The organism is Bradyrhizobium sp. AZCC 2230, from assembly GCF_036924495.1.
Classification (GTDB): Bacteria; Pseudomonadota; Alphaproteobacteria; order Rhizobiales; family Xanthobacteraceae; genus Bradyrhizobium; species Bradyrhizobium rifense.
In genome coordinates this window covers 8,325,717-8,556,402 of record NZ_JAZHRS010000001.1, presented here as the reverse complement: position 1 = coordinate 8,556,402, position 230,686 = coordinate 8,325,717, and the positions used below count along the sequence as shown (strand labels likewise).

General features: G+C 63.9%; 204 protein-coding genes, 1 tRNA gene, 4 pseudogenes and 1 riboswitch (2 of these 210 only partly in view). Of the genes and pseudogenes, 100 read left to right on the top strand and 109 right to left on the bottom strand.

What is annotated here, in order from left to right:
- The 4 genes from V1280_RS40750 to V1280_RS40735 all read right to left on the bottom strand — a co-directional run.
- Positions 1-1,149, bottom strand: the 5' portion of a protein-coding gene (locus V1280_RS40750) for a TRAP transporter large permease (protein ID WP_334536376.1). It extends 192 nt beyond the left edge of the window; only the first 1,149 of its 1,341 coding nucleotides appear in the window; it begins with the start codon at positions 1,147-1,149; the stop codon falls past the left edge of the window.
- A complete protein-coding gene (locus V1280_RS40745) occupies positions 1,146-1,721 on the bottom strand; it encodes a TRAP transporter small permease (RefSeq protein ID WP_334536375.1) in 576 nt (191 codons plus the stop codon). Before V1280_RS40745 ends, V1280_RS40750 begins: the two co-directional genes overlap by 4 nt.
- A 169-nt stretch (positions 1,722-1,890) precedes the next feature.
- A complete protein-coding gene (locus V1280_RS40740; protein ID WP_334536374.1) occupies positions 1,891-2,898 on the bottom strand; it encodes a TRAP transporter substrate-binding protein in 1,008 nt (335 codons plus the stop codon).
- 62 nt (positions 2,899-2,960) lie between these two features.
- On the bottom strand, positions 2,961-4,679 hold the full coding sequence (locus tag V1280_RS40735) for an IlvD/Edd family dehydratase (protein WP_334538542.1): 1,719 nt from the start codon (positions 4,677-4,679) through the stop codon (positions 2,961-2,963).
- Between the two features lie 172 nt (positions 4,680-4,851).
- On the opposite strand from V1280_RS40735, the gene V1280_RS40730 reads away from it, so the two are divergent.
- Positions 4,852-5,529 (top strand): GntR family transcriptional regulator, encoded by a 678-nt coding sequence (locus V1280_RS40730; RefSeq protein WP_334536373.1) that lies wholly within the window; start codon positions 4,852-4,854, stop codon positions 5,527-5,529.
- 19 nt (positions 5,530-5,548) lie between these two features.
- On the opposite strand, the gene V1280_RS40725 is transcribed toward V1280_RS40730, so the two are convergent.
- Together V1280_RS40725 and V1280_RS40720 are read right to left on the bottom strand one after the other, a co-directional pair.
- Complete coding sequence (locus tag V1280_RS40725; protein ID WP_334536371.1) at positions 5,549-5,962, bottom strand: hypothetical protein; 414 nt, start codon at positions 5,960-5,962, stop codon at positions 5,549-5,551.
- A 150-nt stretch (positions 5,963-6,112) separates the two neighbouring features.
- Entirely contained in the window at positions 6,113-6,937 is an 825-nt protein-coding gene (locus V1280_RS40720) for an NAD-dependent epimerase/dehydratase family protein (RefSeq protein WP_334536369.1), read from the bottom strand.
- Between the two features lie 89 nt (positions 6,938-7,026).
- On the opposite strand from V1280_RS40720, the gene V1280_RS40715 reads away from it, so the two are divergent.
- Complete coding sequence (locus V1280_RS40715; protein WP_334536367.1) at positions 7,027-8,004, top strand: SMP-30/gluconolactonase/LRE family protein; 978 nt, start codon at positions 7,027-7,029, stop codon at positions 8,002-8,004.
- A gap of 271 nt (positions 8,005-8,275) precedes the next feature.
- On the opposite strand, the gene V1280_RS40710 is transcribed toward V1280_RS40715, so the two are convergent.
- Positions 8,276-9,706, bottom strand: coding sequence for an aldehyde dehydrogenase family protein (locus tag V1280_RS40710; protein ID WP_148774545.1), 1,431 nt, complete (start codon positions 9,704-9,706; stop codon positions 8,276-8,278).
- Between the two features lie 279 nt (positions 9,707-9,985).
- Positions 9,986-12,349: a transketolase gene (locus tag V1280_RS40705; RefSeq protein WP_334536364.1), complete on the bottom strand. Its 2,364-nt coding sequence runs from the start codon at positions 12,347-12,349 to the stop codon at positions 9,986-9,988.
- A gap of 135 nt (positions 12,350-12,484) precedes the next feature.
- Here V1280_RS40705 and V1280_RS40700 point away from each other — a divergent pair, with 135 nt between their 5' ends.
- From V1280_RS40700 to V1280_RS40690, 3 genes are all read left to right on the top strand, one after another.
- Positions 12,485-12,946, top strand: a complete 462-nt coding sequence (locus V1280_RS40700) for an Lrp/AsnC family transcriptional regulator (protein ID WP_045010019.1) — start codon at positions 12,485-12,487, stop codon at positions 12,944-12,946.
- A gap of 108 nt (positions 12,947-13,054) precedes the next feature.
- Positions 13,055-13,975: a polyphosphate kinase 2 gene (ppk2, locus tag V1280_RS40695; protein WP_334536359.1), complete on the top strand. Its 921-nt coding sequence runs from the start codon at positions 13,055-13,057 to the stop codon at positions 13,973-13,975.
- A gap of 51 nt (positions 13,976-14,026) precedes the next feature.
- A complete protein-coding gene (locus tag V1280_RS40690) occupies positions 14,027-15,454 on the top strand; it encodes a TAXI family TRAP transporter solute-binding subunit (protein ID WP_334536358.1) in 1,428 nt (475 codons plus the stop codon).
- Here the strand turns inward: V1280_RS40690 and V1280_RS40685 are convergent.
- The 13 genes from V1280_RS40685 to V1280_RS40625 all read right to left on the bottom strand — a co-directional run bounded on the left by V1280_RS40685 (position 15,432) and on the right by V1280_RS40625 (position 30,968).
- Entirely contained in the window at positions 15,432-16,511 is a 1,080-nt protein-coding gene (locus tag V1280_RS40685) for a zinc-binding dehydrogenase (RefSeq protein ID WP_334536357.1), read from the bottom strand. The genes V1280_RS40690 and V1280_RS40685 overlap by 23 nt on opposite strands.
- Positions 16,512-16,571: 60 nt before the next feature.
- Positions 16,572-17,513, bottom strand: a complete 942-nt coding sequence (locus V1280_RS40680) for a DMT family transporter (RefSeq protein ID WP_334538541.1) — start codon at positions 17,511-17,513, stop codon at positions 16,572-16,574.
- 188 nt (positions 17,514-17,701) lie between these two features.
- Positions 17,702-18,541 carry an aldo/keto reductase gene (locus V1280_RS40675; protein WP_334536355.1) on the bottom strand — a complete coding sequence of 280 codons (840 nt, stop codon included), beginning with the start codon at positions 18,539-18,541 and terminating at the stop codon, positions 17,702-17,704.
- A gap of 19 nt (positions 18,542-18,560) precedes the next feature.
- Positions 18,561-19,457 (bottom strand): SMP-30/gluconolactonase/LRE family protein, encoded by an 897-nt coding sequence (locus V1280_RS40670; protein ID WP_334536353.1) that lies wholly within the window; start codon positions 19,455-19,457, stop codon positions 18,561-18,563.
- A 217-nt stretch (positions 19,458-19,674) separates the two neighbouring features.
- Positions 19,675-22,380 carry a molybdopterin-dependent oxidoreductase gene (locus V1280_RS40665; protein ID WP_334536351.1) on the bottom strand — a complete coding sequence of 902 codons (2,706 nt, stop codon included), beginning with the start codon at positions 22,378-22,380 and terminating at the stop codon, positions 19,675-19,677.
- 15 nt (positions 22,381-22,395) lie between these two features.
- Positions 22,396-23,613, bottom strand: a complete 1,218-nt coding sequence (locus V1280_RS40660) for an NAD(P)/FAD-dependent oxidoreductase (RefSeq protein ID WP_334536349.1) — start codon at positions 23,611-23,613, stop codon at positions 22,396-22,398.
- A gap of 10 nt (positions 23,614-23,623) precedes the next feature.
- Positions 23,624-24,052, bottom strand: coding sequence for a globin family protein (locus V1280_RS40655; protein WP_148774535.1), 429 nt, complete (start codon positions 24,050-24,052; stop codon positions 23,624-23,626).
- Between the two features lie 121 nt (positions 24,053-24,173).
- Positions 24,174-25,565, bottom strand: a complete 1,392-nt coding sequence (locus V1280_RS40650) for an MFS transporter (RefSeq protein WP_334536347.1) — start codon at positions 25,563-25,565, stop codon at positions 24,174-24,176.
- 337 nt (positions 25,566-25,902) lie between these two features.
- Positions 25,903-26,697 carry an ABC transporter ATP-binding protein gene (locus V1280_RS40645; protein WP_334536345.1) on the bottom strand — a complete coding sequence of 265 codons (795 nt, stop codon included), beginning with the start codon at positions 26,695-26,697 and terminating at the stop codon, positions 25,903-25,905.
- A 13-nt stretch (positions 26,698-26,710) separates the two neighbouring features.
- Positions 26,711-27,607, bottom strand: coding sequence for a nitrate ABC transporter permease (gene ntrB, locus V1280_RS40640; RefSeq protein ID WP_334536343.1), 897 nt, complete (start codon positions 27,605-27,607; stop codon positions 26,711-26,713).
- Between the two features lie 57 nt (positions 27,608-27,664).
- On the bottom strand, positions 27,665-28,975 hold the full coding sequence (locus V1280_RS40635) for a CmpA/NrtA family ABC transporter substrate-binding protein (RefSeq protein WP_334536341.1): 1,311 nt from the start codon (positions 28,973-28,975) through the stop codon (positions 27,665-27,667).
- A 372-nt stretch (positions 28,976-29,347) separates the two neighbouring features.
- Positions 29,348-30,016, bottom strand: a complete 669-nt coding sequence (locus V1280_RS40630) for an NAD(P)-dependent oxidoreductase (RefSeq protein WP_334538539.1) — start codon at positions 30,014-30,016, stop codon at positions 29,348-29,350.
- A gap of 67 nt (positions 30,017-30,083) precedes the next feature.
- Positions 30,084-30,968, bottom strand: coding sequence for an NmrA/HSCARG family protein (locus tag V1280_RS40625; RefSeq protein ID WP_334536339.1), 885 nt, complete (start codon positions 30,966-30,968; stop codon positions 30,084-30,086).
- A gap of 103 nt (positions 30,969-31,071) precedes the next feature.
- Between V1280_RS40625 and V1280_RS40620 the strand changes: the two genes are divergently transcribed.
- Positions 31,072-31,965 (top strand): LysR family transcriptional regulator, encoded by an 894-nt coding sequence (locus tag V1280_RS40620; RefSeq protein WP_334538538.1) that lies wholly within the window; start codon positions 31,072-31,074, stop codon positions 31,963-31,965.
- Between the two features lie 24 nt (positions 31,966-31,989).
- Here V1280_RS40620 and V1280_RS40615 read toward each other — a convergent pair whose 3' ends face one another.
- On the bottom strand, positions 31,990-32,907 hold the full coding sequence (locus V1280_RS40615; protein WP_334536337.1) for a dioxygenase family protein: 918 nt from the start codon (positions 32,905-32,907) through the stop codon (positions 31,990-31,992).
- Positions 32,908-33,079: 172 nt separating this feature from the next.
- Here V1280_RS40615 and V1280_RS40610 point away from each other — a divergent pair, with 172 nt between their 5' ends.
- Positions 33,080-34,354 (top strand): serine hydrolase domain-containing protein, encoded by a 1,275-nt coding sequence (locus V1280_RS40610; RefSeq protein ID WP_334536335.1) that lies wholly within the window; start codon positions 33,080-33,082, stop codon positions 34,352-34,354.
- A 153-nt stretch (positions 34,355-34,507) separates the two neighbouring features.
- On the opposite strand, the gene V1280_RS40605 is transcribed toward V1280_RS40610, so the two are convergent.
- Positions 34,508-34,741 carry a hypothetical protein gene (locus V1280_RS40605; RefSeq protein WP_334536333.1) on the bottom strand — a complete coding sequence of 78 codons (234 nt, stop codon included), beginning with the start codon at positions 34,739-34,741 and terminating at the stop codon, positions 34,508-34,510.
- Positions 34,742-34,880: 139 nt separating this feature from the next.
- Between V1280_RS40605 and V1280_RS40600 the strand changes: the two genes are divergently transcribed.
- Both V1280_RS40600 and V1280_RS40595 read left to right on the top strand, forming a co-directional pair.
- Positions 34,881-35,225, top strand: a complete 345-nt coding sequence (locus V1280_RS40600) for a DUF1236 domain-containing protein (RefSeq protein WP_334536332.1) — start codon at positions 34,881-34,883, stop codon at positions 35,223-35,225.
- A gap of 288 nt (positions 35,226-35,513) precedes the next feature.
- Positions 35,514-37,022, top strand: coding sequence for a sensor histidine kinase (locus V1280_RS40595; RefSeq protein ID WP_334536330.1), 1,509 nt, complete (start codon positions 35,514-35,516; stop codon positions 37,020-37,022).
- 92 nt (positions 37,023-37,114) lie between these two features.
- Here V1280_RS40595 and V1280_RS40590 read toward each other — a convergent pair whose 3' ends face one another.
- From V1280_RS40590 to V1280_RS40575, 4 genes are all read right to left on the bottom strand, one after another.
- Complete coding sequence (locus tag V1280_RS40590; RefSeq protein WP_334536328.1) at positions 37,115-37,504, bottom strand: ester cyclase; 390 nt, start codon at positions 37,502-37,504, stop codon at positions 37,115-37,117.
- 110 nt (positions 37,505-37,614) lie between these two features.
- The gene (locus V1280_RS40585; RefSeq protein ID WP_334536326.1) at positions 37,615-38,349 is read right to left on the bottom strand and encodes a hypothetical protein; all 735 of its coding nucleotides are present in this window, start codon (positions 38,347-38,349) and stop codon (positions 37,615-37,617) included.
- Positions 38,337-38,675, bottom strand: a complete 339-nt coding sequence (locus tag V1280_RS40580; protein WP_334536324.1) for a PadR family transcriptional regulator — start codon at positions 38,673-38,675, stop codon at positions 38,337-38,339. The genes V1280_RS40585 and V1280_RS40580 overlap by 13 nt, the downstream gene beginning before the upstream one ends.
- 26 nt (positions 38,676-38,701) lie before the next feature.
- Entirely contained in the window at positions 38,702-39,013 is a 312-nt protein-coding gene (locus V1280_RS40575) for a DoxX family protein (protein WP_334536322.1), read from the bottom strand.
- A 331-nt stretch (positions 39,014-39,344) separates the two neighbouring features.
- Here V1280_RS40575 and V1280_RS40570 point away from each other — a divergent pair, with 331 nt between their 5' ends.
- Entirely contained in the window at positions 39,345-40,334 is a 990-nt protein-coding gene (locus V1280_RS40570) for an amidohydrolase family protein (RefSeq protein WP_334536320.1), read from the top strand.
- 9 nt (positions 40,335-40,343) lie between these two features.
- On the opposite strand, the gene V1280_RS40565 is transcribed toward V1280_RS40570, so the two are convergent.
- Positions 40,344-41,075 carry a cytochrome c biogenesis CcdA family protein gene (locus V1280_RS40565; protein ID WP_334536318.1) on the bottom strand — a complete coding sequence of 244 codons (732 nt, stop codon included), beginning with the start codon at positions 41,073-41,075 and terminating at the stop codon, positions 40,344-40,346.
- A 208-nt stretch (positions 41,076-41,283) separates the two neighbouring features.
- Complete coding sequence (locus tag V1280_RS40560; RefSeq protein ID WP_027528892.1) at positions 41,284-41,550, bottom strand: hypothetical protein; 267 nt, start codon at positions 41,548-41,550, stop codon at positions 41,284-41,286.
- Between the two features lie 459 nt (positions 41,551-42,009).
- Here V1280_RS40560 and V1280_RS40555 point away from each other — a divergent pair, with 459 nt between their 5' ends.
- From V1280_RS40555 to V1280_RS40540, 4 genes are all read left to right on the top strand, one after another.
- A complete protein-coding gene (locus V1280_RS40555; RefSeq protein WP_334536314.1) occupies positions 42,010-43,059 on the top strand; it encodes a LysR family transcriptional regulator in 1,050 nt (349 codons plus the stop codon).
- A 29-nt stretch (positions 43,060-43,088) separates the two neighbouring features.
- Positions 43,089-43,460 carry a helix-turn-helix domain-containing protein gene (locus tag V1280_RS40550; RefSeq protein WP_014497036.1) on the top strand — a complete coding sequence of 124 codons (372 nt, stop codon included), beginning with the start codon at positions 43,089-43,091 and terminating at the stop codon, positions 43,458-43,460.
- 380 nt (positions 43,461-43,840) lie between these two features.
- A complete protein-coding gene (locus V1280_RS40545; RefSeq protein WP_334536312.1) occupies positions 43,841-45,190 on the top strand; it encodes a L,D-transpeptidase family protein in 1,350 nt (449 codons plus the stop codon).
- Between the two features lie 108 nt (positions 45,191-45,298).
- The gene (locus tag V1280_RS40540) at positions 45,299-46,114 is read left to right on the top strand and encodes an enoyl-CoA hydratase (RefSeq protein ID WP_334536310.1); all 816 of its coding nucleotides are present in this window, start codon (positions 45,299-45,301) and stop codon (positions 46,112-46,114) included.
- A 215-nt stretch (positions 46,115-46,329) separates the two neighbouring features.
- On the opposite strand, the gene V1280_RS40535 is transcribed toward V1280_RS40540, so the two are convergent.
- The 10 genes from V1280_RS40535 to V1280_RS40490 all read right to left on the bottom strand — a co-directional run bounded on the left by V1280_RS40535 (position 46,330) and on the right by V1280_RS40490 (position 57,983).
- The gene (locus V1280_RS40535) at positions 46,330-48,210 is read right to left on the bottom strand and encodes a peroxidase family protein (protein ID WP_334536308.1); all 1,881 of its coding nucleotides are present in this window, start codon (positions 48,208-48,210) and stop codon (positions 46,330-46,332) included.
- Positions 48,211-48,532: 322 nt separating this feature from the next.
- Positions 48,533-48,931: an ASCH domain-containing protein gene (locus tag V1280_RS40530; RefSeq protein ID WP_334536306.1), complete on the bottom strand. Its 399-nt coding sequence runs from the start codon at positions 48,929-48,931 to the stop codon at positions 48,533-48,535.
- Between the two features lie 47 nt (positions 48,932-48,978).
- Complete coding sequence (locus tag V1280_RS40525; protein WP_334536304.1) at positions 48,979-50,058, bottom strand: isocitrate/isopropylmalate dehydrogenase family protein; 1,080 nt, start codon at positions 50,056-50,058, stop codon at positions 48,979-48,981.
- A gap of 136 nt (positions 50,059-50,194) precedes the next feature.
- Entirely contained in the window at positions 50,195-51,262 is a 1,068-nt protein-coding gene (locus V1280_RS40520) for an alcohol dehydrogenase (RefSeq protein WP_334536302.1), read from the bottom strand.
- A gap of 82 nt (positions 51,263-51,344) precedes the next feature.
- Positions 51,345-52,316 carry an ABC transporter ATP-binding protein gene (locus V1280_RS40515; protein ID WP_334536301.1) on the bottom strand — a complete coding sequence of 324 codons (972 nt, stop codon included), beginning with the start codon at positions 52,314-52,316 and terminating at the stop codon, positions 51,345-51,347.
- Entirely contained in the window at positions 52,313-53,305 is a 993-nt protein-coding gene (locus tag V1280_RS40510) for an ABC transporter ATP-binding protein (RefSeq protein ID WP_334536298.1), read from the bottom strand. Before V1280_RS40510 ends, V1280_RS40515 begins: the two co-directional genes overlap by 4 nt.
- Positions 53,302-54,171: an ABC transporter permease gene (locus V1280_RS40505; RefSeq protein WP_334536297.1), complete on the bottom strand. Its 870-nt coding sequence runs from the start codon at positions 54,169-54,171 to the stop codon at positions 53,302-53,304. The genes V1280_RS40510 and V1280_RS40505 overlap by 4 nt, the downstream gene beginning before the upstream one ends.
- On the bottom strand, positions 54,158-55,108 hold the full coding sequence (locus V1280_RS40500) for an ABC transporter permease (RefSeq protein WP_334536295.1): 951 nt from the start codon (positions 55,106-55,108) through the stop codon (positions 54,158-54,160). The genes V1280_RS40505 and V1280_RS40500 overlap by 14 nt, the downstream gene beginning before the upstream one ends.
- Before the next feature lie 7 nt (positions 55,109-55,115).
- Positions 55,116-56,660, bottom strand: a complete 1,545-nt coding sequence (locus tag V1280_RS40495) for an ABC transporter substrate-binding protein (protein ID WP_334536293.1) — start codon at positions 56,658-56,660, stop codon at positions 55,116-55,118.
- 126 nt (positions 56,661-56,786) lie between these two features.
- Entirely contained in the window at positions 56,787-57,983 is a 1,197-nt protein-coding gene (locus V1280_RS40490) for a CaiB/BaiF CoA transferase family protein (RefSeq protein ID WP_334536291.1), read from the bottom strand.
- Between the two features lie 191 nt (positions 57,984-58,174).
- Here V1280_RS40490 and glgA point away from each other — a divergent pair, with 191 nt between their 5' ends.
- Positions 58,175-59,590 carry a glycogen synthase GlgA gene (gene glgA / locus V1280_RS40485; RefSeq protein ID WP_334536289.1) on the top strand — a complete coding sequence of 472 codons (1,416 nt, stop codon included), beginning with the start codon at positions 58,175-58,177 and terminating at the stop codon, positions 59,588-59,590.
- 6 nt (positions 59,591-59,596) lie between these two features.
- Here glgA and V1280_RS40480 read toward each other — a convergent pair whose 3' ends face one another.
- From V1280_RS40480 to V1280_RS40450, 7 genes are all read right to left on the bottom strand, one after another.
- Positions 59,597-60,544 (bottom strand): oxygenase MpaB family protein, encoded by a 948-nt coding sequence (locus V1280_RS40480; RefSeq protein WP_334536287.1) that lies wholly within the window; start codon positions 60,542-60,544, stop codon positions 59,597-59,599.
- Positions 60,545-60,629: 85 nt separating this feature from the next.
- Positions 60,630-61,772 (bottom strand): patatin-like phospholipase family protein, encoded by a 1,143-nt coding sequence (locus V1280_RS40475; protein ID WP_334536285.1) that lies wholly within the window; start codon positions 61,770-61,772, stop codon positions 60,630-60,632.
- Between the two features lie 293 nt (positions 61,773-62,065).
- Positions 62,066-62,320, bottom strand: a complete 255-nt coding sequence (locus tag V1280_RS40470; protein WP_334536283.1) for a hypothetical protein — start codon at positions 62,318-62,320, stop codon at positions 62,066-62,068.
- 137 nt (positions 62,321-62,457) lie between these two features.
- Positions 62,458-63,747 (bottom strand): MFS transporter, encoded by a 1,290-nt coding sequence (locus tag V1280_RS40465; RefSeq protein WP_334536281.1) that lies wholly within the window; start codon positions 63,745-63,747, stop codon positions 62,458-62,460.
- A gap of 23 nt (positions 63,748-63,770) precedes the next feature.
- On the bottom strand, positions 63,771-64,292 hold the full coding sequence (locus V1280_RS40460) for a PRC-barrel domain-containing protein (RefSeq protein WP_334536279.1): 522 nt from the start codon (positions 64,290-64,292) through the stop codon (positions 63,771-63,773).
- Positions 64,293-64,314: 22 nt separating this feature from the next.
- A complete protein-coding gene (locus tag V1280_RS40455) occupies positions 64,315-66,519 on the bottom strand; it encodes an amylo-alpha-1,6-glucosidase (RefSeq protein WP_334536278.1) in 2,205 nt (734 codons plus the stop codon).
- 57 nt (positions 66,520-66,576) lie between these two features.
- Positions 66,577-68,340 carry an ABC transporter ATP-binding protein gene (locus tag V1280_RS40450; RefSeq protein WP_334536276.1) on the bottom strand — a complete coding sequence of 588 codons (1,764 nt, stop codon included), beginning with the start codon at positions 68,338-68,340 and terminating at the stop codon, positions 66,577-66,579.
- A 275-nt stretch (positions 68,341-68,615) separates the two neighbouring features.
- On the opposite strand from V1280_RS40450, the gene V1280_RS40445 reads away from it, so the two are divergent.
- Entirely contained in the window at positions 68,616-69,686 is a 1,071-nt protein-coding gene (locus V1280_RS40445; RefSeq protein ID WP_334536274.1) for a glycosyltransferase family 4 protein, read from the top strand.
- A gap of 152 nt (positions 69,687-69,838) precedes the next feature.
- Here V1280_RS40445 and V1280_RS40440 read toward each other — a convergent pair whose 3' ends face one another.
- The 5 genes and pseudogenes from V1280_RS40440 to V1280_RS40420 form a co-directional block, all read right to left on the bottom strand.
- Positions 69,839-71,767, bottom strand: a complete 1,929-nt coding sequence (locus V1280_RS40440; protein ID WP_334536272.1) for an alkyl/aryl-sulfatase — start codon at positions 71,765-71,767, stop codon at positions 69,839-69,841.
- Positions 71,768-71,983: 216 nt separating this feature from the next.
- Positions 71,984-73,267 carry a TRAP transporter large permease gene (locus V1280_RS40435; RefSeq protein WP_334538537.1) on the bottom strand — a complete coding sequence of 428 codons (1,284 nt, stop codon included), beginning with the start codon at positions 73,265-73,267 and terminating at the stop codon, positions 71,984-71,986.
- Between the two features lie 234 nt (positions 73,268-73,501).
- Positions 73,502-73,852 (bottom strand): annotated as a pseudogene (locus V1280_RS40430) (TRAP transporter small permease); the annotation flags it as partial.
- A 260-nt stretch (positions 73,853-74,112) separates the two neighbouring features.
- Positions 74,113-75,114 (bottom strand): DctP family TRAP transporter solute-binding subunit, encoded by a 1,002-nt coding sequence (locus tag V1280_RS40425; protein WP_334536270.1) that lies wholly within the window; start codon positions 75,112-75,114, stop codon positions 74,113-74,115.
- Between the two features lie 231 nt (positions 75,115-75,345).
- Positions 75,346-76,116, bottom strand: coding sequence for a methyltransferase domain-containing protein (locus V1280_RS40420; RefSeq protein ID WP_334536268.1), 771 nt, complete (start codon positions 76,114-76,116; stop codon positions 75,346-75,348).
- A gap of 155 nt (positions 76,117-76,271) precedes the next feature.
- Here V1280_RS40420 and V1280_RS40415 point away from each other — a divergent pair, with 155 nt between their 5' ends.
- Together V1280_RS40415 and arr are read left to right on the top strand one after the other, a co-directional pair.
- On the top strand, positions 76,272-77,015 hold the full coding sequence (locus V1280_RS40415; protein ID WP_334538536.1) for an SDR family NAD(P)-dependent oxidoreductase: 744 nt from the start codon (positions 76,272-76,274) through the stop codon (positions 77,013-77,015).
- A 135-nt stretch (positions 77,016-77,150) separates the two neighbouring features.
- Positions 77,151-77,567: an NAD(+)--rifampin ADP-ribosyltransferase gene (gene arr / locus V1280_RS40410; protein WP_334536266.1), complete on the top strand. Its 417-nt coding sequence runs from the start codon at positions 77,151-77,153 to the stop codon at positions 77,565-77,567.
- Between the two features lie 124 nt (positions 77,568-77,691).
- Here the strand turns inward: arr and V1280_RS40405 are convergent, their stop codons facing one another.
- From V1280_RS40405 to V1280_RS40395, 3 genes are all read right to left on the bottom strand, one after another.
- Positions 77,692-78,441, bottom strand: coding sequence for a hypothetical protein (locus tag V1280_RS40405; RefSeq protein ID WP_334536265.1), 750 nt, complete (start codon positions 78,439-78,441; stop codon positions 77,692-77,694).
- A gap of 361 nt (positions 78,442-78,802) precedes the next feature.
- Positions 78,803-79,057, bottom strand: a complete 255-nt coding sequence (locus tag V1280_RS40400; protein WP_334536263.1) for a hypothetical protein — start codon at positions 79,055-79,057, stop codon at positions 78,803-78,805.
- A 159-nt stretch (positions 79,058-79,216) separates the two neighbouring features.
- On the bottom strand, positions 79,217-80,146 hold the full coding sequence (locus V1280_RS40395) for a helix-turn-helix transcriptional regulator (RefSeq protein WP_334538535.1): 930 nt from the start codon (positions 80,144-80,146) through the stop codon (positions 79,217-79,219).
- Positions 80,147-80,648: 502 nt separating this feature from the next.
- On the opposite strand from V1280_RS40395, the gene V1280_RS40390 reads away from it, so the two are divergent.
- The 8 genes from V1280_RS40390 to V1280_RS40350 all read left to right on the top strand — a co-directional run bounded on the left by V1280_RS40390 (position 80,649) and on the right by V1280_RS40350 (position 88,788).
- Entirely contained in the window at positions 80,649-81,599 is a 951-nt protein-coding gene (locus V1280_RS40390) for a helix-turn-helix domain-containing protein (RefSeq protein WP_334536261.1), read from the top strand.
- A gap of 98 nt (positions 81,600-81,697) precedes the next feature.
- Positions 81,698-82,687, top strand: a complete 990-nt coding sequence (locus tag V1280_RS40385; protein WP_334536259.1) for an alpha/beta fold hydrolase — start codon at positions 81,698-81,700, stop codon at positions 82,685-82,687.
- 43 nt (positions 82,688-82,730) lie between these two features.
- Entirely contained in the window at positions 82,731-83,951 is a 1,221-nt protein-coding gene (locus tag V1280_RS40380) for an NAD(P)/FAD-dependent oxidoreductase (protein ID WP_334536257.1), read from the top strand.
- Between the two features lie 37 nt (positions 83,952-83,988).
- On the top strand, positions 83,989-84,900 hold the full coding sequence (locus tag V1280_RS40375) for an MBL fold metallo-hydrolase (protein ID WP_334536256.1): 912 nt from the start codon (positions 83,989-83,991) through the stop codon (positions 84,898-84,900).
- A 501-nt stretch (positions 84,901-85,401) separates the two neighbouring features.
- Positions 85,402-86,286 (top strand): helix-turn-helix domain-containing protein, encoded by an 885-nt coding sequence (locus tag V1280_RS40370; RefSeq protein ID WP_334536255.1) that lies wholly within the window; start codon positions 85,402-85,404, stop codon positions 86,284-86,286.
- Between the two features lie 131 nt (positions 86,287-86,417).
- Positions 86,418-86,852, top strand: a complete 435-nt coding sequence (locus V1280_RS40365; protein WP_334536252.1) for a winged helix-turn-helix domain-containing protein — start codon at positions 86,418-86,420, stop codon at positions 86,850-86,852.
- 246 nt (positions 86,853-87,098) lie between these two features.
- Positions 87,099-87,428, top strand: coding sequence for an alpha/beta fold hydrolase (locus V1280_RS40360; RefSeq protein ID WP_442895194.1), 330 nt, complete (start codon positions 87,099-87,101; stop codon positions 87,426-87,428).
- A 508-nt stretch (positions 87,429-87,936) separates the two neighbouring features.
- On the top strand, positions 87,937-88,788 hold the full coding sequence (locus V1280_RS40350) for an SMP-30/gluconolactonase/LRE family protein (protein WP_334536250.1): 852 nt from the start codon (positions 87,937-87,939) through the stop codon (positions 88,786-88,788).
- A gap of 218 nt (positions 88,789-89,006) precedes the next feature.
- Here the strand turns inward: V1280_RS40350 and V1280_RS40345 are convergent, their stop codons facing one another.
- From V1280_RS40345 to V1280_RS40335, 3 genes are all read right to left on the bottom strand, one after another.
- A complete protein-coding gene (locus V1280_RS40345) occupies positions 89,007-89,435 on the bottom strand; it encodes a hypothetical protein (RefSeq protein WP_334536248.1) in 429 nt (142 codons plus the stop codon).
- Between the two features lie 80 nt (positions 89,436-89,515).
- Positions 89,516-90,847 (bottom strand): amidohydrolase, encoded by a 1,332-nt coding sequence (locus tag V1280_RS40340; protein ID WP_334536247.1) that lies wholly within the window; start codon positions 90,845-90,847, stop codon positions 89,516-89,518.
- 225 nt (positions 90,848-91,072) lie between these two features.
- The gene (locus tag V1280_RS40335) at positions 91,073-92,134 is read right to left on the bottom strand and encodes an isocitrate/isopropylmalate dehydrogenase family protein (protein WP_334536246.1); all 1,062 of its coding nucleotides are present in this window, start codon (positions 92,132-92,134) and stop codon (positions 91,073-91,075) included.
- A gap of 171 nt (positions 92,135-92,305) precedes the next feature.
- Between V1280_RS40335 and V1280_RS40330 the strand changes: the two genes are divergently transcribed.
- On the top strand, positions 92,306-93,694 hold the full coding sequence (locus V1280_RS40330) for an MFS transporter (protein ID WP_334536245.1): 1,389 nt from the start codon (positions 92,306-92,308) through the stop codon (positions 93,692-93,694).
- Between the two features lie 7 nt (positions 93,695-93,701).
- Here the strand turns inward: V1280_RS40330 and V1280_RS40325 are convergent, their stop codons facing one another.
- Together V1280_RS40325 and V1280_RS40320 are read right to left on the bottom strand one after the other, a co-directional pair.
- Positions 93,702-95,894, bottom strand: a complete 2,193-nt coding sequence (locus tag V1280_RS40325; RefSeq protein ID WP_334536243.1) for a hypothetical protein — start codon at positions 95,892-95,894, stop codon at positions 93,702-93,704.
- Between the two features lie 181 nt (positions 95,895-96,075).
- Entirely contained in the window at positions 96,076-97,695 is a 1,620-nt protein-coding gene (locus V1280_RS40320) for a B12-binding domain-containing radical SAM protein (protein ID WP_334536241.1), read from the bottom strand.
- 315 nt (positions 97,696-98,010) lie between these two features.
- On the opposite strand from V1280_RS40320, the gene V1280_RS40315 reads away from it, so the two are divergent.
- The 10 genes from V1280_RS40315 (at position 98,011) to V1280_RS40270 (ending at position 107,339) form a co-directional block, all read left to right on the top strand.
- Positions 98,011-98,460 carry a (2Fe-2S)-binding protein gene (locus V1280_RS40315; protein WP_334536239.1) on the top strand — a complete coding sequence of 150 codons (450 nt, stop codon included), beginning with the start codon at positions 98,011-98,013 and terminating at the stop codon, positions 98,458-98,460.
- An 11-nt stretch (positions 98,461-98,471) separates the two neighbouring features.
- Positions 98,472-100,658, top strand: a complete 2,187-nt coding sequence (locus tag V1280_RS40310) for a xanthine dehydrogenase family protein molybdopterin-binding subunit (RefSeq protein ID WP_334536238.1) — start codon at positions 98,472-98,474, stop codon at positions 100,656-100,658.
- A gap of 44 nt (positions 100,659-100,702) precedes the next feature.
- Positions 100,703-101,986 carry an NAD(P)/FAD-dependent oxidoreductase gene (locus V1280_RS40305; protein ID WP_334536236.1) on the top strand — a complete coding sequence of 428 codons (1,284 nt, stop codon included), beginning with the start codon at positions 100,703-100,705 and terminating at the stop codon, positions 101,984-101,986.
- A gap of 192 nt (positions 101,987-102,178) precedes the next feature.
- A complete protein-coding gene (gene soxX / locus V1280_RS40300; RefSeq protein WP_334538534.1) occupies positions 102,179-102,622 on the top strand; it encodes a sulfur oxidation c-type cytochrome SoxX in 444 nt (147 codons plus the stop codon).
- A gap of 8 nt (positions 102,623-102,630) precedes the next feature.
- A complete protein-coding gene (locus tag V1280_RS40295) occupies positions 102,631-103,089 on the top strand; it encodes a SoxY-related AACIE arm protein (RefSeq protein ID WP_334536234.1) in 459 nt (152 codons plus the stop codon).
- The gene (gene soxZ, locus V1280_RS40290) at positions 103,089-103,406 is read left to right on the top strand and encodes a thiosulfate oxidation carrier complex protein SoxZ (protein ID WP_334536232.1); all 318 of its coding nucleotides are present in this window, start codon (positions 103,089-103,091) and stop codon (positions 103,404-103,406) included. Before V1280_RS40295 ends, soxZ begins: the two co-directional genes overlap by 1 nt.
- Positions 103,403-104,182: a sulfur oxidation c-type cytochrome SoxA gene (gene soxA / locus V1280_RS40285; RefSeq protein WP_334536230.1), complete on the top strand. Its 780-nt coding sequence runs from the start codon at positions 103,403-103,405 to the stop codon at positions 104,180-104,182. Before soxZ ends, soxA begins: the two co-directional genes overlap by 4 nt.
- A gap of 78 nt (positions 104,183-104,260) precedes the next feature.
- Complete coding sequence (locus V1280_RS40280) at positions 104,261-105,583, top strand: ABC transporter substrate-binding protein (RefSeq protein WP_334536229.1); 1,323 nt, start codon at positions 104,261-104,263, stop codon at positions 105,581-105,583.
- Complete coding sequence (locus tag V1280_RS40275; RefSeq protein WP_334536227.1) at positions 105,580-106,518, top strand: carbohydrate ABC transporter permease; 939 nt, start codon at positions 105,580-105,582, stop codon at positions 106,516-106,518. The genes V1280_RS40280 and V1280_RS40275 overlap by 4 nt, the downstream gene beginning before the upstream one ends.
- Entirely contained in the window at positions 106,515-107,339 is an 825-nt protein-coding gene (locus V1280_RS40270; RefSeq protein ID WP_334536225.1) for a carbohydrate ABC transporter permease, read from the top strand. Before V1280_RS40275 ends, V1280_RS40270 begins: the two co-directional genes overlap by 4 nt.
- Before the next feature lie 72 nt (positions 107,340-107,411).
- Here V1280_RS40270 and V1280_RS40265 read toward each other — a convergent pair.
- Both V1280_RS40265 and V1280_RS40260 read right to left on the bottom strand, forming a co-directional pair.
- Positions 107,412-107,744, bottom strand: a pseudogene (locus tag V1280_RS40265) (zinc-binding dehydrogenase); the annotation flags it as partial.
- A 91-nt stretch (positions 107,745-107,835) separates the two neighbouring features.
- The gene (locus tag V1280_RS40260) at positions 107,836-108,768 is read right to left on the bottom strand and encodes an oxidoreductase (protein ID WP_442895193.1); all 933 of its coding nucleotides are present in this window, start codon (positions 108,766-108,768) and stop codon (positions 107,836-107,838) included.
- 36 nt (positions 108,769-108,804) lie between these two features.
- Between V1280_RS40260 and V1280_RS40255 the strand changes: the two genes are divergently transcribed.
- Both V1280_RS40255 and V1280_RS40250 read left to right on the top strand, forming a co-directional pair.
- The gene (locus V1280_RS40255) at positions 108,805-109,356 is read left to right on the top strand and encodes a TetR/AcrR family transcriptional regulator (protein WP_334536223.1); all 552 of its coding nucleotides are present in this window, start codon (positions 108,805-108,807) and stop codon (positions 109,354-109,356) included.
- A 142-nt stretch (positions 109,357-109,498) separates the two neighbouring features.
- Complete coding sequence (locus V1280_RS40250; RefSeq protein WP_334536222.1) at positions 109,499-111,430, top strand: S9 family peptidase; 1,932 nt, start codon at positions 109,499-109,501, stop codon at positions 111,428-111,430.
- A 55-nt stretch (positions 111,431-111,485) separates the two neighbouring features.
- On the opposite strand, the gene V1280_RS40245 is transcribed toward V1280_RS40250, so the two are convergent.
- The 3 genes from V1280_RS40245 to V1280_RS40235 all read right to left on the bottom strand — a co-directional run bounded on the left by V1280_RS40245 (position 111,486) and on the right by V1280_RS40235 (position 115,119).
- Complete coding sequence (locus tag V1280_RS40245; protein WP_334536221.1) at positions 111,486-113,126, bottom strand: regulator; 1,641 nt, start codon at positions 113,124-113,126, stop codon at positions 111,486-111,488.
- A gap of 10 nt (positions 113,127-113,136) precedes the next feature.
- Positions 113,137-113,835, bottom strand: coding sequence for a cysteine hydrolase family protein (locus tag V1280_RS40240; protein WP_334536220.1), 699 nt, complete (start codon positions 113,833-113,835; stop codon positions 113,137-113,139).
- Positions 113,836-114,165: 330 nt separating this feature from the next.
- Positions 114,166-115,119 carry a hypothetical protein gene (locus V1280_RS40235; RefSeq protein WP_334536219.1) on the bottom strand — a complete coding sequence of 318 codons (954 nt, stop codon included), beginning with the start codon at positions 115,117-115,119 and terminating at the stop codon, positions 114,166-114,168.
- A 162-nt stretch (positions 115,120-115,281) separates the two neighbouring features.
- Between V1280_RS40235 and V1280_RS40230 the strand changes: the two genes are divergently transcribed.
- Positions 115,282-118,758 carry an indolepyruvate ferredoxin oxidoreductase family protein gene (locus V1280_RS40230; protein WP_334536217.1) on the top strand — a complete coding sequence of 1,159 codons (3,477 nt, stop codon included), beginning with the start codon at positions 115,282-115,284 and terminating at the stop codon, positions 118,756-118,758.
- Between the two features lie 142 nt (positions 118,759-118,900).
- On the opposite strand, the gene V1280_RS40225 is transcribed toward V1280_RS40230, so the two are convergent.
- From V1280_RS40225 to V1280_RS40210, 4 genes are all read right to left on the bottom strand, one after another.
- A complete protein-coding gene (locus V1280_RS40225) occupies positions 118,901-120,631 on the bottom strand; it encodes an FAD-dependent oxidoreductase (RefSeq protein WP_334536215.1) in 1,731 nt (576 codons plus the stop codon).
- A gap of 58 nt (positions 120,632-120,689) precedes the next feature.
- On the bottom strand, positions 120,690-121,709 hold the full coding sequence (locus V1280_RS40220) for a S1C family serine protease (protein ID WP_334536213.1): 1,020 nt from the start codon (positions 121,707-121,709) through the stop codon (positions 120,690-120,692).
- A gap of 105 nt (positions 121,710-121,814) precedes the next feature.
- Complete coding sequence (locus V1280_RS40215; RefSeq protein ID WP_334536212.1) at positions 121,815-122,264, bottom strand: hypothetical protein; 450 nt, start codon at positions 122,262-122,264, stop codon at positions 121,815-121,817.
- Between the two features lie 7 nt (positions 122,265-122,271).
- On the bottom strand, positions 122,272-123,870 hold the full coding sequence (locus V1280_RS40210) for a GMC family oxidoreductase (RefSeq protein WP_334536211.1): 1,599 nt from the start codon (positions 123,868-123,870) through the stop codon (positions 122,272-122,274).
- A 200-nt stretch (positions 123,871-124,070) separates the two neighbouring features.
- Between V1280_RS40210 and V1280_RS40205 the strand changes: the two genes are divergently transcribed.
- Positions 124,071-124,859 carry a thermonuclease family protein gene (locus tag V1280_RS40205; RefSeq protein WP_334536209.1) on the top strand — a complete coding sequence of 263 codons (789 nt, stop codon included), beginning with the start codon at positions 124,071-124,073 and terminating at the stop codon, positions 124,857-124,859.
- Between the two features lie 215 nt (positions 124,860-125,074).
- Here the strand turns inward: V1280_RS40205 and cyoD are convergent, their stop codons facing one another.
- The 4 genes from cyoD to V1280_RS40185 are packed head-to-tail and all read right to left on the bottom strand — an operon-like array spanning position 125,075 to position 128,925.
- Entirely contained in the window at positions 125,075-125,464 is a 390-nt protein-coding gene (gene cyoD, locus V1280_RS40200) for a cytochrome o ubiquinol oxidase subunit IV (protein WP_334536207.1), read from the bottom strand.
- Positions 125,461-126,102: a cytochrome (ubi)quinol oxidase subunit III gene (locus V1280_RS40195; protein ID WP_334536205.1), complete on the bottom strand. Its 642-nt coding sequence runs from the start codon at positions 126,100-126,102 to the stop codon at positions 125,461-125,463. The genes cyoD and V1280_RS40195 overlap by 4 nt, the downstream gene beginning before the upstream one ends.
- Positions 126,102-128,102 (bottom strand): cytochrome o ubiquinol oxidase subunit I, encoded by a 2,001-nt coding sequence (gene cyoB / locus V1280_RS40190; RefSeq protein WP_334536203.1) that lies wholly within the window; start codon positions 128,100-128,102, stop codon positions 126,102-126,104. The genes V1280_RS40195 and cyoB overlap by 1 nt, the downstream gene beginning before the upstream one ends.
- Positions 128,092-128,925 carry a cytochrome ubiquinol oxidase subunit II gene (locus tag V1280_RS40185; RefSeq protein WP_334536202.1) on the bottom strand — a complete coding sequence of 278 codons (834 nt, stop codon included), beginning with the start codon at positions 128,923-128,925 and terminating at the stop codon, positions 128,092-128,094. Before V1280_RS40185 ends, cyoB begins: the two co-directional genes overlap by 11 nt.
- A 233-nt stretch (positions 128,926-129,158) precedes the next feature.
- On the opposite strand from V1280_RS40185, the gene V1280_RS40180 reads away from it, so the two are divergent.
- Genes V1280_RS40180 through V1280_RS40170 form a run of 3 tightly spaced genes read left to right on the top strand, consistent with a single transcriptional unit; the run spans position 129,159 to position 131,342 of the window.
- Entirely contained in the window at positions 129,159-129,971 is an 813-nt protein-coding gene (locus V1280_RS40180; RefSeq protein WP_334536200.1) for an SDR family NAD(P)-dependent oxidoreductase, read from the top strand.
- A 14-nt stretch (positions 129,972-129,985) separates the two neighbouring features.
- The gene (locus tag V1280_RS40175) at positions 129,986-130,540 is read left to right on the top strand and encodes a carboxymuconolactone decarboxylase family protein (RefSeq protein WP_334536199.1); all 555 of its coding nucleotides are present in this window, start codon (positions 129,986-129,988) and stop codon (positions 130,538-130,540) included.
- Between the two features lies 1 nt (position 130,541).
- Positions 130,542-131,342 (top strand): SDR family NAD(P)-dependent oxidoreductase, encoded by an 801-nt coding sequence (locus tag V1280_RS40170; RefSeq protein ID WP_334536197.1) that lies wholly within the window; start codon positions 130,542-130,544, stop codon positions 131,340-131,342.
- 181 nt (positions 131,343-131,523) lie between these two features.
- Here V1280_RS40170 and V1280_RS40165 read toward each other — a convergent pair whose 3' ends face one another.
- Positions 131,524-132,825, bottom strand: a complete 1,302-nt coding sequence (locus V1280_RS40165) for a PQQ-dependent sugar dehydrogenase (protein WP_442895267.1) — start codon at positions 132,823-132,825, stop codon at positions 131,524-131,526.
- Between the two features lie 205 nt (positions 132,826-133,030).
- On the opposite strand from V1280_RS40165, the pseudogene V1280_RS40160 reads away from it, so the two are divergent.
- The 4 genes and pseudogenes from V1280_RS40160 (at position 133,031) to V1280_RS40145 (ending at position 136,753) form a co-directional block, all read left to right on the top strand.
- Positions 133,031-134,225, top strand: a pseudogene (locus V1280_RS40160) (urate hydroxylase PuuD).
- Positions 134,226-134,372: 147 nt separating this feature from the next.
- Positions 134,373-135,230: a VOC family protein gene (locus V1280_RS40155; RefSeq protein ID WP_334536194.1), complete on the top strand. Its 858-nt coding sequence runs from the start codon at positions 134,373-134,375 to the stop codon at positions 135,228-135,230.
- A gap of 78 nt (positions 135,231-135,308) precedes the next feature.
- Entirely contained in the window at positions 135,309-135,584 is a 276-nt protein-coding gene (locus V1280_RS40150; protein WP_148773643.1) for a hypothetical protein, read from the top strand.
- A gap of 212 nt (positions 135,585-135,796) precedes the next feature.
- The gene (locus V1280_RS40145) at positions 135,797-136,753 is read left to right on the top strand and encodes a lytic transglycosylase domain-containing protein (protein WP_334536191.1); all 957 of its coding nucleotides are present in this window, start codon (positions 135,797-135,799) and stop codon (positions 136,751-136,753) included.
- Position 136,754: 1 nt separating this feature from the next.
- Here V1280_RS40145 and V1280_RS40140 read toward each other — a convergent pair whose 3' ends face one another.
- The 3 genes from V1280_RS40140 to V1280_RS40130 are packed head-to-tail and all read right to left on the bottom strand — an operon-like array spanning position 136,755 to position 139,698.
- Positions 136,755-137,138, bottom strand: coding sequence for a cupin domain-containing protein (locus tag V1280_RS40140; RefSeq protein ID WP_334536189.1), 384 nt, complete (start codon positions 137,136-137,138; stop codon positions 136,755-136,757).
- Positions 137,139-137,149: 11 nt separating this feature from the next.
- Positions 137,150-137,854, bottom strand: a complete 705-nt coding sequence (locus V1280_RS40135; protein ID WP_334536188.1) for an SDR family oxidoreductase — start codon at positions 137,852-137,854, stop codon at positions 137,150-137,152.
- Positions 137,855-137,898: 44 nt separating this feature from the next.
- Positions 137,899-139,698, bottom strand: a complete 1,800-nt coding sequence (locus V1280_RS40130) for a thiamine pyrophosphate-binding protein (RefSeq protein WP_334536186.1) — start codon at positions 139,696-139,698, stop codon at positions 137,899-137,901.
- A gap of 229 nt (positions 139,699-139,927) precedes the next feature.
- Between V1280_RS40130 and V1280_RS40125 the strand changes: the two genes are divergently transcribed.
- The 4 genes from V1280_RS40125 to V1280_RS40110 all read left to right on the top strand — a co-directional run bounded on the left by V1280_RS40125 (position 139,928) and on the right by V1280_RS40110 (position 145,721).
- Positions 139,928-140,839: an IclR family transcriptional regulator gene (locus V1280_RS40125; protein WP_334536184.1), complete on the top strand. Its 912-nt coding sequence runs from the start codon at positions 139,928-139,930 to the stop codon at positions 140,837-140,839.
- A 142-nt stretch (positions 140,840-140,981) separates the two neighbouring features.
- A complete protein-coding gene (locus V1280_RS40120; protein WP_334536182.1) occupies positions 140,982-142,226 on the top strand; it encodes an ABC transporter substrate-binding protein in 1,245 nt (414 codons plus the stop codon).
- A gap of 82 nt (positions 142,227-142,308) precedes the next feature.
- The gene (locus V1280_RS40115; RefSeq protein ID WP_334536180.1) at positions 142,309-143,184 is read left to right on the top strand and encodes a branched-chain amino acid ABC transporter permease; all 876 of its coding nucleotides are present in this window, start codon (positions 142,309-142,311) and stop codon (positions 143,182-143,184) included.
- Positions 143,181-145,721, top strand: a complete 2,541-nt coding sequence (locus V1280_RS40110; protein ID WP_334536178.1) for a branched-chain amino acid ABC transporter ATP-binding protein/permease — start codon at positions 143,181-143,183, stop codon at positions 145,719-145,721. The genes V1280_RS40115 and V1280_RS40110 overlap by 4 nt, the downstream gene beginning before the upstream one ends.
- Before the next feature lie 165 nt (positions 145,722-145,886).
- On the opposite strand, the gene V1280_RS40105 is transcribed toward V1280_RS40110, so the two are convergent.
- Entirely contained in the window at positions 145,887-146,870 is a 984-nt protein-coding gene (locus V1280_RS40105) for a Bug family tripartite tricarboxylate transporter substrate binding protein (RefSeq protein ID WP_334536174.1), read from the bottom strand.
- A gap of 438 nt (positions 146,871-147,308) precedes the next feature.
- Between V1280_RS40105 and V1280_RS40100 the strand changes: the two genes are divergently transcribed.
- From V1280_RS40100 to V1280_RS40085, 4 genes are all read left to right on the top strand, one after another.
- Entirely contained in the window at positions 147,309-147,905 is a 597-nt protein-coding gene (locus V1280_RS40100; RefSeq protein ID WP_334536173.1) for a hypothetical protein, read from the top strand.
- Positions 147,902-148,264 (top strand): HGGxSTG domain-containing protein, encoded by a 363-nt coding sequence (locus V1280_RS40095; protein WP_334536171.1) that lies wholly within the window; start codon positions 147,902-147,904, stop codon positions 148,262-148,264. The genes V1280_RS40100 and V1280_RS40095 overlap by 4 nt, the downstream gene beginning before the upstream one ends.
- Positions 148,265-148,273: 9 nt before the next feature.
- A complete protein-coding gene (locus V1280_RS40090) occupies positions 148,274-148,630 on the top strand; it encodes a response regulator (protein WP_334536170.1) in 357 nt (118 codons plus the stop codon).
- Between the two features lie 84 nt (positions 148,631-148,714).
- Positions 148,715-148,903, top strand: a complete 189-nt coding sequence (locus tag V1280_RS40085) for a hypothetical protein (protein WP_334536169.1) — start codon at positions 148,715-148,717, stop codon at positions 148,901-148,903.
- 300 nt (positions 148,904-149,203) lie between these two features.
- Here the strand turns inward: V1280_RS40085 and V1280_RS40080 are convergent, their stop codons facing one another.
- Positions 149,204-149,839 carry a hypothetical protein gene (locus V1280_RS40080; protein ID WP_334536168.1) on the bottom strand — a complete coding sequence of 212 codons (636 nt, stop codon included), beginning with the start codon at positions 149,837-149,839 and terminating at the stop codon, positions 149,204-149,206.
- Between the two features lie 434 nt (positions 149,840-150,273).
- Positions 150,274-151,374, bottom strand: a complete 1,101-nt coding sequence (locus V1280_RS40075; protein WP_334536167.1) for a transglycosylase — start codon at positions 151,372-151,374, stop codon at positions 150,274-150,276.
- A gap of 584 nt (positions 151,375-151,958) precedes the next feature.
- On the opposite strand from V1280_RS40075, the gene V1280_RS40070 reads away from it, so the two are divergent.
- On the top strand, positions 151,959-153,131 hold the full coding sequence (locus V1280_RS40070; protein WP_334536166.1) for a L,D-transpeptidase: 1,173 nt from the start codon (positions 151,959-151,961) through the stop codon (positions 153,129-153,131).
- Positions 153,132-153,485: 354 nt separating this feature from the next.
- Here V1280_RS40070 and V1280_RS40065 read toward each other — a convergent pair whose 3' ends face one another.
- Both V1280_RS40065 and V1280_RS40060 read right to left on the bottom strand, forming a co-directional pair.
- Positions 153,486-156,668, bottom strand: a complete 3,183-nt coding sequence (locus V1280_RS40065; protein WP_334536165.1) for an efflux RND transporter permease subunit — start codon at positions 156,666-156,668, stop codon at positions 153,486-153,488.
- Position 156,669: 1 nt separating this feature from the next.
- On the bottom strand, positions 156,670-157,911 hold the full coding sequence (locus V1280_RS40060) for an efflux RND transporter periplasmic adaptor subunit (protein ID WP_334536164.1): 1,242 nt from the start codon (positions 157,909-157,911) through the stop codon (positions 156,670-156,672).
- 55 nt (positions 157,912-157,966) lie between these two features.
- Here V1280_RS40060 and V1280_RS40055 point away from each other — a divergent pair, with 55 nt between their 5' ends.
- From V1280_RS40055 to V1280_RS40020, 8 genes are all read left to right on the top strand, one after another.
- Positions 157,967-158,284 carry a hypothetical protein gene (locus V1280_RS40055; RefSeq protein ID WP_334536163.1) on the top strand — a complete coding sequence of 106 codons (318 nt, stop codon included), beginning with the start codon at positions 157,967-157,969 and terminating at the stop codon, positions 158,282-158,284.
- Positions 158,285-158,382: 98 nt separating this feature from the next.
- Positions 158,383-158,565: a hypothetical protein gene (locus V1280_RS40050; protein ID WP_334536162.1), complete on the top strand. Its 183-nt coding sequence runs from the start codon at positions 158,383-158,385 to the stop codon at positions 158,563-158,565.
- 136 nt (positions 158,566-158,701) lie between these two features.
- Entirely contained in the window at positions 158,702-159,949 is a 1,248-nt protein-coding gene (locus V1280_RS40045) for an MFS transporter (protein WP_334536160.1), read from the top strand.
- Between the two features lie 34 nt (positions 159,950-159,983).
- The gene (locus V1280_RS40040; RefSeq protein ID WP_334536159.1) at positions 159,984-161,189 is read left to right on the top strand and encodes a M20/M25/M40 family metallo-hydrolase; all 1,206 of its coding nucleotides are present in this window, start codon (positions 159,984-159,986) and stop codon (positions 161,187-161,189) included.
- A gap of 178 nt (positions 161,190-161,367) precedes the next feature.
- A complete protein-coding gene (locus V1280_RS40035; RefSeq protein WP_334536157.1) occupies positions 161,368-162,453 on the top strand; it encodes a mandelate racemase/muconate lactonizing enzyme family protein in 1,086 nt (361 codons plus the stop codon).
- 227 nt (positions 162,454-162,680) lie between these two features.
- Positions 162,681-163,829, top strand: coding sequence for an amidohydrolase (locus V1280_RS40030; protein WP_334536156.1), 1,149 nt, complete (start codon positions 162,681-162,683; stop codon positions 163,827-163,829).
- 64 nt (positions 163,830-163,893) lie between these two features.
- A complete protein-coding gene (locus V1280_RS40025) occupies positions 163,894-165,051 on the top strand; it encodes a caspase family protein (protein ID WP_334536153.1) in 1,158 nt (385 codons plus the stop codon).
- On the top strand, positions 164,976-165,317 hold the full coding sequence (locus V1280_RS40020) for an SDR family oxidoreductase (RefSeq protein WP_334538530.1): 342 nt from the start codon (positions 164,976-164,978) through the stop codon (positions 165,315-165,317). The genes V1280_RS40025 and V1280_RS40020 overlap by 76 nt, the downstream gene beginning before the upstream one ends.
- Before the next feature lie 237 nt (positions 165,318-165,554).
- On the opposite strand, the gene V1280_RS40015 is transcribed toward V1280_RS40020, so the two are convergent.
- A complete protein-coding gene (locus tag V1280_RS40015; protein ID WP_334536151.1) occupies positions 165,555-168,662 on the bottom strand; it encodes a DEAD/DEAH box helicase in 3,108 nt (1,035 codons plus the stop codon).
- On the opposite strand from V1280_RS40015, the gene V1280_RS40010 reads away from it, so the two are divergent.
- Positions 168,661-168,828 (top strand): hypothetical protein, encoded by a 168-nt coding sequence (locus V1280_RS40010; RefSeq protein WP_334536149.1) that lies wholly within the window; start codon positions 168,661-168,663, stop codon positions 168,826-168,828. The two genes, V1280_RS40015 and V1280_RS40010, sit on opposite strands and share 2 nt — an antisense overlap.
- Positions 168,829-169,059: 231 nt before the next feature.
- Here the strand turns inward: V1280_RS40010 and V1280_RS40005 are convergent, their stop codons facing one another.
- Positions 169,060-170,247: a CaiB/BaiF CoA transferase family protein gene (locus tag V1280_RS40005; RefSeq protein WP_334536147.1), complete on the bottom strand. Its 1,188-nt coding sequence runs from the start codon at positions 170,245-170,247 to the stop codon at positions 169,060-169,062.
- Positions 170,248-170,434: 187 nt separating this feature from the next.
- Here V1280_RS40005 and V1280_RS40000 point away from each other — a divergent pair, with 187 nt between their 5' ends.
- Positions 170,435-171,322, top strand: coding sequence for a VOC family protein (locus V1280_RS40000; RefSeq protein ID WP_334536145.1), 888 nt, complete (start codon positions 170,435-170,437; stop codon positions 171,320-171,322).
- Between the two features lie 16 nt (positions 171,323-171,338).
- On the opposite strand, the gene V1280_RS39995 is transcribed toward V1280_RS40000, so the two are convergent.
- From V1280_RS39995 to V1280_RS39985, 3 genes are all read right to left on the bottom strand, one after another.
- Positions 171,339-172,379 (bottom strand): ABC transporter permease, encoded by a 1,041-nt coding sequence (locus V1280_RS39995; RefSeq protein ID WP_334536143.1) that lies wholly within the window; start codon positions 172,377-172,379, stop codon positions 171,339-171,341.
- Positions 172,376-173,902: a sugar ABC transporter ATP-binding protein gene (locus tag V1280_RS39990; RefSeq protein WP_334536141.1), complete on the bottom strand. Its 1,527-nt coding sequence runs from the start codon at positions 173,900-173,902 to the stop codon at positions 172,376-172,378. The genes V1280_RS39995 and V1280_RS39990 overlap by 4 nt, the downstream gene beginning before the upstream one ends.
- Before the next feature lie 61 nt (positions 173,903-173,963).
- Entirely contained in the window at positions 173,964-174,929 is a 966-nt protein-coding gene (locus V1280_RS39985; RefSeq protein ID WP_334536139.1) for a sugar-binding protein, read from the bottom strand.
- A gap of 257 nt (positions 174,930-175,186) precedes the next feature.
- Between V1280_RS39985 and V1280_RS39980 the strand changes: the two genes are divergently transcribed.
- The 9 genes and pseudogenes from V1280_RS39980 to V1280_RS39945 all read left to right on the top strand — a co-directional run bounded on the left by V1280_RS39980 (position 175,187) and on the right by V1280_RS39945 (position 184,951).
- Entirely contained in the window at positions 175,187-176,455 is a 1,269-nt protein-coding gene (locus V1280_RS39980; protein ID WP_334536137.1) for an ROK family protein, read from the top strand.
- Positions 176,456-176,538: 83 nt separating this feature from the next.
- Positions 176,539-177,717 (top strand): pyridoxal-phosphate-dependent aminotransferase family protein, encoded by a 1,179-nt coding sequence (locus tag V1280_RS39975; RefSeq protein ID WP_334536135.1) that lies wholly within the window; start codon positions 176,539-176,541, stop codon positions 177,715-177,717.
- A gap of 29 nt (positions 177,718-177,746) precedes the next feature.
- Complete coding sequence (locus tag V1280_RS39970; RefSeq protein ID WP_334536133.1) at positions 177,747-178,754, top strand: extracellular solute-binding protein; 1,008 nt, start codon at positions 177,747-177,749, stop codon at positions 178,752-178,754.
- A 4-nt stretch (positions 178,755-178,758) separates the two neighbouring features.
- Positions 178,759-179,182, top strand: a pseudogene (locus V1280_RS46960) (ABC transporter ATP-binding protein); the annotation flags it as partial.
- 497 nt (positions 179,183-179,679) lie between these two features.
- The gene (locus tag V1280_RS46955; protein ID WP_442895266.1) at positions 179,680-179,823 is read left to right on the top strand and encodes a hypothetical protein; all 144 of its coding nucleotides are present in this window, start codon (positions 179,680-179,682) and stop codon (positions 179,821-179,823) included.
- Positions 179,824-179,858: 35 nt separating this feature from the next.
- Positions 179,859-181,457, top strand: coding sequence for an ABC transporter permease (locus tag V1280_RS39960; protein WP_442895192.1), 1,599 nt, complete (start codon positions 179,859-179,861; stop codon positions 181,455-181,457).
- 17 nt (positions 181,458-181,474) lie between these two features.
- Positions 181,475-182,530, top strand: coding sequence for a threonine aldolase family protein (locus V1280_RS39955; protein ID WP_334536130.1), 1,056 nt, complete (start codon positions 181,475-181,477; stop codon positions 182,528-182,530).
- A gap of 72 nt (positions 182,531-182,602) precedes the next feature.
- Complete coding sequence (gene dinB, locus V1280_RS39950; protein WP_334536129.1) at positions 182,603-183,703, top strand: DNA polymerase IV; 1,101 nt, start codon at positions 182,603-182,605, stop codon at positions 183,701-183,703.
- Between the two features lie 255 nt (positions 183,704-183,958).
- A complete protein-coding gene (locus tag V1280_RS39945) occupies positions 183,959-184,951 on the top strand; it encodes an alpha/beta hydrolase (RefSeq protein WP_442895265.1) in 993 nt (330 codons plus the stop codon).
- A 63-nt stretch (positions 184,952-185,014) separates the two neighbouring features.
- Here V1280_RS39945 and V1280_RS39940 read toward each other — a convergent pair whose 3' ends face one another.
- Positions 185,015-185,476 carry a hypothetical protein gene (locus V1280_RS39940; RefSeq protein ID WP_334536127.1) on the bottom strand — a complete coding sequence of 154 codons (462 nt, stop codon included), beginning with the start codon at positions 185,474-185,476 and terminating at the stop codon, positions 185,015-185,017.
- Positions 185,477-185,754: 278 nt separating this feature from the next.
- Here V1280_RS39940 and V1280_RS39935 point away from each other — a divergent pair, with 278 nt between their 5' ends.
- Positions 185,755-186,711 carry a hypothetical protein gene (locus V1280_RS39935; protein ID WP_334536126.1) on the top strand — a complete coding sequence of 319 codons (957 nt, stop codon included), beginning with the start codon at positions 185,755-185,757 and terminating at the stop codon, positions 186,709-186,711.
- A 27-nt stretch (positions 186,712-186,738) separates the two neighbouring features.
- Here the strand turns inward: V1280_RS39935 and V1280_RS39930 are convergent.
- Positions 186,739-186,813: transfer RNA gene (locus V1280_RS39930), tRNA-Gln, on the bottom strand.
- A gap of 252 nt (positions 186,814-187,065) precedes the next feature.
- Here V1280_RS39930 and V1280_RS39925 point away from each other — a divergent pair.
- Complete coding sequence (locus V1280_RS39925; RefSeq protein WP_334536124.1) at positions 187,066-188,844, top strand: acyl-CoA dehydrogenase; 1,779 nt, start codon at positions 187,066-187,068, stop codon at positions 188,842-188,844.
- A gap of 150 nt (positions 188,845-188,994) precedes the next feature.
- Here the strand turns inward: V1280_RS39925 and V1280_RS39920 are convergent, their stop codons facing one another.
- Positions 188,995-190,224 (bottom strand): MFS transporter, encoded by a 1,230-nt coding sequence (locus V1280_RS39920; protein WP_334536122.1) that lies wholly within the window; start codon positions 190,222-190,224, stop codon positions 188,995-188,997.
- Between the two features lie 297 nt (positions 190,225-190,521).
- On the opposite strand from V1280_RS39920, the gene V1280_RS39915 reads away from it, so the two are divergent.
- From V1280_RS39915 to V1280_RS39875, 9 genes are all read left to right on the top strand, one after another.
- On the top strand, positions 190,522-191,280 hold the full coding sequence (locus V1280_RS39915) for an enoyl-CoA hydratase-related protein (RefSeq protein WP_334536121.1): 759 nt from the start codon (positions 190,522-190,524) through the stop codon (positions 191,278-191,280).
- Positions 191,281-191,437: 157 nt separating this feature from the next.
- Positions 191,438-193,096: a bifunctional metallophosphatase/5'-nucleotidase gene (locus tag V1280_RS39910; RefSeq protein ID WP_334536119.1), complete on the top strand. Its 1,659-nt coding sequence runs from the start codon at positions 191,438-191,440 to the stop codon at positions 193,094-193,096.
- 135 nt (positions 193,097-193,231) lie between these two features.
- On the top strand, positions 193,232-194,161 hold the full coding sequence (locus V1280_RS39905) for a histone deacetylase family protein (protein ID WP_334536118.1): 930 nt from the start codon (positions 193,232-193,234) through the stop codon (positions 194,159-194,161).
- A gap of 75 nt (positions 194,162-194,236) precedes the next feature.
- Entirely contained in the window at positions 194,237-194,488 is a 252-nt protein-coding gene (locus V1280_RS39900; protein ID WP_008132970.1) for an exodeoxyribonuclease VII small subunit, read from the top strand.
- Positions 194,489-195,080: 592 nt separating this feature from the next.
- Positions 195,081-197,009 (top strand): 1-deoxy-D-xylulose-5-phosphate synthase, encoded by a 1,929-nt coding sequence (gene dxs, locus V1280_RS39895; RefSeq protein ID WP_334536117.1) that lies wholly within the window; start codon positions 195,081-195,083, stop codon positions 197,007-197,009.
- A 185-nt stretch (positions 197,010-197,194) separates the two neighbouring features.
- Positions 197,195-197,749, top strand: a complete 555-nt coding sequence (locus tag V1280_RS39890; RefSeq protein WP_334536116.1) for a nucleoside 2-deoxyribosyltransferase — start codon at positions 197,195-197,197, stop codon at positions 197,747-197,749.
- Between the two features lie 25 nt (positions 197,750-197,774).
- Positions 197,775-198,509, top strand: a complete 735-nt coding sequence (locus tag V1280_RS39885) for a TlyA family RNA methyltransferase (RefSeq protein WP_334536115.1) — start codon at positions 197,775-197,777, stop codon at positions 198,507-198,509.
- On the top strand, positions 198,502-199,746 hold the full coding sequence (locus V1280_RS39880; RefSeq protein ID WP_334536113.1) for a class I SAM-dependent RNA methyltransferase: 1,245 nt from the start codon (positions 198,502-198,504) through the stop codon (positions 199,744-199,746). Before V1280_RS39885 ends, V1280_RS39880 begins: the two co-directional genes overlap by 8 nt.
- 122 nt (positions 199,747-199,868) lie before the next feature.
- Positions 199,869-201,086, top strand: a complete 1,218-nt coding sequence (locus V1280_RS39875) for a hypothetical protein (RefSeq protein WP_334536111.1) — start codon at positions 199,869-199,871, stop codon at positions 201,084-201,086.
- A 27-nt stretch (positions 201,087-201,113) separates the two neighbouring features.
- Here V1280_RS39875 and V1280_RS39870 read toward each other — a convergent pair whose 3' ends face one another.
- On the bottom strand, positions 201,114-201,704 hold the full coding sequence (locus V1280_RS39870; protein ID WP_334536109.1) for a hypothetical protein: 591 nt from the start codon (positions 201,702-201,704) through the stop codon (positions 201,114-201,116).
- Positions 201,705-201,958: 254 nt separating this feature from the next.
- On the opposite strand from V1280_RS39870, the gene V1280_RS39865 reads away from it, so the two are divergent.
- The gene (locus V1280_RS39865; RefSeq protein WP_334536108.1) at positions 201,959-203,017 is read left to right on the top strand and encodes a class I SAM-dependent methyltransferase; all 1,059 of its coding nucleotides are present in this window, start codon (positions 201,959-201,961) and stop codon (positions 203,015-203,017) included.
- Between the two features lie 28 nt (positions 203,018-203,045).
- Here the strand turns inward: V1280_RS39865 and V1280_RS39860 are convergent, their stop codons facing one another.
- The 3 genes from V1280_RS39860 to V1280_RS39850 all read right to left on the bottom strand — a co-directional run bounded on the left by V1280_RS39860 (position 203,046) and on the right by V1280_RS39850 (position 205,393).
- Complete coding sequence (locus tag V1280_RS39860; protein WP_334536107.1) at positions 203,046-203,429, bottom strand: bleomycin resistance protein; 384 nt, start codon at positions 203,427-203,429, stop codon at positions 203,046-203,048.
- 323 nt (positions 203,430-203,752) lie between these two features.
- A complete protein-coding gene (locus tag V1280_RS39855) occupies positions 203,753-204,388 on the bottom strand; it encodes a hypothetical protein (RefSeq protein ID WP_148777710.1) in 636 nt (211 codons plus the stop codon).
- A 126-nt stretch (positions 204,389-204,514) separates the two neighbouring features.
- Entirely contained in the window at positions 204,515-205,393 is an 879-nt protein-coding gene (locus tag V1280_RS39850; protein ID WP_148777711.1) for a DUF1194 domain-containing protein, read from the bottom strand.
- 238 nt (positions 205,394-205,631) lie between these two features.
- Positions 205,632-205,710: riboswitch (Fluoride riboswitch) on the top strand.
- Positions 205,711-205,797: 87 nt separating this feature from the next.
- Between V1280_RS39850 and V1280_RS39845 the strand changes: the two genes are divergently transcribed.
- The 5 genes from V1280_RS39845 to clpS are packed head-to-tail and all read left to right on the top strand — an operon-like array spanning position 205,798 to position 208,543.
- Positions 205,798-207,006, top strand: coding sequence for an MFS transporter (locus tag V1280_RS39845; protein ID WP_334536105.1), 1,209 nt, complete (start codon positions 205,798-205,800; stop codon positions 207,004-207,006).
- Positions 207,007-207,025: 19 nt separating this feature from the next.
- Positions 207,026-207,415, top strand: coding sequence for a fluoride efflux transporter CrcB (gene crcB, locus V1280_RS39840; RefSeq protein WP_442895191.1), 390 nt, complete (start codon positions 207,026-207,028; stop codon positions 207,413-207,415).
- Between the two features lie 6 nt (positions 207,416-207,421).
- Positions 207,422-207,850 carry a fluoride efflux transporter CrcB gene (gene crcB / locus V1280_RS39835; RefSeq protein ID WP_334536101.1) on the top strand — a complete coding sequence of 143 codons (429 nt, stop codon included), beginning with the start codon at positions 207,422-207,424 and terminating at the stop codon, positions 207,848-207,850.
- Positions 207,851-207,852: 2 nt separating this feature from the next.
- A complete protein-coding gene (locus tag V1280_RS39830) occupies positions 207,853-208,194 on the top strand; it encodes a DUF190 domain-containing protein (RefSeq protein ID WP_334536099.1) in 342 nt (113 codons plus the stop codon).
- 43 nt (positions 208,195-208,237) lie between these two features.
- Positions 208,238-208,543, top strand: coding sequence for an ATP-dependent Clp protease adapter ClpS (clpS, locus tag V1280_RS39825; protein WP_334536097.1), 306 nt, complete (start codon positions 208,238-208,240; stop codon positions 208,541-208,543).
- Between the two features lie 16 nt (positions 208,544-208,559).
- On the opposite strand, the gene V1280_RS39820 is transcribed toward clpS, so the two are convergent.
- From V1280_RS39820 to fabI, 5 genes are all read right to left on the bottom strand, one after another.
- Positions 208,560-209,054, bottom strand: coding sequence for a GNAT family N-acetyltransferase (locus V1280_RS39820; RefSeq protein ID WP_334536096.1), 495 nt, complete (start codon positions 209,052-209,054; stop codon positions 208,560-208,562).
- Positions 209,055-209,070: 16 nt separating this feature from the next.
- Entirely contained in the window at positions 209,071-210,261 is a 1,191-nt protein-coding gene (locus tag V1280_RS39815) for an adenylate/guanylate cyclase domain-containing protein (protein ID WP_334538526.1), read from the bottom strand.
- An 83-nt stretch (positions 210,262-210,344) separates the two neighbouring features.
- Positions 210,345-211,433, bottom strand: a complete 1,089-nt coding sequence (gene aroC / locus V1280_RS39810; RefSeq protein WP_334536095.1) for a chorismate synthase — start codon at positions 211,431-211,433, stop codon at positions 210,345-210,347.
- Positions 211,434-211,521: 88 nt separating this feature from the next.
- Positions 211,522-212,121 (bottom strand): histidine phosphatase family protein, encoded by a 600-nt coding sequence (locus tag V1280_RS39805; RefSeq protein ID WP_334536094.1) that lies wholly within the window; start codon positions 212,119-212,121, stop codon positions 211,522-211,524.
- A 93-nt stretch (positions 212,122-212,214) separates the two neighbouring features.
- Positions 212,215-213,036 carry an enoyl-ACP reductase FabI gene (fabI, locus tag V1280_RS39800; RefSeq protein WP_334536092.1) on the bottom strand — a complete coding sequence of 274 codons (822 nt, stop codon included), beginning with the start codon at positions 213,034-213,036 and terminating at the stop codon, positions 212,215-212,217.
- Between the two features lie 170 nt (positions 213,037-213,206).
- On the opposite strand from fabI, the gene V1280_RS39795 reads away from it, so the two are divergent.
- Positions 213,207-213,695 (top strand): RNA polymerase sigma factor, encoded by a 489-nt coding sequence (locus V1280_RS39795; protein WP_027529035.1) that lies wholly within the window; start codon positions 213,207-213,209, stop codon positions 213,693-213,695.
- Between the two features lie 106 nt (positions 213,696-213,801).
- Positions 213,802-214,575 (top strand): anti-sigma factor family protein, encoded by a 774-nt coding sequence (locus V1280_RS39790; RefSeq protein ID WP_334536091.1) that lies wholly within the window; start codon positions 213,802-213,804, stop codon positions 214,573-214,575.
- A gap of 410 nt (positions 214,576-214,985) precedes the next feature.
- Here V1280_RS39790 and V1280_RS39785 read toward each other — a convergent pair whose 3' ends face one another.
- Entirely contained in the window at positions 214,986-215,951 is a 966-nt protein-coding gene (locus V1280_RS39785; protein WP_334536089.1) for a J domain-containing protein, read from the bottom strand.
- Positions 215,952-216,110: 159 nt separating this feature from the next.
- Positions 216,111-216,518 carry an RT0821/Lpp0805 family surface protein gene (locus V1280_RS39780; RefSeq protein ID WP_187437473.1) on the bottom strand — a complete coding sequence of 136 codons (408 nt, stop codon included), beginning with the start codon at positions 216,516-216,518 and terminating at the stop codon, positions 216,111-216,113.
- A 113-nt stretch (positions 216,519-216,631) separates the two neighbouring features.
- On the opposite strand from V1280_RS39780, the gene pdxH reads away from it, so the two are divergent.
- Together pdxH and V1280_RS39770 are read left to right on the top strand one after the other, a co-directional pair.
- The gene (gene pdxH / locus V1280_RS39775; RefSeq protein WP_008141501.1) at positions 216,632-217,273 is read left to right on the top strand and encodes a pyridoxamine 5'-phosphate oxidase; all 642 of its coding nucleotides are present in this window, start codon (positions 216,632-216,634) and stop codon (positions 217,271-217,273) included.
- A 26-nt stretch (positions 217,274-217,299) separates the two neighbouring features.
- Positions 217,300-218,052: an SDR family NAD(P)-dependent oxidoreductase gene (locus V1280_RS39770; protein WP_334536086.1), complete on the top strand. Its 753-nt coding sequence runs from the start codon at positions 217,300-217,302 to the stop codon at positions 218,050-218,052.
- Between the two features lie 54 nt (positions 218,053-218,106).
- Here V1280_RS39770 and V1280_RS39765 read toward each other — a convergent pair whose 3' ends face one another.
- From V1280_RS39765 to V1280_RS39755, 3 genes are all read right to left on the bottom strand, one after another.
- On the bottom strand, positions 218,107-218,736 hold the full coding sequence (locus V1280_RS39765; protein ID WP_334536084.1) for a Uma2 family endonuclease: 630 nt from the start codon (positions 218,734-218,736) through the stop codon (positions 218,107-218,109).
- A gap of 200 nt (positions 218,737-218,936) precedes the next feature.
- The gene (locus V1280_RS39760; RefSeq protein WP_334536083.1) at positions 218,937-219,173 is read right to left on the bottom strand and encodes a hypothetical protein; all 237 of its coding nucleotides are present in this window, start codon (positions 219,171-219,173) and stop codon (positions 218,937-218,939) included.
- 186 nt (positions 219,174-219,359) lie between these two features.
- Positions 219,360-220,337 (bottom strand): magnesium transporter CorA family protein, encoded by a 978-nt coding sequence (locus tag V1280_RS39755; protein WP_334536082.1) that lies wholly within the window; start codon positions 220,335-220,337, stop codon positions 219,360-219,362.
- 337 nt (positions 220,338-220,674) lie between these two features.
- On the opposite strand from V1280_RS39755, the gene V1280_RS39750 reads away from it, so the two are divergent.
- Complete coding sequence (locus tag V1280_RS39750; protein WP_148777735.1) at positions 220,675-221,355, top strand: L,D-transpeptidase; 681 nt, start codon at positions 220,675-220,677, stop codon at positions 221,353-221,355.
- 42 nt (positions 221,356-221,397) lie between these two features.
- On the opposite strand, the gene V1280_RS39745 is transcribed toward V1280_RS39750, so the two are convergent.
- Positions 221,398-222,495, bottom strand: coding sequence for an extensin family protein (locus V1280_RS39745; RefSeq protein WP_334536081.1), 1,098 nt, complete (start codon positions 222,493-222,495; stop codon positions 221,398-221,400).
- 65 nt (positions 222,496-222,560) lie between these two features.
- On the opposite strand from V1280_RS39745, the gene V1280_RS39740 reads away from it, so the two are divergent.
- On the top strand, positions 222,561-224,189 hold the full coding sequence (locus tag V1280_RS39740; RefSeq protein WP_334536080.1) for a fatty-acid--CoA ligase: 1,629 nt from the start codon (positions 222,561-222,563) through the stop codon (positions 224,187-224,189).
- A 63-nt stretch (positions 224,190-224,252) separates the two neighbouring features.
- Here the strand turns inward: V1280_RS39740 and V1280_RS39735 are convergent, their stop codons facing one another.
- Entirely contained in the window at positions 224,253-225,461 is a 1,209-nt protein-coding gene (locus V1280_RS39735; protein ID WP_334536079.1) for a hypothetical protein, read from the bottom strand.
- Between the two features lie 193 nt (positions 225,462-225,654).
- On the opposite strand from V1280_RS39735, the gene V1280_RS39730 reads away from it, so the two are divergent.
- Positions 225,655-226,509 carry a DUF1499 domain-containing protein gene (locus V1280_RS39730; RefSeq protein WP_334536078.1) on the top strand — a complete coding sequence of 285 codons (855 nt, stop codon included), beginning with the start codon at positions 225,655-225,657 and terminating at the stop codon, positions 226,507-226,509.
- A gap of 7 nt (positions 226,510-226,516) precedes the next feature.
- Here V1280_RS39730 and V1280_RS39725 read toward each other — a convergent pair whose 3' ends face one another.
- The 4 genes from V1280_RS39725 to V1280_RS39710 form a co-directional block, all read right to left on the bottom strand.
- The gene (locus tag V1280_RS39725; RefSeq protein ID WP_334536076.1) at positions 226,517-227,440 is read right to left on the bottom strand and encodes an MBL fold metallo-hydrolase; all 924 of its coding nucleotides are present in this window, start codon (positions 227,438-227,440) and stop codon (positions 226,517-226,519) included.
- A gap of 70 nt (positions 227,441-227,510) precedes the next feature.
- Positions 227,511-228,725 (bottom strand): acyl-CoA dehydrogenase, encoded by a 1,215-nt coding sequence (locus V1280_RS39720; RefSeq protein ID WP_334536074.1) that lies wholly within the window; start codon positions 228,723-228,725, stop codon positions 227,511-227,513.
- 140 nt (positions 228,726-228,865) lie between these two features.
- Entirely contained in the window at positions 228,866-229,942 is a 1,077-nt protein-coding gene (ribB, locus tag V1280_RS39715) for a 3,4-dihydroxy-2-butanone-4-phosphate synthase (RefSeq protein WP_334536072.1), read from the bottom strand.
- A 184-nt stretch (positions 229,943-230,126) separates the two neighbouring features.
- Positions 230,127-230,686, bottom strand: the 3' portion of a protein-coding gene (locus V1280_RS39710) for a cation:proton antiporter (protein WP_334536070.1). 1,171 nt of this gene lie beyond the right edge of the window; only the last 560 of its 1,731 coding nucleotides appear in the window; its start codon lies beyond the right edge, outside the window; it ends in the stop codon at positions 230,127-230,129.

Genomic DNA, 230,686 nt, shown 5'->3' with positions numbered 1-230,686 from the left:
CGCCATCAGCAACACCAGCCCGTAAGGCGGCGTGATCAGGCCGAAGGCGAGTGTCGCGATCAGCACCACGCCCATATGAACGCCGTTGATGTCGCCGGCTTCCGTCAGCGTGTTGACCAGCGGCATGAAGATGATGATGGTCGGCACCGGCTCGATGAAATCGCCGACCACAGTGAACAGCAGCACCATCAGCAACATGATCAGATGCGGATCGTTGCCCGCGATCGAGGTGATCATGTCGGCGATGTAGCTGGCGCCGCGCAAATAGGCGAGCATCCAGCCGAAAGCGTTGGCGGCGCCGATGGTGATCAGCGGCAGAGAGAAGATCAGCCCGGCGAGGCAGAAATCGTACGGGATCTTTCGGAAATGCCCGCGGTTGAGCGCGGGGATCACGACCAGGATGATCCAGGCCACGGCGACGACGCCGGCTTCCGTCGGCGTGAACCAGCCGGTCAAAATGCCGCCGAGCAGGATCACCGGGATCATCAGCGGCAGCGCCGCGTCACCAGCCGCGAACACGATCTGCCGCAGCGGCGCGCGCGGCTTGCGCAAGCCCGAGGGGCCGAAGAAATAGCAATAGATCATCAGGCCGAAGCCGATCATCAGTCCCGGCACCACGCCCGCCATGAACAGGCCGGCGATCGAGACGTTGCCGACGGCACCGTAGACCACGGCGGTGATGCTCGGCGGCACCAGCGCCGCAATGGTCGAGGCCGACGCAATGATCGCCGCGATGAACGCAGGCTCGTAGCCCTCGCGCTTCATCGGTCCGCCCAGTGCGCGGCTCATCACCGCGACGTCGGCCGTGGTCGAGCCCGACATTTCCGAGAAGAACATGCTGAAGACGACGACGACCTGCGACAGCCCGCCTCTGATATGCCCGACCAGCGACACCGAGAGATTTGCTATTCGCACCACCACATTGGCCGAGCTCATGAGCTCGCCGACTAAGAGAAAGAACGGGATCGCCAGCAGCGCCTCGGAATCGACGCCGTCAAAGATCTTCTGGATGATCGCGGCGAGCGAGACGTCGGACAGGACCGCGCCGACGAACACGCCGGCCATCAACGAGAACGGCACGGGCACGCCGAGATAGCCGAACGACAGGAAGCAGATCGACATCAACGCCAGGACAATGGGTGCGCTCACGGCTGCGCCCTCATTTGCGCTTCGGTGACGGGCGCGGCATCCTCGTCCAGCGGCTCCGGATGGTCAAAACCGTTGCGCAGGCCGTTGACCAGCTGCTCGATGGTGAACAGGCCGACCAGGATGCCGGACACAGGAATAATCGCGTAAAGCGAGGCGATCGGCGTGCCCGACGGCAGGCGGAAGCTGCCGAAGCCGCGCAGATAGTTCTGGTAGCCGTACCAGATCAGGCAGAAGGCGACGCCGAGGACGATGAGGCGGATGATGATTTCGACGATAATCCTGGGCACGCCATGCATCGCCTCCGAGATCGCGGTCAGATAGAGATGATCGTTGCGCCGCGTCGCAACCGCAGTCCCGATGAAGATCGCATAGATGAACAACGTCGAGGTGACTTCCTGCAGCCATAGCCAGGGATGGCCGATGGTGCGGGTGACGATGTCGGCGGTCACCGACAGCGAGAAGCCGAAGCACAGCACGCCGCAGAGGATCATCAGCGCGAGCTCGAGCCAGTCGAGCCAGCGCCATTTCAGGTGGCGTTGGCGTTGCAACACGAGCTTGTCGGCGATGGCCATTGTTGCTCCCGGCTGCGGATTGGCTACACCTCTCCCGCTTGCGGGAGAGGTCGGCGCGGAGCGCCGGGTGAGGGTTCTCTCCTCATTGGGAATCTCTCGGGCGAGACACCCTCTCCCCGACCCTCTCCCGCAAGCGGGAGAGGGAGCGCACCGTCTTCCGGACAGCGACCTAGTTGATCGACCGGATCAGGTTCTTGATCTTCTCGGCGTGCGGGCCGAGCTCCTTGGCGAGCTTGTCGAGATAGGGGTCGGCGATCGCCGTAAAGCTCTTCTTGTCGACGTTATCGACAACCTTGACGCCCATCTTCTTGAGCTTTTCGGCCGCGCTGCGCTCGAGATCGAACGCCTTGGCCGGCTCCTTCGAGCTGATCTCGTTGGCTGCCGTCTGCACCCACTGCTTCTGCTCCGCCGAGAGGCTCTGCCAGAGCTTGTCGGAGATGTACACCAGCGCATTGTTGGCTTCGTGCTCGGTAATGTTCAGCACCGGCGCCACCTCGTAATGCTTGTTGACGAGATAGACGTTGATGCTGTTCTCGGCGACGTCGACCACGCCGGTTTGCAAGCTGGTGTAAACGCTGCCGAACGGCATGTGCACGGTTTGGGCGCCATAGGCCGGGAACATGGCATCCTCGGTCGCGGTCGCCTGCACGCGGATCTTCAGCCCCTTGATGTCGCCGACATTGTGGATCTCCTTCTTGGAGTACATGTGGCGCACGCCCTGCGAGCCGGTCGCGATGACATGCAGGCCCTGCGTGGTCTCGTCGATCAGCGTCTTGAGCGCTTCGAACACGCGGGGGTCGGCAAGCCCCTTGACCACGTGGTTCTCGTCGCGGAACAAATAGTGCAGCGACATCACGCCCGCCTGCGGCGAGATCGTCGCTGTGTTGGCCGAGGAGATGATCGCGAACTCGATGTCGCCCGCTTTCACGAGCTGAAGAACCTGCGGCTCCTGGCCCAGCTGCGCGCCCGGATACTGGTCGATGATCATGGTGCCTTTGCTCAATTCCTTGAGCTTGTCGGCAAAGAGGTCGCCGGCGATCGAGTAGCCGGTGTTGCGGGGCTGGTCATAGGCGAAGCGATAATGCTTCACCTCCTGTGCCCCGGCGCCCGTGACGAACAGCATGGCGGCCGCAGCCACCAAGCCGCGTAAGAATCCTGGCATGGATCGTACCATCATCGTCTCCCCCTGTTTTTATCGCCCGCCGCTTTTAGCGGTCTGGGCGCTCGTTCGAGTGGTTGTCAGCCCGTTTCAGTCTTTGGTCCAGTCCTCTGCATAAAGTCGAAGTCGCAGCCCTCGTCGGCCTGCAAGATGGTCTTGTCGAACAGCCAGGCGTAGCCACGCTTGACTTCGACCGGCGCCGTGGCCGGCTTCAGCGCAGCGCGCCGACGCTCCAGCTCGGCGGCATCGACCAGCAGCTCGATGCTGCGCTTGGCCACATCGAGGCTGATCTTGTCGCCGTTCTTCACCAGCGCTAACGGTCCGCCGACGGCGGATTCCGGCGTGATGTGCAGCACGATGGTGCCGAACGCGGTTCCGCTCATGCGCGCATCGGAAATGCGCACCATGTCCTTGGTGCCGCCGCGTGCGAGCTTTTTCGGGATCGGCAGATAGCCCGCCTCGGGCATGCCAGGCGCGCCCTTCGGGCCGGCATTGCGCAGCACCAGCACGTCGTCGGCAGTGACGTCGAGATCGGGATCGTCAACCCGCAAGGTCATGTCCTCGACGGATTCGAACACCACCGCGCGCCCGGTATGCTGCAACAGCTTCGGGCTCGCCGCCGATTGCTTGATCACAGCACCGCGCGGCGCGAGATTGCCGCGCAGGACGGCGAGGCCGCCTTCCTTCTTGATCGGATTGTCGCGCGAGCGGATCGCGTCCTGGCCGGGCACGTCCTCGGCATTGGCAACGACGTCACGCAGGCTCTCACCCGAGATCGTCTTCGCGTCGAGATCGACGAGATCGCCGAGCTGTGCCAGCAGTTTCGGCACGCCGCCGGCGTGATGGAAATGCTCCATGTAGTGCTCGCCGGACGGCTTGAGATCGACCAGCACCGGCACCTCGCGGCCGATCTGGTCGAACGCTTCGAGATCGAGCCGGTGCGGCGAGCGATGCGCCATCGCGGTCAGATGGATCAGGCCGTTGGTCGAGCCGCCGATCGCCTGCAACACGACCTGCGCGTTCTTGAAGGAGGCCGACGTCAGGAGCTCGCTCGGCTTCGGGCCCTTGGTCTTGGCCATTTCGGCCGCAACCCGGCCGCTCGCCTCGGCCAGACGGAAACGCTCGGCATGCGGCGCTGGGATCGTCGCACTCATCGGCAGCGACAGGCCCATGGCTTCGATCATGCAGGCCATCGTGGAAGCCGTGCCCATCACCATGCAGGTGCCGACCGACGGCGCGAGGCGGCCGTTGACGGCTTCGATCTCGACATCGTCAATCTCACCGGCGCGATACTTGCCCCAGAGGCGGCGGCAATCGGTGCAGGCGCCCAGCACCTCGCCCTTGTGATGGCCGACCACCATGGGACCGACGGGAATGACGACGGTCGGCAGGTCGGCGCTGATCGCCGCCATCACCTGCGCCGGAAGCGTCTTGTCGCAGCCGCCGATCACGATCACCGAATCCATCGGTTGGGCCCGGATCATCTCCTCGGTGTCCATCGCCATCAGATTGCGCAGATACATCGAGGTCGGATGCGCAAAGCTCTCGGCGATCGAGATGGTCGGAAACACGAACGGCATCGCGCCCGACAGCATCACGCCGCGCTTGGCGGCCTCGATGATCTGCGGGACGTTGCCGTGGCAGGGATTGTAGTCGCTATAGGTGTTGGTGATGCCGACGATCGGACGCTCGAGCGCGTCGTCGGAATAGCCCATGGCCTTGATGAACGCCTTGCGCAGGAACAGCGAGAAGCCGGCATCGCCATAGCTCGTCAGACCCTTGCGCAAACCACTCGTCATCATGCCACTCCTTCGCTGCCATTGTGGTACAGCCTGCCCCCCGATTGTCAATAAGATAGGGCCGGATCGCCGCGCTTTCTGGCCTCAGACGCGCCATCGGACACAAATTATTGACAATCCGGGCTCGCCCTGCTCCACAAGGCGGACCGGCGAGGCGCCGGAGGCTGAGGGCATGTCCGACATTCGCACCGCAGATGCCATGGCTATCAGGCGCGACGATCCGGACGACGTCGTCGCGCGGCTGGAAGAAGACATCATCTTCGGCCGCCTCGCACCGGGCGCGCGCCTGACCGAGGACGCGCTAATGTCGGCTTACGGCACCTCCAGACACTTCGTGCGCCAAGCGCTGGTGGACGCCGAGCGCCGCGGCATCGTCCGCCGCGAAAAAAATGTCGGCGCCACCGTGCGGTTCTATTCCGCCGAGGAGGTCCGGCAGATCTACGAAGTCAGGGAGATGCTGACGCGGCAGGCCGCGCTGATGATCCCCCTGCCCGCGCCGCAAGGCCTGATCGACGAGCTGACCGCCTTGCAACGCGACTATTGCGCGAAGGCCGACATCCGCGACCTGCGCGGCATCCACGAGGCCAACGACGCCTTCCACGTCGCGCTGTTCGCAGCCTGCGGCAATCCTTATCTGGTGCGCTCGCTGCAGGACTATATGAGCCTGACGCTGCCGATGCGCGCGAAAAACCTCGCCGACCGCGATGGCCTGGCGCAATCGCGCCGCCAGCACGAGCTGATGATCGAGCTGTTGAAAGGCCGCGATAGCTGGGCGCTGGCACAGCTGTGCGTGGATCACATGCAGTTCAGCAAGGCGGATTATCTGGCAAGGATTGCGGGGGAGGGCTAGCGCTAGGCCATACTTACGTTCAGTACCGCCTCAACAGACCGCGATCCACGCCGGCATCGCCGTAGTCCGCGCAAGCCCCTTTCGGATCTTTGATCAAATCCGCCAGGACGCGCTTGATCGCCTTGCTGGCCGCCTCGAACACCTCGGGACGAAACTTGCCGGGATCGTAGCTCTCGCCGTCGTGAGCCTTTATCGCCGCGGAATAGGCATCGATCATGGCCATCGCCGCATTCGTGCTGCCGAGAAGCCGGGCGCCGAGTTGAACGCCGCCCGCGCCATCGACCTCGTAGCCGACGCATCGCTGTTCGAGCACCGCGGACGCTGTGACGAGCTGGTCGAGGAACGTCGCTTCGGCATCGCTGAGCGCTGCCGCCCGCGTCGGTCCTGATGCGATCGTCGCAAGCATCGCGACGACTGACAATTTGATTTTCATTGTCTTGGCTCTCGCCGCCGCCCTGAGCTGTGATCAGTGCGACGTTACCGAATTCCGATCGCACCGATCGAAAGCCAGACGACGGGAGCAACGTTGATCCAAGTCAATGAGCCGTCATGGCCGGGACCAGCCCGGCCACGACGTCAAGCGCTACCGCTTATTCCAATCGATAATCCGGCTTTCATCGCCGTCGAACTCGTTGCTGCAGAACGTGCCGCCCTGAAAATAATCGCCGACCGAATCCGGCTTCAGCTTGGCCTGCTCGGCCATGGCGTGCTCGCGGAAATCCTCGGAGCGGCCGGTGGGGCGATAGCCGAATTCGTAGGCACGACTGTTGTCCCACCAGGCGCGATCGTTCAGGGAGGCGCCGTAGAAAACCTCGAAATGGATGTCGGGATGCTCAAGTCCGATCTGGCAGAGCTGCACCAAATCTTCCGGCTTCAGCCAGATCGACATCCGGCGCTGGTCGAGCGGCATGTCGCCGAAATTGCCGATGCGCAGGCACGTCACCTTCAGCCCGTGCTTGTCGGCATAGAGCGCGCCGACCGCCTCGCCGAACACCTTGCTGACGCCGTAGCGCCCGTCCGGGCGCGGGGTGACGTCGGTGCCGATCCTGTGGTGGCGCGGATAGAAGCCGACGGCGTGGTTCGAGGATGCGAACACCACGCGCTTGACGCCCTTGCGATACGCGGCCTCGAACAGATTGTAGCCGCCGATGATGTTGGCCTGAAGGATCTGGTCCCACGTGCCTTCGACCGAATAGCCGCCGAAATGGATGATGCCGTCGACACCTTCGCAGATCGCCTCGCACTGCGCGAGATCAGCGAGGTCCGCCGCCTTGAACTGCTCGTTCGCGCCGAGATCGGCCGGCGGCTTGATGTCGGAGAGCAGGAGGTCAGGATAGATCGGCGGCAGCAGCTTTCGCAGGCTCGTGCCGATTCCGCCCGCAGCTCCCGTCATCAAAATACGCGGCATGTCTTCCCTCGCCGTTGGTGACCAATTTGCGGTCACGTGTCTCTAATGATAGCAGGAATGTCCAGAGGGAACGAAACGAGAGAACCGACATGAATGAGGCATCGTCCCACACGCAGGAGCGGCCAGGCTGGCAGCCGGCGACCTGTTACCCCGATCCCGCGATAAAAGCACTGGACCCCCGCTTCGAAAAATACTGGTTGAAATTGTCGGCGGTGGAGCGGCTGGCAACCGGCCTGCGCTGGGCCGAAGGGCCGGTGTGGTTCGGCGACGGGCGGTATCTCTTGTGCAGCGACATCCCGAACCAGCGCATCATCAAATGGGAGGAAGAGACCGGCGCGGTGTCGGTTTTCCGAAAGCCCTCCAATTTCGCCAATGGCAACACCAGGGATCGCCAGGGCCGGCTGGTCACCTGCGAGCACGGCGGCCGTCGCGTGACCCGCACCGAATATGACGGCGAGATCACGGTCCTGATGGATTCCTTCGACGGCAAGCGGCTCAACTCGCCGAACGACATCGTGGTGAAGTCCGACGGCTCGATCTGGTTCACCGATCCGACCTTCGGCCTGCTCGGCAATTACGAGGGCTACAAGGCAGACCCGGAGATCGACCCGAACGTCTATCGGCTCGATCCCGCGACGCGCAAGGCGACTGTCGTCGCCGAGGGCGTGCTTGGGCCGAACGGGCTGTGCTTCTCGCCGGATGAGAAGATTCTCTATGTGGTGGAATCGCGCGGCGTGCCGAACCGCAAGATCCTCGCCTATGACGTCTCGGCAGATGGCACCGCGATCTCCAACAAGCGCGTGCACATCGACGCCGGTCCGGGCACGCCGGACGGCATGCGCTGCGACATCGACGGCAATCTCTGGTGCGGCTGGGGCATGGGCGATCCCGAGCTCGACGGCGTCGTGGTGTTTGCGCCCGACGGCGTCATGATCGGCCGCATCGCACTGCCCGAACGCTGCGCCAATCTCTGCTTCGGCGGCGTCAAGCGCAACCGCCTGTTCATGGCGGCAAGCCAGTCGATCTACGCGCTGTATGTGAACACGCAGGGCGCGGTGGGCGGATAGTCGCTCCGCGCGCGATGGTCTCGTAGGGTGGGCAAAGGAGCGTAAGCGACGTGCCCACCATCACGCCGTCGCGGTCGCGAAGACGTGGGCACGCTTCGCTTTGCCCACCCTACGGCACCGTCTTCCGTCATTGCGAGGAGCGAAGCGACGAAGCAATCCAGGCTGTCTCCGCGGTGGGATTCTGGATTGCTTCGCTTCGCTCGCAATGACGGAAAGAAAAACGCCGGAGCGGTTGCCCGCTCCGGCGTCATTCTGTTCAGGCGCTAAAAACTTACGCCGCGTTGAAGCCCGCAACCGCCTTCACTTCGAGGAAGTCCTCGAGGCCGTACTTGCCCCACTCGCGGCCGTTGCCCGACTGCTTGTAGCCGCCGAACGGCGCGGTGCGGTCGTTGGGCACGCCCTGGAGATTGACGTTGCCGGCGCGGATCTGGCGACCGACGCGCTTGGCGTCCTCGACCGAAGCGCCGGAGACATAGCCAGCCAGGCCGTACGGCGTGTCGTTGGCGATGTGCACGGCCTCGGCTTCGTCCTTGGCGCCGAGGATGGTCAGCACCGGTCCGAAGATTTCCTCACGGGCGATCGTCATCTCGGGGGTGACGTCGGCGAAGATGGTCGGGCGGACATAGAAGCCCTTGTTGACGCCTTCGGGCAGGCCCGGGCCGCCGGCGACGAGCGTTGCGCCCTCGTCGATGCCCTTCTTGATCAGCGCCTGGATCTTGTCCCACTGGCCGCGGTTGACGACCGGGCCGATGGTGGTGCCTTCGGCGCGCGGATCGCCCGCCTTGGTCTTGTCGGCGACAGCCTTCGCGATCGCGGCGACTTCCTTCATCTTCGACAGCGGCACGATCATGCGCGAGGGCGCGTTGCAGGACTGGCCGGAGTTGTTGAACATGTGCATCACGCCGCCGGTTACCGCCTTCGTGAGGTCGGCGCCTTCGAGGATGACGTTCGGCGACTTGCCGCCGAGCTCCTGGCTGACGCGCTTCACGGTCGGCGCCGCACGCTTGGCGACGTCGATGCCGGCGCGGGTCGAGCCGGTGAAGGAGATCATGTCGATGTCGGGGTGCTCGCTCATGGCGGCGCCGACCTCGGGGCCGAGGCCGTTGACGAGGTTGAACACGCCCTTCGGCACGCCGGCTTCATGGAGGATTTCCGCGAAGATCAGCGCCGAGGTCGGCGTGAACTCCGACGGCTTCAGGATCATGGTGCAACCGGCGGCGAGCGCGGGCGCGACCTTGCAGGCGATCTGATTGAGCGGCCAGTTCCAGGGCGTGATCATGCCGACCACACCGACCGGCTCGCGCAGCACCATGGCGGTGCCGATCGGCTCCTCGAAATGATAGTTCTTGAGCACGTCGAGCGTGGTCATGAGATGGCCGAGGCCGGCGCCGGCCTGGAGCTTTTCAGCCATCGGCAGCGGCGCGCCCATTTCGTCGGACACGGCAGCGCCGATTTCCTTGAGGCGGCCCTTGTAGACTTCGATGACTTTGGTGAGCAGCGCGACGCGCTCGTCACGGCTGGTCTGGGAGAACGTTGCAAAGGCGCGCTTGGCGGCGGCGACAGCCTTGTCCACGTCAGCCTTCGAGCCGAGCGCAATCTCGTACATCGCCTCTTCCGTCGCCGGATTGACGACCGGGGTGGACTTCTTGACGGCGGGATCGACCCAGGCGCCGTCGATGTAGAATTGCATGCGATTGACCATCGTTAACCTCTTCTTGGGGGCTTGGGGGGCGTTTCGGCAGGCATCCTTGCACGAAAGCGCCGGCAATTGAACCCGCCATATGCGGGGCCAGCGTTGCGGCGGACGGAGGTTATATGAGCCGATGGCGGGAACGAGGCAAGGTCTTGAATGTCGTCCTGGCGAAAGCCAGGACCCATTACCACCGAGCTGAGTTGTTTTACGCCAGCGTCCACCACCTGCGACCTACAATCACGCCCGCGGAGTATGGGTCCTGGCTTTCGCCAGGACGACGATGGAGAACTACACCGCCATCTTGCGATGAAGCACGGGCGCGCCGGTGGTGAGGCTTTCCGCCGCATCGATGATGGCATTCGCATCGATGCCATAGTGCCGATAGAGGTCAGCGATGGTGCCGGTCTGGCCGAACTGCTCGACGCCGAGCGCCTCGACGCGATGGCCGCGGACGCTGCCGAGCCAGCCGAGTGAGGCCGGATGGCCGTCGATCACTGTCACGATGCCACAGTCGCGGGTGAGCCCCGCCAGCAGCTTTTCGATGTGGCTGAGATGCTGCACGCCACGCCGGTCGCGCCGCAATTTTCGCGCGGCAGTCCAGCCCGCATGCAGGCGATCCGCCGAGGTGATCGCCAGCAATCCGATGTCGCGGCGGCTCTCCCCGATGAAACCGGTCGCCTCGATCGCTTCGGGCGCGACCGCGCCGGTATAGGCAATCACGAGTTCGGCATTGGGCCCAGGCTTGCGCAGCCAATAGGCGCCGTCGGTGATGCCCTGCTGCAGTTCCGGCGTCATGATCCGCTGCGCCTGCTCGATCGAGCGCGTCGACAGCCGCAAATAGACCGAGCCCCCCTCGCCGGGATCGCGCTGCATGTGCTCAAAACCCCAGCCCATGATCACGGCGAGCTCGTCGACAAAGGCCGGCTCGAACGAGGCGAGCCCGTCCTGCGCCATACCGATCAGCGGCGTCGCGATCGACTGGTGCGCGCCGCCCTCCGGCGCGAGCGTGATGCCGGATGGCGTCGCAGCCACCATGAAGCGCGCATCCTGGTAGCAGGCGTAATTCAGCGCATCGAGGCCACGCTCGATGAAGGGATCGTAGAGCGTGCCGACCGGCAGCAGCCGCGCGCCGTTGATCTGGTGCGACAGACCGAGCGCCGAGAGCATGATGAACAGGTTCATCTCGGCGATGCCAAGCTCGAGATGCTGGCCCTTGGGCGAGAAGTCCCAGTTGAAGGTGGATGGGATTTTCTCGCTACGGAATAAATCCGCCTTCTCACCGCGCGCGAACAGGCCGCGCCGGTTCACCCACGGGCCGAGGTTGGTCGAGACGGTGACATCGGGCGAGGTCGTGACGATCCGTTGTGCCAGTTCGCTGTCGCCGCGCGCGATCTCGTTCAGCACGAGGCCAAAGCCCTGTTGCGTCGACATCTGCGGCGACGGCCTGAAGGCGAGTTGCTGCGGCACCTCGACGACCGGCGCGGTGAGCCGGCGGCCGTCCTTGTTGAACGGCACGCGCGCGAGGAAGGTGTCGAGCTCGGCGGCACTTTGCGTGAGGCCTTCGTACTTGTCCCATTCGTGGCCGGGACGGATGTTCTGGCTCTCGCGATATTTCTCCATCTGCGCGACCGTCATCAGGCCGGCATGGTTGTCCTTGTGGCCCTGGAACGGCAGGCCGACGCCCTTGATGGTGTAGGCGATGAAGCAGACCGGGCGATCATGGTCGATCGATTCGAACGCCTCCAGCATGCTCGCCATGTCGTGGCCGCCGAGATTCGACATCAGCGCCAGCAACTCCTCGTCGGTGCGCTTGTCGATCAGCTTCGTGATCGGCCCCTGGTCGCCGATCTCGTCGTGCAAATGCTTGCGGAAGGCCACGCCACCCTGGAAACACAGCGCCGCATAGAGCGCGTTCGGGCAATTGTCGATCCAGCGCTTCAGCGCCTCGCCGCCGGGCTCGGCAAAAGCCTCGCGCATCAGGCGGCCGTATTTCACGATCACCACGTCCCAGCCAAAATTGCGGAACATGGTCTCGAACTTTTCCCAGAGACCTTCACGCACGACGGCGTCGAGTGACTGGCGGTTATAGTCGACCACCCACCAGGTGTTGCGCAGGCCGTGCTTCCAGCCTTCGGCCAAGGCTTCGAAGATGTTGCCCTCGTCCATCTCGGCGTCGCCGACGAGCGCGATCATCCGCCCTTCGCGGCGATCCTTCATCCAGCCATGCGCCTTGACGTAATCCTGCACCAGCGAGGCAAACAGCGTCTGCGCGACGCCGAGACCGACCGAGCCGGTCGAGAAATCGACGTCGTCGACGTCCTTGGTGCGCGAGGGATAGGACTGCGCGCCCTTGAAGCCGCGGAAATTCTCCAGCTTCTCGCGGCTCTGCCGGCCGAACAGATACTGGATGGCGTGGAACACCGGGCTCGCATGCGGCTTCACCGCGACGCGGTCCTCAGGCCGCAACACGCTGAAATACAGCGCCGACATGATGGTCGCGAGCGAGGCGGACGAGGCCTGGTGTCCTCCGACCTTCAGTCCATCCGTGTTCGAGCGAACATGGTTGGCGTGGTGGATGGTCCATGACGACAGCCACAGCGCCTTGCGGGCGAGCGCGGTCAATGTGTCGAGACGGGCGGAATCAACGGGCATGGCAATGCTCCCGGAAAACAGGTCAAGCGATGATACGCCTGCGGGCGGCGCCAGATTTCTCAATTTTTCGCGCCATACCGCCGAATATTGGGATATTTTACCAATGAAATCCGACCAAACACAGGTTCCATCCCAATGCCTGAGCTCGACGCCATCGACCGCAAGATCCTCAGCTCTCTCCAGAACGACAGCCGGCTGACCATGCAGGAGCTCGCCGACAAGGTCGGGCTCTCGGTCTCGCCCTGCCATCGCAGGGTCAAGCTGCTGGAAGAACGCGGCGTCATCTCACGCTATATCGCAACCGTGGACCAGAAAGCGCTGGGGCTGCATGTCAGCGTGTTCATCTCGATCAAGCTGGCGCGGCAGAAGGAGGAGGATCTGAATCGCTTCGCCCGCGCCATCTCGAAATGGGACGAGGTGCTGGAATGTTATCTGATGACCGGCAACCGCGACTACCTCCTGCGCGTGGTGGCAGCCGACCTCGCCTCCTACGAGACATTCCTGAAGACCAAGCTGACCCGGCTCGACGGCATCGCATCGATCGAGTCGAGCTTTGCGCTGAGCCAGGTCAAATATTCGATCGCGCTGCCGGTCTGACGGCCCTGCGGGCCATTTCGGAACCGGCCGGCCGCCGGTGTCCACATGGACGCAATAAACCCCGTCGATGGTCGTGGGTGACAGGCACCTGAGCCGAGAGAAGGACCCATGACCGCATCCGACCGCACCGCCCAGACCGCCAAGCGCGAGCGCATCATCCAGGAGATGGCCGACGATCTCGACGAGGAGCTGGAGATGGAGCTGGATGATGCCCGTCTCGACGAGCTCCTGGACGAGACCGACGCGATCCACCCAACGGTTGACCGAAGGCTCTATTTCCGGGAGCTGCTCCGGCTCCAGGGCGAGCTGGTCAAGCTGCAGGACTGGGTGCAGGGCGAGAAGAAGAAGGTCGTCGTGCTGTTCGAAGGCCGCGACTCCGCCGGCAAGGGCGGCGTCATCAAGCGCATCACCCAACGCCTCAATCCCCGCATCTGCCGCGTCGCAGCGCTTCCGGCGCCGAGCGAGCGCGAGCGCACGCAATGGTATTTCCAGCGCTACGTCTCACATCTGCCCGCGGGCGGCGAAATGGTCCTGTTCGACCGCAGCTGGTACAATCGCGCCGGCGTCGAGCGCGTGATGGGCTTCTGCACCGACGAGCAGTATCAGGAGTTTTTTCAGTCGGTGCCGGAATTCGAGCGGATGCTGATCCGCTCGGGAACCATTCTGATCAAGTACTGGTTCTCCATCACCGACGACGAGCAGCAGTTCCGCTTCACCATGCGCATCAAGGATCCGCTCAAGCAGTGGAAGCTGAGCCCGATGGACGTCGAGGCACGCAGCCGCTGGGAAGCCTACACCAAGGCCAAGGAGACCATGCTGGAGCACACGCATCTGCCGGACTCACCGTGGTGGATCGTCGACGCCGTCGACAAGAAACGCGCGCGGCTCAACTGCATCGCGCATCTTCTGAGCCAGATCCCCTACCAGGAGGTCGGCCGCGCGCCCGTGGTGCTGCCGCCGCGCGTGCGCAATCCCGACTATCACCGCGGCCCGATCCCGACGGAGATGTACGTGCCTTCGAAATACTGACGGCACCCGCCGCGTTGAGCGGCGGGCGAGCTTGCCGATGAGAAAAGCGAGATGCCCGTGCCGAGCGATCTGAGCGTAACGAGGAGCGTCCCCTCCCGCCGCCGCTATCGCTTTGGCCCCTGGCTTGCGCTGGCGAGCCTCTTGTCGCTTCTGACGGTCGCGCTCGCACTTGCCTATTGGCTCTGGCAGCCGGCGACGCTGCGCATCGCCGTTGGACCTGCCGGCAGCGACGACCAGGCGCTGGTGTTGGCCATCGCCAAGGCGATCGAGGCGAAAAGCGGCACCGTGCGGCTGACGCCGATCGAGACAGACGGCACGCTGCAAAGCCTCAATCTGCTCGGCGGCGGCAAGGCCGACCTCGCGGTCGCGCGCGGCGACCTCCCCATGCCCTCCGACGCGAATTCCGTTGCGATCCTGCGCCGGAACTTTGTGGTGCTGTGGGCGCCGACGGGGCGCAAGGGCGCGGCCAAGTCGAAGGTCACGGACATCGCTTCGCTCAGCGGCCGCCGCATCGGCATCGTCGGCCTCGGCGATGCCAATCCCAATCTGCTGCGCGTCATCCTGGCCGAGTCCGGCGTCAATCCGCAGAAAGTGACGACCACCCAGGTCGGCACGGACCGCATCTCCGAGATGACCCAGGACACCACGCTCGATGCCTTCATGATGGTGGGCGCGCTCGACGACAAGGTCATCGCCGAGACGATTGCCGCCACCACGCGCCTGCGTGGCGATCCGAAGTTCCTCCCGGTCGACGTCTCCGAGGCCATTGCCGAGCGGCACCCGCTCTATGAGTCCGAGGAAATCCCGGCCGGCGCATTTGCGGCGACACCGCAGCGGCCCGACGACAAGATCGAGACCATCGCCGTCAATCATCTCATCGTGGCGCCAAGTTCGCTGTCTGAAGACGCGGTGGCTGCCTTCACCCGCGAGCTGTTTACGATCAAGCCGTCGCTGGTCAAGGAGTTGCCCGGCGCCAGCCACATCCAGAAACCCGACACCGACAAGGATGCCGCGCTGCCGGCACATGCGGGAGCCGCCGCCTATATCGACGGCAACGAACGCAGTTTCATGGACAGGTACAGCGACTACATCTGGGGCGTGGTTCTGCTGCTCTCCGGCCTCGGCTCGGTTGCCGCATGGCTGCGGCATTATCTGCGGCGCGAGGAGCGCAGCGAGAACGCACTGCATCGCGACCGCCTGCTGACCGCGATCACGAGTGTGCGCGAAGCGACGTCAGTGGACGATCTCGCGGCGATGCAAAGCGCGGCCGACGACATCCTGCGTGAGACACTGGCCTGTCACGAAGACGGGGCCATCGAGGACGGCGATCTCGCCGCCTTCGGCCTCGTGCTGGCGCAATTCCATCAGGCGATCGTCGACCGCCGGGCCGTGATCGCCCAGATGGGCCATGCCGATGTCGCGCAAAAATCCGATGGCGCCGTACTTCAGCCGTTCGCTATTTCCACGGCCGCACGATGATCTTGGTGTGCCCCTCGGGATTGGCGAGATCGGCAAACGCCTTGGCGACACCGTCGATGCCCACTTCCGCCGTCACCATGGCGGCTGCATCCACCTGCCCTTCGGCGATCAGACGGAGCGATGCCGAAAACTCCTCCGGCGTGTAGCCGAGCACGTACTGGACGTTGAGCTCCTTCATGATGCCGAGCATGGGTTCGCTTTTGTCGCTCTCCATGCAGACGCCGACCACGACGATCTTGGCATCGCGCGGCGCGCCCTCGAACACCTGCTGCAGCAGGCCGGGCACGCCGACGCACTCGAAGATGACCGCGGGCTTCAGCGCCGGCAACATGGCCTGGAGCGGCGGTCGCGCCGCCTTCTCCGCCTCCGACATCTGCGCGTGCTCGGCCCAGGTCGCATAGGGTTGCGATATACGGGGATCGACGATGATGTCGGCGCCAAGCTGAGCTGCGAGCGCGCGGCGCGCCGGCGAATAGTCGGCGGCAACGATTGGATGCAGGCCCTTGATCTTGAGTGCGGCGATCACCGCGAGCCCGACCGGACCGCAGCCGATCACGAGCGGCACCTCGCCGCCGCTGATGTTCGCTTTCGCCACCGCGTGAACACCGACCGCGAGCGGCTCGGTCAGTGCGGCATGTTCCGGCGCAAGGCCGTTCGGCACCTCCAGCAGCAGCGGCTCGCTGAGCAGCATCTGCTCTGCATAGCCGCCGATAAAGTCGTTGGAATAGCCGATGCCCTTGATGCCCTCCGGCGTCAGCAGCGCGGGCAGCGAGCACACATGCGTGCCCGGCTTGAGCTTGCGCGTCGTGCCGGAGCCATAGTCGACGATCTCGCAACAGAACTCGTGGCCGAACACGACGTCGCGCGACAGATCCATCGGTGGTCGCCCGGTCTTCTTCGCCATCTCCACCATTCGTGGCGCGTGCTGGCGCGCGTGCAGGTCGGAGCCGCAAATGCCGCAGGCGAGCGTCTTGACCAGCACCTGGCCGGGGCCCGGCTTCGGCTCGGCCATCCGGTCGACGACAATCTCACCGTTCCTGAAAATTGCAGCGCGCATTCGGCTCCTCCCATATCGTTGGAGCCGTTGATGGCATGAACAGGGACGCCTGGACTTGCGTCAGGGGTTCGGAGAACGCTCTTCCAGCACCAGCAGCTGGGCGCGGCGGATGCGCTCGCGATGGGCAATGTAGAGACCGCTGGCGACGATGAAGGCCGCGCCCGTGACAGTCCAGACATCCGGCAGCTCGCCGAACAGGAAGAAGCCCAGAATGCTAACCCACAGCAACTGCGTGTAGGAGAACGGCGCCAGCACCGAGGCGTCGCCGTAGCGATAGGCGAGCACGACGATCCACTGGCCGATCGTGGAGGCGAGACCGATCAGAATACCGAGCCCGATGCCTGTCCAGGTCGGCGTGACCCAGACGAACGGCACCATCACGCTCAGGATCGCAACGCCGGTGAGCGCCGAGTACGCCATCGTGGTGACGACGGCTTCCCGCCCGCTCATCATGCGCGTCATGATCAGCGCGGCAGCCCAGCAGAACGCCGAAACGATCGGGAAGAAGGCAGCGACGTGGAAAGCACTCGAGCCCGGCCGCAGAATGATCATCACGCCCATCAGTCCGATCGCCGTCGCGATCCAGCGGCGCATGCCGACCTTCTCGCTGAGAAAGATGATCGAGAGCGCGGTGACGAACAGCGGCGAGACGAAGCCAGTGGCGGAGGCTTCCGCGATGGGGAGGAAGCGCAAGCCGGTGATGAAGAACAGCGAGGAGCCGAGCAGTGCGACGCCGCGTATCAATTGCAGCCCGAGACGCTCGGTACGCATGGCATGCAGCGGCGAGCCCGGCAGCATCACCGGCGCGAACATCAGCGCGAAAGTAACGAAGCGGATCCAGGTGATCTCGATCGACGGCAGGCTGGTCGAGAGATATTTCGCGGTGACGTCGGAGCAGCCGAGAAACACCGTCGACAGCAGGACCAGCGCGATGCCCTTGAAGGGATGATCAACGCGCGCAGGCGCGCGGCGAGCCTGCTGCTTCTTCTCCGGCAAGGGCATGGAAATACTGTCGAGCCTTGCGGCTGCGGCGGGCGGCGGTGTCACGGCTAAAACCTGGGAAAACGACGATTCGGGAGCGGTCGTAAAAAACGACAAATGCGCCGCTTTCACAACTTCCGAAAACAGGATGCCGATATGCGCTCAGGTCCGCGCGCGTCAATACTCCATTAATAATAGGCCTTTGTGCACTACAGCATGGGCAGGCCGCGCGGCTTCGGACCGCGCGGAAACGCCGCATCCAGCGCCGAAATCTCGTCCTTCGTCAGCACGAGATCGCCGGCGGCCGCATTTTCGCCGGCATGTTCCGCGGACGATGCCTTCGGGATCGCGAACACCGTAGTTGCACGGGTGAGAAAGCTCAGCGCGACCTGACGCGGTGTCGCGCGACGGGCCTCCGCAATGCGCGCAAGCACGGCGCCGCCTTTGCTGCGCTCGTCAGGGAAATCATCGTGACCGAACGGTGAATAGGCGACGACGGCGACGCCGTGCTTCTCGCACCAGGGGATGACGGCGTGCTCGATCGCACGTTCCTTCAGATGATAGAGCACCTGATTGCAGGCGATCTTGCCTTCGCCGGAGACATCGAGGATTTCGTCGAGATCGTCGGCGTCGAAATTGGAAACGCCCCAGGATTTGATCTTGCCGGCTTTCACCAGTTCCTCGAACGCAGCGACGGTGTCTTCAAGGTCATACGATCCGCGCCAGTGCAGCAGATAGCAATCGAGACGATCCGTCTTCAGCCGCTTCAGAGAGCGCTCGCAAGCGGTGACGGTGCCGCGGCGCGAGGCATTGCTCGGCAGCACCTTTGAGACCAGGAACACCTCTTCGCGACGGCCGGCGATCGCATCGGCAATGACGAGCTCGGCATCGCCATACATCTCGGCGGTGTCGATATGGGTCATGCCAAGATCGAGCCCGCGCTGCAGCGCCGCGATCGCACGCTTGCGATCGCCATGGTCGAGATACCAGGTGCCCTGCCCGATCACGGAGACATTGGCGCCGGTCTTGCCGAAGGGCTTTGTGTTCATGTTCGTTCCTTCCAATGCTCTACAGACCACTGATGTCCGCAACCAGCACGCTGCCGGTCGCTGACTCCGTGATATAGAGCCGATCCTTCTTCGCGCCACCGATGGCGACATTGGTGCAGTTCGGCCCCGCGCAGGACTTGATCCGCGCGATCAATTCACCATTCGGTGCGAACACGAAAACATGACCGAGCGAGGCGTGGCCGACGAACAGGCGGCCGCTCGCATCCATGGTCATGCCATCGGGGCCTGATGTGCCGAACAGCGAGCAGAAGCGGCCGACCTTCGACACGCTGCCATCCTTCATGAACGGCAGGCGCCATACCGCGTTGTCGCGCGTCATGGCGACGAACAGCACGGTCTCGGTCGGATCAAGCACCAGCCCGTTCGGGCTGATGCCGGTGTCAACAAGACAATCGAGCCGGCCGTTCGGCGCCAGCTTATAGACACGGCCGCTTGTGTCATGCAGGCCGGTCTGACCCTGGTCGGTGAAATAGATGTCGCCATTGGAGGCGAGATGCAGATCGTTGCAGCCGCGGAACGATTCCGAATTGCGCGCGGTGAGGACGGGCTTGATGCGGCCGGCCTTGGCGTCGAGCTCCATGATGCCGTGCATGTAATCGGCCACCAGGATGCGGCCGTCAGCCGCGATCTTCAGCCCGTTCGGCCAGCCCTCATATTCGACGACGAGCGACCACGTCCCATCCGGTGCGATGCGGAAGATGCGACCAAAGGGAATGTCGACGACGTAGAGATTGCCGTCCCTGTCGAACGACGGGCCTTCGATGAAGCTATCGGTCGGCACGCCCGGCCGATTGGCGTCAGCCCAATCCGTCCGCACGCCCTTGCGGCGGAAATTGTCGGGCATGGCGGAAAAGACCTTGGTTTCGATCAGGCGCGGCGGCGTTTCCAGGTACATTTTGGTTTTTATGATTGTTGAGGGGGGAGCGCGGCAATATAGGGCACAATCGCGAGTGCGTCGATTGGGGCAGCGGCATGGCTGTGTTGGGGGAAATGGGCATTCCGCCTCAACAAGCACCGTCATTGCGAGCGTAGCGAAGCAATCCAGACTGTCACCGCGGCGGGACTCCGGATTGCTTCGCTGCGCTCGCAATGGCGACGGAGAGAGTAGTGCCCTAGCCCGCCGCGCCCGCGAGCTTGGCCTGCTTCGCCGGTGCGATCTCCGTCGTCGCAATCAGCCGCTTCAGTTCGGGGATGCAGGAACCGCAATTGGTGCCGGCCTTGAGCTTGACGCCGATCTCGGCGGCGGTGCGGGCGCCGCTTGCGATGGTGTCGCAGATGGTGCCGCGGCCGACGCCGAAGCAGGCGCAGACGATCGGGCCGGTCGAGGTGGCGCCTTCGCTGGACTTGCCCGATAGCAGCATGCGGCGCTGATCGTCGGTGACGCGATCGGCCGCGAATACGCTCTTCACCACCTCCCAATCGCCGGCATCGTGGGCGGGGCCGACGAACAGGCAGGTCTCGATGCGATCGCCCGTGAACGAGGCTGCGCGATAAACGCCGCCGCCGAAATCGCGGTAGTCGGCGACGTCTTCGCCGGCGACGCCGTCGAGCCAGGCCGGCCAGCGCGACAGATCAGCATTGTCGGCGAAGAGATAGCCGAAGCCGCCTGTGACCGTGACGCGGGTCCACAGCAGGTTCGGCGGGAGGTGAAGCTGTTTTCGCGACAGCGCAAAGCCGCGGAAGACGTACTCATAGGGCGCGATCGCAGCCGGCGTCGCCTTCGACTCCGGCTGTCCGGAGAACGGATCGGTGAACGGCGCGGCCAGCGCACCAACGCGGCCGTGCGAACCGTTCATCGCACTCCAGTGGATGGGCGCGAACAGCATGCCGCGCTGCTGCCGATCACTGACGACGGCCTTCAAAATGCACTGACCGTAGTCGGTGGTGATGCGGGCAAAGCCGTCATGGGCGATGCTGTATTTGTTGGCATCGTCGGGATGGATCTCGACGAACGGCTCGGGCAGATGCGCGCCGAGCCGCTTGCTCAGCCCCGTGCGCGTCATGGTGTGCCACTGGTCGCGGATGCGGCCGGTGTTGAGCCGCAGGGGTCGCGACGGACTGGTCTCGCCGCGCAGCGCCGGCACCTCCGGCGCGACGAAACGGCCCTTGCCGTCATTGGTGAAGAAGCCACCTTTCGCGAAGAAGCGCTCGCCCGGCGCTTCGCCCTCGCGCGCAGGCCATTGCACGGGCTTCAAGGCGTCGAAGTCCTCGTCGGACAGCGACGTCAGCGCGCCGATGTCGAAATCGCGGCTGCCATTGTTCTCGAACGCCGAGAGCGCGGCGTGTTCGCGGAAGATATCGGCCGCGGATTTGTAATTAAAACTGTCGCCGAAGCCGAGGCGTTTTGCGGTCTCGCTGAGGATCCACCAATCGGGGCGCGCCTCGCCGGGTGCGGGGAGGAACGAACGCTGGCGCGAGATGCGGCGTTCGGAATTGGTCACCGTGCCCGACTTCTCGCCCCAGGCCAGCGCAGGCAGCAGCACATGCGGCCCCGCCTCGACCGTGTCGTTGGAGAGCACATTTTCGGACACCACGAACAGCTCGAGCTTCTTCAGCGCCTCGCGCACGAAATCCGCATCGGGCAGCGAGACCGCGGGATTGGTGCCCATCACCCAGAGCGCCTTGACCTCGCCGCGGTTGATCGCCTCAAACAGCTGCACCGCCTTCAGCCCTTCGTGGGTGGCGATGCGCGGCGCCTTCCAGAACCGCCGCACACGGTCGATGTCGGGCGGCGTGAAGTTCATGTGCGCGGCAAGCTGATTGGCGAGCCCGCCGACCTCGCGGCCGCCCATCGCGTTGGGCTGGCCGGTGAGCGAGAACGGCGAGGCACCGAGTTTGCCGATACGGCCCGTGGCGAGATGACAGTTCAGGATCGCATTGACCTTGTCGGTGCCCTGCGCCGACTGGTTGACACCTTGCGAGTAGAGCGTGACGACCCGCTCGGTCTCGCGGAACATCCTGAAGAAAGCGGCAACGTCCAGCTCGGTCAGACCCGTCGCAAGCGCAGTCGCGGTGACACTGCCGGCGATGTTGCGCGCGCGCGCCAGCGCATCGTCGAAACCCGACGTGTTCTGCGTGATGTAGTCCTGGTCCAGCGCACCGCTGTCGACGAGGTGAACGAACAAGCCCGAGAACAACGCGGTATCGGTGCCGGGCTTGAGGCCGAGGAACAGATCGACATCGCTCGCGGTGTCGGTCCGGCGCGGATCGATCACGATCATCCGCGCGCCGCGCTCCTGCCGGTTCTTCACCATGCGCTGGAACAGCACCGGGTGGCACCAGGCCGCATTGGAGCCGACGAAGACCAGCAGATCGGCCTGGTCGAGATCCTCGTAGCAGCCCGGCACGGTGTCGGCACCGAAGGCGCGCCGGTGGCCGGCGACCGATGACGACATGCAGAGCCGCGAATTGGTATCGACATTCGCCGTGCCGACGAAGCCCTTCATCAGCTTGTTGGCGACGTAATAGTCCTCGGTGAGCAGCTGGCCGGACAGATAGAACGCGACCGTGTCCGCTCCATCGCGCGCAATGATGTGTTTCATGCGGTGAGCGACGTGGTCGAGCGCATCGCTCCAGGCCACGCGTTCCAGCACGCCCTTGCAGCGGATCATCGGGTAGAGCAGCCGGCTCTCGAGCCCGACCGTCTCGCCGAGCGCAGAGCCCTTCGAGCACAGGCGGCCGAAATTCGCGGGATGATCGGGATCACCCGCAATCGCAGCGCCACCCGTGCCGTCAGGCGTTGCGAGCACGCCGCAGCCGACGCCGCAATAGGGACAGGTCGTTTTGGTGGCGCGGAGGTTTGGGTCGATCGCCGTCATATCAAGCAGCCTCCTTCACGCCGCCTTGGACGGACGCGCGAGCGCGCGGCCGAACATCATGTCGGCGCGGATCCCTGCGATCTTCTCGCGGGTGCGGATCAACTCGAGATACCAGAGTGCATCGACGGTATCACCGATCAGCACGGCGCCAGTGAGCCGGCCGTCGGCAACCACGAGCTTTTTGTAGGTACCCCGCGTCCGGTCGGTGAGCACCAGGCTTTCGCTGCCCTCCCCGCCCATGAAGTCGCCGGCGGAGAACACGCTGACGCCGGACACTTTCAGATTGGTCGAGACCACGCTGCCCTGATAGGCGGCGGGACGGCCGCCGAGATGCCGCGCCAGCACCCGCGCCTGCTCGTAGGCCGGCTCGACCAGTCCGTAACAGGTGCCGCGATGCTCGGCGCACTCACCGAGCGCGTAGATGTCCGGAGACGCCGTCTGCATCTCGTCGTTGACGACGATGCCGCGGTTGACCGCGATGCCGGCGTCCCTGGCCAGCGCAACGTTGGGCCTGATGCCGGCGGCGAAGATCACGGCGTCCGCCTCGATGCGGCTGCCGGCAGCGAGCTCGACGGCTTCGACGTGACGCTCGCCGTGGATGCAGGCGGTCGAGGCATTGAGCAGGATGCGAATGCCCTTGCGCTCCACGAGTGTCTTGAGCAGATCGGCGGCCGGACCATCGAGTTGACGCTCCATCAGCCGGTCCATCAGATGCAGCAGCGTCACGGGCGCGCCGGCTTTCGCCAGGCCGTAGGCTGCCTCAAGTCCGAGCAGGCCGCCGCCGACCACGACGACGCGCTTCTTTGCGGCCGCCAGCGTCAGCAGCAGGTCGACATCGCGCGTGTCGCGAAACGTGTGCACGCCGGCGAGATCAGCACCCGGCACGTTGAGCCGCAGCGGCGTCGAACCGGTGGCGAGCACCAGCTTGGAATATTCCATGCTCTCTTCGCCCGCGATCTTGAGCTCGCGGCGGCCGGTGTCGATCTCGGTGACGCGATAGCCGTAGCGCACGGTGACGCCGCGATGACGCCACCAGTCCGCCGGGCGGAGCTCGATCTCGTGCGAGCCGGTCTCGCCGGCCAGCACGGAGGAGAGCAGCACGCGATTGTAAGCGAGCCGCGGCTCATCGCCGATGACGGCAACCGCGTAGCGGCCGAGCGCAGTCTTGGCGAGTTCATCGACCAGACGCGCAGCCGCCATACCGTTACCGACGATGACCAGTGGCTCACTCACAAGGCATCTCCTATTCGGCGGCCTGCGACTGTGCGCCGTAGGCCTCGGAAATCATGTAGCCGGACAGCACGCCATAAGCGTCGGTCCAGGCGGTTGCGAGTTCAGGCGTCCAGGCTTCGCCGAGCCCCTTCTCCAGGGTCCACAGCAAGGTCGCGCCGACCACGGGATAGTGCTCGGCCTTGGCGCCGTAGGCGACGTGGCGCTTCGCGAGCGCCGAGGCCGCGGGAAGAATTGTCTCGAGATTCGACAGGCCACTGACGACAGCGGCGAGCATGCCCATCAGCTTCTTGCGCTGCTCGGTCATGTCTTCGGGAAACATCGCGCGCACGGACGGCGCCACCTCGAACAAGCGGTCGTAGAACAGCACGGCGGCTGCTTCTGAAATCGGTGCGACCTTGGAAAAGCTTTGCTGGACAAGGGTGATCTGTTCGGGCGTCATGATGTTCTCCTGCCTGTTTCGGTTTGCCTTGGTCCGCGCCGTTGCGAACAAGGTTCATGGGTCAAACGTCATCAGCGAGACTTCTCCCCCGTACGGGGAGAAGCGAGTTTCGTACCAAGTGTCACACCCGCGCCTCAGCAAGGCCTGGCGCGCCTTCAGCCTGCGGACTGCGACGCAGGTAGAACCACCAGGTCAGAGCGAGGCAGGAGGCGTAGAAGCCGAGATAGATCGCGAGCGCGAGCTGCGGGCCGCCCGTCATCGCGATCGACTTGCCGAAGCCGCTCGGGATCAGATAGCCGCCGACCGCACCGACCGCGCCGATGAAGCCGACCGCTGCACCGCTCTCGATGCTTGCGGTCTTCAACGCGACTGCGCGCTCCGAGTCGCCCTTGCCGCGCACCTTGAACAGGTTCTGCTCGCGGAAGATCGAGGGGATCATGCGATAGGTCGAGCCATTGCCGATGCCTGTCGTGACGAACAGGATCAGGAACATCGACAGGAAGCCGGTGAAGTCCTTGTGCCCGACGAAATAGAGCACGCCGATCGTCGCAGCAGCCATCGCCATGAAATTCCAGAAGGTGAGGACCGAGCCGCCGATCTTGTCGGCGAGCAGGCCGCCAAGCGGTCGCGACAACGAGCCGACCAGAGGCCCGAGGAACGCGATTCCGATCGTCACCGTCGGAAACTGAGTCTTGATCAGCAGCGGAAACGCGGCAGAGTAGCCGATGAAGGATCCGAACGTGCCGATATAGAGATAGGCCATGATCCAGGTGTGCTTGCGCTTGACCACAGCGAGCTGGTTCTTGATCGACGACTTGGCCGAGGTGAGGTTGTTCATGAAGAACACTGCGCCGAACACCGCGATCGCGATCGGCAGCACCCACATCAGGCCGGCGTTCTGGAGGAAGACACCGTCGACGGGCGTGGCCTGGAACAGATTGATGACCGCGAGCGTCATCAGGATCGGCGTCAGCAGCTGCACGCTGGAGACGCCGATATTGCCCCCGGCGGCGTTGAGGCCGAGCGCCCAGCCCTTCATCCGGTCGGGGAAGAAGAAGGAGATGTTGGTCATGCTGGAGGCGAAATTGCCGCCGCCGAGACCGGCGGTGGAGGCCACCAGCAGCATCAGCCAGAACGGCGTATCGGGCTGGCTCACGAAATAGGCGAGCGACAGCGTCGGGATGAACAGCACGGCTGCGCTGAAAATGGTCCAGTTGCGGCCGCCGAAGGTCGTAACCGCGAACGTGTAGGGAAAGCGCATCAATGCGCCGATCAACCCCGGCACCGCGATGAGCTGAAACAGCTCGTCGGTGGAGTAGTGGAATCCAGCCTGCGGCAGCTTGGTGGTGACGATGCTCCAGATCAGCCAGACCGAGAAGCCGATATGCTCGGCAACGATCGACCAGATCAGGTTACGCCGGGCGATGGTCTTACCGCCCGCATTCCAGAACGCCTCGTCTTCGGGGCGCCAGTCAGAAATCCAAGTGTGACTTGGGGTGGGACTCTCGGTCATTGCATATCCCTTCTAGGCTCACCGCTGCGTCGTTGCAGGCCCTGCCTCCGGCCACGGAGGCGCGCTCCGAGGCCAGGCCCCGGTGGCGAGTTCACGATGCTGATTGATGATGTTGAGGGACGTCGTCGTTGGCGTCGAACAAGGTAATTCAACTTCCGTGCCAACTGCGCGCGATCGGGAAATACAGGGAATTCAGCAGCTTATTCGAATTGACCGAAATATTTGCAGGCTGATTTCGCACGCAAATTTTGCGATTCGCTCAATCCCTGTGCGACGCACAAGGATTGAGCTTGATGATTCAAAATTAGGCGCAACGTTTTCACACGTTAACGATGCGTTACGCGGCCTCGACGAAGCGATGGCGTTCGTAAAGGAATTCGAGCACGCGCTGCCGGCACTTCAGATACGTCGTGTTGGTCGCGAGTTCGAGCCGCTTGCGCGGCCGTGCGAGCGGCACATCCAGCACCTCGCCGATGCGCGCGGAGGGCCCGTTCGTCATCATCACGATGCGGTCGGACAGCAGCACGGCCTCGTCGACGTCGTGGGTGATCATCAGAATGGTGTTGCCGAGCTTCTGATGCAGCGCCATCACCGAATCCTGCAGATGGGCGCGGGTCAGCGCGTCGAGCGCGCCGAAGGGCTCGTCGAGCAGAAGCACTTTCGGCTCCATTGCGAGCGCGCGGGCAATGCCGACGCGCTGCTTCATGCCGCCCGAGATTTCGGACGGGCGCTTGTCGCGGGCATGGGCCATCTGCACGAGGTTGAGATTGTGCATCACCCAGGCGTCGCGCTCGGCCCTCGTCTTGGTCCTGGCAAAAACCTTGTCGACGCCAAGCTTGACGTTCTCGTACACGGTCAACCACGGCAGCAGGCTGTGGTTCTGGAACACCACCGCGCGATCGGGCCCCGGCGAATTCACCTCGCGGTTCTCCAGCAAGACGCCGCCGGTGGTGGCGGTGGTGAGCCCGGCGATGATGTTGAGCAGGGTCGACTTGCCGCAGCCGGAGTGACCGATGATCGAGACGTATTCGCCCTTTTCGATGGTCAGGTTGATGTCCTTGAGCACCTCCGTGGTGGCGGCGCCGCGGGTAAAGATCTTGTCGATGTGGTCGAGCTTCAGATAGGCGGTCATGTGTGCTCTCCTCTCAGCCCTGCGCCGTGCCGCGGGTGACGATCTTGCCGAGGCCCGCGATCACGCGGTCGAGCACGAAGCCGACGATGCCGACATAGAACAGCGCCAGAATGATCTCGCTGATATGCGAGGAATTCCAGGCGTCCCAGATGAAGAAGCCGATGCCGACACCGCCGATCAGCATTTCAGCCGCGATGATGGCGAGCCAGGACAGACCGATGCCGATGCGCAAACCCGTGAAGATGTAGGGTGCCGCCGCCGGGATCATGATCTTGGCGAAGAACTCGAGTGGATTGAGCTGCACCACCGCAGCGACATTGCGATAGTCCTGCGGGATGTTGCGGATACCGACCGCAGTGTTGATGATGATCGGCCAGATCGAGGTGATGAAGATGACGAAGATCGCCGACGGCTGGCCGTCGCGGAACGCGGCAAGCGACAGCGGCAGCCAGGCCAGCGGCGGAATGGTGCGCAAGACCTGAAACAGCGGATCGAGCCCGCGCATCGCCCAGACCGACTGACCGACCAGCACGCCGAGCGCGATGCCGGCGATCGCGGAGAGCGAATAGCCGAGCGCAACGCGCTGGAGGCTGGCGGAGAGATGCCAGAACAGGCCCTTGTCGATGCCGCCATGGTCGAAGAACGGATCGAAGATCAGCTCCTTGGTGTCCTTGAACACCTTTGACGGCGGCGGCAGCGCGGAGCCTGCGCGGCGGCAGACCAGCTCCCACACCAGCAACAGAAGCGCGATCACGACGAGCGGCGGGATGACCCGCACAGCCGTCTCCCGCGCGATGCGTGCGAATGTTTCCGCGCGCGGCGGCCGCTTCGGCGTCATCGCGACGACCGGCGCGGCAATGGAAGCGGGCGCCGCAGTCTCGACCTCAATCTTCGTGGCAGGCATGTTCATCGAAAACCCTCTCCGGCTTCAAAGGATGCGGCCGCCCTGGGGCGGCCGCAGGCTCCATCAGACTTCGACGCGCTTGATCGCGAGCGACTTCAGATAGGCAGCCGGATTTTCGGGATCGAACACCTTGCCGTCGAAGAAGGTCTCCCTGCCGCGCGAGGTGGAGGTCGGGATGTCGGCGCTTGCAACGCCGAGCGTCTTGGCCGCATCCTTCCAGAGGTCTTCGCGGTTGACCTTGGCGATCAGCGCCTTGGTATCAAAGCCGGGCTCGTATTTGCCCCAGCGGATATCCTCGGTGAGGAACCAGAGATCGTGGCTCTGGAAAGGATAGGAGGCCTGGTCCTTCCAGAAGCGCATCTGCTGCGGCGAGTTGTCGACGACGCGGCCGGTGCCGTAGTCGAACTTGCCCTTCATGCGGTCGGTGATGTCGTCGACCGGGCAGTTGATCCACTGGCGCTTGGCGCAGATCACCGCAGCTTCCTCGCGGTTCTCGGCCTTCTCGGCCCATTGCTGGGCTTCCATCACCGCCATCAGCAGCGCCTTCGCCGCCTTCGGATATTTGTCGACCCAGGCCGCACGCATGCCGAACGACTTTTCGGGATGCTTGTCCCAGAGCTCGCCGGTGGTGATCGCGGTGTAGCCGATCTCCTGGTGGATGAGCTGCAGGTTCCAGGGCTCGCAGACGCAGAAGCAGTCCATGGTGCCAACCTTCATATTGGCGACCATCTGCGGCGGCGGCACCACGATAGTTTCGATATCCTTGTCCGGATCGATGCCGCCTGCGGCGAGCCAGTAGCGAATCCACAGATCATGGGTGCCGCCGGGGAAGGTCATCGCCGCTTTCACGGCCTTGCCGCCGGCCTTCTTCTTCTCCAGCGCAGCCTTGAACGGTGCGGTGTCGATGCCGACCTTGACGTCGGCATATTCCTTGGAGACCGAGATGCACTGACCGTTCAGGTTCAGACGCGCCAGGATGTACATCGGCGTCGGCTGGTTGTTCTGCGTCACCTTGCCGGAGGAGATCAGATACGGCATCGGGGTCAGGATATGCGCGCCGTCGATGCCGTTGCCTTCCGAGCCGAGCACGAGGTTATCGCGCGTGGTGCCCCAGGAGGCCTGCTTCTGCACCTCGACATCGGGCATGCCGTATTTAGCGAAGATGCCCTTCTCCTTGGCCACGAACAGCGGGGTCGCATCGGTCAGCGCGATGAAGCCGAGCTTGGCGCCCTTGACCTCGGGGCCTGCATCCTGCGCGAAGGCGCCGGCGGGGAAATTCAGCTTGGCGGCGGCGAGGAGAGCGGCGGTCGAGCCGGTCGCCTTCAACAATTGACGGCGGCTCAGGCCCGAGAGCTGGCGGGTGCGCTTGGTCATAGGCGGTGTCGTCCTTTGCATCGTTGCAGAATTGTTGGCGTCAGAGCGCGCGAGCAGCCCGTCCGTCCGTCGCGCCGGCTTTGGCGCATGCGGACGCGCGACGGGGAGACCCCCGTCTGGTGGCGTCAGCAAATCGGATGAGAAGTCTCGCGGGACGGCATCAATGGCGTCGACTGGAACAATTCAAGCTTCGTGCCAAGCCAAATGACCTGAAAAATCTTTTGAAATTAATAAGTTAGGCCGTCTGCGCCGGGTTGTCGCAGCCCCGGCGCGCACGCCAAATTTGCGATTCGCCTAGATTTTGTGCGCCGCACATAAACTAGGCAAGCGCTATTCACACCATGAGAAACGGATTCTGTCACCCGCGCGGCCTCACCATGAGATCAACGGCGAACGGTGCAGCCACGCATCGTCACACAGCTGGTCCAGGACAAACCGCGCGACGTCTTCTCGCGCGATGCTTCCACCATGGAAGCCGGAGAGATCCGTGACGGCCCGGATCGTGCCGCGGCCCCGCTTGTCATTCAGGACGGCGGGGCGAACCAGAACCCAATCGAGGCCGCTGCCGCTGACAATCGCTTCCTGCCGATCCTTGTCGGCATAGACGTTGCGCAGGAGAAGCGGGAACAACAGGTTGTTGAACAGAAAGCCGCCGTGCCCGGCACTATCACCGGCGCCCATGCCCGTGATGCAAACCAGACGAGAGACTCGCTCGGCCTTCATTGCGTTCACGAGCGCGCGCGTGGCCGTCGACAGAAGCGTCACCTCGCGGAACGGGCTTGCAGCGGTGCCGAGTGCGCTGACGACGGCGTCCCGGCCTTGGAGCGCTTGACGCAACGCGGTTTCGTCACGAGCGTCTCCGGCGACGAACTTCGCCCCCTTCAGATCACGCGCCTTCTCGGCAGAACGCGCCAGCACGGTAACGTCGTAACCCCGCGCCACCGCCTGGCTGACGATCAGGCGGCCGGTGCCGCCAGTCGCTCCAAGGACGAGTATTTTCGGCTGGGCGGTCTGTATCGTGTCGGTTTTGGAAATTTGCATGGAAGCGACCTCGGAAAGCGGGACGCCTCCCAAGAGGCTGTCCCGTGATTGATGTTCGTGGTGATGATCAGTGCCGTCCTGCTGCGGCCGAGGCTGCGATCTCGGAGGCAAAATCGCGATAGGAGCGCAGAGGACGGCCGAGGAGCGCGGTCAGACGCGCGGCGTCGTCAGCCTCGGGGATCATTCCATCGGTGAGAAAGCGCTCGCTCATCAGCCGCATGTCGAAAGCCATCCAGCCCGGCATGAACTGCTTGAGGTTCTGCTCGAACGCGCCGGTGTCATCGCCGCCATAGGCGATCGTGCGACCCAGCACCTCCGACCAGATGGCAGCGATATCCATGCCGGTCAGGGTGTCCGGACCGACGAGATTGATCCGGCTAACCGGGGATGGCCCCGCGGCCTGCTCGCGGCGGATCAGCTCGATGGCAGCGATCTCGCCGATGTCGCGCGCGTCGATCATGGCGAGCCCCTTGCTGCCGATCGGCATCGGATAGACACCGTGTCCGAGCACGACGTCCTTGATCGTGAGATCGTTGTTCATGAAGTAGGCCGGCCGCAGGATGGTGGCGTTCAAGCCCATCTGCTCGATCATCCGCTCGACGCCGAACTTGCCCGCGAAGTGCGGCACGTTCACGTAGAGATCGCTGTGGATCACCGACAGGTAGACGATCCGCTCAACGCCCGCCTCGCGGGCCAGATTGAGCGCGATCAGCGCCTGGGTAAACTCATCGGGCACCACGGCATTGAGCAGGAACACGGTCGAAACGCCCGAGAGTGCGCTGCGAAGGGAATCGACGTCGAGCAGGTCGCCCCGCACGACGGTGACGCCCGACGGCAGGTTGGCTTTCGCAGGATCGCGGACGATGGCGCGGACATCGGCTCCGCGCTTGGCGAGTTGTTCGACGACTTGGCGGCCGACATTGCCGGTCGCGCCGGTTACGAGGATGGTCATGAGGATCACTCCGGGTTGGGTCAAAAGACACCCCGGAAGTTAGTGATCCACATTCGAACCGATAGACGGTATATTTGGACAGACCGTCTCACGGGTGGAACACATGGATCTCCTTGCTCTCGCTGACTTCAATCTCGTCGCCCGGCACGGAGGGTTCGGACGAGCCGCCCGTGCCGCAGGACGTCCGAAAGCGACCCTGTCCCGCCGGGTCGCAGAACTGGAGAGCAGTCTCGACCTGCGCCTTTTCGAGCGCGGAGCGCGTGTACTGAAGCTCACACAGGAAGGACGCGCGCTCTACGAACGGACTGGCACGCTCCTGACCGAACTCGACGAGACTGCCGCCGCGATCGCTTCCGGTAGCGACAGGCCGCAAGGCAGGTTGCGGATTAGCGCGCCCCTTCTGTTCTCGCAGACGGCCATGGGGAAGCTCGCGGCCGGGTTCGCGCTCAGATATCCGGAGGTTCGGCTCGAGGTCACGACGGAAGATCGGACCGTCGACATGGTGGAGGAAGGTTATGACTTGGTCATTCGGGTCAATCCGGATCCGGACGAAAGTCTTGTCGGACGAATCTTTCTGCGCGACCGGCTGGTGGTCGTGGCGAGCCCGGACCTGAGACGACCGACGGACGACCTGGCTGTTCCGGCGGTCGTGCGCGGAGCGGGTGAGCAAACCACGTCTTGGGACGTAACGATGTCAGCGGGAAGATCGCGCATCGCGGTTGATCCAGTGCTTCGACTGTCGTCGCTCATCATGGTCCGTGATGCGGTCCGAGCAGGCGTCGGCGCCGGACGCCTTCCGGTGTCACTGGTCAGTCACGATCTTGCCGCCGGCACGCTGGTGCATTGGGGGGATGTCGACGGACCAGACATCGCGCTTTGGACGCTCTATCCATCGCGACGGTTGCTAAGTGCGCGCGTGTCCGCCTTCCTCGACTTTTTGAAGGAAGCCTTTCCGATGGGGACGCCCGAGGAGCTTGCGGCCCATATCGGGAATTGAGAAATGGCGCGCCCAGCAGGGCTGTCAGGCCGGCTCCGCCGCCTTCGTCCCCAGCGGCTTGGGCGCGATGCCGCCGCCGGGCTTGAGGTGGAATTCATAGGTCATCAGGTGCCATTGCCCGTTCGCCTTGGCGCCGTCGGGCATCTCAAGGTCGTTGCGCGGTTCGACCTTGGCGACGAGGTCGTCCTTGACCCCGAACACCACGTCGGAATCGAGGTATTTGTCGCCGTCCATGAAGACGTGGGTGATCAGCGGCTCGTAGCCCTTTGCGTTGACCAGGAAGTGCACATGCGCCGGGCGCATCGGGTGGCGCTTGGTCTGCACGATCATCTCGCCGACCGGCCCGTCGGTCGGGATCGGATAGCTGCACGGCAGAATGGTGCGGAAGAAGAATTTGCCGTCGCTGTCCGTAATAAAGCGCGCCCGCGCCGAGGCGCCGACCTCATCATAATTCGCCTTCTGTGAATCATAGAAGCCGTCATCGTCGGCATGCCAGACGTCGACGGGGACATTCGCCAGCGGCTTGCCCTTGAGATCGGTGACGCGGCTCTGCACGAACATGCGCTCGCCGGTGAGATTGTTCGGCGAGATATCGGTGCCGTGGGCGGTGATCTTGTGCTCGCCGACATAGAACGGGCCGAGCACCGTGGTCTGGGTCGCACCATCGCGGTCGCGGTGGTTGACAGCATCGACCAGCATGGAGACGCCGAGCACGTCGGAGAGCAGGATGAACTCCTGGCGGGTGTCGGTGCATTTCTGGCCGGTGCGGGTCAGGAAATCGATGGCGTATTCCCATTCCTCGAAGGTGAGACCGGTCTTGCTCACGTAATCGTGCAGCGACTTCACCAATTCCTGGAGCAGGAATTTCGCACGCGTATCGGGCGTGTTGTCGAAGCTTTTGACGACGGCTTCGGTGAGTTCGGTCTCGTTGAACTGGGTCATGGTGCGTTTGCCCTGAGTTTTCTCGTTGGCCCCATCGGATCTTGGGGGCTCCCTGGAGGCGTTCCAGACTGGAGCCTACACCAGTAGGCCTGCCCGCGTTAAGCGCGACGCGCTTGGAATGAGGCCGTCATTTCGGCTATCAACTTGTCGAGAAAACTGCCCGGAGGAACCGATGCTCGCCCCTACCCCCGCCTCGCCCGAATCCGTGGGCATGTCCAAGACCGCGCTCGACCGCGTCGATGCCCATTTGAAGAACCGCTACATCGATGCCGGCCGTTTCCCGGGTACGCATCTCCTCGTCTACCGCCGCGGCAAGATCGCCCACAGCTCGATGCAGGGCCTTGCCGATGTCGAGCGCAAGGTGCCGGTCAAGGACGACACCATCTACCGCATCTATTCCATGACCAAGCCGCTCACCACCGTCGCTTTCATGATGCTGGTCGAGCAAGGCCTGGTCGCGATCGACGAGCCTGTCGCCAAGTACATTCCGGAATGGAAGGATCTCGGCGTGTTCGTCGCCGGTACCTCGCCTGCGTTTCTGACGAGGCCGCCGACGCGGCCGATGCAGATCGTCGACCTCTTGCGCCACACCTCGGGGCTCACTTACGGCTTCCAGCAGCGCTCCAATGTCGATGCTGCCTATCGCGCCGAGAAGATCGGCGAGGTCGAGAAAGCCGGCACGCTGCAGACCATGATCGAGAGCCTTGCCAAAATCCCGCTCGAATTCTCGCCGGGCGAAGCCTGGAACTACTCGGTGTCGACCGACGTGCTCGGCTATCTCGTCGGCAAGATTTCCGGCATGCCGTTCGAGCAGTTCCTGAAAACGCGGATTCTCGATCCGCTCGGCATGACCGACACCGACTTCCACGTGCCGGCCTCCAAGGCGCACCGTTTCGCCGCCTGCTATAGCGCCGATCCCAGTGGTGGCTTCACGTTCCATGCCGGCCAGCGCCGCGAGGGCCTGACGCTCCAGGACGATCCGGCCAAGAGCTCGTTCCTGTCGGTGCCCTCCTTCATCTCCGGCGGCGGCGGGCTCTGCTCGACGATGGCCGATTATCTCACCTTCTGCCGCGCACTGCTCAACGGCGGCGAGCTCGGCGGCGTCAGACTGATCGGACCGAAGACACTGGCGCTGATGACGAGCAACCACATTCCCGGTGGCCGCACGCTGCCCGAGGTGTCGCGCTCGATGTTCGCGGAGGCCGCCTACAACGGCATCGGCTTCGGCCTCGGCTTCGCCGTGACCATGCGCCCGTCCGAAACCCTGATCGCCGGCAGCCCCGGCGAATACAATTGGGGCGGCGCGGCCACGACCTCGTTCTGGATCGATCCCGCCGAGGAGTTGATCGCAATCTTCATGACGCAGGTGGTGCCGTCGAGCGCCTACCCGATCCGGCGCGAGCTGCGCAGCATGGTCTACGCCGCGATCGCCGAGAGCAATCTCTGACGTTCCCGACATTTGTTGCAACGGGCTTCGCGATCGATTGCGGAGCCCGTTGCTATTTTGCCTAGTGGAAGTGGCCAATCAAATAGATGCCGCCGCCGACAACGAGCACGGCCGGCACGGCCCACAAAATCAGAACTGGCATTGTCATCCTCCTCAGTTTGACGTGCAGACCTTGACGGTCTTCATGCCGCTCTCAGCCTCGGTGCGCGATTTGTAGATCGTGCCCGAGGGACTGACGACCGTCATGGACGTGTCCATCGGCTTCTTGTCGACGATGGTGCACTTCTTGGTCTTGACGTCCTGGACGACGTAGAACTCGTCGGCTGCAAACGCCGGCAAGGAAAACGCAGCAATTATCAGTGCTGCGGTTGCGATCCTCAGCTTCATTCTCTCCTCCTCCAATTTCCGGGCGTTCCGGGCCCGGTCAATCAATCAACGGGAAAAAATAGCAACTTGTTCCTATCCGCCGGGAACGTCACCCGCAGTGAGATGTTGGTGCGGCGCTTATTGCCAAGAGGAGGACACAATGAAGAAGCTATTCCTGCTTTCCGCAGCAGTGGTGATGATCTCGACCGGCGCGTTCGCCCAATCGACTGTGGTGACCACGACCGGAACCGGTCACGCCGCCGCGGTTCAGATCGAGCCGCAATACCGGACGCGGATCAAATCCTACGTCACCGAGCATCATCTGCGGCCGGTGGTGACAAAAGAGAGGATCATCGTCGGCACGACGGTTCCCAGCGACGTCGAGCTCGAGGCGGTCCCGGCCGATTGGGGTCCGTCGCTCACGCAATATCGCTACGTCTACTCCGGCGAACGCGTAATGCTCGTGGACCCCGGCACGCGCACGGTCGTGCAGGAAATCGATTGAGGCAAGACGGACGGGCGGCCGCCTCGGAGGCGGTCGCCCTCTCGGAGTTGATCACATGACGTCGCATCGAGAAGCCCGGATCACCGGCCTCAGCCTGGCGGCCGTGTACGCCGTGTGCCTGCTGCTCACCGCCATCAGCATGAGCTGAAGCGCCGGCGACTGCGCCGCAATAATTCTGTTCTCGTCTGCTAGACGGATACGAAAATCATGGCGCAGCGCAAGTCCTGTCCGTATGGTCTGACAAAATCATAATCCGGCGCCGCAGCCGCTGGAACCGGGACGCCCGTGTTGTCAAAGCTCACCCTGCCGGTCCGGCTCGCTCTCCTGGTCGCGGGAACGACGCTGCCTATGATCGTGTTCGCGGTCGGCATCGCCTTCTACAATTACAAGCAGGACCGCAACGACGCGACCCGGCGCGTACTGGAGAACGTGCGCAGCATGCGCCTGGTGCTGGACTCCGAGGTGCAGCGGATGACCGGCAGTCTGCAGGTGCTTGCGCTGACGAACTCGCTGCGAAACGACGACTTCCCGAATTTTCGCCGCATCGCGCTCGGCTTTCTTGATCAATACGGCAAGGGCGGCCTGGTGCTGATCTCCGACCGCAAGGGCAAGGTTCTGTTCTCCTCTGCGACGGAAGATACGGCGAGCCTGCCGCCGCGCAGCAATCTGACAATCGTGGAGAAGTTGTTTGCGACCAAGTCGCCGCAATTTTCCGATCTGTTCAACGGCGCCTACAACCATCGGCCGGTTCTCACCGTCGAGGTTCCGGTGCTCCGCAACGGCGAAGTGATCTACGATCTCTGCTTCAGCCCGCCCGTTGGAATCTTTCAGAATCTCGTCGAGAAGCAGCGGCCCGACCAGGAGTGGACGGTATCCCTGCTCGACGCCAAGGGCACCGTGTTCGCGCGCGTGCCGAACCCCGGCGAAACATTCGGCAAGCGCGCTTCACCTTCGCTCTATGAGGAGATGTTCCGCGTGCCCGAGGCGGCCCTCTCATCGATCTCGCTCGACGGCGTGCCGCTCGCTTCAGCCTACACGAGATCGCAGCTGACGGGGTGGACCGTTGCCGCCGGCGTTCCGGAAAGCTCGCTGATCGCGCCGCTCTGGCGCAACATCGCGATCACCAGCCTGATCGGCGGCGTGTTGCTGCTGATCGGCCTGACCTTTGCCGTCAGGATGGCGACCACGATTGCGCGCGGCGACATGCTGCACAATCTGCTGATCGAGGAGCTCAACCATCGCGTCAAGAACACGCTGGCGCTGATGCAGGCCATCGCGGTGCAGACGTTTCGCAGCGCCAGCAGCGACGAGCGGGCGAAATTCGAGGGCCGTCTCGGTGCGCTCGCCGAAGCACATAATCTCCTCAGCCAGGAGAAGTGGCAGGGCTCGGAGCTGAAGGACGTGGTGACGCGCGTACTCCAGCCCTTCCTGCTTTCCGGTCCCGAACGCATCCGCATGGCCGGCCCCGCCGTGCCGCTGTCGCCGCGGCTTGCCGTCGTGCTCTCAATGATCGTGCACGAGATCGCGACCAACGCCGCGAAATACGGCGCACTATCCAACGAGACCGGCCGGGTGACCCTGGACTGGGAGATTATGGAAGATACGCCCAAGCAGCGGCTCCGGCTGATCTGGACCGAGACTGGCGGGCCGCCGGTGACGGCGCCGGTGCAGCGCGGCTTCGGCTCGCGCCTGATCGAGCGCAGCGCACGCGACCAGCTCGGCGGCGAGGCAACGGTCGACTTCCTGCCGCGCGGCGTCGTTTGCACGGTGATTTGCGCGCTGGATGAGGAGCGGTGAACGCAGGATATCGGCGATGAAGACCGCCAGACTCCTATCTGGTGTCACGCACTACACAGAGCGCTACGGGTGATTTCGAATTCCAGGGAGTTTCATTTCCCGGCCAGCTGTTTCTCCATGCCGGCAAGGTCAACAAGATCCCAATGCTCGGCGAATTTTTCGCCCTCGACACGCCAGATGTCGATGGTCACAAAGGTAATCTTTCTGCCGGTTGGTGCAAATCCCCGTACGGTCTGCGTATGCGTCGCTGCATAGAGACATCGGGCGACAACTTTGTTCGCGTCAATGATACGGTCCTCGACCTGCATGTGGAGATCCGGCCAAGCCGCATGCAGACGTTGTGCGTTTTCGATCTGTGCGGAAAGTCCCGATGGGCTGCGGCCCGAATGCTGGATGTACCCGTCGGCAAAGATGCCCGGAAAAGCGGAGACGTCGAGCGAATTGATGGCTGCGACGTAACGATCAAGTATCGCAGCATTCACGGAGGAGGTCCGGGACGGGGGACACGAGTCTGCCGCGCGCAATGCGCTCGGCAGTGCGATTGCAACCGAAGTACCAAGCGTTGCAAAGGTGAGCAGGGTTCGCCGATTCGTCATGGAGCCTCACTTGCGAGAGAATTCTGAACGTTGAACAATCGCGCGGACGACGCGAGGCGATGCATTGTGACGCGTATTCGCACGACAAGGACGGCGGCCAAAGCGGCCTCAAGTCCGATCGTGAGGAACGGAAAGATAATTGAGGCGGACCATCCCGCAGGGAATGGCCTGAGCGCGGTCAGGATGGTGTCCGATGTCACGGTGACGACGACGGCTGCAGCCGCTGCCGCACACAGGAACAGCGATTTCTGCAGTCGATTTCGCCAAGTCGTGTTGGCCGCGTCCGGCGCGCGCGCGACACTGACATAGGCCCATGCGCAGACGGCTATCAGCAACGCAGACCAGAAAGACCACCGATCGATCGACGAAATGATCGCGCGGATGTTGTCGAGATGCGGATCGCCGCTGACGATCTGTTGGCTCGCACCATACCACGCGATGCGGCTCTTCATTGCGACCAGCACGCCCACCGCGATCAGGGGGACCGCCGCCCCGACGTTTCTCGCCTGCTTCACAAGCGAGGGAACGGCGTATTGCGCGGCAATATCCCGTTCCGTGCCAAAGCGGCCGATCGCTCGGCGCTCCGCCTCAATCGTTGCTCCCATCGGATCGGACGCGACCGCTTCGTGAAGATGATCCTCAGCTTCCTTCCGCATTCGCCGTGCCAGTGCGGGATCAAAAGATAACTCTCGCGTCAGCGTGTCGAGATAATCGGAAATCAGGTCGGACATGGCTGAGCCTCGCCGAGAAAAGTGCCGATCGCGCTGGAAAATTGCCGCCATAGCGCACGCCGATTGGCGAGATCGACGGAGCCGCGACCAGTTACCGAATAGACACGCCGTCGCCGCCCTGCCGGCGAGGTTTCCCAGCGGCTCTTCAGTAGTTTCATCTCTTCAAGGCGATGCAGCACTGGATACACCGTCCCCTCGGGCAGGTCGAAAGCGCCGCTGCTTCGCGCTCGAATCCGTTCGATGACCGCATATCCATGAGCAGAGCCCGCTTCGAGCGCAGCGAGCACAATCATGTCGAGATGGCCTTTGAGAATTTCGCCTTCCATACCTAGCATCAGTAAGCCTAGCTATACTAGGTGTCAATGGCTCCGGTGCTCCCGACGACTTTCCACGGTGATTTGTTCGCGGCCCAGAAATTGTGGAACATCAGCGTGGCCGCGATGGTGAACGGGATCAGGATCACGGCCACCGGCCCCACGAACAGGCCGAGTGGCAGCGCCGTGCCGCATCCGAGTTCAACCGTCAGTGCGCCTGCGGCGAGCAATGCGCCAAATCCGTCGACCCCACCGGGCAGCTGGCTCGCCGTCGCGGTGAATGCCATCACCTTTCCGACGCCGCTGTAGAGAAACAGCGGCGCGATCGCGACACGCGCGAACAGAAGCACCCAGCTATCGAGCGGCGCCCTAGCGGCGAGCCGTTTTCACATAAAGTTGCTGGCATGACGCGATGGGCTTGGTGCAGACGTCGCTCAACGGCGATAAAACGGCGCAATCCAATCCCCGACGATCACGACAGGTCGTCTATCCAGACAGACGATTGCAGATGGGCGAAGTCCCCATTGCCCATGCATGGGTCCTTGCTTTGTCGGATCGTCATCGGAGAATCGCAAGATGAACACGAGGGATCAAAAATCGCCAGGGCATGGCCGCAGCTGCACCTGTTGCGATCCGAAATGGTCGCGACGCGGGCTTCTCGCAGGATTAGGTGCACTTGGCGTGGCCTCGACCCTCCCGTCGGTTGCGGCACTCGGACAAACCAAGCCAACGCTGATCGATACCCATCTGCATTTCTATCCGCCCGAATATCAAAAGCTCTGGCTCGGCTACGAAGACGCGCGCAAGCAGCCACACTTCCCCGGTCAGGTCGCATGGACCCGCGAGAATCTGGTGGAGGATATGGACAGCAACGGGGTTCGTACCGGCATCCTGTCGGTCGCCTCGACCCCCGGCGTGTGGTTCGACCTTGGCGCGGCGGAAGCCGGCCGGCTCGCGCGGAGCTGCAACGACTATGCGGCGGAGATGATGCGCGACCACCCGGGCCGCTTCGGCCTGTTCGCGACCTTGTCGATGCTGCACATCGACGCCACGCTCAAGGAGATCGAATACGCGCTCGACACGCTGAAGGCGGACGGGATTGGATTGCAGACGAGCTACGGCGACAAATGGCTCGGCAATGCGGCCTACAGGCCGGTGCTCGAGGAGTTCAACCGCCGCAAGGCGGTCGTCTATGTCCATCCGCTGGTCGCGAGCTGCTGCAGTGCTCTCGGCGTCGGCACGTTTCCGGCGGTGATCGAAGTCCCGCACGACACCACGCGCACGGTGACGAGCTTGCTGCTCAGCGGCTCATTCGCCCGCTATCGCGACATCAAATGGCTGTTCTCGCACGCCGGCGGCACGATCCCGATGATGGCCGGGCGTATCAATTCGTTTTACGGGGCGCGGCCCGACCTGAAGGAATTTGCGCCGGAGGGGATCGAGGGCGAGCTGCGCCGGCTTCATTACGACACCGCGAATGCGACGTTCGCGCCGTCCATGGCAGCGCTGCTCAAGCTCGTGCCGGCCTCGCAGATCACCTACGGCACCGACTATCCCTATTTCGGCTTTGGCCAGTTTGCGCAATTGCAGAAGCTTGGCCTCTCGGCAGAGGATCTCGATGCCATCGGCCATGAGAATGCAATGCGCCTCATTCCGAGGTTGCGTGCTTAGCCGTCCGCGCTAGCCGATCGTCTGCAGCGCCGGAAACGTCTCCAGCAGCCAGATGCTCACATTGGAGACCGCGCCGGTGAGGAAGCCGATGCCGGTGATCACCATCAGCACGCCCATGGCACGCTCGACATTGACGAGCTGGCCCTTCATGCGCGCGAACAGTTTTGAGAATTGCTCGATCATCAGGGCCGCGATCAGGAAGGGAATGCCGAGGCCGGCGGAATAGACCGCGAGCAACCCCGCCCCCTTCGTCACCGTCGCTTCCGCCGCGGCGATCGACAGGATTGCTGCGAGGATCGGGCCGATGCACGGCGTCCAGCCGAACGCGAAGGCGAGGCCCATCACATAGGCGCCCCAGAGGCCGACGGGTTTTGGCGCGGTCAGCCGTCCCTCGCGCATCAACAGGCCGATCCGCGTCAGCCCGAGGAAGTGGAGGCCCATGATGATGATGACGATGCCGGCAAGGATCGACAGCTCCGCCGACCAGGCGCGGATCAGCCCGCCGACCAGCGAGGCGCTGGCGCCGAGCGCCACGAACACCGTGGAGAAGCCGAGCACAAACAGCAGCGCCGCCATCATGATCGCGCGCTTGGAGGCCGACGCCGTCTCGTCGTTCTCGACATGCTCGATCGTGGCGCCGGTGAGATAGATCAGATAGGGCGGAACCAGTGGCAGGACGCACGGCGAGAGGAAGCTGACGAGGCCGGCAATCAGCGCCGCCGTAATCGAGACATTTTGCATGATGCAGTCGGAGCCATCCCGGGCCCTCAGGCAGCGCGCCGGGAATGCGCGCATGGCCGGAGCCGAACCGGCTCTGGTGTAGCGGATGCCGGGGAATGCGCAACAGAGGCGCGATCAAACCAAGGCTCCTCCCGATGCCGTCTGCGATCACAGATGCGGCATCGGGACGCGCACAAATCTCGCCAAAAAGCGAGATTCGGCGGCGAGGCTACTTCACCACGCGGAGCAGCGGACGCCGGGGCTGGTCCTGCGTCTGCTTGGAGGGGGGCAGCGGTTCGCTGGCAGCGCTCCGCAGCATTTCGTCGCACAGCGCCTTGAGGTCGGCACTGTCAATTCCTTTGAGCTTCATCCTGACATCGAGGATGACGATCGAGAGCAGCTCAGCCGACTCACGGCTGTTGCTCTCGTTGAGAACCTTGCGGCACTCCTCGAGCGTCTCGAGCACCGACTGCAACTGTTCGTCTGAATGCGACACGGCGTTCTTTCCGTTAATTCGGGCTGCGAGACGTGCTTGAAACGATCCCCTGGGCCCCCAAAGAGAGCCAAGGATAGCATGAGGAGTCCGTGCCCTCGAACATGATTTCAATGTGTTTCTGCGTCGAAATCGCAATTCCAGACGGCATGGCCGAGCGGCGCAGGTCGGAACGATCAAAGCTGAAACGCTTGGATCCCCGCGATCGAGCGCGCACGGCATTTCGCACGTCACCCTCCGGTCCACTTAGACCTGGCAATCCCGCAGCCACTTCAAGGCTCGCAACGGAACGCACGACTTACCCCTCTTCCGGGCAATAACTTGCCCGATTCCCAATCCCAAGCACACTAAAATACCACTTCGGGCGCGGTAAGTATGGCGTTCAAAACCCACCGTTCCCCAACCCGTCGTGGTTGTGGTTTGCGCTAGATTCTGCCAGTTTAGCGACCCGAAGGGACTTGTATGCACTCCTTGGCGGAAAGGGGCGTTCCATTGGAGGAACGCCTAAAGACAAATATCAGCGGCCTCTCCGATTGGGATGCGGCCCGCATTTTCTTGGAAGTCGTTCGATGCGGCAGTTTCCGTTCGGCGGCTGAACGCTTGTCGCTGTCGATCAACGCCGTCCGCCGCCGGATCGACGATTTCGAGCGCCAGACCGGCACGACTCTTTTCACACGCGACGTCCACGGCACCCATCTCACCGATGAAGGCGCGCTGGTGGTCTCCGCTGTCGAGCGCATGGAGGCGGCCGCCTTCGACGTGTTGCGCACCAGCGATTCGACTGCCAACGCCCTCACCGGCGAGGTCCGCGTCGCCGTCACCGAGGGATTGGGCACGTTCTGGCTCGCCCCGCGGCTGGTGGAATTCCAGCAGGCCTATCCCAATGTCCTGGTCGATTTGCATTGCGCGATGCGCTCGGCCGACGTCTCCCGCCACGAGGCCGACGTCGCCATCCATCTGTCGCGGCCGTCGGCGCTCGACGTCAAGCTGGTGCGGCTCGGCCGCATGCATTTGATGTTCTGGGCTTCGGAAAAATACCTTGAGAAACACGGCACGCCGCGCTCGGCCCTCGAATTGATCAAGCACCGCCTGGTGCTGCAATTCGCCGACCAGCTCGCCGCCAAGGAAACCTTTGAGAGCTTCTTCCCGGGCGTTCCGGAACGTGACCTTCTGGTCATGAAGACCAATGTCTCAAGCGCCAACTACTGGGCTGTCGCGAATGGAGCCGGAATCGGCGTATTCCCGAGCTATGCCATTGCGCTTGGCGGGAAGTTGATTCCACTGGAGGTCGAGTTGAACCGACCGCTGGATATCTGGTTGTCCTACCACCCTGGTAGCGGCCGGATTCCCCGCGTGCGGCACATGATTGACTGGCTGATTGAAGCTTTCAATCCAGCTCGCTTCCCGTGGTTTAAGGAGGAATTCGTGCATCCGCATGAATTCAAGGACTCGTATATGGGCGAACCCCTGACCCAGCTCTTCGGGGGATTTTCAACCGAAGAACAAAGGTGAAAACTAAAATGAAAGCAGCGGCGAAGAGAATGAAGCAACGCAGTGCCGGCAAGCCGGACATTGAGTTGGGCAAGCGGATTCGTTTGCGGCGCGTCGAGATGAAGATCTCGCAGGCTGAGCTCGGTGAAAAGCTCGGCGTGAGCTTCCAGCAGGTCCAGAAATACGAGAAGGGCGTCAATCGCGTCGGCGCGGCTCGGCTTCAGCAGATCGCCACCGCCCTCGATGTGCCCGTGACCTTCTTCTATGACGGCGACAACAAGGCCCGCGAAGTCGAAAGCCTCCTGTTCCTGGACTCGGCTTTCAGCCTCCGCCTGCTGCGCGCCTACAGCAAGATCAAGGATCAGACGGTGCAGCGTCAGCTCGTCTCGCTGATGGAATCGATCGCGGCGAACGAAGCCTGATCGGTCGACGGTCCGGCCTTCACGGCCAATGTTCAATCCGCCGCGTCGCGGGGGCGCGGCTGGATTGGGCGAGGCCTGATTGGCAGGATGAATCCTGATTGGAAGGATAGAGGCGTGCGCGCCTTACGCGCGCGGCCTTGGATTTTTGGGGCGGCATGGCCGCCCCTTTTTTTGGCATTCGTCGCAGTTTACGCGAACCCGTCCCAACCTTGTTGCGACCCAATCGAGAGCCTCCGCGTTGGACGCACGGGGGCCTCGATGCGCCGTGCTTAATGGGACCGCAACCCTGATGCCTTAGCTTCTCGCCGATTTCGCGAATCGGCGCACGCAGCATGGCGGCCGGGAATTGCCGCCTCGTCCTCTTGGGGAAAACCAGACAGATGTCGAAACGCCAAGCCGTGATCATTGCCATGGGCCTTCTCGCCAGCGCTTCCGCGCTCGCGCAGACCGAGACCACGGGCCAAGCCACGCCCAAGGCCGCCACCTTACCCGGCACAGTCCCGACAGCCGCCGACCCGGCTCACGCCGCCGCCCCCAAAGCCGCCACCGCGGCACCGGCTTCGACCGCCGAGGGCCGCTCGGCCACAGCGCTCGCGCTGACGCATGAGCCGACCTATGACGAGGGCACCGCCCAGCGCATCAAGGACGCGGCACTGAGCTACTCCGATCTTGCGGTGCGCGGCGGCTGGCCGGCGATTCCCGCGGACGCCAAGTTCGCGCTCGGCGTGCAGGGCGCCAATGACGACCTCCTCCGCAAGCGGTTGATCCTTTCCGGCGACCTCGCTGCCGACAAGGCGAGCGGCGCTTTCGACCAGGATCTCGCGGACGGCGTGAAGCGCTTCCAGGCCCGGCACGGTCTTGCGCCGACGGGCACGATGACGCCGCGCACGCTCGCGGCCATGAATGTCACGGTGCAAAAGCGCATCCGCCAGCTGGAGGCGTCGCTCGAGCGGCTCGAGAACACCAATTTCAGCTTCGGCCCGCGCTACGTCGTGGTCAACATCCCCGCCGCCTTCGCCGAGGCGGTCGAGAACGACGTCGTGGTGCGGCGCTATCGCGTCATCGTCGGCAAGACCGAAAAGCCGTCGCCGACGCTGACGGCCCAGATCACCGGCGTGGTGCTGAACCCGACCTGGACCGTGCCGTCCTCGATCGCCAAGACCGAGATCTCCGCGCATATGCGCAAGGACCCAACCTATCTGTCGCGCATGCACATGGAGGTGCTCGACGGCCACGACAATCCGATCGATCCGCATTCGGTCGACTGGTCGGGCACGCATACGCCGAACTTCACCGTGCGCCAGCAGAACGGCACCTTCAACGCGCTCGGCGCGGTGAAGATCGACATGCCGAACTCCTATTCGGTCTACATGCACGACACCAACCAGCGCAATCTGTTCAGCGACGATTACCGCTTCGATTCCCACGGCTGCTCCCGCGTCGACAATGTGCGCGATCTCGCCGCCTGGTTGCTCAAGGATCAGCCGAAATGGACCCGCGCCGCGATCGACACCGAGATCGCCACCGGGCAGCATCAGGAGGTCGCGATGGCGAAGAAGGTGCCGGTGGCCTGGATCTACCTCACGGCCTGGATGACCAAGGACCAGACCATCCAGTTCCGCAGCGACGTCTATAACCAGGACGAGCAGTTGCTGGAGGCCACCGCCGAAGAGGCCGCGTTCTTCAGCAATGCCGGCAACCATCCGCTGACCGCGCATATGGCGCAGTAGGCATGCAATCGCGGCACGGGCGGATGCAAAGCCCCTCGCCTCGCCGCGGTTGACCCGGGCCTTGGCCCGACCGCACATTGCGCCTCGCCACATACAAGCGAGCGCACGATGTCCGATCTCTCCCATGAAGCTCTCTACGCCGACGGCAAGATCATCACACAGGTCACCGACGGCGTCGGCGTGATCACCTTCAACAATCCCGACAAGCGCAACGCGATGTCGCTGGAGATGTGGGAGGGATTTGGCGAGGCGCTGACGAGCTTGCGCGACGACGAGACGGTGCGCGTCGTGATCATGCGCGGCGCTGGCGGCAAGGCGTTCGTCTCCGGCGCCGACATCAGCCAGTTCGAAAAAACCCGCCACAACGCAGCGGCCTCCGAGGAATACGGCAAGCGCAGCGCCGCCCAGCGCGCGCTGCTCGCCGACTACCCGAAGCCGACGATTGCCTGCATCCAGGGCTTTTGCCTCGGCGGCGGCATGCAGGTCGCGATGCTCGCCGACATCCGCATCGCTGCGCATGACAGCCAGTTCGGCATTCCCGCGGCGAAGCTCGGCATCGCCTACGGCTATGACGGCTTGAAGCACCTGGTGTCGCTGGTCGGACCATCCTGGGCGCGGCTCTTGATGTACACGGGCATGCGCATCGATTCCGCCGAGGCGCTGCGTATCGGCCTCGTCGAGCGCGTGATCCCCGACGACCAACTCTGGGGCGAGACCATGGCCATCGCCGCGACGATCTCGCAGAACGCGCCGCTCGCGATCAAGGCCGCCAAGATCACCATCGCTGAGGTCCTGAAGGACGAGAGCGCACGCGACATGACCGCGATCAAGGCGATCGGCAATGCCTGCATGGACTCTGCGGATTTCCGCGAGGGCCGGCAGGCCTTCATGGAAAAGCGCAGGCCACAGTTTCAGGGGAAGTAGCCTCGGCGCCGGACGCGCCGGCAATAATCTCGAAAACAACCCCATGCACAGTAGAAATTGCTCGGCAATTTGGCCCGGGCTGGGAGCCATGCGAGAGCGAGGTTTGACACGTCGGGCCAAACGCCAGCCGATTCCAACCTGGCGCCGACTGCGATATTGTGTGACTTTTGTTCCGCTGCCGCGCCGCTCGCTTTGAGCGACGCGGCAGTTTGGACTCAGGCCCAATCGTGATGGTGCAATTCGTTGGGGTTCACGCCGAACAGGTCGATAGTTTCGTTGCGGAGATGCAAAAGGGTTCCGCCGTGATGATCGGAGGATACTCTGACGGCAGAGAAGCCATCGTTCGGCGGCAGTTGCAACTTATCGACCTTGGGATCGTAGTCGGTGATGACCGCCGTGTTGTGTTGTCCCGTGAGGTTGCCAAGATCGAACATAAACGTGTCAGCGCCGGCGCCGCCGGTCATCGTCATGTGACCACTTGCCGCCACCAAGGTGTCGTCCAGGCTTCCGCCGGTCAGCGTGTCCTTGCCTGGAGATCCCACCACCAGCTGAGCCTGACCGCTCACTGCGTTCGCCCCGGTCGGATCTACCCCACCAAGCGTGCCGGAATGTCGCTCGGTTGATACGAACGCATCCGCCTGCATGGCGGTCGTACCTGTCGTATCGCGTTCGATAATGTCCGAGAGTGTAGTCGACTTGATCTCATTCAGGGTTTGCCGATCGAACCCCTGGTTCTCGAAATACAGCCGATCCCCATCGCGCAATGCCGTAAACTGGTCAGCGATGATCCTGCCAAAGGTCTGACCGATGGCCGCTCCCGCCGTATGATCCTCCGCCAGCCCCCCCGTCCACAGGTCTACGGCATCGACCGTGCCATAAGCTTGCTTCAACGCCGAAGCCGTGGTCGAATCCGAAGTGATCTGGTCGAAGCTCTTGTAGGGAGCAAGTCCCAACGCCTCCCGCGTCTGGTTCAGCGTCCCGAGACCCAGATCGTGCGCGCGTTGGATGTTGGTAGCGGCCAGATCGATCGCATCCGGAGGATCACTCAGGAAACTTCGGAGCTCCTCAACGATATGAGTATCGAGCGGTTGCGCGGTATCGCTGGCAAGATGCCGCAACAGTCCATCGGCACCGCCATTGGCAGTGAACGCCGCCGGCGCTTCGAAGAAGGTGTCCGCCAGCGATTGTTCGGCTGTGGTCGCGCCCAGATTGCTTATGCCATTGATGTCGGCCGACACGATGGAGTGACCGAAACGATAGGCCGCTCCTTCAAATTCCTCGGTGATGCCGGCGTTAACGTTCGGATCATAGCCGTGATAGGCCGGAATCGCATCTGTTCCCAGCAAATGCGGCAGGAACTCTTTATAGGTGATGTTGACCATTTCCGCGGTCGTGATCGCCCTGGCCATGTCGTACAATTGGTCGCCGCTCCAGCGCGGATGCTCCTGCTGCAATTGATCGACCTGGTAATTGTGTTCGCGGACAAACAAGGTCTGCAGCGCCGTCAGATCGGGATTTTCCTGCGCCCGCACATCCCCCGCCGCAAAGGCGGGTCCCTGCGCGGTCATAACGATTGGCAGATTGTCCCCGGCCGACACCTTCATGTGACCATCCGCGGTGCGCAGGCTGGCCGCGGTGACGGGATCGGAAGCATACACCTGGGAACCATCGAGCCAACCGGTCACTGTGTTGATTGCAGTTGCGGGATGCCCGGGCACGCCGGTCGCCCGATCGATTGCCACCCGCGTCACGGGAATCACGGTGCCTTGAGGCAGCGTGTCGCCCGCCGGAACGGGAATTGAAATATCCGCCATGTTCACCCCACTCTTTTCCAGATCGAGGTCATGATCCACAAACTGACCCCATGCATACATCATCCCGGACAGCGCTACGCCGTTGACCTCAAGATGGGTGTCCGGACCGTTCGCCACCACGATGTTGCTGATCTCGCGTGGGTTGGGACCAGGCTGCATGGCGTCAAAGCCATCGGCGAAATTCGCCGGCCCCACGCGTGCAAAGTCTGTGTTGGCCTGATTGAGGGCCGGGTCCGCAAGGTTGTTGTCTGAACCGTCGATGGTGCGGAAATGGAGCGCCATGGTTTCCCTCCGTACAGAGTAGACCCAGCTCCTGCTTCATTGACTGCTCTTGAAACGGCGCTTTAATGATTCATTGTGACGCTCGTGCGGTCGTTGAGCGACGACGTGGAAGCATTTTTGGGGTCGCTGAAACGAGCGGAACCGAAACGATGGGCAGACACCGAGTTTCAGGGAAAGTGACGCTCCCTCGTCATTGCGAGGAGCGCAGTGACGAAGCAATCCAGAGTCTTTCCGCCGCGGCAGTCTGGATTGCTTCGCTGCGCTCGCAATGACGATGTGGAGAGACCGAGTGCGCTTGGAGCTCTCGGCTCGTCGCGGGCGATCAATCGCCAAAAACCTCGATCAGGCAAAAGCGCTCGCACATGAGCATCATGTCTTCGCTGAACCGCCCGAGCCGGCCGAAATAGGTGCGATGGGCGTTGCGCCAATAGGCGAGGCTTCGATCGCCCTCGCCCTCATCGTAAGCAAAGGCGGCATCGACTTCGTTGTAGCGCCGGTAGGTGATCTCGGTGGTTTCGATGACGCAGCGAGGCTCTCCCCGTCCATCGAGCACGACCCAGCGCTCTCCTGGTGTCGATGTGTTGGGTTCGTCTTCCGTGCTGCAGGTCGCGGTCTTGACGCCCTTGACGACGAGTTCGAGCAGTTCGTCGGCAAGCGCCGGACTGTCGCCGAAAGCAAACGTCCGGAGATCTTGATATCGTTCGGGCACTGGCTTGTTCATGGTCGTCCGAGCCCTTCAGAGACGACGTCTTGCGGCGCGATCCACTCCTACAGCGCCGCAAGCACCGCCTTGGTAATATCCGCCGTGCCGTTGCTGCCGCCAAACTCCATCGGCTTGAGGCCGCCGGCATAGACCTGATCGACCGCGCGCTCGATCTGCTCGCCGGCTTCCGCCGCGCCCTCGACCCCGTGCTTGTCGGCGAGCCAGTCCAGCATCATCGCCGCCGACAGGATCATGCCAGTGGGATTGGCCTTGCCCTGTCCCATGATATCAGGCGCGGTGCCGTGGCACGGCTGGAACACGGCGTATTTGTCGCCGATGTCGGCCGACGGCGCCATGCCGAGGCCGCCGATCAGGCTCGCGGTGATATCGGACACGATGTCGCCGAACATGTTCTCCATCACCATCACGTCGAAATCCCAGGGGCGCTTGACCAGCATCGCCGAGCAGGCGTCGACATAGAGGCGATCGGTCTTCACCTCGGGATGCTTCTTCGCGATCTCGTCAAAAATGCCGCGGAAGAACGCAAAGGCCTTGAACACATTCGCCTTGTCGACACAGGCCAGGCTGCCCTGCTTGCCGCGCGCCTTGCGACGCTCCGCGAGGCGGAACGAGAAGTCGAACAGGCGCTCGGATGTCCTGCGCGTGATCACCATGGTCTCGCGCGCATCGTCATGGGTGACCACGCCCTTGCCCATCGAGGCGAACAGGCCTTCGGTGGACTCACGGATCACGACCAGATCGATGCCTCGCTTGTCAGCGCCGACAATCGGGCTCGGCACGCCCGGAATGAGGCGCGCCGGGCGCACGCCCGCATAGAGATCGAAGATGAAGCGCAGCTCGATCTGCGGCGCGATCTCGGTATTGTCGGGGTAACGCGCCGACGGCAGGCCGCAGGCGCCGAGCAGAATTGCGTCGGCTTCCTCGCATAATTTGATTGTGGACTCCGGCATCGACTCGCCGGTGGCGAGATAGTTTTTGGCGCCGGCCGGCGCCTCGGTGAAGCGGAAGCGCAAGTCCGATTTCGCCTCGATCTTGCGCAGCACCTCGATGGCCGGCGCCATGACTTCGGGGCCGATGCCGTCACCGGCGAGCACGGCGATGTGGAAGGCGTTGTTTGCGGACATTTAAGAGGCCTCAAGGAAGGGAACCAACCAAGTCGTCATTGCGAGGAGCGAAGCGACGAAGCAATCCAGAGCTGCATCTGCGGAAAGACTCTGGATTGCTTCGCTGCGCTCGCAATGACGGAGGAGAGAGCAATGACTACGGCGTCAACACCGTACGCCCGACCACCGCGCCCTGTTGCAATTGCACCAGCGCGTCGTTGGCCTTGTTGAGCGGCGCCTTTGTCACCGGGATCGGTGGGATGTTCCTGGCGCGGACGAGATCGAGCAGCTCCTGCGTCTCGCGCAGGTTTCCGACATAGCTGCCCTGGATCGTCACCGCCTTGATCGGGATCAGCGGCAAGGCCCAGGTCGCGCCGCCGCCGAACAGGCCGACGATGACGAGCTTGCCGCCCTTGGTCAGGCAGTCGAAACCAAGCTGCGTCGTCGCGGCATTGCCGACGAGGTCGATCACGGCGCGGATCGGCCCGCCGGCTTTCTTCGCCAGTTGCTCCAGCGCGTCCGGCGCCTTGGGATCGATGGTGGCAAGCGCGCCGGCCTTCTCTGCCGCCTCGCGCTTCCTGGCGTCGATGTCGACCATGATCGCGCCTCTGCCGCCCATCGCTTTCAAGAGCGACAGCGCCATCAAGCCGAGGCCACCGGCGCCGAACATCACGATCGGCGTATCAGAATGCTGCTCGACCTTCTTCAGCGCGCTGTAGGTGGTGACGCCCGAGCAGGCGTAGGGCGCGGCCGACGCCGGGTCGAGCCCTCTGAGGTCGAGCAGATAGCGCGGATGCGGCACCAGCATGTGATCGGAATAGCCGCCGTCGCAATAGACGCCGAGCGAGCGCGGCGTCAGGCACATGTTCTCGTCACCGGCGAGGCACGTGGCGCATTTGCCGCAGCCGATCCACGGATAGACCAGGCTGACATCACCAAGCTTGAGGCCGCCCTGGTCGGTCGGCTTCACGTCGGGTCCGAACGCCAGCACTTCACCGACGGTTTCGTGGCCCATGGTCAGCGGCAGATTGATGCCGCGGTCTTTCAGCGACAGCGGCTTGCGGCCATGGCCGAGATCGTAGCCGCCTTCCCAGATGTGGAGATCGCTGTGGCAGACGCCGGCGGCCTTGACCTTGATGAGCACCTGCGTGCCTGATGGTTGCGGCGTTGCCTCGTCGAACTCCTGCAGCGGCGCCTTGAAATCAGCGACCTTGAAACTCTTCATGGCGTCCTCCCGGCATACGTCTCTCGTCGCGCCACCATGCCACGGGCGGCGGGGCGAGACAAACCCGCACAGCCGTCTTAGTTCAGGCCAGCGGATGGTGGCAAGCCACGAACTGCCCGGGCACGACCTCGCGCAACTCCGGCATCTCCGCGCTGCATCGCTGATCGGCGCGCGGGCAGCGGGTGCGGAAGCGGCAACCGGATGGCGGCGCAATCGGCGATGGCGGCTCGCCGATCGCCACGCACTCGACGGGCCGCACATCCGGATCGGGAACCGGGATCGCCTCCAGCAGCAGCCCGGTATAGGGATGCGCAGGTCTTGCGAACAATTGCTCCGATGGCCCGACCTCGCAGAGCCGGCCGAGATACATCACCGCGACGCGGTCGCTGACGGCTTTGACCACGGCAAGGTCGTGCGCAATGAACAGCAGCGTCAAACCGAACCGCGTCTTCATCTCCTCGAGCAGATTGAGGATCTGCGCGCGGATGGAGACGTCGAGCGCTGAGACCGGCTCGTCGCAGACGATGAACTCGGGGTTGAGCACCAGCGACCGCGCGATGCAGATCCGCTGGCACTGGCCGCCGGAGAATTCGTGCGGCAGCCGGCCCGCCACGAGATCGGGATCGAGCCCGACCGCAGACAGCACCTCGTGAACACGCCGCTTGCGCTCGGCGGCGTCCTTGACACCGGCGATGATCAGCGGCTCGGCGACGATGTCACCGATGCGCCGGCGCGGATTGAGCGAGGCGATCGGGTCCTGAAAGATCAGCTGCACGCGGCGGCGCATTTTTCGCAGCGTCTCGCCCTCCATCGCGGTGAGGTCTTCGCCGTCGAACAGCACGCGGCCACTCCTGGCGCGGCGCAATTGCAGGACCGCGCGCCCCAGCGTCGACTTGCCGCAGCCGGACTCGCCGACCAGCCCCAGCGTCTCGCCGCGCGCGACGTGGAGGCTGACGCCGGAGACGGCGTGGACCGTCTTGTTGCCGAGCCCATATTCGACGACGAGATTGTCGACGTTCAGGAGCGGCTCATCGCGCACGGCGAGCTGCATCATACGCCAATCCCTTCCGCCATCTGGATCGGGTGGAAGCAGGCATAGAGATGCTCCGGCGTCTCGGCAGCCTTCAACTCGGGTTTGGCTTCATAACAGCGTCCGGCGGCATAGCGGCAACGCGGCTCGAAGGAGCAGCCCCTGAGTGGCCGCGTCGGATCGGGCGGTCGACCTGAGATGGCAGGCAGCGGCGTGTGCGGCGCGGTCTCCAGCTTCGGGATCGCCGCCAGCAGCGCCTCGGTGTAGGGCATGTGCATGCGTTTGAAGAGCGCCTGCGTTGGCGCGCGTTCCACCACCCTGCCCGCATACATCACCGCGACCTCGTCGGCGCGGCCGGCGACGACGCCGAGATCGTGGGTGATGATGATCATCGCCATGTGGCGGCGGCGTTGCTCGCGCGCCAGCAGATCGAGGATCTGGGCCTGGATGGTAACGTCGAGCGCCGTGGTCGGCTCGTCCGCGATCAGGAGTTTCGGCTCGCAGGACAGCGCGATCGCAATCGCGATGCGCTGGCGCATGCCGCCGGAGCACTGATGCGGATATTGCGCGAGCCGCTGCTCCGGCGCGGGAATGCCGACGGCCGCGAGCAACTCGATGCTGCGCTTCCGCGCGGCCGGCGCGTCGAGCTCGAGATGCTCCTGGATCGTCTCCATCAACTGCGTGCCGATGGTGAGCACCGGATTGAGCGAGGTCATGGGATCCTGGAACACCACCGCGAGGTCGCGCGCACGCAGCCGCCGCAGGCTTTCAGGCGCGAGCCGGATCAGGTCCTGGCCGTCGAACATCACGCGTCCGGTAAGCTTCGCCTTCTTCGGCAGCAGCTGAAGGATCGCGCGCGACAGCATGGTCTTGCCGCAGCCGGATTCGCCGACGATGCCGAGCGTACGCCCCGCCTCCAGCGACAGATTGACATGATCCACGGCGCGCAAATTGCCACGCGGGGTCGGCAGCTCGACCGCGACATCCTCGATGGTCAAAAGCGGCGTGCTCACAGTGCCCCCTGACGCGGGTCGGTCAGAGCCCGCATGGTGTCGCCGACGAGGTTGAACGCCAGCACGGTCAGGAACAATCCCACCGCCGGCAGGAACGCCAGCCGTGGCGCGACGTCGAGGCTGTCACGGCCTTCGCCGATCATGCTGCCCCAGCTCGCCATCGGCGGCGGCACGCCGAGCCCGAGGAACGACAGCGCGCCTTCGACCACGATGGTGACGGCGACGCCGAGCAGGAAGAACGCCAGCAGCGGCAGGATCACATTCGGCAGCAGCTCGCGCAGCAGGATGCGCGCATGACTGGCGCCGAGCGCCTCGGCCGCGATCACGAATTCGCGCCGCGCCAGTGTCAGCGTCGCCGCACGCGCCACCCGCATGAAGGCGGGAATGCCGAGCACGCCGAGGATGATGGTGAGATTGGGAATGGACTGCCCGAGATAGGCGGTCACTGCGAGCGCGAAGACCAGTGGCGGAAAGGCCAGCAGCACATCCATGCTGCCGACCACCAGCGTCTCGAACCGGCCGCGGAAATAGCCGGCGAGCAGGCCCAGCGCGCCGCCGAGCGTCAGGCCGATCATCGGCGCGATCAATCCGACCGTCAGCGAGACGCGCGCGCCAAAGATCAGCCGGGCGAACTCGTCACGGCCGAGTCCGTCGGTGCCGAGCCAATGCTCGCTCGAAAAGGCGGCGCGGCGCTCCAACATGTCCATATCGGTCGGGTTCTGCAGCGGCAGTACCGGTGCGAGGATCGCGAGCGCAAGAACGACAGCGAGCCAGAGGCTCGCGATCCAGAACAGCAGCCCGAGCTTGCGCTGGCGCCGGACCGGCGCCGATGCCTCTTCCTGCATCGTGAGCTCAAGCGTGCCCATGGCGAATCCTCGGATCGAGCACGGCATAGAGCATGTCGACGATGAAGTTGACGATGACGAAGCCGCAGGCGACCAGCAGCACCACGCCCTGGAGAATGACGAGGTCGCGGGTGTAGATCGCGCCGACCAGAAGCCGGCCGATGCCCGGCAGTGCGAAGATCGATTCCACGATCAGCGTACCGCCGAGCAGGCGGCCGATATTGATGCCTGTGACCGTCACCAGCGTCAGCGACGAGGGTTTCAGCGCATGCACGAACAGGATGCGCGAGGGCTTCAGACCCTTGGCCTTGGCGAGTGCGATGTAGTCTTCCTGCAAGGTCGCGATCATGTCGGAGCGCAGCACGCGCATGATGCCCGGCCATTCCGCCAGTGCCAGCGTCAGCGCCGGCAGCACGAAGAAGCGCAAGTTTGCGAGCGGCTCCTCGGTGAACGGCACATAGCCGGTCGCGGGTAGCCAGTGCAGCTCGACCGCGAACAGATAGATCAGCAGGATCGCCAGCAGAAAGGACGGCATCGACAGCATCGCAAACGCGCTGCCGGTCATGAAGCGGTCGAATGCACTGCCGGCGCGCGCGGCGCAGGCGATCGCGAGGGGAACGCCGATCAAAAGGCCGATGAACTCGGCCATCAGCATCAGTTCGAGCGAGACCGGTATGCGCTCGCTGACCGCCTGCAGCACGGTCTGCCCGGTGCGGAACGAGCGGCCGAGATCGCCCTGCAGGACGTGGCCGAGCCAGCTCAAATATCGCCACCACAGCGGCTGGTCGAGCCCCATGTCGCGCCGCAGTGCGGCGACATTCTCCGGCGTCGCCTGATCGCCGAGGATGACATAGGCGAGATCACCCGGCAGCAGCGAGGCGATCAGGAAGGTCAGCAGCGAGACGGCCAGCAACACCGGCAGGATGGCCAGCAGCCGCCGCACGACGAAGTTCAGCATCGCGCGGTCATTCCAGCCAGGTGGTCGAAACGTCGATCACGCCGTTGTAGATTTTTGGAAAACCCTTCAGCCTGGCGCTGGACAGCGCATAATAAGTGTTCTGGAAGGTCCAGAACCAGATCGCCTCCTTGTTGATCAGGCGGCTGATGGCGCAATAGTCCTCGGTGCGCGCCGCGGGATCTGCCGTGACGCGGGAATGGTCCAGCAACCGGTCCAGCTCCGGATCGGCGAAGTTGGAGAGCGCGAGCGGGCTGCCACTGCGGAAGTTCGCATACATCTGCGGATCGGGATCGGCGAGATCGACGATGCGCCACGGCACCATCTGGAATTGACGCATGAAGGCGCGCGGCGGGATGGTAGCCTGATCGACCTGCTCGATTTCCATATTGGCACCGACGCGCTTCCAGAATTGCTGGAGCACCTGGCCGATCATGCGGCCGCGCGGCGTCGCGGTCACCAGCGTCTTGAACTCGACCGGCTTGCCGTAATCCCTGAGCAGCGCCTTGGCCTTCTCGACGTCGAACGGCAGCGCGCCGTCGTCCTTGCACTTGACCCAGGAGCCGTCGCCGTAGGGGTTGCTCGCGGGCCGACTCAGGCCGTTGCTGATCGCCTGCGACATCTTGGGACGGTCGATCGCCATCACCAGCGCCTGCCGCACGCGGACGTCGTCGAACGGCGCGACCTTGGTATTGAAAGCGTAGACCGCGGCGCCCGAGCCCTTGTAGGTGTGCACGGTGAGCTTGGAGTCCTTCTGCGCTCTCATGATGTTGTCGGCGTCGTTCTCGTCGTCCCAGATGATGTCGGCCTCGCCCGATTGCAGCGAGGCGAAGCGCGACTGCGCGTCGGGCAGCGGCTTCAGGATGATGCGGTCGAGATAGGGACGGCCCTTGTCCCAATAGTCCGGGTTCTTCTCCAGCACCATGCGGTCGCCGGCGGTCCATGATTTCAGGATGTAGGGACCGGTGCCAACCGGATTGCGATTGTAGTCGTCACCCTTGGTCTTCCACGCCGTCGGCGAATGAATGACGTTGTTGGAGCTCTGGATGGTGTTCGTCGCCGGCAGGTTCACCGATGGATCAGTCAGATTATAGACGACGGTGTATTCGTCCGGCGCCAGCACTTCCTTGACGTTGGTGATGTAGAAGGCGCAGCGGCACTTGTTGGCGGGGTCCTTCTGGCGGTCGAAATTCTCCTTGAAGGCCTGCGCGTTGAACGGCGTGCCGTCGTGGAATTTCACGCCCTGGCGCAGCTTGAAGGTCCAACTCTTGTAGTCGTCGGAATGAGTCCATGACACCGCGAGCTTCGGCGCGGCCTCGCCCTTGTCGTCGAGCGTGGTCAGCGTGTCGAAAATCGCGGCGGCGGCGGTGTTGGTCGAGGTGTCGTAGACGCCGACCTTGAGCGGATCGAAGCCGGGAATGTCCAGCTCCTGGCCGACGGTTATGCTGCCGCCGGCCTTCTGCGCCAGCGACGGCTCAGCCAGTGGAAGGAGCGCAAATGCCGCAACAAGGAAAATCGGCGTGCGCTTGCACGCCGCGGCAGCAATGTTCGTCATGGTTCCTCCCGGGATCCTCGTCCGATGTTTCGGATCGCTGATGACTCGGGCAAGCTTGGCGGTAAATGCTCGCCACGGCAAGAGGAACACAGGGGGTTCGATCCGCATGCGCGCGGCGCGATGCGCTCAGCTGGTCGCTTCTGTTTTGCCTGACGGAATTGGCGCATCATCGCCGAGGCCGATTTCGTCGCGCAGCGCATCCGTGTGTTCGCCAAGCGCGGCCATCGTCTTGCCCGGCGTCGTGTCGGCGCCCGTCATCCGGAACGGCAGATTGAGCACCTGGAATGCGCCGCCGCCGTCTTCCACCGACGAGAGCGCCTGCCGGTGCGCGAGTTGCGGATCGGCAAGAGCCTCCTTGATGGTGCGATAGGCCGAGGCCGGCACGCCGGCAGCGCTTAAATCCACAAGACATGCGTCGGTCGTGAGCGGCTTCGACCAGGCCTCGACGCCGTCCATCATGTCGGCCCAGTGCTCGCGCCGCGGAGCGTAGGAGGCGAAGCGCGGATCGGAGATCCATTCGGGCCGGCCGATCACACCCATCAGGGCCTGGAACGTCTTCTCGCTGGCGACCGTGATCATGACATAGCCGTTGGCGGTCTCGGTCGGCCCGAACATCGGGCGTGGCGGCGGCTTCACCGCGAATTGCGAGCTCTGCAGCTCGATCACCGTCAAGGTCAGCATCGACTCCAGCATGGAGACGTCGATGTGCTGGCCGAGCCCGCTCACCGTGCGCTGATAGAGCGCGGAGGCGATCGCGCCGAAGCCATAGGTGCCGGTGACGACATCGGCATGGTAGATGCCGCAATAGTCCGGACGATTGCGACCGGGCTGGTAGGCGAGATGCGCCATGTCGTAGCCGGAGGCGGCATGAATCACCGGCGCGTAGGCCGGCAGCTCGGCCGAGGGACCGCTCTGGCCATAGCCCGAGATCGAGCAGTAGATCAGCCTGGGATTGACCGGGCGGAGACTGTCATAGTCGAGCCGCAGCCGGCGCATCACGCCCGGACGAAAGTTCTCGACCAGGATGTCTGATGTCGCGACCAGCCGGCGGACCGCCTCCCTGCCGTCTTCCGACTTGAGATCGAACACGACGCTCTTCTTGCCGACATTGAGCTGGCCGAACACGGTGCTGCAGCCCTTGCGCAGCGGCGGCCGCGTCCGCATCGTCTCGCCGCCGTCGGTCTCGATCTTGATGACTTCGGCGCCCATGTCGGCCAGCATCCGCGCGCAATGGGGACCGGCAATCGTGGTCGAAAAATCCAGGACCCGCAGGCCCGCGAAGGCCTTTGTCGTCGCGGCTTCGTGCTTATCTGCTAGCTGCATTCTTGCTGCGCCCCGGGTCGCTCAGGAACTATCGATGTTCCCTATCGTTGTTGCGCCGACCCTAGAGGGCGGCGGCTGAGTAGGAAAGTCTTTACCGAACGAACGTGTCTCGTGGACAGGCTGAGTTTTCCAGGGGCAACTGGACCCGATCTTGCATAGCAGCAATCGGGATCGGAAGAGGGCAATCGTTCTTGAGGGTCTTATTCGTTACCACAGAGATGGACGACTTTGTCCGCGTCGGCGGACTTGGTGCCGTTTCCGCTGCCCTCCCCCGCGCGCTCCGCCCCTTCGCCGATATCCGGATCATGCTGCCCGGCTATCGCGACATCATCGAGCAACTGACCCATATTCAGATCGTAGGGCGCTGCCCGGCCTTCGCGGAGATGCCGGCCTGCTCGCTCGGCCGGGCTGCCACCAAGGACGGCCTGCCGGTCTATGTGCTGTTGTGCTCACAGCTCTACGATCGTCCCGGCAATCCCTATGGCGATGAGTCCGGACGCGACTGGCCGGACAACGACATCCGCTTCGCGCGCTTTGCTTCGGCTGCCGCTGAGCTTGCCATGGGCAAGCTGGACAAGAATTGGGCAGCAGACCTGGTCCATGCCAATGACTGGCAAGCCTCGCTCGTGCCGGCCTATCTCGCCTGGCGCGGCGCCAAGCTGCCGTCGATCCTGACCATCCACAACCTCGCCTATCAGGGTCTCTTCCCGAAGGAGTCGCTGCGGCGGATCGGCGTCCCCGAAAGCTCCTTCCACATCGACGGCGTCGAGTTCTACGACCAGCTCTCCTTCCTCAAGGCGGGCCTCGTCTATGCCTCGCACCTCACCACCGTCAGCGGCACTTACGCGCGCGAGATCACGACGGAGGAATTCGGCTGCGGCCTCGAAGGCCTGCTGCGCGTCCGCTCCGATGCGTCCGAGCTCACCGGCATCCTCAACGGCATCGACGAGAGCTGGGACCCGCGCTCCTGCGCCCAGCTCGCGCAGCAATTCGGCGCCGGCGACTGGGTCGGCAAGAAGGCCAATGCGGATTACGTGCGCAAGCAGTTCGGCCTCGCGGTCTCGCGCGGGCCGATATTCGCGATCGTCGCACGCCTCGTGCACCAGAAGGGCATCGACCTCGTGCTCTCGGCCGCCGACGAGATCATCGATGCCGGCGGGCAGATCGTGGTCACCGGCTCCGGCGAGCCCGCGCTCGAGCAGGCGCTGATCGACGCCCATCGCCGCCGCCCCGACGCCATCGGCGTCACCATCGGCTTCAACGACGCCCAGGCGCGCCGCATTTTTGCCGGCAGCGATTTCACCCTGATGCCGTCGCGCTTCGAGCCGTGCGGCTTGAGCCAGATGTACGCCCAGCGCTTCGGCTCGCTGCCGATCGGCCACCAGACCGGCGGCCTTGCCGAGACCATTACCGACGGCGAGACCGGCTTCCTGTTCTCGAGACCCTCGCACGAGTCTTTCTTGGGCGGCGTCCGCCGCGCCTTCGGAGCGTTCATGGCCCAGGACCAGCTCGACACCATGCGCCGCAGCGCCATGGGGCGGTCGTTCTCCTGGAGCATCTCGGCGGGAAGTTACAGCGCGCTGTATCGGAAGCTGGCGGCGGTGTGAGGCCAGCTACTTCCCGCGCACGTCCATCTGCGGCCGGCCGATCCAGGCTCGGTTGAGGCAGCGGGTCATCCAGTCGGGCTGCGGTTCGCCGCGCAGCCGGGCCTGCGCTTCCTGATAGGGACCGACGTAGCGCAGCCGATCCGGCAGTTTCGGATAGACCCGCCGTATCCATCTCAACGCATTGTCCGCAGCTCTCTTGTCGCGCTCATCAAGCTCAAACCCGAAGCCCGCGCGCAAACGCTCCGGCAGCAGGCTCGCCGTGAGCGCGCGATACCAGCGCGGCGGCCGCAGCCACGGACGCGCGCCGCCAAAGATCTGCGCGGCGATCTCGCGTGCCGCTGGGCTCACGGTCAGCGTGTCCGACTGCGCCATCGCTGCGGTATAGGCCGCAAAGCCGGACCAGTCGGCCGGCAGATCATCGCCCGTCAGTCCGAACAGCGCGCCAAAGGTCCGGCTCTCGGTCCAGTAGCGCTCGCGCTCGTCGACCGAGAGCGGCGGCAGGACCAGATCGTGCGCCATCAACGCGGTCTCGGCCAGCGTCGCGTGGACCCAGCGCAGCGACGGGATGTCGTTGGCGGAGTAGCGCGAGCCGGCCGCGAAGGGACCGACCGTCTCGGGCATCTCGCCGACGATCATGCTGTGGCGCCGGTGCAGTTGCCGCGACGACAGCATGGCGCGGTCGAGCGAGCCGAACACCATGGCAAAGACGATGTCGAAGGTGCGGTGGAAACGGCCGATCGGATCCGCAAAGGTTTTGGAATGCTCGGCGATGGCGGCAGCGACCCAGGGATGCGCGAGTTGCAGCAGCAGCGCCCGGCCGGCACCGAGAAAGATGACGGCCTCGCGGTCGATCCGCCAGGTCACAGAGGACGGACCGAACACACCGGGCACCGGTCCGGCCGCATTGACGCGGACGTGATCGAGAGCCAATTCCAGATCGTTCCCGTTCACCACTTGCAGGGCCTCATCGATTACGGACCGGCGCCGACGATCCACAGGGCCTGTGGCAATTCCATGAAGCGAACGGCCGCTTGTCGCGCTATTCCGCGGCCAGCGGCATCTTGTCGATATGCTCGTGCAGCACCACGCCCGATAACGGATCGAATTCGCCGATCCACGGCTTGCGCGCCAGCACCGACCTTGTATGGGCGTAACCGGCGTCCCAGCGCTGCATGATGCCGGACGGGCTGAAGTCGATGTCCTTGGTATGGGTCTCGCGATCGAGCCGCGGCGCCAGCAACCGCACCACATGCATGCGCGTCGAACAGCCGTAGCCGATCAGATCTCTCACCGCGGGATCATCACGCTCGCTCTCGGGCAATCGTGCCGCAAGCTGGTTGATGACGTGGCGCAGCCGATGGGCCTGCTGCTGGCGCTCGATCTGGCTCGCGATCCGGCTGGAATACTGCACGTCCTTGTGCCGGTTCATGACCTCCGCCATCGTCGTCGGCTCGGCGCCGACGGGATTCCACAGATGCACGGAGAAGATCAGCGAATTCTTGCGCGGATTATCATCGAACACGGCTTCCGTCGGCGTGTTCGACAGGATGCCGCCGTCCCAATAGAGCTCACCGTCGATACGCACCGCCGGGAAGGCCGGCGGCAGCGCACCCGAGGCCATGACGTGCTTCACCGTCAGCTCGCCGTCGCGGCTGTCGAAATAGCGCATCTGGCTGGTACCGACATGGGCCGCACCGACCGTGAGGCGCGGCGAGCCGCAATTGGCGAGGCCGAAATCGACGAGCTCGCGCAGCGTGCCCTCCAGCGGCGCGGTCAAATAATAGCCGGCGCGATCGGCGCCGAGCGGATAGGACTCGCCAGCATGCGCCGCCAGATTGGGCTTGAAGAAGCCTGGAATGCCGCCTGCGACAGTCGACCAATAGGCCAGCTTGTCGTCGAAGCCGGGGACGCCGGTCCGCAGAGGCCAGACCGGAGCCTGCTCCATCCGCTTCCAGAATTGCTTCAGGCGCGCGAGCCGGTTCTCCGGCGCGTTGCCGGCGATCAGGCTCGCATTGATGGCCCCGATCGAGGTGCCGATAACCCAGTCGGGCTCGATGCCCGCCTCGTGCAGGGCCTGGTAGACGCCCGCCTGATAGGAGCCGAGCGCACCGCCGCCTTGCAGCACCAGCACGACCTGTCCCGGCAGGTCCTCGGGCCCGCACACCTCGGCATTTTCCCGCATGTTTGTCGCACTCCTGCTCCAGAGAGCTTACCCCTCTCTTCTTCGCACATCCTCAGACATTGTTACGCCCGGTGGCTGCCGACCGTCCAGCGACCATAATCCGGATGGGGGCGTAGCGATGGGCGGCGTGACCCTTGCCGCGGCCTGGCGCTTGGCTGCCTCCCGCGGCGGCCAGGCGATCGCGCTCCAGGCGGCCGCGCCGCCGCGTCTGGACGAAAGCCTGACCAAATGCATTCGCCGCGCCATCCAGAACAGGCGCGGCGGCCAGGCGTGGACTTGCCGAAGTCGGCGCGTCAGAACGCGCTCCGGTACTGCGCGATTTCACTGCGGGTGCCGTAGATCCACATCGGCTCGCCGCATTCACTTGGGCCGTGATCCGTCATGCATGCAGCGCTCCATGGCGGAGCTGCGATCTGGCGGCCCTCGATCGCATAGGAATGCGATCGACCGGCCACGTTGTTGACGCGAGGCCGCGCTGTCGCTGACGTGGCCACCGACGGCACGAGCAACAGTACGACCAGAAGAGATGGGATCAATTTCGTCATCATCGAGGGTCTCCGTATGATTATCGTCGCGCGTGAACGCTTCCGATAACCAGACTTGTGTTGGAGACCCGATATTTCCCAAACACCGATTAGTGAGAACTACTCCGCCGCGGCCCCGCCTGCACAATCTCGACGCCTGATCACAGGGTGGTGCGCCGGGTCTCCGGCATCACGAACAGGATCAGCAACAGCCCAGTCGCAGCAATGCTTGCCAGCCCGAAGAACGCGGTGGCGTTGCCGAACATGTCGCTGACATAACCGCCAAGCGCGGTGCTGAGGGACGCCCCGATGCCGCTCGCGGTGCCGACGATGCCCTGCGCCAGATTGAAGTGTCCGCTGCCGAAGGCGACGTCGGCCACGATCAGCGGGATCATCACCGCGAACACCGCCGCCGTAAAGCCGTCGAACACCTGCACCAGCACCAGCAGATAGGGATCGCGCACCGTCGCGAACAGCAGGCCGCGGATCGTCAGCGCGCCAAACCCGACCAGCAGCAGCGGCCGCCGGCCCCAAAGCTGCGCCTTGCGTCCGACCGTTGGCGACAGCAACGCGACGATCGCTTGCGGCACGACGATGCAGAAGGCAACGAGCACCGTCGCCCACTGGCTCGATCGCGCCGTCACGGCGCTTGCCATCAGCGGCATCATCGCGGCGTTGGCGAGCTGCAACAGCAACACGCTCAGCGCAAAGACGATCAGCGGTTTCTGCCGGATCAGGTGCCAGATATTGGAGTCGCCGCGATCTTCCGCCTCGCGCGGCATCTCGCCGTGGCAGCGCGCGATATCGACCTCCTCCTCGCGGATGCGCGACAGCGCGATCAGGGTCGGGATCGCGAGCAGGAAGGTGACCAGGAATACCGAGCGGCTGGAGAGCAGATAGCCGGCGGTCCCCATCACCGCCGCGGCAACACCGTTGCCGAGCGAGGCAAAGCGGGCGTTGCGGCCGAGCCGCTCGCCGATCTTGAGTGGACCAACCAGACCAAGGCTGATCGCGGCGATCGCCGGACCCAGCACGCAGCTCGCCGCCGCATGCAAAGTGGCCGCGGCGATCACGACGGGGAAGATCGGCATCGCCGCATAGGCGAGCGCGCAGCAGCCGATGGTCACGATCGCAAGCGCTGCGACCAGCCGCTCGGATTTCGCCGCGTCGATGATGGCGCCGCCCGGCATCTGGCCGATCAGCGCGACGATGCCGCCGATCGACAGCACGAGGCCGATCTCGACTTGCGTCCATTTCTGCGTCGTGAGGTAAACCGCGATGAAGGGGCCGAAGCCGGTCTGCACGTCGGCGAGGAAGAAGATGAACCAGTCGAGGCCGCGCAGGCTCCGGCGCGACGGCGCCGGAATGCCCGCAGGCGGAGGTGCGGCGACGTTGTCGTGTTCAACGCGTCCCTCGCGATCTGCAAGCTTCGGCTTCCTCGACAACAGCACAGGCAGTCAGCCCTCCCCCCTCCTCATTGGATGGCTTGCAGCGGTTGAAGACTGCCGGACGCGCCAAGCACGACCATCGGCGTGTCTTCCTTGTATTCCGGCGCGGCCGCGACCTGCGCCTTGGTCAATTCCAGCGTGATGCTATCCTTCTTGTTGGTGATCTTGCCGAAACGAAGCGCGTTCCAATCCACCACGATCCTGCGGCTGCCGACGCCGAGGAAGCCGCCGAAATCGATCACGGCGGCGCGCACGCGACCGGTGAGATCGACGATGACGTCGACGATATGGCCCATGTCCTCGTCCGCCGCGCTGCGCACGTCACGGCCGAGCACGCCATGGGCATCGCTGGCGCCGATGATGGTCACCGACGGCGGTGGCGCGGCATCCTTCGGTGTGACAGGCACGACAGAGGCCGGCGGCTGCACCGTCGGCGGTGCGTTCGCCTCGGTGGCGGCTGCGGGAGGTTCTTCCGCGGCACGCGATACGGCAACCGTCAGTCCCGCGACGATCGCGACGCTTAAGGCCAACCATCCGGCGCTACGCATGAACCCTCCTAGCCGCAGCTCCCTAGCGCGCCAGCACGATCGACACCTGTATTTGCCCGCGCGTGCGCAACACCTCCAGCGCCACGTCGTGGCCGTGGCGGCTGACGCGCAGATCGACGCTGGACTCGCCCAGCCGCAGATCGCGCAGGATGACCTCGTTCAAAAACGTCGGCAGTTGCGGATTGCGCAGGCGGATCTCGCAGCGCGCGACGTCGAACTCAATGCCGAGCGCCGCCTCCAGCAGCGTAAAGGGCGTCGCGCTGGCCCAGGCCTGCGGCGCGCAGGCGACGGGATAGAGCGTCGGGCCACGCCGCTTCTCGCGGCGGAAGCCGCAGAACAGCTCCGGCAGCCGGCGCAAATCCATATAGGTCGCGGCATCGAACAAGCCCTTGAACACATGCGCGACCGAGTGCTTGAGCCCGTAATGCGCGAGCCCGAGCGCGATCAGCGCGTTGTCGTGCGGCCAGATCGAGCCGTCGTGATACGACATCGGGTTGTAGCGCGCCTCGCCGCGCGCGACGGTGCGGATGCCCCAGCCCGAGAAGAAGTGCGGTCCCATCAGATCGGCGGCGACGCGACGGGCGCGGTCCTCGCGGATCATGCCGCTGAACAGCACCTGCCCGGCATTCGAGGTGCGCACCTCGCACCGCCGCTTCTTGCCGTCGAGCGCAAGCGCGTAGGTGCCGAGCTCCTCGCACCAGAACGCCTCCTCAAAACGCTCGGCGAGCGTCCTGGCCTCCGCCTCGAGCCTCTTGGCGACGTCGGGCTTGCCGAGCCGCAGCGCGCATCGCGCGGCGAGCTGTTTTGCTGCGTAGACATAGCCCTGGACCTCGGCGAGTGCGATGTTGCCCTCCGCGAGCTTGCCGTCGGCATGGAAGATCGCGTCGAAAGAGTCCTTCCAGCCCTGGTTGGCGAGCCCCTTTTCGGTGGCGCGCTGGTATTCGACAAAGCCGTCCTGGTCGGGGTCGCCGGGACCGTCGATCCAGGCAAGCCCGGCCTCGATCGCCGGCCACAGCTCGACCAGCGTCTTCTCGTCGCCGGTGCGCTCGACATAGCGCCCCGCGAGCAGGACGAACAAGGCGGTGGAATCCACGCTGCCGTAATATTGCGAGAACGGCACCTCGCGCAGCGCCGCCATCTCGCCACCGCGCATCTCGTGCAGGATCTTTCCCGGCGCAGCATCGGCGAGCGGATCGACCGCCTTGGCCTGGAAATGCGCAAGCCGACGCAGCACGCCCTTCGCCACGCGCGGATCGACCCACAGCATCTGCAGCGCCGTGATCAGGCCGTCGCGGCCGAACGTCGTCGAGTACCAGGGAATGCCGGCATAGGGATAGCGCCCCTGCGGCGTCTCCGTCATCAGCATGTTGAGGTCGGCCATGGCCTGGCACAGCACCTCGTTGAAAATGTTGTTGGAGGTCTCGATGCTGGCCGCGCCGTTCGTCGACTGCCGCATCTCGCGGCGATGGGCGAGCAGGCCCCTGAAGAAGCGCGCCGGCTTCTCCGCGATCGGCCGGTTGCAGGACACGGCCACGAACAGCGATTTGGCCTCGTGCGGGTCCAGTTCGAGCTGCCAGGTCGCGGCATTGACCGAGAGCCGCGTCGGACGCGGATCGAAATGCAATCCGGTGGTCCGCTCGGCATCGTCGAGGCCACGATACTCGAACAGGACGTCGCTCGGCCCGAGCAGCCTGCTGGTGCCGGTGCCGCGGCGCGGACGCCGCTCGCCGCGCACTTCGAACAGATCGGCAAAATCGTTATCGAACAGCAGCGTCAGCTCGAAAGTGGCGCGTTGCTCTCCGTGGTTCTGCAGCCCGATGCGCTGATACGCCGTACCGCGCCACAGGAAGATCGTGCGCACGATGTGCAGCAGGTCCTTTTGCAGGACAATGCGGCCCTGGCGATAGATGTCTGGATTGGTCAGGTCGACCGTCAATCCCGAATTGTCGTCGCGCAGGTTCGAGCCGAGCAGCAACGGCTGGAGATCGTCGAGCACAAGCTCCAGCCGCGCCAGATAGCGCGTGTCATGGTTGAACAGGCCATCCGGCCCGCCGGCCGACGCGCCGATGTCGCCATGACTGTCCAGCACGATGAAAGTGTCATCGTGCTTGAGCGAGCGACGGGGCCGGGCGGCGGGCCCCGTCATCGGAATGTAGAACGCCTGCTCCGCGACGGTCTCGACCGTCTGCGTTACCGAAATGACCTTGGTTGCGGCTTCGGCTGCCATGAGCTGCTCCCCTGCGGCTGGTTTTCGAACGCGACCAACGCAACGCAACTGTTGGATTTACGCGGCGAACTTCGCGAGCCGGCTCATTTCCTGCGTCACTAGCTCACGGTACGGACCGTGGCCCTGCATCAGGCGATCGGGCGCGCCGTCCTCGATGATCTTGCCATGCTTGAGCACGATCACCCGGTCGAAATTGCGCAGTGTCGCGAGACGATGCGCGATCGCGATCACGGTGCGGCCGCGCATCAACCGCGCCAGCGCCTCGCGGATTGCCTCCTCGGACTCGCTGTCGAGCGCCGCGGTGGCCTCGTCCAGCAGCAGGATCGGCGCGTCCTTGACGAAGGCGCGCGCGATCGCGATGCGCTGGCGCTGGCCCCCGGACATTTTCACGCCGCGGTCGCCGACCATGGTGTCGAGACCGTCCGGCAGGCTGTCGATGAAATCGCAGCGCGCCGCGATCGCTGCGCGCAGCACCTCGTCGTCGGTCGCATTGGGACGGCCATAACGGATGTTCTCGCGAATCGAACGATGGAACAGAGAGATATCCTGCGGCACCACCGAGATCGCCTCGCGCAGGCTCTGCTGCGTCACCATGGCAATATCCTGCCCATCGACGGTCACACTGCCCTCGTCGACATCGTAGAAGCGTTGCAGCAGCGTGAACAGGGTCGATTTGCCGCCGCCGGACTGGCCGACCAGACCAACGCGCTGGCCGGGCTGCAGCCGCAGGCTGAAGCGCTCAAAGATCTTCTCACCGCCGGGATAGCCGAAGGTGACGTTGTTGTATGCGATCGCGGCACCGCTCTTGACCAGCGGCTCGGCCTCGGGGTGATCGCGCAGCTCGTGCGGCACCAGCAGCGTCGCGATCGCCTCGGTCAGGCGCGCGACATGCTGGGTGACGTCGACAAGCGCCACCGCAAGGTCGCGGGTCGCGCTCAGGATGGAGATGCCGAGTGTACAAACAAGCACGACGTCGCCGGTGGTCGCCTCGCCCTGTTGCCAGAGTGTGACGGCCCAGGCCATCAGCGCGACGGTCAAGAGCACGGTCACGGCTGCGTGGAACAACCGCAGCTTCTCCAGATAGCGCAGGCTGCGCCCGCGTGCATTGACTTCCCGGTTCACCGTGGCATCGAACCGCTCATGCTCGTGGCCAATGCCGCAGAAGGCGCGGACCAGCGGCATGTTGCTGATGACGTCGATCATCTCGCCGTCGACGGCGGCGGCCTTGTCGGCAAAGTCGTCATGCAGCGGTTTGCCGGCCGCAGCGAGACGGAACATTGCGGCCACCATACCGCCCGCAATCACGGTCAGGCCGAGCGCCATATAGGGGCTCACGGTTCCAATCAGCGCGATCGCCGCAATTGTGGCGATGCACGGCGGCAACACATTCCAGACGAACATGTTCTCGACGGTGAACACCGCATTGGATGTGGCCGTAATGCGACTGGTCAGCATGCCGGGCATCCGGTCCGAGAAGTAGCTCGGCGCATGTCCGGTCAGATGACGAAATATGTCACGGCGCAAATCGCCGGTGACGCGAACGAAGGTGAAGCTCGCGGTCCAGCTCGCGATCCGCCACAGAAAGTTGTCGGCGGCGATCAGCGACATGAGCAGAATGAATGCCAGCCATACGCTGCCGCCATGAGAGGTTCCCGCGGACAAGGCGTCGACAAGCGATTTAACGCCGTACTGTGTGCCTACCGAGCAGGCAACCGCTGCAACCACAGCGCCCAGGATCACCAGATGGGACGCCAAACGATGCCGCAGATAGCGCAAGACAAAGGCAAATGGCCTGCGCGCATATCCAGAAAGTTGATCCATTTCGCTGCGACCCCGTTATCATTTTGAATTTTTGTTACTGGTCGATTGAACATCGACCGCTTCGCCTCGGTTCCCGGGCAAAGCCATCACGACATGCGGATGCGGACGATGTGAGATGAGGTGATGGCATCATCGCGGCCGAGCGTGCTGTGTGTCGAAGAAGTAACGTTCGTGGAAGGAACTTCGCAAATGCGAGAACGTTCCCTCCGCGGCGTTGCCGGTGCCGAACTCGGTAGGGGCTTTCATTGCAATGATCACTCAGAGGAGAAGGTGAGATGCGCATCGCGCAGGTAGCTCCGTTGACGGAGGCTGTTCCACCCAAGCTGTATGGCGGCACCGAGCGGGTGGTGCACTGGTTGACGGAAGAGTTGGTTGCCCTTGGTCACGACGTGACGCTATTCGCCAGCGGCGACTCGCAGACATCGGCGAAGCTGGACGCATTATGGCCGCGGGCGCTTCGCCTCGACGGTTCCGTGCGCGATCCCAACGCGCTGCACATGGTGCTCCTGGAGCGCGTGCGGCAAAAATGTGACGACGAGGAGTTCGACTTCCTCCATTTCCATCTCGACTATTATCCGTGGTCGCTGTTCCACCGGCAGCCGACGCCGTTCCTCACCACGCTGCATGGCAGGCTTGATCTGCCGGAGCATCAACCGGTCTTCAACACCTTCTCCAACATGCCGGTCATCTCGATCTCGAACGCACAACGGCGGCCGGTGCCGCAGGCGAACTGGGTGACGACGATCCATCACGGCCTGCCGGAGAACCTGCTGACGCCGAAGCCGGCGAAGCAGGAGTATCTCGCCGTGCTCGGCCGCATCGCGCCCGAGAAAGGTGTCGATCGCGCCATCAAGGTCGCGATGCATTGCGGCATCCCGCTGAAGATCGCGGCCAAGGTCGATCGCGCCGACCAGGATTATTACGACGAGCTGATCAAGCCGATGATCGTGAACAACCCGCTGGTGGATTTCATCGGCGAGATCAGCGATCACGAGAAGTCCGATTTCCTCAGCGGCGCGCTCGGCCTGCTGTTGCCGATCGACTGGCCGGAACCGTTCGGCCTCGTGATGATCGAAGCCATGGCCTGTGGCACGCCGGTCGTTGCCTTCAACCGCGGCTCGGTGCCGGAGATCATCGACGAGGGCCTCACCGGCTTCGTGGTCGAGGACATCCTCAGCGCCGCCGGCGTCGTCAACCGCCTCGCCCAGCTCGACCGCACCGCCATCCGCAAGCAGTTCGAGAAGCGCTTTACGGCGCGGCGCATGGCGCTGGACTATCTCGCCGCGTATCGCAGCCTGACCGAGGCCACCGCGCCGCGGATCAAACTGGTGAGCAGCGCGGAGTAGGACCACTCTCTTGTCCCGGACGCGCTGCAACGCCCTTAGCGTTGCGGCGCAGAGCCGGGACCCATGCGGCAAGGCACACTTTCGGAAACATGGGCCCCGGCTCTGCAACGCACCGCTGAAGAAGCGCTGCGCTGCGTCCGGGGCAAGAGTCCTTACACCACCACCGTCCGCTTCGGCTCCACGATCTCGAACATCCGCGGGAATTCGTCCATAAGGCCCATCAACTCGGCGAGCCGCATCGGATTGCCTGATAGCTTGACCTTCCCGGCAGCGACCGCTTCCGGAAACTTGGTCAGCTTCGCGATCACCTCATCCAGCGTCGCGCGCGCCAGCGTGAAGCTGGCATCGGCATTCTCGGCCTGCACGCCTTCGGAATAAGTCAGCGCGCAGTTCTCCAGATTGAGCACAAAGGTCTCCCCGGTATCCGAAAAATTCCAGTTCAGCACGATGTGCTTGCCTTCCGCCTTCGGGCCGTTGAGGCGGATGCCGAGCACGTCCCAGAGCTGTGAGGTGCGCAGCGCCGCAAGCGTCTCGCGCGGCATCGGTGGACGCGGCGGCGTCTTCGGCATGCCCTGGCGCAATTCCTGCGCACCGAACAGATAGGCGTTGCGCCAGGTCGAGCTCTCGGCGGCATAGCCGAGCTGCTCCAGTGTATCGGCCAGCAATGCGCGCGCCGCTGCATGATCAGGCTCGGCGAAGACGAGATGGCCGAGCGCCTGCGCCACGAAGCGGAATTCGCCCTTGTCAAAATCGGCACGCGCCCGCGACAGGATTGCGTCCGCACCGCCCATATACTCGACGTACTTCCTCCCAGACTCCACCGGCGGCAGCGGGTCGAGATTGACCGGGTTGGCGTCGTACCAGCCGAGATATTTTTGGTAGATCGCCTTCACGTTGTGGCGGATATGGCCGTAGTAACCGCGGCCGTGCCAGGCGCCTTCGAGGCTCTTCGGCAGCTGGATCGTCTCGGCGATCTCGGCTGCGTTCAGGCAGTGGTTCATCAGTCGGATGGTCTGGTCATGCGCGAACTTGTAGAGGTCGCGCTGCTCGCGGATCATGGTGTCGATGCGCTCGCGGCCCCACACCGGCCAGTGATGCTGGCCGCACATCGCCTCGGCCTTGCCGCCCCACAGATGCAGCGCCTCGTTGAGGTACTTCGACCAGGCCAGCGCATCGCGCACATCGGCGCCGCGGAACGGCAGCAGATTGTGGAAATTATGCGTGCAGTTCTCGGCGAGGTTCAAGAGCTTGTAGCGCGGCAGGAAAAAATGCATCTCCGCCGGAGCTTCGCTGTTCGGCGCCATCTGGAATTCGAATTCGACGCCGTCGATGACGCGCTTGTCGCCGGTCGCCATGATCAGGTCGGTCGGCCGCAGCAGTGCCACCGCGCCCGCCGCCATGGTCTTGCCGAGACCGCAATCGACCTGCCCGCGCACGCCCTTGGCGAGGAATGGCCCGAACTGGTATTGCGCCCGGCGCAGCATCGCCGGGCCCGCAATGATGTTCTCGGAGACGGCGTGCTCCATGAACAGATTTGGCGCGATGATCGGCACCCGGCCGGTCGCGAGCGCATCCTCCTCCAGCACGCCGCGCGCACCGCCCCAATGATCAGTATGGGTGTGGGTGAAGATCACAGCCGCAACCGGCTTCTGGCCGCGATGCTCAAAATAGAGATCAAGGGCGGCGCGGGCGCCCTCGATTGAGGTCAGGGTGTCCACGACGATGACGCCGCTGTCGCCCTCGATCAGCGTCATGTTGGCGATGTCGAGCCCGCGCACCTGGTAGACGCCAGGCACGACCTCGAACAGGCCGTGCTGCATGTTGAGCCGCGACTGCCGCCACAGGCTCGGATTGACCGTCGGTGGCGCCTTCTCGTCGGACAGGAAACCATAAGGCTCGAGGGTCCAGACCGTCCGTCCCTGCGGATTCGCAATCTTCGCGTGCTCGATGGTGCCGAGAAAGCCGCGCGCAGCGTCGTCGAAATCCCGCGTGTCGGAAAACGGCAACGCGTTCAGCATCGCCGTCTGCTGCGCAATCACGGACGGCGTTGCGTCCTTTGGCTCACTGCTGAGTTCGGTCATGTTGTATCCTCCCGGCCTGATGCGCGGCATCTAACCGCATCTCGCGGTCGATTGCCATCGCTGGTGGCAACAGGGAAGTAGGCGCCTCTTCTTCCCTTCTCCCCTTGTGGGAGAAGGTGGCGCGAAGCGCCGGATGAGGGGTATCTCTCCGCGAATTCAATGAGAGTTGGACGCGCGGAGAGAACCCCTCACCCGTCTCGCCGCTCCGCGGTGCCCTCAATGCATCCCCAGCACCCGCGGCAGCCACAGCGTCAGATCGGGCCAATAGGTCACGATGACGAGGAAGCCGAGCATGGTGAGGAGCCACGGCATCACCGCGCCCGCGAGATCGGTGATGCGCATTCGCGCTATCATCGATGCGACGTAGAGGTTCAGGCCGACAGGCGGATGGCAGAGACCGACCTCCATGTTGACGTCCATGACGATGCCGAAATGCACGAGGTCGATGCCGAGCTTCTTGGCCGCCGGCGCCAGGATCGGTGCCATGATCAGGATGATCGAGTTCGGCTCCATGAAGTTGCCGGCGAGCAGCAACAGCACGTTGACGACCAGCAGGAAGCCGACCCATCCGAGGTTTTGTGCCGCGATCCAGTCGGCCAGGGTCGCCGGCAGGTTCTCGTTGGCGAGCACGAAGGAGAACAGCACCGCGTTGGTGACGATGTAGAGCAGCATCGCGCTGGTGTTGGCGGCGCGCAGCAGCACGCGCGGCACGTCCTTCAGGCCGATCGCCTTGTAGACGAATACCGCAATGACGAAGGAGTAGACCGCGGCCATCGCGGCGGCTTCCGTGGCGGTGAACAGGCCGCTATAGATGCCGCCGATGATGATGACGACCAGCATCAGGCCCCAGATGCTCTCGCGGAAGGCGTGGACGGTCTCGCCCCAGCTCGCCTTGGCCATTCGCGGATAGTCGCGTTTGCGTGCGAGCCACCAGGTGACGATGCAGAGCATGGTGGTCAGCAGCATGCCGGGCAACAGGCCCGCGACGAACAGCGCGCCGATCGAGGTGTTGGTCGAGACCGCATAGACGATCTTCGGGATCGACGGCAGCATCAGGATGCCGAGCGAGCCGGCCACCGTGATGATGCCGGCGCCGAAGCGCATGGGATAGCCGTGGCGAACCATCTCGGGCAGTACGATGGCGCCGATCGCGGCCACCGTCGCCACGCTCGAGCCGCACACCAGCGCGAACATCGCGCAGGCGACGATGCCGGCAAGACCAAGGCCGCCGTGCCAGTGCCCGATCAGCGAGGTCGCGAAATTGATCATGCGCCGCGCGACGCCGCCATGGGTGAGGAAATTGCCGGCGAGGATGAAGAACGGGATCGCCATGATCTCGAAACCCTCGATGCCCGTGAAGAGCTTCATCGAGACCGCTTCGATCGGCACCGTCGTCAGCGTGAACAGGAACGTCATCACGGTGAGGCCGAGCGCGATCGAGACCGGAATGCCGGTCAGCATCAGCGCGATCAGCAGCGTGAACACGGTGAAGGCGCGCAGCCAATGCGGCAGCACGATCACGCCAAACTTCTCGGCGAGGCACATCGCAAAGATCAAAATCGGCGCCATGATCAGGATCACGCCGAGCGGCGAGACTTTTCGCGAGGCAGCCTTCGTTGCAGCTCCGGCGGGCTGCGGATGCAGCGCCGGCGAACCGTCGGCCTCGACGCCCTCGACATGGCTCTCGTCATGATGCGGCAGATCGCCGGTCCAGTAATAGGACCAGCAGACCTGGAGGAAGCGGAAGCACATCAGGCCCGAGCCGAGCGGGATCGCCAGATAGACGAACCACATCGGCGCTTCCAGATCGTTGGACTGCTGGCCGGTCTTGAACATCTCCGAAACAAAGGACGCGCCGAAGGCGGCGATCATGCCGGTGAACAGCGCACCGCAGAGCAGCGAGAACAAAATGACATGCTTGCGCGAATGTTCGGGCAGGCGATTGACCAGCAGATCGACGCCGACATGGATGCCGGTGCGCACGCCATAGGCCGCGCCGAACTTCGCCATCCAGATGAACATGTAGATGCAGAGTTCCTGCGCCCAGGACAGATCCAGCTCGGACAGGAAGGTGAACACCGACATCGCCAGCGACGCCAGCCAGGTCATGCCGTGCGCGGCGGCCCATCGCGAGAACACGATCGATTCGCCCGCGCCGTAGCGGTGCACGACGGCAATGAAGATCAGCCCGGTTGCAGCCGCAATGAGCGTCGCGATCAACCATTCTTCGAGATGGTTGAGCCCCTGGTTCAGCACGCGAAGCAAATCAAAGCCCCCCTGTCGATACGAAACGGTCGGGAGTGCGCACACTCCCGACCGTTGGTATTATTCTGCCGGAAAACGCGTCAGTTCATCTTGACGTCGAGTTCCTTGGCGACGAGATCGAGCACTTCCTGCCCGACCCGGCCCTTGGCCCATGCATAAGTCGGCCGCATCGCTTCCTGCCACGCCTTGCGGTCGGCGTCAGTCAGATAATGCAGCTGGGTCTTGCCCGCCTTCTTGATCTCGGCCAGCGCGTCCTCGTTTTCCTGGTGCGCGATCTGGTTGGTGTATTCGGTCGCGTCCGCCATCGCCTTCTCGAGCTGGGTGCGGATATCAGGCGGCAGGCCGGACCAGAACTTTGAGTTCACGATGACGGCGTATTGCAGATGGGCGTGATAGGACACGGTGATGTCCTTCTGCACCTCGTAGAACTTCTGCGTCAGATAGTTGGACGCCGTGTTCTCGCAGCCGTCGACCACGCCGGTCTGCAGCGCCTGGTAGACTTCCGAGAACGCCATGATCTGCGGGATCGCGCCGAGGATGCGGAAATACTGGTCGGCGATCTTCGATCCGGAGATGCGGAATTTCAGGCCCTTGAAATCCTCCGGCTTCGTCAGCGGACGGCTCGACGACACCATGTGGAAGCCGTTGTCCCAATAGGCGAGCCCGCTGATGCCCTTGGCTTCCAGCTTCTGGAACAGCCATTTGCCGACCGTGCCCTTCATCGCGCTGGAATAGGTCGCGTCGTCCATGAACAGCCAGGGTAGGTCGAGCGCCTCGAATTCCTTGATGCCGAGCGGCGCGAATTTCGCGGTCGAGGGCGCGAGCATCTGCACCGAGCCGAGCTGCAGCGCCTCGATCTCCTCCTTGTCCTTGTAGAGCGAGGAGTTCGGATAGACTTCGATCTTGACCTTGCCGTCGGTGTACTTCTCGGCGAGCTCCTTGAACTTCAGCGCGCCCTTGCCCTTCGGCGTGTCGTTGGCGACGACGTGGCTGAACTTGATGACGATCGGGCTCTGGGCTTGGGCAACCGCAGGGGCCAAAGCGAACGCGGCTGCAGCGACCGCAAAGAGCAGTTTGCGCATGAAGGACCTCCCCAACAACCTCGGAAACCGGGTGCTTTTTTGTTTTACGGTTTCAGTAGTGGCAGCAATCCGTACCCCGAACAACTAGACCTAAGCCCAATTTGCCGCAGCGAAGCTATGCCGCAGGGAAGCTATCTAGAGGCAAGCTATCTTGATGGCGGTCGCATGCGCAACCCGGCGCCCGCGCCCACCCTGGGAGCGAGCGCTTATGTCGCATCGCCGAGAGGCGCATTAACCCTTGCGCTGGGCGACCATGAACAGCCGCCGGAACGGAAACAGCGTCTGCCCCGCGGCGTTCTTCGGATAGGCCTTCGCGACCCGCATCCCATAGGCCGCTTCGAACGCGGCCTTCTCGTCGCCCTCGATCACGTCGAGATAGCGCGTCAGCCAGGTCCCCTTGGTCCATTCCTTCACGGGATTGTCACCCTCGAGCACCTGGAGATATTCGGTCTCCCAGATGTCGATGTTTTGCGACAGCGGCGCGAGCACGTCGTGATAGAAGGCCGGCCCCTCGACCGGCGGCGGCGTCACGAGGTGCTCGACCTTGGACCGCCAGGGCCCGTTCAGCGCGGTCTCGCCGATCAGCACATGGGATGGCGCCAGGAAGTTGCGCGGCATCTGCACGGCCAGCATGCCGCCGGGCGCGACCTTCTCCATCACCGAGGGAAAGAGTGCCGCATGATTGGGCAGCCAGTGCAGTGCGGCATTGGAATAGACCACGTCATATCGCTTGCCGGGGCGCCAATGGCCGAGGTCCTCATGCGACCATTCCACGTCAGGCGCGGCTTTGCGCCCGGCGGCAACCATCTCGGCCGAGCCCTCGACGCCGGTCACAGCAGCAGACGGCCAGCGTTCCTTGATCAGTTTTGTCACATTGCCTGCGCCGGCGCCAAGATCGGCGACCGTGCGCGGGCCGATGTCGGGAATCCGCATCAAGAGGTCGACCGCGGGCCGAAGCCGGTGGCCGGAGAATTTCAGATATTGCTGCGGATCCCATACCATCGTTGAAGCCTTTTCTTTTTCGTATTTCCTTCGCTGTCGCCCTTGGTTACCACCGCTCGTCCCGGTCGGGCAAATCGCCGCACCCGGGACAGGGCAGGAAACGAACGGCAAACGAACACCAAAAACCAAAGAAGCAATCAAGAGAGCGTGTGACCATGGACCTCGGGCTGAAATCGAAAACCGCTGTCGTCACCGGAGCAAGCGTCGGCATCGGCCGTGCCATCGCCAAGGGCCTGGCGGCCGAAGGCGTGCGCGTCGTCGGCGTGGCGCGCCGCAGCGACCTGCTTGCAGAACTTGTGACGGAGGTCGGCGGCGGGCTGGTCACGCCATTCGAACAGGACGTGATGGCCAGGGACGCAGCCGAGAAGATCGCGGCGTTTGCGCTGAAGGAGCTCGGCCATGTCGACATCCTCATCAACAATGCCGGCGGCAGCCGTCCCCTCCCGGTCGATGCGCCCGACAGCAAATGGGACGAGGCGATCGCGCTGAATTTCACCAGCTACCGCCGCATCGCGCATGCGCTGCTGCCGCAGATGATCGAACGCAAATGGGGCCGCATCGTCAACATCACCGGCAAGTCCGAGCCGGAAGGCCTCAACGCCGCCTTCGCGGCAAAGGCCGCCGTGCACGCCTGGGCCAAGGGCCTGTCGCGCGAGATCGGCGAGCACGGCATCACCATCAACTGCATCCCGCCCGGCCGCATCATGAGCGAGCAGATCCGCCGCAACTATCCGCCGGATTATCGCGAGCGTTTTGCCGAGGAAGAGATTCCTGTCGGCTATTGGGGCGAGCCGGAAGACCTCGCGGCGCTCGCGGTGTTTCTGGCCTCACCGGTGGCGCGTTACATCACGGGAACCGTGATCCCGGTGGATGGCGGATTGAGACGGTATCAGTTCTGACATTTCGTCATTGCGAGCGCAGCGAAGCAATCCAGAGTCTTTCCGCAAAGACAGTCTGGATTGCTTCGCTGCGCTCGCAATGACGGCGTGCCTATGCGACATCCTCGCCGCTGCTAACGATTCCAGGATCGTCTCATGTCATCTGCCGCAACCATTTTCGCGCAATCGTTCTTCCACGGCACACGCGTCGATCTGAAACCTGGTGATCTCATCGTCGTCGGCCATCGATCCAACTTCACCGACGTCAAGCCGCTGTCCTGGGTCTATTTCGCGGCCACGCTGGATGCAGCGATCTGGGGTGCGGAGCTTGCCGCAGGCACCGCGCGAGGGCGCATTTACGTCGTGGAGCCGACCGGCCCGATCATGGACGATCCAAACGTGACGGATAAGAAGTTTCCCGGCAACCCGACATTGTCCTATCGCTCCCGCGATCCGCTGCGCGTGATTGCCGAGGTGACACAATGGCAGGGTCACACGACTGAACGGCTACAGCAGATGAGGGACAATATTACTCGCCTGAAGGCGGAGGGTGGCAACAACATCATCGACTAGGTCGGGGAACTCGTAGGATGGGTAGAGCGCAGCGAAACCCATCGACAGCGTCCAAGGCCAAAGATGATGGGTTTCGCAAGTGCTCTACCCATCCTACGCGCCACTACTCTGCCCTTGGCGCGCTTCACGGTGGCGGGTGTGCGGTCGCCGTATCGAGCCAGCTGGGTCCGCGATCGTTTGGTCGCGCGAAAACAAAACGTGACGTCACCGGTATTTCAGCGTCGTCCCTGCCGTCCTGTCCGATCAGGATCAATCCGGCTCCGCCATTTGCCACGTTAAGAACGATAGGCGCATGGCTCCACGTCCTGATTGGCTCCATTGCAACGACGAGAAATTCACCCATCGGCTGATCAAGATATTGAAGGCGCAATTGCGGACCGACCTCCGCTGGCGCCAGCTCAAAGCCGAGTTGCCGGGCCCGTGTATAAACGGCAGCCAGAGTCACGGTGTCGGTCTCGAAACCAAGCTCGACCGCCGACACCGCAACAAGCTCCACGTTGGTCCTGCTTGAACTGACCGTGAAGGCCGGTCGAGCGAGAACTTCCGAGGCCAGCCCGCCGATATTGCAGCCCGCGGCATCCAATGCGCTGCGCAGCGCAAGAGGATCCGGGAAGGTGCCGACTGCGATCGTCCGCCACGTTGAGACATCGCGGACCGACCGGATAAGTTTTGGCGTCCGATGGACTGGAGCAATTTTGCCCAGCTTCAGTTGATTTTGAAGGACCTCGCGAGCCGAGCACTGTCCCCACGCCTCGGGCGTGAACGCGAGCAAGGAAGTGGCACAGAGCATGGCGACAATCCAGCAACGACTATCCGATCCGCTCGGATGACCATTGGCTATCGCGCAATCTGCTTGGCTTGTCGGAATCGACATGTTCAAAATCGATTTGTTGCAAAGTTCGGCGGAAAGTACCCGCCTCCGAGTCAATGGGAAGAACGGAGGCCAATGTGTAAAAAAACATTGCCCGGCCGACCTGAAAAAGGGGTCCGGAGGCGGGGCGCTAATCGCTCAAGTATTTCCAATTTCAAATTGAACGGACGGCGGTCCGTAAGCCCGATCGCCCGCCCCATCAAACCCAAATGGAATGACGCGATTGAAGTCTAGTACCACGCGTTGGCTAATTCAATCTTCCATTAAGCGGTAAAAGCGACCGTGGCCAGCTCCGCCCGCCGGTATTGTGCTCCGGCCGGGACATAGCGGATGAAGCGATCACCATCGCCCGTTGGCTCCATGCTCAGGCCGGATGACGTGCGATCATCTTGTAATCCCCCGGCACGCACTTGTAGCGTTGAATACGCCAGGCCTCGGAATGATAGATTGGATGTTCCTCCTTCCACTTGGCGAGGCCCGCTTGACCATTGATCAGACAGCTTTGGAAGGTCAGAGCGCTGTCCAGCGCAGAGTTGGTGATGATCTCGTCGACGCAATCGGTGGAAGCAAGTCCGGTGCTAGCAAGTCGGCAAAGCACAGCGATCATGGTAACAAACATGAGCCCCCGCAGAATCAATGCTGAAATAAACAAAAGCCCTTCGCCAATACCGGAAGGGCCGCGGCCGAAAATAGGACATCTGCGGCGGGCATGCAACGAGAGAAGGGCGCCGGGGGGTGAGACGATATCAGTTCTAGGGCGTGGCCGAACAGAGCACGTCTACAAATCGCGGCTTGCCGTTCCCAGCGCATCGCGCCGCCACGCACCCGGGCTGATGCCGGCGAGCTCGGAGAAGACCCGCGTGAAGTGGCTCTGGTTGGCAAAGCCGGACGAAATCGCAACCTCGGACAGCGACAGCCCCCGCGCGCTCATCAAGCGCTTGGCGGTTCTCACGCGATGATGCAGAAGCCAGCGATAGGGCGGCAGGCCGGTCGAAGCGCGAAACGCACGCGAGAAATGGCTGACCGACAGTCCGAGTTCGGCCGCGATGGCCTGCGACGGCAGCTTGCCGCCGAGATCCGACTCGAGCTTGTCGCAGGCGCGCGCCAGCTGCCATGGCGCAAGCGCACCGCGGCTGATCTCGGCCTTGTGCCGGAAGCCTCCATAGGCCTGCGCGACGTGGGCGGTGAGCCCCAGCATCATGTGATCGATGAAGAGCTGGTTGGCCTCCGTCGGCCGGCGCAGCCCCTCGCGCAAGGAGGCGCCGATATGGCGGACGATGGCATCATCGTGCCCGACAAGGCCGCAATCCAGCGCATCGATGCGTCGCGCTCCCGATTGATCGGCGAGACCGTCGAGGGCCGAACGCGGCACGTAGAAATGGAGTGAGTGAAGCGGCTTGTCGATCACGTAGCGCGGGTCGGCCTTGAGATCGTAGATGTAGGTCGTACCGGCGTGAACATCCGCCTTCTTGATGTGGCGGCCCTGCTCCCAGAGCTCGCACTCCGGATAGTCGCGCAGCTTCAGGCTGACGAGATAGGCATCTTCCGCGGCGAACGAGCCGGAAAGACCCTGCACAGGATTGTCGTTGCGTGTTTCGGTGACTGCGATCTCGGTGCTGCGCAACGAACGGGTCATCAACATGGGCGGCGCCTCCTCGAGGCGGAGGAATTCTCCGAGCCGTTCACCGTAAGCGCCTGTCCGGGCCATCATTTGTCTCTTCTGTGAAGGTTCGCGCGCAGGCCACAGCACCCTGCCATTTCCAGCACGCTATATCGGCTATCCCCCATTGCTGTCCACGACCGCCGACGTCGCACCCCGACACGCCCTGCCCGCTCGCCCCAGCGCGACCGGTATCAAAATTTGTCAATCATTTCAGAACGATCCGGTTCGCGCCCGGACGACTTGAGGATGTCGTCGATGGAACCGCTGAGATCACGACTTTTCACAAACGCACGCAAGCCGCGCGCCTGAAGCGTCCGCGGAGCAGGATCAGGCAACGCAGGGCCGCATCAGGAAAGACGCGGAGTTTCGCGCCGCCTAGAACCCGCAAATCAACGGTGCCGGAGCTTGCGACGCACCGCCTTCGACCCCCGGTCCATCCGTTGATCAAGGATCACCAGACATACCGTTCGGCCCCGCAATGCGGCGGCCGACACCATGATCACGACGTCGCGCATCCAGCGACGCGCCCCCACACGAGTGAAAGACCATGAGCAGGGTCAGCTTGCGCGAATCTTCGAGTGAAACCCCCGCCGTGTCTCAGGCGCGGCGCGACGTCGCGCCGGCCGGCGACCGGCCCGCTGCCGATGTCGAGATGGCCCGCGTGCTCGGGACTGTACCGTTTCGCATGGCGTTGGACGCGTCCGGCGCCGGGATCGCGCACTGGAAGCACGATCCGTTGCACGACGTCGTCGAGCCGATGAGCCACCACGTCGTCATGGCTTACAACGGCTCGGTCCAGCGCATGGAGCGGCGGTCCGGACGATCTGTCGCGATCGGGACGTTTCGTCCCGGCGTCGTGATCATCATTCCGGAGGGATCGAGCTCGCGGTGGGACATTCCAAAACCCGTCGACGTCGTTCAGCTCTATCTTCCACAGACAACGCTGAAGCGTGTTGCGGACGAGGCCGAAGCCGGACCGCTGGCCGATCTTCTGGAGCGAACCGCGCATCCGGATCCCGTGACGTCCCGCCTGCTCCTGAGTGCGGCGGATGTCCTGGAAGGCAACGAGGCGCTGGACACGATGTTCAGGCAGCAACTCATGGATTTGCTGGCGACGCGCCTTCTCGCTGCGCACAGCGGCTCGTCGAACATGGTCGCGCCGGCCAGGGGTGGCTTGGCGCCGAGGACGTTGCTTCGCGCGATCGAGCGCCTGCGTTCGGACAGCGATGACGACGTCTCGCTCGCGGCTCTCGCTGCCGAGGCCGGCCTGTCGCGCTTTCACTTCTGCCGCGCATTCAAGGACAGCACGGGGCTTTCCCCTCATGCCTGGCTGCGCCAGCACCGGCTGGAGCAGGCTATGAACATGCTGCGCGACACCGACGCGTCCGTCGTCTCGGTCGCGGCCACGCTCGGCTACTCCTCGCAGACCGCCTTTGCCGCCGCGTTTCGAAAGTTGACCGGGGAATCGCCGAGCGATTGGCGACGGCGCGCGCGTTAGCAGCAATCGCGCTGCAATCGCGTCAATCGCGCTGGGGCATCGGCACATGCCGTTCGCTAGGAATCATGGTGCCCCAACCCCTGAAACGGAAACGACAAATGCCCTTGATCAATTCTGTCAGCCGGCTCGCGACCACCTCGCGGCGAAAAATTCTCGCAACAACGCTCATGTACGCGGCTTCGGTGACTGTCCGCTCCACCTCGGCGGCCGGCGGCGACATCAGAATCGCGGCTCTCTCGACCGGGAAGAATGACGTTACGACCTCCGTCACCACCAGCGACGGCGTGAATATCTTCTACAAGGATTGGGGGCCGAGATCGGCGCAGCCGATCGTCTTCCATCACGGCTGGCCGCTCAGCGCCGACGACTGGGATGCCCAGATGCTCTACTTCCTCGGCAAGGGCTTTCGCGTCATCGCGCATGATCGCCGCGGCCATGGCCGATCGAGCCAGGTCAGCGACGGACACGACATGGATCATTATGCGGCCGACGTCGCAGCCCTCGCCGAGCATCTCGATCTCCGCAACGCCATTCACATCGGCCATTCCACAGGCGGCGGCGAGGCAACGCGCTACGTCGCGCGTCACGGCCGGGATCGCGTGGCCAGGCTGGTGCTGATCGGCGCCGTGCCGCCTTTGATGCTGAAGACCGAGTCCAATCCCGGCGGATTGCCTCTTGAAGTCTTCGATGGCCTGCGCCGACAGCTCGCCGCCAACAGGTCGCAGTTCTATCTCGAATTCGCGAGCGGCCCTTTCTACGGCTACAACCGTCCGGGCGCAGAGCCTTCGCAGGCCGCGATCTGGAACTGGTGGCGTCAAGGCATGATGGGCAGCAGCAAGGCCCATTACGACGGCATCAAGGCGTTCTCCGAGACCGACTTCACCGAAGATCTGAAAGCCGTCACCGTGCCGACGCTGGTCCTGCACGGCAGCGACGACCAGATCGTCCCCGTTGCCGATTCGGCGCCGCTGTCGGCCCGCCTTCTGAAGCACAGCACCCTGAAGATCTACGACCTGCTGCCGCACGGCGTCTGCACGACACATCCCGACATCGTCAACGCCGACCTGCTCAAATTCGTGACGGCATAACCCGCACTTTCATCGCAATCAGTTCGACCAAGGAACAATCGACATGCGCATCGTCATCATTGGCGCCGGCTTCGCCGGCATGTATGCCGCCCTGTCCGCGGCCCGCCTGCGCGACATCCAGGGTGTCTCGCCCGAAACGCTCGAGATCGCGCTCGTTTCGCCCGAGCCGACGCTGGTGGTTCGCCCGCGGCTCTACGAGCCGAAACCCGAAACCCTGACGGCACCGTTGCAGCACGTGCTGAAGGCGATCGACGTCGTTTATGTCCAGGGCAGCGCCGAGGCGATCGATACCAAGTCGAAAGTCGTCGAGATCGCTGCTGCCCAAGTCGCTGCCGCATCAGGCACCAGGACGAAGCTGTCCTATGATCGGCTGGTCGTCGCCACCGGCAGCCGCTTGTTCCGTCCCAACGTTCCGGGCCTTGCCGAGCACGGCTTCAGCGTGGACCAACTCCATGACGCCATCGCGCTCGATCGCCACCTGCATAGTCTGTCGAGCCGCCCGGCCTCGCAGGCGCGCAATACCGTTGTCGTCGCAGGCGGCGGATTCACCGGGATCGAGGCCGCAACCGAGGTGCCATCGCGCCTGCGCGCGATTCTCGGCAAGGACGCCCCGTTGCGCGTGATCATTGTCGACCGCAACGAGGCGATCGCGCCCGACATGGGCGCAGGCCCCCGCCCCATCATCCAGGAGGCGCTGCGCAAGCTCGGCGTCGAGACCAGGCTCGGTGTCGGCGTCGCCTCGCTCGACAAGTCCGGCGCCACGCTCTCCAGCGGCGAGCATATCGCATGCGAAACCGTGATCTGGGCCGCCGGCATGCGCGCTGCTCCGCTGACGGCGCAGATCCCCGCCGAGCGCGACCAATTCGGCCGGCTGCTGGTCGACCGTGATCTTCGCGTGCCGAAGGTCGATGGCGTCTTCGCCACTGGCGATGCGGCTCGGGCCGCGTGTGACGACAACGGCAATTACGCGCTGATGTCGTGTCAGCATGCGACCCGGATGGGCGCCTTCGCCGGCAACAACGCCGCCGCCGAGCTGCTGGGCGTTTCGACCAGGCCTTATCACCAGAAGGCCTACGTCACCTGCCTCGACCTCGGCGAAGCCGGCGCGGTGTTCACCCGCGGCTGGGAGCGCATGGTCGAGATGGTCGGCGACGTCGCCAAGAAGACCAAGCAGGAAATCAACACCGTCTGGATCTATCCGCCCAATGCCGAGCGCGCCGCAGCCCTCGCCTCGGCCGATCCGGAGCGCGTCACTGCTCTCTAAGCACCTTACTACTCGCGACCTTCAACAGGAGACCAACATGAACTTGCACAATGCTTCGATGACGTCGAAACCCGAAGAGCTCGTCCCGTCGCGTTACGCGGTGCGTATCGGCGAGATCGACGTGCTGGTGGTCAGCGACGGCGTGCTGCCGCTGCCGACCACCATGCTCGCGCACAACGCCGCCCCGGCCGATCGGGCCGCCTGGCTGAACGAGATGTTCCTGCCGCCGGACGCTTTCGACTGGGCGCTGAATGCGGTGGTGGTGCGCAGCGGCGACAAGACCATCCTCATCGACGCCGGACTGGGGTCCGACCCGGAATTGCACTTGCCGCGGGCCGGGCAGTTGATCAAGCGACTGGAGGCCGCCGGGATCGACCTTGCGTCCGTGACCGATCTGGTGCTGACCCACATGCACATGGACCACGTCGGCGGGCTGCTCGTCGACGGCGTGAAGGAGCGGCTGCGCAAGGACCTGCGCATCCACGTGGCGGCCGCCGAGCTCAAGTTCTGGGAGGCGCCCGATTTCACCCACACCAACATGCCGCAGGGATTCCCGGATGCGCTTCGCGCCGCCGCCAGGCGGTTCGCGAAGGAGTATGGCAGTCAGATACGGCCGTTCGACGAGGAGCACGAGGTTGCGCCGGGTGTCGTTGTCCGTCGCACCGGCGGTCACACCCCCGGACACAGCGTGGTTCGCGTGGCGTCAGGCGGCGATGCGCTGACATTCGCCGGCGACGCCGTGTTTGCCGTCGGGTTTGAACAGCCCGAGTGGTACAACGGCTTCGAGCACGATCCCGAGGCGGCGGCCCGCGTTCGGATCCGTCTCTTGCGCGAGCTCGCCGAGACCGGTGAGCTGCTGGTGGCCACGCATATGCCGTTCCCATCCGTCGGCCATGTCGCGGTCGCCGGCGATGCCTTCCGTTGGGTGCCGGTGTTCTGGGACTACTGATCGCTAACTGTGCGAGATCGAACTAGGGCGTGCGCTCACGGGAGACGTGGGCGCGCGTTCCCTCAATTTAGCAGTTCGATTCACGGGAGCCGGGCCAGCGCAACGCTTCTGGCTCGGCCCCGGTTCGGCGCTGACGGGCAGGAGCGGACATCAACCAGCCGACAATTCTGGATGAATCCGTCGAAAATGACCCTTGTTGGACCTCCATGGCGACATCTTGTTTGCAGGTATGGCGGTTACGGCCATAGCTTATCGGTGCCAATCTGGCGATGGCCACCGCGTGATAGGCGCCTATCAAGGCTGGGCTTGGCGGCACCCGCCTCGGGAGATCATACCTTGACAAGTTGAGTTTCTGATCTGAGTATATGCCCAGTACGCGGGCATATACTCGCGGGTACGAACTGGTTGGAAGTTGGCTCATAGACATCCACGTTTGTAGCGGCTCCTCGAACCGACGGCGCCGAGTTACCCGTTAGGGAGCGCTGGTCGCGGAGGAACAGCGTGCAAAAAGCGCAAGATCAGCGATACGACTTGCTGCAGTCGTCGTCGGAGTTGGGTTGGTCGAATCTTTTTGCCGAGGTCCGTTGTTATGGTGGCGGAGAGGGGGTGCACCCCGCTGCCCCGGAGACCATAATCTCAATTGCGCTCGATGGATCGGAAGGCAGCTCAGCCTGCAGAATGGGCGGAAGCTGGCGGACTTCGGAGCACATACCGGGCTTCATCTGGGTCAAACCAAAAGGCGGCAAGTATGATGAGGGCTACATCATTACTGCCAAGACGATACGGATCTTGAACTTACAGTTGACCGCCAGCGTCTTTACGCAACTGGGCGATTACTACGGTCTTCCTGCAGCGCTCGCTCGGTCTGTTCGCTACTTGCACGGCGCGCAGGACGAAGTCATCAATCAGATTGGCTTGTCGGTGCTATCTGAAATGATGGCCCCTACCGCTGCTGGACGCATGTTCGTGGAAACGGCCTCTCAGCTACTTGCTGCAAGATTGCTACACGCGCATTGCGATGCTGGTTCCGTCCGCTTGCCGATTGAACGACGTCACCGGCTCGATGAGCGACGCGTGAGGCGTGTTCGCGAGTATGTCGAGGAGCATCTTGCTGACGATATTGCGGTTGTCGATCTCGCCAGCGTCGCGTGTCTCAGCACCTTTTACTTCACGCGCGCGTTTTCTGCCGCAGTAGGCATGCCTCCGCATCGCTACGTCAGCCAAAGGCGGCTGGAGCGGGCAAAGACAATGATTGCGGCAGGGGTCACATCGATTGAAGAAATGGCCTTCATGTGCGGATTTTCCTCGCAATCGAGCTTTACTCGTGCATTTCGGCGGGCCACGGGTTTGACCCCCGCGATGTATCGCCGCGAGTTCGGTTCGTAGCTGTAAACCCCACCCAGAGGGTTGAGCAAAAACGGTCTAAACAACAGCAAGCACGGTGCTTACGGCGCAATTACTTGACACTAAAGTGCGCTGTAGAGAATGCAAAATTGCGATGCCGGGTTGCTCGAGCCATGGTGCATAGAACGCTGAGATTTGGTCCGTTTGCGCTTTCGGGTAGCAAGAGGCTGCTATGGTGTAACGGTGTCACGCTTCCTCTTGGCAGTCGGGCGTTCGATATTTTGGTCTATCTCGCCGAACGTCCAGGCGAGGTCATCGGAAAGAACGAGCTCATTAATCATGTCTGGTCGAACGTCACCGTCGAGGAGGGCAGCCTCCGGGTCCACGTGGCCGCCATCCGCAAGGCGCTCAGGGATGGCCAGTTCGGCAACAGATATATCGCCAACGTAAAAGGACGAGGCTACTCGTTCGTAGGATCGGTCGTTCGTCTCGAAGACAGCACGGAACACGTCAGCGACTGGCACATGAAAGCCGGACTGCGCTACGAACCTGTTTCGCTGAACGCCCATCGACGGTCGTCGAAGCTTCGGAGCGTGCGTTTGCGCTGAACCCGCCATCAGCATCAGGTCGCCTTCTGGCCCATCGCGACATTTGCTGCGATCGCACAAAGGCGGTCGGTGTCGGGGCGAACCGGACATCGACGAAGGTTGATGAATGCGCGCTCCGACTGCGCTGGGCTCACCTTCGATCCGTCAGGCGACGCGCCGTCGGCGAGCGTCAGAATATCTCACAGGTAATATCAGGTCAGGACGCAGCCCGCGCGATCAGGACCTTCAACCACGACAGCCCGTAGGATGGGTCCGGCGGATTTCGACGTGCTGGTGCACGCGTTCAGGGCACACGGCTTCCGTCCATCCTGCGCCTGGTACCTGAACGACGACGCCAACATCGCCTATGCTCGCAAGGCCCCCAGCGGCGGCCACCTGTCGCAGCCGGTGCTGTTCGTCAACGGCGACTTCGATCAGATCTGCAGCGTCACCGGAAATCGCCAGGGTGACCCGATGCGCGCGGCCTGCCCAGACCTCACCGTGACGAGTCTGCCCGCCGGGCATTGGCTGCCGCTGGAACGAAAGGCAGAACTCATCGAGGCCATCCGGACCTGGCTCCGGAGCAAAAAGCTTTGATGGCGGCAGCGGGAAATTGAAATCCCTCATGCGGAGCGGTTTCCCCTACGCTGGCTCCGCCGCTCCACCGCGTGTAACCGACGTATTGCATCTCGTGGTGACAGAAGCAGGACGAGCATGATGGTGGCCACGCACATGCCGTTCCCGTCCGTCGGCCATGTCGCGGTCGCCGGCGATGCCTTCCGTTGGGTGCCGGTGTTCTGGGACTGCTGATCGCACTTGAGCGAAATCGAACTGGGGCGCGGGCTCATGGGAAAGGTGTGCCCGCGCTCCCTCAATTTAGGAGTTTGATTCACGCGAGCCCGGCCGGCCGCAACGCTTCTGGCTCGGCCCTTGTTCGGCACTGACGGGTAGAAGCGGACATCAACCAGCCGACAATCCCGGATGAATCCGTCGAAAATGATCCAGTGCGGACAAAGCAAGTCCGATGACCCTTGAAGTCGTCGGTTGAGATGTTCTATCGTGACAACTTATTAGAGAGAATATCGACAGGCGGATTTTGCACGACATGAAGCAAGCCGAACTGAGAACCGTCCTCGATGGAGGACGCTACTATGAAGGACCGCGCTGGCACGCCGGCCGGCTCTGGTTCGTCGATTGCATGGCGCGAACGCTCTTAAGCATAGACCCATCGGGCGGCCTCCAGGAGCATGTGCGCTTAACGGACGATACTCCATGTGGCCTCGGCGTTTTACCAGATGGGACGATTGTCGTGCTGACGATGTTCCGCAAACGGCTTCTCGCTTTCGCTAATGAACGGCTTTCGCTTTATGCCGACCTTTCCCGGATCGCCGCCGGCACGATCGACGATATGATCATTGATGGGCTGGGACGCGCTTACGTCGGGGACCTCGGCTTCAATTTGCCACCGCCGCCGGATCGTGACGCAGACGGTCGCATTATTCTCGTCATGCCGGACGGTGAAATGCGTGTTGTGGCCGAGGGACTGCGCTTTCCCAACGGCATCGCAGTCTCGGCCGATCACCAGAGACTCGTCGTGGCCGAGATGGATGGCGGAGGTCTTGCTGAGTACGAAATCGCCAGTGATAGCGGCTTGCATCTCTATCGCAAGATCGAATGCGCGAAGCAACCAGATGGCATTTGCCTAGACCGCGAGGGCGCTGTTTGGATAGCATCCTACGGCGAAGGCGTTTTCACTCGGATCGATCGCAATGGACGGGAGCAACAGCGGATAAACGTTCCCGGTCGCCGCGGCATTGCCTGCGCGCTCGGCGGCTTCGACCGTAGAACGCTGTTCTGTATTAGTGCGGCGACATCTCCCGAGGAGCAGATGCAAGGTAAATCGTCTGCGCGCATCGACCTTCTTGATGTGGAAATACCTGGCGCGGGCTACCCGTAGAGACAATAGAGACGAATGAACTTAGGCTGATGGCCTAGTTCTGCTCATGGCCCATCGCGACATTTGCTGCGATTGCACAAAGGCGGTCGGTATCGGGACGAACCGGACATCGGCGACGGTTTATGAATGCGCGCTCCAAATGCTCTGCACTCACCTTCAATCCAGTCAGACGATGCGCTCTCGCCGCAGCGACAGACTATCTCACAGGTAATATCAGGTCAGGAAGCAGCCCGCGCGACCAGGACTTTCAACCACGACAGACGCTTGATCCTCTGAATCTGGCTTCGCGTCAGGCCGGTATCGAGCTTGGGTGAGTGTTCGCCTCCGGAAACGATCACCGTCAGTTCCCCGAGCAGATTGGTCTTAACCGTGGCCTTCCGGTATTTGACGTCGACATCTTCGTCCACCGCGCCGAGATCGAACCCATTACACTCGATCTTCTTCACATGCATCGTATGAGGCGTTTTCCACCATTTGTCGGGTTCGGTTGCGACGCTTGGCTGCGCGGAGAGCGAATAGTCGTAGTTGCAGAAGATGCCGTCGGCGGGGCCGATCGTTCTGGCATAGTCCCGATCCTGTGCCTGAACTGAAGCGACCGGCAACGCAGCCAGAGCACATCCGAGCAGTGCAATCCGTGAAAGCATCATCCAGTCCTCCCCGTTGGCGCGGATATTCTATCTGTTATTGAGGCGGTATAGCAGCGGCCTTGAAAGGCGTTGGTGTGTCGTTACGGCCCCTTGGACCTCTGGTCGAACGCGCTGAGCACGGCGAGCGTCATCGCGGTGACGCCGGTCTGGATGGTCGGCTTCGGCACCGGTGCAAACAGCGGGGAATGGTTGCCGGGAAGCGGCGTTCCGCTCTTGTTGGCTGCCGCCCACGCATCCCGGTCATACACGCCGATATTGAACATCATCAACGGCACGCCGGACCCGCCGAATTCGGAGAAATCCTCGCTCGTGGTGTTCGCCGGCGACAGGCTCGCCTTCGCGCCAAACGCCGGCTTCAGCGCCTTCTCGGCGGTCGCGACCAAAGCGGGATCGTTGATGACCGCCTTGATGCCCTCGGTCATGATGATATCCGGTGCCGGCGCGTTGGCCATGGCGGCGACAGCCTTGGCGGTCCGTTCGATTCCATCGACCATTCTGGCGCGCACCTCCGGCTTGAAGGTTCTGATGGTGCCGCGCAACACTGCCTCGTCGGGAATGATGTTGCCCGCGGTACCGGCATGGAACGAGCCGATGGAGATGATGCCGACTTCGGCGGGGTCCTTTTCACGGCTGATGACGCTCTGCACGTCGACCACAAAACGCGACGCCATCATCACGGGATCGATGGTCGCCTGCGGCACCGCGCCATGGCCGCCGCGCCCCTTGAACCTGATGAAAAGGTCATCGGCACTGGAGGAGCCGGCCCCGACCCGGTACCGGACATAGCCATAGGGAAACGGCCCGTCATGCAGGGCGAAGCCGGCATCCGGCTTGGGAAAGCGGATGAACAGGCCGTCGCTCAGCATGGCCATCGCACCGGCGCCCACTTCCTCGGCGGGCTGCGCGATGAACATCAGCGTGCCCTTCCATTGGTCTTTCAGCCCGACCAGCGTCTTCGCCGTCCCGATCCAGCTCGCCATGTGGATGTCGTGGCCGCAACTGTGGGCGACAAAGGTTTCGCGTCCCTGCCAATTGGTCTTGTCGTGGCTTGCATAGGGCAGGCCGGTCTTCTCCTCCATCGGCAACGCGTCGAGCTCGGTGCGGACCATGATGGTCGGACCGTCCCCGTTCCTGTAGAGCGCAACCAGCCCGGTCCTGCCGACCTTCTCCGTCACCTCAAAACCGATGGCGCGCATTTCGCCCGCGAGCTTCGCGGCGGTCTTCTCCTCCTGGAAGGCGAGCTCGGGATGGGCGTGAATGTCCTTGTAGAGCGCATCGAGCTTTGGATAGTCGCGCTCGAAGGACGCCTCGATCGATTGCTTCAGGCTCGCGACGTCGAGCTCGGCATGCGCCGGTAGCGCGAGCATGCCGAGCAAGACGAACGCGACGAGCAAGGGCTTTGCAAACTGCATGGGTCCGACCTCCCTGCGTTTTTCCGCTTGCCCCGGACTGATCGCTGCCATGATGTCATCGTGCCGGTGTTTTGCCCGACGTGTCAACTTTTCCGGAGTGCCAGAGGTCGCGGCGGAGCCGGCTGAAAAACCCCTTGTCGTTCAAGAGGCTTTCTACTGTGCATGGGGTTGTTTTCGAGCTGTTTGGTTCGGGCCCGAAAGAAAAGCAGAAAAATCAGCCGCAGCTCACTCCGCCTGCAGGATCTCCGCAATCGCAGCGCCCGCTGCGATGGTGCCGAGCTTGCCGCCGACGTCGCGCGTCGCCCTGCCCTCACGAAGCGCCTTCGCCACCGCCGCCTCGATCGCACGTGCGGCTTCCTCGTAACGGACCGCGCCGCTTCTCTCGCCGTGCCAGCCGAGCAGCAGCGCGCTCGAGAGGATCAGCGAGACCGGGTTGGCGACGTCCTGCCCTGCGATGTCGGGCGCCGAGCCGTGCGCGGCCTGCGCCATGGCGTAACGGTCGCCGACATTGAGCGAGCCGCCGAGGCCGAGGCTGCCGGAAAGCTCCGCGGTGAGATCGGACAGGATGTCGCCGAACATGTTGGTGGCGACGACGACGTCGAAGCGGTCGGGGTTGCGCACCACATGGGCCATCATGGCATCGACCAGGATGTCGTCGACAGCGAGACCCGGATAGCTCTTCGCGGCCTCGCGGCAGATGTCGAGAAACATCCCGTCGCCGATCTTGAGCACATTGGCCTTGTGCACGATGGTGAGATGCTTGCGTCGTTTCATCGCCAGATGACAGGCGGCGTGCGCGATGCGTTCACAACAGAGCCGCGTGATCCGCCGCAGCGAGATCACGACGTCAGGCGTGACCAGCAGCTCGCCATTGCCCTGCTCCATGTTGCGGTCGGCGTAAAACCCTTCCGTGTTCTCGCGCACCACGACGAGGTCGAAATCGCCGAGCCGGCCCGGCCGTCCTGCATAGGTACGGGCGGGCCTGATGTTGGCGTAGAGGTCGAGGTTCTTGCGGAAGTGGCGCGACGGATTGATCTCGCCATGCGCCTCGTCCTTGAAGTCGAAGGTCGCGGTCGGCCCCAGGATCAGGCCGTCGGCGGCGCGGACGGTGTCGAGCAGCTCGGCGCGCACCGTGGTGCCGAACTGTTTCAGGCTCGCATGGCCAACCGCATGCTCCTCCAGCCGCAGATTGAGCTGGAAGCGCTCGGACGCCGCGCGCAGCACGCCCGTTGCAGCAGTCGTGATCTCAGGTCCGATGCCGTCCCCCGGCAGAACGACGATTTGCATGGTGATCCCCTTCCGAGAGCGGCAGCTGGCGCGATCATACGCCAGCGCGCAGGCTCATCGCCTGACCTTCGCGCATACAATGCATGCAAGCATATGCCTGTGGAAGCGCCGTGGGGCGTAGTACATGCCGAAAGACCATTCGAGCCCCGCTGTCGGAGAACGCGCAAGGCAATGACAATCACGTTACCTGCCGCTGCGCGCGAGCCCGATCATCCCGTTGCCGATGGCCTGCCGGCCGAGCAGCGCCGCTGGGCGATTGCCGCGATCTTCACCGCGCTGGCGATGGCCTCGCTCGACACCGCGATCGCCAACATCGCGCTGCCCGCCATTGCCGCCGATCTGCATGTCAGCCCGGAGCAGTCGGTCTGGGTGGTCAACGTCTACCAGATCGCGCTGGTGGCGACGCTGCTGCCGCTCGGCGCGCTGGGCGAGATCGTCGGGCACCAGCGCATCTATCTCGGCGGCCTCGTGCTGTTCACCATCGCCTCGCTGTTCTGCGCGGTCGCCTGGTCGCTGGACAGTCTGCTGGTCGCGCGCACGCTGCAAGGCCTGGGTGCCAGCGGTATCATGAGCGTCAACACCGCGCTGGTACGCTTCGTCTATCCCGGCCGGATGCTGGGCCGCGGCTTCGGCCACAACGCGCTGGTGGTCGCCACCGCCTTCACGTTCGGCCCCTCGATCGCCTCCGCCATCCTCGCGGTCGGTCCGTGGCCGTGGCTGTTCGCCGTCAACATCCCGTTCGGCCTCGTCGCAACCGGCATCGGCTTTGCGATGCTGCCGAAGACGCCGCGCGCCGATCACGGCTTTGATTTCCCTGGCGCGCTTCTCGCGGCCGCCTGCCTCGGCCTGTTCATCACCGGCATCGGCAGCGCCGCACATAATCTGTCGCCTGTCATCGTCGCCGTCGAACTGGTCACGGCGTTCGCGCTCGGCTTCATCCTGACGCGCCGTCACGCCGACCATCCCGCGCCGATGCTGCCGATCGACCTGTTCAGCCGGCCGATGTTCGCGCTGTCGGCGGCAACGGCCGTCTGCTCCTTCGCGGTGCAGGGCCTCGCCTTCGTCTCGCTGCCGTTCTATTTCGAGGACGTGCTCGGCCGCTCGCAGGTCGAGACCGGTTTCTTCATGACGCCGTGGCCGCTGGTGGTCGGCATCATGGCGCCGATCGCCGGCCGCCTCTCCGATCGCCATCCGGTCGGCCTGTTGGGCGGCATCGGCCTCATCCTGCTCGGCCTCGGCATGGCGCTGCTCGCGCTGCTTCCGGCGAACCCAGGCATTCCCGACATCGTCTGGCGGATCATGATCTGCGGCATGGGGTTCGGCTTCTTCCAGGCGCCGAACATGAAGGCGATCATGTCGAGCGCGCCGCCACACCGCGGCGGCAGCGCATCAGGCATCGTCGCCACCGCGCGTTTGACGGGGCAGACGACCGGCGCGGCGCTTGCCGCGGCGTGCTTTGCGCTCGCCGGTCACAACGGCGCGACCGTCGCGCTGGCGTTGGGTGCAGGCTTTGCCGCACTTGGCAGCGTGATGAGCTTTTTGCGGCTGGCGGTGAAGTAGGCCGGCTCTATTGCGCCTTCTGGGTGATCGGCCGGCTCACGATCGCTGCCGTATCGAGCGGCTCGCATGTGATCGTCCGTTTCAGCTTTGGTGGACCGTCCCAACCAGCGGCGTCTTTCACGGGCGTGAACGTAGCGCCCTGCGGCGCCAGGATGATCGGCTCCGACTTCAGGCAGGCATCGGGAAACGCGATGCCGTGTCCGGCGCCTTTCGAGAAATGCCCGACCAGCATCTGCGACGCTTGCATCCGCGCCGCCGGCGAGGCCCGCATCGAACGATCTGGATCGAAGGCGCGATAGCATGGCCAGTCGGTATGACCGGCTGCGAACTCATAGGTGATCCTGCAAACCGCGCCGGCTGATTTCAAGAACGGCGCATCCGAAGGCGCCGCCGCGTCACGCTCGAACACCAGCGTCTGCAATGTCAGTACTTCCGTCGTCGCCCCCGGCGAGGCGGGCTTGTCGGGATCGGTCGCGATTTCGCCGCGCGAGAACACCAGCTTCGTCCTGGGTTGAGCGTCCCTGGTCTCCAGCACCATCAAGGGTCTTGCGGCCCAGGAGCGATCCAGCTCCACATCGCCGCCGCCCATTGTCAACCGCACGCTGCCGATGGCGGGGTTGTCCTTGGCGAAATCGATCATGCGCAGGCGCACGGTCTCTTTCGATGCCTCCAGGCTGAGGAAGCGCAGATCGTCGACCTTGCGCGTGATCGGCATCATCGGGTCGAAGCGATCGTCGATATTGAACCGGACAATCTTCTTCAGGCTGGCCGCGGCGGGTCCCTTGGGCGTGGCCGGCGGCGCGACGTCGATCACGAGCAGCGCACCACCCGGTGAATAGGTATCGCCGAAGGCGCGCTGCCAGATTGCCGTCAGCGCCGAATTTGTCCGCTGATCGACGTCCCGCGCGAAGACGATCTGCTGCCCGGGACGAATGACCGGAAAATCCTGGAACGCGCCAAGCGCTGCGCCCTTGGTGACGGCCTCTCCAGTGAAGTTGATGCATCTGGACCGGTCGTCATTGCCGGACTGATCGACCGCCCGGGATGCCGAGCGCGAGCAGAAGCTGAGATCGTTGTCGACCGTCTTCTGCGGACTGATGGCCGTCGCGTAGATGGGCTCAGGCGCACCTGGAATTTCCATCGGCAGTGGAGAGGTCGCGAACATGTCGACCTCCACCATTGTCAGCAACGACTCGGCGTCCTTTGAGCACAGGTCCCGCTTCGGCAAGGTATTGGTGAGAATCCGCGCGGCGTCGGCACCAACGATGCAGGACATGGTGTCCTGCGGATTGTTCCGGCTCATCCAGATCAGATGATCCTTGCCTTTGCTGTCGACCAGCAAATGCGGCGCCGCATGATGGCGGCGCGGCGGCAGCCATATCGGAACAGTTTCCGACAGCATCGGCTCGCGCTTGAGCAGTGCCTCCGGCAGCTTGGTCACGCCCACCGATTGCAGTTCGGCGTCGATCTCGTTCGGATCCTGGGTGTACTCGAACACAGGCAGCTTTCCGCACGTCATGCAGGTGACGGCGATGTCCGATCGCACGTTCTCGAAGGACAGGATGACCTGATCCGGATCGCTGCGATATTTGGCGGGATCGACGGCCTTGAACGGGTGATCCACCACGCGGCTGGCCTGGAAGCCGTCAGAGCGGAACGGATCGGATTCGAACTCGAAATAGGTCGATCGATCCCAGCCGCGAAAGGCGTTGTATCCGCCCATGCTGACGCCGGCGAGGACCATCTTCGAATCGGTCTGGCAACGCGTCGCGCTGCCGGTCCCGCTGCCGTTGCGAATATAGGTGCACAGCCGGAACGCCGCATTTTGCAGGATGCGATCACAATCGTTCTGGTTATAGCCGTAGGTCGCGAGGCCGTGGCGGTAGCAGAGGTCGTGGAAGACGCAGGCCTGCCGGAAGCGCTGCAGGACGAGGTGGCGCCTGCCCTTGTCGTCCCTGCTATCGAAGAAGATGTTGGTCAGCGCGGGAAGACTGCAGTTCAGTCCCTCGCCGCTGCCGCCGATCGTGCTGACGACCTCCGGACCGGATTCGAACGAGGTGACGGTGGCCGGCATCTCTCCATCGGTGATGTCGTCGACATTCTTGTAGAGGGAGTCGGCGACGAACGAGGGCAGATAATTCAGGATCAGAAAGATCGCGGCAATCGCCGCGACAGACCAGCCGATCAGCTTCCTGGACATGCCGCACTCCGCTAAAGCTATTCCTGTCGCAATGCCGGTCTTGCTGACCGATAGGCTCGGAAATTCGCGAGGATCGCCGCAATCGATGGCGCCCCGGTGTTAACCTGACGACGATCGCCCCCAGGTTGTCGCGCTGTCAAGCGAGGGGCCCACAACCGCGGCCGGGAATTTCGGCGGGATGTCAGGTCAGATTTCGCGCTACGGTCGCGCCGTCAGCGACGACCGGTACCGGCATTTGCTCATCCAGCGCGGCGAGGCGCGCGTCGATGGCGTCGATGACCTTGCGCGAGAACGGTCCGAGATGCGCATAGGCCGCGATCATCTGCACCGCGATCCGCGCCGAGGAGGTGTCGCGCTTGGCGCAATTCATGAAGGTCTGCCACAGCGGTCCGCGGGCCTCGGGGATCGCCGTGACCACGCGGTGCACGGTCTCCATCGCCCCGACCCGCGCGCGGATGTCGCCCTCGGCGAGCTCGTGGCGCTGTCTCGACCGGTCGAGCAGCGTCATCAACTTGTCGACACGACCCGCATAGGCGGCCGGGCTGTAGACGCGCTCCAGCACCGTCTTGTAGTCCATCAGGATATCGCGCAGCGGGCGCACCGGGTCGAAATTGATGCCGCCGGTGCACTGGTCGCCGCCTGTCGTGGATGCCAGATCATGGTCCGCGTGCAACCGGCCCTCCTTCGCAAGCCGGCGCGTGAGCTGCGTGTTCGGCAACGCGTAGAGCAGACCAACCATGGCGACGGGAATCGCGGCCTCCTCGATGAAATCGATCATCGCCTCCGCCATCGAGACTTTCTCCGTGTCGAAGCCGACGATGAAGCCCGCGGTGACGAGCATGCCGGCGCCGTAGATCTTGTGGATGCTCTCGGCGATGTTGCGCCGCGTGTTCTGCTTCTTGCGCATCGCAACCAGCGTCGCAGGATCCGGGCTTTCGATGCCGACGAAGATGCCGAAGAAATTGGCCTCCCCCATCAGCTCCAGCAGCTCCGGATCGTCGGCCAGATTGACCGAGGCCTCGGTCGACAATTCGAAGGGATAGCCATGCGCGCGCTGCCATTCCGCGAGCTGCGGCAGGAACAGCCTGAGCGACTTCTTGTTGCCGATGAAATTGTCATCGACGAAGTCGAGATGGCCGCGATAGCCCATCTGGTAGAGCCGATCGAGCTCGACCAGCATCTGCTCATTCGTCTTGGTGCGCGGCACGCGGCCATAGAGCTCGATGATGTCGCAGAACTCGCAGGTGAACGGACAGCCGCGCGAATACTGCACGCCGAGATAGAGGTAGTCCTCGAACTTGAGCAGGTCGAAGCGCGGCACGGGCGTTCTGGTGACGTCGGCCTGGAATTTAGGCGCCGTGAAGACGCCGGCCCGCGCGCCGCTATCCCAGGCCGCGATGAACTCGTCGATCACGCCTTCGGCTTCGCCGAGCACCCGAAAGTCCGCATTTGCGTAAACGTGCGGGCTAGATGTCGGATCGGGTCCGCCGACCACCACCGGCTTGCCCGATGCGCGGCACCTGTCGATCAGATGCAGCGTATCGGCCTGCTGCGGCAGCATGCCCCCGGTGAAGACCACGTCGGCCCAGGCGAGATCGTCGTCCCCGAAGGTTTGCGTGTTGCAGTCGATGAGCCGCACCGTCCAGCTCGCCGGCAACATCGCCGCAACGGTGATCAGGCCGAGGGGGGCAGCCGGCCGCCGGACGCCCATCAGCTTGCAGGACTCGCCAAAACTCCAGAAGGACTCCGCCGTAAACAGCGGATAGAGCATGAGCACGTTGCAGGGGCTCGGCACCTTCATGGAACTCCTTTTGCGTCGCCTCAGTGTAGCAAAGCGCCGTCGTCTTGCATCTCGGCAAATAGGACATACTGTCGCTCACCCATCGGGCCCCGACGTCGCCTGAGGCCGTGTTCCTGGCGTTCAGGGAGATGGCGTGAATTGGGCATCGAGATGGTTTTCTCAGCGAGCGCACAACACCGACCGCTCCATAATCTTCCCGCGACCACCGAAATCTTCCATGGCTACCCCTCAGACTCTTGATTTGAACAGTTCCAATTTGCCGGACACATTGCGCCCCTGAGTCCATCGGTGGATGGGCCAATCAGGGGACTTGCGATGGCAAACCTAACAATTAACGGAAAAACCTTCACGCTCGACGTCGAGCCGGACACGCCGCTGCTCTGGGCGATCCGCGAGAATGCCGGCCTCACCGGCACCAAATACGGCTGCGGCATTGCACAATGCGGCGCCTGCACCGTCCATATGGACGGTGTCGCCACCCGCTCCTGCGGGATCTCGGTCGCCGAGGCCGAGGGCAAAAAGATCACCACGATCGAGGGCCTCGCCTCCGGCAGCACGCTGCACAAGGTGCAGCAGGCCTGGATTGCCAAGGACGTCCCGCAATGCGGCTATTGCCAGAGCGGCATGATTATGGCCGTGGCGGCACTGCTGAGCGAGAAGCCGAAGCCGACCGATGCCGACATCGACGAGGCCATCACCAATATCTGCCGCTGCGGCACCTTCCAGCAGGTGCGCGAAGCGATCCACACGATCGCAAGCGCCTGAGGAGCCGACACATGAACAAGCACGTTTCTCCCAAAATGAACCGCCGCGCCTTCGTCATCGGCACCGCTGCTGTCGGCACGGGCCTCGCCATCGGCCTCGACCTCCCCTTCGGCGGCCCCGCCGTGGTCCGCGCGGCCGACGGCTCGCCCGAGGTCAATGCCTGGGTCGTGATCCGGCCCGACGACACCGTGGTGATCCGCATCGCCCGCTCCGAGATGGGCCAGGGCTCGCTCACCGGCCTCGCCCAGCTCGTCGCCGAGGAGCTCGAATGCGACTGGTCGAAGGTGACGACCGAATACCCGACCCCCGGCCAGAGTGTCGCCCGCAAGCGCGTCTGGGGCGATTTCTCGACCGGCGGCAGCCGCGGCATCCGCGGCTCGCAGGATTATGTCCGCAAGGGTGGCGCGACCGCGCGCGTGATGCTGATCGAGGCCGCCGCCAATGAATGGAAAGTGCCGGCGTCCGAATGCACCGTGGCTAGGGGCGTCATCACCCACAAGGCTTCGGGTAAGACGACGACCTACGGCAAGGTCGCCGAGGCCGCGGCAAAGCTGACGCCGCCAATCGACGTCAAGCTCAAGGATCCCAAGGACTGGACGATCGTAGGCAAGGGCCTGCTGCGGCTCGACACCGCCGACAAGACCACCGGCACAATGGTCTATGGCATCGACATCAAGCTGCCGGGCATGCTGAACGCCGCGATCAAGGATTGCCCTGTGTTCGGCGGCAAGGTGAAGAGTTTTGACGAAGCCAAGATCACCGGCATGAAAGGCGTCAAGAAGATCGTCAAGGTCAGCGACAGCGCAGTCGCGGTGGTTGCCGACACCTGGTGGCACGCCAAGACCGCGCTGGAAGCGCTGCCGATCGTCTGGGACGAAGGCGACAACGCAAAGGTCTCGAGCGAGACGATTGCGAAGTGGCTGGCCGAGGGTCTCGACGACGCGCAGCCGGCCTATGTCGGCAACAGGAATGGTGACGTGAGGGCGGCGATTGCCGGCGCCGCCAAGAAAGTCGAGGCCGTCTACAACTATCCCTACCAGAACCACGCCACGATGGAGCCGATGAACGCCACCGCGCTCTACACCGCGGACAAATGCGAGGTCTGGTGCGGCACGCAGAATGGCGAGGCGGCCTTCGCGGCGGTGCTGGAGGCCTCGGGCCTGCCGGCGGAGAAGTGCGACGTGCACAAGGTGATGCTCGGCGGCGGCTTCGGCCGGCGCGGCATGACGGACTATGTCCGCCAGGCCGTCGCGATCGCCAAGCAGATGCCGGGCACGCCGATCAAGCTGTTGTGGTCGCGCGAAGAGGACATGACGCATGGCAGGTATCACCCGATCACCCAGTGCAAGCTGACCGGCGCGTTCGATGCCGACAACAATCTGGTCGCGCTGCACTACCGCCTGTCCGGGCAGTCGATCCTGTTCTCGGTGCGCCCCGACGCGCTGCAGAACGGCATGGATCCGGCGGCATTCCAGGGCGTCGCCCAATCCGGCGAAGCCGCGCTCGGCTATTCGGTGCCCAACCTCCTGGTCGAGCATTCGATGCGCAACCCGCACGTTCCGCCCGGCTTCTGGCGCGGCGTGAACGTCAATCACAACGCGATCTACATGGAATGCTTCATGGACGAGCTCGCCCATGCCGCAGGCCAGGACCCGCTCGAATTCCGCCGCAAGCTGTTGGGCAAGAACCCCAAGCATCTGGCGGTGCTCAATGCGGTGGCCGAGAAGATCGGCTGGACCACGCCGGCGCCGCAAGGCGTCTATCGCGGCATTGCGCAGGTGATGGGCTATGGCAGCTATGTCGCCGGCGCCGCCGAAATCTCGGTGACCGACGGCAGCAAGATCAAGGTGCTTCGCATCGTCGCCTCCACCGACCCCGGCTACGTCGTCAATCCGGCACAGGTGGAGCGGCAGATCGCGGGCTCCTTCGTCTATGGCCTCTCGGCGCTGTTCTACGGCGGCTGCACCGTCAAGGACGGCCGCATCGAGCAAACCAACTTCGACACCTTCAACTCGATGCGCATCAACGAGATGCCGAAAGTTGAGTCGGTGATGGTGCCGAGCGGCGGGTTCTGGGGCGGTGTCGGCGAGCCGACCATCGGTGTTGCGGCGCCTGCGGTGCTGAACGCCTATTTCGCAGCGACGGGCAAGCGCATCCGCTCGGTGCCGCTGCGCGACCAGAACATCAGCTTCGCGTAAGAAAAGCCGCGGCGGTCATAACGGCCGCCGCGGCACTTGCCTGGATGATCCGCATGACCACGCGACCGATGACACGGCGAACTGCCGTGCTCGGCATCACCGCCGCGACCGCGACATTGGCGCGGCCATCGGTCTTGCGTGCGCAATCGACAGGCCGCGTCGTCGTGGTCGGTGGCGGCTTCGGCGGCGCGGCCTGCGCCCGCGCGCTCAAGCGCGCGCAAGGAGACTTGCAGGTCATCCTGATCGAACCCAATGCGGTCTTCACCTCATGCCCCTTCAGCAACGAGGTGATCGCGGGCCTGCGCGACATCGAAGCGCAGCAGTTTGATTACGACAAGCTGGCTGCCGAGGGCGTCACCGTGATCGGCCAGACGGTGACCACCATCGAGCCGCAGCTGCGTAGCGTCATGACGGCCGATGGCGTCGCCCTGCCCTATGACCGCCTCGTGCTCTCGCCCGGCATCGATTTCCATTTCGAGGCGCTGCCCGGCTATGACGAGGCCGCATCGGAAAAGATGCCGCACGCCTGGAAGGCCGGCGCGCAGACGCTGCTGCTGCGCAGGCAGTTGGAGGCGATGGACGACGGCGGCACGGTCGCCATCGCGATTCCTGCCAATCCCTCGCGCTGTCCGCCGGCTCCTTACGAGCGCGCCAGCCTGATCGCGCATTATTTGAAGACCAGGAAGCCGCACTCGAAAGTGCTGATCCTCGATGCCAAGGACAATTTCTCGCAGCAGCGGCTGTTCGAGAAGGCCTGGAAGGAGCTCTACGGCGACATGATCGAGCGCATCGGCCTGTCGCAAGGCGGCCGCGTCACCTCGGTCGATCCCGCGACCAAAACCATCGTCACCGAGTTCGGCAACTACACGCCCGATGTCGCCAACGTCATCCCGCCGCAGCGCGCGGGGCGCATTGCCGAGATCGCCGGCGCAACTGACGCCACCGGCTGGTGTCCGATCGATCCTGTCACCTTCGAGTCGAAGCTCGTCAAAAACGTCCACGTCATCGGCGACGCCTGCCTCGGCGGCGGCATTCCCAAATCGGCATCGGCCGCAAGCGCACAAGGCAAGGCCTGCGCTGCAGCCATCGTCAACCTGCTCGCCGGCCGCGCGCCGGAGGCGCCACGACTGACCGGCGTCTGCTACAACACCGTCGCGCCCGGCTACGGCTTCTCGCTCGCCGGCAATTACCAGCCGAGAGGCGACATCTTTGCCGAGGTCGAGGGCGGCGCGACGAGCCCGGTCGATGCACCGCGCGAACTGCGCGCCCGCGAGGCGGCTGAGGCCGAGCGCTGGTTTCAAACCATCACGGCGGACACCTTTGGCTAGGTCATGATCAAACCAAGCCGCCGCCAAACTCACGGTGCGCCCCCTCCCCCGCTTGCGGGGGAGGGTTGGGGAGAGGGTGTCTCCGCACGCGAGAACCCCCAAGAGGAAAGAGCCCTCACCCGCCGCTGCGCGACGACCTCTCCCGCAAGCGGGAGAGGTAAGAGGAGCCCGCGGCTCGATCTCTCGTCTCACATTCAATCGATTGTCGCTGCGGCGATCACCATCAGCGTTGCACTTGCCTCCAATGCGCGCGCCGAGGGACTCGCGCCTTACAAAATTGTCGGCGACGGCATCGCGAAATCGCTGACGGACGTGCCCGGCGATGCCGCGCGCGGGCGCGCGCTGGTGCTGGCGCGCACGACGACCTGTATCCTCTGCCATTCCGGCCCCTTCCCGGAAACGCGGTTCCAGGGCGACCTCGCGCCTGATCTCACCGGCGCGGGGAACCGCTGGACGGTGAGCCAGTTGCGGCTTCGGATGGTCGACGCCGCGCGCTTCAACCCGGACACCATCATGCCGTCCTATTATCGCAATGACGGTCTTGTGCGCGTCGGGCGCAGTTTTGCCGGCAAGCCTATATTGTCGGCCGCCGAGATCGAGGACATCGTCGCCTATCTTGCAACACTTCGGGACTAGGACTGGTCATGCCAACGACGCGACGACAATTCTTGAGCCTGGCTGGCGCTGTCACGGTCATCCCGATCGTTACACTACGGCCGCTCGAAGCAACGCCGGCCATGCTCAACACCGCGATCCGCAACGTTGTCGGCGAAGCGCCAATTCGCGCCGGCAAGGTCAAGCTCGACATCCCGCCGCTGGTCGAGAACGGCAACACGGTGCCGATGACGGTGAGCGTCGCGAGCCCGATGACGGTGGACGACTACGTCAAGAGCATCCACGTCTTCAACGAGAAGAACCCGCAGCCGAACATCGGTAATTTCTATCTGAACCCGTCTTCCGGCCGTGCCCAGATCTCGACGCGGATCCGGCTCGCCGACACCCAGAAGGTGGTCGCGATCGCCCGCCTCTCCGACGACAGCTTCTGGCAGGTCGCAGCCGATATTGTCGTGACGCTGGCTGCCTGCACCGAGGAGGTGAACTGATGGCCGCGCTCATCAATGTTCCCGCGAAGGCCAAACGCGGCGATATCATCGAGATCCGCACGCTGACCTCGCACATCATGGAAACCGGCTTTCGCCGCACCATGGACGGTGCGCTGGTGCCGCGCGACATCATCACGAGCTTCACCTGCCGCTACAACGGCGCCGAGATCTTCCGCGCCGATCTGTTTCCGGCCATCGCCGCCAATCCGTATTTGTCCTTCTTCACGGTCGCCAAGGAGAGCGGCAAGTTCGAATTCGAATGGATTGGCGACAATGGCTATTCGTCCACCGCATCGGCATCGATCACGGTCGAATGATTTTTTCGCGCGCGATAGTGCTGGCGGCGCTTGTCGCCACGGCCCCTGCCCTGCTCGCCGGTGAAATCCCGCCCGATGCGCGCCGCTCCGGCTATTCCTTCATGGGCCCCGATACGCGCGCCATGCAGGATGACGACACCTCCAATCCGGGCATGCTGTTCGTGCTCGACGGCGAGGCGCTGTGGACGAAGAAAGCGGGCAGCGCGGACAAGGCATGCGCGGACTGCCATGGCGATGCGCAAAGCAGCATGAAGGGCGTCGCGGCCCGCTATCCCGCCTTCGACAAGGCGCTGGCGCGCGCCGTCACGCTCGACCAGCGCATCAACCTCTGCCGCGCCAATCATCAGCAGGCGGAACCGCTGCCCTACGAGAGCCGCGACATCCTGGCGCTGTCTGCCTTCGTTGCCCACCAATCGCGCGGCGTCGCAATCACCGCCGGCGACGATCCACAACTCAAACCCTTCGTCGAGCAAGGCCGCAATCTCTTCATGCAGCGCGAGGGTCAGCTCGACCTGGCCTGCACCAATTGCCACGACGACAACTTTGAGAAGCGCCTCGCGGGCTCGCCGATCACGCAGGCGCAGCCGACAGGCTATCCGCTCTATCGGCTGGAATGGCAGACGCTGGGATCGCTGGAGCGGCGGTTGCGCAGCTGCATGACCGGCGTCCGCGCCCAGGCCTATGATTACGGCACACCCGAGCTGGTCGCGCTCGAGCTCTATCTGATGGCGCGCGCACGCGGTATGCCGATGGAAACGCCAGCGGTGCGACCGTAACGCCCAAATTAGGGCTAGGCAGGCGTGGAGCGGTCGCTAGTATCCCCCCAAAGAATTGAATCATAGGGAGGAACTAAAGTGGCTGACCATAAGATCTCGCGCCGCACGCTGTTGACGGGCACCGCTGCAGCCGGCGCGCTCAGCCTGACCGGGCTTCCGGCGCGCGCCGAGGTAAATTGGAAGAAATACGCAGGCACCAAGCTGGAGGTGATTCTCGCGAAAGGCCCGCGCGGCGATAATCTGCAAAAATACGTCAAGGAATTCACCGAGCTCACCGGTATCCAGGTCGAGTCCGAGCAGATTCCCGAGCAGCAGCAGCGACAGAAATGCGTCATCGAGCTCACCTCGGGCCGCCCGAGCTTCGACGTCGTCCATATCAGCTATCACGTGCAGAAGCGGCAGTTCGAGAAAGCCGGCTGGCTTGCCGACATGACGCCCTTCATGAAGGATCCGACGCTGACCGCGCCCGACCTCGTCGAGAGCGATTTCTCGGCCGCCGGCCTGCAATACGCCAAGAACGACAAGGGCCAGATGCTGTCGCTGCCCTGGTCGGTCGATTATTTCATCCTCTACTACAACAAGGAGCTGTTTCAGAAGAAGGGTGTTGCCGTCCCCAAGACGCTCGACGAAATGGTCGCGGCCGCGGAGAAGCTCACCGATCCCAAGGAGGGCACTTTCGGCTTCGTTGGGCGCGGCTTGCGCAACGCCAACATGACGTTGTGGACCAACTTCTTCCTCAACTATGGCGGTGAATTCCTCGACGCCAAGGGCAACATCCTGACCGACGGTCCGGAGGCCATCGAGGCGACCAAGCTCTACCAGACGCTGCTGACGAAAGTCGCTCCGCCCGGCGTCGCCGGCTTCAACTGGATGGAGTCGATGGCCTCGTTCACGCAAGGACGTTCGGCGATGTGGATCGACGGTGTCGGCTGGGCGCCGCCGCTGGAGGATCCGGCTGCCTCGCGCGTCGTCGGCAAAGTTGGCTACACCGTGGTGCCTGCCGGACCGAAGGGGCAGTATTCGGCCACCTATGGCGACGGCATCGGCATCGCCGCGGCGAGCAAGAACAAGGAAGCCGCCTATCTGCTCTGCCAGTGGATCGTCTCGAAGCAGCAGGGCGCGCGGCTGTTGCAGGCCGGCGGCGGTGTGCCGTTCCGCAGCTCGATCCTGAATGACCCCGAAGTCCAGAAGGGCGTGAAGACCAAGGAGTGGCTGCAGTCGGTGATCGATTCCGGCAAGATCAGCAAGCTTGGCCTGCCCGTTGTGATCCCGGTCGCCGAATTCCGCGACATCGTCGGCGCGGCGATCACAGCAACCCTGTCCGGCGCCGACCCCGCAACTGAACTGAAGAAGGCCAACGACCAGTACCGGCCGATCCTGGAGCGTAGCGAAAAGGCGTGAGTACGTTGATACAATCGACTCCGGCCGCGGCAAAGTCTGATGCCGCGCCGGAGAAGGAATTGCGACCACCGTCCTACTGGCCGTTCGTGGTGCCGGCGCTGGTTGTCGTGCTCGCAATCATCATCTTCCCGTGGGTGTTCACGATCTGGATGAGCCTGAACGAATGGAAGGTCGGTTCGGCGACCACCTTCGTCGGGTTCTCCAACTATCTGCGGCTGACCAGCGATCCCCGCTTTATCGAGGCGATCGGACATACGCTGGTCTACACCGTGCTGTCGGTGCTGCTGCCGCTCGTGTTCGGCACGTTCGCGGCCGTGGTGTTTCACCAGAAGTTCGCCGGCCGCGGTTTCCTGCGCGGCGTCTTCATCATGCCGATGATGGCCACGCCCGTGGCGATCGCGCTGGTCTGGACCATGATGTTCCACCCGCAGCTCGGCGTGCTCAACTATTTGCTCTCGCTGGTCGGGATCCCTCCGCAGCTCTGGGTATTTCACCCGGCAACAGTGATCCCTTCGCTGGTGCTGGTCGAGACCTGGCAATGGACGCCGCTGGTCATGCTGATCGTGCTCGGCGGCCTCGCCGCGATCCCGACCGAACCTTACGAGAGCGCGCAGATCGACGGCGCCAGCCTGTGGCAGGTGTTCCGCTTCATCACCCTGCCGCTGATCATGCCGTTCCTGTTCATCGCCGGCATGATCCGCATGATCGACGCGGTGAAGAGTTTTGACATCATCTTCGCAATCACGCAGGGCGGACCCGGCTCGGCGTCGGAGACGATCAACCTCTATCTCTACAGCGTCGCGTTCATCTATTACGACCTCGGCTACGGCTCGGCGATCGCGGTCGTATTCTTCCTGCTCATTGTCCTGCTTGCGGCGGTGATGCTCTACGCCCGCCAGCGCATGCTGTGGACCGAGATCGCGAGCGACACATGAGCCCGAAGCAGATCATCGGCAGGATCGGCCTGTGGTTCGCGGTGCTCGTCATCGTGTCGCCGGCGATCCTGTTCTTCCTCTGGATGCTGTCGCTATCACTCAAATTCGAGATCGATAATGCCTCCTACCCGCCGGTGTTCATCCCCGAGCATGTCGCCTGGAAGAACTATGCCGACGTGCTCGCCTCCAACCGCTTCCTGACCTATTTCGTCAACAGCCTGATCGTGACCGGCAGCGCGACTGTGCTCGCGCTCGTCATCGGCGTCCCCGCCGGCTACGGCATCGCGCGCATGGCTGCGCACAAATCCGCGATCGTGATCCTGATCGCCCGTATCACGCCCGGCCTGTCCTACTTGATCCCGCTGTTCCTGCTGTTCCAGTGGCTCGGCTTGCTCGGCACGCTGGTGCCGCAGATCATCATTCACCTGGTGGTGACGGTACCGATCGTGATCTGGATCATGATCGGCTATTTCGAGACCACGCCGATGGAGCTGGAGGAAGCAGCTCTCATCGACGGCGCCACGCGCTGGCAGGTGTTCCGCCACGTCGCGCTGCCGATTGCCAAGCCCGGCATCGCGGTCGCCTTCATTCTCGCAGTGATCTTCTCCTGGAACAATTTTGTGTTCGGCATCGTGCTGGCCGGGCGCGAGACCCGCACCCTGCCCGTCGCCGTCTACAACATGATCTCGTTCGATCAGCTGAGTTGGGGACCGCTCGCCGCCGCCGCACTGATCGTCACGCTTCCGGTGCTGCTGCTCACGGTGTTCGCCCAGCGGCAGATCGTGGCAGGGCTCACGGCGGGCGCCGTCAAGGGCGGGTGATCGCTCCTCGCCCCTCTATAAGACGGCGCCACGCAGTCACAACAGCTCGGGCGACAGGACGCTGACGGGTCCTCAACGGATCTGGACGACGACCTTCCCCTTGGCTCGCCCCGTCTCGAGACATGCGAGCGCCTCTCTTGCCTGCTCGAACGGAAAGACCTTGTCGATCACCGGCCGGATGTGCCCGGCACCGAGCAACTCGCCGAGCTCCGCGAGTTGGGCTCCGTCCGGGTGTACGAACAGGAACGAATACGCGGCGCGGATTGCCTGGGCACGCCGAATGATCTTGCGGCTCAGCAACCCGAACAGAAACACCATGAAGACATTCATGCCGCGAGCACGGGCGAATGCAGCGTCAGGTGGCCCGACGAGAGAGACGATTGCGCTCCCAGGCTTCAATATCCGAAGCGACGAAGACGAGTGCTCTCATGTTTGCATATGTCGGGTTTTCGGGTCGTCGCTATGAGCAGGAGGCGCTTGCACCGACCGCATGCGGTCAGAAGGCACGCGCGGTGCGGGGCGGTTGCGATGCGGTTGCCACATCGAGTCGGAGGTCCTTTCGGATCCCGGCATCGACCAAACCAGCCGGCGCAAATCTGCGAAGCAACCGCAGGCGGTTCGCGAGCTTGCCGGCCGCGTACCGGACTTTCGGATGTGCAACGCTCGCCGCTTTCAGAACCGTGTCGGCCACGACGCCGGGGTCCTCAGCCGTTGTCATAACCTCGTTCACCCGTTTGGTGACGTGCGCACGAGCCTCGCGATATACGTCGAGCTTGGCATCCGGCTCCATGAAGTTCGCGTCGAATGGTGTCTTCGTGTACGCAGGCTCGATGACCGAGACCCGGATGCCCCGCGTGCGCAGTTCATGGTCGAGCGATTCCGAATAGCCTTCCACAGCGTGCTTGGTGGCGGCATAGAGCGCGCCGTACGGCATCGGCAGAAAGCCGAGCACGGAACCGATGTTGATGATGCGACCATTCCCCTGGCGTCGCATGTGAGGCACGACGGCACGCGTCATCCGGACCAGTCCGAAAAAGTTCGTTTCGAAAATCGATCGGGCCTGTTCGATCGAGCTCTCTTCCGCGCCCGCCGGGGCGACGCCAAAACCGGCATTGTTCACGAGCAGATCGATGCGACCCTCGCGCCGCATCACTTCGCTGACGGCGGCTTCGACGGATTCATCGCTGGTCACGTCGAGGGCAATCATCTCGTACGACCGCTTACCCTGCGCTCCTCGTCTGCTGGTGCCGTACACCTTGTAGCCGGCTTGCGCGAGCCGCTCCGCCGTGGCTTCGCCGATGCCTGATGAGGCGCCGGTAACGAGTGCGATCTTCGTGTCGGTCGTATTCACGAGCTTCTCCTGTGAGGGTGCCAGCCCCGAATATTTTTGATTACGATCGTAATCATTGATATACATGACGATCGTCATTATAATTGTCAAGTACCGGGATCGAGGATCAGCGAAATGCGCGTTTCAAAGGAACAAGCAGCTAAAAATCGCGAGCGGATTCTCGAGGCCGCCTCCCGCCTGATGCGAGAGCGCGGTATTTCAGGCATGGGCGTTGACGCCCTGGCCGACGCTGCCGGAATGACCCATGGCAGCCTGTACAGTCAGTTCGGCTCGAAAGACCGCCTCGTCGAAGAAGCTGTGGCCTACGCCATCGTCGCCAAAGGGCGCGAAGTGCCTGACGGATTTGCGCTGGCCGACTATTTTTCCGAATACCTCTCGGCGAGGCACCGCGACGAACCGGGAAGCGGTTGCCCTTTCGCGGCCCTATCTTGCGAGATGCCGCGCCAAAGCGGCGGCGTGAGAGAAAGCTTCACGGCCGGAGTGCGGGGCATGATCGCGCTGCTGAGTGCTCGACTGGCCTCAACGCTAAAACCGCGCCAGCGCGAAGAAAAGGCGCTCGCAATGGCCGCCTCCCTGGTCGGGGCACTCGTGCTCGCCCGGGCAGTGAATGATCCCAAACTATCGGACGACCTTCTTCGCGCCACCAGGAACCGGCTAGCCGATTGATCGCGCATCGCAGCGCCGCTGCTTCTACGTGGAGTTGACGGACGGTCCGCGCGCACCTATGCTACATCGTGTAGCGCTACTTGAAGTGACACAAACCGAAAACCTCCCCGGTCCCGGGTCTGTAACGCGAGAGAGATGCGACATGTCAGCTCGCCCCCTGATCCCGCGCCGAAAACTGTTTGGCAATCCAACCTATGTCGGCGCCAAGTTGTCACCCGATGGGCAATGGCTGTCCTGGCTCGCCCCTGTCGACGACGTTCTGAATGTCTGGGTTTCTCCGGTCGACAGCATTGCAGCAGGCCAGCCCGTGACGCGCACCAGGGGCCGGCCGATCAACTGGCAGACCTGGAGCCCGGATGGCCGCTACATCATGTTTCTCAACGATGAGAACGGGGACGAAAATCTGCATTTATTCGTGGTCGATCCGCGCACCCTGGAGCTCCGCGATCTGACGCCCTTCGCGAACGTCCGGGCGCTGCCAACCTACTGGTCGCACGTCGTGCCGGACAAGATCGCGATCAATCTCAACGATCGCGACCCGCGATGGCACGACACCTTTCTGCTCGATCTGGCAACCGACGAGCGCTCTCTGATCTGGGAAAACCGTCAGGAGTTCGACTACGTCGGGCTTGATTGGCAACTGAGGCCGCGCCACGCCCGCAGCAACGCGTCCGACGGAGGTACGCGGCTTTGGCGCCTCGACGACGGCAAGGTCACGCATTGGCGCGATGTCCCGTTTGAGGCCTATACGAGCACGCGGCTCTGGACGTTCGATGCCGGATGCAACCACCTCCACATGAGCTCGAGCCTGGAGCACGACAAGTCGGCGCTGCTGCGGATCGACTGGTCGAGTGGCGAAGAGCGCGTCCTGTATCGAAGCGACCGCGCCGACGTGACGGGCGCCATCTTCAATACCAAAACCTTCGAGCCGGAAGCCGTCTGCATCGATCCCGGTCGGCAGGAATGGACGGCTTTGACGCCTGCGATTGCGGCCGAGCTTGATCTGATCAAGGCGCGACTGCCGGACGACGCGTTTCATGTTGAGAGCCAAAGCGACGATGGCCGCCGATGGATCGTGGCGGGCCACGCGCCGGATCAACCGGTCACATATCATCTCCTTGACCGAGACAAGCAGACCCTGACCGAGCTGTTCACGGCCCGACCCGAGCTCAAGCCATACCGGCTCGCGCCGATGCAGGAAGTTCAGGGCAAGTCGCGCGACGGCCTCACCCTTGTCTCATACCTCACGCTGCCCGCCGACATCAATGGCGCCCGCCCGCCCCGGCCGCTGCCGATGGTCCTCATCGTCCATGGCGGCCCGTGGGGCCGTGACATCTACGGCTATCGCAGGGATCACCAATGGCTGGCCGATCGCGGCTATGCCGTGCTTTCGGTCAACTATCGGGGATCGACGGGCTTCGGCAAGGCGTTCGTCGCCGCGAGCGAAAAGGAGCACGCGCGAAAGATGCACGACGATCTCATCGACATGGTCGATTGGGCGATCGCCGAAGGCATCGCGCAAAAAGACAAGGTCGCGATCTTCGGCCTGTCCTATGGCGGACTGGCCTCGTTCGTCGGCGCGACCTTCACGCCGGACGTGTTTTGTTGTTCGGTGCCGGTGGTCGGCATCTCCAATTTGCAAACGCTGCTGGAATCGATGCCGCCCTACTGGGCCGGCTTCGCCGAGTTCATGTATCGCAGCTACGGCGATCCCCGCACCGAGGAAGGCCGCAAGCTGCTGGCCGAACGCTCACCGATCAACAAGGTCGACAATATCAAGAAGCCCATGCTGATCTTCCATGGCGCCAACGACGTTCGCTGCAAGATCGCGGAGAGCGACAGCATCGCGGCGGCCATGCAGGCGAAGAACATTCCCGTGACTTACATCGTCTATCCAGACGAGGGACACGGATTCCAGAGGCCGCCCAATCAGCTCTCCCATCTCGCGATTGCCGAAGCGTTCTTTGCACGGCATCTGGGCGGCGCCTCCGAGCCCGTTGGCGAGGATTTCAAGGGATCCAGTCACGAGGTTCGTGCCGGGGCCGATATCCTGTCCGATCTGGGTGTGGCCTGAAAAAAGCGGCCGGGCGACATGGTGTCCCCCGGCCGCGATCAAGGCTGGCTGATGCCTACTCCGCCGGGGCGGCGTGCATCTCCGGATGCGCGGCATAATGCTCGGTGCTGCCGAACTTGCTGGCTGCGAACAGGCCGGCCGCCACCACGGCATAAGCAAACGCCACCGCGGGCGTCACGCCGATGCCGACGGCCTCGCCATGCATGAAGCCGAAAAACGTCAGCACTGCCCCGACGAGAGCGAAGGCCGATGCCTTTTCGAAGTCGCGTTCGATGATGAAGACGCCGATCGCACCCAGGATGAGGCCGCCGAGGATGGAGCCACCGCCCATGACTTCGAGCCCGTGATAGAACACGCCCTGCTGCGGCAGTGCTGCGATCGCCGCGGCCTTGACCGCGTCGGCCTTGTCGGCCGCCATGCCGCCGACAGTCGCCGCAGCATTCATGGTCGAGCCCAGCATCGTGTCGATCTGGAGCTTGGCCCAGGCGGCGAGATGCGGCGTGAAGGCCAGCGCCACGGCGGGCGCGTGCTTCGACGGCGTGGTCTGGAAGGCCTGTGCGGTCATCAGCATGCCGATATAGAGCAGGATCGGCGAGATCGCGACGACAGGCACCAGCGCCAGCAGCACCGAGATGACGCCGAACCAGGACAGCACCACCACCATGATGCCGGTCGCAGCCGAATAGCCGATGCGACCGCCCATCGCCTTCCAGCCGGGATGACCGATATAGACCGCGTTGATGAAGGGATTGCCCATCAGGCAGCCGATCAGGCTGACGACGCCGTCGGCGGTCAGCACCCGCGTGGTCGGATATTCGTCGCCCGCGGCTTCCGCGCTCTCGACATTGTCCATGGCCTCGACGAGATCGTAGATGCCGAACGGAATGGCGGTGACCAGGATGACGCCGAGATATTCGAAGCCGGAGAAGACATAGTTCACCGCCGGGATCGGCACCGAGAAGCCGAAATTGGCGAAGGCATCACCGACGCCCTTGATGCTCAATCCGCCGAGGCCGAGACCGAACAGGTTCGAGCCCCAGGCGATGATCATGCCGACCACGATCGCGACCAGACCGGCTGGAACGCTCCTCGGATATTTCACGCCACCGAACCAGCTCACCAGAATGACGGCGAAGCAGACCAGACCGATCTGCGGCGTCATGTACATCTCGAGCGCCGGACGCATCGCGATGAAGGTCAGCGAGACGCCTGCGAGCGTACCGAGCAGCGCGGCGCGTGGGGTGATCTTGCGAATGAACGGCGCAATGAAGCCGCCGATCATGAGGATAAAACTCTGGAAGAACACCCAGACAAGGCCGGCCGACCAGCCCTTCAGCGGATCGCCGGTCTTGAGCGTCACCGGCAGCATGATCACGAAGGTGACGATGAACATGTGCGGCACGCTGACGCCCGACGGCAGCGCACAGACATCGCTGCGGCCAGTCTTCTGCGCCAGACGATAGGCGAGGAACGCATAGTAGAAGGTGGAGAGGCACATCATCAGCCCCAGCGCGGGCAGGATGCGGCCGAACACGAGACTGTCCGGCATCTTCAGCACGAAGCGCAAGAGGCCCGTGAGCACCAGCATGTTGACGAGGATGTTGGTGCCGAAGCCGAAAAACGCGTTCCAGTCGCCCGATGTCCATAGTGCCGGCTGAAAAGCGGACTTGCCGGCCGTCCCCGTCGATGCGCTCATGATGCTACCCCTATGTGGTCGAAACCTTCATTGCCTCCAGTACTGCGGCTGAGTCCGCGACCCAGCCGAAGATGCCGCCCTGGGCCTTGATCATCTTCAGGCCCATCTCGTGAAACTCGGGGAAGTAGGACGCGCAGCCATCCGAGATGACGACGCAGCGATAGCCGCGGTCATTGGCCTCGCGCACGGTGGTGTTGACGCACACCTCCGTGGTGACGCCGCACACCAGAAGATTCTCGATGCCGTATTTCTCCAGCACATCGGTCAGCTCGGTGGCGTAGAACGCACCCTTGCCGGGCTTGTCGATCACGACCTCGCTGTCGAGCGGATAAAGCTCGGGGATGATGTCGTGACCGGCTTCACCGCGAATGAGAATGCGGCCCATCGGACCGGGATCGCCGATGCGCAGGGACGGCGCGCCGCGCTCGACTTTCGCCGGCGGCGCATCGGAGAGATCGGGCAGATGGCCCTCGCGCGTATGGACGACGAGCATGCCGGTGTCGCGCGCCGCCTTGAGCAGCGCACCGATCGGCTTCACCGCGCGCGCGAGCTGGCTGACGTCGTTGCCGAGCGTCTCGCCGAAGCCGCCGGGCTCCATAAAGTCGCGCTGCATGTCGATGATCACAAGCGCGGTGCTCGACCAGTCGAGCTGGATCGGCTCGGGCTCGGCGCTGATCACGCCCAGTGTCGACTTGGTTGAGTTCAACATGACGCAGGCCCCCGCGAGAACTCTCGTTGCCAGGAGTTCTGCAAACGCCGTGCCATTGTGTACAATAGCGATTGAACGCGCAGCGCAGAGAAATTCGCTGCGCTATCAGAATGTTATCGGAAGAGATCGTGTCTGCTTATTCGCTGTGCGACGACTTTGCGACGTGCATTTGCTCAAAGGATGAGCGGTCTCCGTCGTCATTCCGGGGCGACGCGTAAGCGTCGAACCCGGAATCCATCGGCGGCTAAACATGCGGTGAAATGGATTCTCCGATGCGCAATTGCGCATCATAGCTCGCGCTGCGCGCGCCCCGGAATGACAAAGGTGGCGTTAGCGCCCCGCTCCATACAGCCGCCGATGCTCCTCCTCGTACGGCGCATAAGAATCCTTCAGCGTCGCCATGTTGAGCAGCATCGTTGCGACCATCGCACCCGCCTTGTCGAACACACGCGTCTTGATCCAGGCACTCTCGGTGCGGCGGCTGCCGGACAGCGCGACGACCTCGCGCTCGACGTCGTACTCCTCGTCAACGAACAGCGGACCCTTCACCAGCCGAATTTCCTGGTCGGCGAACAGGCCGACGGCCGGTCCCTTCGCCGGCAGCGGATCGTCCTTGGAGCGGTACTGAAACAGGACGCTCAGCATCTCCATCGGGATGATGGCTCGCCCCCATGGATTCTCCGCGCCGGAATAGTACGGCGAGTTCTCGGTGATGACGGCGAGCTTCTGCCGCAGCGAGAATGGATAGAGGTCGCCCATGTTCTGGTCGAACGCCATCCGCACCGCGTGCCGCTTGCTCGTCTGCGCCACCTTCACCTCACGCAGGATGACGGGGTCCGTGAGCGGCTTGAGCTCACCGAGGCGCGTCTCGAGCGCGGTGGCGACCTGCGGATCACCGATCGAGGCCGAGCCGCGCAGCACCTCGGTGCCGTCGCGCTTCACCATCTGGATCTGGCACTGGCTCGTTCCAGGCAAAGGTTTGGACAGGATCGCCTGCACCTCCTCGCCTTCGAAGCAGGCATTGCGATAACGCGCGGAGAGGCAGCCGCTCTCGAACCACGCCTGTCCCCACAACCGCGCACCGAGCGGCGCAAACTGGCTGAAATGCGTGGGACCCTCGATGGTCCCGCCCTTGAAGCCGAGCTTTTGGGCGGTGGCGTCGTCATGGATGGAGGCGTGCGCGTCGTAAGTTTGCGCGTGGAGCATTTGACGCGGCTGGCGCCACGGCCCGATCAGGGCCTCGGCGGTCTCTGTGATCTCGGTTTCGAATGCGCTTGCAGCCATGGTGTCCTCCGGTCGAAGCCATGACTAGCAGGAGCGCCACGGATGCGGCTAGCCGTATTGACTTCGCAGGCCCATGCCCTTGACTGTCACAATTCGCGTCGCGCAGCCGCAAATCCCTCCCGCAGCGCAAACCCCGCCGAGTAAAAGACGAGGACTTCTGAAATGACGCTGATGCAGGTCGAGCTGGACGACAAATACCGGCTCGAATCGAAGCGGATCTTCCTGTCCGGCACCCAGGCCCTGGTCCGCCTGCCCATGTTGCAGCGCGAACGCGACCGGCTCCAGGGGCTCAACACCGGCGGCTTCATCTCCGGCTATCGCGGTTCCCCGCTCGGCATGTACGATCACGCGCTGTGGCGCGCGAAGTCGCACCTTCAGCAGCACGACATCGCCTTCGTGCCCGGCCTGAACGAGGACTTAGCTGCGACCGCAGTCTGGGGCAGCCAGCAGGTCGGCCTGTTTCCCGGCGGCAAGGTCGATGGCGTGTTCGGCATCTGGTACGGCAAGGGCCCCGGCGTCGACCGCTCGGTCGACGCGCTCAAGCACGCCAATGCGGCCGGCACTTCGCTCAATGGCGGCGTGCTCGCGCTTGCCGGCGACGACCACGGCTGCCAGTCCTCGACGCTGGCGCATCAGAGCGAGCAGGTCTTCGCAGCAGCCCTGATCCCCGTGATCAATCCGGCCACGCTGCAGGATTATCTCGATCTCGGCCTCTACGGTTTCGCACTGTCGCGCTTCTCCGGCTGCTGGGTCGGCTTCAAGGCGATCAGCGAGACGGTGGAGAGCTCGGCCTCCATCTACAGCGATCCTGAACGTATCCAGATCAGGCTTCCCGATGATTTCGAGATGCCGCCCGGCGGCCTCAACATCCGCTGGCCCGATCCGCCGCTAGACGCGGAGCGTCGCCTGTTCGGCCCGAAGATGGCCGCAGTGCAGGCCTTTGCCCGCGCCAACCAGCTCGACCGCATCGTGCTCGATTCAAAGCCCGCGCGGCTCGGCATTGTCGCGACCGGCAAGGCCTATCTCGATTTGCGCCAGGCGCTCGCAGACTTGGGGATCACCGACAAGGACGCGCAGGATCTGGGCTTGCGCATCTACAAGGTCGCGCTGACCTGGCCGCTGGAGGAAAGCGGCGCCAAGCGCTTTGCCGAAGGACTTCAGGACGTGCTCGTGGTCGAGGAGAAGCGCGGCTTCATCGAAGACCAGCTGATGCGCATCCTCTACAATATCGATGCGTCGAGGCGCCCGACCGTCACCGGAAAACGCGACGAGAGCGGCGCGCCGCTGCTGCCGAGCGAAGGTGAGCTGACGCCGACCATCGTCGCGGGCGCCCTGGTCGCACGCTTGCGCAAGCTCGGTCATCACAGCCCGGTGCTGGAGCAGCGCCTTGCCCGGCTCGAGGCCTTCGACAATCCTGTCACCGCCACCACCCAGATCAAGCTCGCGCGCACGCCGTTCTTCTGCTCCGGCTGCCCGCACAACACGTCGACACGCGTGCCGGAAGGCAGCCGCGCCATGGCCGGCATCGGCTGCCACGGCATGGCCCTGAGCATGCCGACCCGCCGCACAGATTTGATCTCGCACATGGGCGCCGAGGGCGTGAACTGGATCGGCCAGTCGCCCTTCACCACCGAGAAGCATATTTTTCAGAATCTCGGCGACGGCACCTATACGCATTCGGGGCTCCTCGCCCTTCGCGCGGCATCGGCCGCCGGCATCAACATCACCTACAAGATCCTCTACAACGACGCCGTCGCGATGACCGGCGGCCAGCCGGCCGAGGGCGCCTTCAACGTCGCGCAGATCGCGCACCAGGTCTGGGCCGAGGGCGTCAAGCGCCTTGCGATCGTATCGGACGATCCGACCAAATATCCGCAAGGCAACTACTTCCCGGAAGGCGCGACCATCCATCATCGCCGCGAGCTCGATGCCGTGCAGCGCGAGCTGCGCGACATCGCGGGTCTCACGGTCGTGATCTACGATCAGACCTGCGCCGCGGAAAAGCGCCGCCGCCGCAAGCGCGGTCTCTATCCAGATCCCGCCAAGCGCGCTTTCATCAACGAACTCGTCTGCGAGGGCTGCGGCGATTGCTCGCAGGCCTCCAACTGCGTCTCGGTGCAGCCGCTGGAAACCGAGTTCGGCCGCAAGCGCCAGATCGACCAGTCGAACTGCAACAAGGACTTTTCCTGCGTCGAGGGTTTTTGCCCGAGCTTTGTCACCGTGCATGGCGGCTCGCTGAAGCGCATGAAGACTTCGTCGGTGGATTCAGGCCAGCTGTTCGCCGATTTGCCGCTGCCGCCCGCGCGTGAGCTGGAAGGCCCCTACAACATCCTCGTCACCGGCATCGGCGGCACCGGCGTCATCACCATCGGCGCCCTGCTCGGCATGGCCGCCCATGTCGACGGCCGCGGCTGCTCGGCGCTGGACTTCACCGGCCTGTCGCAGAAGAACGGTGCGGTGATGAGCCATGTCCGCATCGCGCCGAAGCCGGAAGATATTTCCGCGGTCCGCATCACCACCGGCGGCGCCGACGTCATCCTCGGCTGCGACATGATCGTCTCGGCTGGCCCGACTGCACTGAGCCGCGCCGAGCGCGGCGTGACCAAGGCCTATATCAACGCCGACCTGCAGCCGACCGCGAGCTTCGTGCAAAACCCCGATATCGATTTCGAGATGGGCACGATGCAGACCGTGCTGCGCGATGCCGTCGGCGACAAGAACCTCGACATCATCGACGCGACAGGCATCGCCGCGGCGCTGATGGGCGACAGCATTGCGACCAATCCCTTCATGCTCGGCTTTGCCTTCCAGAGGGGCGCGATCCCGCTGTCGCTGGAGGCGCTGCTGCGCGCCATAGAGATCAACGGCGCCGCGATCGAGATGAACAAGCTCGCCTTCACCTGGGGACGCCTCGCTGCGCACGATATGTCGCGGGTACGCAGCGTGCTCCAGTTCAAGAGCCGCGCGTCCGCACCGACGAAGTCGCTCGACGACATCATCGCGGCCCGCGCGGAGTTTCTGACCGGCTATCAGGACAGGGCCTACGCCGACCGCTATCTCGCGGCCGTTGCCAAGGTGCGCAAGGCCGAGAATGCGGCCACGCCAGCTTCCACGGAGCTGACGGAGGCGGTTGCGAAAAACCTGTTCAAGCTGATGTCGTACAAGGACGAGTACGAGGTCGCGCGACTTTATACCGACGGCAGCTTTGCCAGGAAGGTGTCGGAGAAATTCGACGGGGACTTCACGCTGAAATTCCACCTGGCGCCGCCGATCTTCGCGCAGCGCGACAAGACGACCGGACATCTCCAGAAGCAGGAGTTCGGTGGCTGGATGATCCATGCCTTCCGCGTGCTCGCCAAGCTGAAGTTCCTGCGCGGCGGCGCGCTCGATCCATTCGGCCGCAGCGAGGAGCGCCGGACCGAGCGGAAGCTGGTCGCGGATTATCTGGCGATGATCGATCAACGGACGGCCGGGCTGAAGGCCGAGCAAATTCCGCTGCTGACAAGGCTCGCCCGCGTGCCGGAGAGCATCCGCGGCTTCGGCCACGTCAAGGAAGCCAATATCAAGCTGGCGGCGGCCGAGAAGGCGCGGCTGGAAGCGGAGCTGGAGAACAGCCGCTTTGCCGCGGCTGCGGAGTAGCGGCCGCATTGTCGCTAAGCACACAGCTGTCATCGCCCGGCTTGACCGGGCGATCCAGTACGCTGAGACGATTGTGATTGAGCCGATAGGCCGCGGCGTACTGGATGCCCCGCCTTCGCGGGGCATGACAGCGGTGGGTTGGCTAGACCGAGGCTGACACGTTGGCAGCCGTCTCGCGCGCGACCCCGCCCTCCGCCAGATGCCGTCCCGCGATATACCCGAACGTCAGCGCCGGCCCCAGCGTGATGCCCGGCCCCGGATAATTCCCGTTCATGATCGAACCCATGTCGTTGCCGCAGGCATAGAGGCCCACGATCGGCGTGCCGTCCTCGCGCAGCACGCGCGCCTGGGCGTCCACCTTCATGCCGATGGCGGTGCCGAGATCGGCCGGGTAGATGCGCATCGCGAAGAACGGCGCACGCACGATCGGCGCGACGCAAGGGTTGGGCTTGTGGCTGATATCGCCGAGGTGCCGCTGGTAGATGGTGCTGCCACGGCCGAATTCGGGATCGCGGCCCTCCTTCGCATCGGAGTTGTAGCTCGCGATCGTCGCATTCAGCACAGACGGCTTGATGCCGATCTTCGCCGCGAGCTGCGCGACATCCGGCGCCTCGATCAACTCACCGCTCGCCACATAGCGACCCACACGGCGCGAAAATGGCTTGATGCGGCCGAGGCCATAGCTCCACAGGAACTGACGGTCGCAGATCAAATAGAACGGCCGGTCCGGTTCACCATTGCCGTCGCCCAGCATGGCGAGCACGAATTCGTGGTACGACAGCGCCTCATTGACGAAACGCCGCCCCGCCGCGTTCACCGCGATCACGCCGGGCTTGGCACGGTCGGTCACTGTGTGCGGGAAAACACCGCGACTTCCATCGTCGCGCCGGAATAGCGAGGCCGGCACCCAATAGGCTGGGCTCGTCGCCTCCGTATTGAGCGCGGCGCCGCGTGCGGTCGCAAGGCGAAGCCCGTCGCCCGTGCCTGCTGTGTTGGCGGCCGAGACCGAGCCGGCCGCCGCCGGGAAGAAGCGTTTGCGCAAAGTCGCATCGTGCGAGAACCCGCCGGTCGCGACCACCACACCGCGGCGCGCGGCAATCGAACGGTCGCGTGAGCCATGGCGAATGATCACGCCACTGACGTGATCGCCCTGCATCGACAAATTCTCGACGTCTGCGCTGAAGAGGATCTCGACCTGCCGCGACAGCAGCGATGCATAGAGCCGCGCCGCAAGCGCATTGCCGAGATGCAGCGTCGTGCCGCGAGGCCAGCGCAGCCGCTGCATCGCATATTCCGAGACCAGCCGCGCCGCGCGCAGGGTCGAGCGCAGCGATTTTCCGATCCGGCGCAGATGCGGGATGTCGAGGCGATGGACCATCATCCCGCCGAACAGCGTGAACTCCGGCAGTGGCGCACGCAGCCGCGCGAAATGTGCGCCGAGCCGGATGCCGTCGAACGCAACCGGCTCCAGCACGCGCCCGCCCGCCGTCGCACCGAGCCGCTCCGGATAATAGTCCGGATAGGCCTTCACCGGCTGCAGGCGAACTTCCGTGTTGGCTTCGAGCCAGGCGACCGCCTCCGGCCCGCGCGCGAGGAAAGCGGCGCGCAGGCCGGCATTGGCAGGCTCCGGCACCGTGCTCGACAGATAGCGGACGGCGTCCGTGATGCTGTCGGAAAGCCCCGCCTCCTTCATCTTGGCATTGGCAGGGATCCAGACCATGCCGCCGGACCATGCGGTCGTGCCGCCGACAAAGGCGGTCTTCTCGATCACCAGCACCCGCAGACCTTCGGCGGCGGCAACCGCCGCAGCCGTCATGCCGCCGGCACCGGCGCCGATGACAATGACGTCGTAGGTCTCATGCGCCGGCATCATGCGGCTGGGGTCCGGAGGCGAGGCATGAGACCGTCATACCGCGCTCACGGTCTCACAGCTAGCGCTGCGGCTTCCGCTCAATCGGATCGATGTCGATCGCTCGCAGGCGGCCGAGCCGCAGCACGTCCATGGCGAGCCGCCGGCCGATCCGGTCGCGGTCGAGCACGCGGATCAGGTCGTCGACGCCGTTGATATCGACGCCGTCCAGCCTGATCACGACGTCGCCCGGCAACAGGCCCGCCTTTGCCGCCGGCCCGTCCGGTTCGATCTGCGCGAGCAGCGCGCCCATCTTGTTCTCGACGCCCGCCAGCACCGCATGTCGCCGCGGCACCGGCGCGGTCTGTCCGGCGACGCCGATGAAGGCGCGGCGGACGTAACCATGGCGGATGATCTCCGACAGCACGAACTGCGCGGTGTTGCTGGCGACCGCGAAGCAGATGCCTTGTGCACCATTGATGATGGCGGTGTTGATGCCGATCACCTCCGCATTCGACGACACCAGCGGCCCGCCGGAATTGCCGGGATTGAGCGCGGCATCGGTCTGGATCACGTCCTCGATGGTGCGGCCGCTGACGGAGCGGATCGAGCGCCCAAGTGCCGAGACCACGCCGGCCGTGACAGTCGACTCGAAGCCGAGCGGGTTGCCGATCGCGATCACGAGCTGGCCGCGCCGCAACGTCTTGGAATTGCCAAGCGCGGCATAGGGCAAGTCGCGCACGCCGTTGGCGCGCAGCAGCGCCAGATCGGTGTCGGGGTCGACGCCGAGCACCCTTGCGTCACCCACATTGCCCTCGACATCCCTCAGCCGGATCTCCTTGGAGGAACCGACCACGTGGCTGTTGGTGAGGACGAGCCCGTCCGGCGAGATCACGATGCCGGAGCCGAGCCCGCCGCGCTCCCGACCGTTCGGCACCTTTGGCCCGGTCTCGACGCGCACGACGGCAGGACCGACACGGTCGGTCACGTCGATCACGGCATTGGAATAGGCATCCAGCAAGGCCCGGTCGTCGACCGGGACAGACGCTGTCGTTCGCGATGACGCGGCGTCATCGACGATATCTGAGGTGATATCCAGCATGGCAAAAGTCCTTGAGGCTCACACAGATGGTGGCCTGTTCCGTCAGGCGCAAGTGGCCTGCCCGGGGCGCAAGGCTGGACTGCCAGTGCTTGACTACCCAGCTGGCTAGGGCGCCGGTCGTAGTGTGCCAGCCCTCGCCTTGACCGGATCGAGCAGCGACCAGTCGCCATCCGGGAGCACATAGCCCTTGGGGAACGGCGCGCGCAGCTCGAGCCCGAGCGATCGCAGCACGCGGTCGTCGCGGTAGTAGCATTGCAGGACCACGCGAACGAGCGTTGCCGCAGCCGCACCGCCGTCTTTGCGAAACGCCTGCGCCACTGCATCGCGCTTCGTGGCGGCGAGCTCCGCGAGCGGCCCTCCTGCGAGCCGCGCCAGATGGTCCAGCGCCGCCGTCACCAATCTGGTGTCGCGGCCGAGCGTCGCAAGGATGTCGGCCTGGATCGCGGGATCGTCTGCGCCGGGCACCTTGTACTCGTCGCTGGCGGGAACGATCATCGCTGCGATAGTGCGGAGGTCGTCGCGCTGGGCACGCGTGAGTTGATTGTCTGCGGACATGACGGCCTCAATCGAACAAATTGGCGAGGCGGCTCTTCATCTGGTCGGCGATGTAGAGCGCGAGGGCCTGGATGGTGGACGTCGGGTTCACGCCGCCCGAGGTGACGAAGATGCTGCCGTCGACGATAAAGAGATTCTTCACGTCGTGCGTGCGACCCCATTCGTTGACGACGGAGCGGTTGGGATCAGTGCCCATCCGTGCAGTGCCGAGCAGATGCCAGCCGCCCCACGGGATCGGCGAGTTGATGCAAATGTCGGTCGCGCCCGCCGTTTCCAGGATCTCGCGGCCGCGGGCGAGCGCATGATCCATCATCTTCCGGCTGTTCTCGGAGATCGTGTAGTTGATCTTCGGCGCGGGTATGCCGTGGCTGTCCTTCAGCACGGGATCGAGCGTGACCTGGTTGTGCTCCTCCGGCAGATCCTCGCAGATCGCGGAGAACCCGAGCCGATGGCCGTTGAGCTTGCGGAAGACACGGTGATGATCCGCGCCCCAGGGCAGAATGCCCTTCTGCTCGCTGACGACAGCTTCGAACACCGGCCCTGCGCCGCGCACGAACTGGACGCCGTACCCGCGCACGAAGCCGCGCGAAAGATCCGTGTCGTACCATTCCTTGCTCCACAGGCACGTCGGCGGCGCGCGGTTGCTGTCGGTCGGCTCCTTCACATAGCCGTAGATCTGCGCATAGGGATGGAACATCAAATTCTTGCCGACGAGGCCCGACGAATTGGCGAGGCCATTCGGGAAGCGGTCAGATTTCGAGTTGAGCAGCAGGCGTGGCGTGCCGACGCCGTTGCAGGCGATGATGACGACATGCGCCGGCTGGAACTGCTCGACGCCGTCCTTGTCGTAATAGACCACGCCGGTGGCCATGCCGTTCTCGTCGGTGGTGATCTCGCGCACCCGGCAATGGGTGCGCAGTTCGACGCCGGCGCGGACCGCCTGCGGCCAATAGGTGATGTCGGTCGAGGATTTTGCGCCTTGCGCGCAGGCCGGCGTGCAATGGCCGAGATTGATGCAGCGGGCGCGGCCTTCATAGTCTGTGGTCGCGACCGTCGTGTCCGACGGCCACCAGTGCCAGCCGAGCTTGTTCATGGCCTTGCCAATGATCGCGCCGGTCAATCCCATCGGCTGCTGCGGCATCGGCGGATGCGTCAGCGGCGAGAGCGGATCGCCCGACAGACCGGACGTGCCCATGATGCGGTCGTTCTCCTCGAAGAACGGCGTCAGCGCGTCGTAATCGATAGGCCAGTCCTCGGCGACGCCGTCGAGCGTCTTCACCTTGAAATCGGAGGGATGCAGCCGCGGCCAGTGTGCGGTGTACATCACCGTCGAGCCGCCGACCGCATTATAGTTCACGACCTTGATCGGCGAATTGTCGTCGTTGATCGGATAGTCCTCGGGCCGGCCGCGGACGTTCGGGCTCGACGACCACTCGCCATAGAATTTGGCCTCCCAGTCGCGGCCCGTGCTCGGATATTCCGCCGGGTTCATCCAGCCGCCCTGCTCCAGGCAGAGGATGTGCATCTTGGTCTCGGCCAGCGACCACGCCACTGCGGCACCCGAAGCGCCGGCGCCGATGATCAGGACGTCAACGGGGTCTTTCATCAAAAAATCTTCCTCCCGCCCTCGCCGCTTCCCGGGCGATTCGGCCATCACGGCTCACAAGGCCGGCAAACGATAGGGGCAGACCGCCCGGCGAGTAAAGGCTCGCTGGCGAATGTCGCACTTCGCACAGCGCAGACCATTGGTATCGTCCGATCCGGATGCTAGGAACGAGGGGCAAGAGCAATCGATAGCGAGAAATTATGTCCGTCGAGAATTCATTGGCCGCCGCCCGCGCCTTCGCGCTCGTCTTGTTTCTCGCTCTGTCCGGATTTCTGGGGACCTCCAGCCCCGCCACCGCGCTGACCGCAGGCGCGACGGTCCGGGACGCCAATTCGATCCAGCTCGGCGACGTCACCTACCGGCTCGACGGCGTCGACGCGCCGGAATTGGACCAGGTCTGCATCGACGACCACGCCGATCCCTGGACCTGCGGCATCGAGGCCCGCGACCAGCTTACCAAGCTGATCGGCGGAATGCCGGTTCGCTGCGACGATGTCGGTCCCGAGAAGAATTTTGGCAAGCGGCACCGTGCGATCTGCACGGTCGAGGGCGACAAGGTCTCGTTGAACGAGCAGCTGCTCAAACTGGGCTTTGCCATCGCACGCGAGCCCATCAAGGCCAACGTCAAGCCGGCGGCCACCGAGGCCAAGACGGCGTCGGCCGGCATCTGGAAAGGCTGCTTTGTTGCACCGCAGGAATTCCGCACCGGCAAGAGGGACGGCGCCCTGCTCGGTGCCGCCTGCCGCTCCGACCGCGACAAGGAGATTCGCGCGGTGCTGTTTCCGGATGAGCTGACGGCGCCGCCGAGCTGCGCCATCAAGGGCAAGCTCGCGGTGCGCGCGCGCGTCACCGGCAATATCGGCATCTATCATCTACGGGGTTGCCCGAGCTATGCCGCGACCACCAGGCCGGACCGCTGGTTCTGCTCGGAGGACGACGCGCAGGCCTCGGGCTTCCGCAAGGCCTACAACTGCCGCCGGCCAAAGTGAACGGATGGTTCACGCAGCCGTGAGTGGTAGCCGGAGACAGTATTGATCCGGAATTGAACTCAAAGGGGAGTTGCTGCACCTATAAGTGTACGCAAGCGCTTTGCGCGAGCGTTTCCTTGGCAGACGATCCTCATCGGATTGTCTTTGCTCGGGCGTTTCCTCCCTAGACTTGGGCCGCTTGTCACAAACAAGCGGCTCTTCTTTTTTGCGCAGCGTTAGCTGTGCATCCGAATGAACTGATCCATCGGCGGCATGTTCTGGTTGAGATGCCCCATGATCCAGACGGTTCCGCCCACCACCAGGAACACCACCAGAAGCCCGAAGGCCAGCGCCAGCACGTTATTGGTATTGTCCGGGCCCGTGGTGATGTGCAGGAAGAACACCAGGTGCACGCCCATCTGCGCGATCGCCAGCACGATCAGCGCGACGGGGATCGAAGGCTGCCAGACCAGATCGGTGCCGGCGATGAAGAACGACGTCGCCGTCAACAGCAGCGCGAGGCCGAGACCGACGACATAGCCGATGATGCGCTCACCGACACTGTGTTGCTCCTCATCGCCCGGCGCGATGTCGTGATCGACATGCATGTGAGTCTGGTCGCTCATACGCCACTCCCAAGCAGGTAGACGACGGAAAACACGCCGACCCAGATGATGTCGAGCGCGTGCCAGAACAGCGCAAAGCACATCATCCGGCGCAGCACGTCGGCGCGAAAGCCCTTTGCGAAGACCTGCGCCATCATGGTGAGCAGCCAGAGCACGCCGGCGGAAACGTGCAGACCGTGACACCCGACCAACGAGAAGAACGCAGTCAGGAAGGCGCTGCGTGACGGGCCATAGCCGCGGGAGACGAGATCGGCGAATTCACGGAACTCGATCGCCAGGAAAATGAGGCCGAGCACGCAGGTCACGGCCATGCCGAGATAGAACCAGAACCGGTTGCGGACATCGGCCGCGATGCTGGCCATGCCGCAGGTAAAACTCGACAGCAGCAGGCAAACCGTCTCGATCGCGACGTTCCGCTGCTCGAAGATCTCCGAACCCTTGGGGCCATCGGCGGTCTGGCTGACCAGCACCGCATAGGCCGCAAAGAAGCAGGAGAACATCACGATGTCGGAGAGCAGGAACACCCAGAAGCCGTAGGCGGTGACGGTCCGCTTCGGCGCGGGCCCGGGATGCTCGACGACGAGGCCGATGTGATGGGGATCGGCATGCGCGTGGCCGACGGTCGCGGTCATCGCCATCAGATCGCTCCCGCCATGCTGACGAGGTTGCGCCGTTCCTCGAGATTGACGCGGTCGATCGCGGCGACCTCCGCGGCAGGGATGACGTACTCATCATGGTCACGCCAGGCGAACACGACGAAGGTCGCGAACGCGCCGATGCCGCCCAAAATCACCATCCACCAGATGTGCCAGATCAGCGCGAAGCCCATGATGGTGGCGAAGAACGCGCAGACGAAGCCGGTCGGCGAGTTCCTGGGCATCTCGATGTCGTGATACTCCGGCTCTTCGTGATCGAGCGATTGCTGCTGGGCGCTGAGCTTCATGTCCCAATAGGCATCCTCGCCGCGTACGTCCGGGTGGAAGGCGAAATTGAACACCGGCGGCGGCGACGAGGTCGCCCATTCCAGCGAGCGGCCGTCCCAGGGATCGCCGGTGCGGTCACGCAAAGCCTCGCGATTGCGGATGCTGACCACGAGCTGCATGATCTGGCAGACGACGCCGATCGACAGCACCGCCATGCCGATCGCCGCTATAATCATCCAGGGCCGCCACTCCGCGACATCATAGTGCTGCAGGCGCCTGGTCATGCCCAGCATGCCGGCGACATAGAGCGGAACGAAGGTGACGTAGAAGCCTGTGAACGTGAACCAGAACGCGAGCTTGCCCCAGCGCTCGTCGAGGCGGAAGCCGAACGCCTTCGGAAACCAGTATTCGAAGCCGGCGAAGGCGCCGAACAGCACGCCGCCGATGATGACGTTGTGGAAGTGCGCGACCAGGAACATGCTGTTGTGAAGCATGAAATCCGCGGGCGGCACCGCGACCAGCACGCCGGTCAAGCCGCCGATGATGAAGGTGACCATGAAGCCGACCGCCCACAGCATCGGCGTCGTAAAGCGAATGCGCCCGCCATACATCGTGAACAGCCAGTTGTAGATCTTCACGCCCGTCGGCACCGCGATGATCATGCTGGCGATGCCGAAGATGGCGTTGACGTCGGGCCCCGCCCCCATCGTGAAGAAATGGTGCAGCCAGACCATGAAGGCGATGACGCAGATCGCCATGGTGGCGAGCACCATGGAGCGATAACCGAACAGCGCCTTGCCGGAGAAGGTCGAGACCACTTCGGAGAAGATGCCGAAGGCGGGCAGGACGAGGATGTAAACCTCCGGATGGCCCCAAGCCCAGATCAAATTCATGAACATCATGACGTTGCCGCCGGCCTCGTTGGTAAAGAAATGGAAGCCGAGATAACGGTCGAGCAGCAGCATCGCGAGGGTGGCGGTGAGGATCGGGAAGGCAGCGACGATCAGCAGGTTCGAGGCCAGCGTGGTCCAGCAGAACATTGGCATGCGCAGATAGTTCATGCCCTTGGTGCGCAGCTTCAGCACAGTCGTGACGAGGTTGATGCCCGCCACCAGCGTGCCGACACCGGATATCTGGAGCGACCAGGCGTAATAATCGACGCCGACGCCGGGTGAATAGGACAGCTCCGACAATGGCGGGAAGGCGAGCCAGCCCGTGCGCGCGAACTCGCCGATCACGAGCGACAGGTTGACCAGCAGCGAGCCTGTCGCGGTCAGCCAGAATCCAACCGAATTCAGCGTCGGGAAAGCCACGTCGCGCACGCCTAACTGTAGCGGCACGATCAGGTTCATCAGCCCGATCACGAACGGCATCGCCACGAAGAAGATCATGATGGTGCCGTGGGCCGAGAATATCTGGTTGTAGTGCTCCGGCGGGAGATAGCCCTGCGACTGATAGGCGATCGCCTGCTGGATCCGCATCATGATGGCGTCGCTGCCGCCGCGCAGCAGCATCACGGACGCCAACAGGATATACATGACGCCGATCCGCTTGTGATCGACGCTCGTGATCCATTCGTGCCAGAGATAGGGCAGATGCCCTTTCACCACGACCCAGATCAGCACGGCGAGGATGCCGACCAGCACCACACCGCCTGCGATGAGCGGAATGGGCTGTTCGAACGGAATGGCCGACCAGTCGAGCTTACCGAGCATCGTGCCCTCCGCTGTGCGGCCGGCCGGCATCGGAGATCAGCTCCGGTCCGGGCCCCGGCGGAATGTGCTGGGTCGCGATCAGATCGAACAGCCGGGGATCATCCAGGCGATAGGTCGGCCTGCCCCGCTCGATGCCCTGCTGCATCAGCTTCTTGTAGCTCTCCTCGTTCAGCACGGCACCGGACTTGGCGGTGTTCGCCACCCAGTCCGGAAAGGCGAGCGGCGAGATCACGTTGACGTCGAACATCATGTCCGGAAAGCCGTCGCCGGAGAAATGCGCCGCCAGGCCCTGGAGCTTGCCTTCATTGTCGGCACGCAGGTTCAACCGCGTCACCATGCCGTTCATGGAGTAGATCATGCTGCCGAGCTGCGGGATGAAGAACACGTTCATCACGCTCGACGACGTCAACTGAAAATTCAGCTCCGCGCCTGCCGGCACCGTCAGCGTGTTGACGGTGGCGATGCGCTGGTCCGGATAGATGAAGAGCCACTTCCAGTCGAGCGAGACAGCCTGGATGCGCAGCGGGCTGCCGGTGCCCGGCACGGGCACTGCGGGATCGAGCTTATGCGAGCCGATCCAGGCAACGCCGCCGAGCAGGATGACGGTCAGCGCGGGGATTGCCCACACCACCATCTCGACGCGTCCGGAATAGACGAAGTCAGGCTGGTAGCGCGCTTTGGTGTTGGACGCGCGAAACCAGAACGCAAAAGCCAAAATCGCGAAAATGGTTGGCACCACGATCACGAGCATGATGAAGACGGAATCGACCAAAATCGTGCTGTTGGCCGCAGCCACGGGCCCTTGTGGATCAAGCAGATTCATCGGCAAGCCACTGGCGGTTGGGAGTCCCCGAGGCGGAGCGTAACGCGAAAAGGTCCCCCGCCGCAAACGCAGTTGTGTGAAGACGGTTCCGCAACACGCTCGCTCGACTCCGGGCCGTCCCGCGTGGCGGCATGCAATTCCATGCGATGTCAATGACATCCGCGCGGGACAGCTGGCCTTCTCAGCTCTGCGCTCGATTGCTAGTTTGCACGAAAATATCGGGATGAAACGACATGCAGGGCCCTGAGGACGATGCCGGCCTCGCCGGCAAGGTGGCGCTGATCAGCGGCGGCGGGGCCGCGGGCGATGGCATCGGCAACGGCCGCGCTGCAGCAATTCTGCTGGCTCGCGCCGGCTCAAAAGTGCTGGTGGCCGATCGCGATCTCAAGCTTGCCGAACGCACGGTCGAGATGATCGCAGGCGAAGGCGGCACGGCCGCGGCCCATGGCGGCGACGTCACAAGCGAAGGCGATTGCAAGACACTGGTCGAAGCCGCGCTCGACCGCTGGGGCCGGCTCGATTTCCTCGACAACAATGTCGGCATCGGCAGCCGCGGCAGCGTTGTCGATGAGGCGCCCGAGCAATATCGCCGCGTCATGCAGGTCAATGTCGAGACCATGTTCCTGCTCTCGAAGCACGCGATCCCCGCCATGATCAAGACCGTCAAGGGCGGCGCCATCGTCAACATCTCCTCGATCTCGGCGCTGCGGCCGCGCGGGCTCACCACCTACACGACCTCGAAGGCCGCCATCATCGGACTGACGCGCGCGATGGCCGTCGACCACGGCCGCGACAACATTCGCGTCAACTGCATCTGTCCCGGACCGATGTATACGCCGATGGTCTATGCCCGCGGCATGAGCGAGCAGGCGCGCACCAACCGCGCCAGGGCCTCGCTGCTCAAGACCGAAGGCACCGGCTGGGACGTCGGTCACGCCGTCAAATTCCTGCTCAGCGATTTTGCGCGCTACATCACCGGCCAGGTGCTGGTGGTCGACGGCGGCGTGACGCTGCAAGCGCCCGAACGCGAATCACAAGAACACTGAAAGGAACACCACGGATGGCCCGCCTGCCCTATCTCGAGGCCGACCAGGTCGCGCCCGAATATCGCGACATGCTCAAGCGCAACACCAATCTGCACAAGCTGCTGGTCAACTCGCCGGAGATGGCGCGCGCCTTCAACGGCATCGGCGGCTACATCCGTTTCAAAAGCCAGCTCGACCCGCGCCTGCGCGAACTCGCCATCCTTCAGGTCGGCTGGATGGAGAAGTCGGAATACGAATTCACCCATCACGTGAAGATCGGCAAGGAGTTCGGCGTCACCGACGAGGACATCGCCGGCCTGATGGCGGAGACAGAGGGCAAGCCGTCGAAGCTCGAGCCGCTCGCCAGCGCGATCCTCAAAGGCGCCCGTGAGATGGTGCGCGAGCTCGCCATGTCGGATGCGACCTTCGCCGAGATCAAGAAAGATCTCTCCGACGAGCACATGGTCGATCTCGTGCTCACCATCGCCTTCTATTGCGGCGTGGTGCGCGTGCTCGCCACCATGAAGATCGACAACGAACCCACTTACAAAGAGGTACTGCAGCAGTACCCGATCCCGGGAGTGAATTGACATGCGCTTGAAGGACAAGGTTGCGATCGTCGTCGGCGCAGGGCAAAGCCCCGGCGAAGGCATGGGCAACGGCCGCGCCACGGCGCTGACCTTTGCGCGCGAGGGCGCGAAGGTGCTGTGCGTCGATCATCATCTGGAATCGGCGCAGGAAACCGTCGCCATGATCACGGCCAAGCAAGGCACCGCCGCGGCCTTCAAGGCCGACGTCACAAAATCCGCCGACATCAAGGCGATGGTGGCAGACGCGCAATCGCGCTGGGGCAGGATCGACGTACTACACAACAATGTGGGCGTCAGCCTGTCCGGCGGTGACGCCGAGCTGCTTCAGCTGACCGAAGAGGCGTTCGACCGTGTCGTCGCCATCAATCTGAAGAGCTGCATTCTGGCGGCCAAGGAAGTGATCCCGATCATGCGCGCGCAGAACAGCGGCGCCATCATCAACATCTCCTCGATGGCCGCGATCACCACCTATCCCTATGTCGCCTACAAGGCGACGAAATCGGCGATGATCGCTTTCACCGAACAGCTCGCCTACCAGAACGCCGAATACGGCATCCGCGCCAACGTCATCCTGCCCGGCCTGATGAACACGCCGATGGCCGTCGACACCCGCGCCCGCGAATGGCACAAGACCCGCGCCGAAGTCGAAGCCGAACGCGACAGCAAGGTGCCGCTGCGCAAGAAGATGGGGACGGGGTGGGATGTCGCCAATGCCGCGCTGTTCCTGGCGTCCGACGAGGCGAATTTCATCACGGGCGTGACGCTGCCCGTGGACGGCGGGGCGAGTGTGAGAAGGGGGTAAAGCAAGGCAAGCGCAGTGCCCTTCCCTTCTCCCCTTGCGGGAGAAGGTGGCGCGAAGCGCCGGATGAGGGGTTCTATCGACGAACTCATCTGCGGAGAGAACCCCTCACCCGTCTCGCCGCTACGCGGCGAGCCACCCTCTCCCGCAAGGGGCGAGGGTGCACCTTTATCGCCGCGCTAGTCTAATGCGTCACCCGCCAGATCGTGCCGCCCGTGTCCTCGGAGATCAGCAGCGCGCCATCCTTCGCCACCGCAATCCCCACCGGCCGTCCCCACACCTGGGTGTCGTTCACGACAAAGCCCGTGACAAAATCCTCGTACTCTCCAGTCGGCTTGCCGTCCTTCATCCGGATGCGGATCACCTTGTAGCCGGTGCGCTTCGAGCGGTTCCAGGAGCCGTGCTCCGCGGCGAAAGCGTCGCCCTGGTATTCGGATGGAAACTGCGCGCCCTGGTAGAAGGTCATGCCGAGCGAGGCCGAATGCGGCTGCACCAGCACATCGGGCACCGTCACCTTGTCCTTGAGGTCCGGCCGCGCGCCGGCGTGGCGCGGATCTTCGTTGCTGCCGATGTAGAACCACGGCCAGCCGTAGAAGCCGCCCTCCTTCACGCTGGTGACATAGTCGGGCACGAGATCGTCGCCGAGACCGTCGCGCTCGTTGGTCGAGCACCAGGGCAAGCCTGTCTGCGGCTGGATCGCGAGGCCGACGCAATTGCGGATGCCGGTGGCGTAAAGCTTGCGGTCCTTGCCTTCAGGGTCGAAGGACAGCACCGCCGCACGCTCGGCCTCATAGCCCCAGGACGCGCCGACCGCCTGCGCCTTCGACCAGGCCTCGAGCCCGCCGGGCGGGCTTCCCATGCCTTCGGCGACATTGCTGGCGGAGCCGACCGACACCAGCATGCGCTTGCCGTCAGGCGTGAACACGATGTCGCGGGTGGAGTGGCCCGACCCCTGCGCCAGGTTGGCCACCACGACGTCGGCCTTGCCCGACGCCTTCAGGTCGCCCGTGCGATAGGGAAAGCGGACGACATTGCCGATATTGGCGACATAGACCCACTGCGGATTGTCGCCGTTCGGGAAGAAGGCGATACCGAACGGGCGGCTCAGCCCGCTGGCAAAGACCTCGTTCGTGACGACCTTGCCGCCCTCCCCAAAACGCAGCACGCGAATGCGCCCGGGCCCGGTCTCGGCAACGAAAATGTCGCCATTCGGCGCGACGCGCAGCACGCGCGCGTCGGACAGACCGTCTGTTAAAAGTTCGATCTTGAATCCTTCCGGCACGAGCGGCGTAGCGCTGCCGCGCGACGTCGCCCGCGTGGCATTGGAGACCGACGGCGAGGCGCCGGGTTTGGCCAGATCCTGCGGGCGGATCAGCCTGACCACGCCGGGCTTGTCGGACTGCCAGCTGCCATAGGCATCCTTGCCCTGCAGCACGGATTCGGCTTGCGCGCCGGCGCAGGCAACCAGCAGCCAGGCGGGCACCATCATGTGCGAAACACGAGATATCACGTCGCCCTCCTCCCGGACTTTTTCTGCCGAATCCCACGTCAGCTCATGCCCGCACGATGTGCATTTGGGTTGACCCATCGTACTGGAAAATGGGGCGGATCGGTGCAACAGATTGTAAGGGCACGGCCGCCGGTTGCGGTCATCAAAGCTGCGGCTCGACGTCGCGATTGATGGGGTGATCATGTGGGGATCGATCGTATCGGAATGGGCGAGCCTGCTGCTGCGCTGGCTGCACGTGGTGGCGGCGATCGCCTGGATCGGCAGCTCGTTCTATTTCATCGCCCTCGACCTCAGTCTCAAACCCAGCAGCGATCTGCCTGATGGCGTGCAGGGCGAGGCCTGGCAGGTCCACGGCGGCGGCTTCTACCGGATCATGAAATATCTGGTGGCGCCCAGCCAGATGCCGGACGAACTGACCTGGTTCAAGTGGGAGGCCTACACCACCTGGCTGTCCGGATTCGCACTGATGGTGGTGGTGTACTATCTCGACGCTGATCTGTTCCTGGTCGACAAGTCGATCCTCGATCTCACACCGGTCCAGGCCGGGCTGTTCAGCTTTGGTAGCCTTGCGCTGGCGTGGTTGCTTTACGAGATCGCCTGCCGCACCGGGCTGGCGCAGCGCGAGCTGCCCTTTGCCATCGGCGGCTATTTGTTCCTGGTCGCGCTGACCTACGCCTTCACCCACGTGCTGAGCGGCCGCGGCGCCTTCAACCAGATCGGAGCAATCATCGGCACCATCATGGTGGCCAACGTCTTCACGGTGATCATCCCGAACCAGAAGAAGATCGTGGCCGCCCTGATCGCCGGGAAGGCGCCCGACCCAAAACTCGGCAAGACCAGCAAGGAGCGCTCGGTCCACAACAACTATCTGACGCTGCCGGTCGTCGTGCTGATGATCAGCAACCACTATCCCCTGCTCTACGCCACGCGCTTCAACTGGATCATCGTTGCGATCGTGCTGGCGCTGGGGCCGGTGATCCGTCATTTCTTCAACGCGGGCCATGCCGGGCGCAAATCGCCGTGGTGGGTGTGGGGCGTCGCAGCAGCGGGCGCGATCGCGATCCTCTTCCTGTCCGCGGCCGGCCCGCGCGAGGTGAAGACGGGCGGCATTGTCGGCGCAGCCTACGGTCGCCAATGTCGAGGAGATCGTGATGTCCCGCTGCAGCATGTGCCACGCGGCCGAGCCGGTCTGGGCTGGTATCGTGACCGCGCCAAAGGGCATATTGCTCGACGCGCCCGAGCACATCCACCGCAACATCCGCCTGATCGGCCGCGTGGCGGCATGGTCCAATGCGATGCCGCCGGGCAATATCACCGAGATGACCAGCGAGGAGCGTGCCATCCTCGCCGCCTATATCGGCGAGCAGGATCGCTGACGGCACAACGCGTCGATGCCGCATTTCGCGGAATGAAATTCCGCTTCCCCCGCCGATTTGAAAATGACTTGATCGCCCATCCGGCGTAGACAGAGCCAGCGGCCGCGGGCCGTCCAAAGTCAGTTTGCAATTGCCGGGGAAATCACAGTGGCCCTCAAGAACATCATCGGGATCGACCACGCCGTGGTCATGGTGCAGGACCTCGACAAGGCCGCCGAAAACTACAGGCAGCTTGGCTTCACCCTCTCGCCGCGCGGCACCCACAGCGCGCATATGGGCACCGGCAACTACACCATCATGTTCGACCCGGACTATATGGAGCTGCTTGGCGTGCTGGTGCCAACCGAACACAACGCGCCGGCACGGACCTTTGTCGAGCGGCACGGTGAAGGCATCGAGCGCATCGCCTTCACCGCGGTCGATTCCGCCGCCGGCGCGGAAGAGATCCGTGCACGCGGCCTCACACCGATCGGTCCGACCGATTTCGAGCGGCCCGTCACGCTGCCGAACGGCACCGTCTCGGCCGCCAAATTCCGCACCTTCATGTGGCCGACCGCGGAAGCGCCCGGTGGCGTGCGCATCTTCGCTTGCCAGCACAAGACGCGCGAAACCGTCTGGATTCCTGAATTGATGAAACACGCCAATGCGGCAAAGCGGATCAGCGAGGTGCTGATCGCGACGCCCGAGCCTGCGAAGGAAGCAGCCCATCTGGCGCGGCTGGTCGATCGCGAGCCGAAGGCAGAGGCCGACGGCGCGGCGAAGGTGGCATCCGGCGGTGACCGCGCCGACTTCGTCTATCTGACGCTGGACCAGCTTGGCAAACGCTATCCCGGCGTGCCGCTCGCCGGCCTCTCCGAGCGCGGTGGCGCAGCGCTGGTGCTGGTCAGTGGCGATCTCGCAGCGACCGAGAAGGCGCTGAGCTCAGTGGCTATCCGCAGCGGAGCCGCGGTCGTGGTACCCCCGGCCAAGGCCAACGGCACCCTGCTCGCCTTCATTGCCGGCTGATTTGAACCAATTCTTTAACGCGCGTTTACCCGGCGGCTCTAGGATTCCCGGCAGTCCAAGCCGCCCGGGGCCACGTGCATGTTCAAAGAGGAATCGCCGATCGCCTACGACGCGCCGGCCGAACTGAAGAAGTGGCCGTCGCTGAAGGGCGAGAGGCAGAAGGACAGAGGTCCGCCCTATCTCGTCTACAACGGCACGCTGGCCGATTGCGTCCGCGAGCTGATCGGAAAGCCGATCAAGGGCATCTCGCTGTACGACATCATGACCAAACCGCAGCCGGCTTTCGACCAAACTGTGTTATCGCCCGGCGATGCCGCCGAGATCGCCATGCGCAAGGATTTCCCCAAGGTGTAACCGCCGGGGCTTCCCGCAAGACCGTTTGCAGTCCCGAGTTTCCCTGCGGTTCCCGTAGAACCGCGGGAGCAACGTTGCGTTTTCTGCGATGGGAACACCGTACTAACACCGGCCGTCTCGCAGAATCGCAGCTTCGCCGCAATTGCGGTTAAGAAGTCCTTGTCACCGGCGCGCGCTGGTCGTTCCCCCACAGTTCGAGGACTTTTACCGAGATGCGATTTCTCGTCGCGGCTTGCGCTGCGTTCCTGATTCTGATGTGCGACGTCAGCACGCCGCCGACCTGGCAAGCATCTGACTTCAACAGCGCAACGCCCAAGGCTGATCGCGCGCCCTCGCTGGTCCCCCTCGTCGAGCTGTTTCTTGCAAGCGTGCAGGCCATCGAACTCGCCAATGCGCGCCCATCGTACGAGGAGACGATCGAGCCGCCGCGCGCAGTCGAAACGATCATGCAGGCTCCGGCGTCACCGACCGAACAATTCTGCCGTGCGCTGAAGGAAGCGGCCGAGGAGAGCGGCATTCCCGTGCCGTTCTTCGCCCGCCTGCTCTGGCAAGAGAGCCGCTTTCGTTCCAACGAGGTCAGCCAGGCCGGCGCGCAAGGTGTTGCGCAATTCATGCCGGAGACCGCCGCCGAGGTCGGGCTCGATGATCCCTTCGATGCCATGAAGGCTCTGCCGGCATCGGCAAAATTCCTGCGCAAGCTCCGCGACGATTTCGGCAATCTCGGCCTTGCCGCAGCCGCCTACAACGCAGGCCCGGGCCGTATCCAGAAATGGCTTGCCCGAGAAAGCGAACTGCCGCGCGAGACACGCGACTATGTCCGCATCATCACCGGCACCAGGGCTGAGGACTGGATCGAGCGCTCGGAAGCGCTGGCGATCCGGATCGACCTGCCGCGCGAGGCGCCTTGCGAAGGCGTCGGCAGCCTGTCCAAGACCAGGGACGTCGCCTGGGTGCGCGTGAATCTCACGCCGTCGACCGCCACCATCATTCGCAAGGCCGAGCAATTGGCGGCGCGGCTCTCGGCGAACCGCGCCCGCAGGCGCCTTGTTGCCCTGCTCCACAAGAACGGCGCAGCCCGCGGCAAGGCGCGCAGCATGATCGCGGCCCGCGTGGAGGGTACGAAGGCTCGCGCCATCCGTGTCGCGGCGCGCGAGCGCTCCTCGGGCTAGCTTAGAGCGGCGTCTCGTCGTCGGTGACCGGCGAGGTCACCACCAGGAAGACGAGATCGGTCAGGCCCGAATTGGAGATCGCGTGCTCGACGCCAGGCGGCAGGAAGATCACGTCGTGCTTGCGCACGACATGGTTCTTGCCTGCGATCTCCATCAATCCTTCACCGTCGAGCACGTGATAGACCTGCTCCTGCACCTTGTGGTGATGCCGCGCCACATAGGCCATCGGCTGGTACATCGAGATGCGGTAGTCGATGCGGAGCGAGCCCGCCGTCTCCGGCATCACCAGCGGTTTTGACAGCGCGCCACCAAAATGGTTGGGGAATTCGCGCCAGGGCACTTCCGCAATGTTGCGAATGAAGGCGCCGCCAGTCTCCTCGGCCATGCTCGTGCTCCCTAATTCACCAACGCGCCGCCGTCGACGTAAACGATCGAGCCCGTGGCAAAGCCGTTGTTCATGAAGCTCGCGATTTGCTGGGCGATGTCCTCGGCCATGCCGACGCGCCCGACAGGCAGCGCAGCCGCCGTCTTGGCCAGCATCTCTTTTCGCGCAGCCTCGGGCATCGCTGCCCGGATCGGCGTATCGATCACGCCCGGCGAGACCGCATTCACACGCACCGGCGCCAGTTCGAGCGCCAGCGCGCGGGCTAGCGACTCCAGCGCGCCATTGGCCGCGCTGATGATCGCCGAGTTCGGCCGCGGCCGGACACTGAGGAAGCCGGTGACCAGCGTCAGTGAGCCGCCGGGCCGAATGTCAGCTTCACGCGCGACGCGCCAGGCGCCCCAGAATTTTCCTTCCATCGTGGCCCGCACATCCTCCATCGCAACGATCTTGAACGGCCCGGTGCGAAGCTGCGCGGCCGTCAGCACGACATGATCGACAGCGCCGGTGCGCTTGAACAGCTCGGCGACGCTCTGATCGCTGGTGACGTCAGTCGGGATTGCCGTCACCTTCAGCCGTTCGGCGACGGGATCAAGCTTGGTGGCGCTGCGGGAGGCGATGACGACATCCGCGCCGTGTGATTTTGCAAGCTCCGCCGTGGCGAGGCCGATGCCTGAGGAGCCGCCGATCACGACGACCTTCTTGCCTGCGAGCGTCATCTCCATCTCCCGATATTCTTGTTGATTGCTTCTGCGAACCGCGATCAGCCCGGCTGGAAGCGCGTGCCGATGCCGGCCTTGCTCTGGCCGAGGCCCGGCAATTCCCAGACGCCGGCGCCGGAGGGATTGACGTCCGCGGCGATATCGACGTCGATCAGATAGGGCTTGTTGGCGGCGATGCCCTTGCGGATCGCCTCGCCAAGATCGCCGGCGCGATCGATCCGCACGCCTTCGACGCCACAGGAGCGCGCCATCGCCGCGAAATCCGGGTTGTAGCGCTGGCCCGTCTCCGGGTGCTTGAAGTCGGTCGCAAGCTCGCGCCCGCCGAGATAGCCGCGCTGAAGCCCGCGGATCGAGGCATAGGCGTAGTTGTTCCAGACCACCCAGACCACAGGCAGATTGTATTCGACCGCCGTGCCGAGCACGTTGGCGTGCATGAAGAAGGCGCCGTCGCCGCAGACCGACACGCAGGGCCGATCGGGTGCCGCGAATTTCGCGCCCATCACACCGGCCACGCCAAAACCCATCGGGCCAAACCCCATCGAGCCGATCAGCGAATCCGGCCGCTTCGGCTTGCAGAAGCCGAGCAGCCAATTGTGATGCACGCCGATGTCCGAGACGAGGATCGCATCCTCCGGCAGCGCCTTGTCGATCTCGGCGGCCGCGCGCTGCGGATTGATCGGCGTGGTGTCGTCGGAGAAGCCGGGCGCGACGAACTTGTCCCACTCCTTGCGATAGCCATCGATCTGCGCCAGCCACTTCTTGCGCGTATCCGACTTCTTGAACAGATTGTCGCGGCGATCGAGCTCGGCGTGCACCTGTCGCAGGAAGGTGCGGACGTCGGCCATCAATCCGAGTGCGACGGGATAGTTGCGGCCGATCTCTTCGGGGTCGATGTCGACATGGATCAATCTCGTCGGCGGGATCGTGAAGGAATAGCCGGGAATCCACGAGCTCGAGGTGCGGTCGTCAAAGCGGACGCCGAGCGCAAGCAGAATGTCGGCCTGACGCGTTGCGTGATTGGCCTGGTAGTGGCCGGCACGCGCGACGAGGCCGAGCGCCAGCGGATGATTGACATCAAGCGCACCGAGACCGCTTGCGGATGCCGCAACCGGAATCTGCAGCCGCTCGGCGAGCTTGCGCAACTCCTCTGCCGCGCCGCCGTAGCGCACGCCCTGCCCGACCAGCATCACCGGCCGCTCGGCCGCAAGCAGCATGTCGACCGCCTTCTCGACGCCCTCGGGATCAGCACCGCAGCGGCTGGAGATGTTGGCGCTCCACTCGGCAGCCTTCGGCGCCTCCTCGGCCGCCGCCTCCATGAAGACGTCGAAGGGAACATCGATCACAACGGGACCGGGCCGGCCCGTGACCATAGTCTTCCAGGCCTGCCGCACCGCGAGCGGCACCATCTCGCCGCGCGTCGGCTGGAACACCTTCTTGCACATCGTGCGCACAGTGGACGGGAAGTCGGCCTGGTAGTGCCGATACATTTCCTGGAACGCACCGCGATTGAACTGGCTGGTCGGCACATTGCCGGTGATCGCCATGAACGGCACGGAATCGAGGAAGGCGTTCGCCAGCGAGATCGGCAGATTCGCCGAGCCCGGCCCGCAGGACGTGAAGGTCGCAGTCGGCCGGCCGGAGACGCGGTAGTAAACATCGGCCATGAAGCCGGCGACGCTCTCGTGGTGCACGGAGATGGTCTTGATCTCTTGGGAGCGCTCGTACAGCGCGTCGATGAACTGGATGTTGCCGTGGCCGCAGAGCCCGAACACCTGCGGCACCTTCTCCTGGATCAGATAATCGACAATGACCTGCGCGCCATTGAGCATGTTTTTCGACATCAACCGGTCTCCCTCTCGGCCCGTCGACTTCTTCTGTACCGATGCGGAGAACGCGGCCGGTCACCATGGGGCCGGGGGAAGCCTATTTCTCATAATGCTGTACGTCAATTTATATTGTGGTAGGCTTTCGCCTTGCGGAAACGCGAAGCTCCGCGCCGACGGCTGCGCCGGTTGCGTGCTACTGTCGCAAGAACGGAGCCATATCGTTTCACCAGAGGGAGCCCAGTCCTTGAGATCGCGTACCAAGCCGACCACCGGCGAGAAGCCTGCAAGCCCGCGCAAGGCCGCGATTGCCAAACTGGTCTCTGCACCCAAGGCGGATGGCGACGACGAGGTCGAGGACAAGCAACGCGGCGGCGGCGTTCAATCGCTCGGGCGCGCCTTCTCGATCCTCGAAGAGGTGGCCCGCCATCGCGAAGGAATTGGACTTGCGGAGCTGAGCAAGCTGGTCGGCCTGCACAACTCGACGACGTTTCATCTGGCCAAGACGCTGGTCTCGCTCGGCTACCTCCGCCAGGAGAAGGACAACAAGCGCTATCGCATCGGCCGGCCGCTGTTTGCGCTTGCCGCGTCAGCGCTCGACGAGATCGAGATGGTCAGTGTCGCAACGCCTGTGCTGGAGGAACTATCGCGCCAGACCGGTGAAAGCGGCCATTTTGCCGTGCGAATGGGCGATGCGGTGGTCGTGATCGCCCGCACCAGCGGCCCCGGCGCGTTCCAGCTCACCGATCGCGTCGGCGTGGTGCGGCCCGCCCATTGTACCGCGCTCGGCAAGATCATTCTGGCGTCGCTGCGCCCCGAGCAGCTGAAGCGCTTCATCGATCGCGTCGAACTGAAACCGTCGACGCCCAGATCCATCAGCGATGTCGGTGCGCTGATGCGCGAGATCGCCGAGGTGCAGCGCACCGGGGTTGCCTTCGACGACGGCGAGTTCAATCCGGAAGTACGCTGCGTTGCCGTGCCCGTCACCGATTTCACCGGGCAGGTGATCGGCGCGCTCGGCATTTCCGGCCCGATCTGGCGCCTGTCCAACCAGGCGCTGCACGCCGGCGCGCAGGTCGTGCAGGCCGCCGCCGACCGCCTGTCGGTGGAGTTCGGCGCCAAGGATCGGGCGCAAAAGGCGTTCACGCAAAAAGCCTGAGCCGCAACCCAGGCGACGATTTTGCCGGTTGACACCGGCAATGGCGTTCGGGATTATCCTCCAGCATTAGAAAAAGCTCTCTCACAATACCGGATACCCGGTTTTGAAGGGAGGCACGCGATGCACCCGGGAGGAGACAGAGATGATCCGCTACCCACGACGGACGTTGTTACGGGCGGGTGCAGCCTTTGCTGGCGCGGCCGCGCTCGGGTTTCCCGCGGTCGTCAGGGCCCAAGCCGAGAAGATCCGGATCGGGCACCTGACGCCGCTCACCGGCTTCCTCGGCGTGATCGGCAGCTACGCGCAGATCGGCGCAAAACTCGCAGCGGAGGAGATCAACGCGTCCGGCGGCGTTCTGGGAAAGCAGATCGACCTGCTCTCGGAGGACTCGATCAACCCGGCGACCGCCGCGACCAAGGCGCAGCGCATGCTGGAGCAGGACGGCGCGGTCGTGCTGCTCGGCGAAATCTCGTCGGCGTCCTCTCTCACGATCATGCAGGTCGCCGAACGAAACAAGAAGGTGTTCTTCTCGACCGGCGCGCGCTCGGACGCGCTGCGCGGCAAGAGCTGCAACAAATACTCGTTCCACTGCGACATCCCGAACACCGTGATGGTGAACGCGGTCGGCACCGCGCTGTCGCAGCAGGGCATGGTGAAGGGCAAGAAGTTCTTCACGCTGACGGCCGACTACATTTTCGGTCACGATCTGCTCAAGGCCGCCAAGACGTTCTTCGGTGCGCATGATGCGAACCTGATCGGCGACGAGCTGATCGCAACAGATGTCACCGACTTCAGCCCGTATCTGCTGAAAGTGCGGCAGGCAAAGCCCGACGTGGTCTGCTGCAACCTCGCCGGCAACCAGGTGACAAATCTCGTCAAGCAATATGCCGAGTTCGGCTTCCCCTACCCGCTGGTCGGATTCAATCTCAACACCGGCGATGCCTGGGCTGCGGGCGCGGGCAATCTCAGCGGCACCTGGCCGACGGTCTGGTATCACACGCTGGACAATCCGACATCAAAGGCCTTCGTCGCCGCCTTCAGCAAGAAATACGGCAAGCCGCCGGAGAATCACGCCTGGATCGATTACGTCACGCTGAAGCTCCTGGCGGAAGCGATCAACACGACCAAGTCGACCGACAGCGGCGAGCTGATCGCCTATTTCGAGAAGCAGACAGAATTCGACATCGGCAAGGCGCGCAAGGCGTATTTCCGCTCCTGGGATCACCAGCTGGTGCAGGAAGCCTATCCGTTCACCGTCAAGCCAAAGGACCAGATGAAGGACCAGTGGGACATGCTGGTGCTGGGCGATGCGGTGCCGGCGGCGAACGATCCGCTGGAGACGATCTATCCGACCAAAGAGCAAAACCCCTGCGAGATGAAGGCCTGATGCCCGCACCCGGCAGAGCCGATAGGCGTTAGCGGCGCCGGCCTAGCCGGCGCCGTTCTTCATCAAAGATGGCGCACGCAACATGCAGTTCGAGTTCTTGCTGGAACAGGTGGTGAATGGCCTCGTACTCGGAGGCTATTACCTTCTCATCGCGCTCGGGCTGTCGCTGATCTTCTCGGTCGGCGGCATCGTCAATCTCGCGCACGGCGCATTCTATGCGCTCGGCGCCTACATCTGCGTCGAGCTGACGAAGCGCCTCGGCTTCGGCGTTTCCGTTGTGATCTCGCCGCTTGCGGTCGCGCTGCTCGGCATCCTGTTCGAGCGCTTCATCCTGCGCCGCTTCTACACGGCCGATCCGATCCTCAGCCTGCTCGTGACGTTTGGACTGGCGATGGTCGCAGAGCAGGCGATCCGCATGATCTGGGGCGCGGCGCCCGTCTCGACCGAGATCCCGCAGAGTTTTCGCGGTTCGGTCATCGTCGGCGACTTCCTGTTCTCGCGCTATCGCCTTCTGATCCTCGGTGTTGTCGCGGCGATTCTGCTCGGCGTCTGGCTATTGCTGCACAAGACCTCATTCGGACGCGTGGTGCGCGCCGGCATCCAGCGGCCGGACATGGTGGCTGCACTCGGCATTCGCCTGCAGCCCTACATGACAGGGATCGTCATGCTCGGCGTCGGTCTGGCCGCGCTCGGTGGCGCGTTCTTCGCGCCGATCACGACCGTGCATCCGGCGATGGGCGCCGATATCATGACCATCGCCTTCGTCGTGGTCGTGATTGGCGGCCTCGGCAGTTTCTGGGGTGTGATCATCGCCGCGCTTCTCGTCGGCGTCGTGCGCGGCATCGCCATCCACTTCGAGCCTGCGGCAGGCGAAGCCTCGATCTACATCCTCATGTTCGTGGTGCTGCTGGTGCGCCCGCGCGGCCTGCTCGGCGAACGCATCGAGAAGTTCGAATGAGGAGCGCTTCCGCCATCGACAGGCTCAGGCCGCTGCTGATCGCGGCAATCGCGGTCATCGCGTTGCCGTTCCTGCTGCGCACGCTCGGCCTCTCGCTCAACACCGGCACCTGGATGCTTGGGCTAGCCATCGCGGCGATGGGGCTCAACCTCTGCATCGGCTATACCGGCCTCATCTCCTTCGGCCACAGCACCTGGTTCGGCATCGGCGCCTATGCCGCCGGGCTCATTCAGCTCCACGTCTTCCCCGGCGAGATCTGGCTGCCGCTGCTGGGATCGATGCTCGTCGTCGCGATCGCCTCAAGCGTGATCGGCATGCTGATCCTGCGCCGGCGCGGCGTCTACTTTTCACTACTGACGCTGGCGCTGGCAGCCCTGGTCTACACCACGGCCTTCCGCTGGACGAGCCTCACCGGCGGCGAGGACGGGCTCGGCGGGCTGAAGCGCGGCGGCATCGGCCCCGTGAGCTTCGACAGTGCGCTCAACTACTACATCGTGGTCGCAATCATCGGCCTCGTCGTGCTCTATGTGCTGATGCGCCTGGTGCGCTCGCCATTCGGGCATGTGCTGGTGGCGATCCGCGAGAACCAGCTGCGCGCGAGCTTTCAGGGCTATCCGGTCGAACGCTACAAGCTCGCGGTGTTCGTGATCTCGGCCGTGGTCACGGGACTAGCCGGTGCGCTGATCGCATTCCTGAATTATCTCGTCTCGGCCGAAGCCGTCTCGGTGCCGTTCGCGGGCGAGCTGCTGGCCATGGTCGTGATCGGCGGCATGCGCAGCCTGCTCGGCCCCGCGCTCGGCGCGGTGTTCTTCATCCTGTTCCGCGAGCTGTTCTCGATCTGGACGTCGGACTGGCTGTTCTGGTTCGGCCTCACCTTCGTGGCCTTCGTGATGTATTCGCCCGGCGGCCTCGTCGGCATCGGTTCGCTGGTCCTGCGCCGCTTCCGTCCCCCGGCAGAAGAGACGGCGGCGATGAGCCGGCGCAAGATCTATGACGGCCTGGCGCTGCCGGACTTCTTGCGGCCGGAGGCGTTGAAGGGCGCGGTGCTGGAAGTAAGCCACGTCTCCCGAAAGTTCGGCGGCATCCGCGCGGTGGAGAATGCCAGCCTCAAAGTCGCGGCCGGCGAGATCCACGCGCTGATCGGACCGAACGGCGCCGGCAAGACCACGCTGTTCAATCTGGTCTCCGGCCTCTACGCGCCGGACCAGGGCACGATCCGTCTTCAAGGGCGCGACATCGCCGGCGTGCCGGCGAATGCGATCTGCCATCAGGGGCTGGCGCGCTCGTTCCAGATCACAAATTTGTTTCGCGGGCTCTCGATCTACGAGAATCTGCGCCTGTCGCTGCAGGCGCGGCGGCCGATGCGCTTCAACATCTGGAACGACATCGACGCCTACAAGGACATCCACGCCGAGACGGCGGCGCTGACAAAGTTCCTCGGGCTTGAAGGCATCGAGGACATCGAGGGCGGCGAGCTCTCCTATGGCGGGCAGCGGCTGGTCGATCTCGGCATCGCGCTCGGATCAAAACCGCAGGTGCTGCTGCTCGACGAGCCGCTTGCCGGCCTTGCCGCGGCCGAGCGCGAGCGCGTCTCCAACCTCGTCAAGAACATCGCGGCGAATATTCCCGTGCTGATCGTCGAGCACGACATCGACCGCGTGCTGGGCTTCTCTCAAGTGGTCACCGTGATGAACCAGGGCGAGGTGCTGATGTCCGACTGCCCCGCCGTCGTGCGAGCCGATCAGCGGGTGCAGGAGATCTACACCGGCAAGGGCATCCCCGCCGTCGAGCACCGAGGCAGCGACGCGGACGCCGGCACGCACGAGACCGTGCTGCGGCTCGACGGCGTCAACACCTTTTACGGCAAGAGCCACATCCTCAACGATGCCGCGCTCGACGTGCGCGAGGGCGAGATCGTCGCGCTGCTGGGCCGCAACGGCGCGGGCAAGTCGACGCTGCTGAAGACCGTCGCGGGTCTCGTGCCGGCAGCGTCCGGCAGCATCGCCTATCGCGGCGATGATATCGCACGCCTCGCCGCGCCCGACATCGCGCGCCGCGGTATCGGCTATGTGCCGCAGGGCCGCGGGCTGTTCGCCGGCATGACAGTGCGTGAAAACCTCGCGCTCGGGCGTCTGGCGCGCAAGACCGACGGCAGCGACGGCGTGGCGTGGGACGAGGAACAGATCCTGCAACACTTCCCGCGCCTGAAGGAGCGGATGAATGTCGCGGCCGACTATCTCTCCGGCGGCGAGCAGCAGATGGTCGCGGTGGCGCGGGCGATGTCCGGCAATGTGCGCCTGCTGCTGCTCGACGAGCCCTTCGAGGGTCTCGCGCCGGCGGTGACGCTGGAGCTGTTTGGGGTGTTCGATGCGCTCCGCCGCCACATGTCGATCGTGATCGTCGAGCACAATCTCGATCTCGTGCTGGCGCTGGCCGACCGCGTCTTCGCGCTGGAGCGCGGCGCCGTGTTCCACCAGGGACCGGCGGCGCCGCTGCTGAACGACCTCGGCTATCGCAAGCAGATCCTCTGGTTGTGACGGAAACAGGTGCGCTCCCTCTCCCGCTTGCGGGAGAGGGTTGGGGAGAGGGTTGGGGAGAGGGTGTCTCCGCGATGGGACAATCCGCAAGAGGAGAGAGCCCTCACCCGCGCCTTCGGCGCGACCTCTCCCGCAAGCGGGAGAGGTTAAGGAAGGGCGCGCCGCCTACTCCGCCTTGATGTTCGCGGCGGCGACGACCTCGGCGAGTTCCTTGGTCTCCTTCGCGATCTTGGCGGCGTAGTCGGCGGGGCTCAGCACGCTCACCACGCCTTGCGAGCCAAGCCGCTCCTCGACCGTCGGATCCTTGGCAGCTGCGACGATCTCCCGGTGCAGCGTTTCGAGGATCGGCGCCGGCGTTGCCTTCGGCATGAAGAAGCCGACCCAGAACGAGAGATCAAAACCGGGATAGCCGGCTTCCGCAACCGTCGGCACATCCGGCAGCGACGGCAGCCGCACGACCGACGACACCGCAAGCGCGCGCAGCTTGCCGGCCTTCACCAGCGGCACCGCGGAGAGCGGATCGAACACGGCGAGCACTTCCTGCGCGAGGATGCCGACTTCGGACGCGGCACCACCGCGATAGGGCACGTGGATCATCTTGATGCCGGCGCGCTGGCTGAGCAGCTCCATGGCGAGATGGGCGAGGTTGCCGTTGCCGCCCGAGCCGTAGGCCAGCGCGCCGGGCGCCGCCTTCGCCGCCGCAACGAGATCGGCGACGGTGTTGATATTCGCCGTCTTGGGATTCTCCGGATTGACTACGAGCACCAGCGGCGCCGAGACGACGGTGGTCAGCGGCGCGAAGTCGCTGGCCGGATCGTAGCGGATGTCCTTGAAGAGTGTCTTGTTCAGCGTGATGGTGGACGAGTTGCAGGCGAGCACGGTGTAGCCGTCGGCCTCGGCATGCGCGACGCCTTCGGCGGCGATCATGCCGTTAGCGCCGGCGCGGTTCTCGACCACGAAGGGCTGCCCGAGTTTTGCACCGAGCCTGTCGCCGATGATGCGCGCGACCACGTCGACCGGACCGCCCGCGCTGAAGCCGACCATGATCTTGACCGGCCGCACCGGATATTTTTGCGCGACGGCCTGTGTCGACAGCGCGGACGCGCAGAGGCCGGCGATGAGCGCCAGCAGGCGGGCCATTCGTTGCATTGGTTCTCTCCCCGGACCCCGGCGCCTGTGCTTGTTGTTGGTGCGGCGCGTTCGTTGCTCATGAATAGCGGCCACCTTGGATTTCGCAATCGCGTTTCCGTCAGGCATTCCGTCGCACGGCAGGCAAGCGCCGCTATCCCAACAAAAACTGCAAAACAACCCCATGCACAGTAGCCGACGCCAGAGAGAACACGGACTTGCGCGAAGACGATTGCGGAATCACCGAAATTCCGTTTGACACGTCGGGCAAAACAGGCGCACGATGGCATCATCGCGACAATCGCCCGTGTCCACGCCCCGCCCGCTCATGGGCGCGCTCGACCTGGCTGCGCGAAAACTCCTCATCGACATCTGAAAATCTCAACCGCCGCTCAGCAGGCGCGTGACCGACTTCGCTCGCAGTGAACCATCGCGCCTGCGCCGGCAAAGGACACATCCATGACGACATTACCGACCCCTGCCGAGACGATGCCGATCGCGGCGAACGATCTTGCCCCGATCATCGCAAGCCCAAAAGTAAAACTCCGCCGCAGGCGCATTGTGATCGACCATCCCGATCCGCGCAGCGGCGAAAAGCTGCTGGCCGAGGCGATCGGCGCGGTCGACCGCGATGCGCTGCATGGCCTGTTGAGCCAGTTGGTGAAAGCCAGCGCGGTTGCGCGGAAGCCCGACCAGGGCAATCTCTCCTTCATGGTCTCGATGCTCAAGAGCATCGCGCCGAAGGATTCGCTCGAAGCCATGCTGGCGGCGCAGATGGTTGGCATTCACGTCGCGTCGATGCGCTGCGCCTGTCGCCTCGCCTTGACCGACGACGTGCCGCAGCAGGAAAGCCTCACGCGCGCACTGACCCGGCTGGCTCGCACCTACGCCGCCCAGATGGAGGCCTTGAGCCGTCACCGCAGCAACGGCGCATGCGCGATCACCGTGCAGAACTTGTCGGTGCAGGACGGCGGCAAAGCCGTCGTCGGCCATTTCACGCAACACGCGAACCTGATCGCTGCGCAGCCGGGCCTGCTGGAGACCGTCCCCGCATGAGCCATGCGCGCAACACCGATCCGATGCGGGCGAGCCCGCGTTGCGGCGCGCAAACACGAAGCGGTGAAACCTGCCGCGCACCAGCACTGCGCGGCAAGGCGCGCTGCCGCATGCACGGCGGCGCATGGGGATCAGGCGCGCCATTTGGAAACGGTAATGCCCGCAAGCACGGCTTCTTCACGCGCGAGGCCGTGGACGAGCGAAAGCTCGTTCGCACCGTGCTGATTGAAGCAGAGGATTTCCTGCGCAAACTGCCCGCAGGGTCGGAAGCGATCTGCAGCCCTAGCGAGAGCGGAACCCGGCGCACCCTACCGGGAACGGATTCAGCTCCGTCGCGCTTAACAAATGACAGGAAGTGAGGTGCAATCATGGGCCAGTCGAAACCGCATCGACCAACCGCAATCGTCGTCGAGGATGACGATATTCAGCGAGAGATGCTCGCGCTGGTGCTCAAAGAGCGCAATTTCGAGGTGCTGCAGTGCGAGGATGCAGAGACCGCGGCTCTGGCACTCAAGGCAAAACACCCGTCCCTGATCATCACCGACATCAATCTGGTCGGAAAGATGGATGGTGTGGATCTGGCTTACTACGCTCAGCAGCAAGACGCCGATGTGCGGATCATCGTGATTTCAGGCCGTCCCTTACCCCGGCCGCTGCCGCCCGGTGCAAAGTTCCTGACAAAGCCGGTCTATCCGACGGCGCTGCTGGCGGAAGCGGCGCGATAGCTGCGGTTTGCTGGCGCCGGGCGCAGGCGTTATCCTCGGACCCGTCCGGCCGCCGGCTATCGGCGCCGCGACCCGACGGGGTGCATGAACGAACGCGATTTCGAACAGCAGCTCAAGGATGATGGCTTTCAGGAGATCGAGTATCAGAAGCTCGATCCCCGTTCCGGAAAGGGACGGCACCGGCATCATTTTGAAATCCGCGGGCTGGTGATCTCGTCCTGCGTCAGCCGTATCGTTGCCGCCTTGCCGGCCTCCTCAACCAGGCGCAGCTGAAGGAACCAGGAATCCAGCACGCGACCGTCAGCGGTCACGGTCGCAAATCCATCCCTCGCCTCTCGCGCCCCTCAGCTCTATCGCCATTTGAATTGCTCGCACACGATCCTGCACATAGTGCATACGCGAGTTCTCCTGGAATTGGCAACTTCTGCATTCTCAAACACGTCTGCTTTGGGTCCACAAGCGTCGGTTTGGCGCTCAGTTGCAACCTTCCGGTCTGCCCCTATGAACCGACCATTTGGCTACGCCGCCTCAACGGAAGCGATGGGCCAAGAGCGGTCATCCCGGGCTTTGTAATCATTGAACAGAAGCACCGACTATGCGTCGGGTGAAGCGGCGAATTCCACTAACCAGATTGCTCGCCCGAAACGCTAGAGTTATGACCCATTCTGGCGTTCCCAGATGACGGAGTATCTCCGCGTTGCCCTGAACAGTATTCTTCCACATGTTTTGGTCGGTATAGGACGCATTTTCTTCACTGCACCGGTCGAGCCTCCACGTGATCTCTTCTTGCAGGGCGTCGACGCCTGACAGATGTCGAGCAAAATCGAGTTCTCTTCGAGCACAAATCCGTTCGATCCGTTGGCGGACCGCTTCGTCGTAGCGGATACCTAACTTCTCAAGCCTTGCATGGGTTGCCTCGTGGACAATAGCGGATGCGATCCATTCGACCGTTGTGGTTTCAGAAGTGACGATACGCTCATCCAACAAGCAGGCGTTCAAGGAGTGCAAATAGCAGCCGGCTCCGTGCGGAACTAGGTGCACCCAAATTCTAGCAAGGTTGTTCTTGATGCGTCGATAGTGAAGCGGAGCACAGCGTTCGATCAGCCGAAGCGCGTCTTCAACACGTTGAATGGCTGGCTCTCCGTCCGATGGAAAACTGCCGACCCAAATGCCATCGACGACGTGGCCTTTCGAAAACCAGAGGTCCATCCTCTCCACGAGGGAGGGCCTGGTCGCTGGAAAATCCCGCCGAGACATTCTGGCCACGTTTGCTTCCTGCCACATAGCATATCCACGCGTCCGCTTAGGAGGACTTAAGAATTTAACTCAACATGTATCGATTGCTCAGCGACTGTCCGCCTTGGGTCACAAGCGGCGGTCGGCCCCTGAGTGAGACGACTTCTGCTCTACCTCTCGCTCCAGACATGTCGCCGCGGTGTGCCAACCAACGCGATGGGCCACAAGCAGACATCGGACCTCGATCACCTCGTTAGCGCAGCAGGAGCGATGCGAGCGCGTCGTTGACGACGTAAAGTGCGTTCGCGCGACCATTGACCGATGAGCGGCACCACGTGCCGCGGCGGCGGTGAGGCCCCCGCTCGGCCCGCGGGTGCGGCAACTCCTGCCAACCACTCAACGGAAATTTATTGGTTCGTCCGTTCGGCGGCGGTGGCCATGTATTTCGAAGAGAAAAGCGCAACCCGATCGCGCCACATTGCGACGAACGCCCCCGATGTCAGCTTGTCCACCGATTTCCACGCGTCTTTGACGGCCGGAAGGGTATTCCGCCAGATCGCGCGTTTGCACCATTTTTCGCCTTTCTCCCTGCCTTCGCCGGTGGCACACATGGATTTCCAAGCGATGCGATCAGGTTGGTTGATGTGCTCGGCGGCGCCTTCCCAGCCTTGTTGATGGATCAAGTAAAGATCACTTAAGGTCGGCGTCTTCTGCGTTACCCACTCGAACAGAATGCCTTCGGTAATCACCTTGTAGGCCGCCGCAATGGCATTGTCGCGGGAATCAAGAATCTGCCCGGAGCCGAATTTGTTGAACTCGTATTTGCTCAGTTGGAACAGCCCGATATACGACCCAGTGCGTTGCTTGGGGTCGAAACCGGACTCGATCCTCGCAACCGCTTTCATGAAATTGAAATCCAGACCAAAAGCGTCGGAAGCGCGCTTGATCTCCTCGACCGGCGTTCCGACCGGGGTGTCCTTGAGTGACCTTAAGACGATATCCGCCGGTTTCTCGGCAGGGGGTAGTTCGGACCAGACGTAATAGATGAGATACCGAAAATCCTGCGTCACCGGCGCCGGGTTGGAGGCATTGCGCGTTGTCGGCACCGGTTGGGCGACATCAAGGTGGCCCAAGTCCACCGATTCCTGCACAGGCGGTAAATCGGCCGACAGCGTCTGCGACGGATCGGGCAACGCGGCCACGACGATCGAGTCCGGCTTATCCGAGGCCGCCGTCGTGTCGGTGGCCGTCCCCGCCGCGGGTTCGGCGGCCGCCGCCACTTCGGCGCTAGCGACAGCGGCGTTTGCGACAACGGTGTCAGCGACAACGGCGTTGTCCAGTGCGATTGCTTGCGGTTCATCCGCGAGCCTGGCGTTGGCGGCGAGAGATGCTGCGCGGTCCTCGATTGGCACTGCGCGGGTGTTCTCGGTGCCGGCCGAACCGAAGCCAGCCAGCCAGCCAGCGATCCACCCCGCGAGAACGACCGTTCCGCAAAACGTCGGCGCCACTGCCCTATATCGCCGCGGGTTCATGATCCCGTCGCCTCCAAAGGCCCCACCTGAGCCATGCTGCACAGCCAAGCACGCGACCGGTGGACTTTCGGGTCGAGACATGGCCGCGCAAGGGCGCAAACCGCAGCTCATCATCTTTTCCACGAAGTGTTGCCCGCATGCAACGCGCCGCTGGCAAGCAATTGTTCTCCGACGTAAGCGTGTAGGGAAGTTTCGGACCCATGCGACGCATGCGGCCAGTTCGGGGCGAACTCCATGGTGAATGTCGGACCAACAGGTGCGCTTGAGTGGCCGTAGTCACGGATGCCGTCCCCACGAGCGGTCTGTCGTTGACGACTTATGGGATACCCATTGCCCGAGATCAAAGCGTCCGTCGCAACGGCCCTCACACCGTACATTGATCGGCCCGGCGATCGGCGCGACGGCTATTGCCGATTGTCTTCTTCCAGCAGATTGGCCTCGTCATTGGAATTGGTCCAATTTTCGACCCACTGCGACCAGATTTGAAGACGAGGCTATGGTCGGTAACGCCACGCTTTTTGGTTGGACCTCGCATGCAACTTCACTGCATGAGGCACTGGATGAGGAAGCAGACTGCAATAATAGCTTTCGCCGCTTTCATGCTCTCCACAGGGACCGCGCACGCTCAGTTTCTGTTTTGGCAGCAGGACAGGTTCTGGCCAGGCCACTACGCTCCGTTCAAACACAAGCACCATCACCGGCAGACAAACTCTGGATCTGCGAAGAACGCTGTGCCCGAGGCCCCTCCGAAGGGCCCGCTCCAGATCATCATCTCGATCACTGACCAACGGGTCTCGCTTTTTGACAACGGGGCGCTGATCGCGCGCTCATCGGTGTCCACGGGAACTCAGGGGCATCCTACACCCCTCGGCGTATTCAGCGTGATCAGCAAGGAACGATGGCACCGTTCAAATATTTATAGCGCTGCCCCCATGCCTTACATGCAGCGCATCACCTGGTCAGGGATTGCGTTGCATGCCGGTGTCGTGCCTGGGCATCCGGCGTCACACGGCTGCATCCGTTTGAAAAATGACTTTGCCATTCGACTCTGGCATCTCACGAAGCGCGGCACGCGCGTGATCATTGCGCGCGACGATGTCCAGCCGGTCGAGATAACCAATCCGCACCTCTTTGAGCCGAAAGCCGTGTCCGGTTCGCCGGAATTTCAGACTGCCACAGTCGCGGGTAAGAGCGTTGGCACAGCCGCGGCAACGCATGGATCACTGGTGTCCAGGACCGAGACTCCAGAAGCCACTAGTCTCCAGGTTCAAAACTCGGCTGCCGCTGAAGGCGCACCTAGAAAGATGGTTCCGATCTCCGTCTTCGTGAGTCGTAAGTTGAGCAAGCTCTTCGTGCGTCAGGGCTTCGCGCCGTTGTTTGATGTCGCAGTCAAGATCGAAAATCCGGAGGAGCCCCTGGGAACGCACGTGTTTACCGCAATGGAATTCCAGAGCGAGGGAGCGGCAATTCGCTGGACCGTCGTGTCGATTCCGGACGAATTTCCTCGCATCGAGGGTGCCACGAAAGAGCGCGAAGCGCCCGTGAAGCAAACCGCCCTATCGGTACCGTCGCCCGATAAAGCCAACGCTGTCCTCAATCGCATCGAAATACCGCAGGATACCGTTGAGAGGATCTCTAAACTTCTGACGCCGGCCTCTTCATTGATTATTTCCGACGACGGATTTAGCCATGAGACGGGAAATGACACGGATTTCATCGTGGTAACGCATTGATACGGCGGCGCACCCCACCAACATGCGATGCCGCTGCACGACCCGCTGGGCAGGGGAGTGGACGGGTGATGGGCAGGGCGATCGCATACGGCATTTTGCACGACCTGAGCGCGCGCCTCGTCCTTCGAGGCGACCGCGGAGCCTGTCATCGGGCCGCGCTCTGCGCGGACCCGGTGGCGGTCTCCTCAGGATGAGGCTAAGCGGCATCGGTGCTCGTCAAAACTACGGCCGCACGCTCGGTCCTCATCCTGAGGGCCCGCCAACGGCGGGCGTCTCGAAGGATGGCCGCAGGGAAAGCGCTCCCATATGCGATTGCCCTACCGTGATGGGGTACCCGCCCACCGATGCCGAACACTACTCTGCCGCAAGGACCCTGGATTTCTTCCGCTCGACCTCGTCGACGAGGTCCAGATCGCCATCGTCGGCAGCATCCATGTCCTGGTGATCCTGTCCCGCGTGCCGCTTTGGATTGAGCCACTCCGAGACGCGGTCGAGATAGAGATAAACCACCGGCGTGGTGAAAAGCGTCAGGACCTGGCTGACCAGCAGGCCGCCGACCATGGCGTAACCGAGCGGCTGGCGGAGCTCCGAGCCGGTGCCGTGGCCGAGCATCAGCGGCACGCCGCCCAGCACGGCCGCCATCGTGGTCATCAATATGGGGCGGAAGCGCAGCAGGCAGGCCCGGCGGATGGCCTCCAGCGGCGATAGGCCGTGGTCCCGCTCGGCCACGATGGCAAAGTCGACCAGCATGATGCCATTTTTCTTGACGATGCCGATCAGCAGGACCAGGCCGATCAGCCCGATCAGGCTGAAATCGAAATGGAAGAGGAGCAGTGTCGCGAGAGCACCGACGCCGGCGGATGGCAAGGTCGACAGGATCGTCAGAGGATGAATGTAGCTCTCGTAGAGCATGCCGAGAATGAGATAGACCACGATCAGCGCCGCCACGATCAGCAAGGGTATGGAGGAGAGCGACTCCTGGAACGCCTTTGCCGTACCCTGGAACGTGGAGGTGATGGCGGCCGGGACGTTCATCTGCCGTTCCACCGCATCGATCGCCTGCGTTGCCTGGCCGAGCGCGACGTTGGGCGCCAGGTTGAAGGAGATCGTCACCGCCGGAAACTGGCCCTGGTGATTGATCGCCAGCGGCCGGACCGGCGCCGTGGTCCACTTGCTGAAGGCCGACAACGGCACCTCGCCCCCCGTCGTCGGGGAATGCAGGTAGATCTGCTCCAGCGTGGACGGATTTTTCTGCAGCGAGGGCAGCACCTCGAGCACGACATAATAGGTCGACAACTGGGTCGAATAGGTCGCGATCTCCCGCTGCCCGAATGCATCATACAGCGTCGCGTCGATGACGTCAGGGGTCAGCCCGAAGCGTGCGGCCTGGTTGCGGTCGATCGACAGCGTCAGCGTGGTGCCTGACGTCTGCTGGTCGGACGCGACGTCGCGCAACTCGGGCATCTCCTTCATCTTGCCGAGCAGCTTTGGCGCCCATGTGTTGAGCTGGTCCATGTCGGTCGACTGCAGGGTGAACTGATATTGCGTGCGGGCGGCACGGCCGCCGACGCGGACATCCTGCGCCGATTGCAGGTAGAGGCGCGCGCCCTGCACCTTCGATGTCTGGGCCTGCAGGCGGCGGATGACCTGGTCGGCCGACGCCGTGCGCTCATCGCGCGGCTTCAACGTGATGTACATGGTGCCGTCGTTGAGCGTATTGCCGCTGCCGCCCATTCGCATCGCCATGTGGTCGATCGCCGGATCCTTCAGCACGATCGCGCCCATCTCCTGCATGTGCTTCGCCATGTCGGCGATCGACACGTCCTGCGAGGTCTCGACGATGCCGGTGATCAGCCCGGTATCCTGCTGCGGAAAGAACCCCTTCGGGATGATCACGAACAGATAGACCGTCAGCGCCATCGTCGCAAAGAACACCATCAGGGTGGCGAAGCGGAAGCGCAGCACGAGGTCGAGGCCACGCTCATAGCCGTCGACAAGAGCCTGGAACATCCGCTCGCTGAGCATATAGAGCCGGCCGTGATGCTCCTCGTCGTGCGACTTGAGGAAGCGCGAGGCCATCATCGGCGTCAGCGTCAGCGACACGAAAGCCGACACGGCGATCGTCATCGCGAGCGTCACCGAGAACTCCCGGAACAGGCGGCCGATGATGCCGCCCATCAGCAGCAGCGGAATCAGCACCGCGATCAGCGAAATGGAGATCGAGAGGATCGTGAACCCGATCTCGCCCGCGCCCTTGAACGCGGCGGCCATCGGCGTCTCGCCCTCCTCGATATAGCGGGTGATGTTCTCCAGCATCACGATGGCATCGTCGACCACGAACCCGACCGCGATGGTCAGCGACATCAGCGACAGATTGTCGAGGCTGTAGCCGGCCATCCACATCAGCGCGCAGGCGCCGAGCAGCGCGAGCGGCACCGTGATCGACGGAATGATGGTGGCCCAGACGCTGCGCAGGAAGACGAAGATCACCATCACGACGAGGCCGATCGTCAGCAGCAGCGTGAACTGCACGTCCTTCACCGCCGCACGGATCGTCTGCGTGCGGTCCGACAGCACCGAGATATCGATCGCCGGCGAAATGCCCGCCTGCAGATGCGGCAGCTGCTTCATGACGTTGTCGACGGTGTCGATGACGTTGGCGCCGGGCTGCTTGAAGATCACCAGGAACACGCCAGGCTTGCCGTCGGCCCAGCCGTACTGGGTATTGTCCAGCGGCGCACTGACGGCGTGGCCGATGTCGCCGACCTTGACAGGACTGCCGTTGCGATAGGCAATGACGATGTCGTTCCACGCCTCGGCGTTGGTGAACTGGTCATTGGCATAGACGGTGTAGGTGCGGGTGTCGCCGTTGAGGGTGCCCTTGGGATTGTTGACTGTTATCACCGACAGCGGGGTCCGCACGTCCTCCAGCGACAGGCCCTTGGCGACCAGCTTGGCCGGATCGATCTGGACCCGGATCGACGGCGCCTGCTGTCCGCCGACACTGACCTGGCCGACGCCGCTGATATGACTGATCGCCTGCGCGAGCTTGGTGTAGGCTTCGTCCGACACCTGCGTCATCGGCAGCGTCTTCGAGGCGGCGCCAAGCAGGAGAATGGGCGAGTCCGCCGGATTGACCTTTCTGTAGGTCGGCGTGCTCGGCATGTTCTTGGGCAATTGGCCGCTCGCGGCATTGATGGCTGCGAGCACGTCGGACCCTGCACCGTCGATGTTGCGCGAGAGATCGAATTGCAGAACGATCTGGGTCGAGCTGGTCTGGCTCGACGACGTCATCTCCGAGACGCCGGGGATCAGAGCGAATTGCGATTCCAGCGGTTGCGCCACCGAGGACGCCATCGTCTCAGGGTCCGCGCCGGGAAGGCTGGCGGAGACCTGGATGGTGGGGAAGTCGACCTCGGGCAGCGGTGCCACCGGCAATTGCGGATAGGCGATGATCCCGACGAAGAGGATGCCGACCATCAGCAGCGACGTCGCGATGGGGAGGCGGATGAAGGGAGCCGAGATACCGCCAGCCATGTCAGTCCGCCGATCCGGTTTTGGCGGCAGTCGTTGTGCCGCTCTTGGTCTGAGCAGCAGCGGCGCGCGCATCCGCCGCCGGCACTGCTGACGCAACCAGCGGCTTCTCGTCGACCAGCGCGCCATCGAACAGGCGCGACTGCCCGGCCACCACGATCCTGTCTCCGACGTTGAGGCCTTCGGAGACCACGGCACTTGCATCGCCGCCCTGACTGACCTTGATCGGCCTGGCGCTGACCTTGCCATTGTCGCCGATGACATAAGCGAACAGGCCGGACGGCCCGTGCTGCACGCCATCCTGCGGCACGACGATGACCTGCTTGAGCGTGTCGACCAGCATCCGCGTGGTGACGGACAGACCGGGCCACAGCGCGTTGTCCTTGTTCTCGAAACGCGCCTTCAGGCTGATGGTGCCGGTGGCCTGGTTCACCGAATTGTCCATGACCGCGAGCCTGCCCTGCGACAGCGTTTTGGTTCCGTCCGACGTCAGCGCCTCGACGGGCACTTCGCCGCCTTGGAAGGCCTTGACGATGGCCAGCAATTGGTCTTCCGGTTCGGTGAACTGCACGGCAATCGGCTGCAGCTGCGCGATGGTGACGATGCCCGTGGTATCCGCGGCATGCACGATGTTGCCGGGATCGACCAGGCGGAAACCCATGCGTCCGCTGATCGGCGCCTTGATCGAGGTGTAACCGAGATTGGTCTGCGCATTGTCGATGGCCGCCTGGTCACCCTTCAGCTGCGCAGTCACCTGGTCGACCAGCGCCTGCTGGGTATCGAGGTTCTGTTGAGTCTCGAATTGCTGCTTCGCGAGCGTCTGAAAACGCTGCAGGTTCAGCTGGTCGTTCCTCAGATTGGCCTCGTCCTGCGCCTTCTTCGCCACCGCCTGCTCCAGAGCCGCGGTAAAGGGGCGTTGATCGATCTCCAGAAGCGGATCGCCCTCCTTCACCATCTGCCCCTGCTTGAAGAAAACCTTCGTGATCTGGCCGTCGACGCGACTCTTGATCGTCACCGTCTTGAACGGCGAGACGACTCCGAGACCGTAAGTGTGCACGGGAAAGTCGCTCTTCTTCACCTCGAGCGAGGTGACGGGAATTTTCGTCGCGGGCTGATTGGAAGCGCCTTGAGCCGCTGCAGCGACGGGCTTCACGCTCCCGACGAGCTCATACCATGCGCCGTACGCCACTGCGCCTGTTGCGAAGATTCCAAACAGCGTGAGGCTGAGCTTCGGTCGCCTTGTCATATCCATGGCCATCTGACTGTCTGTGCCTGCGTTCAGGTGAATCGATTGCTCGCACGTGAACGCACTGGTTGGTGTCGAAGTATCGCGGACGGGTTCGCGACCGCAAAATAACGATCGCGTGCGACTTTCTGTACAATTCGTCATGTTCGCGCGTCGCGACAACGCAATTGACCGGATGCAGCGACAGATCGAAAACGAGCAACGCGAGGCGAAGAAACAGACAGGAACGATATGGACGGTCGTCAAGGATCGCAGCCCGCATCACGCTGAATTGCACTGGCGATCAGGAAATTTAACGAACGCTCATTTCGAGTCGGGCCTTATCATCGACGTGTTGATGGCAACGCGAATTGTCATTCGAGGCGCAAGATGAGGGCCAGTCAGCCGAACCTCGGGGGAAATGTCATACCGTTTCGAAAGCGATCGGGAGACGAGAGAGCTCCGGCTGACGATGCGCGCTCGGAGAATATCTTGCGCATGCTCGACCTCTCGAAGTTCGAACAGGATCGCCGCGCCATCGACAATGGCGCGACCATGCGTTCGAACATCGCCGCAATGGTTCTGCTCGGGCTTCTCGTCTTCATTGCGACCGAGGATTTTTACAGGTTAGAGCAATCGAATTTAAGCCTGCACAAATGGGAGTGCATGAACTGAAGGGCGTTCGCCATCGATCGGCGGCGTAACGGGCCCGAAAGACACGAATATCGCTCCCCGGAGCTAACCCCTCCCCATTGGCACCCTCCCCCCAATCGTGTAACCCGGCCAAAACCTGTGCCGGGACGGGACGCTGATGAGTGCGGTTGCCAATAATGAAGCGGGACATGGCACCCGCGCGCTGATCCTTGCGCTGGTGGCGCTGGCCTGCGGGCACATGCTGTCGACCTTGCTGCGCACCATCCCGGCGCTGAGCCTGGATCTGATGGCGGCGGATTTCCGCGTGCAGCCGCAGGCGCTGGCGAGCCTCACCTCGGTCTATCATTTCGCCTTTGCGGCGTCGCAGATCCCGGTCGGCGCGGCGATGGACCGCTTTGGCGTGCGGCCGGTGTCGCTGAGCCTGCTTGCGGGAACGATCATCGGCGCCATTGCGTCGGGCTTTGCGACGGAGCCTGAGAGCTTTGCCTTCGGGCAGTTGCTGCTGGGCATCGCCACTTCGGGCATGCTGATGTGCCCGATGACGCTCGCGGCCAAGCAATTGTCGGCGGCGCGGTTCGGCCTGTGGTCGGGCGCGATCCTGTCGATCGGCAATATCGGCATGCTGCTGTCGTCGAGCCCGCTCGCCTTCGTGGTCGATCATTATGGCTGGCGCGCGGGGTTCTGGATCGCCTCAGCCGGCGGCGTCGTGGTGGCGCTCGCCGTGTTCGCGCTGGTGCCGAACCAGCCGGCCGAGCACAAGGACGATGCCTCGCCGCTGTCGCAGATGATCGAAGTGCTCAGGCTCGGCCTGTCGCGGCCGCTGCGCGGGCTGATCGCGCTGGCGCTGGTGTCGCTGGCGACCTCGCTGGTGCTGCGCGGATTGTGGGGCGGGCCGTGGCTGATGGAGGTCAAGGGATTGACGCGGGTCGAGGCGGGAAACCAGCTCGGCGCCTACACGCTGGCGATGATCGCGGGCCCGCTGTGCATCGGCATGATCGACCGCAGGATCGGCCGCCGCAGGGAGCTCGTCGCCGGCGCGCATACGGTCTCGGCGCTGCTGGTTATGCTGATGGCGCTCGGTGCGCCGCATTATGCGGTTGCATGGCTGTTCGGCGTGCCGGTCATGCCGCCGCAATACGATCTCGTGCTGTTCGTGCTGATTGGCCTTGCGACCTCGGCCCAGCCACTGCTGTTCGGCATGTGCCGGCAATTGGTCGACGCGCAGACCGCCGGCAAGGCGCTGGCGGCCGTGAACCTCGCCTTCTTCCTCGGCACCGCCCTGATGCAGTCGATCACCGGCGCTGTCGCCGCATTCGCGGGGCTTCCGGCGGTGCTGCTGTTCATGGCGGCTGCGCTGCTGGTGGGGGTGATGATCTTTTTGACTTACACCTCTGCGCATTCGTAGGATGGGTGGTTCGAGCATCAAGGGAATTCAATTCATGCCTGTCGACACCAAAGCCGCCACCGACCGTCTCATGCGCTTCCTCGCCGTGGAAGGCGTCACCGGACAGGAGGCGGCGATCGGGCGTGAGCTCACCGCCGCACTGAAGGAGAGCGGCGTGCCGGCCAAGGCGATCCGGCTCGATGATGCCAACACCCGCATTCCCGTGCCGACCGAGACCGGCAATTTGATCGTCGACCTGCCCGGCCGCGGCGCGCTGCACAACCAGCCGCGCATCATGTTCATGACCCACATGGACACCGTGCCGCTCTGCGCTGGCGCCAAGCCGAAGAAATCCGGCCGCAAAATCGTCAACGAGGCCAAGACCGCGCTCGGCGGCGACAATCGCTGCGGCTGCGGCGTGCTGGTGACCTTGGCGGCCGAGCTCGAAAAACAGAAGCTCGACCATCCGCCGATCACGCTTCTGTTCTGTGTGCGCGAGGAGAGCGGGCTCTACGGCGCGCGCCACGTCAAGCTGGACGAGCTGGGCTCGCCGGTGATGGCCTTCAACTATGACGGCGGCTCCGCTTCCAACGTCGTGATCGGCGCGGTCGGCGCCGACCGCTGGAGCGTCGAGATCTTTGGCCGCGCCTCGCATGCCGGCGTCGCACCGGAGCGCGGTATCTCCTCGACCATGATCATGGCGCTGGCGCTGGCCGACGTGAAGGCCGGCGGCTGGTTCGGCAAGGTGGTGAAGGGCAAGGGCGCGAGCGCGCGGCTCGGCACCAGCAATGTCGGCCCCGTCACCGGTGGCGAGGGCCGCCCCGCGGGCGACGCCACCAATGTCGTCACCGATTACGTGCATGTGCGCGGCGAAAGCCGCAGCCATGACGGAAAATTCTTCAAGGAGATCACCAAAGCCTACAAGGCTGCGTTCGAGAAGGCGGCCAAGACGGTGACGAATGCGCAGGGCAAGTCCGGCAAGGTCAAGTTCAAGGCCGAGACCGACTATTTCCCGTTCCGCATGAAGGACAGCCAGCCCGTCATCAAGCGCGCGATCGAGGCAGTGTCCGCGGTCGGCGGCACGCCGAACGTCCGCGCCGCCAATGGCGGTCTCGATGCCAACTGGATGGTCCGCCACGGCGTTCCCACCGTGACCTTCGGTGCCGGGCAAAACGAAGCGCACACGATCGACGAGTGGATCAATCTCGACGAATACGATCGTGCCTGTGCGTTGGCGCTGCAACTTGCGACGATGCGCTGAGGCGCGCTCGTAGGGTGGGTTAGCCCCGCGGCTGCGCGAAAGCGCAGTTCGCGCGGCGTAATCCACCGCTTCTGCCGCCGCGGAGAATAAGGTGGTGGGTTACGCCGAGCAGATGCACTTCGTGCATCCGCTCAGCTAACCCACCCTACGAACCAAAAAGAAAAAGTCGGGAGGCCACATGCCGCGCATCGCAAATATCGAATCCGCGCTCTACCGGATCCCCCTCCCCGTTACGCTGTCCGACTCCACCCACGGCGAGATCGCGGCGTTCGAGCTGATCAGCTGCCGCATCCGCGATGCCGATGGCGCTGAAGGCACAGGCTACACCTATACGGTCGGGCGCAATGGCGGCGCGACGGCCGATATCCTGAAGCGCGAGATTCCGCCGCTGGTCGAAGGACGCGAGGCTGACGACACCGAAGCCGTCTGGCATCACGTCTGGTGGGGCCTGCATTATGGCGGTCGCGGCGGGCCTGCGGTGCTGGCGCTGTCCGCGCTCGACATCGCGCTGTGGGATTTGAAGGTGCGGCGCGCGAAATTGCCGCTGTACCAGTTGCTCGGCGGCTTCGACGCGCACGTGCCGTGCTACGCCGGCGGCATCGACCTCGATCTCTCCGTCGAGGCACTGTTGAAGCAGACCGACGGCAATCTCGCAAAGGGGTTTCGCGCCATCAAGATGAAGGTCGGCCGGCCCGATCTCAAATCCGACGTCGCGCGCGTCAAGGCGATGAGACAACATCTCGGCGACGGCTTTCCGCTGATGGCGGACGCCAACATGAAATGGACGGTCGAGGATGCGATCCGCGCCGCCCGCGCCTTCGTTCCTTACGACCTGACCTGGCTCGAGGAGCCGATCATCCCCGACGATGTCGCCGGACACGCGCGCATCATGCAGGCCGGCGGCGTGCCGATCGCGGCGGGCGAGAATTTGCGCTCGCTGTGGGAGTTCAAGAACTACATCGTATCAGGCGCGGTGTCCTATCCCGAGCCCGACGTCACCAATTGCGGCGGCGTCAGCGCCTTCATGAAGATCGCGCGGCTGGCGGAGGCGTTCAACCTGCCCGTCACCAGCCACGGCGCGCATGACATCACCGTGCATCTGCTCGCGGCCTGCCCGAACCAATCCTACCTCGAGGCGCACGGCTTCGGGCTCGACAAGTACATCGAGCATCCGCTGGTGCTCGAGGACGGCAAGGCGCTGGCGCCGGCCCGCCCGGGGCACGGCATCAGCTTTGACTGGAAGGGGCTGGCGAAGTTGGCGTGACACCCATCGTCCGTCATTCCGGGGCGCGACGAAGTCGCGAGCCCGGAATCCATGCGGCCGCGGAGATTGCCGCACGATGGATTCCGGGTTCGCGCCAAGAGGCGCGCCCCGGAATGACGAGAGACTGGCGCGCGTTGGTGCACGCGAGGCATTCCAAGGGGCTTGATGCGGGGCGCGGATAATCGGCTAGAGTGACGTCAGCTGACACCATTCGAGAGAGCTGCGCCTTGACCCCTGAGCTGCACCAAAAACTGACCGCGTGGCGCCAGCATCTGCATGCCCACCCCGAACTGTCCTTGCAGGAAAAGGCGACCGCGGCCTTCGTGCAGGAAAAACTCACCGAGCTCGGCATTCCCTTCGAGGCCGGTATCGGCGGCCATGGCGTGGTCGCGACGCTGACGCGCGGATCGGCCGAAGGGCGCGTCGGCCTGCGCGCCGACATGGACGCGCTGCCGATCACCGAGGATACCGGACTTGCCTACGCCTCGAAAACGCCCGGCGTGATGCACGCCTGCGGACATGACGGACACACCGCCTCGCTGCTCGGCGCGGCTGCGTTGCTGGCCGCGGACACCGACTGGAGCGGCACCGTCGATTTCATCTTCCAGCCCGCCGAAGAGGGTTTTGGCGGCTCGCGCGCGATGGTCGCGGCCGGGCTGTTCGAGCGGTTCCCGATGGACCGCATGTTCGGTTTCCACAACTGGCCGGGCCTGGAGGCCGGCACCATCGCGGTTCATGACGGCGTGGTCATGGCCTCCGGCGGACGTGTCACCATCACCATCGAGGGCCATGCGGGACACGCCGGCATGCCGCATCTGACGCGCGATCCCGTGATGGCGGCCGGCCATCTGATCGTGGCGCTGCAATCGATCGTGTCGCGCAGCGTCGATCCGCTGGACACCGCCGTGCTCTCGCTGTGCACGATCGAGGGCGGCACCGCGCCCAATCAAATCGCCGGCAAGGTCGTGATCCGCGGCACGCTGCGGCATCACCGCAACGACGTGAAGGACGTTCTTCTCGCGCGCATCGCAGACATCTGCGCCGGCGTCGCCACGAGCTTCGACGTCAAGGTCACGCCCGACATCGTCATGGGCGTCGGCGTGACGATCAACACGCCGGAAGAAGCCGGCTTCGCGCGCATGGCCGCGGACATGGTGCGGGCACCCCTGCGGCGCGACCTCGCGCCCAGCATGGCCGGCGAGGATTTCGCCTTCTATCTCCACCATCGCCCCGGCGCGTTCGTCTGGATCGGCAACGGACCCTTGCGCGACGGCGCCGAGCTGCACGGCCCGCGCTACGATTTCAACGACGCGATCCTCCCCGTGGCATCGACCTGGATGGCCGAAGTCGCCAAGACGGCGCTGTCGGCGAACTGAGGCCCGTGGCTCCCCCGGATCGGTTGCGCTAGGGTAGGAACTCGTTCGAACCAGCGAGATTCGGATGAACCGGCGCGAATTCGTTTTGGGGTTGACGGCGGCAACCGCGTTGGCGGGCGTGGCGTCGACGGCCGCAGCCGCGGAAGGCCGGCGGGTCGCGCTCGTCATCGGCAACGGTGCCTACAGGAACGTGCCCGCACTGCTCAATCCGCCGAACGACGCGAGCGACATCGCCGCGGCGCTGAAGCGGCTTGGCTTCACGGTCACCGTGTCTACGAACGCCGGCTTCGACGACATGCGCCGCAGCCTGATCGCGTTGGGGCGAGACGCCGCCGGCGCCGAGATGGCAGCGGTGTATTTCGCCGGCCATGGCATGGAGATCAACGGCGAAAACTGGCTGATCCCGATCGACGCAGACCTGAAGCGGGACACGGACGCGGCCAATGAAGCCATCAATCTGCAAAGCGTGATGTTGCAGGTGTCCAACACCACGAGCCTTGGCCTCGTCATCCTCGATGCCTGCCGCAACAATCCGTTTGCGGCCCGGATGAATCGTTCGATCGCCACGCGAGCAGCCACCACGAGCGGGCTTGGGCGTATCGAGCCCGTCGGCAACGTTCTCGTCGCCTATGCTGCGCGCGACGGCACCACGGCGCTTGATGGCGACGCGCGCAACAGCCCGTTTGCGGCGGCACTGCTGCGCAACATCGAGGTATCAGGCGTCGAGGTGACGTTCATGTTCCGCAATGTCCGCGACGACGTGATGGAGGCGACCCGCAACGAACAGCAGCCGTTCGTCTATGGTTCGCTGTCGCGCAAGGCGATCTACCTTGCCGCCCGGCCACCGGCCGGAGCGAAGGAAGCGGCGCCGGCCAGCGCGCTTCCGGCCGTCATCTCCCCTGCTCCACAGCACACGCCGACGTCGCCAGCGATCGATCCCGCTCTGGTCGGCACCTGGGAGATCATGGTGCCGGGCGGCCGCGGGCAGTCGCGCTGGATCTGGCAGATCATGGGCGACGGCACCTACAGATTCCATGCCGAGCCGCAGCGCTCGGCTCGCTCGCACGAAGGCACGATCACCGCCGCGAACGGCCACTGGACCCTGCACGCCCTCAGAGGCCTGTCGAACTACAGCGACGGCGGCGCATACGAGATCCACGATGCGCTGGCAGTGATCACGGGCAAGCTGGGCACCGGCGCCTGGAAGCGCAGCGCCGAGTAAATGCGAATGCGCGCGATGATGCTGCCTCGCCGGGCGAGCTCGCGCCGCGCGGCATCACGGTCAATGTCGTTGCGCCCGCCGCAACGGAGACACCGATGCTGAAGGACCCGACGCGCGCCAATGTCGCGCCAAAACTGCCGCCGATCGGCCGCTTCATTCAACCCGAGGAAGTCGCAGCCGCCGTCGCGTTCCTGCTCTCAGGCGAAGCTGCCGCCATCACCGGCCAGCAGCTCGTGATCTGCGGTGGCAGCTCGCTTCGAAGCTAACGCGGAATGTAGTTTGTTTGAACCGATTTGGGCCGAGGCCTTCACCTCTCCCGAAGGGAGAGGTCGGATCGCATTGGAAATGCGATCCGGGTGAGGGGTTCAGGTCTCACCGGGTGCCGCGCCCCCTCACCCGGATTGCTCAGGCGCGCATTGCGCGCCAAAGCAATCCGACCTCTCCCCGTTGGGGAGAGGTGGACCCGAGCAAGCCGACCGGGCCCAATTTCATTATGCCCTAGCTCACGCCTCGTCGAGAACCTCGAACAATTCCTCGACCATGTCGAACGGGGCATCGCGCGTCTGGCTGTGGTAGACGACGCGATCGCCGTCGCGTTGCAGCGTCTTCCCTTTTGACTTCCGCAGCCGTCCCGGCAGGAACGTTGCGGCCACCGCACTTTGCCCGACGTCGAGGCGAACGATGCCGCGCCGCTTGCAGTCCAGCCGCAGTCGCGCAGCTGCAAAGAAATCGCGGGCGGCCGGCGGCAAGGGTCCGAAGCGGCGGGAGGTTTCCTCCTCGAGATCGTCGAGGCCGTCCTCGCTGGCGCAGCGTGCGGCGCGGGCATAGAGCTCCAGCCGGACTGGCGCGGATTGCACATAGCTCTCGGGAAGCATGTCGGCGACCGGCAGATTGAGGTCGGGCACCCACACCATGGACCTGCCGTCATCGACCTTCTCCGAGGCCATCTTCAGGAGATGGCTGTAGAGCACGGGGCCGAACACCTGGACGTGGCCGGATTGCTGCTCCGAGAACAGATCACCGGCGCCGCGGAGATCCAGATCGCGCTCGCTGATCGCAAAACCTGCGCCCGGCCGGCTGAATTCTTCCAGCACGGCGAGCCGCTTCTCGGACTGCACCGAGGCTGATTCCGTCAGCAGAAATGCGAAGGCGCGGATGCCGCCGCGGCCGACGCGTCCGCGCAGCTGGTGCAGCTGGGCCAGGCCGAAATTCTCGGGCCAGCAGATCACGATGGTGTTGGCGCGCGGGATATCGAGTCCGCTCTCCACGATGTTGGTGGCGAGCAGGACATCGGCCTTGCCCTCGACGAAGGTCATCATGCGGTCGTCGATCTCGTCGGCCGGCAATTTGCCGTGCAGGCAGACGATCTTGAGATCGGGCGCCACCGCCTGCACGCGCGCCAGCATGGGCTCGAGATCCCCGATGCGCGGGCAGATCAGAAAGCTCTGCCCGTGCCGCCGCTGCTCGCGCAGCAGGGCCGACGCGATGGCGGCATCCGACAACGGCGCGATCTTGGTCGCGACCGGAAGCCGGTGCACCGGGGGCGAAGCGATGACGCTCAAATCCCTGAAACCGGCAAGACCCGCGGCGAGCGTGCGCGGGATCGGCGTGGCGCTCATCCAGAGCGTATGCGCATTCTTGGCGAGCCCCGAAAGCTTTGCCTTCTCGGCGGCACCAAAATGCTGCTCCTCGTCGATGATGACGAGACCGAGATCGTCGAACTTGACGTCCTTCGAGGTGAGGGCCTGCGTTCCGACCACGACCTTGATCCGGCCGCTGCGCAAGCCTTCCTTGGTCTCCCGTGTCTCGGCACCGGAGGTGGCGCGCGACAGGCTGCCGACCTCGATGTCGAGCGGCGCAAACCGCTTGCGGAAGGTCGCGACGTGCTGCCGGGCCAGCACGGTCGTGGGCACCGCGATCGCCACCTGCTTTCCGGACAGCACCACGGCGGCCGCGGCGCGCAGCGCCACCTCGGTCTTGCCGAAGCCGACGTCGCCGCAGATCACCCGGTCCATGGGATGGCCGGACGCAAGATCATCCAGCACGTCGTGAATCGCCTTGGCCTGGTCGATCGTCGTGAAATACGGAAAGCGCGCGACGAATTTTTCGTAGGCCGAGCCCGGCGGGACCAGCTTGGCCGCCTTGCGCCGCTTGCGCTGACTGATGTGCCTGGCGAGGGCCTTGCCGGCGAGCTGGATTTCCTGCTCGGCGCCGGTGCGGCGGGCCCACCACGTGCTGCCATCGGCCTTGTCGAGCGCGAGCTTGCCGCGCTCCGTCGAGTAGGGCCACATTTGCGCCAGGTCGGGCGGCGGCACCAGAACCGCGTTGTCGCCCGCAAAGGACAACCTGACCATCTCGCGCAAGGCGCCGCCACCGGTGTTCACGGTCTGCAGGCCGTCGAGCACGGCAAGGCCGCGCTGAAGATGCACGACCACCGTGCCCTGCTCCGGCACGTCGGCATGATCGAACGCCGCGATCCAGCTCCGCGCCATCGGCTGTGGATGATGCGCACGGCTGCCGAGCACGTCACTCGCGGTCAGGACGACATCAGGCTTCTTGCCTGGAATGACGAAGCCGGAATCGAGATCGGCCAGCAGCGCCACGTCGCGATGGCGCGCGCTCCCGGCCTCGTCCCAATCCGCGACGCGCTCCGCTTTCACGCCGCTCATCCGCTCCATCGCGCGTAGGTCTTCCTCCTGCGCGGCGACAAGGATGAGGCGAGCTCCCGCGCGGCGCGTCTCCTCGACGTAGGCGCGCAGGGCTTTGCGGGTGGATGTCAGCTTGGAGAATTCCGGCGTCGGCTGGAACGGCGCGTTGCGCGGCAGCACCTTCATGCCGCGGGTCACCTGCTTCCAGTCGGGGCGTCCCAGATATTCGCGCTCCCGGTCCGCGCGGCTCGCGGCCTCCTCGATCGTGCTCAGCCAGGCATCGGCATGCACCGACACGCCGGCATCCGCGATCCACTTGGCCTTTCCGCAATAGTCGAACAGCGTCGCGCGCTTCGCCCGCGCACCCGCGATGGCGAGCCGCTCCGACATGGGATCGACCAGAAGCTCCTTGGTCTCGAAGATGATGTCGTGCTCTTTCGGATCGAACGCCACGATCCGGCGGATGGCGCGCCCGGAATGCTCCACCCGGAACGGCCCCAGCGCGCCCGCGGGAAATATCTCGAAAGTCTGGCCGTGAAACAGCGCGCCGCCCGGATAATCCGGCTCGTCATCGAGATCATAGCCGAGCTCTTCGAGACGGACCCGAAGTTCGCTTTCGGAGAAACTGCCGCCGACCTTCAGACCCGTGTTCAGACGCAGCAGGCTCGCCGGCGCCGGCAGACGTTCCATCACGGCTTCCGCCGTCGAGACGAGAAAGATCGGCTGCCTGGATTTCGCCAGGCGCCGCAGCACCGAGGCTCTGCGGCCGGCGATTTCGCGCGATGGCTCCAACTGGTCGAACGGCAGGGTGTTCAGCCGCGGAAATACCAGCACTTCGCAGGACGGATCGAGCGCGTGGATGACGCTGCCGAGCCGCTCGGCCCTGTTCTCGCTTTCGGCGAGGAACACGAGACCGCTGTGCCCGGACTCCTTCCACTGCGCCAGCAGATGCAGCGCCATCATGCCCAGCGGCGACGACGACGCGATCGTGGCGCGCTGCGCGCCCTTGCTCGTCTTCGGAGAGCTCTTGCTCAGCGAGCGCCTGCTCGTCGAGCTCTTGGCGGGCGCGCGCTTTTTGGGCGAGCTCTTCTTTGGAGAACTTTTGGCTGGCTGCAGTTTCTTGGAATGACGCACGTGAATCCGTTTCTCGTCGTAGGCAGTCGCTAATGGCACGCGCAGCCGGGTTCGTCCCGATTCGGTCGCGGATGGTCATGCATATGGGACGGGGCGTGCGAACGCGCGCCTCCCAAACACCTCATGCGACACAGACGTCGCCGGCCAACGCAAAAAGCGCGAGGCTAAGCCGCCAGTCATCTAGCAGACGCGCCGGCTCATTTCCACTCTTGTCTCGACGCAGCGACTAAATGATGCCGCTCTGCCGAAGCGCCGCAATCTCGGCGCTATCGTAGCCGAGTTCCGCCAGCACGGAATCGGTATGCTCGCCAAGCGTCGGCGGACGCGTCGCGATTTCACCTGGCGTTTCCGAGAGTCGAATCGCGGCGCGCGCAACCGGTGCCTGCTTCGGCAAGCCGGGATAGTCGACGTCCTGCAAAAACCCGGCGGCGCGAATGTGCGGATGATCCAGCGCCTGCTGCGGGCTCAGCACGGGCCCTGTCGGAATCATCGCCTTGCCGAGGGTGTCGACCGCCTCCTGCGTGGTGCGCTCGGCGCACCAGCGCGCCATCCGCTCGCTGATGATTGGGCCGTTATTGCCGCGGCTGATGTCGTCGGCAAAGCGCGGATCGTTCAGCCACTGCTCTTCCTCGCCCATCAACTTCGCCCAGCGCTTGAACAGCGGATGTCCGGTGACCTGGCACAGCACCCAGCCGTCTTTGGTGCGGTAGATGTCGGCGGGCGCGGCGGTCTGGCCGAGATTGCCGGTTGGAACGCGGTTGACGTTGATGACGGCCTGCTCGATCAGCGTCGCATTGGTGAAGGACAGCGCGGTCGCCAGCAGCGCACCCTCGACGATCTGCCCGCGCCCGGATTTGCCGCGCTCGATCAGAGCGGCCAGCGTCCCGAACGCGCAGTGCAGCGCGGTGCCGAAATCGACCCAGTTCACCGCCGCGCGGTAAGGCGGATTGCCGGCGCCGGTCATATAGACCGAGCCCGACATGACCTGGCCTACGCCATCGAAGCCGACGCGGTCGGACCATGGCCCCGGCCCACCGAACGCAGTCGCGGTCGTCAGGATGATGTCCGGCTTGATCGCCTTGAGTGAGTCGTAGTCGAGCTTCATGGCGCGGAGCGTCTGCGGCGGCAGATTGGCGACGACGACATCTGCCGTCGCCACCAGTTTGCGCATCACCTCCTGGCCCTCCGGCGTCATCGGATCGAGCGTGATGCACTTCTTGTTGCGGTTGACCTGGAGGAACAGGGCGCCTTCGCCGCCTTCGCCGACCGGCGCCACGAAGCGATCCTCGCTGCCCTCGCGCTTTTCGACGCGAATGACCTCGGCGCCGAACTCGGCCAGCAATGTCGCGCAATACGGGCCCGCGATATAGCGCCCGAAATCGAGGACGCGCACGCCTTCCAGAACTCCCCCCATCGACCTCTTCTTCCCCTCTACCTTTCCGGTCAGATTACAGGGAATGGGTGCCACGGCAAGGTGCAGCGCACACGTTGCCTTGTCCTCAAGATCCTGCTCTCAAGATGTGATCATCCAACCGTTTCGGCTGGCGGAAATTCTGCTCTAGTATGGAGCAAGCCATCCCTCCAGCGAGAAGCGCACATCCATGCCGCAACAATTCGATCGATCCGCAGAAGATCTCGGCAACGCCATTCATTTCGAGCACGTCAACATCCAGGTTCCGGACCAACGCCTCGCCACGCTGTTCTACGTCACCGGCCTCGGGCTGACCCGCGATCCCTATCTGATGGTGTCCGACACCAACATGTGGATCAATGTCGGACGAAGCCAGTTTCATCTGCCGAGCGGCAGGGCGCAGGTGCTGCGCGGCCATACCGGGCTCGTCATCGAGGGCCGCGAGGCGCTGCTGGCGCGATTGACCTCGGTCAAAAGCAAGCTCGAAGGCACCGCCTTCGCGTATGCCGAGCATAACGATTATGTCGAAGCGACCTGTCCCTGGGGCAACCGCATCCGCATTCACGAACCGGACGCGGCGCGCTTCGGGCGCATCACGCTCGGCATTCCCTATGTCGAATTCGAGGTGCCGGCCGGATCGGCGCAGGCGATCTGCGCCTTCTATCCGGAGATCATGGGCATGCCGGCGGCCTTGCGCAACGGCGACGGCAAGGTTGCCGCGGTGAAGACCGGCCGCGACCAGCATCTCTTGTTCCGCGAGACCGATCGGCCGCAAGGCGATTATGACGGTCACCATGTGCAGATGTACATCACCGATTTCTCCGGTCCCTACCGCAAGCTGCTGGCGCGCGACCTGATCTCGCGGGAGGACAACCAGTATCAGTACCGCTTCTGCGACATCGTCGAGCTCGACAGCGGCAAGCATCTCTTCACCGTCGAGCACGAGGTGCGCAGCGCGACGCATCCGATGTTCATGCGGCCGATGGTCAACCGCAATCCCGCGGTCAACAACCGCAACTACGCCTATAGCCACGATCAGGCGTCATGGGCGATGGGGCCGGATCAATACGAGGGATAGGCAACTTTCTGGCCTGTCAGCCCTGGTCGCCCGTTCTCACCGGCAACGCGTCCACGCCACGCGGTAACGCCGCCTTCGGCGCCGTGCGGGCGATGCCGGCCAGCGCCTGCTTGCGCCGGCGTCGGGCCTGCAATTGCTGATCCGCCAACACGCCGATCAGAATCACCGTTCCCATCACCGCGAAGTTCAGGGAATTGGGGATGCCCAGGATATTCACCAGGTTCTGCAGCACCTGCAGCAGCGCAGTCCCCAGCACGATACCGAGAATAGAACCCTCGCCGCCGCGCAAACTGCAGCCGCCCAGCACGGCAGCCGCGATCGCGTAGAGCTCATAGAAATTGCCGAAGGAGCTCGGAGACACCGAGTTCGTGTAGAACACGAACAGCACCGTCGCAACTCCGGCCAGCCCACCACTGATGATGTAGGCAGTTGCGATCACGAGATTCGTGTTGATGCCTGAGAAGCGCGCCGCCTCCTCGTTCTTGCCGACGGCATAAAGCCAGCGTCCGTAGACTGAGCGGTGCAGCACCACGCCGAGGACGATCGCAAGGATGATCAGGAGGATGAAGGTGTTCGGGATGCCCGCCACTGCATGGCCGGAGGCAAGGTTGCTCAGGGTCGCAGCCTCGTCACCGTAGCCGAAGCCGCGTGTCGAGTCGGTCGTGTAGTAGCGGGCGGCGCCGCGATAGATCAGCAGCCCGCACAGCGTCACGATGAAGGGCTGCATCTTCAGCCGCGTGATCAGGACCCCCTGAATGGCTCCCAGCACCAGTCCGCCCAGCAACACAGCCAGCAGCGCCAAGGGCCAGGGAACCTGGTACGTCGTCAGAAGATCGACGAAGACGACACCGAGCAGCGCGAACATCGAGCCGAGCGAAAGGTCGATGCCGCCGGTGATGATCACGAGCCCTTCGCCGAGCGCAAACACACCGAACAGGCCGATCAGATTGGCCAGGTTCAGCAGGTTCACCACCGACAGGAAGGCCGGATTGATCATGCCCGTGATGACGGAAATCACCACGAGCAGCAGGCCGAGGCCAAGTTCTTTCTTGTTCATTGTGCAGCGGCTTCCACGGTTTCCAGCGCCTGGCCTATTGCAAGCCGCAGCACGTTGTATTCGCTGAATTGCGGGCGCTCCAGCATACCGCTGACTCTTCCCTCATGCATCACCGCGACCCGGTCGGAGACGCCGATGACCTCCTCCATGTCCGAGGAGATCATGACGATCGCGACGCCCTGATCGGCGAGTTCGCGCATCAGCGCATAGATCTCGCTCTTGGCACCGACATCGATGCCGCGGGTCGGCTCGTCGAAAAACATCACGCGCGGCTTCATGGAGAGCCACTTGCCCAGCACGACCTTCTGCTGGTTGCCGCCGGAGAGGGTCACGGCCTCCATGTCGACGCTCGGCACCTTGATGGAGAGCCGCCTGACCTGCTCCTTCGCGACATTGCGCTCGGACGCGCCGTTGACCAGCCACATCCGCGCGTAATTCAGCAGGCTCGCCAGTGTCACGTTCTCGCGGATCGGCAGCTCCAGCACGAGCCCGGTTTTCTTGCGGTCCTCCGGCACCAGATAGATGCCTTGCCTGATCGCGTCCCGGGGCGATGCGACATCGACCGGCGCGTTGTCGATCCTGATCTCGCCACCCAGCACCGGATCGATGCCGAAAGCCGCACGGGCCAGCGACGTACGACCGGCGCCCACCAGTCCTGCCAGTCCGAGGATCTCGCCATGCCGCACGGAAAGATCGATCTGCCGGTCGGGGAAGGCTGACGTCACGAGGCCGACGATGTCGCAGCCGCCCGGCTGGGGCGGCCGTTTCGGCGGCGTATGCAGCGTTTTCAGGTCACGGCCGATCATCAGCCTGATCATTGCGGCATGGCTGAGCTGGTCTCGCGCCAGCTCTCCTACCGTGCGCCCGTCGCGCAGCACCACGACGCGGTCGGCACAGGTCATGATCTCGCCGAGCCGGTGGGAGATATAGATCACTGAGACGCCGTGAGCCTTCAGGTCGGCAATCACCTCCAGCAGCCGCTCGGTCTCCGAAATCGTCAGGCTGGAGGTCGGCTCGTCCATGATGATCACGCGGGCGTCGATCGAAAGCGCCTTGGCGATCTCCACCATCTGACGTTCGGCGATCGACAGATTGTCGACCAGCGTGTCAGGGCCGAAATCAGCGCCCAGCCGCTGCAGCAGCGGCGTCACGCGGGCGCGCATCTGCGTGCTGTCCACCAGCTTCAGCGGGCCGCCGACGAGCTTCTCGCGTCCGATGAAGACGTTCGCGGCGACGTCGAGATTCTCGAACAGGTTCAGTTCCTGATGCACGAAGGCGATGCCGGTCTGCGTCGCTTCGTTCACGGTCAATTGGGCATGGTCGGTGCCACCGATGCGGATCACGCCCGCGCTCGGCGCGATCACGCCGCCCAGCACGCGCATCAACGTCGACTTGCCGGCGCCGTTCTCGCCGATCAGGCCCAACACCTCGCCGCGGTGCACGCGCAGGCTGACATCGTTGAGGGCCATGACCCCGGGATAGGATTTGCTGATCCCGGCGAGTTCGAACAGGATTTCCGCCATTCACTTCCTCCCAAACGACGCCCGACGGCCATGGCCGCCGGACGTCGAAAGGTGCTGAGGGTCACTTCTTCAGCAGATCCTTCATTTTAGCGGTGAACTCCGCGACGTTGGTCTTGCTGATCACCTGGGTCGGCACGATCAGCTTGCTGTCGGCCGGAATCCAGGACTTGTCGCCGTTCAGCGTCTTGATGATGTTGGTGGCGGAGAGATAGCCGAATTCGAACGGCTGCTGCACCACGGTCGACTCGATCGTGCCGTCGGCAATTCCCCGCAGCGTGCGCTGATCCTCGTCGAAGCCGACGATCTTCACCTTGCCGGCCTTGCCCGCCGCTTTGACCGCATCATAGATCAGCGGTGTCTCGTAGCTCCAAAGGCCGGACAGCAGCGCAATGTCGGGATATTTGACGAGCACGTTCTCCATGTTCGCCTTGGCCTTGGCGGAGTCTACCTGGTCGGTGAACACGTCGACCAGCTCGATCTTGGTACCGGCGATCGCTTCCTTGATACCCTGCACCCGCTCGCGGGCGTTGTCCGCGTCCATCGTGCCGACGAACAGCGCGATCTTGCCGCCGCTCGGCAGCGCCTTCTTGAACTCCTCGCCCGCTTGCCGCCCGGCCGCGACGTTGTCGGTGCCGATATAGGCGAGACGCTTGCTCTGCGGCGCGTCGCTGTCCGTCGTGATCAAGATGGTCTGGGACGCGACCTTGTTGAGCTCTTCGGTTGCGTGCGGCGCATCGTCGACCGAGATGGAGATGCCGGCGACGCCGCGCACCAGCAGGTCGTCCAGCTCGCGCCGCTGACCCGCCGCGGTCGCATCGTTGGTGACGATCAACTGGATATCGTATTCCGGGTGCTCCTTCTGAGCCTTCTCGAGCCCGCGGCCGGCGATGACCCAGAAATCGGCCGCGGCATTGGTCACCAGCGCGATGGTCTTCTTCTGCTGGGCCTGCGCCTCACCCGTAGCAAACGCGAACGCCGCGGCGGTCGCGAGCAACGGCACTAGAAGTTTCTTCATTGATCCGTTCATGGTTACCTCCCTTTGGTCACCCCGGATGCGGGGCTTTACAGCGCTTTTGCGCTCTATTTTATTCACGCAGCGAAGAAATGTTGCAGAGCAGAACATCGAAATCAAGATGCACTGGTCGTTTCTTCAAGCGGAAATAGTACATGAGGCGTGATATTAGTAAATATGCCTCGCCATTGCGCAGTGCGCGCTATGCTTCTCTAATTACACCGCAGCAATAGGCGCTTATTAAATTCATGCCCTGAATTAAATAGGACAGCATGACTGACCAGACTGAGTTGCCGAGACGAATTTCCGGCACGGCCCGTGGCTCGAACCGGGGCCGCCTGGTGGAAGTCCTGCGACGTCACGGGCCATTGCCGCGTGTGGAGCTGGCCCGGAGCACGGGACTGAGCTTCCCGGCCGTGTCCGGCCTGACGTCCAGGCTGATCGCGGAAGAATTGCTGTGCGAGACCGAGACCCCGGTACCCCCATGGTCCGACGACCCCGACGACGAGGATCCCGATGGGCTGAATGGCCGCCGCCGTGGCCGGCCGGCCGTGCTGCTGACCCTGAACCCGGAATTCGGCCGCATCATCGCGGTCTCGCTGCGCATGAATCTGATCGAGACGCTGATTGCGGATTTCAGCGGCTCCAGCCTGGCGCAATCACGCCGCGAAATCGCGACGCGGGCGCTCGATGCGGGCGCGTTGTGCGATCTCGTGATCACGCAAATCAATGCGATGCTGGAGGCGACGGCCACACCGCGCCATCGGCTGCTGGGAATAGGGATTGCCCTCCAGGGTATCGTGAACGCGGACACTGGCCGGCATCTGTGGAGCCCGGTGCTGTCCGTCACCGACATCGATCTGGCGAAGCCGGTGCGTCAGGCATTCGGCACCGAAGTCGTGATGGCGAATGATGCCGTCGCGGTTGCGCTCGCTCTCGCCGCCGCGGAGCCGTCACTGGCGCAGGGCCTCATGGCCACGATCCTGATCGGTCACGGCGTCGGCATGGGCATCGTGGTCGACGGTGAAGCGCGGCTTGGCGCCGGCGCCGGCAGCGAGATCGGCCATACCAAATTGGGATCGAACGGGCCGCAATGCCGCTGCGGCCAGCGCGGCTGCATCGAGGCCCATCTCGCCGACTATGCGCTCTACCGCGACGCCCGCACCTTTCTCGACTTGCCGCCAGCGGCGTCGCAGCAGCCTTCCGAGGCGCAAATGGCCCTGCTGCACGAGCGCGCACGGAGCGGTGATCCCCGTCTCGAGCACGTCTTCCAGCAGGCCGGCCGCGCGCTTGCCGAGGCGGTCGCGGCAACGATATCCGTGCTGCGCCCACACCATGTCGTCCTGGCAGGGCCCGGCCTGCAGGCGTTCGACATGATGCGCGCAGCCTATGAGGAGCGGCTGGAGCAAGCGGTCTTGCCATGGCTGCTCAAGTCCACGACGATCCATCTGCGTCCAAGCGAGTCGGCGGCCATCGTCGATGGCATGATGCGACGGACGCTGCGGGTCGTTGACCAGAACCACATGGACGCAACAGAATAAGCAACGATCCCCGCCGATCATGAAGGCGATCCTGCGTGCAGGCGGCCTTGTTCCCCCATGCGTCAGAACGGTGACTTCAAGCTATGACGACGACAGACACGCCATCCGCCATTCCCGCAACGGGATATCGCCTTCGGCTTCCCGGCCCCACTGAAGTGCCCGAACGGGTGCGACAGGCCACAGCACGGGTGATCGTCAATCATCGTGGTCCCGAGTGCAAAACCGCGATCGGCGAGACCGAGGAGATGATCCGTCCGGTCCTCGGCACGACAAATCGCGTCATGTTCTTTGCGAGCTCCGGAACCGGCGTCATGGAGGCTGCCCTCGTCAACGTGGTCGGGCCGGATAGCCAGATCCTCGTGATCGAGCATGGCCAGTTCGGCGAACGCTTCACCTCGATCGCCAAGGCCATGAACATCTCGGTCGACACCGTTGCGACCGAGTGGGGCCAGGCCATCGATGTTGCCGCGGTCGAGGCTCGCCTGCGCGAGCGCAGCTATCGCGCCATCGTCGTCGTCCACAACGAGAGCTCGACCGGAATGGTGGCCGATCTTGCGGCGCTCGGCGCGCTGGTGCGCGACCGGCCCACGCTGCTGATCGCGGATTCCGTCAGCGGCCTCGGCGGCATCGCGATGCGGCAGGACGAATGGGGCGTCGATATCGTCGTCTCGGCCTCGCAGAAGGCGCTGATGTGCCCGCCGGGCCTTTCCCTTGCCAGCGTGAGCCCCAAGGCGTGGCGCGTGATCGAGCAGGACGAGCGACGATCGGTGTTCTTCTGGGATTTCCGCCGGGCGCTGAAGTCTATTGAACTGAACGAGACTCCGTTCACGGCGCCGGTCAGCCTTCTCTATGGCCTGCGTGAATCCCTGACCATGATGCACGAGGAAGGCCTCCCGAACGTGCTCGTGCGCCATGAGCAATTGTCCGGTGCGCTGCGCGCCGGCGGCGCGGCGCTCGGGCTTGCGGATTTTTGCGAGCGCGGACCGCGCTCGAGCACCGTCGTCGTCTTCAGGGTGCCTGACGGGCTCGAGGGCGGCACGATCGTGCGGCGGCTCTACCAAGATCATCGCACGGTAATCGCGGGAGCACGCAACCGTCTCTCCGGCCGCGTCATCCGGTTTGGCACGATGGGGGCCTTCAGCGCCGCAACCATCCTGACCGACCTGCTTCATCTCGAAGACGTCTTGACCAAGCTCGGCCTCCCGGTCGAAGCTGGTGCCGGGCTCAAGGCGGCGACCGAACATCTCGCCAGAACCAAATAAGCAACAACAGAACCGAAAAGGCGAACACGATGAGAACTCCGGCCTCGATCCTTGCCCGCGGCGTCGCGCTGGCGGTCTCGCTCCTTGCGGCCGGATTGGCCTCTGCCGAGCAGCATGTCGTGCTCTATTCGGCCAACGACGGCACCGTGAACAAGCTCGTCGCCGACGGCTTTGCCAAGGCGACCGGAATCAAGCTCGACGTGGTGTCGACCGGATCGGGCGTGCTGGTCCGTCGCATCACGTCCGAGGCCGCCAATCCGCAAGGCGACGTGATCTGGGGCGTCAGCGCGACGATCCTGCGGCTGGCGAGCCCGTATCTCCAGGCCTACCCGGCCAAGGACCGCGACGCCGTGCCGGCGCAGTTTCGGGATCCAAAGGACCTCTGGCTCGGCACCAACATCCAGGTCGTCGTGATCGGAGAGAACACCAAGGCGATCGACAAGGACAGCGGGCCGAAATCCTGGGCCGATCTCCTTGACCCGAAACTGAAGGGCAAACTCGCCTTCACCGACCCCAGCAATTCCGGGTTCTCATATGCGGCCGCCACACTGCTTCTGTCGCATTGGGGAGAAGGCGATGCAGCCTGGACCAAGATGGGCCAGCTGCTTGCGAACGCAAAAGTGCTCAATCGCTCGACGCAGGTCTTCGAAGGCGTCGGCAGCGGCGAATATCCGCTCGGCATCACGCTGGAATATGCCGGCTTCCTGTGGGCCCACAACGGCGCACCTGTGAACGTCGTCTATCCGGCCGAGGGCACGCACGCCGTCGTCGAGGGCGCGGGCATTCTGAAAGGCGGACCGAACGCTGAGGCGGCCAAGCAGCTCGTCGATTATCTCGCCAGCAAGGATGTGCAGGAGATGTTGCTGAAGGCGACATTCCGGCGGCCTGCGCGTCAGGATATCGATCTCGGCGCCGTCGCACCCGGCATGCTGCCCTTCTCGGCGATCAAGGTGCTGCCCTACGACGATGCCAAATGGGAAGCGGCGCGGCGTGACACTCTCGCGCGGCTGAAGACGACGATCCAGGATACGCGCTGATTTCATGACCGCGATCCGGATCGAACAGCTGACGCGCACCTTCGGCGCGGTGCGCGCGGTGGACAACATCTCGCTCGGTATCGCGCATGGCGAGCTGTTCACGCTGCTCGGGCCGTCGGGCTGCGGCAAGACGACGTTGTTGCGCATGATCGCCGGCTTCATCGAGGTTGAATCCGGATCGATTTCCTTCGGTGACCGGCGGCATCGATGGTCTGCCCGCGCATCGCCGCGACACCGGCATGGTGTTTCAGAACTACGCGATCTTTCCGAACCATACCGTGGCCGAAAATGTCGCCTACGGGCTGAAGGCGAGAAAAGTCCCGTCAGCCGACATCAAGTCGCGCGTCGACAAGGCGCTCGAGCGGGTGCGTCTTGCCGGCTATGGTCCGCGCTCGCCACATCAGCTCTCGGGCGGTCAGCTGCAGCGCGTGGCCATCGCCCGCGCCCTCGTCATCGAGCCCGCGGTGCTCCTGTTCGACGAGCCGCTGTCCAATCTCGACGCGCAGCTGCGGACCGAGATGCGGATCGAGATCCGTCAATTGCAGCAGGCGCTCGGCCTGACCGCGATCTATGTGACGCATGACCAGGAGGAGGCGCTCGCCATTTCCGACCGCATCGCCGTCTTGCGGCACGGCAAGGTCGAGCAGGTCGACACACCCGAGCGCATCTACCGGATGCCGCAGACCGCCTTCGTGGCCGAGTTCCTCGGCTCGACCAATATGGTGCCGGGCGTCGCAAAAGCCTTCGACGGCCGCAACACCCAGGTCGCCGCCGCCGGAACCGAGTTCACGGTTCGGGGCGAGATCGCAGCACCAGGCGCACCGGTCCTGCTGTCACTCAGGCCGGAGGCCTTGCGGCTCGCCGACGACACCCCGACGGTCCTCGCGTTCAAGCGCGGCTGGCGTTGCGTGAATTTCTCGGCCCGGTGCAGCGTCTCCACGCGACTCTGCCGGACGGCACCCGGCTTCGGGTCTCGGCGCTCGGTGGCGCAGCGTTCGATGCCCTGCCCGGCGCGCCGCTCGTTCTTGCCTATGACCCCGCCCAGATCATTGCGTTCCCTGCGCCATGAAGCGCTTCGCCGCCATCGTGGCCCTGGGGTCCCTGGTGCTGCTCGCGGTTTTCCTGCTTTACCCGCTGGCGCTCGTGCTCGATGCGAGCATCCGGATCGACGGCACCGGCGCCTTCACCTTCGGCAACTACGCCGCGATCGTGAAGAGCCGCTATTATCTCGGCTCGATCGGCAACAGTCTGCTCGCGGCGGCGCTCGCAACAGGCCTTGCTTGCGCCATCGGCATCCCGCTCGCCTTCTGCCTCGCCCGGGTTGATGTGCCGGGCCGCGCGCTGCTGCTGACGCTGGCGTCGCTGCCGCTGGTGCTTCCCTCGTTCGTCAGCGCCTACGCTCTGGTACTATTGTTCGGCCATGCCGGCGTCGTCACCACGGCCCTGCGCGGGATCGGCATCCCGATCGGCTCGATCTACGGCATGCCCGGCATCGTGATCGTGTTCACGTTGACGCTCTATCCCTACGTGGTGATGCCTGTGCTGGCGGGCTTTCAGGCCGTCGATGCCTCGATGGAGGAGGCTGCGCGCAATCTCGGTGGCTCTCAGTCCTACGCCGTCCGCACCGTCCTGCTGCCGATCGTGATGCCGGCGATCCTGGCCGGCGGCCTCCTGGTCTTCATCGAGGCGCTGGAGAACTTTGGCGTGCCGGCGGTGCTGGCCGAAGACCGGCCGTTCCTGGCCGTCGACATCTTCAAGCTGTTCGCCGGCGAGTCCGATGCCAACCCGGCGGCAGCGGGCGCACTCAGCGTGCTCCTGATCGCCTGCACCGCGCTCGCGCTGCTCGTTCAGCGCCACTATCTCGGCAAGCGCCGCTTCTCGACCAGCGCGCGCAGCGCGCCCGCAAAACTATCGCTGACACCGGGATTGCGGCTCGCTGCAGCGATCATGAGCTGGGGCATCGTGATCGTCTCGCTGCTGCCCTTCGCCGCCGTGTTGATGGTTTCGGTCCTGCGCTTCCGCGGCCCCGTCCTGACCTGGGAGCTGGGACTGGACAATTACGACACGCTTCTCTCCGGCTCCTACCGGCCGCTGCTCAACACGCTGACGCTTGCGAGCGTCGCGGCGATCGCGACCATGCTGATCGGTGCGCCGATCGGCTATGTCGTCGCCAGGCATCGCTCCCGCCTGTCAGGACTGCTCGACTTCGTCGGCATGGTGCCGTTTGCGGTCTCGGGCACGATCCTGGCGATCGGCCTGATCGTCGCCTTCAACAGCGGACCTCTCGTCCTGACCGGCGGCTGGCTGATCCTGGTGATCGCCTATGTCGTCCGCAAGCTGCCTTTCGCCATCCGGTCGTCCTCGGCGATCGTGCATCAGCTCGATCCGTCGCTCGAGGAGGCCTCGATCAATCTCGGGGTCTCGCCAAGCAAGACATTCGCAAGTCTGACGGTGCCGCTGATGGCGAGCGGTCTTGTCGGCGGCCTCGTGCTCGTCTGGATCACGGCCGCATCCGAGCTGAGCGCGACCATCGTGCTCTATTCGAGCCGTTGGGCGACCACGACCGTCGTCATGTATCACGCGATCGAAGGCACCGGCGCAGGCTTAGCTGCCGCCGCAGCCGCGGTCCTCATTCTCGTCACCGCGATCCCGTTGCTTCTCATCAACCGGCGCGTCAACAAGCAGGAAGCGACCGTCATATGACGGCAGGACAGGACGTTATGAACCAAGCAACCCGGACGCTCCCGAACTTTCGCAGCGACAATGTCGCGCCGGTCGCGCCTGAGATTCTCCAGGCGATCACTGAGGTCAATCGCGGGCCGGCCGCTTCCTACGGCGACGACGATTATTCGAAATTGCTGAACCAGCGTTTCTCGACGCTGTTCGAGACCGAGGTTACGGTTTTCCCCGTCGCGACCGGCACGGCAGCCAATGCCCTTTCGCTCGCGGCCTGCGCGCGACCCTATGGCGCGATCTACTGCCACGAAGAGGCGCATGTTCACACGGCGGAAGGCGGCGCGACCGAAGCCTTCACAGGCGGCGCGAAGCTCCTCACTCTGCCCGGCCCGAACTTTCGGATCGAGCCGGGGCTCCTGCGCCAGGCGCTCACCGGGACGGCCTGGGGCGTCCGCAATCGCTCGCAGCCCGACGCGGTGTCGATCACCCAGTCCAGCGAATTCGGCACCGTCTACTCTCTCGCCGAGATCGCGGAGATCAGTGCAATCGCCCGCGACAAGAATCTGTCTGTTCACATGGATGGCGCCCGCTTCGCCAACGCCCTGGCGCGGCTCGGCTGCAGCCCGGCGGAGATGACCTGGCGCTCCGGCGTCGACATCCTGTCCTTTGGCGCGACCAAGAACGGGGCTATGTCGGCGGATGCGATCGTGGTCTTCGACCGAGACCTCGTCGAACCCCTGTCCTATCGGCTTCGCCGCGCCGGCCAGACCTGGTCGAAGATGCGCTATGCGTCTGCACAGCTGCTCGCCTACGTCGAGGGCGGCCTTTATCTGCGGCTCGCGACCAAGGCCAATGCCGTGGCTGCGCGTCTTGGAGCGGGTCTCGCCGCACTGCCCGGCGTTTGGCTCGTTGCGCCGGTGGAAGCCAATCTGGTTTTCATCAACCTGCCTGTCTTGGCCATCAACCGGCTCGCTGCGGCCGGCTTGCCATTCGCGCGACGCGGCCAGGACGTCATCCGCTTCGTGACCCACTTCGACAGCACCGATCAGGAAGCCGACGAGGTCATTGCGCTCGTCCTTGATGCGACGAGCGGAGGCTGAGCGTGGTAAGCCGCCGCCTCGGTTCAAATGCCAGACCTCGCGATTCTCGCGGCCCGATTGTATCATCCGCGCATGAGAGAACCCGGCACCGTGGAAGGCGACACAGTACGCGTTCGCAAGATCATCCATATCGACATGGATGCCTTCTACGCATCGGTGGAACAGCGCGACAATCCGGAGCTGCGTGGCAAGCCCGTCGCTGTCGGCGGTTCGGCCGAGCGCGGCGTGGTTGCCGCGGCGAGCTATGAAGCGCGCAAATTCGGCGTTCGTTCGGCGATGGCATCGGTGACCGCGAAGCGGCAATGTCCCGACCTGATCTTCGTGAGGCCGCGCTTCGAGGTCTACAAAGCGATCAGCCGGCAAATCCGCGAGATTTTTGCCGAGCACACCGAGATCATCGAGCCCCTGTCGCTCGACGAGGCCTATCTCGACGTGACGGAGAACCTGCAAGGCATTCCGCTCGCGCGCGACATCGCGCTGCGGATCCGCGAGAAGATCAAGGCCGAGACCGGCCTCAACGCGTCGGCGGGCATTTCCTACAACAAGTTCCTGGCCAAGCTCGCCTCCGATCACCGCAAGCCCAACGGTCAGTTCGTGATCTCCCCCGAGATGGGACCCGCCTTTGTGGAAACGCTGCCCGTCGGCAAGTTCCACGGGATCGGGCCGGCGACAGGTGCGAAGATGAACGCCCTCGGCCTGTTCACCGGTCTCGACATCCGCAACCAGACGCTCGAGTTCATGAACGCGAATTTCGGCAAGTCGGGCGCCTATTACTACTGGATCTCGCGCGGTGTCGACGAACGACCGGTGCGCGCCAACCGGATTCGCAAATCCATCGGCGCCGAGACCACGTTCTCGACCGACCTTTTGGAATTCAACGCGCTGGTCGTCGAGCTTCGTCCCCTCGTCGACAAGGTCTGGCGCCATTGCGAGACGATCGGCAGCCGCGGCCGCACCGTCACCTTGAAGATCAAGTTCGCCGACTTCGAGATCATCACACGCAGCAGGTCTCTCCTCGCGCCGGTCACAGGTCGCGACGAACTGGAGCGCCTCGCCTGCGGCCTGCTCGAAGTCGAGATGCCGTTGCCCAAGCGCGTCAGGCTGCTGGGTGTATCGCTGTCGTCCCTTCAGCTCGGAGACGATGCGGAGCCGCAACTGACCTTTGGCATCTGATCCGAACCGGGATGGCCTGATCAACTATTTCGGGGCACGGAACGCTGGCTGGGGCGGGAGGGATCGAACCTCCGAATAGCCGAACCACGACCTGTTTGATTGTTCGACGATTTCAATCCGCATTTGGAAAAAGCGGCGTGCGGCACCCGCCCTTTTCTCGCCGCCATCGTCGTTCAGGAACGCGCAGGGGGCGGGCTCCTCCAGGGGGCAGTTCCTGAGGGTTCCGTGATCATCCAACGTTTAGTGCAACACGAAGTGATTGCGTCCCGCCGTGCGCTCCTTGGCGGGCTTGCGTCCTCAGCCTGCGTTGTCGCGCTGGGCGGATGCGCCAGCTTGGGTGCTACCGGCGCACGCTACGACGCTTCGTCGCTCTCGGTCGACCCTACGTTGCTCGTCGTAACCACGCGCAAGCCAGTGAACGGCGGCCGGTCGAAGCCGTGGTTCGGGCCAGAGCGGGCTTCTACGATGACCGTCGCACGAGCGAAGCTCGTGCCGCCTGGTGACAGCCGTTTCTCTCTGGCTGCAGCCGGACTTGGCGATTGGCGTCTTGATGGGGTCGAGCCGGTATCGGGCGATGTCGGCAGTCTTGTCGCGCAGGCCGGCGGCGGACCAGATGTTCTCATCTATGTGCACGGTTTCAAGCAGACGTTCGAGACAGCGGCGCTCGATGCTGCGCATCTCTCCGATGGCATCAGGTTCCGCGGCCAGACGATGGTATTCTCCTGGCCCTCGAAGGCTGGACTGTTCGACTATGCCTATGACCGCGACAGCGCAATGTGGTCCCGCGATGGCTTCGAACGCGTGCTGCAATCTGTCGTGACGAGTTCAAGCGCCGGCCGCGTCCACATCGTCGCGCACAGCATGGGAACCATGCTCACGCTCGAAAGCCTGCGCCAGCTCTACGCGCGATCTGGTGACGCCGTTGCGGGCAAGATCGGTGCCGTGGTGTTCGCCGCGCCGGACATCGACATGGACGTGTTCTCGTCGTCGATCAACCGCATCGGTCCGCTTTCGCGCAAGATCACCGTCATCGCCGCAACAAACGACCGCGCGCTGGCATTGTCGGGGCAAATCGCTGGTGGGATGACAAGGGTCGGCGCTGCCGAGAAGACCGCCATCGAAGGGCTCGGGGTGCGCGTGGTCGATGCGTCCGAGGCAGGCTGGGGCGTTATCAACCACGACCTGTTCCTGTCGAATGCGGAGGTGCGCCAGGTGATACGGCGCTCGATTGATAGCGTGGCCGCGTGAATCCGCCGTGGCCGCGGTTCGTCGGCACGGCGTGTTTGCTCTGACGCATGCGCGAGGTTGGGGCTAGCTCTGACAGCCCGTTGACAGGTTCAATGCCTTGAACAAGCCATCGAAGACGCCTGACCGGCAGGGCTTGACCTCCGCGACTGGTTTGGCGCGCTTGGCATTCGCAATTGCCTTGGACGTTCCCTGCGCGGGCCGAGGTCTAGGCAGCATGACCGCGAATTTTCCTTCGCTTGCGGTGCGCTGGTGTGGCTCGATGATCTTCAAAGGCTCTTGCGCAACAGTCGCCGTTTGATCCGGCCGAGGCATCGGTTCGCTCAAGGCGACCGCCTGCGGAGGCGCCTCAGATTGCATGTGCGGGGTTTCGAGCCGGTCTGCCGTCGTCAGCGTATCGGCTGAGACGCGTAACCCGACGGTCGCCTGAACGGGCGGCGCGTTCACGGGCTTTGTCATGCGCGGCGCTGTCTCAAGCTCCATCATCGCGAGTGTACCGAAGCCAACGAGGATGAGAGCCGCCTTCATCTGATTTCACGCTTCCCGAACGAGACGCCTCGTTCAAAGCCGAAAAATAAGCTCGCGAAAATCGGAGACCAATTGCAGACATCCAATAAGGCGGCTTGGCGGCAGAACTGAACCAGCCGGCGCGCCCACGGGACAAGATCAGAGACAGGGTTAACGCGGGTCATGCGAACTGGCCTCTTGTGCGGAGTGCTCGCTGTCGCCCACCGACTGGCACCTGAGGCCCCGCTCGAGCTTGCAACGTGCTAATCTGAGGCGGCACTCAGCCCGGACGGTGCACCGTGACCGATGGTCGTCACCCGGCATGGACCGAGGAAAGCCGCTTTCGCGGTGCGCTCGACGATGTGATTATCATCCCGCTTGTTGTTGTCGCGCTCGCCACGAACAAGATCCTGCGTTTCGTTCTTTCGATCTTGATGCGGATGCTTGACTACGCCTTCCCTTTTGCAATGCAGATTGTCTGGCTTCCGCTCTTCGCGGCCAGGTTTGTCGGCGATGCCATCGTTACTGTCATCGATGGCGCGGTGCGCTTCCTTCCCCTGTCCGCCGCGAAGCGTCGACAGTGGGGTAGATCGATTCGCCGAAACTGGTCGTGGTTCCGGCGGAAGATCAGCTATCGAACGTTCGAACATGCTGTGCATGATGCGTTTGAAGGCGGCATGGCATGGGTGTTCAGAACCTGCCGGCATCTCACGCCGAACGCCGCATTGCTCGTGATCCTGTGCGCGGTCCTTTGGCTGCCGATCTCTTTCGGTGCGGCAACGGCGATGCACGCGATATTGCTTGCCAAGGTCACGTCCTGGCCAGCCTGGATGCAACTCCTGCATCCGCTCGCAACGGTCATCGCGAAGAGCAAGCTTCTGGTGCTACCGGTCTATCCGGCAGCCTGGCCGCAGGCCAGAAAACATCCCTTCGTTCAGCTCGTCTTCAGGGGCTACGACATCATCAAGCGCGTGCATGTGATCAGGAAGGTCGGCCTTCGCTATCGGCAGGCAGAGATCGCCGGGATCGCGGCGGTTGAGAGGCTCGAGCGCATTGCCGGCCTCACGTCGGCGGTGAGGTGGTTACGCGAGGCGCATGTCGCAGAGCATCTCGGCGTCGAGAAGCCCACTCAGGAATTGCGTTCGTTCTTCGCGCGATGGTCCATCAAGTTCTCGGCTGAATATTACGAAGCAAAGGAACGGCAAGCCTCAGCGGTCCCATCACCAAACAGCAGCAAACCGCAAAGGCCGAGTTGAGAAGGCAATTTGACGAGCAATATCAGCTGGCTGGGGCGGGAGGGATCGAACCTCCGAATGGCGGAATCAAAATCCGCTGCCTTACCGCTTGGCTACGCCCCATCAGGCGACGAGGGGAACGGCGGACGAACCGGCCCCCGCAGATTCCCTCTGGTCGCAGCCGGTCTATAGGGTGCGGCGCGGCATTTCAACCGCCTGGAGGGGCAAAATACCGCGGGGCCGGGGCCGGTCCGGCCACACTCTATTATAGGCTCGATCCCCGCTCGATCCCTGCCCGGCCCCGGCCCTCCCGCCCATTGAGACCTCCGGCGTTTCATGGGAATACGGCGCCAAACCTGTCCTCGGGAGTGAGCCATGACCTACCGCGCGCCGATCTCTGACATGCTGCTGTCGCTCAACCATGGCGCCGGCCTCAAGGCCGCCCTGGAAGCCGGCCATTACGGCGATTTCGACGCCGACATCGTCTCCGCGGTGCTGGAAGAAGCCGGCAAGTTCGCGACCGACGTGCTGGCGCCGCTCAACAAGGTCGGCGACGAGCACGGCATCAAGCTCGACGACGGCAAGGTCACGACCGCGCCGGGCTGGCCGGATGCCTACAAGCGCTGGACCGAGGGCGGCTGGAATGCAGTCTCGGGGCCGGAGGATTTCGGCGGCCAAGGCCTGCCGACCGCGATCAACGCCGCCTGCACCGAGATCTGGAGCGCCTCGAATCTCGCCTTCGGCCTCTGCCCGCTGCTGACGGCGTCCGCGATCGAGGCGCTTGATGCACATGGCAGCGAAGAGCTGAAGAAAATCTATCTCGAAAAGCTCGTCACCGGCGAATGGACCGGCACGATGCAGCTCACCGAGTCGCAAGCGGGCTCCGACGTCGGCGCGCTGCGCACCCGCGCCGAGAAGCAGGCCGACGGCACCTATCGCATCAAGGGGACGAAGATCTTCATCACCTATGGCGAGCACGACATGACCGACAACATCGTGCATTTCGTGCTGGCGCGCCTGCCGGATGCGCCCGCCGGCACCAAGGGGATCTCGTTGTTCCTCGTGCCGAAGTTCATGGTCAATGAAGACGGCTCGCTCGGTGCCCGCAACGACATCTTTGCGAGTGGCGTCGAGCACAAGCTCGGCATGCATGCCTCGCCCACCTGCACCATGACCATGGGCGACCATGGCGGCGCGATCGGTTTCCTGATCGGCGAAGAGAACCAGGGCATGCGCTGCATGTTCACCATGATGAACCAGGCCCGCCTCGGCGTCGGCCTCGAGGGCGTCGGCGTCGCCGATCGCGCCTATCAGCAGGCGCTCGCCTACGCCCAGGAGCGCAAGCAGGGCCGCGCCATCGGCAAGAAGGGCGACGGGTCGGATGCGATCTTCGTGCATCCCGACGTCAAGCGCATGCTGATGCGGATGCGGGCTCAGACCGCGGCCGCGCGCACCATCTGCTATGCGACCGCGGTCGCGATCGACGTCTCGACGCGCGCGAAGGACCCCAAGGTTCGCGCCGATGCTGCCGCCCGCGCGGCGTTATTGACGCCGATGGCGAAAGGCTATTCCACCGATATCGGCAACGAGGTCGCCTATCTCGGCGTGCAGGTGCATGGCGGCATGGGTTTTATCGAGGAGACCGGCGCCGCGCAGCATTATCGCGATGCCCGTATCACCGCGATCTATGAGGGCACCAACGGCATCCAGGCGATCGACCTCGTCACGCGCAAGCTCGCGGCAAACGGCGGTGCGGCGGTGTGGGCACTGCTCGACGAGCTTTCAGCCACCGTCAAGCAGGTCGAAGCCTCGAACGATCCCGCTTTCGGCACCACCGGCGTGAAGTTGCGCGAGGCGCTGGAGGCGCTGACGCGGACGAGCAAGTGGCTGCTGGAGCGCGTCACGTCTGCGCCGAACGAGGCGCTCGCCGGCGCGACGCCGTATTTGCAGCAGTTTGGCGCGACGCTCGGCGGCTGCATGCTGGCCTCCGAGGCGCTCGCCGCCAAGGCCGACGGCAACACGGAAGCGGCGCGCTACGTCTCGCTCGCGCGCTTCTTCGCCGAGAACATCACCGTGCAGGCGGGCGCGCTCGAGCGCACCGTGACGGAGAGCGCGGAGTCGGTCGCGGCGGCGGATGCGGTTTTGCTGGGGTAAGGCGACCTTCTCGCTGTCGTTCCCCGCGAAGGCGGGGAATCCAGTACGCCGCGGCTTCTCAATGAACCGCAAGCGTCTCGGAGTACTGGATCGCCCGATCAAGTCGGGCGATGACACTGAATGTGTAGGGCGCGCTGCGCTCCCTCCGGGCTACGAAGCTGCCACCTCGGCCCTTTTTCCCGGCCGCCACAGCACGATGCCGGCCGCGACGACGTCGAGCACCACGCACATCGCAAACGCCATCGTGTAATCACCGCTCACGCTGCGCACGAGGCCGATGATGCCTGGGCCGAAGGCGCTGACGATGCCGCTGATCGACGTCCCCAGCCCCATCGCAGCCGCGAAAGCGGAGCTGCCGATCTCACGCTGGATGATGAGGGGCGGAAACGTGATCATGTTGCCGATCGAGAAGCCATAGACGGCGCAGCACAAGAGCAGCACGGTCGGGCTCTGGCTTTGCAGGAGAACGAGCAGCGCCGCCGCCTGGCTCGTCATCGACGCCGCGCAGGCGAGCCGCGGATCGAGCCGGTCGACGAACAGGCCCAGCGACAGCCGGCCGACCACCGCCATCGCCGCCATGATGGTGACCGCGAGGCCGGCACTGGCGCGGCCGATCAGCGGCTCGAGAAACGTCACCTGGTGGATGATGAATCCCATCTGCGCCAACAGCGCGATCGCGATCGGCAGCACCATGGTCCAGAATGACGCGTTGGCGAGCAGCTCCTTCCGCGAATGACGCGCGGCCTTGCCCCCGGAGACATTTGCCGCATCCGGCGACGCGTCGACCGGCCAGCTGGTGAAGACGACGACCACCGGCAGCACCAGCACCACCATCACGATTGTGGCCGCCAGCATGGCCGAGCGGAAACCGATGCTGCTGCTCAGCGCCAACAAGACCGGAACGAGGATGATGCCGCCGAAGGTGGCGCCGTTGAAGGCAAGGCTGAGCGCGAGCCCGCGGCGCCGCGCGAACCACGCGTTCAGCACGGTTGCGATCACCACCGAGCCCATGCCGGTCCAGCCGACCGACATCAGCGCATAGGCAAGATAGAGCTGCCAGGGCGCCTGCATCAGTCCCAGCAGCGCGGTCGATGCGCCAAGCGCCGTCAGCCCGCACAGGATCAGCGCCCGCAGCCCGATGCGGGCGAGCAGATCGTCGGTGAAGATGACGAGGACGGAGGTCAGCAGGAACGAGAAGGTGCTGGCCGCGGACACCAGCGTGCCGGGCCAGCCATGGGCGCGCTGGAGCTCGGCGAGGTAGACCCCCTGGCCGTAGAGGCCAAAGCCGAACATGAAGAAGGCCATCAGGAAGCAGGCCAGCACCACGCGCCAGCCGCGGTAGTGAACCGAGGATTCGTCAGCGCCTGTTGCGGCAATCATCGATCAAGTGTCGGCCTCATGGAACGAGACGGCTGATCGTGACGCACAACCACCGGTTTTTCAAATGAAACGTTGTAGCCATTTGTTGCAATGCGCAAAACGCCGCAGCATATGTGATGCAGCTTTCGCGCCACGGTTCCCGGACGAGCGCCATCACCGGACGGGTGTCATGCGACCGCTCGCGGGTTTCGCCGCCGAAATGGTCAACCGCAGGATTGGCACGCCTGAAGGATCATGTAGGCTCAGTATCGCAAGACTCGCCGACGGCAGGCGCCGCGGCGGCCGCAGGGAGTGTTCATGCCGACCGGCAATATCGTCGTCACCGAGGAGCGTGGAACGCGCGTCATCACCCTGCGCCGCCCGGGCAAGAAGAACGCGATCACCCAGGACATGTATCGCGAGATGAGCCGCGCGATCGACACGGCCCAGAACAACCCCGACATCCGCTGCATGATCATCACCGGCGGCTCCGGCGTGTTCACGGCCGGCGACGACATCGACGATTTCATGAAGGCCGACGCGTCGCGTCCGGAGACGCTGTCGGACGGCGTCAAATTCCTCTACTCGCTGGCCCTCAACGTCAAGCCGATCATCGCAGCCGTGGATGGCGCCTCGATCGGCATGGGCACCGTGATGCTGTTTCACTGCGACTACGTGCTTGCCTCCAACGCCGCGACCTTCTCGGCGCCTTACATCAATCTCGGGCTCGTGCCGGTCGGCGCGGCCAGCCTGCTGATGCCGAGCACCATGGGCTACCAGCGTGCCTTCGCCATGCTGGTGATGGGACGCAGCTTCACCGCCGCCGAGGCCCATGCCGCCGGCTTCGTCAACACCGTGGTGTCGCCGGGACATACCGAGGTCGAGGCCCGCAAGGTGGCGCGCGAGATCTGCCGGCTGCCGGCCGAGGCGGTCGCAATCTCGCGCAAATTGCTGCGCGCAGCCCCGGAACAGCTCAGCCGCCGCATCGACCAGGAAGGCCATTTGTTCAGCGAACGGTTGAAATCGGACGAGGCGGTCGCCGCGTTCAACGCGTTCGCGAACAGGAAGAAGAGGTAGGGACACGTCATTCCGGGGCGCGCGTAGCGCGAGCCGGGAATCCATCGAGCCGCAGGTTTAGTGGATGAATGGATTCCGGGCTCGCGACTTTGTCGCGCCCCGGAATGACGGTGAGAACTTTCGTGAAATCTTCGCGGGGAACGATTATTCTTGTTCCATGCGATACACCTCCCGCCTCATCATTGCCGCCCTCGCGCTCACCGCCCTGCCCGCCGCGGCCCAGACCGTGGCGCCCGTCGAGCTACGCATTCTCGCGATCAACGATTTCCACGGCAATCTCCGTCCGCCGCCAGGCGGCATCCGCATCAATGATCCCGAGGACAGAGCCAAGAAGGTAGCTGTCGCCGCCGGTGGCGCCGAGTACATGGCGACGCTGGTCAAGCAATTGCGCGAGGGGCACAAGAACACCATCTTCGTCGCCGCCGGCGATTTGATCGGGGCGAGCCCGTTCCTGTCGGCGATGTTTCACGACGAGCCGTCGATCGAATCGCTCTCGATGATGGGGCTCGCGATCACCTCGGTCGGCAATCACGAATTCGACGAGGGCAAGACCGAGCTGCTCAGGATGCAGAACGGCGGCTGCCATCCGGAAGACGGATGTCAGGGACCGCATCCGTTCACCGGCGCAAAATTCCGCTATCTCGCGGCCTCCACTATCGAGACCGCGACCGGCAAGAGCGTGTTGCCGCCTTACGAGATCAGGGAATTCGAGGGTATCCCGGTTGCCTTCATCGGGCTGACCTTGAAGGAGACCGCCGGCATCGTCTCGCCGTCGGGCATTGCCGGGCTCGAATTCCGCGACGAGGCCGAGACCGTGAACGCGCTGGTGCCGCAACTGAAAGCACGCGGCGTCGAGGCGATCGTCGTGCTGATCCACCAGGGCGGCGAACCCTCGGGCGACTACAACGAGTGCCCGGCGATCACGGGACCGATCGTCGACATCGTCAAGAAGTTCGACCGCGCCGTCGACGTCGTGGTCAGCGGCCACACCCATCGTGCCTATGTTTGCGACATCGACGGCAGGCTGGTCACCAGCGGCGACAAATACGGCACGCTCGTCACCGCAATCGATCTCGAGCTCGATCCGACAACACGCGACATCGTCGGCGCCAGGGCCGAGAACGTCATCGTCGCCAACGCCTCGCTGGCCAAGGATCCCGAACAGACTGCGCTGATTGACGCCTATGACAAGCTCTCGGCCCCGATTGCCAACCGGTCGGCCGGATCAGTGACGCAGACGCTGTCGCGCGTTCCGAACGACGCCGGCGAAAGCGCGCTCGGCGACGTCATCGCCGATGCACAGCTGGCCGCAACCGGGGACGTCAAGGATGGCAGCGCTGTCATCGCACTCACCAATCCCGGCGGTATCCGAACCGACATCATCCCAAAAGAAAATGGCGCGGTGTCCTACGGCGAGCTGTTCGCGAGCCAGCCATTCCGCAACCGCCTCGTCACGATGACGCTGACGGGCAGCCAGCTCAAGGACATGCTGGAGCAGCAATGGCTCGATCCGAAGCGGCCGCGGATCCTCCAGGTGTCGATCGGGTTCAGCTACAGCTGGGACGCATCAAAGCCGCTCGGCGAACGCGTGATCGCCGACAAGATGTCGCTCAACGGCAAGCCGATCGAGCCGGGTACCGGCTACCGCGTGACCGTCAACGATTACCTCGCCGTCGGCGGCGACGGCTTCACGATCGCGAAACAGGGCGCATCGCCGCAATATGGCGGCTATGATGCCGATGCGCTGTTTGCCTTCTTTAAGGCACATGGTCCGATCGGCCCGCTGCCGCCGACCCGCATACTCCGCGTGAATTGATGCGGATCAAACCTGGGCGGAACGGGACAGCCCTTTGCCATTCGCGGTGGAACGCATAGATTGGGTTTTGCATTGCGTTTTGGCGCCGGATGCGCCAAGCGACGTCGAGAGTTCGTTCCCTGTGAGGCCGACCTGATGAGCACGCTTCTCCTTTCCCACAAGGCCTGCCTCGACCACGTCACGCCGCCGGGACACCCTGAAAGACCCGACCGCCTGCGCGCGGTGGAGGAAGCGCTGTCGGTTGAGCGCTTCCAGTTCCTGGCGCGCGACCTGGCGCCGGAGGGCGATCTCGATCTCGTCACGCTGTGCCACAACGAGGATTACGTCACCGAGCTTCGTCACATCGCGCCGACCAGCGGCCAGGTCTATGTCGACGGCGACACCTCGATGTCCCCTGGCACGTGGGAAGCGGTGATGCGCGGCGTCGGCGGCGCGGTGGCTGCGACCGAAGCGGTGATGAACGGCGAGCACCGCAACGCCTTCGTCGCGGTGCGCCCGCCCGGCCATCACGCCGAGATCGGCAAGCCGATGGGCTTCTGCTTCTTCGACAATGTCGCGATCGCCGCGCGCCATGCGCAGCGCAAATACGGCATCAAGCGCGCGGCCATCGTCGATTTCGACGTGCACCACGGCAACGGCACCCAGGATATCTTCTGGTCGGACCCGACCGTGATGTACTGCTCGACGCATCAGATGCCGCTGTTTCCGGGCACCGGTGCCAAGGGCGAGCGCGGCGATCACGACACCATCGTCAACGCACCGCTCGCCTCGGAAGACGGCGGGCCCGAATTCCGCTCGGCGTTCGAGAATTTGATCCTGCCGCAACTCGAAAAGTTCAGCCCCGAATTGCTCATCATCTCCGCGGGCTTCGACGCGCATTACCGCGATCCGCTGGCCTCGCTGAATTTGCGTGCGGAGGACTATTCCTGGGTCACGCGCAAGCTGATGGATCTTGCCGACAGATCCGCCGGGGGCCGCGTTGTTTCTGTGCTCGAAGGCGGCTACGACCTGCAAGGACTGAAAGAATCTGTTACGGCGCATGTCGGCGCCCTGATGGGCGCTTAAGACAGACCCGCCACATTAAGCCCGCAAAACTCTGCTGTTTTGCACCAGAAGCGAATCGGGCAATCGGAAACGGATATGGCCGAAAATACCCAAGTCGACGTCTCCCGGCTCACCTTCGAGCGCGCGATCGAGGAACTCGAAACGATCGTGAAGCGACTCGAGGACGGCAAGGTGCCGCTCGAGGAATCCGTCACGATCTACGAGCGCGGCGAAGCGCTGAAGCGCCGCTGCGAGGAACTTTTGCGCCAGGCCGAGGCGCGCGTCGACAAGATCACCACCGATGCCAGCGGCCAGGCCACCGGCACCGCGCCGCTGGACGTACAGTAAAGGGCGCCGCCCCAAAGCTGCCCATCTCGAGCATCGCCCACCTGCATTATTTCAAGATCGCACGCCGCTAACTCCGTTCACGGGCCGGGTGGCCGGGCACCAGAATTGACGAGTTCCCTCGCCGGTGCGTTTTGGCCCAGCGAATCCCGCTAAAATCCCTGTCCTTCGCCCAAAAATCCTGCCAAGGAACCGGGCAGGATTGGAACTTCCCCTCCGGCGCCGCGATTAACCAAATTGGCCCGCCGGTTGCACCTGCATACCCGTAATCGGTTGGGCGGGTTGGCTTTGGCCCAAGCTTTGGTGTAAAGCTGCGCGGAGTGTGGCTTTTTGTTAGCTTTGACGTGGGGACCGATTTCCGACGACAAGCGCTTCAAATTGCTGATGAAATTGGCTGGGACGGACGAAGCCGATCTTCGTGACAGGGGTCACAGAGACTGAACCGGTGCGCACTTAAGCTCACCTAAGCTTGAACAAGGGGCCCTGCCCCATGCAGGTGGCTCCGAACGGTTTGAGGACTCGCGCTGCGCCGACATTGTGCAAACCCATCGCGCACCGGAACGATCTTTCCGGCGCTGACAAATTGGAAATCGCCGTGAACGCATACAGTAAAACGCCGCTTCTCGACACCATCCGGACGCCGGACGACCTGCGCAAGCTCAAGGTCGAGCAGGTTCGCCAGGTCGCCGACGAGCTGCGTCAGGAGACCATCGATGCCGTCTCGGTGACCGGCGGTCACTTCGGCGCGGGTCTCGGCGTGGTCGAGCTCACCACCGCGATCCACTACGTCTTCGACACGCCGCGCGATCGGCTGATCTGGGATGTTGGCCATCAGGCCTATCCGCACAAGATCCTCACCGGACGCCGCGACCGCATCCGCACGCTGCGCACCGGCGGCGGCCTGTCCGGCTTCACCAAGCGCAGCGAGAGCGATTACGATCCGTTCGGCGCCGCGCATTCCTCGACCTCGATTTCCGCCGGTCTCGGCATGGCCGTCGCGCGCGACCTCGCCGGCGGCAAGAACAACGTTATCGCAGTGATCGGTGACGGTGCGATGTCGGCGGGCATGGCCTACGAGGCCATGAACAACGCGGGCGCCATGAACTCGCGCCTGATCGTCATCCTCAACGACAACGACATGTCGATCGCGCCGCCGGTCGGCGCCATGAGCGCCTATCTGTCGCGCCTCTACTCCGGCAAGACCTATCGCACGCTGCGCGATGCGGCCAAGCAGATCAACAAGCGCCTGCCGAAAATCCTCGCCAACCGCGCCAACCGCGTCGAGGAATATTCCCGCGGCTTCATGATGGACGGCGGCACGCTGTTCGAAGAGCTCGGCTTCTATTACGTCGGCCCGATCGACGGCCATAACCTCGACCATCTGCTGCCCGTGCTGAAGAACGTGCGCGATATGGAGACCGGCCCGATACTGGTCCACGTCGTGACGCAGAAGGGCAAAGGCTACGGCCCGGCGGAAGCGTCCGCCGACAAGTATCACGCCGTCGTCAAGTTCGACGTCGCCACCGGCACCCAGGCGAAGGCCAAGCCGAACGCGCCGGCCTACCAGAACGTGTTCGGCCAGAGCCTCGTCAAGGAAGCGCAGAAGGACGACAAGATCGTCGCCATCACCGCGGCGATGCCGTCGGGCACCGGCGTCGACATCTTCAACAAGGCGTTCCCGGACCGCACCTTCGACGTCGGCATCGCCGAGCAGCACGCGGTGACCTTTGCCGCCGGTCTTGCGACCGAAGGCTACAAGCCGTTCTGCGCGATCTACTCGACCTTCCTGCAGCGCGGCTACGACCAGATCGTCCATGACGTCGCGATCCAGAGCCTGCCCGTGCGCTTCGCCATCGACCGCGCCGGCCTGGTCGGCGCCGACGGTGCGACGCATGCTGGCTCGTTCGACAACGCCTATCTCGGCTGCCTGCCGAACATGGTGATCATGGCAGCGGCCGATGAAGCCGACATGGTGCACATGGTTGCGACCCAGGTCGCGATCAACGACCGCCCGAGCGCGCTGCGCTATCCGCGCGGCGAAGGCCGCGGCATCGAGATGCCGGACGTCGGCGTTCCCCTCGAGATCGGCAAGGGCCGCATGATCCGTCAGGGCAGCAAGATCGCCCTGCTCTCCTTCGGCACGCGTCTGGCCGAATGCGAGAAGGCAGCCGACGAGCTCGCCGCCCACGGCCTCTCGACTTCGATCGCCGACGCCCGTTTCATGAAGCCGCTCGACACCGAGCTGGTGCTCAAGCTCGCCCGTGACCACGACGTGCTGATCACAGTGGAAGAGGGCTCGGTCGGCGGCTTCGGCTCCCATGTCGCGCAGTTCCTGACCGATCAGGGCGTGCTCGACACCGGCATGGTCAAGTTCCGCACGATGGTCCTGCCCGACGTGTTCCAGGATCACGACACGCCGGCCGCGATGTACGGCCGCGCCGGTCTCGACGCCAAGGGCATCGTCGCCAAGGTGTTCGAGGCGCTCGGCAAGGACGTCAAGACCGAGACGGTCAAGCTCGCCTGAGCTGGTTCACCTCTCCCGCTTGCGGGAGAGGTCGGATCGCGAAGCGATCCGGGTGAGGGCTTTCTCCTCTTGGGGTTCTCAATTGAGGAGACACCCTCTCCCCAGCCCTCCCCCGCAGGCGGGGGAGGGAGCGCAGCTTTCGCCGCGGTTCGCAGCTCTCCTGAATTTCTTCGAAACAGTCACCCATGAAGATCTATCTGGCAGGTCCCGACGTGTTCCTGCCGGATGCGGTTGAGATCGGCCGGCGGAAGGCCGCGATCTGCGCTGCCCATGGCCTCACCGGCCTCTATCCCCTCGACAATGCCATCGACCTCACCGCGCCTGATGCGTCGCGGCAGATCTTTTGCGGCAACGAGGCCATGATGGACGCGGCCGACGCCATCATCGCCAATCTCACCCCGTTCCGTGGCGCCGGTGCCGATCCCGGCACCGTCTACGAGCTCGGCTACATGGCCGGCCGCCGCAAGTTTTGCCTGGCCTATTCCAACGATCCCGCCACCTATGCCGATCGTGTCGGTCGCTCCATGCACGTTACCTCCGAGGACGGGCGGCTGGTCGACGCACAGGGGCTGACGGTCGAGGATTTTGGCCTTGTCGACAATCTCATGATGATCCATGCGCTGGAGCTGCATGGCTGCCCGCTGGTGACGCCGGCAGAGCCGCCGACCGACGTCTGGCACGATCTCGCCGCGTTCGAGACTTGCGTCCGGATGGCGGCCGCGCGATTGATCGTACCATAAGCGCAAATCCTCTTTCGGAGAGCCGATGCCCCCTGCCCGCAAGCGCGCGGATGTTTTGCTGGTCGAGCGCGGCCTGTTCGAGAGCCGGGCGCGGGCGCGCGCGGCGATCGAGGCCGGCCTCGTCACGGCCGACGACAAGCAGGTCGCAAAGCCCTCGGAGACGATCGCCGAGGACGCGGTGATCCAGGCCGAGCCTGCGCACCCCTACGTCTCGCGCGGCGGCGTCAAGCTCGCCGGCGCACTGGAGCGCTACCCGATCGAGATCGAGGACCATGTCTGCCTCGACGTTGGCGCCTCCACCGGCGGCTTTACCGAGGTGCTGCTGGCGAATGGCGCGAGCTTGGTGTTCGCCATCGATGTCGGCACCAGCCAGCTGCATGCCTCGCTGCGCGATCATCCCAAGATCGTGTCGATGGAGGAGACCGACATTCGCAGCTATGAGGGCAAGCGCCTGCCGGCGCGGCCCGATGTCGTCGTGATCGACGTCAGCTTCATCTCACTGAAGACCGTGCTGCCGGTGGCGCTGTCGCTGGCTGCCGCCCCGATGAGCCTGCTGGCGCTGATCAAGCCGCAATTCGAGGCCGACCGGAAGCACAACAAGAAGGGCATCATCCGCGACGCCGCGGTGCATCGGGAGATCTGCGACGATATCACGGCCTTTGCCGCGTCGCTCGGCTGCACAGACATAGAGGTGTTTCCCTCGCCGATCGCGGGCGGCGACGGCAACATCGAATTCTTCCTGGGCGCGCGCCGTGGTTGAACGCATCACGATCGATCATGTCGGCCATCGCGGCGACGGCGTCTCGCTCACGACCGGCGATGCGGTCTACGTGCCCTACACGCTTGGCGGCGAGATTGTCGAGGTCGACCATGCCGCGGGCCATCCCGACCGCCGCAAGCTGCTCGCGGTCGATCTCGCAAGCCCCGAGCGCGTTGAGCCATTCTGCCCGCACTTCGGCGTCTGCGGCGGCTGCGCGATCCAGCATTGGGCGGCGGAGCCCTATCATGCCTGGAAGCGCAACATCGTGGTCGAGACGCTGGCGCAGGCCGGCATCGATTGCGAGGTGGCGCCGCTGGTCGATGCCCATGGCGTGGGCCGCCGGCGCGTCACGCTGCACGGAAGGTTCGGCACGCATGACGTGCTGAAGGTCGGCTTCTCGGCCGCAAGCTCGCACGATGTCATTCCAATTCATCGCTGCCCGATCCTCGATCCCGCGCTCGAGGGCGCGCTCGATGCCGCATGGGCCGTTGCCGAGCCGCTGACGTCGAAAATGCCGGTGACGAAGCCGCTCGACATTCAGGTCACAGCCACCGCCAATGGTCTCGATGTCGACGTGCGCGGCTCCGGGCCACTGCCGACGCCGCTGGTCACGGCGCTATCGCGCGTTGCCGAGCAGCATCGCCTGGCGCGGTTGACGCGGCATGGCGAGCTGGTGCTGCAACGCCTGCCGCCAACGGTGAGGATGGGCCGCGCTGAAGTGACGCTGCCGCCGGGCTCGTTCCTGCAGGCAACGGTCGCAGGCGAAGAGACGCTCGCTGCACTCGTTGCCGAGCGCGTCGGCAAGGCCAAGGAGGTATTGGACCTCTTCTGCGGCGTCGGCCCGTTCGCTCTGAGGCTGGCGGAGAAGGCGCGTGTCACGGCTTACGACAACGACGCCGGCGCGATCGCCGCGCTCGCGAAGGCCGCGCGCACGCCGGGCCTGAAGCCGATCAAGGCCGAGCCGCGCGACCTGTTCCGCCGTCCGCTGGTGCCGCCGGAGTTGCGCGATGTCGATGCCGTGGTGTTCGATCCGCCGCGCCAGGGCGCACAGGCGCAGGCGCTGAAACTCGCGGCAAGCAACGTGCCGGTCGTGATCGCGGTGTCCTGCAACGTCGCAACGTTTGCCCGCGACGCGCGGCTTCTGATCGACGGCGGCTACAGGATCGAAACCGTGGTGCCGGTCGACCAGTTCCGTCACACGCCGCATGTGGAATTGGTGGCGCGGTTTATTCGGTAAGGGACGACCGGGGCATTTTATGCCGCGAATATCATTGCAACAAATCTAAGACCAGTTGCGCAAGCGACTGCCATAGTGAATGTTAGAGAGATTTCGCTCCGATCTTTGGGATCAGAGACATTATGGTTTGGCTGTCGACGCCCGCAACTATCTACGAGCAAAAAGTCTCCGTCCTCGCACTTGTAGAGGCAACTCTCGCGCTTGCGCTGGGTCTCATCATATTGTCTGTTTCAAGATCGTCCTTGCACATCGTGCTAGCTGCAGCGGCGGCACCATTCCTCCTGCTCCAAACCGAACGATCGAACCAGAGAGCTCTCAGCCTCGCGGCGGCATCATCTCATTGGCTTATGCGGGTCCTCGAACACGCATTTCCAAATTCTTCGCGGCTAGAGGCAATAACCCATTTGCACGAACGCGGTACGGGGCCATTCACGAGCACACTCTTTTTCTTTCTCACGCTGATTTGCGTCATCCTACTGGAGACTTACATTGCAGCCCTATATTTTTCTCTTCTCACTTTGCTCTTGGTAATTCTTCTATTCGGCAAAAGCGCAGCGGTTATCATCGAAACGATCGCAAGACCGCTCGATAGCTTAGCAGCAATACCCGACAACTGGCGTAAAACGGTGTTGTGCACCGACAGCGCGACACTGCCGGAAATCATCCCAGGCTTGGAAAGCTATCCTGGATTTGAGGATACCTTCCTCTTGCGATTTGTGAAGGTAGTGCCACACTTACGTTCACTCCCATCGATCGCCGCCAGAGTCGCAGGAATTCTGTACATCGCGATATTCTTGTACGTCCCGGCTGCATTTTATCGATGGTCGATCAAAAGCACCGCCTTGATTTGGAGCCCTCTTCTCTGGATATTTCGACCACTTCAGGCGAAAGAGGCGGCCGGTCACTTCGCGGAAGGCATCGTCACGCTGACCAAGTACAAACTCTCACGTGCTTACTCGACCATAGTTCTCGTTATCCTCGGCTTCAAAATCTGCATCTTACTTACGTGGACTTCATTCAAAAGCTTCTTGGAAGCTTTATATGGTTGGAGCCTGATATCTCATTATCTTGTCCCCGAAGCTATTCCGGGATGGCATGTTGCCGCTGCCGCAAATGCCGTCATTAGCTGGGTGATCTTATTCCGAGCCGAAAAGTACCTTCTTGACGTGAGAATTGGAGCACCATCTTCGCCTGAACGTATACGGCGCTTCTTCGTAATCTCGTTCATTTTCCGAAATCTGCTGAGTGCCTATACCGTGGCTTGCACGTTGTACCTGACCTTCGAGTTGGCTGGGCGCACAGACCTGTCGAAGATTCGGATCATTGGATTTCCGTGGTGATACTACGCGACGAGCGTAACCTCTGTGCTAGCGTCGTAACTGGCCGAGCGCCGGCGACTCGCCGGGCAGCATGTCCGACCTGATATCGCTGTCCATGCGGCCCGAGCCTCGCTGGGTGAAACCGGCCCCGAACGACAGGCTGAGGTTCGATGTCGGTTTGAACTCGACACCGGCAAATCCGCCGTAGCCGGGCGTAGCGCCGGAGGTCAGAGGCGCAACCGAACTGCCGATACCGTTGCCATATTTCAGCGTGTCGAAGCCGGCAAAGAACGTCACGGGCATACCGCCCGCGCTCTTCATGTTGTAGCCGAACTGCGTGCTGTCATAGGACAGCGCGCTGAAATTGCCAGCCAGACCTGCCTGGCTGAAACCGCTCAGACCGAGATTGCCGCTCTGGCTTCCGACAAAGAAACCGGGGCGAAAGCCATAACCGCCACTGGCATCGCCGGCATTGAAGCTCGGAAAATTGCCGTAGCTGTCGGCGCTGCTGCCAAAACCGAAAGCCCCGCCCGGAATCCAATACTGCAGGGGTGCGACCTGCGCATGGGCGGGCGTTTCGCCAAGGCAAAGCACGGCGAACAAAGCTGCGAACCAACAAGAACGTGCGAGGCTGGACATTCCGGCTACCGTCAAAAAGTTCCTCGATTATACCCTCCGAGCATCGCGAATGCCAGCGGAGCAGCATCGGCTGCCGCGTCATCAAGTTCCAGGATTACGCCTTGCTGACGCATTGAACCTCCCCGGCGCCTGATTGACCCACATAGAGGACGCGCAAGTTCAGGCTGCGGCTTTGACCACGAAGCCTGGCGCTGTCCCGCAGCGCGCAATTGCGCAGACCCTTGAAAATGCCCAACGCTTGTATGGAGGCTGTCATGGAGGTCAATTCCGACAGGTTAAATGCCTTTATGGGTAAGATGATCACCGACGTCGGGGCGGCGATGAACGCGTCGCTCGTTCTCTTGGGCGACAAGCTCGGCCTCTACCGCGCCCTCGCCGCGAAGGGACCGATGAACTCCGCCGAGCTCGCAAAGGCTACTGGAACGGCGGAGCGCTACGTCCGCGAATGGCTGGCGAGCCAGGCGGCATCTGGCTACGTCGAATACGATACCGGTTCAGGAAAGTTCTCGATGCTGCCGGAGCAGGCCATGGCGCTCGCCGACCAGGACAGCCCGGTGTTCCTTGGCGCGGTCGGCAACATCATTGCCGCGGCGTTTCTCGACGAGCCGAAGATCTCGGATGCATTCAAGTCCGGCAAGGGCGTCGGCTGGAACCGGCGCAGCGAATGCCTGTTCTGCGGCACGGCCCGCTTCTTCCGCACCGGCTACATGCATCATCTGGTGCAGGAGTGGCTGCCCGCGCTCGACGGCGTCGTGGACAAGCTGAAGCGTGGCGCCAAGGTCGCCGATGTCGGCTGCGGGCACGGCGTCTCGACGCGGCTGATGGCGGAGGCGTTCCCGAATTCGCGCTTCTACGGCTTCGACTATCACGAGGGCTCGATCGAGGCGGCGCGCAAGGCGGCAGTCGAGGCCAGGCTCGGCGATCGCGTCAGCTTCGCGGTTCACTCGGCCAAGACCTATCCGGCCGAAGGCTACGATCTCGTCTGCTTCTTCGATTGCCTGCACGACATGGGCGATCCCGTCGGCGCCATCAGCCACGTGCGTCAGACCATGGCGAAGGACGGCACCTGCATGCTGGTCGAGCCGTTCGCAGGCGACCGCCTCGAGGACAATCTCAACCCGGTCGGGCGCGTCTATTATGCGGCGTCGACCATGATCTGCACGCCGGCCTCGCTCGATCAGGAGGTCGGCCTCGCACTCGGCGCGCAAGCCGGCGAGGCAAGGCTGCGCAAGGTCGCCAGCGAAGGCGGCCTGTCGCGCTTCCGACGGGCCGCCGAGACACCCTTCAACCTGATCCTGGAAGCACGGATCTGATCTCGATCGCGACGGGCGCGGCCGGCCGTCAGGCCGCCGCGTCCGTGCCCGTTCCAAACGTGAGCTGATTGCCGTCGGCATCGACGACATCGAAATCGCGCATGCCGTAGTCGCGGTCCTCTGGACGGTTGACGAGCCTCGCGCCACGCCCGGACAGCTCGGTGTAAAGCCGGTCCACGTCCCGGACGAAGATGCAGAGGGCGCCCTGCCCGGGCAATCGCTTCGTTGCCACCGCCGCGAGCAGATGCAGGGCCACCTCGTCGCGGCACAGGCAAGCGTAGGACAAGGGCGCGCCATATTCGAATGTGACCTGAAAGCCGAGCACGTCACGGTAATAAGCGAGGCTCGCTTCGATGTCGAAGACGACGAAGACGGTCGCGGAGCCAACCATCATCGGATGCTCGTCGGTCATGAGGTTCTCCATCTGGCAAGCGATCTCCAGTGCGCAGCCTAGCATGCGCATCCGAGGTCTTGCACCGGTCGCGCCGCGCCGTAAGCTGGCGATCGAACCAGGCAGAATAGCTGGACCCTGCAGCGCGCGTAATTCCATCACCGTCACCCTGAGGCGGCCGCTTCTTCAGCGGCCCTCGAAGGGCGACGGGCCCGGCTGCATCGGGGCCATGCATCCTTCGAGGCTCCCGGCGCGATGCTGCGCATCGCGCCACTCGCGCCTCAGGATGACGGAATTAACAGTCGTACGCGCAGAGACAACGGGGGAGCCCAGCCGTAAGCGGGCTACGCCGTCACATCGACGGAGGACGATGAATCCGCTGGCGGATATTTCGTCACCGGCACCATGAAGGACTTCATGCCGACCTGGTAGATGATCTTGCCGTTCTGCCCGTCATCCGTCGCAATCTGCGACTGCCCGAACATGATGACGTTCTTGTAGACGATGCCGGTGCCCTGACGGGTGATGCCGTCGGTGGTGACGCTGACCTGGGCTTCGTTGCCGTTGACGGCGAGCACGCGAAAGCTCGCGCTTTTGCCGTTGTCACTGGAATAGCCGCCCCAGCTTCCCATCAGGCGGCTGTCGGAAGCCGGCGGCGCCTGTTTCGCCAGCGTCGCGGTCTGCTTGCCGGCGCCGCCCGCGGAGAACAACAGCACCAGGTTCTTGCCGTCCTTGGTGCCGACTGTCACCGAGCCAAAGGTGATGAGCGAACCGCTGATCTGGGCGAAACCACGCTCGGTGTGCCCGTTATGGGTGTACTCGACCTGTGCGCGGCTGCCGCGGATGTTGACGACCTTGAAGCCGACGGGCTGGTTGTTGCCCGCCCAATTGCCTTTCCATTCACCGAGCAGAGCGCTCTGGTGATACATCCGCTCATTGGCGGGCGAAATCTGGCTGGTGCTTTGCGTGACGATGGCCATGAATCTGCTCGGACGCAGCGTCAGAAATATTCAGAAACAATTCGATTAGGACCATGCCACAGTTAACGAGCGGTTAATTTCGGACGCCTGACGCGATGAGGCAAACGGCCTCATCGGGATGGGCCTCTAGCGGCCCCAGCGGTCCGACCAGATCTTCTCGCCGATCAGGCAGCTCACGCGCGGCTCCTTGTCCTTGTCCGCAACGTGCACGACCGGACGCTCGGGCGTGCGGCCGGCAACTTCCATCAGCAGCTTGGTGCGGATCGCTTCCTTGAACTTTTCGCGATCCTTGATCGAGATGACGAAAGAGCCGGGACCGCCGATGACGCAATCCTCGTAGTAGTAATCGAGATTGTCGATATCCATGGTCGAATAGGACGGCTCCTTGACCATGATCGGCAGGCCGTTGATGACGATGCCTTTCTCGAGCGCGGCATCGCGCGCCACGGTGACCGGGCCGCCATTGTTGTTGGGGCCGTCGCCGGAGATATCTATGACGCGGCGAATTCCGTGATAGGGGTCCTCATCGAACAGCGGCATCGCAAATCCGATCGCGCCGGAGATCGAGGTGCGCGAGGCGCGCCGGATCGGCGTCTTCAATATCTCGGCGGCGACCGCGTCCGCCGTCTCCGGTCCGTCGATGAGGCGCCAGGGGATGATGATCTTCTGGTCGGAGGATGCGGCCCATTCGAAATAGGTCACCGCGATCCTGCCATTGGGGCCGGCCTTCAGCGCCTGCAAGAATTCCTTGGACTGGATCGCCTGCGCGTAGCCCTCGCGCTGGATCGCGAGTTCGTCCATGTCCATGGAGTAGGAGACGTCGACCGCGAGGATCAGCTCGACATCGACCGACTGCGCGTCGCCGTCGGCCGCCTGTCGCTGATGTCTTGACGGTTCAAATTTCGGCGGTTCAAATTTAGGACTTGGTGCCGCGATGCCCGCGACATCCCCTCCGGCAAGTACGCCGGCCACCAGCACAGCCCCGATCGAGAACAGCAACCGCATCGCAGTCTCCCGTCGTATGACGCGATGGTGACATGCAAACGGCTTGCCGCAAAGCGCGAAGATCGCTTGTGCTTCACAATTGGGTTAGAGATTTGCAGGTTGGAGATTTGCGAGCTGGGATTTTCGTGCGCCCGCGCGAAACCGCCGCCGTGTCGCCACGCTTGCGCCGCCGCGCGTTCGCGCCATGGGACAGAGCGCCCCGCCTACTTGTTCCCTGCGATTTCCATGCTAGGCTGACCATACAGATGGGGATGGAGTCCCCCGACAACCGCCCGGCGGTCGCATGACCGTAGTGGGCTGATGACTCCTGCTCGAGGTGAGGCAATCAGCCTTTGCCTCTGGCGGGAGCATGGACAAACCCGCCGCTGGCGGGTTTTTTGTTGCCTGAAACGAAGGCGAGGGATGTGACGACGACTACACCGACTGTTGCGCGTGCCGGGCTGCCCAGGGGAATCTGGGTGCTCGGCTTCGTCTCTATGCTGATGGACATCTCCTCCGAGATGATCCACGCGCTGCTGCCGGTCTATCTCGTCACCGTGCTCGGCGCCTCCACGCTCACCGTCGGCTTCATCGAGGGCATCGCGGAGGCGAGCGCCTCGATCACGAAAATCTTCTCCGGAGCGCTGTCGGACTGGCTCGGCCACCGGAAGCTGCTTGCGGCCCTCGGTTATGGGCTGGCCGCGGTGACAAAACCGCTGTTCCCGCTCGCGCCCAGCATCGGCTGGCTGGTCGCGGCGCGCTTCATCGACCGCGTCGGCAAGGGCATCCGCGGCGCACCTCGTGATGCACTGATCGCCGATATTGCGCCGGCGGGCCTGCGCGGCGCGAGCTTCGGCCTGCGGCAGTCGCTCGACACGGTCGGCGCCTTCGTCGGGCCGCTCGCCGCGATCGGCCTGATGTGGTGGACGGCGGATCATTTTGCCGCGGTGTTCTGGGTCGCCGTGGTGCCGGCGTTTTTGTCCTTTGGCCTGATCGCATTCGCGGTCAATGAGCCGGAGCCGGATGCGAGCCGGGAGCCTGCGAAAAACCCGCTCAACACCGCCGCCATGCGGCAACTTGGGCCCGTGTACTGGCGTGTCGTCGCGGTCGGCGTCGCCTTCACGCTCGCCCGTTTCAGCGAGGCCTTCCTGATCCTGCGTGCGCAGAGCATCGGCCTCAATGCGATGTGGGTGCCGGCGGTGCTGGTGCTCATGAACATCGCCTACGCGCTCTCGGCCTATCCGGCCGGCGTGCTGTCAGACCGGATCAACCGGACCGCCCTGCTCGCGCTCGGCCTCGTGTTTCTCGCCGGCGCCGACCTCGCACTGGCGCTGCTGCCGAATCTGCCCGGCCTCGCGCTCGGCGTCGTGCTGTGGGGCCTGCATATGGGATTGACGCAGGGCTTGCTCTCGGCCCTCGTCGCCGATACTGCACCGCCGAGCCTGCGCGGCACCGCATTCGGCTATTTCAACCTGTTCACAGGCCTTGCGCTGCTGGCCGCAAGCGTAATCGCCGGCGCGCTGTGGGACGTTTACGGCCCGGCCGGCACGTTCCTCGCCGGGCTCGGCTTCGCGCTGGTCGCGCTGGTGGGGTTGCTCATGATCGGCAATGGGCTGGCAGCGGAGCGCAAGTGATGACGGGAGGCCAAATATCGTGCTGGGCGGAGTGATCGCGATCGTGATCGGCAGCATCCTCGGCGGCTGCGCGCGCTATTTCGTCTCCGGCGCGATCGCCCGGCGGCTTGGCGAGACGTTTCCGTGGGGCACCATGACCATCAATGTCAGCGGCGCCTTCCTGATCGGTATCTTCGGCGCGCTGGCGACGCATCCCGGCTCGGTCTTGGCCTCGCCCAATCCTTGGCTGTTCGCGGTCACCGGTTTCCTCGGCTGCTACACCACGGTCTCCTCTTTCAGCCTGCAAACGCTGACGCTCACCCGCAACGGCGAGTCGCTCTCTGCGCTCGGCAACGTCGCCTTCTCGGTCGGGCTGTGCCTTTTCGCCGTCAGTTGCGGCTTCTTCCTCGCCGACCGCTTTGGAGGCTAGAGGCGGATGAAATTGCCTTCTTTCACCGACCGCTGGCCCAGCGTGATACTTTATGCCTGGGTTTCCGCCGGCAGCATTGTCGGTGGCTTGACGCGCTATCTGGTCGGGCTCGCGCTCGACACCGGTCCGGGTTTTCCCTTTGCGACGCTGTTCATCAACGCCACGGGATCTCTGATCATCGGCTTCTATGCGACGCTGACCGGTCCGGACGGCCGCGTACTGGCGCGGCCCGAGCACCGGCAGTTCGTCATGACCGGCTTCTGCGGCGGCTATACCACCTTCTCGGCCTTCAGCCTGGAAACCTTCCGCCTGTTCCATGGCGGCCTGAAATTGACCGCGCTCGCCTATGTCGCGGCGTCCGTCGTCTGCTGGCTGGTGTCGGTGTGGCTCGGCCATATGATGGCGAGCCGCTACAACCGCTTGAAAAGGAGCTGACCATGCAAATTCCCAATCAGGCAGTCTCCATCCGAATATTCATCGGCGAGAGCGACCATTGCGACGGCAAGCCGCTCTATGAAGCAATCGTGCTGAAGGCGCGTGAGCTGCACCTTGCAGGCGCCACCGTGTTGCGCGGCCCCATGGGGTTCGGCAAGTCGAGCCGGCTGCATACCTCGAAGATCCTGCGGCTGTCGGAGGATCTGCCGCTGCTGATCGAGATCGTCGACAGCGAGGACAACATCAACGCATTCCTGCCCATCCTGGATGGCATGATGTCGAGCGGGCTGATCACCTTGGAGAAGGTGCAGGTCCTGCAATATGGTGAGAAGGCCACGAGTTGATCGCTCTGGCAGGAACCCCAGCCCGCCGTTTCCGGGAGGCGGAATGAACGACACCGTTACCAAACCGAAAACCAGGACCAGGACCAAGGTCGAGCGGCCCAAGCTGCACAAGGTCATCCTGATCAACGACGACTACACGCCGCGTGAGTTCGTCACCATGATCCTGAAGGCCGAATTCCGCATGACCGAGGATCAGGCCTACAAGGTCATGATCACCGCGCACAAGCTCGGCGCCTGCGTCGTCGCCGTGTTCGCCAAGGACGTCGCCGAGACCAAGGCGACGCGTGCAACCGATGCCGCCCGCACCAAGGGCTATCCGCTGCTGTTCACGACGGAGCCGGAGGAATAGGAAGCACCGGCTCAAGCTAGCCCTTGAGGCGCGCCATGATGATTTCGTCGTGATAGGTGCCGTCGACCAGGATCGCCATCCGCTTGGTGCCCTCTTCGACGAACCCGACCTTGCGATAAAGGGCGGCAGCGGCGGTGTTGGTCGCGAAGACGCCGAGCTCGATGCGTCGGAAGCCGAATACATCCGCGGCCTGGACAGCGTGCCGCAACAGCCGCTCGCCAAAGCCTTTGCCGCGGAAGTCTGGCAGAAGCCCCATAAAGAGATCGCCGACATGCGACGAGACGGCGCGGCTCGCGGGCGGCACGTTGCACCATCCAACCACGGCGCCGTCGACGACGGCGACGATCTGCGGGTAGCCGCGCTCGACATTGCGTGCGACAAAGGCGCGAACCTGCTCGATCGGCGGCGCCTCGACCAGCGCGATGTATTTGCGCTCGCGGGCGACGATGTCGACGGCGGCCCGAAAGGCGTCGGTCTCGGCGACCTGGATCTGGCGGAATTTGACGGTCATCAGCAATCTCGTCGCATCACGCCATCACCACGGGCGTCTCTTCGGCGATCCCGTACACGCGCTGCGCCTTGGAAAATCCTGCGATCGGAAAATCGCCGAGATCGCGCCAGTCGTGCTGGCAGACATCGGCGAAGGCTTCCGATGCGACGACGGTACGACCAAGCCGGCCCGCGATCTTTTCCATCCGCGCCGCGAGATTGACGGCCGGGCCGATGCAGGTGAAGTCGAGCCGGTTGCCGCCGCCGATATTGCCGTAGAGGATGTTGCCGACATGCAGCGCGACGCCGAAGCGGAAGCGCTCGATGACGTCGCCGACGGGGTGCGCGAGCGCATCGACGCTGGCGCGGGCTTCGCGTGCGGCCTCCAGCACGCGCGTGCAGACATGGGTGGCATCGCCGACATATTCGTCGATCGGGAATACGGCGAGCAGGCCGTCGCCCATGAATTTCAGGACCTCGCCGCCATGGGCGCGGATCGCCGTGACCTGGCAGTCGAAATAGCGGTTCAGGATATCGACCACAGTCTCGGCCGGCAGCCGGTCCGACAACGCCGTGAAGCCGCGCAAATCCGACAGCCAGATCGCGGCCTGCATGGTGTCATTGTGGCCGCGGCGAATCTGGCCGCCGAGGATGCGCTCGCCGGCGCGGTTGCCGACATAGGTGTCGAGCAGCGTCGCGGCGGTGCGACGCAGGGTGACGATCTCGCTGACGCGCGCCAGCGGGGCGACGATGGAGCGGATCGTCGCGATGTCGTCGTCGCTGAAGCCGCCGGGATGCCGCGTGGTCCAGCTGATCGCGTGGATCGAGCTGTCGAGAAAGCGCATCGGCGTCGCGATGTAGTCGGTGACGCCTTCGGCGCGCATGTCCTCCAGGAACGGAAATCGCCTGGTGTCGATGTCGTCGATGCGACCCCTGACCTCCAGCCCATCCTCGAACACGATCCGAAGCGGGCTCCGCGCGAATTCGGGCGTGGCGAGGATCTCGAAATCGACGGTGCCGACCTCGACCTCCTCGCCCTGCCGCCAGATGAAATTGCGGCCGTAGATCTCGGGATGCAGCGTGCGGATGAAGACGCCGAACCGCCACAACGGCAGGCCGGCGGCGACCAGCTGCTCACAGGCGTCGGCGATCATCTCGGCCGGCCCCCGCGACGACCTGGCGCCGTCGATCAGCCAGTTGATGATGCGCTGGAGCTCCGGGTTTTCCATGGTCGCATTTGCCGACGAAGTTGTGGGATCGTCAAGCTGCGCGGTGGGCTGATACCGCGACACAAAAGCTTCAAGCAGGGGCTCTAGCGCCCCACCTGCCCGCGATCGCGAATAAAGTGATCTGCCAGCACGCAGGCCATCATGGCTTCGCCGACCGGGACGGCGCGGATGCCGACGCAGGGGTCGTGACGGCCTTTCGTAAAAATCTCGGTGTCGGCGCCCTGGCGATCGACGGTCAGGCGCGGCTGCAGGATCGACGAGGTCGGCTTCACCGCGAAACGCACCACGATCGGCTGTCCCGTAGAGATGCCGCCCAGAACGCCGCCGGCATGGTTGGACAGGAAGCGCGTGCCGTCATTGCCGGTGCGCATCTCGTCGGCGTTCTCTTCGCCGGTCAGTTCGGCGGCGCCAAAGCCGGCGCCGATCTCGACGCCCTTCACCGCGTTGATGGTCATCATCGCGCCCGCCAGATCGGAATCGAGCTTGGCGTAGATCGGTGCGCCCAGGCCTGCCGGCACGCCCTCGGCGACGATTTCGAGCACGGCGCCGATCGAGGAGCCGCTCTTGCGGATGCCGTCGAGATAGGTCTCGAAGAACGCGGCCTTGTCCTTGTCCGGACAGAAGAACGGATTTCTGGCGATCTCGTCCCAGTCCCACATCGCGCGGTCGATCTTGTGCGGCCCCATCTGCACCAGCGCGCCGCGGACCTTGACGTCGGGCAACACTTTTCGCGCGATCGCACCGGCGGCGACGCGCATCGCGGTCTCGCGCGCGGAGGAACGGCCGCCACCGCGATAGTCGCGCAGGCCGTACTTAGCCTCATAGGTGAAGTCGGCGTGACCGGGGCGAAACTTGTCCTTGATCTCCGAATAGTCCTTGGAGCGCTGGTCGGTGTTCTCGATCAAGAGCCCGATCGGGGTGCCCGTCGTCACCTGCACGCCGGTCTCGGGATGCGCCATCACGCCGGACAGGATCTTGACCTGGTCCGGCTCCTGGCGCTGGGTGGTGAAGCGCGACTGGCCCGGCTTCCGGCGATCGAGGTCCTGCTGGATGTCGGCCTCGGTGAGCGGGATCATGGGCGGGCAGCCGTCGACCACGCAGCCGATCGCCACCCCATGGCTCTCGCCAAAGGTGGTGACGCGAAACATGTGGCCGAAGGTGTTGAAGGACATCGCTGCTCGCTGGCTCGGTTCCGGCGTGTGGTAACGCGCGGTGGGCCGGGGGTCAAACCCGGCTGTCGCTCCGGAAGGACCTCAAGGCTTAACTATACTTGTCCAGCCGACCGTCGCGGAACACGTAGACGGCGCCCTGCTCGATATAGAGCTCGGCGGCGCTGGCCGGCGTCTCCAGGCCGAGCGAGACCATCAGGGCCCGGCAGGTGCCGCCATGCGCGACCGCAACGGTGTCGGTCCGAAGCTCGTCGTACCAGGCGCGAACGCGGACCTGCACCTCGGCGTAGGTCTCCGCGCCCGCGGGCCCCACCGTCCATTTGTCCGCGAGGCGCCTGGCATAAATCTCGGGATCTTTCGCCTCGCTCTCGGCCAGCGTCAGCCCTTCCCAGACGCCATAGCCGATCTCGCGCAGGCGATCGTCCAGCGCATAATCCGCGACCGTCAATTCGAGCTTACTGCGCGCGAGTTCCATGGTCTGGCGGGCGCGGCCGAGCGGGCTCGATACATAGGGCAGCGTCGTCTTGTCGCGGCCGTCGCGCTTGAGGAGATCGGCCAGGATGAGGCCTGCCTGCACCGCTTGGCCGCGGCCACGCGCGTTCAGCGGAACGTCCTTGGTGCCCTGGAGCCTGCCGAGCGCATTCCACTCGGTTTCGCCGTGGCGAAGATAGTAGATCGTGGGCACGGGCATTCCGGGTTAGTTTTGTTTGAGCATGATCTCCGCGCAAACGCGTTCCGCGTTTGTCGCGAGGGAAAACCGGTGCCCACTTTTCCGGATCATGCTCTAGTCCTTGCTACCGATCGATACATCCGGCGCGTCGGGGCGCTTCATGCCGAGCACGTGGTAGCCGGCATCGACGTGATGCACTTCGCCGGTGACGCCGCGCGACAGGTCGGACAGGAAATACAGCGAACTGTCGCCGACCTCCTCGATCGTCACGTTGCGGCGCAGCGGCGCGTTGACCTCGTTGTATTTCAACAGCAGGCGTGAATCGGCGATGCCGGCGAACGCCAGCGTCTTGATCGGTCCCGCAGAGATTGCGTTGACGCGGATCGCCTTCTCGCCGAGATCGGCAGCCAGATAACGCACGCTCGCCTCCAGCGCCGCCTTGGCGACGCCCATGACGTTGTAGTTCGGCATCCACTTCTCGGAGCCGTAATAGCTCAGCGTGATGATCGAACCGCCGTCGGTCATCAGCTTCTCGGCGCGCTGCGCGACCGCAGTCAGCGAATAGCAGGAGATCAGCATCGACTTGGAGAAGTTGTCGGCGGTGGTGTCGACGTAGCGGCCCTCGAGCTGATCCTTGTCGGCAAATGCGATCGCGTGCACGACGAAATCGATCTTGCCCCACTTCGCCTTCAGCACGTCGAACACCGCATCGATGGTCGCAGCGTCCGTGACGTCGCAATGGCCGAGCAAGAGCGCGCCGAGCTCGGCGGCGAGCGGCTCGACCCGCTTCTTCAGCGCATCGCCCTGATAGGTGAGCGCGATCTCGGCGCCGGCAGCCTGGCATGCCTTGGCGATGCCCCAGGCGATCGAGCGGTTGTTGGCGACGCCGAGGATCACCCCGCGCTTGCCTTGCATCAGTCCTGAATTCTGCGCCATTGCTAACGTCCCGTGGCTCTCGTTAAGGTCTGGAGGTACACCAGCGCTCCCCTGCGGTACAGTCCTAATACGCGGCGTTAACGCTGTTTCCAGCGCCGGAATAGCCGTTCCGTTCGGGTGTTATGATCGTTGAGGCGCTCGCGCCTGATGTGAAGGACGTCCAGACGGCAATGAGTGCGTTTCGCCAGAGCGTGGAAGCCATGATCCCGGCGTTGCGCCGCTACGCCCGTGCGCTGACGCGCGATGCGGATGCGGCCGACGATCTGGTGCAGGACACGCTGGTGCGTGCGCTGCGTTCGGAGCGATTGTTTCTCGGAGGCGACGTCAGGAGCTGGCTCTACACGATCCTGACCAACCTCAACAAGAATCGGCGGCGCTCGCTGGCAAGGCGTCCGCAATTCATGCAGCTGACGGAGAACAACCCGGATGCCAGCGGGACGGAGGCCGAAGGACGCGACATCGAACGGGCGCTCTCGACGCTGGTCGAGGAGCAACGCTCGGTGCTGCTCCTGGTGATGCTGGAGGGCATGAGCTACCGCGAGGTCGCCGACATCCAGGGCGTGCCGATCGGCACCGTCATGTCCCGCCTGGCGCGCGCCCGCGCACACGTTAAAGCGTCGCTGGAGGGTGAGCGTCCGTCGCTCAGGCGGGTGAAATGATGGCAGGATTGATGCATCGCGCATACCGCGTCCGCTGCACGAAGAGAGAAGCAGCGCAGTTGAACCGCGTCAAATATTTTGGGCCGCAGAGCCAGAGACGACCGATATGAACGACCGCAATATTCCCGTGACCGAAGACGAACTGCACGCCTTTGTCGATGGCGAGCTGCCGACCGAGCGCCGCGCCGACGTCGAGGCCTGGCTCGCCGCCCATCCCGAGGATGCCGAGCGGGTGCAGTCCTGGCGCGCCATGGCCGAGATGCTGCACGCGCGCTACGACAGCGTCGGCCAGGAGCCGGTGCCGGCCCGGCTGGAGCTCGAGCGGCTGGAGCGCCGTCCGCGGCAATGGCTCTACGGCGCCGTTGCGGCCACACTGGTTGCCTTCATCGCTGGCGGGACGGCCGGCTGGGTGGCGCATGGCGCCGCCAACGCGCCCTCGACCTTCCAGAGCTTTACGACGGATGCGCTCGATGCCCACCGCCTCTATGTCGTCGAGGTCCGCCATCCCGTCGAGGTCGGCGGCAACGAGCGCGACCATCTTCAGGCTTGGCTGACCCGGCGTTGCGGCTGGACCGTGTTCGCACCCAATCTGGAGGCGAGCGGGCTGAAACTGGTCGGCGGCCGGCTACTGCCGGGGCCGAACGGGCCGGCGTCCTTCCTGATGTATGAGGGCGCCTCCGGTGAGCGCTACACGATCTACACCGCCAAGACCGAGAACGGCGCGACGCAGATGCGCTACGCCAAGGCAGACAGGGACGGGGCACTGTTCTGGGCCGAGCGCGGCGTCGGCTACGTCGTCAGCGGCGGCGGCGCCGACCGCGATCGCCTCACCAAGGTGGCGCAAGCGGTGTACGACCAGGCCGAGAAAGCCGGCGGCTGAACAACCGCGCAAACACAGTGCCTCGATTCCGACATTGAAAATTTGGAATCAAGACATGTGTGCGTCTCATTATCGCACCGGGTGCTCACGCGAATATGAGCGGCGTTCGATCCGCCGATCGACGCGGGCGGCCTCGATTGGGGTTTTTGGTACCGCGCTGGTCCCCCTCTCGAGGCCGCACCTTTTTGTCGGCTGCCCCGCCGGACAGTCGACGCGTCGACCATGCGAGCCAAGAAGCGCTACCACGCCTCGCAGATATGACGAGCATCATCCGTACGGGCAATGCTCTCAGTCTTTAGGAGAACCCCTTCAGTTCCGATCTCGCCCTAAAGCGCGATGGCTCGCGCTTTAGCCTATTGTTTGCGCATGATCTTTTCGGAAAACCGCTGCACACTTTTCCGGATCATGCGTCAGCCAAGCCCGCTACGTGGATTGTAGGGGTGTTGGTCCCGCCACTTTTCCATCAATGCTTCAAGCTCGGCGTCGTTCCCGTCCGGTAGCATAATCCTGACGGTGACGAAGAGATCCCCGGTCCCGCCAGATTTCGGCAAGCCCTTACCTTTGAGGCGGAAGGTCCGGCCGCTGGAGGTGTTTTTCGGGACCGACAGCTCCACGGCGTTGCCGAGCGTGGGCACGCGGACCTTGCCGCCGAGCACAGCCTCGTAGAGCGTGACCGGCAGGTCGATCCTGAGGTCAGCGCCCTCGATCTTGAAGAACGGGTGGGCTGCGATGCTGATGGTGATCAGGAGGTCGCCGGGAGGATGGCCCTGCGCGCTCTCGCCCTGGCCGCGCAGCCGGATCTGCTGACCCTCGACGACGCCGGCCGGAATCTTGACGTTGAGTTCCTTGCCATTGGGCAGCCGGACGCGCTTCTCGCCGCCCTTGACCGATTCTTCCAACGAGACGGACATGGCGACATTGACGTCGAGATCGAGCCCGACCCCGCCGGTGTCGAATTCGAACTGGGCGCCGCCACCGGCCCCGGGCCGCGCACCGCGCACCCCGCCGCCGAACATGCTGTTGAGGATGTCCTCGAACGCGCCCGCGCCCTGGCCGGGGCCTGCCCCGCCGCTACGGAAATTGTAGCTCTCGAAGCCGCCGGGACCCGCACGACCGCGCGGCCCGCCGCCGCCCGGAAAGCCCTGGAAGCGCGGCTTGCCATCGGCATCGATCTCGCCGCGGTCGAACTGCTTGCGCTTGTCCTCGTCGCCGATGATCTCGTTGGCCGAATTGATCTCGGAGAAGCGCTCGGCGGCCTTGGGATCATCCTTGTTGCTGTCGGGATGATGCTTCTTGGCCAGCTTGCGATAGGCGCTCTTGATCGCGGCAGCGTTGGCGCTCCGCGGCACCCCCAAGACCTCATAGGGGTCGCGCATCCGTCACGTCTCCTCTAGGGAAAGTCGATTGTTCAAAGGGCTCCCCGCCCGAGCTGAGCCTCATGTGGGGGGCGAGTGGCATTTTTGCAACTAGTCGAGTGGAGCGACCCGTTACGATTCGAGCACGATCTTATCGGAAAATGGGTTCCCGGATCATGCTCAGCTCCGCCACGGCTTTAGCGTATGAATCTCCCAACGGCCACGGCTGCTTTGGCAGCCGGCGCCCTGGAGCCAGCTTTCGGTCGTCCCGTTGACGTAGCTCGCCAGGAAATCGCGGCACTTGCGGCCATCCTCGGCGGCGTAGGATTGCGCGATCGGCGTCACCGAACCGCGCGCGCCGGTTTCAGGATTCTCCCAGTGCTGGCTGGCATCCTTGTCGCCCATGCTCAGCACGTCGGAGGCGGCGTTGCGGGCGAAGGCGAGATCGGTCTCGGTCGGCGGAGCTTCCTTCGCCGGCCGTGCGACCGAGCCGGTGAGGTCGTTGTCGTCGGCCTTGGCATAGGCGTTGGTGTCAGTGCGGGACAGACTGCAGCCGCCGGCGCCGAGCCCGATCAAAATCATCGTCATCGCAAGGCCCGACGGCCGCATCGCCGATAGGCCAACGCGTCCCCATGCCCTATATAGGGCCGTAGCAGACAACAGCGCGCTTTGGGCCGCGGGACGCAATTCGGACTCCAGACATGACCGACACGACCTCGATGAAACACCAGACACCCTTAACATCCGGTGATTTCACCGCCGCCGACGAGCCTTTTGCGCTGTTCGAGGCCTGGCTGAACGAGGCGATCAAGAGCGAGCCGAACGATCCGAACGCCATGGCGCTCGCAACCGTCGATCCCGACGGCCTGCCCGACGTGCGCATGGTGCTGATGAAGGGCTTCGATACCGAAGGTTTTGTCTTCTACAGCCACATCGCAAGCCAAAAGGGCCGCGAACTCGCCGCAAATCCTAAGGCGGCTTTACTTTTTCACTGGAAGTCGCTGCGCCGTCAGGTCCGCATCCGCGGCAACGTGACGCCGGTGACCGATGCCGAGGCCGACGCCTATTTCGCGACGCGACCAAAACAGGCGCAGATCGGCGCCTGGGCGAGCAAGCAGTCGCAAGAGCTCGAGAGCCGCTTCGCCTTCGAGCAGGCCATCGCAAAGGTCGCCGCCAAGCACGTCATCGGCGAAGTGCCGCGGCCGCCGGGCTGGAGCGGCTGGCGCATCACGCCGTCACGCATCGAATTCTGGCACGACCGCCCATTCCGTCTGCACGACCGCATCGAATTTCGCCGTGACGCAGCCGGTCAGCCGTGGTCCAAGACGCGGATGTATCCTTGAGCTTTAGGCCGACCTGAAAGATGTCCATGCCGCATTCGTCCAATGCGCCGCGCCGCACGCTGCTCCTGACCGGAGCAAGCCGCGGCATCGGCCACGCCACCGTGATCCGCTTCTCGTCGGCGGGCTGGCGCGTCATCACCTGCTCGCGGCATGCCTTCCCCGAGGATTGCCCGTGGGACGCGGGCCCCGAGGACCACATCCAGGTCGACCTCGGCAATCCCCAGGACACCGCGCGCGCAATCTCCGACATCCGCGACCGCCTCGAAGGCGGCATGCTGCACGCGCTGGTCAACAACGCCGCGATCTCGCCGAAAGGTCCCGGCGGCTCCAGGCTCGGTTCGGTCGACACCGACCTCGACACCTGGACGCACGTCTTCCACGTCAACTTCTTCGCGCCGATCATGATCGCGCGCGGCTTGATCGAGGAATTGAAGGCGGCCAGGGGCTCGGTCGTGAACGTCACCTCGATCGCGGGCTCGCGCGTGCATCCCTTCGCGGGCGCGGCGTACGCGACCTCCAAGGCGGCGCTCGCATCCCTGACGCGCGAGATGGCCTCGGACTTCGGCCGCGTCGGCGTGCGCGTCAACGCGATCGCGCCGGGCGAGATCGACACCTCGATCCTGTCGCCGGGCACCGAGAAGATCGTCGACCAGCAGATTCCGATGCACCGCCTCGGCACACCGGACGAAGTCGCCAAGATCATCTACGTGCTGTGCACGGACACCAGTTCTTACGTCAACGGCGCCGAGATCCACATCAACGGCGGCCAGCACGTGTAGCGATCGTCGTCATTCCAGTATGGTCAAGACCAGCCCCGGCATCACAATCGAAGCTCAAGCAGAGCGTTTTCGTTCGCGCCGCGGCTGCAAAGGCGTCCCCTCATAAAGTTCGGCGACCGCGCATTGCAACCCGAATGCAGGCAGGTTCAGATCATCCGCCGGACCGAGCGTCTGCGAGGTCCAACCGTTCTGTGTCTTGGTGTCGAGACGCACTTCCATCCGATCTTGTTCGATGATGAGCACCGCCTCGCAAGGAGCATGAGCGAGGTAGATGGTTCGCTTGACGTCAATCCACTTTGTCTCGGTGTCGGGCACACGTGTGCCGTCGGTGGCGGAGACGATCTCGGCCAGCAAATAGGCCCGGTCCACGAACCTCTGGTCCGGCTCGTACTCTGCATCGATGATGGCGACGTCCGGCTCCGGCCGGAATTCGCCCGAGCCGAGTTCGATGCCGGGACGCTGCATCGCGATACGGCTCTGGTGGTGACCAGCGAGTGCATCGTTCAGCAGATGCTCGAGATTTCCGGCGATGCGGTTATGTGCGATGGTCGGCAGGGTCATCATCATCGGGACACCTGCGACGAGCTCCCAGCGTTCATGGTCCGGACGACCTTCCTGGAACATACGGAAGCGCTGGCCGGACATGTGCCCGGCCTTAGCAGGCTCTTTGATTTCAACACCCATCGGCGTCTCCGATGTCACAAGGCGCAAGCCTACTCGGCTCCGCCACGAACGCCAATAGAGATAGGAAGTGTTTGGAGAGGCCGCGACACCCCCGAATCAGACGCTACGGCTGAACGTCAGGGACAAGGGCCACGGGAGGGAAGCAAGGCGATCCAGACAACGCCGCCGCAAGACTGGATCGCCCGCCCTTCTTCCACTCCTCAATCCAGGCGAATCCGACGCGACCGTTCGCGCAGCCTCAAAGCTGCAGCATTTGGAACTGCGGCAGCGTTGAATGCAGTCGAGCAGTCGTCGTCGTTCTCGCCATCGAGCAGCGGAGCACCACAGTGCCGGCACATGCGTGCCGACAACGACGGCGCCTTGCCGCTCGCCACGGCCTGACGATAGCTCGTCAGATCGATGACGTTGCGGGGCGTCGTTATGTGTTTTTCAACCATGGTTTTTCCTCGCGGCTAACCCTCTGCTTATCGCAGACAAGTTTCGCGCAAACGTTCAGCCCACCGCTCAAATTTTACCGGAGGAATTGGGGCGCAGCACACGCATCACCGCGTCGCCGCAATGGCGCTCTATTCTGCGACACCATCATCCCTGTCTCTGCGACCGGCGTAAGGTCTCGGTCACTATTAAAGCCACTTCTTCCACTTGAATATCCAGTACGGAACGATCGCGGCGCACACCATGAAGACGAGCGCATAGGGATAACCGTGCGTCCATTCGAGTTCCGGCATCGACTTGAAGTTCATGCCGTAGATCGAGGCGATCAGTGTCGGCGGCATCAGGACAACAGCCATGACCGAAAACAGCTTGATGATGTTGTTCTGCTCGAGATTGACGACGCCGAGCATGGCGTCGAGCACGAAGGTGATCTTGCTGGAGAGATAGGAGGCGTGGTCGGTCAGCGAGACGACGTCGCGCTGCATGGTCTTGAGCTGCTCGCGCATGTCCTTTGACCATTTCACGCCCTCCACAACCGCCGAAAGGAAGGCGACGACGCGGCCAATCGACACCAGGCTCTCGCGAACCTTGGAGGTCAAATCGCCCTTGCGGCCGATCGAGATCAGGATCTGCGAATATTGCTTGGCGTGGCCGTGACGCTCGCTCTCCGGCTCGAAGATGTCATGCGAGACCTGGTCGATCTCGGCGCCGCAGCGTTCCAGAATGTCGGCGCAGCGGTCGATCACGGCGTCCAGCAGTTCCATCAGCACCATCTCGCCGGTGATCCCCGGGGTGCAGGACCGCGCCAGCTTGGCCTCGACCAGGGCGAACGGCTTGGGCTGGTCGTAGCGGACCGTGACCAGGCGATGATCGCCGAGGATGAAGGTCACCGCCGTGGTCCGGGGCATGTCGGTGTCGGAGTGGCACATCAGCGTTGCGGTCATGTAGCGCGCGCTGTTCTCGATATAGAGACGGCTGGAGATCTCGATCTCCTGCATGTCTTCCCGGGTCGGGATCGCGATCCCCGAGAGCTTCTCCACCGCCTTGTCCTCGGCTGCGTTCGGATTGAACAGATCGATCCACACGGCGTGTTCCGGCACAGCGGCGAGATCGTCGACAACGGCCTTCTTCAGGGAGGAGTCGGTGGGAACGAACACAGAAAACATGAACAACTCCAAGAGGGGCCTGCGACAGAATGACAGCCCTTAGCGCGATTCTGACAAGTTCATGATGACAAGCACATTAACGGGGCGTTTGCATTTATGGCGACGGCATGGCCCAACTGTGGCACAGAATCGACAACCCGGAATTCCATGCCCAAAATCCGGCCCAAGGTCGCAAAAATTGCGGCAAAAAAGCCACAGGTTGGGTCCCGCAGCGCGGGACAAGCCCTGAAAAGCTGGAATTGTGGCAGATTTCAACGATAATGGGGTCCAAGGAGTCGTGGAATTGAGCTTGGCTCAAGCCCCGCGAAAGCTTGTTGTTTTCGATTGGAACCAAATCATGTCGTCGCTGAAAGTTACGCTTGGTATTTTGGCCGCCGGCTTCATGTTGTCGGGCTGCATGCAGGGCACGCATTATGAGGCCACCAACACCCAGAGTTTCAAGCCGAAGGACAAGGAACTGCTCGCGAAGATCCGGTATGAAAACACCCCGGTCGCAGAGCCCTTCCGCCGCGCCATCGTCGACTACCACCGCAAGGAGTCGCCGGGCTCGATCGTGGTCGATTCCGACAACCACTACCTCTATTACGTGATGGATGGCGGCAAGGCGATCCGCTACGGCATCACCGTCGGCGAAGAGGCCATGGCCTGGTCAGGCATCGCCAAGGTCGGCAGCATGACGGAATGGCCGGCGTGGCATCCGACGCCCGGCGAGATCTCGCGCCTGGGCGTGCCGACCTTCGTCGCTCCGGGCCCGGACAATCCGATGGGCTCCCGCGCGCTGTACCTCTATTCCGGCGGCAAGGACACGCTGTTCCGCATCCACGGCACCAACCAGCCTGAATATATCGGCGCCTCGATCTCCTCGGGCTGCATCCGCCTGACCAATGAGGATGCGATCGATCTTTACGGCCGCGTCAAGCTCGGCACCATCGTGGTTGTGCTCGAGCCCAAGCACGGCGACTCGCCGTACAATTCGCGGCTGGCCCTCCAGGGCGGCGGTTATCAGACCAGCAACTAATTGATCTCCGCGTGATCTGAAGGTTTTTGAAAAGCGCCGGTTTTACCGGCGCTTTTTTGTTGGCGGCTTGCTATTGCCGGAGTCGGCTGCCGGCTTGTCCGCCGGCGCGGCAGGTTTCGCGCCCTCCTGATCGTCAGCCCCATCCTTGGTGCCCTCCGACTTGGCCGCGACCTCGCGGGGCGGCGCCTCCTCGGGGCGCTCGGCCGGCAGCAGAGGCGCCACCTGGGGCAAGGGGTCCCAGACGTTCCATTGGCAGATCCGGTAGTCGTTGCGCCGCTGCGCCAGATCAAGGTGGATGTGGTCTTCGTGGTACCAGTCCGAGCCCGGGCCGAGCACCGTGGAAAAGCGCGAGCAGACAGAATGCAGCACGCGCTCGCGCACGTCGCGCGACATGGTGCGCTCGGTCAGGCCGATCAACTGGCCGTTGGCGAGCTTGAGCGAGCGCACGTCGAGCGCGTTGGCCCTGCCGTGCTCGGACAGCATGGCGCCGACGATGCGGTTGCGGCCGCGGCACTCAAAACTGTCGAAATTGTCGAGGTCGGTGATGGTCGAGCCGAGGCTCGCGGCCAGCGGCACCATGTCGGTGCGGACCCAATCGGCGATCGCCGATGCCATGGTGCAGCGGAGGATCGCCGCGGGCTTGACTGCGACCTTGCGCTTGTCCGGCAGCACGATCGCTTCCAGCCGTACCAGATCCTCGCCGCCGCAGGCGCCGGGGCCATGGATATCGGGAATCGACGGCGCGACCGCGATCTCCTCGGTCAGCGCGATACGACAAGCCGAGAGCTGCTTCTCGGGCAGCGGCGCGGCCTCGGCCGGTCTGCTGGGTTTGTCCGGGGAAGGCTTGTCTAGCGAAGGCTTGCCGTCGGTCTCCGGCGCGGCCTCCGTTGCTTTGGGGGCCTCCTCGGGGCGAGGCTTTGGTAGCGGTATCTTGAGCGGTAGCTTGGCGGAATGAGCGCTCCCGCGCGGCCGTGGGGTGCCAAGACCAAAGATATCGAGCGGTGCAGCATAGTTTCGCGCCTCCACCCGATCCGCGAGCACAAGCGTTAGCCCCAGCGCAGCGGTAACCATTGCCGCGCGGGCGGACATATTGCCGCGACAAGACCATTTGCGGCGAAAGTCCGGCAGGCTAAAACTCATGACAATTCTTTGGCCCTGCGCTGAGAGCGATAACGCGCCCAGCGACTTCTCGGAGGAACGTCTGAATGCTCGGCTTGATGCAAGATTGGCCCCTGCTCTGCCACCGGATCATCGAACACGCCGCCAAGATTCATGGCAAGCAGGAGGTCGTGACGCGATCGGTCGAGGGACCGATCCATCGCACCACCTACGCCGAAATCCACCAGCGCGCGCTCAAGGTCTCGCAGATGCTGGAGCGCGACGGCATCAAGCTCGGCGACCGCGTCGCCACGATCGCCTGGAACACCTGGCGCCATCTCGAGGTCTGGTACGGCATCATGGGCATCGGCGCCATCTGCCATACCGTCAATCCCCGGCTTTTCCCCGAGCAGATCGGCTGGATCATCAACCATGCGCAAGACCGCATCGTGATGGTCGACCTCACCTTCGTCCCCGTGTTGGAAAAGCTCGCCGACAAGCTGCCGAGCGTCGAACGGTACATCATCCTCACCGACAAGGCGCATATGCCCGAGACCACGTTGAAGAACGTCGTGGCCTACGAGGACTGGATCGCCGAGGCCGACGGCAAATTCAAATGGAAGGACTTTGACGAGAACACGGCGGCGGCGATGTGCTACACGTCCGGCACGACCGGCGACCCGAAGGGCGTGCTGTATTCGCATCGCTCCAACGTGCTGCACGCGCTGATGGCCAACAATGTCGACGCGCTCGGCACCAGCGCCTCGGAGACGATGCTGCCGGTGGTTCCGCTATTCCATGCCAACAGTTGGGGCATCGCCTTCTCCGCGCCCTCGCAGGGCACCAAGCTGGTGATGCCCGGGCCCAAGCTCGACGGCGCCTCGGTTTACGAGCTGCTCTCCACCGAGAAAGTGACGCACACCGCCGGCGTGCCGACGGTGTGGCTGATGCTGCTCCAGCACATGACCGCCAATAATCTGAAGCTGCCGGACCTGAAGATGGTGATCTGCGGCGGCTCGGCGATGCCGCGCTCGATGATCAAGGCCTTCCTCGACATGGGCTCGAACGTCCGTCATGCTTGGGGCATGACCGAGATGAGCCCGATCGGCAGCGTCTCGGCGCTGAAGCCGCCGTTCCAGAACGCGACCGGCGATGCGCAGCTCGACGTGCTGCAAATGCAGGGCTATGCGCCCTTCGCGGTCGAAATGAAGATCACCGACGATGCCGGCAAGGAGCTGCCCTGGGACGGCAAGACCTTTGGCCGCCTCAAGGTCTCGGGCCCGGCGGTCGCCAAGGCCTACTTCCGTCTCGATGCGAACATCCTCGACGAGGAGGGCTTCTTCGACACCGGCGACGTCGCAACCATCGACGAGGGCGGCTACATGCGGATCACCGACCGTTCCAAGGACGTGATCAAGTCCGGTGGCGAGTGGATCTCCTCGATCGACCTCGAAAACCTCGCGGTCGGCCATCCGGCGGTGGCGGAGGCCGCCGTGATCGGCGTCTTCCATCCCAAATGGGACGAGCGGCCGCTGCTGATCGTGCAGCTCAAGCAGGGCCAGCAGGCCACGCGCGACGACATCCTCAAATACATGGACGGCAAGATCGCCAAATGGTGGATGCCCGACGACGTCGCCTTCGTCGACGGCATCCCGCATACCGCGACCGGCAAGATCCTGAAGACCGCGCTGCGCGACCAGTTCAAGGAATATCGCTTCCCGAACGCGGCAGCGTAAAGCGCTGCACTGCAACGGCATCGGCAATGCGGCCCCTCGAGGGGCCGCATTGTTTCGGGCCGCTCACAATTGCGAACAGCGAAGGCCAACCTCCGGGCGGCTGAAGAACAGACGCTGCTCCTTCACCACGAGCACGAGCTGGCTGCGGTCGCGCAGGGCGTGGCACAGATCGCCGGCAATGGTCTTGAAGACGCGCGTTTCGGCATAAGGCGTCACGTTGAGATCCGCGATCGCCCAGCGCTGGAGATTGAGCACGTTGGTATTCTCCGAGGTGTGGACCAGATACGGGCGAACGTTGCCCGGCGTCGACGCCGCGCCGAGATCGCTGAGATAGATCTGCGCCTCGGTGAGATTGCCGGAATAGAGCGCCGAGGACAGGTAGGAATCCCAGAGATTGAAGAAGCTCAACGCCGGCAGCACCACGAACAGCGCCACTGCCGCGCCATGGCGAAGGTCGCGCACGTTCCAGACGATGTCGCGCCAGGTGAAGTCATCGGGGCTTGAAAACAGCAGCACGTCGAACACCGCCATCGCCGCAGTCCATGGCCAGACGATGTCGTTCCAGTTCAAGCCCAGGGGACCGAACATCGCCAGAATGAAGACATGCATGCCAACCGCGGCCGCGAGCGAGGCGCGACGGAAGCGGCGGGTCAACAGACCGATGCCGAACGCCACCTGAACGAAGGGGACCAAGAAGCCGAAGGCATCGAGAGGCGTGGTCATCGACGGAAGCAGGCTGGTGATCGGCGTGATGATCCAGGAAAACTCATTCTCCATGAAGTTGAGGTTGATCTTCTGGAGCCCGGAGAAGACGTAGGTGAAGACGATGACCAGGCGGGCCAGGTTCAGAGTCTGCAGATCGTCGACCGGCGCCGCGCCGCCTCCGCCCGCGAGCCCTACGGCTGCGAGCAGGAAGCTGTATTGAAACACCCAGGGCTGCCACCGCGTCTGGTCGGCAAGGCAGAATGCGACAATAATGGCGAGAAATCCTGCGATCGGCCAGCGCGCGCGAGGAACGATCACGGCAAGCGCCGCCAGCACGAAAAGAGCGCCATAGAGTGCTGCCGCCACGGCGCCCTCGATCGGTGGCAGCAGCGACCAGACCGGCACCTGTGGATAAGACCGGGGCCCCATCCATAGTCCCGGGGACATCGCCAATCCGGCGCAAAATGCGACAAGGATCGTCAGCCGCAGCAGAAACAGGCGCCGCGGCTGTGCCGCGCCGCTATCCTCCGCGTTGCCCTGCTTCCCCATATGCCCTTGCTTCCCCATGGCCCCTCCCGCGAACCGCCATACACACCTATGTGGCGCGTCGCGGCCCGTTGGTTCGACCGCGACTGCCCGGACTTTCACCGGTTCAGGACCGGGGATAAACCGCTTCACAGCCCTGCGGAAAATGCGCTAGGTCAGCTTGCTCCCGTCGCCCGTGCCCTCGCCCGGCGACTCACATCGGTGATGGAACAGCATGGCCCGCAGGTTTTCCGCTCCCTATCAGTCGGAGCCCGTGTCCAGCCTCGCGAGCTGGGCGCGCAATCTGGCCGTGTTCGCGGTGGTGGCGGTGGTGGTATCGATCATCATCGTCCGTTTCGACTTCCTGGAGATGAAGCCGGCGCTGGCGACATTCTTCGGCGGGCTCGCGATCGCCGCGCTTTCCATCCTGTTCGGCCTCGCCGGCTTTGCCGCGATCTGGCAGAACGGCTCGCGCGGCATGGCGCGCATCCTGCTCGCCTTCCTGATCGACGGGGCGATCCTCGCCTATCCCGCTTATCAGGCCCTGCTGTACCGCAAGCTGCCGCCGATCCACGACATCACCACCGACCCGATCGATCCGCCGCGCTTCGACGCGCTGTCGCGCCTGCGCACCGGCGACGGCACCAACACCGCTGTTTATGCCGGTCTCTATTCGGCCGAGCAGCAGCGCCAATTCTATCCCGACATCGAGCCGATCGAGCTCGAGATCCCCGTTGACCGCGCTTATGCGATCGCGCGCCAGCTCGTCATCAAGCGCAAATGGACTGTCATCGACGAACGCGAGCCGCAGCCACCGCGCCGCATGGGCCGCATCGAGGCGGTGGCGCGCACGCCGATCATGGGCTTTCGCGAGGACATCTCGATCAGGGTCGTGCCTGACGGCGACGATTCCCGCGTCGATATCCGCTCCGCCTCGCGCTATTTCGAGAGCGATCTCGGCAGCAACGCCGCGCGCGTAACGAAATTCATCGACGACCTCAACACCGCAGCCGACGCCGACGCGCTGAAGCCGGTGAAGAAGACCCCGGTCGCGCCGCCGAAGGCGCCGGCGAAGACGGTGAAGAAGTGACGGCGAGCTAGGCGTTGGCCATCCGATACGTCCCGCCGATCACGGGATCGCCGTCCGTCGCGACAACGCCGCGCGCGACGAGGTCCTCCAGATGCGCCAGCACGGAATAGCCGGCGGCCGTGGTCAGCCTGGGATCGATGCCGATATAGATCGCGCGCACCATGGTCGGGATATCCGTCTCGCCCTTGGCGAGGCGGTGCAGGATCGAGGCCTCGCGCGCCTTGCGGTGGCGGATCAGGAAACGCACGAAGCGCTGACCCTCCGCGATCTCCGGACCATGGCCGGAGAAATACAGATCCTCCTCGCGCGCAGCGAGCCGGTCGAGCGATTCCATGTAGTCGATCATCGAGCCGTCGGGCGGCGCCACGATCGAGGTCGACCAGCCCATGACGTGATCGCCGACGAAGCTGAACTTTCGCTCGGGCCAGGCAAAGGCGAGATGGTTGGCGGTGTGACCGGGCGTCGCCACGGCCTCGAGCCGCCAGCCGGAGCCTTCGACGACGTCACCATGAGCGATCCTGATATCGGGGACGAAGTCGCGATCGGAGCCGGATTCCGGATTGTGCTTCTCGCTCTCAAAGCGGGGGCGCGAGGCGCGGTGCGGGCCTTCGGCATAAACCGGCGCGCCGGTCGCCTGCTTGATGCGCGGTGTATTGGGCGAGTGGTCGCGGTGGGTGTGGGTGACGAAGATATGGCTCACCGTCTCGCCGCGCACGGCATCGAGCAGCGCGGCCGCATGGGCCTCATTGTCGGGACCGGGATCGATGATCGCGACGTTGCCGGTGCCTACGATGTAGCTGACGGTACCGGTGAAGGTGAACGGGCTCGGATTGTTACAGAGCACCCGCCGCACGCCAGGGCGGACTTCCTCGACGACACCGGCCTTAAGCGGAAAGTTGCGGTTGAACGGGACGTCGTCGTTGTCGGACATGGCTTCTTCTTTGTTCTTTGACGTCATTCCGGGGCGCCCCGAAGGCGCCCCGGAAGCTCGGAGAACCCAATCAGAAAAACGCCTGAATGCCCGTGATCGCGCGGCCCAGGATCAGGGCGTGGACGTCGTGGGTGCCCTCGTAGGTGTTGACCGTCTCGAGGTTATGGACGTGGCGCATCACGTGGTACTCGGCCGAGATGCCGTTGCCGCCGTGCATGTCGCGGGCGACGCGGGCGATGTCGAGGGCCTTGCCGCAATTGTTGCGCTTCATGATCGAGATCATCTCGGGCGCGAACTTGCCCTCGTCCATCAGGCGACCGACGCGAAGCGAGCCCTGGAGGCCGAGCGCGATCTCGGTTTCCATGTCGGCGAGCTTCTTCTGCACCAGCTGGGTCGCGGCGAGCGGCTTGCCGAACTGCTTGCGGTCCAGCGTGTACTGGCGGGCACGATGCATGCAGTCCTCGGCGGCGCCGAGCGCGCCCCAGGAGATGCCGTAGCGGGCGCGGTTAAGGCAGCCGAACGGACCCTTGAGGCCGGAAACGTTGGGCAACAGCGCGCTTTCCGAGACCACGACGCCGTCCATCACGACCTCGCCGGTGATGGAAGCGCGCAAGCTGAGCTTGCTTCCGATCTTCGGCGCAGAGAGGCCCTTCATGCCCTTCTCCAGCACGAAGCCGCGGATCTGGTTGTCGTGCTCGGCCGATTTGGCCCAGATCACGAACACGTCGGCGATCGGCGCGTTCGAGATCCACATCTTGCTGCCGGTCAGGCGATAGCCGTCGGAGACCTTTTCGGCGCGGGTCTTCATGCCGGACGGGTCGGAGCCGGCATCGGGCTCGGTCAGGCCGAAGCAGCCGACCCATTCGCCGCTGGCGAGCTTCGGCAGGTATTTCTTGCGCTGGTTCTCGTCGCCATAGGCGTAGATCGGGTACATCACCAGGGAAGACTGCACCGAATTCATCGAACGATAGCCGGAATCGACCCGCTCGATCTCGCGCGCGACGAGGCCGTAAGCCACGTAGCTCGCATTGGCGCAGCCATATTCCTCCGGCAGCGTGATGCCGATCAGGCCGAGCTCGCCCATCTCGTTGAAGATCTCGCGATCCGTCGTCTCTTCGAGATAGGCCTTGGTGATACGCGGCAGCAGCTTGTCCTGGGCGTAGGCGCGGGCGGTGTCGCGCACCATGCGCTCGTCCTCGGTCAGCTGCTCATCGAGCAGGAACGGATCGTCCCACTGGAAGGAAGCCGCAGCCGGCTTGTCCTTGGTCTGAGGGCGCACGCTCATGAAACGTCCTTTCGCATCTGGTTCCGTCTAAAATTTGCCGGACAAACTAAAGCGCCGCGGCAACAAGTGCAATTGCATTGCAGATGTATCGGTCTGCGTGAATCCCGGGGATGCGCGTCGCAGGCCCTGGAATGACAGCGCTAGCTTTCAAGCTGCTCGTTGGCGACGATCTCGATGCCGAAGCCCGAGAGGCCCTTGTAGTCATGCACCGACGAGGTGAGATGGCGGATCGAGGTGACGCCGAGATCGCGCAGGATCTGCGCTCCGACGCCGACTTCGCGCCACTGGCGGTTGCGGTCGGCTTCCGTCGCGCTCTCGTCAGGCAGCGGGGCCACGGGGACGCCGGCCGCACCGTCGCGCAGATAGACCAGCACGCCGCGACCGGACTTCTTGAAGTGCTCGAGCACCGCCGCCATGCGCTTGTGGCCGGTAAAGGTGTCCTTGACGATGTTCGGCTTGTGAAAGCGCGTCAGCACGTTCTTGCCGTCGCCGACGCCATTGTAGACGAACGCGACGTGGGCGATGGAATCGAACGGCGAGCGGTAGGCATAGCCCTGGAGCGGCCCGATCGGGCTTTCGGTGGTGAAGGTCGAGACCCGCTCGATCAGCTTTTCGCGCGCCTGGCGATAGGCGATCATGTCGGCGATGGTGACGTGCTTCAGCTTGTGCTTGGCGGCGAACTGGGAAACCTGCTCGCCCTTCATCACGCTGCCGTCGTCATTCATCAATTCGCTGATGACGCCGACCGGCGGCAGCCCTGAGAGCTTGCAGAGATCGACCGCGGCCTCGGTGTGGCCGGAGCGCAAGAGCACGCCGCCGTCCTTGGCGATCAGCGGGAAGATGTGGCCCGGACGGGCGAAGTCGTTGGCGCCGGCATTGGGATTGGACAGCGCACGGCAGCAGGAGGCGCGTTCCTCGGCCGAGATGCCGGTGCCGCCGTCGGGCTTGTAGTCGATCGAGACCGTGAAGGCCGTGGTGTGGGCGGAATCGTTGTGGGCGACCATCGGATCGAGCCGCAGCCGCCGCGCGTCCTCGGTGGTGATCGGCGCGCAGACGATGCCGGAGGTATGGCGGATGATGAAGGCCATCTTTTCCGCTGTGCAGAATGAGGCGGCGACGATCAGATCGCCCTCGCCCTCGCGATCCTCGTCATCGGTCACGACGACGAGCTCGCCCCGGGCAAAGGCCTGCAAAACTTCCTGAACGGTATCGGGCATGTCCCAATCTCTATTGGTTATGGGCCGGAGGCTTAGCCGGACGCCTTAGCTGGACTTGGGCTCCGGCGCTAGTGTCCTGGACGCAACCGCACATGTCCGGAGGCAGACCTGCTAACGAGGCTTGCACCGAAGATACCACGGATATAGGCGCGCCCGGCCCGGACGGAAGACGGCCGCACCGCCCTCAGGGCAACACTTCGCGCCGCTCGCCAAGCCGAGCATCGAGCTCGGCGCGCTTGTCGGCCAACAGGCCGGCCTGGGCGGCCTCGATCACCGTAAACAATTCATGGGCGTCGCTGAGCCGGGTCACGGTGACATAGCTGGCGCCAGCCGCGTAGAGCTCGGCGACGTCGGAGAGGAGATCGGCGGTGGCGACGATCAGGGCCTTGGGGTTGAGGGTGCGGACGTGGCGGACCAGCTTCTCGTTGCTGGCGCCCTTCAACAGCGCGTCCGGCACGCTGAGGATGATCATCTCGGATTTGCCGATCCCGGCATGGAGCAGCGTGTCGGCGCTGCTGATGTCGCCATAGATCACATGCAGGCCGCGCGAAAGCAGGGTCTGGTACACATTGGGGTTGAAGTCGATCACCGTGATCTGCTCCAGCAGCACCGGGGTCTGCCGTTCGATCTCGGCCAGCAGCGCGCTCGCGCTGCGGAAAAAGCCGAGGATGACGATGCGGCGCGCTTCGCCATGGCCGCCTTCGTGCCCCTCCTCGGCGTGGCCGTTGCCATGGTCGAGATCGC

What these genes read in the sequence shown, in the direction of transcription:
- V1280_RS40460 (WP_334536279.1), bottom strand. Translation starts at nt 64,292, where the DNA reads ATGCGTAGCGCCGGATGGTTGGCCTTAAGCGTCGCGATCGTCGCGGGA.
- V1280_RS40545 (WP_334536312.1), top strand. Translation starts at nt 43,841, where the DNA reads ATGTCGAAACGCCAAGCCGTGATCATTGCCATGGGCCTTCTCGCCAGC.
- V1280_RS40690 (WP_334536358.1), top strand. Translation starts at nt 14,027, where the DNA reads ATGCCCGTGCCGAGCGATCTGAGCGTAACGAGGAGCGTCCCCTCCCGC.
- cyoD (WP_334536207.1), bottom strand. Translation starts at nt 125,464, where the DNA reads ATGAGCGACCAGACTCACATGCATGTCGATCACGACATCGCGCCGGGC.
- V1280_RS40360 (WP_442895194.1), top strand. Translation starts at nt 87,099, where the DNA reads ATGGGTCCGGCGGATTTCGACGTGCTGGTGCACGCGTTCAGGGCACAC.
- V1280_RS40015 (WP_334536151.1), bottom strand. Translation starts at nt 168,662, where the DNA reads ATGATGGCGCTGCATCTGCTGGCGCAGTGGAAGGAGTCCGGGCACAGC.
- V1280_RS39990 (WP_334536141.1), bottom strand. Translation starts at nt 173,902, where the DNA reads ATGGCGGAAATCCTGTTCGAACTCGCCGGGATCAGCAAATCCTATCCC.
- V1280_RS40295 (WP_334536234.1), top strand. Translation starts at nt 102,631, where the DNA reads ATGCCAACGACGCGACGACAATTCTTGAGCCTGGCTGGCGCTGTCACG.
- V1280_RS40525 (WP_334536304.1), bottom strand. Translation starts at nt 50,058, where the DNA reads ATGTCCGCAAACAACGCCTTCCACATCGCCGTGCTCGCCGGTGACGGC.
- V1280_RS39780 (WP_187437473.1), bottom strand. Translation starts at nt 216,518, where the DNA reads ATGACGATGATTTTGATCGGGCTCGGCGCCGGCGGCTGCAGTCTGTCC.
- V1280_RS40550 (WP_014497036.1), top strand. Translation starts at nt 43,089, where the DNA reads ATGAAGCAACGCAGTGCCGGCAAGCCGGACATTGAGTTGGGCAAGCGG.
- V1280_RS39740 (WP_334536080.1), top strand. Translation starts at nt 222,561, where the DNA reads ATGCTCGGCTTGATGCAAGATTGGCCCCTGCTCTGCCACCGGATCATC.
- V1280_RS40010 (WP_334536149.1), top strand. Translation starts at nt 168,661, where the DNA reads ATGCCCAGCGGCGACGACGACGCGATCGTGGCGCGCTGCGCGCCCTTG.
- V1280_RS40150 (WP_148773643.1), top strand. Translation starts at nt 135,309, where the DNA reads ATGTTCAAAGAGGAATCGCCGATCGCCTACGACGCGCCGGCCGAACTG.
- crcB (WP_334536101.1), top strand. Translation starts at nt 207,422, where the DNA reads ATGAAATTGCCTTCTTTCACCGACCGCTGGCCCAGCGTGATACTTTAT.
- V1280_RS40060 (WP_334536164.1), bottom strand. Translation starts at nt 157,911, where the DNA reads ATGACAAGGCGACCGAAGCTCAGCCTCACGCTGTTTGGAATCTTCGCA.
- V1280_RS40665 (WP_334536351.1), bottom strand. Translation starts at nt 22,380, where the DNA reads ATGACGGCGATCGACCCAAACCTCCGCGCCACCAAAACGACCTGTCCC.
- V1280_RS40530 (WP_334536306.1), bottom strand. Translation starts at nt 48,931, where the DNA reads ATGAACAAGCCAGTGCCCGAACGATATCAAGATCTCCGGACGTTTGCT.
- V1280_RS40185 (WP_334536202.1), bottom strand. Translation starts at nt 128,925, where the DNA reads ATGAATCTGCTTGATCCACAAGGGCCCGTGGCTGCGGCCAACAGCACG.
- V1280_RS39735 (WP_334536079.1), bottom strand. Translation starts at nt 225,461, where the DNA reads ATGGGGAAGCAAGGGCATATGGGGAAGCAGGGCAACGCGGAGGATAGC.
- V1280_RS40235 (WP_334536219.1), bottom strand. Translation starts at nt 115,119, where the DNA reads ATGGCTGCAAGCGCATTCGAAACCGAGATCACAGAGACCGCCGAGGCC.
- V1280_RS39850 (WP_148777711.1), bottom strand. Translation starts at nt 205,393, where the DNA reads ATGCGGTTGCTGTTCTCGATCGGGGCTGTGCTGGTGGCCGGCGTACTT.
- V1280_RS40350 (WP_334536250.1), top strand. Translation starts at nt 87,937, where the DNA reads ATGAAGCAAGCCGAACTGAGAACCGTCCTCGATGGAGGACGCTACTAT.
- soxA (WP_334536230.1), top strand. Translation starts at nt 103,403, where the DNA reads ATGATTTTTTCGCGCGCGATAGTGCTGGCGGCGCTTGTCGCCACGGCC.
- V1280_RS40035 (WP_334536157.1), top strand. Translation starts at nt 161,368, where the DNA reads ATGCCGCGCATCGCAAATATCGAATCCGCGCTCTACCGGATCCCCCTC.
- V1280_RS40490 (WP_334536291.1), bottom strand. Translation starts at nt 57,983, where the DNA reads ATGCAGCTAGCAGATAAGCACGAAGCCGCGACGACAAAGGCCTTCGCG.
- V1280_RS39750 (WP_148777735.1), top strand. Translation starts at nt 220,675, where the DNA reads ATGTCGTCGCTGAAAGTTACGCTTGGTATTTTGGCCGCCGGCTTCATG.
- V1280_RS40120 (WP_334536182.1), top strand. Translation starts at nt 140,982, where the DNA reads ATGATCCGCTACCCACGACGGACGTTGTTACGGGCGGGTGCAGCCTTT.
- V1280_RS40270 (WP_334536225.1), top strand. Translation starts at nt 106,515, where the DNA reads ATGAGCCCGAAGCAGATCATCGGCAGGATCGGCCTGTGGTTCGCGGTG.
- ntrB (WP_334536343.1), bottom strand. Translation starts at nt 27,607, where the DNA reads ATGAACATGCCTGCCACGAAGATTGAGGTCGAGACTGCGGCGCCCGCT.
- V1280_RS40400 (WP_334536263.1), bottom strand. Translation starts at nt 79,057, where the DNA reads ATGTTTGTTACCATGATCGCTGTGCTTTGCCGACTTGCTAGCACCGGA.
- V1280_RS40600 (WP_334536332.1), top strand. Translation starts at nt 34,881, where the DNA reads ATGAAGAAGCTATTCCTGCTTTCCGCAGCAGTGGTGATGATCTCGACC.
- V1280_RS40515 (WP_334536301.1), bottom strand. Translation starts at nt 52,316, where the DNA reads ATGATGCAGCTCGCCGTGCGCGATGAGCCGCTCCTGAACGTCGACAAT.
- V1280_RS40340 (WP_334536247.1), bottom strand. Translation starts at nt 90,847, where the DNA reads ATGCAGTTTGCAAAGCCCTTGCTCGTCGCGTTCGTCTTGCTCGGCATG.
- V1280_RS39940 (WP_334536127.1), bottom strand. Translation starts at nt 185,476, where the DNA reads ATGAAGGCGGCTCTCATCCTCGTTGGCTTCGGTACACTCGCGATGATG.
- fabI (WP_334536092.1), bottom strand. Translation starts at nt 213,036, where the DNA reads ATGGCGCAGAATTCAGGACTGATGCAAGGCAAGCGCGGGGTGATCCTC.
- V1280_RS40170 (WP_334536197.1), top strand. Translation starts at nt 130,542, where the DNA reads ATGCGCTTGAAGGACAAGGTTGCGATCGTCGTCGGCGCAGGGCAAAGC.
- V1280_RS40650 (WP_334536347.1), bottom strand. Translation starts at nt 25,565, where the DNA reads ATGACCGAGAGTCCCACCCCAAGTCACACTTGGATTTCTGACTGGCGC.
- V1280_RS40725 (WP_334536371.1), bottom strand. Translation starts at nt 5,962, where the DNA reads ATGAAAATCAAATTGTCAGTCGTCGCGATGCTTGCGACGATCGCATCA.
- V1280_RS40250 (WP_334536222.1), top strand. Translation starts at nt 109,499, where the DNA reads ATGTCAGCTCGCCCCCTGATCCCGCGCCGAAAACTGTTTGGCAATCCA.
- V1280_RS40440 (WP_334536272.1), bottom strand. Translation starts at nt 71,767, where the DNA reads ATGACCGAACTCAGCAGTGAGCCAAAGGACGCAACGCCGTCCGTGATT.
- ribB (WP_334536072.1), bottom strand. Translation starts at nt 229,942, where the DNA reads ATGCCCGATACCGTTCAGGAAGTTTTGCAGGCCTTTGCCCGGGGCGAG.
- V1280_RS40580 (WP_334536324.1), bottom strand. Translation starts at nt 38,675, where the DNA reads ATGGAAGGCGAAATTCTCAAAGGCCATCTCGACATGATTGTGCTCGCT.
- V1280_RS40175 (WP_334536199.1), top strand. Translation starts at nt 129,986, where the DNA reads ATGGCCCGCCTGCCCTATCTCGAGGCCGACCAGGTCGCGCCCGAATAT.
- V1280_RS39860 (WP_334536107.1), bottom strand. Translation starts at nt 203,429, where the DNA reads ATGACCGACGAGCATCCGATGATGGTTGGCTCCGCGACCGTCTTCGTC.
- V1280_RS40310 (WP_334536238.1), top strand. Translation starts at nt 98,472, where the DNA reads ATGAACAAGCACGTTTCTCCCAAAATGAACCGCCGCGCCTTCGTCATC.
- soxZ (WP_334536232.1), top strand. Translation starts at nt 103,089, where the DNA reads ATGGCCGCGCTCATCAATGTTCCCGCGAAGGCCAAACGCGGCGATATC.
- V1280_RS40745 (WP_334536375.1), bottom strand. Translation starts at nt 1,721, where the DNA reads ATGGCCATCGCCGACAAGCTCGTGTTGCAACGCCAACGCCACCTGAAA.
- V1280_RS39795 (WP_027529035.1), top strand. Translation starts at nt 213,207, where the DNA reads ATGAGTGCGTTTCGCCAGAGCGTGGAAGCCATGATCCCGGCGTTGCGC.
- V1280_RS40625 (WP_334536339.1), bottom strand. Translation starts at nt 30,968, where the DNA reads ATGACCATCCTCGTAACCGGCGCGACCGGCAATGTCGGCCGCCAAGTC.
- V1280_RS40110 (WP_334536178.1), top strand. Translation starts at nt 143,181, where the DNA reads ATGAGGAGCGCTTCCGCCATCGACAGGCTCAGGCCGCTGCTGATCGCG.
- V1280_RS40620 (WP_334538538.1), top strand. Translation starts at nt 31,072, where the DNA reads ATGGATCTCCTTGCTCTCGCTGACTTCAATCTCGTCGCCCGGCACGGA.
- V1280_RS40365 (WP_334536252.1), top strand. Translation starts at nt 86,418, where the DNA reads ATGGTGCATAGAACGCTGAGATTTGGTCCGTTTGCGCTTTCGGGTAGC.
- aroC (WP_334536095.1), bottom strand. Translation starts at nt 211,433, where the DNA reads ATGTCCTTCAACACCTTCGGCCACATGTTTCGCGTCACCACCTTTGGC.
- V1280_RS40210 (WP_334536211.1), bottom strand. Translation starts at nt 123,870, where the DNA reads ATGAAAGACCCCGTTGACGTCCTGATCATCGGCGCCGGCGCTTCGGGT.
- V1280_RS40220 (WP_334536213.1), bottom strand. Translation starts at nt 121,709, where the DNA reads ATGCTGGATATCACCTCAGATATCGTCGATGACGCCGCGTCATCGCGA.
- V1280_RS39820 (WP_334536096.1), bottom strand. Translation starts at nt 209,054, where the DNA reads ATGACCGTCAAATTCCGCCAGATCCAGGTCGCCGAGACCGACGCCTTT.
- V1280_RS40240 (WP_334536220.1), bottom strand. Translation starts at nt 113,835, where the DNA reads ATGTTGAACTCAACCAAGTCGACACTGGGCGTGATCAGCGCCGAGCCC.
- V1280_RS39885 (WP_334536115.1), top strand. Translation starts at nt 197,775, where the DNA reads ATGCCCCCTGCCCGCAAGCGCGCGGATGTTTTGCTGGTCGAGCGCGGC.
- V1280_RS40715 (WP_334536367.1), top strand. Translation starts at nt 7,027, where the DNA reads ATGAATGAGGCATCGTCCCACACGCAGGAGCGGCCAGGCTGGCAGCCG.
- V1280_RS40025 (WP_334536153.1), top strand. Translation starts at nt 163,894, where the DNA reads ATGAACCGGCGCGAATTCGTTTTGGGGTTGACGGCGGCAACCGCGTTG.
- V1280_RS39785 (WP_334536089.1), bottom strand. Translation starts at nt 215,951, where the DNA reads ATGCGCGACCCCTATGAGGTCTTGGGGGTGCCGCGGAGCGCCAACGCT.
- V1280_RS40195 (WP_334536205.1), bottom strand. Translation starts at nt 126,102, where the DNA reads ATGGCGATGACCGCGACCGTCGGCCACGCGCATGCCGATCCCCATCAC.
- V1280_RS40705 (WP_334536364.1), bottom strand. Translation starts at nt 12,349, where the DNA reads ATGCCCGTTGATTCCGCCCGTCTCGACACATTGACCGCGCTCGCCCGC.
- V1280_RS40320 (WP_334536241.1), bottom strand. Translation starts at nt 97,695, where the DNA reads ATGAAGGTGCCGAGCCCCTGCAACGTGCTCATGCTCTATCCGCTGTTT.
- V1280_RS40610 (WP_334536335.1), top strand. Translation starts at nt 33,080, where the DNA reads ATGCTCGCCCCTACCCCCGCCTCGCCCGAATCCGTGGGCATGTCCAAG.
- V1280_RS40315 (WP_334536239.1), top strand. Translation starts at nt 98,011, where the DNA reads ATGGCAAACCTAACAATTAACGGAAAAACCTTCACGCTCGACGTCGAG.
- V1280_RS40305 (WP_334536236.1), top strand. Translation starts at nt 100,703, where the DNA reads ATGATCCGCATGACCACGCGACCGATGACACGGCGAACTGCCGTGCTC.
- V1280_RS39975 (WP_334536135.1), top strand. Translation starts at nt 176,539, where the DNA reads ATGACGACGACAGACACGCCATCCGCCATTCCCGCAACGGGATATCGC.
- V1280_RS40585 (WP_334536326.1), bottom strand. Translation starts at nt 38,349, where the DNA reads ATGTCCGACCTGATTTCCGATTATCTCGACACGCTGACGCGAGAGTTA.
- V1280_RS39955 (WP_334536130.1), top strand. Translation starts at nt 181,475, where the DNA reads ATGAACCAAGCAACCCGGACGCTCCCGAACTTTCGCAGCGACAATGTC.
- V1280_RS40085 (WP_334536169.1), top strand. Translation starts at nt 148,715, where the DNA reads ATGAACGAACGCGATTTCGAACAGCAGCTCAAGGATGATGGCTTTCAG.
- V1280_RS40555 (WP_334536314.1), top strand. Translation starts at nt 42,010, where the DNA reads ATGCACTCCTTGGCGGAAAGGGGCGTTCCATTGGAGGAACGCCTAAAG.
- V1280_RS39870 (WP_334536109.1), bottom strand. Translation starts at nt 201,704, where the DNA reads ATGTCCAGCCTCGCACGTTCTTGTTGGTTCGCAGCTTTGTTCGCCGTG.
- V1280_RS40520 (WP_334536302.1), bottom strand. Translation starts at nt 51,262, where the DNA reads ATGAAGAGTTTCAAGGTCGCTGATTTCAAGGCGCCGCTGCAGGAGTTC.
- V1280_RS40095 (WP_334536171.1), top strand. Translation starts at nt 147,902, where the DNA reads ATGAGCCATGCGCGCAACACCGATCCGATGCGGGCGAGCCCGCGTTGC.
- V1280_RS40655 (WP_148774535.1), bottom strand. Translation starts at nt 24,052, where the DNA reads ATGACGCCCGAACAGATCACCCTTGTCCAGCAAAGCTTTTCCAAGGTC.
- clpS (WP_334536097.1), top strand. Translation starts at nt 208,238, where the DNA reads ATGAACGACACCGTTACCAAACCGAAAACCAGGACCAGGACCAAGGTC.
- V1280_RS39925 (WP_334536124.1), top strand. Translation starts at nt 187,066, where the DNA reads ATGACCTACCGCGCGCCGATCTCTGACATGCTGCTGTCGCTCAACCAT.
- V1280_RS39910 (WP_334536119.1), top strand. Translation starts at nt 191,438, where the DNA reads ATGCGATACACCTCCCGCCTCATCATTGCCGCCCTCGCGCTCACCGCC.
- V1280_RS39830 (WP_334536099.1), top strand. Translation starts at nt 207,853, where the DNA reads ATGCAAATTCCCAATCAGGCAGTCTCCATCCGAATATTCATCGGCGAG.
- V1280_RS40710 (WP_148774545.1), bottom strand. Translation starts at nt 9,706, where the DNA reads ATGGTCAATCGCATGCAATTCTACATCGACGGCGCCTGGGTCGATCCC.
- V1280_RS39900 (WP_008132970.1), top strand. Translation starts at nt 194,237, where the DNA reads ATGGCCGAAAATACCCAAGTCGACGTCTCCCGGCTCACCTTCGAGCGC.
- V1280_RS40565 (WP_334536318.1), bottom strand. Translation starts at nt 41,075, where the DNA reads ATGCAAAATGTCTCGATTACGGCGGCGCTGATTGCCGGCCTCGTCAGC.
- V1280_RS40215 (WP_334536212.1), bottom strand. Translation starts at nt 122,264, where the DNA reads ATGTCCGCAGACAATCAACTCACGCGTGCCCAGCGCGACGACCTCCGC.
- V1280_RS39995 (WP_334536143.1), bottom strand. Translation starts at nt 172,379, where the DNA reads ATGAACAAGAAAGAACTTGGCCTCGGCCTGCTGCTCGTGGTGATTTCC.
- V1280_RS40420 (WP_334536268.1), bottom strand. Translation starts at nt 76,116, where the DNA reads ATGGTATGGGATCCGCAGCAATATCTGAAATTCTCCGGCCACCGGCTT.
- V1280_RS40130 (WP_334536186.1), bottom strand. Translation starts at nt 139,698, where the DNA reads ATGTCGAAAAACATGCTCAATGGCGCGCAGGTCATTGTCGATTATCTG.
- V1280_RS40425 (WP_334536270.1), bottom strand. Translation starts at nt 75,114, where the DNA reads ATGCGCAAACTGCTCTTTGCGGTCGCTGCAGCCGCGTTCGCTTTGGCC.
- V1280_RS40245 (WP_334536221.1), bottom strand. Translation starts at nt 113,126, where the DNA reads ATGAGCGCATCGACGGGGACGGCCGGCAAGTCCGCTTTTCAGCCGGCA.
- V1280_RS40070 (WP_334536166.1), top strand. Translation starts at nt 151,959, where the DNA reads ATGAGGAAGCAGACTGCAATAATAGCTTTCGCCGCTTTCATGCTCTCC.
- V1280_RS39770 (WP_334536086.1), top strand. Translation starts at nt 217,300, where the DNA reads ATGCCGCATTCGTCCAATGCGCCGCGCCGCACGCTGCTCCTGACCGGA.
- V1280_RS40225 (WP_334536215.1), bottom strand. Translation starts at nt 120,631, where the DNA reads ATGATGCCGGCGCATGAGACCTACGACGTCATTGTCATCGGCGCCGGT.
- V1280_RS40390 (WP_334536261.1), top strand. Translation starts at nt 80,649, where the DNA reads ATGAGCAGGGTCAGCTTGCGCGAATCTTCGAGTGAAACCCCCGCCGTG.
- V1280_RS40040 (WP_334536159.1), top strand. Translation starts at nt 159,984, where the DNA reads ATGCCTGTCGACACCAAAGCCGCCACCGACCGTCTCATGCGCTTCCTC.
- V1280_RS40740 (WP_334536374.1), bottom strand. Translation starts at nt 2,898, where the DNA reads ATGATGGTACGATCCATGCCAGGATTCTTACGCGGCTTGGTGGCTGCG.
- V1280_RS40375 (WP_334536256.1), top strand. Translation starts at nt 83,989, where the DNA reads ATGAACTTGCACAATGCTTCGATGACGTCGAAACCCGAAGAGCTCGTC.
- V1280_RS40045 (WP_334536160.1), top strand. Translation starts at nt 158,702, where the DNA reads ATGAGTGCGGTTGCCAATAATGAAGCGGGACATGGCACCCGCGCGCTG.
- V1280_RS40165 (WP_442895267.1), bottom strand. Translation starts at nt 132,825, where the DNA reads ATGGTGCCCGCCTGGCTGCTGGTTGCCTGCGCCGGCGCGCAAGCCGAA.
- V1280_RS40255 (WP_334536223.1), top strand. Translation starts at nt 108,805, where the DNA reads ATGCGCGTTTCAAAGGAACAAGCAGCTAAAAATCGCGAGCGGATTCTC.
- V1280_RS40395 (WP_334538535.1), bottom strand. Translation starts at nt 80,146, where the DNA reads ATGGCCCGGACAGGCGCTTACGGTGAACGGCTCGGAGAATTCCTCCGC.
- V1280_RS40080 (WP_334536168.1), bottom strand. Translation starts at nt 149,839, where the DNA reads ATGGACCTCTGGTTTTCGAAAGGCCACGTCGTCGATGGCATTTGGGTC.
- V1280_RS40730 (WP_334536373.1), top strand. Translation starts at nt 4,852, where the DNA reads ATGTCCGACATTCGCACCGCAGATGCCATGGCTATCAGGCGCGACGAT.
- V1280_RS39865 (WP_334536108.1), top strand. Translation starts at nt 201,959, where the DNA reads ATGGAGGTCAATTCCGACAGGTTAAATGCCTTTATGGGTAAGATGATC.
- V1280_RS40635 (WP_334536341.1), bottom strand. Translation starts at nt 28,975, where the DNA reads ATGACCAAGCGCACCCGCCAGCTCTCGGGCCTGAGCCGCCGTCAATTG.
- V1280_RS40180 (WP_334536200.1), top strand. Translation starts at nt 129,159, where the DNA reads ATGCAGGGCCCTGAGGACGATGCCGGCCTCGCCGGCAAGGTGGCGCTG.
- V1280_RS39745 (WP_334536081.1), bottom strand. Translation starts at nt 222,495, where the DNA reads ATGAGTTTTAGCCTGCCGGACTTTCGCCGCAAATGGTCTTGTCGCGGC.
- V1280_RS40475 (WP_334536285.1), bottom strand. Translation starts at nt 61,772, where the DNA reads ATGCGGGAAAATGCCGAGGTGTGCGGGCCCGAGGACCTGCCGGGACAG.
- V1280_RS40100 (WP_334536173.1), top strand. Translation starts at nt 147,309, where the DNA reads ATGACGACATTACCGACCCCTGCCGAGACGATGCCGATCGCGGCGAAC.
- V1280_RS40615 (WP_334536337.1), bottom strand. Translation starts at nt 32,907, where the DNA reads ATGACCCAGTTCAACGAGACCGAACTCACCGAAGCCGTCGTCAAAAGC.
- V1280_RS39755 (WP_334536082.1), bottom strand. Translation starts at nt 220,337, where the DNA reads ATGTTTTCTGTGTTCGTTCCCACCGACTCCTCCCTGAAGAAGGCCGTT.
- V1280_RS40680 (WP_334538541.1), bottom strand. Translation starts at nt 17,513, where the DNA reads ATGCCCTTGCCGGAGAAGAAGCAGCAGGCTCGCCGCGCGCCTGCGCGC.
- V1280_RS40535 (WP_334536308.1), bottom strand. Translation starts at nt 48,210, where the DNA reads ATGGCGCTCCATTTCCGCACCATCGACGGTTCAGACAACAACCTTGCG.
- V1280_RS39905 (WP_334536118.1), top strand. Translation starts at nt 193,232, where the DNA reads ATGAGCACGCTTCTCCTTTCCCACAAGGCCTGCCTCGACCACGTCACG.
- V1280_RS39765 (WP_334536084.1), bottom strand. Translation starts at nt 218,736, where the DNA reads ATGGGTGTTGAAATCAAAGAGCCTGCTAAGGCCGGGCACATGTCCGGC.
- V1280_RS40205 (WP_334536209.1), top strand. Translation starts at nt 124,071, where the DNA reads ATGTCCGTCGAGAATTCATTGGCCGCCGCCCGCGCCTTCGCGCTCGTC.
- V1280_RS40470 (WP_334536283.1), bottom strand. Translation starts at nt 62,320, where the DNA reads ATGATGACGAAATTGATCCCATCTCTTCTGGTCGTACTGTTGCTCGTG.
- pdxH (WP_008141501.1), top strand. Translation starts at nt 216,632, where the DNA reads ATGACCGACACGACCTCGATGAAACACCAGACACCCTTAACATCCGGT.
- V1280_RS40380 (WP_334536257.1), top strand. Translation starts at nt 82,731, where the DNA reads ATGCGCATCGTCATCATTGGCGCCGGCTTCGCCGGCATGTATGCCGCC.
- V1280_RS40495 (WP_334536293.1), bottom strand. Translation starts at nt 56,660, where the DNA reads ATGACGAACATTGCTGCCGCGGCGTGCAAGCGCACGCCGATTTTCCTT.
- V1280_RS40135 (WP_334536188.1), bottom strand. Translation starts at nt 137,854, where the DNA reads ATGACGCTCGCAGGCAAGAAGGTCGTCGTGATCGGCGGCTCCTCAGGC.
- V1280_RS40455 (WP_334536278.1), bottom strand. Translation starts at nt 66,519, where the DNA reads ATGGCAGCCGAAGCCGCAACCAAGGTCATTTCGGTAACGCAGACGGTC.
- V1280_RS39970 (WP_334536133.1), top strand. Translation starts at nt 177,747, where the DNA reads ATGAGAACTCCGGCCTCGATCCTTGCCCGCGGCGTCGCGCTGGCGGTC.
- cyoB (WP_334536203.1), bottom strand. Translation starts at nt 128,102, where the DNA reads ATGCTCGGTAAGCTCGACTGGTCGGCCATTCCGTTCGAACAGCCCATT.
- V1280_RS40330 (WP_334536245.1), top strand. Translation starts at nt 92,306, where the DNA reads ATGACAATCACGTTACCTGCCGCTGCGCGCGAGCCCGATCATCCCGTT.
- arr (WP_334536266.1), top strand. Translation starts at nt 77,151, where the DNA reads ATGTCATCTGCCGCAACCATTTTCGCGCAATCGTTCTTCCACGGCACA.
- V1280_RS40065 (WP_334536165.1), bottom strand. Translation starts at nt 156,668, where the DNA reads ATGGCTGGCGGTATCTCGGCTCCCTTCATCCGCCTCCCCATCGCGACG.
- V1280_RS40645 (WP_334536345.1), bottom strand. Translation starts at nt 26,697, where the DNA reads ATGACCGCCTATCTGAAGCTCGACCACATCGACAAGATCTTTACCCGC.
- V1280_RS39980 (WP_334536137.1), top strand. Translation starts at nt 175,187, where the DNA reads ATGACTGACCAGACTGAGTTGCCGAGACGAATTTCCGGCACGGCCCGT.
- V1280_RS40345 (WP_334536248.1), bottom strand. Translation starts at nt 89,435, where the DNA reads ATGATGCTTTCACGGATTGCACTGCTCGGATGTGCTCTGGCTGCGTTG.
- dinB (WP_334536129.1), top strand. Translation starts at nt 182,603, where the DNA reads ATGAGAGAACCCGGCACCGTGGAAGGCGACACAGTACGCGTTCGCAAG.
- V1280_RS40105 (WP_334536174.1), bottom strand. Translation starts at nt 146,870, where the DNA reads ATGCAACGAATGGCCCGCCTGCTGGCGCTCATCGCCGGCCTCTGCGCG.
- V1280_RS39920 (WP_334536122.1), bottom strand. Translation starts at nt 190,224, where the DNA reads ATGATTGCCGCAACAGGCGCTGACGAATCCTCGGTTCACTACCGCGGC.
- V1280_RS40140 (WP_334536189.1), bottom strand. Translation starts at nt 137,138, where the DNA reads ATGGCCGAGGAGACTGGCGGCGCCTTCATTCGCAACATTGCGGAAGTG.
- V1280_RS39890 (WP_334536116.1), top strand. Translation starts at nt 197,195, where the DNA reads ATGAAGATCTATCTGGCAGGTCCCGACGTGTTCCTGCCGGATGCGGTT.
- V1280_RS39720 (WP_334536074.1), bottom strand. Translation starts at nt 228,725, where the DNA reads ATGAGCGTGCGCCCTCAGACCAAGGACAAGCCGGCTGCGGCTTCCTTC.
- V1280_RS40000 (WP_334536145.1), top strand. Translation starts at nt 170,435, where the DNA reads ATGCCGCAACAATTCGATCGATCCGCAGAAGATCTCGGCAACGCCATT.
- V1280_RS39790 (WP_334536091.1), top strand. Translation starts at nt 213,802, where the DNA reads ATGAACGACCGCAATATTCCCGTGACCGAAGACGAACTGCACGCCTTT.
- V1280_RS40415 (WP_334538536.1), top strand. Translation starts at nt 76,272, where the DNA reads ATGGACCTCGGGCTGAAATCGAAAACCGCTGTCGTCACCGGAGCAAGC.
- V1280_RS39815 (WP_334538526.1), bottom strand. Translation starts at nt 210,261, where the DNA reads ATGGAAAACCCGGAGCTCCAGCGCATCATCAACTGGCTGATCGACGGC.
- ppk2 (WP_334536359.1), top strand. Translation starts at nt 13,055, where the DNA reads ATGACCGCATCCGACCGCACCGCCCAGACCGCCAAGCGCGAGCGCATC.
- V1280_RS40630 (WP_334538539.1), bottom strand. Translation starts at nt 30,016, where the DNA reads ATGCAAATTTCCAAAACCGACACGATACAGACCGCCCAGCCGAAAATA.
- V1280_RS40720 (WP_334536369.1), bottom strand. Translation starts at nt 6,937, where the DNA reads ATGCCGCGTATTTTGATGACGGGAGCTGCGGGCGGAATCGGCACGAGC.
- V1280_RS40685 (WP_334536357.1), bottom strand. Translation starts at nt 16,511, where the DNA reads ATGCGCGCTGCAATTTTCAGGAACGGTGAGATTGTCGTCGACCGGATG.
- V1280_RS40145 (WP_334536191.1), top strand. Translation starts at nt 135,797, where the DNA reads ATGCGATTTCTCGTCGCGGCTTGCGCTGCGTTCCTGATTCTGATGTGC.
- V1280_RS40115 (WP_334536180.1), top strand. Translation starts at nt 142,309, where the DNA reads ATGCAGTTCGAGTTCTTGCTGGAACAGGTGGTGAATGGCCTCGTACTC.
- V1280_RS40700 (WP_045010019.1), top strand. Translation starts at nt 12,485, where the DNA reads ATGCCTGAGCTCGACGCCATCGACCGCAAGATCCTCAGCTCTCTCCAG.
- V1280_RS40335 (WP_334536246.1), bottom strand. Translation starts at nt 92,134, where the DNA reads ATGCAAATCGTCGTTCTGCCGGGGGACGGCATCGGACCTGAGATCACG.
- V1280_RS40090 (WP_334536170.1), top strand. Translation starts at nt 148,274, where the DNA reads ATGGGCCAGTCGAAACCGCATCGACCAACCGCAATCGTCGTCGAGGAT.
- V1280_RS40670 (WP_334536353.1), bottom strand. Translation starts at nt 19,457, where the DNA reads ATGTACCTGGAAACGCCGCCGCGCCTGATCGAAACCAAGGTCTTTTCC.
- V1280_RS40005 (WP_334536147.1), bottom strand. Translation starts at nt 170,247, where the DNA reads ATGGGGGGAGTTCTGGAAGGCGTGCGCGTCCTCGATTTCGGGCGCTAT.
- V1280_RS40505 (WP_334536297.1), bottom strand. Translation starts at nt 54,171, where the DNA reads ATGGGCACGCTTGAGCTCACGATGCAGGAAGAGGCATCGGCGCCGGTC.
- V1280_RS40385 (WP_334536259.1), top strand. Translation starts at nt 81,698, where the DNA reads ATGCCCTTGATCAATTCTGTCAGCCGGCTCGCGACCACCTCGCGGCGA.
- V1280_RS40605 (WP_334536333.1), bottom strand. Translation starts at nt 34,741, where the DNA reads ATGAAGCTGAGGATCGCAACCGCAGCACTGATAATTGCTGCGTTTTCC.
- V1280_RS40450 (WP_334536276.1), bottom strand. Translation starts at nt 68,340, where the DNA reads ATGGATCAACTTTCTGGATATGCGCGCAGGCCATTTGCCTTTGTCTTG.
- V1280_RS39915 (WP_334536121.1), top strand. Translation starts at nt 190,522, where the DNA reads ATGCCGACCGGCAATATCGTCGTCACCGAGGAGCGTGGAACGCGCGTC.
- V1280_RS40675 (WP_334536355.1), bottom strand. Translation starts at nt 18,541, where the DNA reads ATGAACACAAAGCCCTTCGGCAAGACCGGCGCCAATGTCTCCGTGATC.
- V1280_RS40260 (WP_442895193.1), bottom strand. Translation starts at nt 108,768, where the DNA reads ATGACGATCGTCATGTATATCAATGATTACGATCGTAATCAAAAATAT.
- V1280_RS40405 (WP_334536265.1), bottom strand. Translation starts at nt 78,441, where the DNA reads ATGTCGATTCCGACAAGCCAAGCAGATTGCGCGATAGCCAATGGTCAT.
- V1280_RS39805 (WP_334536094.1), bottom strand. Translation starts at nt 212,121, where the DNA reads ATGCCCGTGCCCACGATCTACTATCTTCGCCACGGCGAAACCGAGTGG.
- V1280_RS39855 (WP_148777710.1), bottom strand. Translation starts at nt 204,388, where the DNA reads ATGGCCATCGTCACGCAAAGCACCAGCCAGATTTCGCCCGCCAATGAG.
- V1280_RS39725 (WP_334536076.1), bottom strand. Translation starts at nt 227,440, where the DNA reads ATGTCCGACAACGACGACGTCCCGTTCAACCGCAACTTTCCGCTTAAG.
- V1280_RS39875 (WP_334536111.1), top strand. Translation starts at nt 199,869, where the DNA reads ATGGTTTGGCTGTCGACGCCCGCAACTATCTACGAGCAAAAAGTCTCC.
- V1280_RS40325 (WP_334536243.1), bottom strand. Translation starts at nt 95,894, where the DNA reads ATGTCCAGGAAGCTGATCGGCTGGTCTGTCGCGGCGATTGCCGCGATC.
- V1280_RS40445 (WP_334536274.1), top strand. Translation starts at nt 68,616, where the DNA reads ATGCGCATCGCGCAGGTAGCTCCGTTGACGGAGGCTGTTCCACCCAAG.
- V1280_RS39760 (WP_334536083.1), bottom strand. Translation starts at nt 219,173, where the DNA reads ATGGTTGAAAAACACATAACGACGCCCCGCAACGTCATCGATCTGACG.
- V1280_RS39985 (WP_334536139.1), bottom strand. Translation starts at nt 174,929, where the DNA reads ATGAACGGATCAATGAAGAAACTTCTAGTGCCGTTGCTCGCGACCGCC.
- V1280_RS40230 (WP_334536217.1), top strand. Translation starts at nt 115,282, where the DNA reads ATGACGCTGATGCAGGTCGAGCTGGACGACAAATACCGGCTCGAATCG.
- V1280_RS40735 (WP_334538542.1), bottom strand. Translation starts at nt 4,679, where the DNA reads ATGACGAGTGGTTTGCGCAAGGGTCTGACGAGCTATGGCGATGCCGGC.
- V1280_RS39730 (WP_334536078.1), top strand. Translation starts at nt 225,655, where the DNA reads ATGGCCCGCAGGTTTTCCGCTCCCTATCAGTCGGAGCCCGTGTCCAGC.
- V1280_RS40500 (WP_334536295.1), bottom strand. Translation starts at nt 55,108, where the DNA reads ATGCTGAACTTCGTCGTGCGGCGGCTGCTGGCCATCCTGCCGGTGTTG.
- V1280_RS40540 (WP_334536310.1), top strand. Translation starts at nt 45,299, where the DNA reads ATGTCCGATCTCTCCCATGAAGCTCTCTACGCCGACGGCAAGATCATC.